General features: G+C 44.5%; 212 protein-coding genes, 4 tRNA genes, 3 riboswitches and 1 other annotated feature (1 of these 220 only partly in view). Of the genes, 196 read left to right on the top strand and 20 right to left on the bottom strand.

What is annotated here, in order from left to right; all coding sequences use genetic code 11:
- Nucleotides 1-91: 91 nt before the first annotated feature.
- Nucleotides 92-1,213, bottom strand: a complete 1,122-nt coding sequence (locus M3079_RS02750; RefSeq protein WP_249077098.1) for an acyltransferase — start codon at nucleotides 1,211-1,213, stop codon at nucleotides 92-94.
- 178 nt (nucleotides 1,214-1,391) lie between these two features.
- Between M3079_RS02750 and M3079_RS02745 the strand changes: the two genes are divergently transcribed.
- From M3079_RS02745 to M3079_RS02635, 23 genes are all read left to right on the top strand, one after another.
- A complete protein-coding gene (locus M3079_RS02745; RefSeq protein WP_249077097.1) occupies nucleotides 1,392-2,777 on the top strand; it encodes a sodium:solute symporter family protein in 1,386 nt (461 codons plus the stop codon).
- A gap of 14 nt (nucleotides 2,778-2,791) precedes the next feature.
- On the top strand, nucleotides 2,792-6,193 hold the full coding sequence (locus M3079_RS02740; RefSeq protein ID WP_249077095.1) for a DNA polymerase III subunit alpha: 3,402 nt from the start codon (nucleotides 2,792-2,794) through the stop codon (nucleotides 6,191-6,193).
- 115 nt (nucleotides 6,194-6,308) lie between these two features.
- Nucleotides 6,309-7,103 carry an electron transfer flavoprotein subunit beta/FixA family protein gene (locus M3079_RS02735; RefSeq protein ID WP_249077093.1) on the top strand — a complete coding sequence of 265 codons (795 nt, stop codon included), beginning with the start codon at nucleotides 6,309-6,311 and terminating at the stop codon, nucleotides 7,101-7,103.
- An 11-nt stretch (nucleotides 7,104-7,114) separates the two neighbouring features.
- The gene (locus M3079_RS02730; RefSeq protein ID WP_249077092.1) at nucleotides 7,115-8,308 is read left to right on the top strand and encodes an electron transfer flavoprotein subunit alpha; all 1,194 of its coding nucleotides are present in this window, start codon (nucleotides 7,115-7,117) and stop codon (nucleotides 8,306-8,308) included.
- 16 nt (nucleotides 8,309-8,324) lie between these two features.
- Nucleotides 8,325-8,528 (top strand): hypothetical protein, encoded by a 204-nt coding sequence (locus M3079_RS02725; RefSeq protein ID WP_021716569.1) that lies wholly within the window; start codon nucleotides 8,325-8,327, stop codon nucleotides 8,526-8,528.
- A 14-nt stretch (nucleotides 8,529-8,542) separates the two neighbouring features.
- Nucleotides 8,543-10,300: a pyruvate kinase gene (pyk, locus tag M3079_RS02720; RefSeq protein WP_249077090.1), complete on the top strand. Its 1,758-nt coding sequence runs from the start codon at nucleotides 8,543-8,545 to the stop codon at nucleotides 10,298-10,300.
- Nucleotides 10,301-10,314: 14 nt separating this feature from the next.
- On the top strand, nucleotides 10,315-11,406 hold the full coding sequence (locus tag M3079_RS02715; RefSeq protein ID WP_249077088.1) for a hypothetical protein: 1,092 nt from the start codon (nucleotides 10,315-10,317) through the stop codon (nucleotides 11,404-11,406).
- A 126-nt stretch (nucleotides 11,407-11,532) separates the two neighbouring features.
- Nucleotides 11,533-12,588 (top strand): iron-containing alcohol dehydrogenase family protein, encoded by a 1,056-nt coding sequence (locus M3079_RS02710; protein ID WP_021716572.1) that lies wholly within the window; start codon nucleotides 11,533-11,535, stop codon nucleotides 12,586-12,588.
- Nucleotides 12,585-13,343, top strand: coding sequence for a YdcF family protein (locus M3079_RS02705; RefSeq protein WP_249077086.1), 759 nt, complete (start codon nucleotides 12,585-12,587; stop codon nucleotides 13,341-13,343). Before M3079_RS02710 ends, M3079_RS02705 begins: the two co-directional genes overlap by 4 nt.
- A gap of 148 nt (nucleotides 13,344-13,491) precedes the next feature.
- The gene (rpsB, locus tag M3079_RS02700) at nucleotides 13,492-14,235 is read left to right on the top strand and encodes a 30S ribosomal protein S2 (RefSeq protein WP_249077085.1); all 744 of its coding nucleotides are present in this window, start codon (nucleotides 13,492-13,494) and stop codon (nucleotides 14,233-14,235) included.
- Between the two features lie 27 nt (nucleotides 14,236-14,262).
- Nucleotides 14,263-14,913, top strand: coding sequence for a translation elongation factor Ts (gene tsf, locus M3079_RS02695; protein ID WP_021716575.1), 651 nt, complete (start codon nucleotides 14,263-14,265; stop codon nucleotides 14,911-14,913).
- 162 nt (nucleotides 14,914-15,075) lie between these two features.
- Entirely contained in the window at nucleotides 15,076-15,801 is a 726-nt protein-coding gene (pyrH, locus tag M3079_RS02690) for a UMP kinase (protein ID WP_021716576.1), read from the top strand.
- A gap of 1 nt (nucleotide 15,802) precedes the next feature.
- On the top strand, nucleotides 15,803-16,366 hold the full coding sequence (gene frr / locus M3079_RS02685) for a ribosome recycling factor (RefSeq protein ID WP_021716577.1): 564 nt from the start codon (nucleotides 15,803-15,805) through the stop codon (nucleotides 16,364-16,366).
- Nucleotides 16,366-16,602, top strand: coding sequence for a hypothetical protein (locus tag M3079_RS02680; protein WP_249077083.1), 237 nt, complete (start codon nucleotides 16,366-16,368; stop codon nucleotides 16,600-16,602). Before frr ends, M3079_RS02680 begins: the two co-directional genes overlap by 1 nt.
- Nucleotides 16,586-16,756: a 4Fe-4S binding protein gene (locus M3079_RS02675; protein WP_021716579.1), complete on the top strand. Its 171-nt coding sequence runs from the start codon at nucleotides 16,586-16,588 to the stop codon at nucleotides 16,754-16,756. Before M3079_RS02680 ends, M3079_RS02675 begins: the two co-directional genes overlap by 17 nt.
- A gap of 81 nt (nucleotides 16,757-16,837) precedes the next feature.
- A complete protein-coding gene (locus M3079_RS02670; protein WP_021716580.1) occupies nucleotides 16,838-17,617 on the top strand; it encodes an isoprenyl transferase in 780 nt (259 codons plus the stop codon).
- Between the two features lie 14 nt (nucleotides 17,618-17,631).
- Nucleotides 17,632-18,525 carry a CDP-archaeol synthase gene (locus M3079_RS02665; RefSeq protein WP_249077081.1) on the top strand — a complete coding sequence of 298 codons (894 nt, stop codon included), beginning with the start codon at nucleotides 17,632-17,634 and terminating at the stop codon, nucleotides 18,523-18,525.
- Nucleotides 18,526-18,543: 18 nt separating this feature from the next.
- Nucleotides 18,544-19,695: a 1-deoxy-D-xylulose-5-phosphate reductoisomerase gene (locus M3079_RS02660; protein WP_249077080.1), complete on the top strand. Its 1,152-nt coding sequence runs from the start codon at nucleotides 18,544-18,546 to the stop codon at nucleotides 19,693-19,695.
- Nucleotides 19,696-19,714: 19 nt separating this feature from the next.
- Entirely contained in the window at nucleotides 19,715-20,731 is a 1,017-nt protein-coding gene (rseP, locus tag M3079_RS02655) for an RIP metalloprotease RseP (RefSeq protein ID WP_249077078.1), read from the top strand.
- A 12-nt stretch (nucleotides 20,732-20,743) separates the two neighbouring features.
- Complete coding sequence (ispG, locus tag M3079_RS02650; protein WP_249077077.1) at nucleotides 20,744-21,814, top strand: flavodoxin-dependent (E)-4-hydroxy-3-methylbut-2-enyl-diphosphate synthase; 1,071 nt, start codon at nucleotides 20,744-20,746, stop codon at nucleotides 21,812-21,814.
- On the top strand, nucleotides 21,814-23,538 hold the full coding sequence (locus M3079_RS02645; protein ID WP_249077076.1) for a proline--tRNA ligase: 1,725 nt from the start codon (nucleotides 21,814-21,816) through the stop codon (nucleotides 23,536-23,538). The genes ispG and M3079_RS02645 overlap by 1 nt, the downstream gene beginning before the upstream one ends.
- Before the next feature lie 21 nt (nucleotides 23,539-23,559).
- Nucleotides 23,560-24,267, top strand: coding sequence for an MgtC/SapB family protein (locus tag M3079_RS02640; RefSeq protein ID WP_249077075.1), 708 nt, complete (start codon nucleotides 23,560-23,562; stop codon nucleotides 24,265-24,267).
- A 24-nt stretch (nucleotides 24,268-24,291) separates the two neighbouring features.
- A complete protein-coding gene (locus tag M3079_RS02635) occupies nucleotides 24,292-27,975 on the top strand; it encodes a PolC-type DNA polymerase III (RefSeq protein ID WP_249077074.1) in 3,684 nt (1,227 codons plus the stop codon).
- A gap of 58 nt (nucleotides 27,976-28,033) precedes the next feature.
- On the opposite strand, the gene M3079_RS02630 is transcribed toward M3079_RS02635, so the two are convergent.
- From M3079_RS02630 to M3079_RS02620, 3 genes are all read right to left on the bottom strand, one after another.
- Nucleotides 28,034-29,176, bottom strand: coding sequence for a site-specific integrase (locus M3079_RS02630; RefSeq protein ID WP_249077073.1), 1,143 nt, complete (start codon nucleotides 29,174-29,176; stop codon nucleotides 28,034-28,036).
- Nucleotides 29,177-29,357: 181 nt separating this feature from the next.
- Nucleotides 29,358-30,413, bottom strand: coding sequence for a DUF2939 domain-containing protein (locus M3079_RS02625; RefSeq protein WP_249077072.1), 1,056 nt, complete (start codon nucleotides 30,411-30,413; stop codon nucleotides 29,358-29,360).
- Nucleotides 30,414-30,470: 57 nt separating this feature from the next.
- Nucleotides 30,471-30,890, bottom strand: a complete 420-nt coding sequence (locus M3079_RS02620; RefSeq protein ID WP_249077071.1) for a TIR domain-containing protein — start codon at nucleotides 30,888-30,890, stop codon at nucleotides 30,471-30,473.
- Nucleotides 30,891-30,931: 41 nt separating this feature from the next.
- On the opposite strand from M3079_RS02620, the gene M3079_RS02615 reads away from it, so the two are divergent.
- Nucleotides 30,932-31,180, top strand: a complete 249-nt coding sequence (locus tag M3079_RS02615) for a PGDYG domain-containing protein (RefSeq protein WP_249077070.1) — start codon at nucleotides 30,932-30,934, stop codon at nucleotides 31,178-31,180.
- On the opposite strand, the gene M3079_RS02610 is transcribed toward M3079_RS02615, so the two are convergent.
- From M3079_RS02610 to M3079_RS02600, 3 genes are read right to left on the bottom strand one after another with little or no spacing between them, the layout of a single operon-like run.
- Complete coding sequence (locus M3079_RS02610; RefSeq protein WP_249077068.1) at nucleotides 31,159-31,713, bottom strand: DUF4231 domain-containing protein; 555 nt, start codon at nucleotides 31,711-31,713, stop codon at nucleotides 31,159-31,161. The genes M3079_RS02615 and M3079_RS02610 overlap by 22 nt on opposite strands.
- 2 nt (nucleotides 31,714-31,715) lie before the next feature.
- A complete protein-coding gene (locus M3079_RS02605; protein ID WP_249077067.1) occupies nucleotides 31,716-32,174 on the bottom strand; it encodes an ImmA/IrrE family metallo-endopeptidase in 459 nt (152 codons plus the stop codon).
- Between the two features lie 2 nt (nucleotides 32,175-32,176).
- Nucleotides 32,177-32,569 (bottom strand): helix-turn-helix transcriptional regulator, encoded by a 393-nt coding sequence (locus M3079_RS02600; RefSeq protein WP_249077065.1) that lies wholly within the window; start codon nucleotides 32,567-32,569, stop codon nucleotides 32,177-32,179.
- Nucleotides 32,570-32,724: 155 nt separating this feature from the next.
- Between M3079_RS02600 and M3079_RS02595 the strand changes: the two genes are divergently transcribed.
- The 60 genes from M3079_RS02595 (at nucleotide 32,725) to M3079_RS02310 (ending at nucleotide 70,912) form a co-directional block, all read left to right on the top strand.
- Entirely contained in the window at nucleotides 32,725-32,967 is a 243-nt protein-coding gene (locus tag M3079_RS02595) for a helix-turn-helix transcriptional regulator (protein ID WP_249077063.1), read from the top strand.
- A 4-nt stretch (nucleotides 32,968-32,971) separates the two neighbouring features.
- Entirely contained in the window at nucleotides 32,972-33,112 is a 141-nt protein-coding gene (locus tag M3079_RS02590) for a hypothetical protein (protein WP_249077062.1), read from the top strand.
- Between the two features lie 11 nt (nucleotides 33,113-33,123).
- Nucleotides 33,124-33,291, top strand: a complete 168-nt coding sequence (locus tag M3079_RS02585; protein ID WP_249077060.1) for a hypothetical protein — start codon at nucleotides 33,124-33,126, stop codon at nucleotides 33,289-33,291.
- Nucleotides 33,281-33,571, top strand: a complete 291-nt coding sequence (locus tag M3079_RS02580; RefSeq protein WP_249077057.1) for a LysM domain-containing protein — start codon at nucleotides 33,281-33,283, stop codon at nucleotides 33,569-33,571. The genes M3079_RS02585 and M3079_RS02580 overlap by 11 nt, the downstream gene beginning before the upstream one ends.
- 48 nt (nucleotides 33,572-33,619) lie before the next feature.
- Nucleotides 33,620-34,126, top strand: coding sequence for a helix-turn-helix transcriptional regulator (locus M3079_RS02575; protein WP_249077056.1), 507 nt, complete (start codon nucleotides 33,620-33,622; stop codon nucleotides 34,124-34,126).
- 42 nt (nucleotides 34,127-34,168) lie between these two features.
- Complete coding sequence (locus M3079_RS02570; RefSeq protein ID WP_249077055.1) at nucleotides 34,169-34,363, top strand: hypothetical protein; 195 nt, start codon at nucleotides 34,169-34,171, stop codon at nucleotides 34,361-34,363.
- A gap of 117 nt (nucleotides 34,364-34,480) precedes the next feature.
- On the top strand, nucleotides 34,481-35,035 hold the full coding sequence (locus M3079_RS02565) for a host-nuclease inhibitor Gam family protein (protein ID WP_249077054.1): 555 nt from the start codon (nucleotides 34,481-34,483) through the stop codon (nucleotides 35,033-35,035).
- A 13-nt stretch (nucleotides 35,036-35,048) separates the two neighbouring features.
- A complete protein-coding gene (locus M3079_RS02560) occupies nucleotides 35,049-36,107 on the top strand; it encodes an ATP-binding protein (RefSeq protein WP_249077053.1) in 1,059 nt (352 codons plus the stop codon).
- Nucleotides 36,104-36,391 carry a hypothetical protein gene (locus M3079_RS02555; protein WP_249077052.1) on the top strand — a complete coding sequence of 96 codons (288 nt, stop codon included), beginning with the start codon at nucleotides 36,104-36,106 and terminating at the stop codon, nucleotides 36,389-36,391. Before M3079_RS02560 ends, M3079_RS02555 begins: the two co-directional genes overlap by 4 nt.
- Entirely contained in the window at nucleotides 36,388-37,266 is an 879-nt protein-coding gene (locus M3079_RS02550; protein ID WP_249077051.1) for a hypothetical protein, read from the top strand. Before M3079_RS02555 ends, M3079_RS02550 begins: the two co-directional genes overlap by 4 nt.
- A complete protein-coding gene (locus M3079_RS02545) occupies nucleotides 37,259-37,936 on the top strand; it encodes a hypothetical protein (RefSeq protein WP_249077049.1) in 678 nt (225 codons plus the stop codon). The genes M3079_RS02550 and M3079_RS02545 overlap by 8 nt, the downstream gene beginning before the upstream one ends.
- A gap of 9 nt (nucleotides 37,937-37,945) precedes the next feature.
- The gene (locus tag M3079_RS02540; RefSeq protein WP_249077046.1) at nucleotides 37,946-38,488 is read left to right on the top strand and encodes a hypothetical protein; all 543 of its coding nucleotides are present in this window, start codon (nucleotides 37,946-37,948) and stop codon (nucleotides 38,486-38,488) included.
- Nucleotides 38,485-40,992 carry a DNA methyltransferase gene (locus tag M3079_RS02535; protein WP_249077044.1) on the top strand — a complete coding sequence of 836 codons (2,508 nt, stop codon included), beginning with the start codon at nucleotides 38,485-38,487 and terminating at the stop codon, nucleotides 40,990-40,992. The genes M3079_RS02540 and M3079_RS02535 overlap by 4 nt, the downstream gene beginning before the upstream one ends.
- Before the next feature lie 2 nt (nucleotides 40,993-40,994).
- Entirely contained in the window at nucleotides 40,995-41,459 is a 465-nt protein-coding gene (locus tag M3079_RS02530) for a single-stranded DNA-binding protein (RefSeq protein ID WP_249077042.1), read from the top strand.
- A 13-nt stretch (nucleotides 41,460-41,472) separates the two neighbouring features.
- Nucleotides 41,473-41,913 carry a hypothetical protein gene (locus M3079_RS02525; protein ID WP_249077041.1) on the top strand — a complete coding sequence of 147 codons (441 nt, stop codon included), beginning with the start codon at nucleotides 41,473-41,475 and terminating at the stop codon, nucleotides 41,911-41,913.
- 194 nt (nucleotides 41,914-42,107) lie between these two features.
- Nucleotides 42,108-42,623 (top strand): Holliday junction resolvase RecU, encoded by a 516-nt coding sequence (locus M3079_RS02520; RefSeq protein WP_249077040.1) that lies wholly within the window; start codon nucleotides 42,108-42,110, stop codon nucleotides 42,621-42,623.
- Nucleotides 42,610-42,876: a hypothetical protein gene (locus M3079_RS02515; protein WP_249077039.1), complete on the top strand. Its 267-nt coding sequence runs from the start codon at nucleotides 42,610-42,612 to the stop codon at nucleotides 42,874-42,876. The genes M3079_RS02520 and M3079_RS02515 overlap by 14 nt, the downstream gene beginning before the upstream one ends.
- A complete protein-coding gene (locus M3079_RS02510; RefSeq protein WP_249077038.1) occupies nucleotides 42,842-43,393 on the top strand; it encodes a hypothetical protein in 552 nt (183 codons plus the stop codon). Before M3079_RS02515 ends, M3079_RS02510 begins: the two co-directional genes overlap by 35 nt.
- Before the next feature lie 98 nt (nucleotides 43,394-43,491).
- Nucleotides 43,492-43,884 carry a hypothetical protein gene (locus M3079_RS02505; protein WP_249077037.1) on the top strand — a complete coding sequence of 131 codons (393 nt, stop codon included), beginning with the start codon at nucleotides 43,492-43,494 and terminating at the stop codon, nucleotides 43,882-43,884.
- 58 nt (nucleotides 43,885-43,942) lie between these two features.
- Entirely contained in the window at nucleotides 43,943-44,263 is a 321-nt protein-coding gene (locus tag M3079_RS02500) for a hypothetical protein (protein WP_249077036.1), read from the top strand.
- A 10-nt stretch (nucleotides 44,264-44,273) separates the two neighbouring features.
- Nucleotides 44,274-44,648 carry a hypothetical protein gene (locus M3079_RS02495; protein ID WP_249077034.1) on the top strand — a complete coding sequence of 125 codons (375 nt, stop codon included), beginning with the start codon at nucleotides 44,274-44,276 and terminating at the stop codon, nucleotides 44,646-44,648.
- A gap of 7 nt (nucleotides 44,649-44,655) precedes the next feature.
- On the top strand, nucleotides 44,656-45,549 hold the full coding sequence (locus M3079_RS02490; RefSeq protein WP_249077032.1) for a radical SAM protein: 894 nt from the start codon (nucleotides 44,656-44,658) through the stop codon (nucleotides 45,547-45,549).
- Complete coding sequence (locus M3079_RS02485) at nucleotides 45,546-45,794, top strand: hypothetical protein (protein WP_249077030.1); 249 nt, start codon at nucleotides 45,546-45,548, stop codon at nucleotides 45,792-45,794. The genes M3079_RS02490 and M3079_RS02485 overlap by 4 nt, the downstream gene beginning before the upstream one ends.
- On the top strand, nucleotides 45,751-46,017 hold the full coding sequence (locus M3079_RS02480) for a hypothetical protein (RefSeq protein ID WP_249077028.1): 267 nt from the start codon (nucleotides 45,751-45,753) through the stop codon (nucleotides 46,015-46,017). The genes M3079_RS02485 and M3079_RS02480 overlap by 44 nt, the downstream gene beginning before the upstream one ends.
- On the top strand, nucleotides 45,986-46,393 hold the full coding sequence (locus M3079_RS02475; RefSeq protein WP_249077026.1) for a hypothetical protein: 408 nt from the start codon (nucleotides 45,986-45,988) through the stop codon (nucleotides 46,391-46,393). The genes M3079_RS02480 and M3079_RS02475 overlap by 32 nt, the downstream gene beginning before the upstream one ends.
- Nucleotides 46,386-46,592: a Lar family restriction alleviation protein gene (locus M3079_RS02470; protein WP_249077025.1), complete on the top strand. Its 207-nt coding sequence runs from the start codon at nucleotides 46,386-46,388 to the stop codon at nucleotides 46,590-46,592. The genes M3079_RS02475 and M3079_RS02470 overlap by 8 nt, the downstream gene beginning before the upstream one ends.
- Complete coding sequence (locus M3079_RS02465; RefSeq protein WP_249077024.1) at nucleotides 46,589-46,807, top strand: hypothetical protein; 219 nt, start codon at nucleotides 46,589-46,591, stop codon at nucleotides 46,805-46,807. The genes M3079_RS02470 and M3079_RS02465 overlap by 4 nt, the downstream gene beginning before the upstream one ends.
- A gap of 10 nt (nucleotides 46,808-46,817) precedes the next feature.
- On the top strand, nucleotides 46,818-47,021 hold the full coding sequence (locus M3079_RS02460) for a helix-turn-helix transcriptional regulator (RefSeq protein WP_249077023.1): 204 nt from the start codon (nucleotides 46,818-46,820) through the stop codon (nucleotides 47,019-47,021).
- Between the two features lie 9 nt (nucleotides 47,022-47,030).
- Nucleotides 47,031-47,378: a YopX family protein gene (locus M3079_RS02455; RefSeq protein ID WP_249077022.1), complete on the top strand. Its 348-nt coding sequence runs from the start codon at nucleotides 47,031-47,033 to the stop codon at nucleotides 47,376-47,378.
- The gene (locus M3079_RS02450; protein WP_249077021.1) at nucleotides 47,375-47,554 is read left to right on the top strand and encodes a hypothetical protein; all 180 of its coding nucleotides are present in this window, start codon (nucleotides 47,375-47,377) and stop codon (nucleotides 47,552-47,554) included. Before M3079_RS02455 ends, M3079_RS02450 begins: the two co-directional genes overlap by 4 nt.
- Complete coding sequence (locus tag M3079_RS02445) at nucleotides 47,554-48,132, top strand: hypothetical protein (protein ID WP_249077020.1); 579 nt, start codon at nucleotides 47,554-47,556, stop codon at nucleotides 48,130-48,132. The genes M3079_RS02450 and M3079_RS02445 overlap by 1 nt, the downstream gene beginning before the upstream one ends.
- Before the next feature lie 78 nt (nucleotides 48,133-48,210).
- Nucleotides 48,211-48,786, top strand: a complete 576-nt coding sequence (locus tag M3079_RS02440; RefSeq protein ID WP_249077019.1) for a hypothetical protein — start codon at nucleotides 48,211-48,213, stop codon at nucleotides 48,784-48,786.
- Between the two features lie 327 nt (nucleotides 48,787-49,113).
- Complete coding sequence (locus M3079_RS02435; protein ID WP_249077018.1) at nucleotides 49,114-49,809, top strand: hypothetical protein; 696 nt, start codon at nucleotides 49,114-49,116, stop codon at nucleotides 49,807-49,809.
- 141 nt (nucleotides 49,810-49,950) lie between these two features.
- Entirely contained in the window at nucleotides 49,951-51,378 is a 1,428-nt protein-coding gene (locus M3079_RS02430) for a ParB N-terminal domain-containing protein (RefSeq protein WP_249077016.1), read from the top strand.
- Nucleotides 51,379-51,427: 49 nt separating this feature from the next.
- Nucleotides 51,428-51,616, top strand: a complete 189-nt coding sequence (locus M3079_RS02425) for a hypothetical protein (RefSeq protein ID WP_249077015.1) — start codon at nucleotides 51,428-51,430, stop codon at nucleotides 51,614-51,616.
- 32 nt (nucleotides 51,617-51,648) lie between these two features.
- Nucleotides 51,649-51,822 (top strand): hypothetical protein, encoded by a 174-nt coding sequence (locus M3079_RS02420; RefSeq protein ID WP_249077014.1) that lies wholly within the window; start codon nucleotides 51,649-51,651, stop codon nucleotides 51,820-51,822.
- Nucleotides 51,823-51,878: 56 nt separating this feature from the next.
- Complete coding sequence (locus tag M3079_RS02415; protein ID WP_249077013.1) at nucleotides 51,879-52,685, top strand: phage terminase small subunit-related protein; 807 nt, start codon at nucleotides 51,879-51,881, stop codon at nucleotides 52,683-52,685.
- Entirely contained in the window at nucleotides 52,678-53,961 is a 1,284-nt protein-coding gene (locus tag M3079_RS02410; RefSeq protein WP_249077012.1) for a PBSX family phage terminase large subunit, read from the top strand. The genes M3079_RS02415 and M3079_RS02410 overlap by 8 nt, the downstream gene beginning before the upstream one ends.
- A 9-nt stretch (nucleotides 53,962-53,970) precedes the next feature.
- Nucleotides 53,971-55,389 carry a hypothetical protein gene (locus tag M3079_RS02405; protein ID WP_249077011.1) on the top strand — a complete coding sequence of 473 codons (1,419 nt, stop codon included), beginning with the start codon at nucleotides 53,971-53,973 and terminating at the stop codon, nucleotides 55,387-55,389.
- Nucleotides 55,389-57,089 carry a hypothetical protein gene (locus M3079_RS02400; protein WP_249077010.1) on the top strand — a complete coding sequence of 567 codons (1,701 nt, stop codon included), beginning with the start codon at nucleotides 55,389-55,391 and terminating at the stop codon, nucleotides 57,087-57,089. The genes M3079_RS02405 and M3079_RS02400 overlap by 1 nt, the downstream gene beginning before the upstream one ends.
- Nucleotides 57,082-57,306 (top strand): hypothetical protein, encoded by a 225-nt coding sequence (locus M3079_RS02395; RefSeq protein ID WP_249077009.1) that lies wholly within the window; start codon nucleotides 57,082-57,084, stop codon nucleotides 57,304-57,306. Before M3079_RS02400 ends, M3079_RS02395 begins: the two co-directional genes overlap by 8 nt.
- 126 nt (nucleotides 57,307-57,432) lie before the next feature.
- A complete protein-coding gene (locus M3079_RS02390) occupies nucleotides 57,433-58,140 on the top strand; it encodes a hypothetical protein (RefSeq protein WP_249077007.1) in 708 nt (235 codons plus the stop codon).
- A 13-nt stretch (nucleotides 58,141-58,153) separates the two neighbouring features.
- Nucleotides 58,154-58,552, top strand: coding sequence for a hypothetical protein (locus M3079_RS02385; protein WP_249076997.1), 399 nt, complete (start codon nucleotides 58,154-58,156; stop codon nucleotides 58,550-58,552).
- 15 nt (nucleotides 58,553-58,567) lie between these two features.
- On the top strand, nucleotides 58,568-59,623 hold the full coding sequence (locus M3079_RS02380; RefSeq protein ID WP_249076995.1) for a major capsid protein: 1,056 nt from the start codon (nucleotides 58,568-58,570) through the stop codon (nucleotides 59,621-59,623).
- Nucleotides 59,623-60,096: an HK97-gp10 family putative phage morphogenesis protein gene (locus M3079_RS02375; protein WP_249076993.1), complete on the top strand. Its 474-nt coding sequence runs from the start codon at nucleotides 59,623-59,625 to the stop codon at nucleotides 60,094-60,096. Before M3079_RS02380 ends, M3079_RS02375 begins: the two co-directional genes overlap by 1 nt.
- 2 nt (nucleotides 60,097-60,098) lie before the next feature.
- The gene (locus M3079_RS02370) at nucleotides 60,099-60,503 is read left to right on the top strand and encodes a hypothetical protein (RefSeq protein ID WP_249076991.1); all 405 of its coding nucleotides are present in this window, start codon (nucleotides 60,099-60,101) and stop codon (nucleotides 60,501-60,503) included.
- A complete protein-coding gene (locus tag M3079_RS02365) occupies nucleotides 60,500-61,015 on the top strand; it encodes a hypothetical protein (protein ID WP_249076989.1) in 516 nt (171 codons plus the stop codon). The genes M3079_RS02370 and M3079_RS02365 overlap by 4 nt, the downstream gene beginning before the upstream one ends.
- A gap of 3 nt (nucleotides 61,016-61,018) precedes the next feature.
- On the top strand, nucleotides 61,019-62,434 hold the full coding sequence (locus M3079_RS02360) for a phage tail sheath subtilisin-like domain-containing protein (RefSeq protein ID WP_249076987.1): 1,416 nt from the start codon (nucleotides 61,019-61,021) through the stop codon (nucleotides 62,432-62,434).
- Nucleotides 62,435-62,451: 17 nt separating this feature from the next.
- Complete coding sequence (locus M3079_RS02355; protein ID WP_249076986.1) at nucleotides 62,452-62,886, top strand: hypothetical protein; 435 nt, start codon at nucleotides 62,452-62,454, stop codon at nucleotides 62,884-62,886.
- Between the two features lie 48 nt (nucleotides 62,887-62,934).
- A complete protein-coding gene (locus M3079_RS02350) occupies nucleotides 62,935-63,297 on the top strand; it encodes a hypothetical protein (protein ID WP_249076984.1) in 363 nt (120 codons plus the stop codon).
- A gap of 137 nt (nucleotides 63,298-63,434) precedes the next feature.
- Entirely contained in the window at nucleotides 63,435-65,030 is a 1,596-nt protein-coding gene (locus tag M3079_RS02345; protein WP_249076982.1) for a hypothetical protein, read from the top strand.
- Nucleotides 65,031-65,034: 4 nt separating this feature from the next.
- Entirely contained in the window at nucleotides 65,035-65,706 is a 672-nt protein-coding gene (locus M3079_RS02340; protein ID WP_249076980.1) for a hypothetical protein, read from the top strand.
- Between the two features lies 1 nt (nucleotide 65,707).
- Nucleotides 65,708-66,802 carry a hypothetical protein gene (locus M3079_RS02335; protein WP_249076978.1) on the top strand — a complete coding sequence of 365 codons (1,095 nt, stop codon included), beginning with the start codon at nucleotides 65,708-65,710 and terminating at the stop codon, nucleotides 66,800-66,802.
- A gap of 1 nt (nucleotide 66,803) precedes the next feature.
- Nucleotides 66,804-67,196, top strand: coding sequence for a phage baseplate assembly protein V (locus M3079_RS02330; RefSeq protein WP_249076977.1), 393 nt, complete (start codon nucleotides 66,804-66,806; stop codon nucleotides 67,194-67,196).
- A 132-nt stretch (nucleotides 67,197-67,328) separates the two neighbouring features.
- Nucleotides 67,329-67,451 (top strand): hypothetical protein, encoded by a 123-nt coding sequence (locus M3079_RS09375; RefSeq protein WP_283162400.1) that lies wholly within the window; start codon nucleotides 67,329-67,331, stop codon nucleotides 67,449-67,451.
- Nucleotides 67,421-67,504: a hypothetical protein gene (locus tag M3079_RS09435; RefSeq protein WP_349293324.1), complete on the top strand. Its 84-nt coding sequence runs from the start codon at nucleotides 67,421-67,423 to the stop codon at nucleotides 67,502-67,504. Before M3079_RS09375 ends, M3079_RS09435 begins: the two co-directional genes overlap by 31 nt.
- A gap of 2 nt (nucleotides 67,505-67,506) precedes the next feature.
- Nucleotides 67,507-67,914, top strand: a complete 408-nt coding sequence (locus M3079_RS02325; RefSeq protein WP_249076976.1) for a GPW/gp25 family protein — start codon at nucleotides 67,507-67,509, stop codon at nucleotides 67,912-67,914.
- An 88-nt stretch (nucleotides 67,915-68,002) separates the two neighbouring features.
- Nucleotides 68,003-68,962, top strand: a complete 960-nt coding sequence (locus tag M3079_RS02320) for a baseplate J/gp47 family protein (protein ID WP_249076975.1) — start codon at nucleotides 68,003-68,005, stop codon at nucleotides 68,960-68,962.
- Nucleotides 68,959-69,636, top strand: coding sequence for a hypothetical protein (locus M3079_RS02315; protein WP_249076974.1), 678 nt, complete (start codon nucleotides 68,959-68,961; stop codon nucleotides 69,634-69,636). Before M3079_RS02320 ends, M3079_RS02315 begins: the two co-directional genes overlap by 4 nt.
- Before the next feature lie 169 nt (nucleotides 69,637-69,805).
- The gene (locus M3079_RS02310; RefSeq protein ID WP_249076973.1) at nucleotides 69,806-70,912 is read left to right on the top strand and encodes a hypothetical protein; all 1,107 of its coding nucleotides are present in this window, start codon (nucleotides 69,806-69,808) and stop codon (nucleotides 70,910-70,912) included.
- Nucleotides 70,913-72,037: 1,125 nt separating this feature from the next.
- On the opposite strand, the gene M3079_RS02305 is transcribed toward M3079_RS02310, so the two are convergent.
- Nucleotides 72,038-72,268: a hypothetical protein gene (locus tag M3079_RS02305; RefSeq protein WP_249076972.1), complete on the bottom strand. Its 231-nt coding sequence runs from the start codon at nucleotides 72,266-72,268 to the stop codon at nucleotides 72,038-72,040.
- Complete coding sequence (locus M3079_RS02300; RefSeq protein ID WP_249076971.1) at nucleotides 72,269-72,472, bottom strand: hypothetical protein; 204 nt, start codon at nucleotides 72,470-72,472, stop codon at nucleotides 72,269-72,271.
- 51 nt (nucleotides 72,473-72,523) lie between these two features.
- On the opposite strand from M3079_RS02300, the gene M3079_RS02295 reads away from it, so the two are divergent.
- Complete coding sequence (locus M3079_RS02295) at nucleotides 72,524-73,177, top strand: DUF4376 domain-containing protein (protein ID WP_249076969.1); 654 nt, start codon at nucleotides 72,524-72,526, stop codon at nucleotides 73,175-73,177.
- Between the two features lie 130 nt (nucleotides 73,178-73,307).
- Here M3079_RS02295 and M3079_RS02290 read toward each other — a convergent pair whose 3' ends face one another.
- Nucleotides 73,308-74,363 (bottom strand): site-specific integrase, encoded by a 1,056-nt coding sequence (locus M3079_RS02290; protein WP_249076968.1) that lies wholly within the window; start codon nucleotides 74,361-74,363, stop codon nucleotides 73,308-73,310.
- Nucleotides 74,364-74,525: 162 nt separating this feature from the next.
- On the opposite strand from M3079_RS02290, the gene M3079_RS02285 reads away from it, so the two are divergent.
- The 6 genes from M3079_RS02285 to M3079_RS02260 all read left to right on the top strand — a co-directional run bounded on the left by M3079_RS02285 (nucleotide 74,526) and on the right by M3079_RS02260 (nucleotide 78,028).
- Nucleotides 74,526-74,816, top strand: coding sequence for a hypothetical protein (locus tag M3079_RS02285; protein WP_249076967.1), 291 nt, complete (start codon nucleotides 74,526-74,528; stop codon nucleotides 74,814-74,816).
- On the top strand, nucleotides 74,817-75,149 hold the full coding sequence (locus M3079_RS02280) for a hypothetical protein (RefSeq protein ID WP_249076966.1): 333 nt from the start codon (nucleotides 74,817-74,819) through the stop codon (nucleotides 75,147-75,149).
- Nucleotides 75,146-75,640 (top strand): peptidoglycan recognition family protein, encoded by a 495-nt coding sequence (locus M3079_RS02275; protein ID WP_249076965.1) that lies wholly within the window; start codon nucleotides 75,146-75,148, stop codon nucleotides 75,638-75,640. Before M3079_RS02280 ends, M3079_RS02275 begins: the two co-directional genes overlap by 4 nt.
- A gap of 256 nt (nucleotides 75,641-75,896) precedes the next feature.
- On the top strand, nucleotides 75,897-76,277 hold the full coding sequence (locus M3079_RS02270) for a hypothetical protein (RefSeq protein WP_249076964.1): 381 nt from the start codon (nucleotides 75,897-75,899) through the stop codon (nucleotides 76,275-76,277).
- A 227-nt stretch (nucleotides 76,278-76,504) separates the two neighbouring features.
- Entirely contained in the window at nucleotides 76,505-76,876 is a 372-nt protein-coding gene (locus M3079_RS02265; RefSeq protein WP_249076963.1) for a hypothetical protein, read from the top strand.
- A gap of 372 nt (nucleotides 76,877-77,248) precedes the next feature.
- Nucleotides 77,249-78,028, top strand: coding sequence for a hypothetical protein (locus M3079_RS02260; protein WP_249076961.1), 780 nt, complete (start codon nucleotides 77,249-77,251; stop codon nucleotides 78,026-78,028).
- Here M3079_RS02260 and M3079_RS02255 read toward each other — a convergent pair.
- Nucleotides 78,012-78,527 carry a DUF6125 family protein gene (locus M3079_RS02255; protein ID WP_249076959.1) on the bottom strand — a complete coding sequence of 172 codons (516 nt, stop codon included), beginning with the start codon at nucleotides 78,525-78,527 and terminating at the stop codon, nucleotides 78,012-78,014. The two genes, M3079_RS02260 and M3079_RS02255, sit on opposite strands and share 17 nt — an antisense overlap.
- 41 nt (nucleotides 78,528-78,568) lie before the next feature.
- Nucleotides 78,569-78,790 (bottom strand): hypothetical protein, encoded by a 222-nt coding sequence (locus M3079_RS02250; protein WP_249076957.1) that lies wholly within the window; start codon nucleotides 78,788-78,790, stop codon nucleotides 78,569-78,571.
- 462 nt (nucleotides 78,791-79,252) lie between these two features.
- Between M3079_RS02250 and M3079_RS02245 the strand changes: the two genes are divergently transcribed.
- The 24 genes from M3079_RS02245 (at nucleotide 79,253) to M3079_RS02130 (ending at nucleotide 102,640) form a co-directional block, all read left to right on the top strand.
- Entirely contained in the window at nucleotides 79,253-79,642 is a 390-nt protein-coding gene (locus tag M3079_RS02245) for a hypothetical protein (RefSeq protein ID WP_249076955.1), read from the top strand.
- 9 nt (nucleotides 79,643-79,651) lie between these two features.
- Nucleotides 79,652-80,461: a nitroreductase family protein gene (locus M3079_RS02240; RefSeq protein ID WP_249076954.1), complete on the top strand. Its 810-nt coding sequence runs from the start codon at nucleotides 79,652-79,654 to the stop codon at nucleotides 80,459-80,461.
- A 170-nt stretch (nucleotides 80,462-80,631) separates the two neighbouring features.
- On the top strand, nucleotides 80,632-82,698 hold the full coding sequence (fusA, locus tag M3079_RS02235; protein ID WP_021716597.1) for an elongation factor G: 2,067 nt from the start codon (nucleotides 80,632-80,634) through the stop codon (nucleotides 82,696-82,698).
- A gap of 104 nt (nucleotides 82,699-82,802) precedes the next feature.
- A complete protein-coding gene (locus M3079_RS02230; RefSeq protein WP_249076953.1) occupies nucleotides 82,803-83,675 on the top strand; it encodes an AAA family ATPase in 873 nt (290 codons plus the stop codon).
- A 91-nt stretch (nucleotides 83,676-83,766) separates the two neighbouring features.
- Nucleotides 83,767-85,752 (top strand): transketolase, encoded by a 1,986-nt coding sequence (gene tkt / locus M3079_RS02225; protein WP_249076952.1) that lies wholly within the window; start codon nucleotides 83,767-83,769, stop codon nucleotides 85,750-85,752.
- Nucleotides 85,753-85,806: 54 nt separating this feature from the next.
- On the top strand, nucleotides 85,807-86,610 hold the full coding sequence (thiD, locus tag M3079_RS02220; RefSeq protein WP_249076951.1) for a bifunctional hydroxymethylpyrimidine kinase/phosphomethylpyrimidine kinase: 804 nt from the start codon (nucleotides 85,807-85,809) through the stop codon (nucleotides 86,608-86,610).
- Nucleotide 86,611: 1 nt separating this feature from the next.
- Nucleotides 86,612-87,436, top strand: coding sequence for a hydroxyethylthiazole kinase (gene thiM / locus M3079_RS02215; protein ID WP_249077108.1), 825 nt, complete (start codon nucleotides 86,612-86,614; stop codon nucleotides 87,434-87,436).
- Nucleotide 87,437: 1 nt separating this feature from the next.
- A complete protein-coding gene (gene thiE / locus M3079_RS02210; RefSeq protein ID WP_249076950.1) occupies nucleotides 87,438-88,082 on the top strand; it encodes a thiamine phosphate synthase in 645 nt (214 codons plus the stop codon).
- Nucleotides 88,083-88,182: 100 nt separating this feature from the next.
- A riboswitch (Lysine riboswitch) is annotated at nucleotides 88,183-88,347 on the top strand.
- Nucleotides 88,348-88,420: 73 nt separating this feature from the next.
- Nucleotides 88,421-89,203, top strand: coding sequence for a 4-hydroxy-tetrahydrodipicolinate reductase (gene dapB, locus M3079_RS02205; RefSeq protein ID WP_249076949.1), 783 nt, complete (start codon nucleotides 88,421-88,423; stop codon nucleotides 89,201-89,203).
- A gap of 21 nt (nucleotides 89,204-89,224) precedes the next feature.
- A complete protein-coding gene (locus M3079_RS02200) occupies nucleotides 89,225-90,256 on the top strand; it encodes an aspartate-semialdehyde dehydrogenase (protein ID WP_249076948.1) in 1,032 nt (343 codons plus the stop codon).
- Between the two features lie 15 nt (nucleotides 90,257-90,271).
- The gene (gene dapG, locus M3079_RS02195) at nucleotides 90,272-91,486 is read left to right on the top strand and encodes an aspartate kinase (protein WP_249076945.1); all 1,215 of its coding nucleotides are present in this window, start codon (nucleotides 90,272-90,274) and stop codon (nucleotides 91,484-91,486) included.
- A 14-nt stretch (nucleotides 91,487-91,500) separates the two neighbouring features.
- Nucleotides 91,501-92,397, top strand: coding sequence for a 4-hydroxy-tetrahydrodipicolinate synthase (gene dapA, locus M3079_RS02190; protein ID WP_249076944.1), 897 nt, complete (start codon nucleotides 91,501-91,503; stop codon nucleotides 92,395-92,397).
- The gene (locus tag M3079_RS02185; protein WP_021716607.1) at nucleotides 92,397-92,801 is read left to right on the top strand and encodes a CGGC domain-containing protein; all 405 of its coding nucleotides are present in this window, start codon (nucleotides 92,397-92,399) and stop codon (nucleotides 92,799-92,801) included. The genes dapA and M3079_RS02185 overlap by 1 nt, the downstream gene beginning before the upstream one ends.
- A 94-nt stretch (nucleotides 92,802-92,895) precedes the next feature.
- Complete coding sequence (locus tag M3079_RS02180) at nucleotides 92,896-94,191, top strand: SH3 domain-containing protein (protein ID WP_249076943.1); 1,296 nt, start codon at nucleotides 92,896-92,898, stop codon at nucleotides 94,189-94,191.
- 15 nt (nucleotides 94,192-94,206) lie between these two features.
- Entirely contained in the window at nucleotides 94,207-95,700 is a 1,494-nt protein-coding gene (locus tag M3079_RS02175) for a leucyl aminopeptidase (protein ID WP_249076942.1), read from the top strand.
- A gap of 1 nt (nucleotide 95,701) precedes the next feature.
- Nucleotides 95,702-96,520, top strand: coding sequence for a PHP domain-containing protein (locus M3079_RS02170; RefSeq protein WP_249076941.1), 819 nt, complete (start codon nucleotides 95,702-95,704; stop codon nucleotides 96,518-96,520).
- Nucleotides 96,521-96,542: 22 nt separating this feature from the next.
- Nucleotides 96,543-97,364, top strand: a complete 822-nt coding sequence (locus M3079_RS02165; RefSeq protein WP_249076940.1) for an Asp23/Gls24 family envelope stress response protein — start codon at nucleotides 96,543-96,545, stop codon at nucleotides 97,362-97,364.
- 14 nt (nucleotides 97,365-97,378) lie between these two features.
- Nucleotides 97,379-97,729, top strand: coding sequence for a DUF3870 domain-containing protein (locus M3079_RS02160; protein WP_249076939.1), 351 nt, complete (start codon nucleotides 97,379-97,381; stop codon nucleotides 97,727-97,729).
- A gap of 225 nt (nucleotides 97,730-97,954) precedes the next feature.
- Entirely contained in the window at nucleotides 97,955-99,307 is a 1,353-nt protein-coding gene (locus M3079_RS02155; protein ID WP_249076937.1) for a sodium:alanine symporter family protein, read from the top strand.
- 160 nt (nucleotides 99,308-99,467) lie between these two features.
- Nucleotides 99,468-99,562: riboswitch (glycine riboswitch) on the top strand.
- A 105-nt stretch (nucleotides 99,563-99,667) separates the two neighbouring features.
- A complete protein-coding gene (locus M3079_RS02150) occupies nucleotides 99,668-101,041 on the top strand; it encodes a sodium:alanine symporter family protein (RefSeq protein WP_249076935.1) in 1,374 nt (457 codons plus the stop codon).
- A 37-nt stretch (nucleotides 101,042-101,078) separates the two neighbouring features.
- Nucleotides 101,079-101,155 (top strand) — tRNA-Pro (locus M3079_RS02145).
- Between the two features lie 17 nt (nucleotides 101,156-101,172).
- Nucleotides 101,173-101,246, top strand: a tRNA-Gly gene (locus tag M3079_RS02140).
- 3 nt (nucleotides 101,247-101,249) lie between these two features.
- Nucleotides 101,250-101,326, top strand: a tRNA-Arg gene (locus M3079_RS02135).
- Between the two features lie 240 nt (nucleotides 101,327-101,566).
- Nucleotides 101,567-102,640: a hypothetical protein gene (locus M3079_RS02130; RefSeq protein ID WP_249076933.1), complete on the top strand. Its 1,074-nt coding sequence runs from the start codon at nucleotides 101,567-101,569 to the stop codon at nucleotides 102,638-102,640.
- A 202-nt stretch (nucleotides 102,641-102,842) separates the two neighbouring features.
- Here the strand turns inward: M3079_RS02130 and M3079_RS02125 are convergent, their stop codons facing one another.
- Nucleotides 102,843-103,448 (bottom strand): HD domain-containing phosphohydrolase, encoded by a 606-nt coding sequence (locus M3079_RS02125; RefSeq protein ID WP_249076930.1) that lies wholly within the window; start codon nucleotides 103,446-103,448, stop codon nucleotides 102,843-102,845.
- A 466-nt stretch (nucleotides 103,449-103,914) separates the two neighbouring features.
- On the opposite strand from M3079_RS02125, the gene M3079_RS02120 reads away from it, so the two are divergent.
- The 19 genes from M3079_RS02120 (at nucleotide 103,915) to trpA (ending at nucleotide 124,430) form a co-directional block, all read left to right on the top strand.
- Nucleotides 103,915-104,688, top strand: a complete 774-nt coding sequence (locus M3079_RS02120) for a basic amino acid ABC transporter substrate-binding protein (protein WP_249076929.1) — start codon at nucleotides 103,915-103,917, stop codon at nucleotides 104,686-104,688.
- A 111-nt stretch (nucleotides 104,689-104,799) separates the two neighbouring features.
- Nucleotides 104,800-105,579 (top strand): basic amino acid ABC transporter substrate-binding protein, encoded by a 780-nt coding sequence (locus M3079_RS02115; RefSeq protein WP_249076926.1) that lies wholly within the window; start codon nucleotides 104,800-104,802, stop codon nucleotides 105,577-105,579.
- Between the two features lie 98 nt (nucleotides 105,580-105,677).
- Nucleotides 105,678-106,334: an amino acid ABC transporter permease gene (locus tag M3079_RS02110; protein ID WP_021716334.1), complete on the top strand. Its 657-nt coding sequence runs from the start codon at nucleotides 105,678-105,680 to the stop codon at nucleotides 106,332-106,334.
- A gap of 8 nt (nucleotides 106,335-106,342) precedes the next feature.
- Complete coding sequence (locus M3079_RS02105; RefSeq protein ID WP_249077106.1) at nucleotides 106,343-107,062, top strand: amino acid ABC transporter ATP-binding protein; 720 nt, start codon at nucleotides 106,343-106,345, stop codon at nucleotides 107,060-107,062.
- Between the two features lie 167 nt (nucleotides 107,063-107,229).
- The gene (gene raiA / locus M3079_RS02100) at nucleotides 107,230-107,760 is read left to right on the top strand and encodes a ribosome-associated translation inhibitor RaiA (protein ID WP_249076925.1); all 531 of its coding nucleotides are present in this window, start codon (nucleotides 107,230-107,232) and stop codon (nucleotides 107,758-107,760) included.
- Nucleotides 107,761-107,888: 128 nt separating this feature from the next.
- Nucleotides 107,889-110,402, top strand: coding sequence for a preprotein translocase subunit SecA (gene secA / locus M3079_RS02095; protein ID WP_249076924.1), 2,514 nt, complete (start codon nucleotides 107,889-107,891; stop codon nucleotides 110,400-110,402).
- Between the two features lie 44 nt (nucleotides 110,403-110,446).
- Nucleotides 110,447-111,554, top strand: a protein-coding gene (prfB, locus tag M3079_RS02090) for a peptide chain release factor 2 (RefSeq protein ID WP_249076923.1) whose coding sequence is annotated in 2 segments (ribosomal slippage) — nucleotides 110,447-110,518 and nucleotides 110,520-111,554 — 1,107 coding nt in all. Because the reading frame shifts where the segments join, the coding sequence is not laid out codon by codon here.
- Nucleotides 111,555-111,577: 23 nt separating this feature from the next.
- Nucleotides 111,578-113,662, top strand: coding sequence for a DUF5693 family protein (locus tag M3079_RS02085; protein ID WP_249076922.1), 2,085 nt, complete (start codon nucleotides 111,578-111,580; stop codon nucleotides 113,660-113,662).
- A complete protein-coding gene (gene csaB, locus M3079_RS02080; protein WP_249076921.1) occupies nucleotides 113,655-114,749 on the top strand; it encodes a polysaccharide pyruvyl transferase CsaB in 1,095 nt (364 codons plus the stop codon). Before M3079_RS02085 ends, csaB begins: the two co-directional genes overlap by 8 nt.
- 14 nt (nucleotides 114,750-114,763) lie before the next feature.
- Nucleotides 114,764-115,450 (top strand): cell division ATP-binding protein FtsE, encoded by a 687-nt coding sequence (ftsE, locus tag M3079_RS02075; RefSeq protein ID WP_021716342.1) that lies wholly within the window; start codon nucleotides 114,764-114,766, stop codon nucleotides 115,448-115,450.
- On the top strand, nucleotides 115,440-116,327 hold the full coding sequence (gene ftsX, locus M3079_RS02070; protein WP_249076920.1) for a permease-like cell division protein FtsX: 888 nt from the start codon (nucleotides 115,440-115,442) through the stop codon (nucleotides 116,325-116,327). The genes ftsE and ftsX overlap by 11 nt, the downstream gene beginning before the upstream one ends.
- 14 nt (nucleotides 116,328-116,341) lie before the next feature.
- Nucleotides 116,342-117,475 (top strand): M23 family metallopeptidase, encoded by a 1,134-nt coding sequence (locus M3079_RS02065; RefSeq protein WP_249076919.1) that lies wholly within the window; start codon nucleotides 116,342-116,344, stop codon nucleotides 117,473-117,475.
- Nucleotides 117,476-117,499: 24 nt separating this feature from the next.
- On the top strand, nucleotides 117,500-118,651 hold the full coding sequence (locus tag M3079_RS02060) for a S41 family peptidase (RefSeq protein ID WP_249076918.1): 1,152 nt from the start codon (nucleotides 117,500-117,502) through the stop codon (nucleotides 118,649-118,651).
- Nucleotides 118,652-118,672: 21 nt separating this feature from the next.
- A complete protein-coding gene (locus M3079_RS02055) occupies nucleotides 118,673-119,428 on the top strand; it encodes a hypothetical protein (RefSeq protein ID WP_249076917.1) in 756 nt (251 codons plus the stop codon).
- A gap of 625 nt (nucleotides 119,429-120,053) precedes the next feature.
- Nucleotides 120,054-121,061 carry an anthranilate phosphoribosyltransferase gene (gene trpD, locus M3079_RS02050; RefSeq protein WP_249076915.1) on the top strand — a complete coding sequence of 336 codons (1,008 nt, stop codon included), beginning with the start codon at nucleotides 120,054-120,056 and terminating at the stop codon, nucleotides 121,059-121,061.
- A gap of 7 nt (nucleotides 121,062-121,068) precedes the next feature.
- On the top strand, nucleotides 121,069-121,848 hold the full coding sequence (gene trpC, locus M3079_RS02045) for an indole-3-glycerol phosphate synthase TrpC (protein ID WP_249076913.1): 780 nt from the start codon (nucleotides 121,069-121,071) through the stop codon (nucleotides 121,846-121,848).
- Complete coding sequence (locus tag M3079_RS02040) at nucleotides 121,848-122,465, top strand: phosphoribosylanthranilate isomerase (protein ID WP_249076911.1); 618 nt, start codon at nucleotides 121,848-121,850, stop codon at nucleotides 122,463-122,465. The genes trpC and M3079_RS02040 overlap by 1 nt, the downstream gene beginning before the upstream one ends.
- A 5-nt stretch (nucleotides 122,466-122,470) precedes the next feature.
- Nucleotides 122,471-123,655, top strand: a complete 1,185-nt coding sequence (trpB, locus tag M3079_RS02035) for a tryptophan synthase subunit beta (RefSeq protein WP_249077105.1) — start codon at nucleotides 122,471-122,473, stop codon at nucleotides 123,653-123,655.
- Complete coding sequence (gene trpA / locus M3079_RS02030; protein ID WP_249076909.1) at nucleotides 123,648-124,430, top strand: tryptophan synthase subunit alpha; 783 nt, start codon at nucleotides 123,648-123,650, stop codon at nucleotides 124,428-124,430. Before trpB ends, trpA begins: the two co-directional genes overlap by 8 nt.
- A 247-nt stretch (nucleotides 124,431-124,677) precedes the next feature.
- Here trpA and M3079_RS02025 read toward each other — a convergent pair whose 3' ends face one another.
- The 4 genes from M3079_RS02025 to M3079_RS02010 form a co-directional block, all read right to left on the bottom strand.
- Complete coding sequence (locus M3079_RS02025; protein WP_249076907.1) at nucleotides 124,678-125,865, bottom strand: metallophosphoesterase; 1,188 nt, start codon at nucleotides 125,863-125,865, stop codon at nucleotides 124,678-124,680.
- A gap of 288 nt (nucleotides 125,866-126,153) precedes the next feature.
- The gene (gene fba / locus M3079_RS02020; protein WP_021716354.1) at nucleotides 126,154-127,083 is read right to left on the bottom strand and encodes a class II fructose-1,6-bisphosphate aldolase; all 930 of its coding nucleotides are present in this window, start codon (nucleotides 127,081-127,083) and stop codon (nucleotides 126,154-126,156) included.
- 58 nt (nucleotides 127,084-127,141) lie between these two features.
- The gene (locus M3079_RS02015) at nucleotides 127,142-127,789 is read right to left on the bottom strand and encodes an RluA family pseudouridine synthase (RefSeq protein WP_249076906.1); all 648 of its coding nucleotides are present in this window, start codon (nucleotides 127,787-127,789) and stop codon (nucleotides 127,142-127,144) included.
- Complete coding sequence (locus M3079_RS02010) at nucleotides 127,789-127,980, bottom strand: DUF896 domain-containing protein (RefSeq protein WP_249076905.1); 192 nt, start codon at nucleotides 127,978-127,980, stop codon at nucleotides 127,789-127,791. Before M3079_RS02010 ends, M3079_RS02015 begins: the two co-directional genes overlap by 1 nt.
- A gap of 201 nt (nucleotides 127,981-128,181) precedes the next feature.
- Here M3079_RS02010 and cbiD point away from each other — a divergent pair, with 201 nt between their 5' ends.
- The 14 genes from cbiD to M3079_RS01940 are packed head-to-tail and all read left to right on the top strand — an operon-like array spanning nucleotide 128,182 to nucleotide 141,971.
- Nucleotides 128,182-129,489 (top strand): cobalt-precorrin-5B (C(1))-methyltransferase CbiD, encoded by a 1,308-nt coding sequence (gene cbiD / locus M3079_RS02005; protein WP_249076902.1) that lies wholly within the window; start codon nucleotides 128,182-128,184, stop codon nucleotides 129,487-129,489.
- On the top strand, nucleotides 129,479-130,180 hold the full coding sequence (gene cobI / locus M3079_RS02000; RefSeq protein WP_021716358.1) for a precorrin-2 C(20)-methyltransferase: 702 nt from the start codon (nucleotides 129,479-129,481) through the stop codon (nucleotides 130,178-130,180). The genes cbiD and cobI overlap by 11 nt, the downstream gene beginning before the upstream one ends.
- A complete protein-coding gene (gene cobM, locus M3079_RS01995) occupies nucleotides 130,177-130,962 on the top strand; it encodes a precorrin-4 C(11)-methyltransferase (protein ID WP_249076901.1) in 786 nt (261 codons plus the stop codon). The genes cobI and cobM overlap by 4 nt, the downstream gene beginning before the upstream one ends.
- Nucleotides 130,962-131,996, top strand: a complete 1,035-nt coding sequence (locus M3079_RS01990) for a cobalt-precorrin 5A hydrolase (protein WP_249076900.1) — start codon at nucleotides 130,962-130,964, stop codon at nucleotides 131,994-131,996. The genes cobM and M3079_RS01990 overlap by 1 nt, the downstream gene beginning before the upstream one ends.
- 22 nt (nucleotides 131,997-132,018) lie before the next feature.
- Entirely contained in the window at nucleotides 132,019-132,747 is a 729-nt protein-coding gene (gene cobJ / locus M3079_RS01985) for a precorrin-3B C(17)-methyltransferase (protein ID WP_249076899.1), read from the top strand.
- Entirely contained in the window at nucleotides 132,744-133,511 is a 768-nt protein-coding gene (gene cobK / locus M3079_RS01980; RefSeq protein WP_249076898.1) for a precorrin-6A reductase, read from the top strand. The genes cobJ and cobK overlap by 4 nt, the downstream gene beginning before the upstream one ends.
- A 10-nt stretch (nucleotides 133,512-133,521) precedes the next feature.
- Nucleotides 133,522-134,733 carry a precorrin-6y C5,15-methyltransferase (decarboxylating) subunit CbiE gene (gene cbiE / locus M3079_RS01975; protein ID WP_249076897.1) on the top strand — a complete coding sequence of 404 codons (1,212 nt, stop codon included), beginning with the start codon at nucleotides 133,522-133,524 and terminating at the stop codon, nucleotides 134,731-134,733.
- 1 nt (nucleotide 134,734) lies between these two features.
- The gene (locus M3079_RS01970; RefSeq protein WP_249076896.1) at nucleotides 134,735-136,096 is read left to right on the top strand and encodes a cobyrinate a,c-diamide synthase; all 1,362 of its coding nucleotides are present in this window, start codon (nucleotides 134,735-134,737) and stop codon (nucleotides 136,094-136,096) included.
- Nucleotides 136,097-136,125: 29 nt separating this feature from the next.
- Nucleotides 136,126-137,097, top strand: a complete 972-nt coding sequence (gene cbiB / locus M3079_RS01965) for an adenosylcobinamide-phosphate synthase CbiB (protein WP_249076895.1) — start codon at nucleotides 136,126-136,128, stop codon at nucleotides 137,095-137,097.
- The gene (locus tag M3079_RS01960; RefSeq protein ID WP_249076894.1) at nucleotides 137,098-138,180 is read left to right on the top strand and encodes a threonine-phosphate decarboxylase; all 1,083 of its coding nucleotides are present in this window, start codon (nucleotides 137,098-137,100) and stop codon (nucleotides 138,178-138,180) included.
- Nucleotides 138,155-139,285 (top strand): hypothetical protein, encoded by a 1,131-nt coding sequence (locus tag M3079_RS01955; RefSeq protein ID WP_249076893.1) that lies wholly within the window; start codon nucleotides 138,155-138,157, stop codon nucleotides 139,283-139,285. Before M3079_RS01960 ends, M3079_RS01955 begins: the two co-directional genes overlap by 26 nt.
- A gap of 1 nt (nucleotide 139,286) precedes the next feature.
- Nucleotides 139,287-140,807 carry a cobyric acid synthase gene (locus M3079_RS01950; RefSeq protein ID WP_249076891.1) on the top strand — a complete coding sequence of 507 codons (1,521 nt, stop codon included), beginning with the start codon at nucleotides 139,287-139,289 and terminating at the stop codon, nucleotides 140,805-140,807.
- The gene (locus M3079_RS01945) at nucleotides 140,808-141,332 is read left to right on the top strand and encodes a cob(I)yrinic acid a,c-diamide adenosyltransferase (protein ID WP_249076888.1); all 525 of its coding nucleotides are present in this window, start codon (nucleotides 140,808-140,810) and stop codon (nucleotides 141,330-141,332) included.
- A 12-nt stretch (nucleotides 141,333-141,344) separates the two neighbouring features.
- Nucleotides 141,345-141,971, top strand: coding sequence for a precorrin-8X methylmutase (locus tag M3079_RS01940; protein ID WP_021716369.1), 627 nt, complete (start codon nucleotides 141,345-141,347; stop codon nucleotides 141,969-141,971).
- Between the two features lie 178 nt (nucleotides 141,972-142,149).
- Here the strand turns inward: M3079_RS01940 and M3079_RS01935 are convergent.
- A tRNA-Asn gene (locus M3079_RS01935) sits at nucleotides 142,150-142,225 on the bottom strand.
- A 237-nt stretch (nucleotides 142,226-142,462) separates the two neighbouring features.
- On the opposite strand from M3079_RS01935, the gene M3079_RS01930 reads away from it, so the two are divergent.
- The 16 genes from M3079_RS01930 (at nucleotide 142,463) to M3079_RS01855 (ending at nucleotide 158,338) form a co-directional block, all read left to right on the top strand.
- Nucleotides 142,463-143,827, top strand: coding sequence for a serine hydrolase domain-containing protein (locus tag M3079_RS01930; protein WP_249076886.1), 1,365 nt, complete (start codon nucleotides 142,463-142,465; stop codon nucleotides 143,825-143,827).
- A 113-nt stretch (nucleotides 143,828-143,940) separates the two neighbouring features.
- The gene (locus tag M3079_RS01925) at nucleotides 143,941-144,408 is read left to right on the top strand and encodes an NfeD family protein (protein WP_249076883.1); all 468 of its coding nucleotides are present in this window, start codon (nucleotides 143,941-143,943) and stop codon (nucleotides 144,406-144,408) included.
- Nucleotides 144,409-144,421: 13 nt separating this feature from the next.
- Nucleotides 144,422-145,438 (top strand): flotillin-like protein FloA, encoded by a 1,017-nt coding sequence (gene floA / locus M3079_RS01920; protein WP_021716372.1) that lies wholly within the window; start codon nucleotides 144,422-144,424, stop codon nucleotides 145,436-145,438.
- Nucleotides 145,439-145,451: 13 nt separating this feature from the next.
- Nucleotides 145,452-145,988, top strand: coding sequence for a hypothetical protein (locus M3079_RS01915; protein WP_249076881.1), 537 nt, complete (start codon nucleotides 145,452-145,454; stop codon nucleotides 145,986-145,988).
- 27 nt (nucleotides 145,989-146,015) lie between these two features.
- Nucleotides 146,016-147,497, top strand: coding sequence for a polyphosphate:AMP phosphotransferase (pap, locus tag M3079_RS01910; RefSeq protein ID WP_021716374.1), 1,482 nt, complete (start codon nucleotides 146,016-146,018; stop codon nucleotides 147,495-147,497).
- A gap of 12 nt (nucleotides 147,498-147,509) precedes the next feature.
- Entirely contained in the window at nucleotides 147,510-149,237 is a 1,728-nt protein-coding gene (locus M3079_RS01905; protein ID WP_249076879.1) for a TIGR03960 family B12-binding radical SAM protein, read from the top strand.
- 1 nt (nucleotide 149,238) lies between these two features.
- The gene (gene pgeF / locus M3079_RS01900) at nucleotides 149,239-150,042 is read left to right on the top strand and encodes a peptidoglycan editing factor PgeF (protein ID WP_249076878.1); all 804 of its coding nucleotides are present in this window, start codon (nucleotides 149,239-149,241) and stop codon (nucleotides 150,040-150,042) included.
- Nucleotides 150,043-150,093: 51 nt separating this feature from the next.
- On the top strand, nucleotides 150,094-150,795 hold the full coding sequence (locus tag M3079_RS01895; protein WP_249076877.1) for a YggS family pyridoxal phosphate-dependent enzyme: 702 nt from the start codon (nucleotides 150,094-150,096) through the stop codon (nucleotides 150,793-150,795).
- 17 nt (nucleotides 150,796-150,812) lie between these two features.
- Nucleotides 150,813-151,346 (top strand): cell division protein SepF, encoded by a 534-nt coding sequence (sepF, locus tag M3079_RS01890; RefSeq protein WP_249076876.1) that lies wholly within the window; start codon nucleotides 150,813-150,815, stop codon nucleotides 151,344-151,346.
- Complete coding sequence (gene proC, locus M3079_RS01885; protein WP_249076875.1) at nucleotides 151,334-152,161, top strand: pyrroline-5-carboxylate reductase; 828 nt, start codon at nucleotides 151,334-151,336, stop codon at nucleotides 152,159-152,161. The genes sepF and proC overlap by 13 nt, the downstream gene beginning before the upstream one ends.
- Entirely contained in the window at nucleotides 152,162-152,947 is a 786-nt protein-coding gene (locus M3079_RS01880; protein ID WP_249076874.1) for a YlmH/Sll1252 family protein, read from the top strand. It begins immediately after the preceding gene.
- A 19-nt stretch (nucleotides 152,948-152,966) separates the two neighbouring features.
- Entirely contained in the window at nucleotides 152,967-153,785 is an 819-nt protein-coding gene (locus M3079_RS01875; RefSeq protein WP_249076873.1) for a DivIVA domain-containing protein, read from the top strand.
- 11 nt (nucleotides 153,786-153,796) lie between these two features.
- Complete coding sequence (locus tag M3079_RS01870; RefSeq protein WP_249076872.1) at nucleotides 153,797-154,471, top strand: histidine phosphatase family protein; 675 nt, start codon at nucleotides 153,797-153,799, stop codon at nucleotides 154,469-154,471.
- A 45-nt stretch (nucleotides 154,472-154,516) separates the two neighbouring features.
- Nucleotides 154,517-154,739 (top strand) — a binding site (T-box leader).
- A 34-nt stretch (nucleotides 154,740-154,773) separates the two neighbouring features.
- Entirely contained in the window at nucleotides 154,774-157,557 is a 2,784-nt protein-coding gene (gene ileS, locus M3079_RS01865) for an isoleucine--tRNA ligase (RefSeq protein WP_249076871.1), read from the top strand.
- 135 nt (nucleotides 157,558-157,692) lie between these two features.
- Nucleotides 157,693-158,031 carry a type II toxin-antitoxin system RelE/ParE family toxin gene (locus M3079_RS01860; protein WP_249076869.1) on the top strand — a complete coding sequence of 113 codons (339 nt, stop codon included), beginning with the start codon at nucleotides 157,693-157,695 and terminating at the stop codon, nucleotides 158,029-158,031.
- Nucleotides 158,032-158,044: 13 nt separating this feature from the next.
- Nucleotides 158,045-158,338, top strand: a complete 294-nt coding sequence (locus M3079_RS01855) for a helix-turn-helix domain-containing protein (RefSeq protein ID WP_249076867.1) — start codon at nucleotides 158,045-158,047, stop codon at nucleotides 158,336-158,338.
- Nucleotides 158,339-158,403: 65 nt separating this feature from the next.
- Here M3079_RS01855 and M3079_RS01850 read toward each other — a convergent pair whose 3' ends face one another.
- On the bottom strand, nucleotides 158,404-159,534 hold the full coding sequence (locus M3079_RS01850) for a M20/M25/M40 family metallo-hydrolase (RefSeq protein WP_249076866.1): 1,131 nt from the start codon (nucleotides 159,532-159,534) through the stop codon (nucleotides 158,404-158,406).
- 176 nt (nucleotides 159,535-159,710) lie between these two features.
- Between M3079_RS01850 and M3079_RS01845 the strand changes: the two genes are divergently transcribed.
- Nucleotides 159,711-159,962 carry a YhdT family protein gene (locus tag M3079_RS01845; protein ID WP_249076864.1) on the top strand — a complete coding sequence of 84 codons (252 nt, stop codon included), beginning with the start codon at nucleotides 159,711-159,713 and terminating at the stop codon, nucleotides 159,960-159,962.
- Nucleotide 159,963: 1 nt separating this feature from the next.
- Nucleotides 159,964-161,460 (top strand): sodium/pantothenate symporter, encoded by a 1,497-nt coding sequence (gene panF / locus M3079_RS01840; protein WP_249076863.1) that lies wholly within the window; start codon nucleotides 159,964-159,966, stop codon nucleotides 161,458-161,460.
- 80 nt (nucleotides 161,461-161,540) lie between these two features.
- On the opposite strand, the gene nadE is transcribed toward panF, so the two are convergent.
- Nucleotides 161,541-163,448, bottom strand: a complete 1,908-nt coding sequence (gene nadE / locus M3079_RS01835) for an NAD(+) synthase (RefSeq protein WP_249076862.1) — start codon at nucleotides 163,446-163,448, stop codon at nucleotides 161,541-161,543.
- 90 nt (nucleotides 163,449-163,538) lie between these two features.
- Here nadE and ybaK point away from each other — a divergent pair, with 90 nt between their 5' ends.
- From ybaK to rimO, 30 genes are all read left to right on the top strand, one after another.
- The gene (ybaK, locus tag M3079_RS01830) at nucleotides 163,539-164,021 is read left to right on the top strand and encodes a Cys-tRNA(Pro) deacylase (RefSeq protein WP_021716458.1); all 483 of its coding nucleotides are present in this window, start codon (nucleotides 163,539-163,541) and stop codon (nucleotides 164,019-164,021) included.
- Nucleotides 164,022-164,093: 72 nt separating this feature from the next.
- Nucleotides 164,094-165,578, top strand: coding sequence for a threonine synthase (thrC, locus tag M3079_RS01825; protein ID WP_249076861.1), 1,485 nt, complete (start codon nucleotides 164,094-164,096; stop codon nucleotides 165,576-165,578).
- 156 nt (nucleotides 165,579-165,734) lie between these two features.
- A complete protein-coding gene (locus M3079_RS01820; protein ID WP_021716456.1) occupies nucleotides 165,735-166,181 on the top strand; it encodes an Asp23/Gls24 family envelope stress response protein in 447 nt (148 codons plus the stop codon).
- Nucleotides 166,182-166,202: 21 nt separating this feature from the next.
- A complete protein-coding gene (gene amaP / locus M3079_RS01815; protein WP_021716455.1) occupies nucleotides 166,203-166,721 on the top strand; it encodes an alkaline shock response membrane anchor protein AmaP in 519 nt (172 codons plus the stop codon).
- A 16-nt stretch (nucleotides 166,722-166,737) separates the two neighbouring features.
- Complete coding sequence (locus M3079_RS01810) at nucleotides 166,738-166,965, top strand: DUF2273 domain-containing protein (protein WP_021716454.1); 228 nt, start codon at nucleotides 166,738-166,740, stop codon at nucleotides 166,963-166,965.
- A gap of 20 nt (nucleotides 166,966-166,985) precedes the next feature.
- Nucleotides 166,986-167,396 carry a transcription antitermination factor NusB gene (gene nusB, locus M3079_RS01805; RefSeq protein ID WP_249076860.1) on the top strand — a complete coding sequence of 137 codons (411 nt, stop codon included), beginning with the start codon at nucleotides 166,986-166,988 and terminating at the stop codon, nucleotides 167,394-167,396.
- The gene (locus M3079_RS01800; RefSeq protein ID WP_249076859.1) at nucleotides 167,389-168,345 is read left to right on the top strand and encodes an O-sialoglycoprotein endopeptidase; all 957 of its coding nucleotides are present in this window, start codon (nucleotides 167,389-167,391) and stop codon (nucleotides 168,343-168,345) included. The genes nusB and M3079_RS01800 overlap by 8 nt, the downstream gene beginning before the upstream one ends.
- Nucleotides 168,329-169,543, top strand: coding sequence for an exodeoxyribonuclease VII large subunit (gene xseA / locus M3079_RS01795; RefSeq protein WP_249076858.1), 1,215 nt, complete (start codon nucleotides 168,329-168,331; stop codon nucleotides 169,541-169,543). The genes M3079_RS01800 and xseA overlap by 17 nt, the downstream gene beginning before the upstream one ends.
- A 3-nt stretch (nucleotides 169,544-169,546) precedes the next feature.
- A complete protein-coding gene (gene xseB / locus M3079_RS01790; protein ID WP_021716450.1) occupies nucleotides 169,547-169,792 on the top strand; it encodes an exodeoxyribonuclease VII small subunit in 246 nt (81 codons plus the stop codon).
- Nucleotides 169,793-170,668, top strand: coding sequence for a polyprenyl synthetase family protein (locus M3079_RS01785; RefSeq protein WP_249076857.1), 876 nt, complete (start codon nucleotides 169,793-169,795; stop codon nucleotides 170,666-170,668). It begins immediately after the preceding gene.
- A gap of 45 nt (nucleotides 170,669-170,713) precedes the next feature.
- Nucleotides 170,714-172,600, top strand: a complete 1,887-nt coding sequence (gene dxs / locus M3079_RS01780; protein WP_249076855.1) for a 1-deoxy-D-xylulose-5-phosphate synthase — start codon at nucleotides 170,714-170,716, stop codon at nucleotides 172,598-172,600.
- A 1-nt stretch (nucleotide 172,601) separates the two neighbouring features.
- A complete protein-coding gene (locus M3079_RS01775) occupies nucleotides 172,602-173,414 on the top strand; it encodes a TlyA family RNA methyltransferase (protein WP_249076853.1) in 813 nt (270 codons plus the stop codon).
- 12 nt (nucleotides 173,415-173,426) lie between these two features.
- Nucleotides 173,427-174,302, top strand: a complete 876-nt coding sequence (locus tag M3079_RS01770; RefSeq protein WP_249076851.1) for an NAD(+)/NADH kinase — start codon at nucleotides 173,427-173,429, stop codon at nucleotides 174,300-174,302.
- The gene (gene argR, locus M3079_RS01765) at nucleotides 174,299-174,772 is read left to right on the top strand and encodes an arginine repressor (protein ID WP_249076850.1); all 474 of its coding nucleotides are present in this window, start codon (nucleotides 174,299-174,301) and stop codon (nucleotides 174,770-174,772) included. The genes M3079_RS01770 and argR overlap by 4 nt, the downstream gene beginning before the upstream one ends.
- A gap of 11 nt (nucleotides 174,773-174,783) precedes the next feature.
- A complete protein-coding gene (gene recN, locus M3079_RS01760) occupies nucleotides 174,784-176,466 on the top strand; it encodes a DNA repair protein RecN (RefSeq protein WP_249076849.1) in 1,683 nt (560 codons plus the stop codon).
- On the top strand, nucleotides 176,456-177,034 hold the full coding sequence (locus tag M3079_RS01755) for an NUDIX hydrolase (protein ID WP_249076848.1): 579 nt from the start codon (nucleotides 176,456-176,458) through the stop codon (nucleotides 177,032-177,034). The genes recN and M3079_RS01755 overlap by 11 nt, the downstream gene beginning before the upstream one ends.
- Nucleotides 177,035-177,075: 41 nt before the next feature.
- Nucleotides 177,076-177,189: riboswitch (FMN riboswitch) on the top strand.
- Nucleotides 177,190-177,251: 62 nt separating this feature from the next.
- Nucleotides 177,252-178,346 carry a bifunctional diaminohydroxyphosphoribosylaminopyrimidine deaminase/5-amino-6-(5-phosphoribosylamino)uracil reductase RibD gene (ribD, locus tag M3079_RS01750; RefSeq protein WP_249076847.1) on the top strand — a complete coding sequence of 365 codons (1,095 nt, stop codon included), beginning with the start codon at nucleotides 177,252-177,254 and terminating at the stop codon, nucleotides 178,344-178,346.
- A gap of 1 nt (nucleotide 178,347) precedes the next feature.
- Complete coding sequence (locus M3079_RS01745) at nucleotides 178,348-179,004, top strand: riboflavin synthase (protein ID WP_249076846.1); 657 nt, start codon at nucleotides 178,348-178,350, stop codon at nucleotides 179,002-179,004.
- 12 nt (nucleotides 179,005-179,016) lie between these two features.
- Nucleotides 179,017-180,225 (top strand): bifunctional 3,4-dihydroxy-2-butanone-4-phosphate synthase/GTP cyclohydrolase II, encoded by a 1,209-nt coding sequence (locus tag M3079_RS01740; RefSeq protein WP_249076845.1) that lies wholly within the window; start codon nucleotides 179,017-179,019, stop codon nucleotides 180,223-180,225.
- 14 nt (nucleotides 180,226-180,239) lie between these two features.
- Entirely contained in the window at nucleotides 180,240-180,701 is a 462-nt protein-coding gene (ribE, locus tag M3079_RS01735; protein WP_249076844.1) for a 6,7-dimethyl-8-ribityllumazine synthase, read from the top strand.
- A gap of 9 nt (nucleotides 180,702-180,710) precedes the next feature.
- A complete protein-coding gene (gene hslO / locus M3079_RS01730) occupies nucleotides 180,711-181,565 on the top strand; it encodes an Hsp33 family molecular chaperone HslO (RefSeq protein ID WP_249076843.1) in 855 nt (284 codons plus the stop codon).
- Between the two features lie 74 nt (nucleotides 181,566-181,639).
- The gene (recA, locus tag M3079_RS01725; RefSeq protein WP_021716434.1) at nucleotides 181,640-182,683 is read left to right on the top strand and encodes a recombinase RecA; all 1,044 of its coding nucleotides are present in this window, start codon (nucleotides 181,640-181,642) and stop codon (nucleotides 182,681-182,683) included.
- On the top strand, nucleotides 182,652-183,182 hold the full coding sequence (locus M3079_RS01720) for a regulatory protein RecX (protein WP_249076842.1): 531 nt from the start codon (nucleotides 182,652-182,654) through the stop codon (nucleotides 183,180-183,182). The genes recA and M3079_RS01720 overlap by 32 nt, the downstream gene beginning before the upstream one ends.
- A 145-nt stretch (nucleotides 183,183-183,327) precedes the next feature.
- Entirely contained in the window at nucleotides 183,328-184,854 is a 1,527-nt protein-coding gene (gene rny, locus M3079_RS01715) for a ribonuclease Y (RefSeq protein ID WP_249076841.1), read from the top strand.
- A 217-nt stretch (nucleotides 184,855-185,071) separates the two neighbouring features.
- Nucleotides 185,072-186,736: a ribonuclease J gene (locus M3079_RS01710; protein ID WP_249076839.1), complete on the top strand. Its 1,665-nt coding sequence runs from the start codon at nucleotides 185,072-185,074 to the stop codon at nucleotides 186,734-186,736.
- Nucleotides 186,737-186,758: 22 nt separating this feature from the next.
- A complete protein-coding gene (locus M3079_RS09370; RefSeq protein ID WP_283162397.1) occupies nucleotides 186,759-189,344 on the top strand; it encodes a DNA translocase FtsK in 2,586 nt (861 codons plus the stop codon).
- A gap of 15 nt (nucleotides 189,345-189,359) precedes the next feature.
- Nucleotides 189,360-190,091 (top strand): RodZ domain-containing protein, encoded by a 732-nt coding sequence (locus M3079_RS01695; protein WP_249076837.1) that lies wholly within the window; start codon nucleotides 189,360-189,362, stop codon nucleotides 190,089-190,091.
- A 22-nt stretch (nucleotides 190,092-190,113) separates the two neighbouring features.
- On the top strand, nucleotides 190,114-191,961 hold the full coding sequence (locus tag M3079_RS01690; RefSeq protein ID WP_249076836.1) for a YgiQ family radical SAM protein: 1,848 nt from the start codon (nucleotides 190,114-190,116) through the stop codon (nucleotides 191,959-191,961).
- A gap of 8 nt (nucleotides 191,962-191,969) precedes the next feature.
- The gene (locus tag M3079_RS01685) at nucleotides 191,970-192,953 is read left to right on the top strand and encodes an extracellular solute-binding protein (protein ID WP_249076834.1); all 984 of its coding nucleotides are present in this window, start codon (nucleotides 191,970-191,972) and stop codon (nucleotides 192,951-192,953) included.
- Nucleotides 192,954-192,968: 15 nt separating this feature from the next.
- Nucleotides 192,969-193,753, top strand: the 5' portion of a protein-coding gene (gene rimO / locus M3079_RS01680) for a 30S ribosomal protein S12 methylthiotransferase RimO (RefSeq protein WP_249076832.1). It continues 559 nt past the right edge of the window; 785 of the gene's 1,344 nt are visible here — the first part of the coding sequence; its start codon is at nucleotides 192,969-192,971; its stop codon lies off the right edge, out of view.

Below are 193,753 nucleotides of genomic sequence, written 5' to 3'. Positions count from 1 at the left end.
TTTAGGTATGCCTTATTTGTTCTTATACAATACATTAAAAATACCTGTACCATTTGGCACAGGTATTTTCTTTATAAAAACATATTTACTTTTACTTTTTTCGTCCTGTTAATAACAGGTTAAGCATGGGTATTTTAGCAGATATTTTCTTTAATACAATGCTGGTAACAAGTGATACCGCAAGTAAAATAATGTAAGATGCCGCTGCACGTTTGGTTGTCATTACAATTCCAAAATGGTGGCTTATCCTTTCAATCATGCTTAACCAGAAGGGATGGGCAAAGTAAACAAGCATGGAATTATCGGATATAAAATCTACGGCACGGGTTAAGTAATTTTCTGTTTTCTTCCGTGCAAAGAAGCCGCAGAAGAATAAAATGGAAGCTATTGTGTAAATAAAGCCTTGCGGGCTTAACTGCTGAAATGTATTGGTCAGGCTGATTAAATCGTAACCGTACTGATAATAGTAATAGTAGTAGCTGCCGCAGATATAAATTATTGAAAGTACATATAAAGCACTTACGCTTTTAAAATTACCGGTAAGTGTTTTAAAAAATTCTTTTTCTTTAACTGCGGCCAAACCGCCAAGCATAAAAATGAACAGGTAATGCAGCGGTAAGTAGTTAAGCCTGTAAGTAAAAAAGTCTTGTAATATTATTGGAAGCTGCTGCGAGGTAATTCCGGGGTGCATTGTCCAATAATTAAACAGCAGCTGGAAGAAGAACAGTGCGGCAAAGCCTGCTTTTAAACTGTATTTCTGCATTACGCCCAGCAGTTTTTGAAAGAGCGGGAAGAAAGCATAGAACCATAATAATATAATCATAAAGTATAAATGGTAACATGCCAGCCCCCAAAACAGTATGTGCAGCAGTCCTAATGGAGAAAACCAGGGAATGCAGCCGGGCACAACTGTTGTAAAATATACCATATAAAAAAGCGACCAGCTTAAATACGGTATGCCGCTGCTTTGAAAGCGCTTTTTTATAAACTGCCGGTAATTAATTTCCGTTCCGGGTTTATAGTGGCAAAACAGGCCGTAGCCTGATACAAAAAAGAATGCGGGCACGCTGTAACGCGAAAGTATTTCAAACAGCATATATAAATGTTGGTTGGGCGATACCGACATTAAAACCAGTGAGCCGGTATGAATGCCGAGTACGCCGAGCATACAGATGCCGCGCAGTTTATCAATAGTTTTATTGCGTTCTGTCATAAATTCTCCTGAAATATTAAATTTTACCTGCTTATTATACAGCAAATGCAGGTTTTGGGCAAAGAAAAAGAGCGTTGCCTGCGTTTTTATTTTTGGCAGGAAATTAAAATCTGACAGCGAAATATTTAAAATAGTATTTTCTTTTTTACAAAGCCGTTTTAAGAGATAAGGTGATAGGATGGAACTTGGTTTTGTACATATATTAAGCCTGATAGCTACTTTGGCGGTAGTGCTTGGCTGCGGTATTTATTCTTCGCGCAAGGTAAAATCGGCAGATGATTTTGATGTAGGTGGGCGCAGTGCCGGTGTAATAATGGTTGCCGGGTCTATTGCCGCAACTATTATAGGCGGCGCGGCCACTATCGGTACCGCACAGGGTGGTTTTACTTTTGGCTTTGCCGCGTGGTGGTTTACGTTAGGAAGCGGCATGGGCTTTTTAATTATGGCTGCTTTTTATGCGCGTCCTCTGCGCAAAAGCGGTTTAACAACAATTTCGGAATACCTTGTTATTAATTTTGGCCCGCAGGCCGGGCCTATTGCAAGCATTGCCGCTTCGCTCGGCATTTTTTTCAGTATTGTTTCCAGCTCGTTAAGTTCGGTGCATTTAATTGGCGGTATTCTGCATTTGGGCTATCTGCCTTCGGCTGCCGTTGTAGTGCTTTTGGTAATGGGGTTTGTGTTTTTCGGCGGCATTAACAGCAGCGGCATGGCCGGATTATTTAAAGTTGGCCTGATTTTCGCTACTATTTTTGTCGGTGGTTATCTGGCTTTTACGGATATGGGCGGCTTAAGCGGTATGCACGAGGCTTTTCCGGAACTGCCGTGGTTCAGTATGTTTGGCATTGGCGCCGACCATGCGTTGTTTAATTTGTTTTCCATGATTGTCGGTGTTGTTTCTACCCAAAGCTATGTGCAGTCTTTATTTTCTGCGAAAAACAGCAGGGTAGCGGCTTTGGGGTGCCTGCTTGCCGCATGCATAGCAATTCCGGTGGGGCTGCCTTCCGTTATTATCGGCATGTTTATAAAACTGCATCATCCGGAGCTGAACAGTATTGATACCTTGCCGTTCTTTTTATGCAATTATCTGCCGGAATGGCTTGGCGGAGCAGGTTTAGCAGCATTGGTGCTGTCCTGCGTCGGTTCTATTGCCGGTTTGTCGCTTGGTGTAGGCACGCTGTTCAGCCGCGATATTTTCGGCGCGGTTTTAAAAGTTCACGACAGCAAAAAGCTGCTGTGGATTAATAAACTTACGGTTCTTGCAGTTACGCTCGCCGCACTTGTTTTTATTCATTCGCATCTCGATTCTTCCGTTCTGCAATGGAATTATCTTTCAATGGCTTTGCGCGGCGCAGGCGTTTTCCTGCCGATGACTGCCGTTATATTCTTTAAAGGCATGGTTGGCAAAAAAGCGGGCCTGCTTTCAATGTTCGGCGGTATTGCTTCCGGCTGTGCATGGCATTTTATTTTTCCAACATCACCGTATACTTTATTTGTAAGCTTGTTTTTCAATCTTTTGTTTTTAGTTCCGTCTATTGCATATAATCTTTTGCATAGCAAGAAATAATAAGGAGATTTTTAATGACTGAAAAATTTACCCATCTGCATGTGCATACGCAGTACAGCCTGCTTGACGGCGCCTCCAAAATAGATTTGCTTTTGGCGCGTGCAAAAAAACTTGGCATGGACAGTATTGCCATTACCGACCACGGCGTAATGTACGGCGCAGTTGATTTTTACCAGCAGGCGCAGAAAATGAATATCAAGCCCATTATCGGCTGCGAAGTATATGTTACGCAGTCGCGGTTTGACCGCAGCCAGCGCGGAGGCATTTACCATTTAATTCTGCTTGCCGAAAATAATACCGGCTATCATAATTTAATGAAATTGGTTTCCTTATCGCATCTGGAAGGCTTTTATTATAAACCGCGCATTGATAAAGACATTCTGCGCAAATACAGCGAGGGGCTTATCTGTCTGAGCGCCTGCATTGCCGGTGAAGTGCCGGTAAAAATACTGCAGCGTGATATTGACGGTGCGGAACGTGCCGCGCAGGAATATATTGAAATCTTCGGCAAAGAAAATTACTTTTTTGAAATTCAGGACCACGGGCTTGATGAAGAACGTGTTGTAAACCGTGAATTAAAACGCATGGCTGCCAAATTCGGTGTGGGGCTTGTTGCCACGAACGACCTGCATTATGTTGAAAAAGCTGACGCCGAAGCGCAGGACGTTTTATTGTGCATTCAAACCGCAAGCACGGTGGATGACCCCAAACGCATGAAGTTTGCCAACGACGAGTATTACTTAAAAAGTTACGAGGAAATGGCAGAACGTTTTGCCGATTGCCCGGAAGCACTGGAAAATACGGTTAAAATTGCTGAGCGCTGCCATGTGGAGCTGGAGTTTGGGCATCTTTTGCTGCCGGAATTTCCGATACCGGAAAAATATGCCAATGCTACGGAATACCTGCGCGATTTGTGCCTGCAAGGCTTACCGCAGCGGTATGCGAAAGCCGACGAAAAGGTTATGCAGCGTTTGGACTACGAACTTGATATTATTGACCGCATGGGTTACAGCTGCTATTTTTTAATTGTATGGGATTTTATTAATTACAGCCGCAAAAACGAAATACCTGTCGGGCCGGGGCGCGGCAGTGCGGCGGGCAGCATAGTTGCTTATCTTTTGGGCATTACCAATATCGACCCTTTGAAATACGATTTGCTTTTTGAACGTTTTTTAAACCCTGAACGCGTAAGCATGCCGGATATTGACACGGATTTTTGTTATGTTAACCGCGGGCGCGTGCTGGAATATATTATTAAGCGCTACGGCAAAGAACGCGTGGCGCAGATTATTACCTTCGGTACATTACAGGCGCGTGCCGCCGTGCGCGATGTAGGGCGTGCGCTTGATTTGCCTTACAGCCTTGTTGATAACGTTGCCAAAATGATTCCGCGTGAACTTGGCATTACGCTGGAAAAGGCGCTGGAAACAAGCAACGATTTTAAAGCGCTATACGACAGCGATGAAAAAGTAAAACGCCTGATTGACATTGCCAAAAAGGTTGAAGGAATGCCGCGCAACAGCGGTACGCATGCTGCGGGCGTTGTAATTACACCGCGAGATTTGATTGACTGCGTACCTTTGCAGCTTTCAAACGAAGGCCTTGTTATTACCCAGTATGATAAAGACAAGGTTGAAAATTTAGGTCTTTTAAAAATGGATTTGCTGGGGCTCAGGACTTTAACCGTTATAGGTGATACGCTCCGCTATATTTACGAAACTACCGGAGAAAAAATTGATATAGAAAAAATACCGCTTGATGACGATGCAACCTGCGCCATGCTGCGGCGCGGCGATACGCAGGGCGTGTTCCAGCTTGAATCTGAAGGCATGACCAAACTCGTAATGGATTTGGCACCAGAACAATTCAGCGATTTAATACCGTTGGTGGCATTATACCGCCCGGGGCCTTTGGGCACAGGCATGGTGGAAGACTTTATAGCCGGTAAGCACGGCACGCGCACAGCAGACATTCTGCATCCGCTTTTGGAGCCGGTTTTAAAAGATACTTTCGGCGTTATTCTGTATCAGGAACAGGTAATGCAGATAACTTCCGTACTGGCAGGTTTTACGCTTGGCCAGGCCGATATTCTGCGCCGCGCCATGGGCAAAAAGAAAGCCAAAGAGCTGGATTCCATGAAGCAGAAGTTTATTGACGGCGCTAAGCAGAACCACGGCATTGACGAAGAAACAAGCACGCAGATTTTTGCGCTTTTGCAGCACTTTGCAGGTTACGGATTCAACAAATCGCATTCGGCAGCTTACGCACTTGTAGCCTATCAAACAGCGTATTTAAAACAGCACTGGCCGACTCAGTTTATGGCTGCGTTTTTGTGCAGCATTATGAGCGACAACGATAAATTAAGTTGGTATCTCGGCGTTACCAAACGCATGGGCATTAAAATATTGCCGCCGGACGTAAATGAAAGCGGCAGGGAGTTTTCGCCGGTTAAAGGCAATGCAATCCGCTTTGGCATGGCAGGCATTAAAAGCGTGGGCGAGCAGGTAATTGACGGTATTATAAAAGCACGCGCAAACGGCGGACGCTTTACCTCTGTTTTGGATTTCTGCAAACGTGTGCCTTCAAGGCTGATAAACAAGCGTGTTATAGAAAACTTAATCAACTGCGGCGCTATGGATTCCTTTGGCGCCAAACGTTCACAGCTGCTTGCCGTTTATGAGCAGGCTGCCGATTTGGGCGCTTCTTACCAGAAAGATTCTGCCAGCGGGCAGATAGGGCTTTTTGGTGATGACCTTTTTGAAGAAGTGCAGGATATTAAACTGCCGCAGCTTGACGAAATGCCCAAAAAATTATTGCTGGAAAACGAAAAGAAAATAGTTGGTTTTTATGTTACCGGCCACCCTCTGGACAGTTATTCGGCCGCGCTTGAAAACTACACGCAGATATATAAATTAACCGAAGCCAGTGAAGAAATGGACGGAAAATATTATTCCATTGCCGGGTTAATAAGCGGTGTGCGCCTGCGTACCACTAAAAATGGCGATACAATGGCTGTTTTAACGCTGGAAGATTTCAGCGGCAGGATAGAAGTGGTTGTGTTTACCCGCCAGTATCACGAGTTTTCCTCGCTGCTGTATCAGGAAAATGTTGTTTCGGTTGAAGGTCGTTTAAAGGTGGACGAGCGCAGCGTGTCTTTGCAGGCTTCCGGTGTACGCCAGCTTAACGAAACCGGGCCTGAAATCCATTTAAAAATTACGCGCGATAAGGAAACCGGCAAAGTGCAGCAGGAAATGCGCCGCATTTTTGCAGCTTATCACGGAAACACGCCGCTTTACCTGCATTTGCTTTCGTCCGGTAAAACAATTAAAACCGACCGCTGTTTTTGGATTGACGCCACTAATGACGGATTTTTCAAAGAAATTAAAATTTTGCTCGGCCCGGACTGCCTGCAATAACAAAGAAACAGGCAGGAGTTTAACTAAAATAATGTTTATGCTTGCAAGCAGGCGTTAAAAACTGTAAAATAGGTATGTATATAATTATGTTTATAAAGATTCTGGGAGGTCGCTTATGAATATTGTAGTATGTCTTAAACAGGTTCCGGATACTTCCGAAGTAAAGCTCAATCCGGAAACCAACACCCTTATCAGGGACGGAGTGCAGAATATCATGAATCCGTTTGACCGTCAGGCACTTGAAACTGCCCTTATTTTAAAAGATGCCAACGGTGCTAAAGTTACGGTAGTATCAATGGGGCCCCCGCAGGCTGAAGAAATTTTAAAAGAAGCAATTTCCATGGGTGCCGATGAAGCAGTGCTGGTTAGTGACCGCGCACTGGCAGGCAGCGATACCCTGGCAACCAGCTTTGCGCTTGCAGGTGTTGTAAAAAGCCTTGGCGATGTAGACCTTGTTTTGTGCGGCAAACAGGCTGTTGACGGCGATACCGCGCAGGTTGGCCCGGAAATGGCTGAACATCTTGGTTTTCCGCAGGCAACAGGCGCATTAAAAGTAAGCGTTGACGGCAATAAAGTTCTGGTTGACCGTGAAAATGAAAGCAGCAGCCAGACCCTTGCTGTGGAAATGCCTGCCCTTGTAACCGTTACCAGAGCGGAAAAAGAGCCGCGTTTTGCCAGCATTAAAGGCAAAATGAAAGCAAGAAAAGCTGTTATTCCCGTTAAAACAGCAGCAGAACTCGGCATTGATACCACAATGATTGGCCTTTCCGGTTCTCCTACCAAAGTTAAAAAAGTTTTCACTCCTCCTGTTCCCGAGGTTAACAGTGAAATCATTAATGAAGAAGATACCGATAAAGCAGTTGATATGCTGATTGAAAAACTTGTACAGGCAAATATTATTACTCGTTGAGGTGAAATGACATGGCAATTAAAATAGATAAAGAACAATGCATTGGCTGCGAATCCTGTGTTGCAACCTGTCCGGCAGGCGCGCTCAGCATGGAGGACGGCAAAGCATCCGTTAACCAGGATACCTGCATTTCCTGCGGCGCATGCGTGGGCGAATGCCCGGTTGGCGCAATCAGCATGGAAAAAGCTGAGAAAAAAGAAGTAGCTAACAGCGAAGGCAAAGACCTTTGGGTTATGGTTGAACTTGAAAAAGGCGAGCCTGTTGGCGTAACTTATGAACTTTTGGGCGAAGTTTCCGAACTGGCTGCCAAATGCGGACAGCGCTGCTGTGCAGTGCTTGTTGCTGCCGAAGCAGGCGATATTCCCCAAAAACTTATTGCCGCAGGTGCGGATGTTGTTTATACCGTAACCGGCGCCGAATATGCTGAATATAATACCGACCTTTATACAAATGCTTTCTGCGAACTGGCAGAAGCATATAAACCAAGCGCAGTAATGTTTGGCGCTACTGTTGACGGCCGTGACCTTGCACCGCGCATTGCAGCACGCTTAAAAACAGGCCTCTGCGCCGACTGCACAGGCCTTGATATTGCCGGTGACCTTGTAGAATGGACCCGTCCGGCACTGGGCGGCAATATTCTGGCAACCATTGTCTGCGACGAACACCGCCCGCAGATGGGTACAGTACGATCCAAAGTATTTAAAGCCAAAGAAGCGGATGCTTCCAGAACCGGTGAAGTTATCAGCTATGAAGTAAAAAATAAAGTTGAATCTAAGGTAAGCCTTGTACGCAAAGAAGAAATTACCGAAGCAGGCAGCATTAAAATTGAAGATGCTGAAGTTGTATGCTCCGGCGGCCGCGGACTTGGCTGCTGCGACAACTTTAAAATGCTGGAAGAACTTGCAGCGTTGTTTGAAAACGGCAGCGTAGGCGGTTCCCGCGCAGTTGTTGATGAAGGCTGGATTGACCATGCCCATCAGGTTGGCCAGTCCGGTAAAACCGTAACGCCGAAGGTATATTTTGCTTTTGGTATTTCCGGTGCTATCCAGCATCTTGCAGGCATGAGTTCTTCCGATGTTATTATTGCCGTTAATAAAGACGCCAATGCGCCTATCTTTAAAGTAGCGCAGTATGGCATTGTCGGCGACGCCAAGGAAATTCTGCCTAAACTTATTGCCAAAATTAAAGCATTTAAAGAGGCTTAACGGAGGTTTAATATTTGTGTGGAAAGTAGTTTATATTGCGCAGACCAAGGAGAACGCGCAGGAGATTAAAGAACTGCTTACAAACAATGGCTTTCTGATACAGATGAATGTAGCCGGAGCTAAAAAAGGTGGACAGGGGGGCGCTTATGAAATCAGCGTCCCTTACTCCGAAGCAGAAGATGCTTATGAGGTGCTTTGCGAGAACCGTTTTCGCGCGTAAGCCGGAGGAATATTATGAAAAAAACCAAAATTATCTGCACTATGGGCCCAAGCACGGACGATGCTGCTTTACTGGCAGAAATGATGCGTTCCGGCATGGACCTGGCACGTTTTAATTTTTCGCATGGCTGCCATGAAGACCATGCGCGCCGCGTGGAATTAGTGCGCAAAGCTGCCGCCGAAGTTGAAAAACCAATAGCTTTAATTGCCGATACCAAGGGGCCTGAGATGCGCCTTGGTATTTTTAAAGAAGGCAGGGTTATTTTAAAAGAGGGCGACAGTTTTACGCTTACAACAGAAGAAATTGAAGGCACGCAGGAAATTTCCTATGTAAATTACGCCGGTTTGCCGGAAGAATTGCAGCCCGGCAACGCAATTCTTCTTTCGGACGGGCTTTTGGCGCTTGAAGTAACTGATGTTGATGTACAGGGCGGCAAAATTTATACCAAAGTTGTGCATGGCGGCGAAATCAGCTCGCGCAAACGCGTAGCCTGCCCGGGTGTGGAACTGAAACTGCCGTTTTTATCCGAACAGGATATCAGCGACATTACTTTTGCCGCAAAACTCGGCATGGACTATGTTGCGGCTTCGTTTGTGCAAAAAGCAGATGATGTGCTTGCCATACGCCGCGTGCTGGAAGAAGTCGGTTCTTCCATGGGCATTATATCCAAAATTGAAAATCATGCCGGTGTAAAAAATATTGAAGAAATTATTGCCGTTTCCGACGGCGTTATGGTTGCCCGCGGTGACCTTGGTGTGGAAATACCAGCCGAAGTTGTGCCTTTGGTACAGAAAAATATCATCCGCAGCTGCAACAAGGCAGGCAAGCCGGTAATTACCGCAACACAGATGCTTGAAAGCATGATTACCAGCTACCGTGCAACCCGTGCGGAAGCAAGCGATATTGCCAATGCAATTTTTGACGGCACTGACGATATTATGCTCAGCGGCGAAACAGCGTCCGGCAAATATCCGCTGGAAGCGGTACGCACCATGGCAAAAATTGCCGAGCAGACCGAAACTGCGCTTGATTATGCCCAGATTTTTAAAAACAAAGGCATTGGCGAGCGCATTCATTCAACGGAAGCTATCAGCCATGCAACCGTGCAGATTGCGCAGGAACTTGGCAGTGACGCCATTGTAAGCATTACGGAATCCGGCTTTACGGCACGCATGCTTGCCAAATACCGTCCGGCGGCAGGTGTAATAGGCGTGTCCCGCCATCCGCAGACGGTACGGGCTATGCAGCTTTACTGGGGCGTTTGCCCGGTATTGGGGCCGTGGTCTGACAATACCGACGAATTGATAGAAAGTTCTTTAAGCTGCGTTAAAAAATGCGGCCTCGTTAAAGACGGCGATAATGTTATTGTTACGGCCGGTGTTCCTGTCGGCAAGCCCGGCACGACAAACCTTATTAAAGTTGTTGCCATGAGCAGAAAACTTGTCAGCGGCGTTGGCATTGGCCTGCAATCAATTACAGGTGTGGTATGCAAATGCACAAAACCGGAAGATTTTACCGGCAAACTTAAAGCCGGGGATATACTTGTGGTTGACGTTCTGCCTGATGAAGCAGGCAAATACGCGGCGGCGGCAGGCGCTATTATTGCCGAAGAAGGCGGCCTTACTTCCACTGCTGCAATTGTAGCTGTGGGCTGCGGCGTTCCGGCCATAGTTGGTGCGTGCGGAGCCATGCAGTCGCTGAAAGACGGCACAACCGTTACCGTTGATACGGTGAGCGGCATTGTGTATGAAGGCACCAGCAATATTATGTAAACAGGAGTTTTGAAATGGCAGCCGATAATGAATTGGAAAATTTAAAAACAGATTGCATTACCGCGCTGCGTAAAGGTGACGAAGATGCTTTTGATGCGGCAGCTTTAAAATTTCAGGAATCTTCAGCCGGAGATTTGCAGTTTAAAATGGAAACGCTCGGGCTGCTGGCCTGCCTGGCGTTAAAGCATAATTACTGCCGCAGCGCGCTGAAAGCACTTAATTTATTATCTGTTTGTTCACTGGACATAGCTCCGGAGGATGCACAAACAGAAAATGTTTTTTTGCAGAATCTGCGCTATGCCGCTGTAATGGCGGCGCGCACGCATAATAAAGGTATTTTTGCCGCTGCCGTAAGCAAACTGGCGGTGCGTTACGCTAAAAATAATTACGTTAAGGAAAACACAGATGCTTTTATCGGTGTTTTGAATGCCTTGATGTTTATTGCGGCCGACCGACGTTATACAGACATTTTGCCGATGCTGCACTGGCTGAGCCTGCGTTTGTGCAGAAACGAAAATGTTACGGAAGAACTGCTGTTTCCGTTTCTGCGCGGGTGGGCATGCCTTGCGGCGCAGGCAGCAAGGCGAGGCTGGCATGATGTTGTAAACCAGCTTTTAAACGGATTGTTTTACTTTTTGCTTAAACAGCGCAGCTTTACTTTAACCCGCAGCATTTTAATGTACGTTATGCTGCATATGCAGATGTATGCAGCGTGGGACGGCGTTGCCAAAGCGTTTGAAGTATATGCGCCGGTGCAGAATTTTTCGCTGGTTTTGCTGAAACAAATATTAAAGGAAGCTGACGGAAAACTGCGCATTAAAACAGTACGTTTGCTTTTGCGCTCCTGGCGCGATTTTATTGCCGCGGCGGCGCGGCAGGCCATGGAGGACGAACTAAGTCTTTACCAGAGCTGGTTTTCGTATGGCGAAGCAAAAGAAAGCAAAAAATACCGGCAGCGCAGCCGCCTTTTTATTCAGCTTACGCTGGGGTATTGGGCAGCACAGCAGCCGCGAACCAGCAAAAAACAGCTTAAATACCTGAAAAATATTTTTGAGCAGGATCTTGTAAAAGATAAATATTTGCGGCTTTTAGAAGATGTTCGCTGAAAAGAAGGGCAGTTATAAACATAGCTGCCCTTTTTGTATAATCTGTGTAAAATTTATGTATTAAATATTTTCAGGCTTTTACAAATGGTATAATAAAATTAGTTGTATTTAGGGAGGGACGAATTTATGAGTAACTATTCATTGCCGCTTTTTATGCAGGTTAAAGCAAATGCAGTTACCGACCTTAATAAAAACCTTAATTTATATATGCCAAAGCTGGTATTTGCCAAAACTTTAATTTTAACAACGGAAGGCCTGCTGCAAACGCTTGACAGGAAAGTAAAAATACTTTTAAATCAGCTGCGCGGCTATGAAATTGTAACGGTTAAAGAAAGTTCATTTGATTTTGCTGTGGAAGTGGCAAAAAAAGTTGCCATGAATAATATACGCCTTGTTATAGGCCTCGGCGGCGGAACGGCGCTTGATACGGCAAAATATGCAGCCTTTGTTGCCAATGTTGCCTATATTGCCATTCCTACTGCTCTCAGTAATGACGGCGTATGTTCGCCCGTATCGGTGCTTTTGGCGCAGAACGGACGCCGCCACTCATTTACTTCTAAAATTCCGGACGGCCTTTTAATTGATACGGACATTATTTTTGAAGCGCCGCGCCTTTTGCTGAAAGCTGGCGTGGGCGATACTATCAGCAACTACACTGCTCTTTATGACTGGCAGCTCGGCTGTGACGAAAACAATGACCGCCCCAACGATTTTGCCTATATGCTTTCGGAAACGGCGTTCAACTCGCTTTTATATTCGGAAGAAAAATCGCTTACATCAATTCCGGGCATTAAAATGCTGGCGCAGTCTTTGGTACTGAGCGGGCTTTCCATGCAGCTTGCAGGAAATTCGCGTCCCTGCAGCGGTTCGGAGCATCTGTTCAGCCATGCGATGGATGAACTTTTTGACCATAATATTCCGCACGGTATTCTGGTAGGCATGGGCAGTGTTGTTTCGTGCAAATTGCAGGGCAGGGACCATCATGTGGTGCTTGACTTTTTGAAAGCCTATGATATCAGCGTTAACCCGGCAAAACTTGGCATAACCGAAGACATGTTTATAAAGGCGTGGATGTTTGCCAAGGAAGTGCGCAAAGAGCGCTATACGATTCTTAATAAAATTAATCTTACGGAAGAACTTTTCCGGCAGCTGTATGTAGCAATGCTGGATGAATGTGAATGATGTATATTTTAAAATTTATTTTATTATGGCTGCTGCCTCCGGGCTGTATTGTTCTGCTGCTTGCAGCATTAACCTTTTATCTGTTTAAGCGCAAAGCAGCCGGAAAATTTGCTGCGGCGCTTATTACTTTGCTTTTGTATTTTGCTTCTTCAATGCCAACGGCGCAGCTTTTAACGCATGGTCTGGAAAGCAGGTATACGCAGCAATCCGCCGTAAAAGCGGATGTAATTGCCGTATTGGGCGGCGGTGCCGTAAGCGGCGTGCCAGATATTGACGGTGAAGGCGCACTTGCGGCGGCAGGCATGAACAGGCTGGCAACCGGCATGCGCCTGCAGAGAATGCTTGGCGTGCCGCTGATTGTAAGCGGAGGGCAGGTGTTTAAAGACAGCGGCGGTGAAGCGGAAATTGCCAAACGCGTCCTTATAAGTATGGGCGTAAAGGAAAATATGGTTTATACCGATACCAAAGCGCTTAACACCAGGCAGAACGCGCAGAATATTATTGCTGCCTCTAAGGAAAACGGCTGGAAAAGAATTGCTGTTGTAACATCTGCCCTGCATATGCCGCGCGCCATGCAGAATTTTGCTGCCGTTAAAGACACTGATATGGAAGTAACCGCATATCCCTGCGATTATCTTTCTTCAGGCAAAATTGTAATTTCGCCGTTCAGCTTTGTGCCTCAGGCTTATGCGCTTGATTTGACGGCAATGGCGCTAAAAGAGTATCTTGCTTTGGCAGCAGGCAATTTTTTGTAAAAATTTTACAATTTAGGCTTGCCTGCTTTAAACAGCTTGTGATATAATATTACGCGTGTAAAAATACACACGTCTGCGGATTTGCCCGCTGTCCGCAAGGTTAGGGCAGAGCTGATGCAGGCGGAGGAAAAAACAGGAGGAAAGAAAAATGGCAATTATCTCTATGAAACAATTACTCGAAGCCGGCGTACATTTCGGTCATCAGACCCGCCGCTGGAACCCTAAAATGGCTCCGTACATCTTCACTGAAAGAAACGGTATCTACATTATCGACCTACAGAAAACCGTTAAAAAAGTAGAAGAAGCTTATAACTTCATGCGTGACGTTGCTGCAAGCGGCGAAAGCATTTTGTTCGTAGGCACCAAAAAACAGGCTCAGGAAGCTATCCGTGAAGAAGCTCTCCGCTGCAACATGTTCTATGTAAACGAACGTTGGCTGGGCGGCATGATGACCAACTTCAAAACCATTCAGGGCCGTATTAAACGCCTGCGCACTCTGGAAGCAATGGAAGCGGACGGCACTTTTGACGTACTGCCGAAAAAAGAAGTTATCGGCCTGCGCCATGAAATGGAAAAACTCACCAAATATCTCGGCGGCATTAAAGATATGAAAAAACTGCCGGGCGCTCTGTTCATCATCGACCCGCGCAAAGAAAACATTGCAGTTATGGAAGCTCGCAAACTGAACATTCCTATCGTTGCAACTGTTGATACCAACTGCGACCCGGACGTTATCGACCATGTAATTCCGGCAAACGACGACGCTATCCGCGCTGTAAAACTTCTTACCGCTAAAATGGCTGACGCTGTTCTGGAAGGCCGTCAGGGCATGCAGACCGAAGAAGCTGCAGAAGTTGTTGAAGAAACCGCAGCTGCTGAAGACGCAGAATAATTTTTAAGATTTCAGGAGGAATAATAAATGGCTGAAATTACCGCTGCATTAGTAAAAGAATTACGCGAACGCACCGGTGCCGGCATGATGGACTGCAAAAAAGCCCTTGCCGCAACCGAAGGCGATATGGATAAAGCAATTGACTTTTTACGTGAAAAAGGCCTTGCTGCCGCTGCTAAAAAAGCAGGCCGCATTGCTGCCGAAGGTTTGGTAGAATCCTACATTCACGGCGGCGGACGCATCGGCGTTCTGGTTGAAGTTAACTGCGAAACCGACTTCGTTGCCAAAACCGATGCTTTCAAATCCCTCGTAAAAGATATTGCAATGCACATTGCTGCTGCTAACCCGAGCTACCTGCGCCGTGAAGAAGTTCCGGCAGCAGAACTTGAACACGAAAAAATGGTTCTTTCCGAACAGGCCCGCAACGAAGGCAAACCGGAAAAAATCATTGAAAAAATGGTTACCGGCCGTATTGAAAAATACTACAAAGAAGTTTGCCTGCTGGAACAGCCCTTCGTTAAAGACCCGGACAAAACCATCAGCGATTTAATTACCGAATCCATTGCTAAAATCGGTGAAAACATTGCTATCCGCCGTTTCACCCGTTATCAGCTTGGTGAAGGCATTGAAAAGAAACAGGAAGATTTTGCAGCAGAAGTTATGTCTTTTGTAAAATAAAACTTGTTTAATAAAGAGAACACTTTGGTGTTCTCTTTATTTTTTGCCTTTTTACAAAGATATCATAAATTATGCCTGTTAAAAAGAGGAAAAACAGACAATTTGTAGAATAGAAAATAAGATGTGTAAGTATGTAAATTTGAAGTATAGGGGGCGTGTGTTTTGGCTGAAGAAAGTAAGTTTAAACGAGTAGTTTTAAAATTAAGCGGCGAAGCCCTGGCAGGTGAGAAGGGCTTTGGCATTGACCCGGAAATTGTTGATTCCATAGCAAAACAAATTCAGGATGTTACCGAATGCGGTTTGCAGGTAGCGGTTGTAAACGGCGGCGGCAATATTTGGCGCGGACTGTCCGGAAGCTCGAAAGGTATGGACAGGGCAACTGCCGATTATATGGGGATGCTTGCAACCGTAATAAACTCGCTGGCATTGCAGGATGCACTGGAAAACCGCGGCGTGCCTACACGTGTGCAGACCGCTATTGAAATGCGCCAGATTGCTGAAACTTATATCAGGCGCAGGGCTATCCGCCATATGGAAAAAGCAAGGGTTGTTATTTTTGCGGCAGGCACCGGCAATCCGTATTTTTCCACTGATACAACCGCTGCGCTGCGTGCTGCGGAAATTGAAGCCGATGCAATTTTGATGGCTAAAAAAGGCGTGGACGGTGTATATGACAGCGACCCAGCTAAAAACCCGGACGCCAAAATGTTTGAAGAACTTGATTATATCGAAGTAATCCAGCGTAAGCTGAGCGTTATGGACTCTACGGCAATCAGCCTGTGCATGGATAACAAGATACCTATTGTTGTATTTAACATTGATAAGCCCGGCAACATTTTAAAAGCTGCTTTGGGCCAGAAGATTGGTACTTTGGTGGGAGGAAATTAAAATGGCAGAAATAAAGGAAATTTTATCGACGGCACAGACCAAAATGCAGAAAACTATTGAAGTGCTGCGCGTTGACCTTGCTTCGGTGCGCGCCGGCCGTGCCAGCGTTTCGCTGCTTGATAAGGTAATGGTTGAATATTACGGCACCCCTACACCTGTAAACCAGGTTGCCAGCGTAACCGTACCGGAACCGCGCATGATTGTTATTCAGCCCTGGGAGAAAAATCTCTTGAAAGATATTGAACGCGCCATTATGAAATCCGATTTGGGCTTGAACCCGAACAGCGACGGCAGCGTTATTCGTCTTAATCTTCCTCAGCTTACGGAAGAAAGACGTAAGGAACTGGTTAAAACCGTACACAAAAAAGCAGAAGACGCACGTGTAAGCATCAGAAACCTGCGCCGTGAAGCAAACGACTCCGTAAAGAAAGCTGAAAAAGCCAAGGAAATTACGGAAGACGAAGCTAAAAAAGCTAATGATGACATTCAGAAAATGACGGATAAATTTATTAAAGAAGTTGATACCGTTATGGAACATAAAGAAAAGGAAGTTATGGAAATTTGATGGAATTTCCGAATGTGCTTGCTTTTGAAGCTGAGGCGGCGGTTAAAATTCTGCGCGAAGCTGGATACGAGTGCAGCATTGTTGTAACAGAACCGCCCAAATTTAAGGACAGACCGCAGGAGGGCTGCCCTTGCGAATATGTGGTTAGACAGCGCAAGCTGGATAACAATAAAGCAGAAATCACCGTGGTGAGAAGGTATAGGAAAGGAGGCGTACATAATGGCACTCAAAATTAATAAAGAAGAATGTGTAGGCTGCGGCTCTTGCGCTGCAACCTGCCCGGTTGGCGCAATTAAAGAAGTCGACGGCAAATACGAAATCGGCGAAGAATGCGTTGAATGCGGCGCTTGTGCAGGCGTTTGCCCGGTTGGTGCAATTAAACAACCCTGATTTATTGCATAAAACTGAAGTGGCCTCCTCTTTTTAGGGGAGGTGCCTCAGTTTTATTGCCTTTAACGGAAAGGTGATATCGTGTTTAATACATTATTTAAATTTAAAACCGGCAATAACGATTTGAATGTTGACGTTAGTGGAATAGATTTGGAAAAAGTACCGCAGCATATTGCCATCATTATGGACGGCAACGGACGCTGGGCCAAAGCGCAGGGCAAGCCGCGCACTTTCGGGCATCAGGCCGGGGCGGAAACTTTAAAAAATATTGTTAAAACTGCCGATAAGATAGGCGTTAAAATTATCAGCGCTTATGCGTTTTCTACAGAAAACTGGAAACGCCCCGTAACGGAAGTTAACTTTATTATGGAGCTTTTAAGCCGTTATTTAACCAGTGAAATTGAGGAGTTCCATAAAAACAACGTTAAAGTGCGTTTTATGGGCAGCCGTGAAGGACTGCCGGAAACAGTAAAGAAAAAAATGGAATATGCCGAAAAAGTTACTGCGGATAATACCGGCATTGTTTTAAATTTGGCTATAAACTACGGCGGACAGGCTGAAATTCTGCATGCTGTTCAAAATATTGTCAGCGATGTGCAGGGCGGCGTGCTGCGGGTTGAAGATATAGATTCACAGAAATTTGAAGATTATTTATATACCAGAGGGCTGCCGGCACCGGATTTGTTAATCCGCCCGGGCGGCGATTTGCGTATAAGCAATTTTATGCTGTGGCAGATTGCCTATGCAGAAATTTGGACTACGGAAGTATACTGGCCTGCGTTTACGCCGGAAATGTTTTTGGAGGCAGTGAAGGCGTATGGCGGGCGTGAGCGCCGTTATGGCGGTTTAATTACTAAATAAGTGGCGGTGTGGCAATGTTAAAAAGAATTATAACCGGCGTAGTTGCTTTGCCGGTAGTTATATTTTTAATTCATCAGGGCGGATATTTATTTGATGCTGCGGTTTTTGCGCTGGCAACGGTAGGCTTGTTTGAGCTCAGGAATATGGCGCGTGCAAACGGTCATGACATTTACTGGCTTTCTACCGGTATAACTGCCATCTGCCTTATTTATACGGCATCGGTATTCCGCGTGATAAGCATTTATTCTTTTATTCTGCTTCCGGCGTTTTTAATGCTGGGCTGCATTTTGGTGCTGCTTGAAGGCATGGCGCGCCATCATAACGATGGCAAGTGGGCTTTTAATACTGCGCTTTCGGTTATGGCAGTAGTGTATATCGGCTTTGGCTTTGCACATTTTATTTTGCTGCGTGACGCCATGTATTTTACTTCGGCGGATTTACAGGTGAGCCTGTGGGGTCTGCCTATTGACCGCGGAGAAATATTGTTCTGGGTTATTATGCTTGGAACCTGGGCAAGCGATACTTTTGCCTATTTTGCAGGTTCTGCCTTCGGCAAACACAAGCTTTGCCCGTCCATAAGCCCCAATAAGTCTGTGGAAGGTGCGATAGCCGGTTTTATCGGCTGCGTGCTTGTTATTATGGGCAGTTTGCATTATCTTAATACCGCAGGCGTATTCCAGGGTTCTTTAATGCTTTCCGTGCTTTTGGGCTTTGGCGTAGCAATTGTTGCGCCGCTTGGCGATTTGGTGGAATCCGTTTTGAAACGTTCTTTTGGTGTTAAAGATTCCGGCAAAATCTTTCCGGGGCATGGCGGCGTGCTTGACCGCTGCGACAGCCTTCTGTTTGCAATGCCGGTCGGATATTATGTTTTTCTGTTCAGCGTAATGCTTAACACCTTGTTTATGTAAGCTTTTGGAGGCATGAAAATGAAGAAGATAGCCGTTCTTGGCAGTACAGGTTCCATTGGCAAACAAACATTGGAAGTTGCTGCTGCCAACCCGGATAAACTGCAGATAAAGGTTTTGGCTGCGCATGTAAACGATAAACTGCTGGAGGAACAGATTGAAAAGTTTGCTCCTGATATGGCCGTTTTAACTGATGAAAAAGCTGCGCAGCGCTTAAAAGAACGCTATACCGGCAAAACTAAAATTCTGGCAGGCAGGGAAGGGCTTTTGGAAGCCGTAACCTATGACGGAATTAACACAGTGCTGGCTTCAATGGTAGGCTATGCCGGGCTTTTGCCGACGCTGGAGGCAATTAAGCATGGCAAGGACATAGCGCTTGCCAATAAAGAAACGCTTGTTGCTGCCGGCAGTATCGTTATGGCAGCGGTAAAACAGCATAATGTTTCGCTTACTCCGGTAGACAGCGAGCACAGCGCTATTTTCCAGTCGCTGCAGGGCGGCAGAAAAAATGAGGTAAAACGCCTTATTATTACTGCCAGCGGCGGGCCGTTTTTGGGAAAAACAAAAGCAGAACTTGCAGATGTTACTCTGGAGCAATGTTTAAAGCATCCTAACTGGAGCATGGGAAGAAAAATAACGGTTGATTCCTCAACACTTGCCAATAAAGGCCTTGAAGTTATAGAAGCGTACTGGCTGTTTGACATGCCTTATGATAAAATAGATGTTGTTGTACATCCGCAAAGCATAGTTCATTCCATGGTGGAATTTACAGATGGTTCCGTTATTGCGCAAATGGGGCTGCCGGATATGCGTCTGCCCATACAGTATGCTTTTTCATATCCTGAGCGTTATGATAATACTTTTGGGCAGCTTGATTTTGTAAAAGCGGGAACGCTTACGTTCCTTGCTCCTGATACAGAAGCATTTCCTGCCCTTAAAATTGCCGTTGAATGCGGACGACAGGGCGGAACGCTGCCGTGTGCGTTTAACGCAGCCAACGAAGAAGCCGTTTATGCATTTTTAGACGGAAAAATTAAATACATGGACATAGTTAAAACCATAGAACATGTTGTCGGCAGACATCAGAATATTTTGCAGCCGGTGCTGGAAGATATTGAAAACGCAGATGCTTCTGCAAGATGTGCCGCAAAGGATTTTTTGAATAACTTGTAAAAAATACAGGAGGATTTTTGTGATAACTATATTGGCTGCCCTGTTTGTTTTTGGCGTACTTGTAACGGTACACGAATTTGGGCATTTTATTACTGCTAAAATGACGGGGATGCGGGTTGATGAGTTTGCAATAGGCTTTGGCCCGAACATTATTCAGAAAAAATATGGAGAAACGCTGTACAGTTTAAGAATCATTCCGTTAGGCGGTTATAATAAAATTGCCGGTATGGAACCGGATGAACCTGCCGATGAAGGTGCGTTTAAATCAAAACCAATTCCTTCAAGAATGCTTGTTATTCTGGCGGGCGTTTTAATGAATTTTATTTTACCCGTGGTGCTGTTTACCGGTATTTTTGCCGTTAACGGGCTTGATTTGCCGGTTGATAAGCCGGTGCTTGGCGGGGTAATGCCCGGCAAAGCAGCCGTTGAAGCGGGTTTGCAGCCCGGCGACCGTATTATTGCGGTAGGCGGAAAGCAGGTTGCAACGTGGAATGACATGGTGCTTGAAATAAACAGCTACGGCGAAAAAGAAGTAGTATTAAGCGCCGAACGCAACGGCGTAACCAGGGATTATACCTTAAAACCGGAATATGATAAAGATTACGGCAAGCCTTTGGTTGGTATTTCGCCGCAGATTGAGCATAAAAATTTCAGCATTTTCGAATCGCTTAAAATGGGCTTTAAGTATACCGAATATATTACTTTGATGATGTTGGACGGCTTGTATAAAATTGTTACCGGTGCTGCTCCGGCAGACGTAACAGGCCCTATCGGCATAGCAAAAATTGCCGGTGAAGCCGCAGAAAACGGCTGGATGCCGCTTTTGAACCTTACGGCGCTTTTAAGCATTAACCTTGGCATTATTAATTTGCTGCCGCTGCCTGCGCTGGACGGCGGGCATTTTGTGCTGTTGATTTTAGAAGCCCTGCGCGGGAAACCGCTGGGAGAAAAAGCTGCGACAATGATTCAGAGCATTGGCGTTGGGCTTATTTTAACTTTAACCGTGTGGGCTGTTTTCAGTGATATATCCAGATAAAGAGGTGGCCTGATGGAACGCAGGAAAACAAGGCAAATTCAGTTGGGCAATGTAAAAATAGGCGGCGGTGCGCCTGTTGCAGTGCAGTCGATGACTAATACGCATACTGACGACTCTGCGGCGACACTGGCACAAATTAACCGCCTTGCCGAAGCCGGCTGCGATATTGTACGCTGTGCCGTACCCGATATGACAGCTGCAGAAGGCTTGAAGGAAATTGTTAAAAAAAGCCCGATACCGGTAATTGCCGATATTCATTTTGATTATAAACTGGCTTTGGCGGCTGTTGATGCAGGAGTAAGCGGATTGCGCCTGAACCCCGGCAATATCGGCGGTGAAGATAAGGTGCGTGCCGTTGTGGAAGCGGTGAAGCCGTTAAACATCCCTATCCGTATAGGCGTCAACGCCGGTTCACTGCCGAAAGACTTACTGGAAAAATATGGGCATCCTACGCCGGAAGCACTGGTAGAGGCTGCCTGGCGCCATATCCGTATTTTGGAAAGTATGGATTATCGCAACATTAAAATTTCGCTTAAAGCGCATGATGTGCCGCTGACGATAGCGGCTTACCGCCTGCTTGCTTCGCAGTGCGATTATCCGCTGCATGTAGGTATTACCGAAGCCGGTACAATTAATTCCGGAATTATAAAATCGGCAGTAGGCATTGGCACGCTGCTTGCGGAAGGCATTGGCGATACCATAAGGGTATCACTTACCGGCGACCCTGTGCAGGAAGTTAAAACCGGCTTTGCCATTTTAAAAGCACTGGGGCTGCGTGAATACGGGCCGACGCTTATTTCGTGCCCAACCTGCGGCAGAACGAGAATTAACCTTGAAAAGCTGGCACTTACTGTGGAGAAAAAGCTGGACGGCATTACCGAACCCATAACAGTTGCCGTTATGGGCTGCGTTGTAAACGGCCCCGGTGAAGCGCGTGAAGCAGATGTCGGCATTGCAGGCGGCATAGGCGAAGGGTTGCTGTTCCGTAAAGGGGAAATTCTACGCAAAGTTAAAGAAGAAGAAATAGTTGATGAATTATTTAAAGAAATAGATAAAATTTTGATGGAAAGGAAGAATAAATAATGAGAGTATCGCAAATGTACGCTCCTACTTTAAGGGAAGTTCCTGCTGAAGCGGAGGTTGTCAGCCATCAGCTGATGCTGCGCGCAGGTTTTATCCGTAAAGCTGCCGGAGGTGTTTACAGCTATTTGCCGCTGGCATGGCGCGTATTGAAAAAAATAGAAAATATCGTCCGCGAGGAAATGGACGACGCAGGCGCACAGGAACTTTTAATGCCTATTGTTCAGCCTGCGGAAATCTGGCAGGAAAGCGGCCGCTGGGATGTATACGGCCAGGAAATGTTCAAACTGATGGACAGGCACGAAAGACCGTTCTGCCTTGGCCCGACGCATGAGGAAATGGTAACAACGCTTATCCGCCAGGATGTGCGCTCTTACCGTCAGCTTCCGCTAAATGTTTACCAGATTCAAAATAAATACCGCGATGAAAAAAGACCGCGTTTCGGCCTTTTGCGCGGACGCGAATTTATCATGAAGGACGCTTATTCTTTCGATAAGGATGAAGCAGGCCTTGAGGTTTCCTATAAAAAAATGTACGATGCGTACAACAATGTGTTTACGCGCTGCGGTTTAAACTTCCGCCCGGTTGAAGCTGATTCCGGTGCTATCGGTGGCAGCGGTTCCCATGAATTTACCGTTATTGCAAACAGCGGCGAAAATGAAATTGTTTTCTGCAGCAAATGCGATTATGCGGCCAACGTTGAAAAAGCCGAACTGAAACCGATTGAAGCAGCTGATGAAGAAGTTAAGGAAAAAGAAAAGGTTGTAACTCCGGACTGCAAAACCATTGCCGATGTGTGCGCATATTTGAAACTGCCGGTTGACCATTCCGTTAAGGCAGTAGCTTATAACAGCAACAAGGGTTTAATTCTTTGCTTTGTACGCGGCGACCACGAGGTTAACGAAATTAAAATTGTCAATACCTGCGGCGTACTGGAAGACAGCCTGGAAATGGCTTCCGAAGAACAGCTTGCGGCAGCAGGAACCATCGGCGGTTACATGGGCCCTGTTGGCATTAATTTGAAAAAAGCTACCGTTGTAGTTGACAGCACTGTTATGAATATGCACAATATTTGCTGCGGTGCAAACGAAGAAGGTTACCACTTTGTAAATGTTGAGCCTAAACGCGATTTTAATGTTACTTATGTTGCAGATATCCGCATGATTCAGGAAGGCGACCCGTGCCCGCACTGCGGCGCTCCTGTTGTTAAGGCACGCGGCATTGAAGTTGGCCAGGTATTTAAACTTTATACCAAATACAGCGATGCACTGCATGCAACCTTCCTTGATGAAGAAGGCAAGGAACGCCCGATGGTAATGGGCTGCTACGGTATCGGCGTAAGCCGCACCATGGCCGCAGCTATCGAGCAGAACCATGACGAAAACGGCATTATCTGGCCTGTTGCCATTGCTCCGTATGAAGTTTTGGTTGTGCCCATGAACGCTAAAGATAAAGAATCGTGGGATAAAGCGGAAGAAATTTATCAGCAGCTTAAACGTGCTGGCGTAGAAGCTGTTATCGATGACCGCAATGAACGCCCGGGCGTAAAATTTAAAGATGCAGATTTAATCGGTTATCCGCTGAGAGTTGTTGTTGGCCCGAAAACTTTAAGCAGCGGCCAGCTGGAAGTTAAAATCCGTAAAAACGGCGAAATCAAATACCTGCCGCTTGAAGGCGACTATGTTGAAGAAATTAAAAATATTCTGGCAGGATTGATGGCTAAATAATAAAATTTTGGAGGTGTCTCTATGGATCAGTTTTTGTTAAGTCCCCATAACTGGGATATGATCCTGCGGCTGCTTTTAGCAACCGTATTAGGAGGCGCTGTAGGTATAGAACGCGGCAGCGGCGACCGCCCTGCCGGGTTCAGAACCCATATACTTGTCTGCACCGGTTCGGCACTTATAATGCTTGTTTCCATGTATGGCTTTGATGACACTTACGTGAGTGGCATAAGCAATGCCAATAACAGGGATTCTGCACGTATTGCGGCGCAGGTAGTAAGCGGCATCGGCTTTTTGGGCGCCGGTACTATTATGCATGAAGGTGTTACCGTGCGCGGGCTTACTACGGCGGCAAGCCTGTGGATGGTTTCGGCAATAGGGCTGGCGGCAGGTGCCGGAATGTATGTAATAAGCATTGTTTCCACGGCTATTATGCTTATCACGTTGGTTTCGTTCCGCAGCTGGGAAAAGCGTTTTGCCAGTTCCAACCGCAATTCGCGCCGTTATATCCGCATTGTTGCCAACAACGAGCCGGGCATTATAACAAATATTACTTCGTATTTATCCGAAAACGATATAAAAGTAAAAACAATGAACGTAAAAAATAATTCTCAAAAAAATGAGGTAATTCTGGAGCTTTATTTAAAAATTGGCAGGGAAACCGATAAAGACGGTTTTGCCCGCGGATTGCAAAGAATTTCCGGAATTATTACTGTAGAAAATTTAAGTTAAGTTGTTTTATGAAAGGTAAAGGTAATGAAGGCTAAATATTGCATTGTTCCCGATACAGCTAAGTTTTTTGAATTTTTAGCCGGATTGTCCTTTTCGGAGTCAGACCTTTTGCATACCAGGCTGATACGTCCGCAAAAGATTTTTGTTGATGTTGAACAGTCCGAATGGGTAATTGAGTATAAGGCCGCTGCTCCGGTTGAAGAAAGGCTTGCTTTAGCAGTGGCAGATAAACTGGCCGCTGCTTTTTCTTTGCATAAGGTAGAGCTTTCCTGCTGCAATGCGGAGGCTAATGTTAAAGCCGAAACGGAAGAAATTCCGCTGCCGCCGGAGCCGCCTGAAGAAACGGAGTTTGTTGTTACAAATTGCAGCGGGCAGCCTATACCGGAAGAAATACCCTTGCCGGAAGAACCGCCGCAAAACGATTTGGAAAGTTACCACTATGAAGAAAACGGCAGCTGCGGCAGTGAGGCAGATGCCGATTTTGCCCGTGCGTATGAATTGCTGTACGGAAACGGCGGCAAAGGCAAAAACGGCAATGGCGTTATCTGGGGCAAGAATTTCAGGGGCGAACCCCGTCCGCTTGACGATATAACAGAAGAAGAAAATAATGTTGTTGTGGAAGGCCAGTTTGTAAAATGCTTTGATAAAGACGGCGTGCTTACTTCTTTTAACGAGCGTGAACTGCGCACCAAACGCGTTAAGCTCAGCTTTAATTTGAGCGACGATACAAACGGCATTTTCATCAATATGTATTTTCAAACGCTGGAAGAATGCCATAAGTTTAAAAGTTTAATCAAGCCGGGCGTGTATCTGCGCATTATGGGCGATGCAAGGCGTGACCGTTACGCTTTTGACGAAATGACTATCGAGCCTAAGGGCATTATGCTGATTGAAAAAGAAGAACGTATGGATAATGCCGAAGTGAAAAGGGTAGAACTGCACTGCCATACCAAAATGAGCAAAATGGACGCCCTGACGCCGATGGAAGATTTGGTTAAAAAAGCAATTAAATGGGGGCATAAAGCTCTTGCCATTACCGACCATGGTGTTGTGCAGGCGTTTCCGTTCTGCTATGATGCCGCAGAAGGCAGCGATTTGAAACTTATTTTTGGCATGGAAGGCTATTTAATCAGCGACAGCGGTGTTGAAGGCGTCGATATTGAACCTACTGATAGTATTAAGAAAAAGAAAGGCACCAAAACACAGCTTGACCATATTATAATACTGGCCAAGAATGAAACCGGTTTAAGAAATTTATATAAGCTTGTTACTTTAAGCCATTTAAAATATTATAATTCGCGTCCTTCCCGTCCTTCGCTGCCGCGTGCAGTTATAGAAGAATACAGGGACGGGCTTATTTTAGGTTCGGCATGCGAAGCCGGTGAACTTTACCGTGCCGTCAGGGCAGGAAAAAGCGAAGAAGAACTGCTTAAAATAGCTGCATTTTATGATTATCTGGAAATTCAGCCTTTGGGCAATAATATGTACATGGTGCGCGAAAATAAATGTACGGTTGAAGATTTAAAAAATTATAACCGTAAAATTTATGAATTGGGCAAAAAAATCGGCAAAATGACAGTTGCCACCTGTGATGTGCACTTTTTAAACCCGGAGGACAGCAAATACCGCACAATTTTGCAGGGCGTACAGAATTATAAAGATGCAGATGAACAGCCGCCGCTGTATTACCGCACAACGGAAGAAATGCTGGGGGAGTTTGAATACCTCGGCAAAGATATTGCTTATGAAGTTTGTGTAACCAATCCCAACAAAGTTGCGGATATGGTTGATAAAATAAAACCAGTGCCGGACCGTGACCAGCTTTATTCGCCATCCATACCGGGCGCTGTAGAAGCGCTGCCGAAAATGGTTTACGATAAGGCGCATGAATGGTATGGTGATGAATTGCCGGAAATTGTTGCCGAGCGTATTAAAACCGAACTCGATTCTATTATTAACAACGGTTTTGCTATTTTGTACTACATTGCGCATAAGCTGGTACGCAAATCGCTTGATGACGGCTACCTGGTAGGTTCCAGGGGCTCTGTTGGTTCGTCGCTTGTTGCAACGCTTATTGACATCACAGAAGTTAATCCGCTGGCACCGCACTACCGCTGCCCTGAATGCCGTTACAGCGAGTTCTTTACCAATAACGAATATGCTTCCGGTTTTGACCTGCCGGAGAAAAACTGTCCGCATTGCGGTACACCTATGTGGCGCGACGGGCATAACATTCCGTTTGCGGTATTCTTAGGCTTTCACGGCGATAAAGTACCTGATATCGACCTTAACTTCTCCGGCGAATATCAGCCGGTGGCGCATAAATACACCGAAGAATTGTTCGGACGAGATAATGTTTGCCGTGCCGGTACGATATCGACAGTGGCAAGCAAAACAGCTTTCGGCTATGTGCGTAAATATTACGAGGAAAAAGGCTTAACCAAACATCCGGCTTATATGGCGGGGCTGGTGGAAGGCATTGCCGGGCTGAAACGTACAACCGGCCAGCACCCGGGCGGCATTATGGTTGTGCCGCGCAATATGGATATTCACTATATTACGCCTATGAACCATCCGGCGGACGAACGCGACAGCACGACCGTTACCACTCACTTCGATTATCATTCCATTAATGACAGGCTGGTTAAACTTGATATACTCGGCCATGATGACCCGACGGTTATCAAGCTGCTGGAAGAATTTACCCATATTAAGCCGACTAAAATTCCTATCGGCGATGAGGCTACAATGTCTATTTTCCGCGATACGGAAGCGCTCGGCGTAACGCCGGAACAGATTAACAGTTCTGTTGGCACCTACGGTATACCTGAGTTTGGCACACGTTTTGTACGCCAGATGGTAGAGGACGTACAGCCGAAAAACTTCGGGCAGATAGTCAGGGTTTCCGGTTATTCGCACGGTACGGACGTATGGCTGAACAACGCACAGGATTTGATTAAAGAGGGCAAACCTCCTGAAGATACAATCGCAACGCGCGACGACGTTATGACAAACCTTATTGCCATGGGCGTAGAACCGAGCCTTGCGTTTAAAACGATGGAATATGTGCGTAAGGGCAAGGCTGCCAAAAACGGTTTGGAGCCAAAAATGCTGGATGCAATGAAGGCGGCCAAAGTTCCGGAATGGTTTATTAATTCCTGCCAGACTGTTAAGTATTTGTTCCCTAAAGCACATGCCATAGCCTATGTTTTAATGGCTTACCGCATTGCTTACTGCAAGGTGCATTACCCAAAAGCGTTTTATGCAGCTTATTTCAGCGTGCGTGCGCCGGAATTTGACGCGGCCTATATCGCCAAGGGCAAAGAATATATGAAGAAATTTATTAAAGATGTATATGCACAGGGCGGCAAGGCAAACAACAGGGATAAAGATACCGTAACCTATTTGGAGCTTGCGGTGGAAATGATGGAACGCGGATTGGAATTTGAACCGATAGATTTGTATAAATCGCATCCGACACGCTTTTTGCCGACGGAAAAAGGCGTGCGCATACCGCTGGCAGCACTCAGCGGCATTGGCACAAGCGCAGCACTCAGCATTGACGAAGCGCGCAGCAGCGGCGTACCCTTTATTTCGCAGGAAGATTTGCGTGTACGTTCCAAAGTATCAAAATCGGTAATAGAAAAACTGGCTGAATACGGCACATTAAAAGACCTGCCGGAAAACGACCAGATAGATTTGTTTTAAAAAAGCCAAAGAACGGCTAACCATGCGGGTTTAGCCGTTCTTTTATTTGTGCATGAGTTCAATTTGAGTTCAAAAAATCAACGTCTTCAAAATTTGAGCTTTTTATAATACGCTTCTCTAGTTCCTCAACAGCATTATCATCTTTTTGAGGAAGCATGTGTGTATAAATTGCTAATGTGGTTTTAGGGTTTGAATGTCCCAACTGTTTTGAAACAACGGCAATATCATTGGTGCAATCGCGTAAAATATTGGCATAACTGTGGCGCAGTATATGCGGGCTTATTCTTGGTAGACCAACCTTCTGTATGGTAGACATCATTTTATTGTATATTGTGGCATAGGCATAGTTAATAATGCGGTCATCTTCTTTTATATCATATATTCTGCTAATATAGTCTGTGATTTGATTGTAAAGAAAATGAGGAATTTTAATACCACGTTCAGAAGGTTTGTTTTTTGGCGGACCAATATGGTTTATTATTTCACCTTTATATTTCATTCGTCTAAAATTATGCTCTACTGAAATATTATAAGGTAAAAAGCTGGATGGTGTTAAAGCTAGTGCTTCGCCAATGCGCATACCGCTATAAAACATTAAGTTAAATATAATTCTGTACTGTTCATTATTTAATGCATTATAAAAAGCGTTGTATTGTTCAAGCGTCCAGTATTTAGCGCGGTCATCAGAAGAATAATATTTCGCTTTTTCGGCTTTTTCAACAGGATTATTTTTAAAATTATAGTTAGTCATAGCAAATTCAAATATTTGCTTTAATACAGTACGTCTACTGTTTACAGTAGCAGATGCTAAAGTGGCAGTATTTTTTCTTTTATTTGTTTTTGTTTTAAGTTTAACTACCCAATCATTTACATCTTTTGTAGTTATTTTATTTGCGATAACCCCAGTAAAGTATGGACGAATGTAATATTTAATAGCGTCAAGTTTAAAAAGAACGGTAGATTTTCGATAAGTGCCAAGTGTTTCAAGATTATATAAATGATTTTCGTATTGAATAAATAATTCGTCCATAGTTATATCAGGGCAAATATTGTTCTCATTTTTAAAAGCTTGCTCCCATTGTTCTGCATCACGTTTTAGCTTAAAACCACGCTTTACCTTGTGCCGATTTTTTCCGGTCCAGTCTTTGTACCAAAATTGGCAATACCAAGTATTAGTTTTCTCATCTTTGTATGATGTCATTACAATCACCTCACGAAGTTGATTTTTTTGCGCGAAAGTATAAAATAATTGATTTGCTATAATATCAAGTGTTTGCAAAATAGTTCACTTTATAAAACGTATGTTTGTGTAACAATTTTAAAATAATACCGTCTAATCAGTATGGCGTAGATTAGACGGTTTAAAAATTATAACCGTTTCATTACTTCTTAATAGAAGTAACATCAGGAACTTTTGTTAAAAGTTCTAATTTGCTGCCATCAGCAAATTCAATGCTAGTTATTTCAATGGTTAAATTAGTAGTGCTAAAATTGCAACCTATAACAGCCTTATCAGCATCTTTGAATGGGTTAAGGTCTATTCTTTTATAATCTGTTCCAGATTGACCTTTGGGAATTGAAAGAGTAGAAGATACGTTGTAAGTTCCCAGTGTAGGGCCATTTTTACTTTCATCAATTCTAATTTTATAATTAAAGGATTTTATGTCTTTGTCACTATTATTGCTAAATGTAGCACTAGAAGTCAGCCAATGACTTGTAAAGAACGGATTGCCATCATTTCTTAAATTCATTTGGCCGCCAGTTATTTGCAATGATTTATTAAGTTCTTCTGAAATAGGTTTGTTTAATTCGGCTAATTTCTCTTTTTCAGCTTTGTCAACTTCAATTAAAAAGTCTGTTAAATTCGCTACTTCTATTAATTTCCATGTACCATCATCAAGTTCGTTCATGGTAACATTCAGCTTAAAGTCTTTGTCTAATTTTGCGTTATGCAAAGTAATGGCGACCGTTGCTGCTTTACCTTCTTGATTTATTGTTGAAACATCTTTAACAACATTATCTTTAGCGTTAGCCTTTTCTTGCATACTTTTTGCAAGTTGGTCTTGTTTGCCAGAAGTAGTAGAAGGCTGTACTTGTGATGATTGTTCAGTAATAGCGTTTAAAGTTTCAGTTTTTAATTTGTTTACAACAGCCGGCTTTAGCATTTCAAGTAAACCAGCGGCAAGTGGAACATTAGTAATTTTTTCACCAGTTATGGTTTCTTGTGCTTTAATATAATCATCGAAGGCTTTTGTATAGAGCCTGTCCATATCAACTCGCTGTTGAAAGCCTACAGTATCATGATTTTGCCATGCTTCTCTGATTAAATTAATAGAATAAACTGGCGTTTTAGTCCAATATAGAAAATAAAACGCTACTGCACAAATAATAATTAAAACCCCAGCAATGCCAAACTTTTTTTGTTTGTCACTCATCATAAACACGCTCCTTAAATATATGTTATAATTATAAGTATAGTAAGACCTATAATTTATTTATAGAAGTCTTTTTAATTCGGTTATAAAGCTATTAGAATTCCAATTTACATAATGAATATTTTGTTTGTTTTTACAGTTGTTTAATGCAGATGGCCATGTTACATTACCAAAAGGTTTTATAGCTAAAATAGGCTTGTTATAGGCATCTGCAATTTGTATTTCAAATTCTAGCCATTTACTATAAGAAACATAACCACCGGCTATTACTACAACAACAGAAGCACGATAAATTTGTTGTAGTAATTCTCGCTTTAAATCGTTTTCTCTCATTGGTGGAAATGATTTATTTTCTGGTATACTGTAATCAGAAACTGTAATATTAGAACTGTCAATCCACTTTTTGACAGTTTCATAATGGCTCGAATAACTCCAAGAATGGCTAATAAAAATATGGTAATTTTTATCAAGTCTAAACATTTAAAGACCTTCTTTCTAAAAAATTTTAAGGAGTTGATTTTATGAAATTTAGGAAAAAACCAGTTGTAATTGAAGCTTTTTGCTATTGCAAAGATAATTTGACAGAATGGTTTATAAAAGCTAAAGAAAATGGGATAGTGCGTGAATATAATGGATATGCTGAAATTGAAACGTTAGAAGGCACGCATAGAGCTAATCCAGGGGACTATATTATTCAGGGAATAAAAGGAGAACTTTATCCTTGTAAGCCTGATATTTTCAAAAAGACTTATGAATTAGTTGTTGACTGATTTGTTGGGCAAGTTGGTGTTGTAGCATGTAATTGTGCCCAGTCAATATTTTCACTGGAAATTATACTTTCGCAGCGTTCTACTAAATCATTAAATGGGTTACAAGATGTTAAATAACCACCCGAGTGAGTTCTATATAAAAACTTTTCGTGTTTTAATAACTCGCAAGTTTGACGGTATAAAATCCAGTTTTCATGGTATTTTTCCAAACTTTGTTTGAATTGAAGATAACTTAAAATTGCACTTATTAAAGTAATTAAAAAGCCGACAGTAAATTCAAAATTAGTATATGGAATTGATATAACAGTTGCAGCATGTGTACCACAAACTGTAAAAAGCAAAAATATAGAAATTTCAAGCTTTTTTAAACATTTATATTTCTTTTGAGCATCTTGGCTTTTTTTGCTATACCATTTTATTTGGTCTTCTAATCTTTCGTTGATATATTCTTCTTCGGTCATATTTGGATTTATATGAGTTGTAGGTTTGGTAGCTTTATTGTTTTTAAATAATGATTTAAAGCATTCAAACATTACTACATCTCCTGACTGTTTATAATTTCGTTCAGCATTTTATGGACCAATAACGGCTCCGGCCGTTTTTGGTTTAAAACCTGTTGCAGCATATCTGCATTTATATCATGCCGGTAAGATAATAAATGCGCCGCAAATTCGTTAGCTTCGGCTTCACGGCGGCTACTGCGATAATAGGGGGTATTAGCTTTTAAAGTGTAACCGTAACCACTATGCAGGCGAACATGGCCAAGTTCATGCGATAAAGCAACGATTTTTTCAGTTTCTGATAAGCTGTCATTTAAAAATATCATTTTTCTGCGTAAGGGACGTATTATAAACCCGCGCACGTCACGCGGTAGCTTAAACTCATAAACATCAATTTTTAGATGCCTGGCAAGCTCGTATGGGTTTGAAGTATCGTATTTCCGCACGAGGTTTCGTACCCTTAATTTAATATTAAGCATTTCAGCATAGCGCAAGCCTATTCTTTTTTAGGTTTGCGCTTATTTTTTTCTTTAGCTTGCCAAAATGCGTATTTTAAGGCATCGCGCAGCATTTCGCGGCCTTCGTCATCTAACTGGTGCAGTTCGCCGTCAAACATTACTTCCGACTGCTCTAAAAATTTATCAAGGTCGCGCTGGTCGCTGGCAGATACCTTTTCGGGTTCGTTTTTAACAGGTATTTCGCGGCCGAGAAGTTCATCAGTGGAAACATTAAAGAAGTCAGCAATTCTTTTTAGCGTTTCGCCATCAGGCTCGCGATTATTATTTTCGTATCTATTGTAGTTCACCCTGCTAATACCAAGTGTATCAGCAACATAACCTTGGCTATAATCTCTTTGTTCTCTTAGCTGTTTTAATTTATCACCAATCATAATTGAACCTCTAATTTGATATTTCAATTACATTTTACCAAAATGGTAAAAAAATAGTTAAAAAATTACCAAAAAGGAAAAGAAAGTCTTGCAATTACCGTATTGGTAATATATAATTAAATTACCGAATTGGTAATACCGAAGGGGGTGGGTAAATGGATATTACCAGCATGGCACTTAAAAAAATCAAAGAATTACGCGAATCTAAAGGTTATACTATGCAAGAAGTAGCCGATGGAATAAATTACAAAACCGGTAAAGGCTATTTTGATATTGAAACTGGAAAAACTAAATTAAAACTTGAACATTTAGAAATGTTAGCAAAGTTTTATGGTGTTCCAATCAATATTTTTTTTGCAGATGATATTACCGAAACGGTAACAAATAAAGCGGGGTGAAAAGATGGAAAAGCAAAATGAATTGAAGGTCATCATTAAAGCTCAGGTTGTGTTAGATAGCGATTTAAAAAATATCGTAAAGCTGGCGGAAGATGCCCGTAAAGAATACGGCTGCAACTGTACGCTTATTATTAACAAAATTTGAAGGCGGTGGAAATGATGAAGTCTTGTATGGTTTGTACATTTCCGCTTGCTGAATTAAGTAACCCGGATTATAAGCCGAATTGGACTGTTATTTTGGCCAGCGACAGCGATGAAGCTGTTATTAAATACATAAAAATGCGAGAAAGCCAAAAAGATAAGGAGGTGCAACATGAACGATAAGTGGTTTCGATTGGCTGTAATCGTTGCCTTGTTATTTTGGGGCTGCGTACAAATCGAACAGTATCGCGTTGCTGATAATTGCAAAGAGGTAATAGCGGTACATACAGTTCAGCCGGGTGAAACGCTTTGGAGCATTGCCGAAGATTATTATTGTGCGGAAGCCGAGTGCTTTGAAGCGTTTAAGTACCGTGTTTCAGCTGATAATGCCGCTTTAACTGCAGGGGGCAGATACCTGCAACCGGGTGACCAACTGTATATCCGCTATTACGTTAACCAATAATGAGTTTAAACTCATACCTTAATTGTAAATGGAAAGGTGGTGGAGGATGTGTTAAAAGAACTGCTTCAAGCAGAGCATTTGACGCAGGAAACAGTCGCAGAAGAAGCGGCAATGCACCGTTCAACCGTCAGCAGAATTTTAGAAAATCCATCAGCGGCAAATCCGCAAATGGTTTTAAGACTGGCCGAAGCTCTGGGGTTAAAAAAGTACCAGGCGCTTAAATGGTTTTGCACATCGGCTTGCCCGGTTGGCACAGCTTGTCATTACAGCAAATACCACGAAGTAAGCCTTGCACAGTCTGCTTGCAGGTTATATGCGGCAGTTACAGCGTTAAATACAAGGCTGGCCAATGTGTTAAGCATTGCGGTTGATGACAGGGTGGGGCTGGAAGAAGAAAAAGACTTCGCGGAAACATTGGAAGATATACGCGAAGTCAAACAAGCTATAAGCGACATGGAGTTATGGGTTTACCGTAATAAACAGCTTTTAAGCAATAAAAAAATAGCCAGCGCTGCAACGCTGACTATTTCAGGTAGTTTATGCCACAACCAATAGCAACTACATTTTTATTCTATCACGCCGAAAGGAGAAATGCAAATGGCGTCAGCTTTTTATGATAAAGAAGATGTTAAGCGTATTTTAGAATGCGCTGATAGTTATGCGTATAAAGTTATTCGCGAACTGCGGGACGAGATGGCCGACAAAGGGTACATTTTACCGCCAGCAGGTAAAATCTCCAAGGCATATTTTGATGAAAGGCTGTACGGATGTCCCAAAGAGCAACTTGCGTAATATGCCTAAGAGAATGGATTTTATCAGATTTAGTTAAGTATCTGGACCATTATATTTGCCCAATATGTGAAACAAAATACGCGCAAAAACCTAAGAAAAAGAAACGGAGGAAGAAACATGCAAACCGCAGCAGAAAAAATCGAAGTATTTGAAGAACAGGGCGTTAATGCTTTAGCATCCGCTACCGATGAAAGGTTTAAGGTAAAAGACTTGAGCGGCGCGGAATGGTGCCTGAAAAAAATCAGCCGCGCAAAGGTAAGGTACGAGGAAATTAAGGCTTATGTAGAGTCAGAAAAAGCAAAATTAGATGCTTTTTTAGCTGATGCTAAGGAGCAGTTTGATGGCGATAAAGGTTATTTTGAGAGCCTTTTAATGCCGTATGCAAGGGAACAGCTGGAAGGGCAGAAAAAGAAGAAAAGCATTAAGCTGCCTAGCGGCACGATTGGTTTTAAGGCTATGCCGGCAGAAATTAAAAAGGACGATGAAGCACTGAAAGCATTTGTTAAAGAAAGTGCGCCGGAATTTATTGAAACCAAGGAAACGGTTAAATGGGGTGAGTTTAAAAAGACTTTGACTGCTGTTGACGGCAGGTTTATTACCGCTGACGGCGAGATTGTTGACGGCGTAACATTTGAGGAAAAACCAGATGTGTTTTACAGCAAAATTAATTGAGAGGTGATTTTGAATGTTTAAAAAAGCTGAACGCAAAAAAGCGTATTTAAAAATGGCTTTATGCGGCGTATCTGGTAGCGGTAAAACATATTCTGCTATTTTATTAGCCAAAGGTTTAGGTGGCCGCGTTGCGATGATTGATACAGAAAACGGCAGTGGCGAAATGTATGCGGATATTGCTGATTACGATGTTGCTGTACTTGCCCCACCGTTTAGCCCTGCAGCGTATATAAACGCTATTAAGGAAGCCGAAAGGGAAGGTTATAACGTGCTTATTATTGACAGTCTTTCCCATGCTTGGAGCGGCCAGGGCGGCGTGCTGGAGATGGTAGACAAGCAGGCGGCAACCAGCAGAAGCAATAACAGTTATACGGCGTGGCGTAATGTAACGCCGGAACATAACAGGTTGGTTGATACAATTCTGCAATGTAAAATGCACGTTATTGTTTGTATGCGCAGTAAAACGGCATACGAATTGCAGGAAAACGAGCGCGGCAAAAAAGTGCCGGTAAAGGTGGGGCTTGCACCGATACAGCGTGACGGCATGGAATATGAGTTTACAATCGTTTTTGATATCGACCGTGAACGCCATTATGCCATAGCTTCTAAAGACCGCACAGGGCTTTTTGAAGGCAAAATTGAGCCTATTACGCCGGAAACCGGCGAACTTATACGCCAGTGGATTGACGGCGGCGTTGAAGCGCCGGCACAAAGTACGGCGGCAGTGCAGCAGTCTGTGCAGCAAAATGCACGGCCGTATGTGCTGGTTGGTGAAGACTACTGCAAAGTGCTTACCAGGGGCGGCTATAAAAATGTTACTGAACTTGAAACAGCAATGTTGCAGCAGATGTTAAACCATCGCGATTATGCCGATGCAAAGCCGTTTATACAGGCTGTATTGGCGCATAAGGCTATGCAGGAAAAACAGCAGGTGAATACACCGACTGCGTCAGAAAAACCGGCAGAAGCACAAAAGCCAGCGCCTGCGGCGGTAGAAACAAAACCTTTGCAGGATGCGTCGAATGATGACGAACAAGCAGTTTTAGATGCCTTTTTTGGTGAAGGGCAATGATGATACCCAAAGCAACAACGGTGCGCCTAAAAGGCGTACCGTTAAAGAAATTGGTAGAGGCTGTTTATAAGCGTGACAACCACGAATGTATTATCTGCGGCGCATGGGTTGAAGATGGAGTAAAACCGCACCATGAGCCACAGGGCAGCCGGAAAAGTGATGAACTTGATAAAATGGTGCTTTTATGTATGCGCTGTCATCATGAACGGCACTCTGGAAAGAAAAGCGAAGAAATACGATTACAGGTAGAAAAATATTTGCAAGGTACGAGGGACAGGCCATGAAAAGAACGCGACAAATTAACCCGGGCTTTTTTACTAATGATGAATTAGCAGATATTACTCCGCTGGGGCGTCTGCTTTTTGCCGGGCTTTGGGTAATTGCTGACCGTGAAGGCCGCCTTGAGGATAGACCTAAGAAAATTAAAGCGGAAATATTACCGTATGATAATTGCGATGTTGATGATTTACTTAACCAACTACAAAACGCAGGTTTTATTAAACGGTACAAGGTGGACATACCAAGGACAGACCAAGGTAATACCATGGACACGCCAAAGGCTGACGTTGGTATTATACAGGTTGTAAATTTTACGAAATATCAACATCCACACCGTAATGAATCAGCAAGCACATTGCCGCCACCAACAGCTGAAAGCCGCATGGAGAGCGGCTCTGCGGAAGTGGAAAGCCAAGGGCAGGTTATGGGCATACCAAGGACAGACCAAGGTAATACCATGGACACGCCAAGGATGCCTAGTAGCTTGTATCTAGTATCTAGTAATAGTGAGAGTAATAATAATAGTCTTACTTGTATAAACAATAAGCAAACCGAAAATGGAAAGCAGGTTAACCAACAACACACACTTGCTGAAAATGAATTTGCTGAATGTATTAAATATTACCAAAAGCGTATACACCCATTTACAGGAATTGTAGAGCGGGAGTTTGTAGCAACACTGATACAAGATTATGGCGAAAAGCTATTTAAGCAGGGCGTTGATATAACAGCAAGCAATGCAAGCTATAAAGGTGCTAAGATATGGCGTTATTTGGCGGCGGTGCTTAAAAGGCTGAAAGAAAAGCCAGACAGAACTGCCGGAAACAATGCTTTTGATGATGTGTTAGACGAAATCATCGGAGGTGATGATAATGCCTAATCAGGAGTTGACCAAAAAGGATATTGCATTGGCATTTAAGTACTTTCGTGAATTGAAACGTTCACCCAAAATGACAGAAAGCCTTTTTGCTACTGCTGAGGAAAAGACGGCTGCGCTGAAAGCCGAAGTGCTGCGCTTGGCTGAAACCTGGTATGACCTGTATAAGGTTGTTGCGCCGGAAGTTTTCCACCGTGCTTGCAAAAAGGTTGTAACTATGACGGGGTTCTGGCCGAACGAAAAGGAAATGGCCGATGCTATCGACTGGGCGGAAGAACAGGTTCGCCGGGAAACGGTAGAAGAACAACGGCAGCGCGAAGAACAGGCACGTGCAGATTTTAGCGCGGCTTTTACACAAAGCCAACGGCAGCGTAATAAAGCCATTATTGCTGAAATATTAGCAAAGATGACGCGCGGAGAAAAACTTAACCCACAGTTTGACGAAGATGTTTTGGCTTTTGGACGGCAGGTTTTCCCGGACGCAAGCGAAGAATGGCTGCGCTTTAACTATGTCGATATTGCCAACTATAAGCGCGAAAAAGAGTTTTGTGCAAAGAAATGCCAGGGCAGAAGAAATTGCCCAACCTGCGGCCATGAGCCAGGCATACAAGTAAATAAATACTTTGGCTATACGCGATCGGTATATTACCGAGATATGTGCCAGCAATACTAGGAGGTAGCCATGGATAGAAGATTTACGAAAATTAAATTTGACCCTAAAAAGGGAATGGTTCATTTAGAGTATAAAAGCGGCAAACAGCTGTTGGACGAGTACACCATGAAGTGTACGGAAGCGCCTCATCCTAATTTTTTAAAAAGCCTTGAAGTATTTAAAACGCATGTAACAGATATTTGCGAACTTCCGGCGGAATATGCCGAAAGAATTATCGTCCGGGGTATAAGCCTTAATTACGGCGGCGAGGATGATGTTATGGGCTGCGTTATTATTGCCGGGATGGAACTGCAAAACAGTAATGCGCCGCTGAACCTTAACACGCCGAATAAAATCGAGTGTATGTATAACCCGGATATGCCGGATGATGAAAAAGTACTGATGTCGGCAGATATGCGTGATGATATCGAAGAACTTATTCATGAAGCAAACCTGTATGTAGAAGGTGAACGTGCACAAACAAGCCTGTTTGCTGAAGAAGTAAAAGAACCGCAGGATGCCGAGTTAATCGAAGGTGCCGATGAACCTATGGCACTGCCGCAGGCGGTATGATAAGCTATCAGGATTTTTTGCTGAGTAAAGTAGCATTTGCACCGGAAACGGGCTTTGAAATCAGCAAAGAAAAAATAAACCCGGCATTGAAACCGCACCAGCGTGATGCGGTAATGTGGGCGGTCAAAGGTGGCCGCAGGGCACTTTTTGAAGCCTTTGGACTGGGCAAGACAGTGCAAGAATTAGAATGGTGCCGGATTATAACAGCCGAAAAGGGCGGCAAGGCTTTAATAGTAATGCCCCTGGGAGTACGGCAGGAGTTTACCAAAGATGCGCAGGAACTGCTTGGCATTCCAGCGCCGCAGTATGTGCGTACAATGGCCGAGGTAAAAGCGGCTGAAACACAGATTGTGATAACAAATTATGAGCGCGTTCGTGACGGAGATATTGACCCAACGTATTTTACAGCGACCGCATTAGACGAAGCAAGCTGCCTGCGTGATTATGGCAGTAAAACCTATCAGACTTTTACTGAAAAATTTAAAGGCGTGCCGTATAAGCTGGTAGCCACGGCAACGCCTTCTCCAAACCGTTATAAGGAACTGATACATTATGCCGGCTTTTTAGAGATTATGGACACCGGGCAGGCGCTGACAAGGTTTTTTCAACGCGATAGTACCAAAGCCAATAACTTGACGCTGTACCCGCATAAAGAGCAGGAATTTTGGTTGTGGCTTAGTAGTTGGTCGCTGTTCATTACAAAGCCCAGCGATTTGGGATATAACGATACTGGTTATGCACTGCCGCCGATGGAAATAAATTACCACGCCGTCAGCTATCAGCATAAGGACATCGACACGGAAAAAGATGGGCAGGTCAAATTACTTGCTGATGCCGCGGTTAGCTTAAAAGATGCAGCAAAAATTAAACGCGATAGCATAGATGCCCGAGTTGCGAAAATGGTGGACATTGTCGAAGCTAATCCGGATGAACATTTTATACTGTGGCATGACCTTGAAGCTGAACGCCATGCAATAAAAAAGGCGTTGCCGGAAGCTGTTGAGGTATACGGCAGTCAGGACTATGACATCCGCGAAAAGCGGGTTATAGGCTTTGCCAAAGGCGAAAGCAGGTTGTTGGCAACGAAAAAATCGCTGTCCGGGCAGGGCTGTAATTTCCAGTATCATTGCCACCGCGCTATCTTTTTAGGCATAGATTATGAGTTTAACGATTTTATCCAAGCTATACACCGCATTTACCGGTTTATGCAAACGGAAAAGGTTATTATCGACATCATCTACACCGAGGAAGAACAGGAAATATTGCGCGTGTTACTGCAAAAATGGAAACAGCATACCTACATGGCCGATAAAATGACGGAAATAATAAAAAAATACGGGCTTGCCAATACATCGCTTATTGATAAGCTGGCGCGAACGATGGGAGTGGAAAGAGTGGAAGTAAGCGGCAAATACTATAAAGCAGTTAACAATGACTGCATTTTAGAAACAGAAAACATGCCGGATAACAGCGTTGACTTGATTGTAACAAGCATACCGTTTAGCAATCATTACGAGTACACGGCCACCTATAATGACTTCGGGCATAACCAAAACACGCAGCGCTTCTTTGAACAGATGAATTATTTAACGCCTAACCTGCTGCGTATTCTTAGGCCGGGCAGAGTATTTGCCTGCCATGTTAAAGACCGTGTGCTGTTTGGTAATGCTACCGGTACAGGAATGCCGACCATGGAACCTTTCCATGCGATGTGCATTAAACACTATATGGAGCACGGATTTATGTACTTTGGCATGATAACGGTTGTGACCGATGTGGTCCGCGAAAATAATCAGACTTACAGGCTTGGTTGGACGGAGCAATGCAAGGACGGCACTAAAATGGGCGTTGGCTGCCCGGAATATATACTGCTGTTTAGAAAACTGCCGACCGATACAAGCAGGGCGTATGCAGATGTGCCGGTAACGAAAGATAAAGCAGATTATACACGCGCCCAATGGCAGATAGATGCCCACGGATTTTGGCGTAGCAGCGGCAACAGGCTGTTAACGAAGGCTGAACTACAAAGTATACCTGTAGATAATCTTCAAGCCGTATACCGCAAATACAGCCGCGAGAACGTGTATAGCTACGAAGAACATGTAGCACTTGCAAAACGGCTGGACGAAAACGGTAAACTTCCGGCATCGTTTATGGTAGTTGCGCCGGGTAGTTGGAATATGGATGTTTGGGACGATATAAACCGTATGCGGACGCTGAACACAAGTCAAAGTCGTAAGCGTGCGCAAATGCACGTGTGCCCGCTCCAGCTTGATATAGTCGAAAGGCTTATTAACCGTTACAGCAATCCGGGTGATGTTGTGCTTGACCCATTTGGCGGCCTGATGACGGTGCCGCTGGTGGCCGTACAGAAAGAACGTTTTGGCATCGGCATAGAGTTGTCAGCAGATTATTTCAGGGACGGCGTTGGATATTTGCAAACAGCAGAGATGCAGCGCGGCGAGCCTACATTGTTTGATTTTATCGAGCAGGAAGGAGCATAAAAATGAATGTGCATATTATAAGCGGCAGATTGACGAGAGACCCGGAAGTAAGGTTTTCGCAAACCGGCAAAACAGTAACAAGTTTTACCGTGGCCGTTCGCAGAGATTATAAAAATCAAGCTGGAGAATATGAAAGCGACTTTTTCAATGTTAAATGTTTTGGAAAAACCGCAGAGTTAGTCGGTAACAATCTTAATAAAGGACAAATGGTTTATGTTAGCGGTTCAACTCATATAAATAGCTTTGACGGCCGTGATGGAACTAAAAAGTATTATACGGAGTTGGTTGCCCGTAATGTTGAATGGCAATGGCCAGCGAAAGATAGCCAACAGAAGGGTAATAATGCCGGAAGCTATAACAATCCAGCCAACTTTGATGACTTTGAACGTGCGCGTACTGAAAAATACGGCACTGTTTCGGAAAATGAACACGTACCGTTTGCATTTGATGAAGAAATTCCGTTTTAAAGGAGCGATAAACATGGAAAGTAAAATCACTATTGACAAAAAAAGCAGAATTAAAAATTTGCTTGCATTGCTTAAAAACTGCAAAAGCACACATGTAACCATTTCGGTGCCGGTATTAAGCGACATTATTAGCGAATTATATCGCCGCCGTCAAAAAATGAGCAAAGTTAAGCATGGCACGCGCATTGAACCTTGTTATAAATTTATTAGCTACACACCGGAAGAACAGATAGTAAAGTTGGAAGAAGAATTTAACGAGGTTAAAGAAGCGTTGGCAGATTACAGAAAAAATCCAACAAAAGAAACACGCGAGCATCTTTTGTCGGAACTGTATGATGTAGAGATTACGGCCGAAACGATGACCAGACAAGTTGCTGAAAATCGTTTGGAACGCGAAGCGGCCTTGAAAGTGACAATCGTTAAAAACAAGGTGCGTGGATACTACAAAAAATAAAAAAAGTACAGGCGTTAGCTTAAAAAAACTAACGCCTGTACAATCCGAGAGGTGAAAGGAAGATGGAATAAATGAAACCGCAATACTATTTTATAAAATGTAGCGCTTTAAAGTAACAGTTTTAAAGGATGAAAATGCCTTTAAAGGCTGATAATAAGCGGATATTTGAAGGTTGAAAAGTTAGGAGTTACACGATGGCAAACAAAGCTTTAACCGGTCTTAAAAATAAAAATGCTGGTGCGTATTTTGAAAAAATGATACTGGCCAGCTGTCGGAATTATTTGGACATGGGTATTGCTAAAATTGATAAAGCGCATGAACCGATGAAAGTAATAAAAAGTATGCCGCGCGGTCAATATATCGCATGTTTTACGAGTAAATCTGAACCTGATTTTAAGGGAACGCTTGCAAATGGCCGCTCCATTGTGTTTGAAGCCAAACACACGGATCTTGATAAGATGGCATATGACAGGTTGCAAGAAACGCAGCTTAATGCGCTGTTAAAACATCAGAGTATGGGTGCGGTGGCTTTTGTACTTTGCAGTTTTGGCTTTGAAAGGTTTTACCGCATACCGCTGAAAGTTTGGCAGAACATGAAGCAGTTGTATGGACATAAATATTTTACTGCGGCGGATGTAGAAGCCTACCAGATTAAGAATTGCGGCCTGCGGTTAGAATTTTTAAGGGGTGAAGACTATGGAGCATGTTAAAGGTATTCATGGACTATACAAACGCGGAAAAGATTTATACTGCGAGAACTGCAATAATAAAAATCCGCGTTTAATGCGAATGCATGCAGTGAAGTCAAAGGGGCGTGTAATAAATTACTACCGCTGCGAAGAATGCGGCAAGCTTATTACACTAATAAATTACCCAGAAGTATTAAATTATGGGAGTTGTAGCAATGCCACGGTGGACGGAAAAGGAAATGGAACTTCTGGAAACGCTTTGGCCGAAACATAATACAGATGAAATTTGCAGGCGTTTAAACAGAAGCAATAATAGCGTAGCAAGAAAAGCCAATTTAATGGGGCTGGGCAGTAAAACGCAATCGTCAGATTATGTTACTGTATTAAGCATTTTAACAACCATTTACGGTCAGTCGGCCAGAGGACGTGTAAAACGTTTTATAGATAATGGTTTACCGGCACGGAAATCTAAACTGCGTAAGAACAAAGGAACGTGGATTATTAAGTTAAGGGATTTCTGGAAATGGGCAAAAGCCAATCAGGATAAACTGAATTTTGCGCATTTTGAAAAATATACTTTAGGTGAAGAACCTGGGTGGGTTGATGCTAAAAGAAAATCTGATTTTATAGCTGAACAGAAGCGGCCGAAAGAATGGACCCTTGCAGATGATACAGCACTTAAAGCGTTGATTAATTTACCGAGAGATGAAGTGGCGCGCAGACTGGGAAGAACAACAAGAGCTGTTTGTAACCGCTATTGGAAGTTGAGAAAGAGTGAACAACTATGTTAAAAGCACTATCATTAAAATTTTTACTTGTTTGTTTGGCAGTTTACAGTGTTATTGCCGTACTGCTTGGAATAATTTTTTAAATAATGGAGGTATTAAAAATGGCTAGCAAAAAAGAAATTGAAAAATTTATTGAAGAAAAACTGATGAGTAAAAATGCAGAATTTAACGCTGGAAAAGTTAAGCTGTTGATGGAAAAATCTGCAATTAAAGTGTTGGATAGAAATAAAGAGCTGCTTGTGAAAAATAAAGAAGTTATAAATATTGTGGCCAAAATTCATAGTGAAATGCTTGATTGCATTTTTAAAAATTTATTTGATAAGCAGATTTCAGAAATAGTACGCAGTAAAGAATTTGTAGAAAAATTTGCCAGTGAGTCTACGATTGAAGAAGCTATTGAATGTGGTGTGATACCTGATGACCTTAAGGTAATGCTGGAGCTGTTAAAAAGAATTGGTGTGCATGTTGAAGTAAAAAAAGTTCAGATTGAATAATAAAAAAATAATGTTCCCGGCATATATGTCGGGAACATCTTTAAAAGAAGGTGAAAATATGGTTTTATGGCACGCAACTGATTATCAGAATATTGCCAGCATTATGGAAAAAGGAATTATACCAAACCGTTATAATGAAGTATTTTTTGCTGATAATCCTGCATCAGCAATGATGTTTTTAGCAATGCGAGGATATACACATATCGTTGCTTTGCCAGTGGAATTTAAGCCGGCAGAAGTTACAGAGTCTTTTGACCATTCGCGTGAGTTTTACCGTTGCCGTGCTTATACTTTCAATAAACTGGTTGAGCCTACAAGAATTATGTGGGATAAGGCCCGGCATGTAAATATTGAAGAACGGCCGGTGAAGGTTAGCTAGGGGTGGAAAAATGGCTAAAAAGGAGAAAAAAATAACTCTGGAACAGCAGATTAAACAGCTGCGTGAAAATATAGTGCAAGATTTGAAACACTGGCAATATCTGCGGGAGTATGGCTGTCAAGACCCATTTTGGGCTGATGGTGTAAATATGAATTTAACCCGTAACCACATTATTTATTACAAAATGCGGCTGCGGGAATTATGCGAGGCTGGAAGCCTGCCAGAGGAATATTATCTGCCAACGCCGCCGGAAGTTGATAACAATTATTTAGCTCCAAATGGTAAATGTTATGATGTACGCAAGCATAGAATAACACAACATGGAGATACTGTTACAGCGCGTAAGCAGGCGGATGTTGATTTAAAAATATCAGAGTTATTTTAAGGTGGAAATGATGAAAGTAGGCTTAGTTGATGTTGATGGTCACAATTTCCCGAATCTCGCATTGATGAAAATATCGGCATGGCACAAAGCTGACGGTGATGTTGTAGAATGGGCGAACAGTCTTGAATATTACGATGTGGTATACATGGCGAAGGTTTTTACCTTTACGCCGGACGACCTGCAAGCATATCAAACAGATACACTTATACAAGGCGGTACTGGTTATAATATAGCCTTAACTTTGCCGGAGCATATCGAACATGTTTACCCGGATTATGAATTATACGGTGTTGAAGATACTGCGTATGGATATTTAACGCGAGGCTGCCCACGTCAATGCCCGTTTTGCATAGTAGCGCAGAAAGAGGGCGTACAATCCGTTAAGGTGGCAAATTTAATAGAATTTTGGCAGGGACAAAAGAAAATTAAATTGCTTGACCCAAATATACTGGCTTGTTCGAACTGGCAAGAATTATTAAAGCAAATTGCAGATAGTGGCGCAGAAGTAGATTTTACGCAAGGACTGGATGCACGGCTTTTGACGAATGAAAAAGTGGAAGCTATACAAGCATGTAAATATAAAATCCTGCATTTTGCATGGGACAATGCCAACGATGATTTTACGCCTAAAGTGCTTGCAAAGTATGCCGGGAAATGGGGCTTGCGGCAGGATAAACTAAAGGTTTATGTGCTGACAAATTATAACAGCACGCACGCTCAAGACCTTTACCGTATATACAAGCTACGGGAAATCGGTTATGACCCTTTTGTTATGATATATGACAAATACAACGCGCCGGTGAAAACGCGGCATTTGCAGCGGTGGTGCAATAACAAGATTATTTTTAATAGCGAACCTGATTTTGCAAATTATAATCCTAAAAGGGGAGTAAGACCATGAAACAGTATTGCAGGTACTGCGCGTTTTGTTGCGAAGGCGATTGCTATTACTGCACTGCATATGACAAAACGCTTAACGATGAACAGATAAAGCGCCCGAATAAATGCAAAGAGTTTGCACAGACTGATGATATTATCACCGGCAAGATATATAAACCACGCGAACCCAAAAAAGCCATTCAGGACAGGGGAGATGATTATAATGGGTCAGGGCATATACAGTTTCAGCAAGGAACTTTACTTTGAGTGCATTACTGATAAATGGGGAAACTTTACCAAAGGGAAAATATATAAAGCCGAAGCACGTGGTGCGTTGGCAAAAAAGGTCGATGGTAAAACCATGTGGACGGATTTTAAAATTATCGATGACGAAGGCGACGGCTATACTGTAACGTGGCATGAGATAAGCAGAAACTACTTTAAGGCGGTGACAAACAATGGCGAAAAATTATATACAAGACGTAGCTAAAATGCTGGACGTGGAGCTTGGCGAAGAATTTAATGTTAGCGGTTGTGGACAAACGCTTTATAAGCTAACGGAAGATGGATTGAGCTGCCTTGTTTGTGACAAGTGGGAACAACAAGCAGATTTTGCTTTTATGTCGCTTATAAAAGGAAAATACAAGATAATTAAACTTCCATGGCAACCCAAAGACGGCGATGTGTATTATCGACCACGTGATTATCACACTGCATTTTCAGAAGCCGTGACAGATTTTTGGCGAGGTACAGTAAACGATTTTGCATTAAAAGAAGCAGGAATGATTTTTAAAACCAAAGCAGAATGCGAAGCTGCATTGCCTGAACTGCGGAAAAAATATTTAGGCGGTGATAAAAATGGATGATAAAAATTTAAAGACTTGTCCTTTTTGCGGTGGGCAGGCGGTATTTGTACCATTATCAACTTGTAGCGGCTATATAGCCTGTGTTGATTGTAATATCGCGATTAAAACAGTTTGGGATGATAGATTAAACAAGGTAGAAAACGGCAAAACGTGGGACGAAAAAGCTGCCAAAATGTGGAACAGGAGATGTGAAAAATGACACCTGAACGGGACTATAAAAAAGAATTGGCCGAAACCATACCGAAAGGCGAGTTTTGCAACGGCTGCCGCGCCTGTTTTGTAGGCGTTATGGGACATTATAATTGCGCTTTATACGGCTGCGAGATTTTAAGCTGGCGCGCAAGTATGATAACAGGAACTTTAGAAATTTTAAAATGTGAAAAATGCAAAGAGCGCAATGCGGGCAAAAGCTGAGGTGACAAGAATGAATAACACCCAAAACGTTGCAGCCTTGCGCCGCGAAATAATGCGTAAATTGGGAGTTACGCGCATGAGTGATGAAGCGTTTGCAGATTATGCTGGCATTCATGTAAACACGTTAAAAAGAGCTTTAAAAGGTCAAAATTGTGGCGTAAATACCTTGGTTAAAATATGTGATGCCTTGGATATTAAGTTAACATTTGAATAGGAGGATAAAATGCGGGAAATTTTGTTTAAGGGTAAAACAGTTTATACTAACAGCTGGATTTATGGAAATTTAATAAATTATAATGATGATATTTATATATTAACGAAGCCTGTCAGCGAAAATATATTTAATGGACATCAGGTAATACCGGAAACTATCGGTCAGTATACCAACATGGAAGATATGAACGATGTCAACATTTTTGAAGGTGACAAAGTTATGCTTACTGATAGCAGTGGTGATGTTAAGGTTTTTAAAGTTGTAATGCATGAGGGCAGATGGGTAATTATGCGCAACGATACTATCTATAATGATTTGTATGAGGTTCGGGAAATTTGCAAGGTGGTGGAACAATGAAAGAGTGTATAACTTGTAAATATTATCAGCTGATGGGTAGGCTTCCGGCGTGCAATAAAAAGCGTAAAATATTGTTGGCAGCCGAAATGAAAGAACAATCCTGTTGGCAGCCGAATAAGAATTATTTTAAAGATTTTGTTGGAAATATTTTAAGTGGAATGGAAGGAGCAAAGTAATGAAATTACAATCAGCATATGAGTATTTAAAACCGATAGCAGAAGCGGCATCTATCGGCAACTATGCAGATGCTTTAAATACAGCGCTGGCCTGCGTGAAGCGGTGTATTGCACTGGACAGGGCGAACATCGTTAAAATGCCGGTTATTCGCATTGTAGATAAAGATAGTAATTCAGTACATAATGCAGGTGAATTATCGCATGACCGCCTTTATAGTGGTGGTTATAGGATTAAATATCATAATATACAGAACTGCGAGGGAACAGAGCCGGGTTCCTGCTATCAGTTCGCTGATAGTGATATTGAATTTATTGACTGTATTGCTGTTAATGATGAGATTATTCCACCTCCGCCTAAGGTAGTGCCAGGGCACTGTGAAATTTGCGGCCGAGATTATGATGTAATGGATTTTTGCGTAAGTACTGATTTTAAGCCGCACAGTGTATGTAAAACTTGTGCTAAAATGCCGGAAAGGGATATTAAAGAACTGCCGCAGTATCAGCGTAATGTAATTCATGATGCAAAACTGATGTTAATTACAGAAAAAATAATAAACGACCAAACGGATGATGATTAATAAATAAAAAAAGAGCCTGCCCTCTGGCAAGCCCCGAAAAAATGTTCGCAAAAATATTATAGCACAGGGGGCGGGCAAATGAAACAGGAAGCCGAGATTGTAATTGCCGACATTATTAAAGAAACTGCCGCCAAAACAGCAGAAGCTATATACGAAAAGCTGAAACAGGATGCTAAAAAGGGCAGGGACAAGCAAATTAATAATACTAAGCTGCTTTTGGAAAATTACCGCATTTTTAAAGAACATGTTGATAATGCAGTGTTTGACCTTGTAAGGCTGGACGAAGAAAATGAAACCGCCTTTGAAATACTTGACAGCATGTGGCAACGCTTTGGTGTGGGCCGGGCAGAAATGAAAGTGCAAAGCATTGTGAAATCAGCAACACGAACCCGCATTATTTATGAACATGTACAAAGTATGCTGGGGCTTTATGAAAGTTTTTGTTATAACAGCGGCAAAGATGAGAATATCAGACGTTGGGAAGTAATAAAGGCTTTGTACATTGACGATACGCAGGGCAGAACGCCGTCAGAAATACGTACAGAATTGGCAGAAAAATTTTTTACAGACCCGCGCACCATTTACCGCTGGCAGTTAGATGCAATTGAAAAAATATCAGTATTGGTGTTCGGCATTGATGGGTTAAAAAAATAGTTTTATTAATTTAAGCGCTTACTTTTGTAGGCGCTTTTTGATATAATATGTGTGTAATGAATTTAAGCCAGTAATGGAGCCTGCGTTCATAGCAGTGGATATGCTGGTGAGAATATTTATTACGTGTATTCTATCCAGCCTTATAGCAACCATATTTAAATATGTGTCTAATAGATGGAAAGGAATGATGCGTATGGGTATTGATTTTTATACTGATATTGTTGCCGATTTTACACAAAAAATCATTGAAACTGCTTTGCTGGCTTAAGTTCATTACAAAATACTGCTAAAAACAATTAGCAGTATTTATTTTTATAGGAGAGTAAAATGGCAGATAATTTACAGAATAAAGCGGTAGAGCAAGCAGTTAACTATTTTCAAGTATCTGAACTTCAATTTATAATTTTTTGTTTGTTGATATTGGTTTTATGGTTTATAGGCACATACTACTTGCAAAGTCGCTTTCAAAAAAATGTTATGAAAGATATTGCATTGCAAAAAGAAGAAATTGAAAAAAGACTTAAAAATATTGATTATAAAAATGATTATTATAAAAAAATAATTGATAAAAGAATGACAGCCTATGAATATTTAGAATTTGTAATATCTAAAATTGAAGTTATACAAGAGATTTTCGATGATTATAGATTAAAACAGGGCGAGGGAAAAAACATATACTCATGTTTTATGAATAAAGAAATGTTAGCAGAAACTTGTGAGAACATAATTTCTGTATCAAAATATGATTTATGGTTATCTAATGAGGTTAGAATCAAACTATCAGAAATAAATTTAATAATTGCTAATGCATTAACTTCAATAAATTGCTCTAATAAGCGAAATTTAGAATTTTATGGGCTGAATATACAGAAAGATAATAATGATAAATTATCTATTAAGATAGGCATATATGAATATAAAAAAATGAGTAAATTAATTAATGAAGTCAGAACTATAATGGCCAAAGATATAAAAACATTGGATGAAATAGTGCCGTTCTTTGACAATTTATTGAAAAAATAACGTGTCATTTTTCTGTCATTTACCTGTCATATTAAAGAATGATATAATTAAAATGCAAAAAGTATAGAGATTACCACCTGTAAATATTTGCAGGTGGTATTTTTTATGCCAATTTGCAAATCCTTGGCAGGAGGTTAAAAAATGAAAGAGGTATTAAAGGTCATTGATGTGCAATTAGAGGATATAAAGCCTTATCCGAATAATCCGCGCAGAAATGATGCGGCAGTTGACGCCGTGGCAGAAAGTATTAAAAATTTTGGTGTGCTTGTGCCTATTGTGCTTGATAAGAATAACGTAATAGTAGCAGGGCATACCAGATATAAGGCTTTTAAGAAATTAGGCTGGGAGAGCGTACCATGTGTTATGGCTGACGGCTTAACAGATGAGCAGGTGCGGGCATTCAGGCTGGTAGATAATAAGACAGCGGAAATGTCCGAGTGGGAGCCTGAACTGTTGGCGGCGGAACTGGAAGCACTGGCAGATTTTGATTTGAGCGCGTTTAAATTTGAAGTGCCTAATTTCCCTTTGCCTGATGTTAAAAAACTGGCAGAAACGCGCCAGACGCTTGCTGAAAGGTTTTTATTTGCACCTTTTTCGGTATTAGATGCACGCCGGCAAGAATGGCAGGAACGTAAGCGGCTTTGGTACAGTTTAGGGCTGCAAAGTGACCTGTCGCGTGAGAATATGAAAACTTTAGGTTCGCTGGCCGGTTCTATGCCGCGATTTTATTATTATAAGGAAATGCAGGAAGCAAAGCTGGGGCATAAAATAACAGCAAAAGAATTTGAAGAAAAATATGCCAAAGATTATATGCCGAAAAACAGTACTATAAAAGTTACAAATACCGGCGGCATGCTCAGTATGTTTGACCCGGTTCTTTGCGAGTTAATGTATTATTGGTTTTGCACTGATGGCGGCAAGATACTTGACCCATTTTGCGGCGGAAGTGTTCGAGGGATTGTAGCGGCCGCAACCGGATACAATTATACCGGCATAGATTTACGGCAGGAGCAGATAAATGCTAATTATCAACAAGCTGCTGATATTTTAGGTGGCGCGGATAAAATAAAATGGATTTGCGGTAACAGTTTAAATGTAAAAGAATTGGCGGCAGGTGAATATGATTTTATTTTTAGTTGTCCGCCTTATTTCGACCTTGAAATATACAGCGATAACCCGCATGATTTGAGTAATATGGAATACGCTGATTTTTTGGCAACCTACCGAAAAATCATTGAAGGCTGCGTGGAAATGTTGAAAGAAAATCGTTTTGCATGTTTTGTTGTCGGTGATGTAAGGGACAGAAAAACAGGATTTTACCGTAATTTTGTTTCTGAAACTATTGCAGCATTCGAAACAGCAGGCGCAAAGCTCTATAATGAAATTATTTTAGTAACGCCTTTCGGTTCATTGCCGCAACGTGCCGGCAGAACGTTTCAGCGTGGCCGCAAAATAGGCAAGACGCATCAGAATGTGCTTGTGTTTTATAAAGGCGATACGAAAGCAATTAAAGAAACTTTTAAAGAAATAAATATAGCAGACCTGGACGCAGAAGTCCTTGAAGAATAGGTGCGCATACCTTAATATCAAGCTACAAATATAAAAGGAGATGCGCAAAATGATTGAGGTATTAAAAGAACAGGCTATTATTGCGAGAGACAGTTACAAAGGTGGCTTTATAGAACGGCAGGAAGCAAAAAGGCTTATAGACCCATATATAAAAGCCTTTAATGAAAAATCCGCAGAAATAGCAAAGAAATACAATATGAAGCCTAAAACAATAACCTTTGCAGGTTTTGTAAGGTAAAGCGTTTAAAACCGTGGCAGGAGGTAAACGCAGTGAACTACAAAGAGGAATTAAAAAAGCTGGCTTTTGGTTATACTGCCGAAGATATTGTGGCAACATATACCAAAGACGGTAAATTATTAAAAGTGCGGAAGTATCAAAGAAAGATACCGGGAAATATAACAGCCGCGCTTGAATACAAAAGAATATATGGCGATAAAGATTAAAGCCTCTGCATTAAACTGCAGGGGCTTAATAATTTGCCGGGAAGGAGAGTATGCCATTGGAGCAACCGGATAAAAGAAAACAGGCCATGCGAATATGGCTGCAATCCGGAGGGCGAATACCAATACGTGATATTGCTGACCGATTAGGAGTAAAGCCTGACGCTGTGCGTCAATGGAAACGCCGGGATAACTGGGAGCAAAAGCTGAAAGAACAGCAGAATAAAAAAAACTCTGACGGCGTGACAGATGACGTGACAGAAAATGTGACAGATGATGCGGAGAATAATGGCGGTGTGACAGAAGGCGAAAATACAGATGAAGTTGAAAAGCCTGCGGAGCACGCGCCGGTGTCGGTTAAGACCTTTACTCCGCCCAAAAGAAAACTTCCTGTCACGCAAAACCGGTTTGAGGATGCCAAAAAGCCGCCGAAGGGTACGCATCGCAATAATGAAAAACGTTTCGTACTGGATAATATCCGCAAAACCAACCTGACCGATGAAGAACTTGAAATGCTTGATGATTTACTGGTTGACGAGGAGAAAACCCTGATAACTGATATTAAGCGTTTGATTTTGCGGGAAAGCCGTCTAATGGCGCAGCTTGATAAACTGCAAAAAGAAACGGTCCTTGAAGAATCATCGGTAACGGTAATTGATGCTTACAATAGGGAGAAAACTACAAGAAAAATGAAAAGCAATCTTCCATATATTTTGGCGGTGGAACGCGAGCTGACGCTGATAGCTAACGCCAAAACAAAGGCGCTGGCGGAACTTGGTGCAATAAGAGAAGCGCGGCAGTTAAAGGATTGGTCAGAACGGCCGCTTACAATCAGAATTAGAAGGGCGGGGGCTGTAAATGGATGATGAAATTAGCAAAGATGTTAACCCGCATTTTGAGGATTTTATTTTTGACTGGCTTTGCAAGTTTTACCTACTTTGCGGCGGGTACGGCAGTAGTAAAAGTTATCATATTGCCTTGAAGCTAATACTTAAATGCTTGGAAGAAAAGCGCAAGGTACTTGTTGTGCGTCAAGTGTTCGATACTATCCGTGACAGTTGTTTTTCGTTACTGGTGGAGATTATAGATGACCTTGGACTGGAGGATAACGTTGTTAAATATACGGTTAGCCCGATGCGCATAACCTTTGCCAATGGCTCACAGATTATCTTTAAGGGGCTGGATAAGCCGAAAAAGTTAAAATCTATCAACGGTGTATCAATTATATGGATTGAGGAAGCCAGTGAAATAAGTTATGCAGCATATAAAGAACTGCTTGGCCGCGTGCGCCATCCGACCTTATCGCTGCATTTTATTTTATCTACGAACCCGATAGATAAAAACAACTGGGTATTTCAGCACTTTTTTGTAATGCCGGGCATCCGTGAGGATGTTTTTTATGCGCAACGCCAATTCGTGGTAAATAACACTTTTTACCATCACAGCGTGGCCGATGATAATTATTTCCTTCCGGCTGGCTATATTGAAGAATTGGACAACATGAAAAACTATGACCCGGACCTGTACCGCGTTGCGCGGCAGGGAAGGTTTGGTGTTAACGGCCGTAAAGTGCTGCCGCAATTTGAGGTTTTGCCGCATGATGTAATTATGGCGCAGGTCGGTGGCATATCGCAGCGCTGGTACCGTACTGGCATGGACTTTGGCTTTGAGGATAGTTATAACGCTGTTGTGCGTATGGCCATAGATGACGCGAATAAAACGCTGTACATTTTTGATGAATATTATAAAAACCGCATGACTGATGATGAAACAGCACATGACCCTGATTTTATGGCTTTTAGGGCTGATTATATTAAGGCTGACCCAGAAGATCCGAAGGCAATAAGCTATTTTAGAAAAAGCGGATATAGAATCAGTGGTGCACGTAAATTTGCAGGAAGTAGGCTGGCATATACGCGCAAGGTAAAACGGTTCCGGCATATTTATTGCAGTGAAAAGTGCAAAAACTGCATAAAAGAAATGGCGGAACTGACTTATGCGTTGGACCGAAGCGATAATATCATACCTGATGAATTTAACATTGACCCGCATACATTTTCAGCGGTGTGGTATGGATTAGACGATTATGATGTAGCAGATATTAAAGGTAATTATGGCGGTTATGGCCGCCATGTAGAATAGGAGGTTTAAATGGGCAAGGAACAGGAGTTGGCTGTAAGTGCTGGCGGCGTTGTTGCCGGTGTGGTAAATACTGACCCCTACACTTTTATGCACGATAGTTACTTTGGCAATGGCGGGTATTACAGCGCTAATTATTTGGTTAAGCACCCGCGCGAGTCTGCCGAAAACTATGTAAATCGCCAGCGTGTAGCGTATTTTTTGAATTATGTTAAACCATGTATCAATGCAGCTGTAAACCCGCTGTTTGATGACCCGCCAGCACGCACGGCGAAAGTTGGCGATGATTACTGGACGGAGTTTTTGAAAAACGTGGACGGCAAGAATACTTCCATGGATACTTTCATGAAAAAAGCTGCCAAACAGGCGAAAATATACGGCGCGATGTTTATTGTTGTCGAAAATTATAAGGATTTACCGGCCAATAAGGCGCAGGCGTTGGCGGAGCGTAAATATCCTTATCTGTATACCGTTAAGCCGCAGGACGTTAAAGAATATGCGCTTGATAAATACGGTAATTTAACCCTTGTCAGGTACGATATTACATACACCGAAGTAGTAAACATGTCAAAATCGGACATCACCGAAAGCTGGACATGGACCAAAGAAATGTGGCAGGTTACGCGAAAAGGTGGAACAGAAAGCGGTATAAACAGTGCAGGCGTTGTGCCGGTGGTGCCATTGTTAGGTGCGGCAGTGGAAGATGATATGGGTGATAGGCTCAAACCATTTAGCGATTTTTACCAGATTGCCCGCGTAAACCTTGCAATCTATAACGCCTGTTCTGAACTGCGCGAGCGCAACCGCAACCAGGCGTTCAGCGTGTTGGTGTATCAAATGAGTTCTGATGACCCTAACCCTGATAATTACGCAAGCATTAACATCGGCACAAATAATATGCTGTTGTATGCCGGTAACAATGCGCCTGCGTTTATTACTCCCGATAACGGGCCGTCTGAAATGCTGCACACGGAGCTTAAAATGCTGATTGAAGAAATCTATCGCATGGCAGACCGTGCGGGCGTTACAGGTGTACAGAGCCAGCAGAGCGGTATAGCTAAAGAATGGGATAATAAAACTATGATGCAAAGCCTTAGCGATTTTGCACAAAATTGTGAGGAAACAGAACAGCAGATTGCCGTTATTTTTGGTAATTATATTGGCAAAGAACTTGGAGTTAATGTTCAGTATAGCCGCAATTTTGGCGTTGTTGATATAAGCAGCGAACTGGATAAAATTACCGATGCCCTCAGCTGGGCGGTCGGTGGTAAATTTGACACTGCGGTCAAAAAGAAAGCTGCAAAAATGCTGCTGTCTGATATGGACGATGAGGAAATACAGGCGGTTATTGATGATATCGACCAGCAGGCGGTTGATGCTAACCACGCCGAACCAACCAATAACGCCGGAGATGACGGCGGTGTTGAATAATGGCCGCCGATAAAGAATTTGCAGATAAAGTCCGGGAGATAATAGCAGAGTATACCACGGCATTTAAGGCTTTTGGCGATGATGTTATTGCCGCCGTAAAGTTTGAAATGGAAAAGGGTATGGATATCCGTGACGCCGTGCAAAAAGTGCTTGAGGATTTGGACTTTGACAGCCATAACACTGAACTTATCGCCGCCGCTGTGGTAGCCAGTGCCATAGCTGGTTTTGGATTGCGGCCGGAACAGGTAACAGCGGAAGCTAAAGCCGAGATTAAAAAGGTGCTTATGAAAAAGCCGTGGTCCGCTGATGGCATGAAACTGTCGGAACGCCTGCACGGCGTTGATAAAGTCTTGCGGCAGAATATCATCAGCACGGTAACGGCCAGCGTTAATAATAGCGACAGCGTTATTGATATGGCGCGCAAGCTGTACGATGGCTATAACAGCGGCAAAGCAGTAATTAAACCTGCTGATTTGCCGGAGTATCTTAAAAAGCTGGTGCGGCAGGCGCGTTTAGCTGTGCAGGGCGATGCGTCAGAACTAAGTAAACTGGGCGTGTTGCAGGCGGCGCAGAAGTTAAAAAATCCGGACAGGCTGACAACCAAGGCTCTGAAAAGGGCATATAAAGACCTTGTTGAAGCCTGCGCAAAGCTGGAAACCGAAGCCGTTGATAAAGCGTTGTGGACGGCGGTGCAGGAAAAAAGCCGGTATTATGCCGAACGCATCGCCAGGACAGAGTCCGCCCGCGCGTGGTATGAAGGTTATATGGCTGATAGCAGTAGTGATGATGATATAGTAGGTTTTAAATATACTTTATCATCGGCGCATAAAACAAAACCTTATGATATCTGCGATGTCTATGCCAACGCTGATTTTGGTTACGGTAAAGGCGTTTTTCCAAAAGGTAAACAACCTGATATACCAGTACATCCGCACTGTATGTGTTATTACAGCAAGATTTTTGAGGGCGATTTAAAAGGAGAATGGAAACCAGAAAAGGCCCGCGAATATATAAACAGCCGAAGTGCTGTGCAAAAGCAAATACTGTTTGGTAAGGAAGGCGCGGCGCGGTACAATGCAGGAGAGGACTGGCAGAAGCTGGTGCATAAAACAAAGCCTGCTGTTGTAAGACTGGGAGCAGATGATTTTACCAGTAAGGCTTTCAGTGGTAAAATCAGCGAGCCGGTGTATGTTGATAAGGTCGCATTAGATAAGGTTGATGAAACACTGGAAAAATACGAAAAGGAAATGGTGAAACTTGACCATGAAACTGCTATAATTATTACCAAAGAAGGTAAGGTATTTAGCGTTGTTGGTGAAGAAGCAAGTGTTAACTTTCGTAACATTGGAGAAAAAGAACTCGAAGGGGCAACCGTTACGCATAACCATCCGATAAAAGAAACACACTATTCTTTTAGTCATTTTGACATAAAAGAGGTTTTAAATTATAAACTTAATAGGCTTAGAGGTGTTGACGAAAAGTATATTTACGAAATTGTAACTAATCAAAATACTTTGTTTGGGAATACTAACAATATCGCTATTGATTTTAACACTATAGCCTATATGGAAGTTTTAGATAAATCTCGGTTTGGAGATTACGGCGTAGATTTTGATATTGATGAGGATGGCTTCCATGAAATAAATAATATTTTGGCTAAGAAATATAAATATTATTATAGGAGAATTTCTCGTGAATAAAAAAGATGAGTTGATTGCCCAAAAAGAGCAATTATACAATGAACATAAAAAAGAATATAGCAAAGTTGTAGATAAAATATTAGAATGGGAAGAAAAATATGGAACTGGTGGGTTAGATAGCCAGTGCCCTTATTTAAGAGAGCAAAAAGAACTCATGCGAACATTTTGGGAAAAAGTAAAAAAAATAAATGCTGAATTAGAACAACTTAAAGATTAGCCGCGCTTATGTTTTTACATAGGCGTTTTTTTATGCCCGATTTTAGGAGGTGGGGATATTGATTGTTTGTGCCGCATATAAAGCGGCTTTTTTTATACCCAAAAATAAATTTGAAGGGAGTAAATTATGAACATTGAAGAAATTTACGCATTTTTAAACAAAACTCAGGACGGCGGTCCGGTTGCAAAAGCGTTGGAAGCAGTTATTAAAGCTAAAGATGAAGATATCAAGGCTAAAGAAAAGAACATCCGCACGCTGAATACGAAGGTAAAAGATGCCGAGGGCAAAGTTAAGCCGCTGGAAGAAAAGATTGCAGTGTTCGCCGATGTGCTGGGCGTTGATGAAGATGCAGAGGATTTGCAGGCTGCTGTTGCTGACGCTTTAAAGGCAAAAGGTGGAACAGGAGATAACGCCGCCGCTGAACGCAAAATTAAGCGTCTTGAGAAACAGATTGCAGACCTTAACACTAAAAACTCCGAAGAACGCGAAAAACGTCACCGCAGCATGGTAGACACTGCCCTGCTGGAAGCACTTAACAAAAACAATGCTATTGACGCATCGACTATGCTGCCCATGTTCCGTGGCAACGTAAAAGTAAACGATGATGAAACGCTGACCTACGGAGATGACGGAGCAACGATTGAAGAAGGTATCAAAGACTGGTTAGATAAGAATCCGACCTTTGTAAAAAATGTTCAGAAGGGTGGCGCTGGCGGCGGCACTGGCGGTGCCGGTGGCAAAGACGGCGATATGTCCGATTTTGCCAAAGAGCTTGCTAAGGAAGCCAAAGGTGGCCAGCCTGATGATAAAGCGCTTGGCGCATATTTTGAGTAAGGAGGTAAAAACTATGTATTTTAAAGAAACTGAACTGACTACCACGAAAACAATTCTTGCTATCCCTGACCACTATGTGGCAATTCCCATTATGGTAGGTGATACTGATGTAACCGCAGACGCTGACGGCAGAAAGATTGTGCCTGCTGGCACTATTTTAGGTGGCGGTGTAATTGCTGACCGTAGCCAAGCGGCAAAAAAATCTGTTGATGGACAAAGCGAACCGCTGGTTACCGCTGTTGCCGCAGAAGGTGTATTGATGAATGATGTGGATGTAACCGGTGGGCCGGAAATTGGCGCACTGATTATTCACGGCTTTATTGATGTAACAAAGCTGCCCGAAGCACCCACTGCAACTATGATTACAGCGCTGAAACAAATTACCTTTATCGGCACCAAAGATGATGAATAAGAGGAGGAGTAAATAATGCCTAAAACAATTTTTGATTATGTCAATGCCCCTGTTATTGCCGCCTATGTTAACGAATTGGGGAGCAACCAAATCCCTTACCTCGGTGAACTGTTGTTTCCGGCAAAGAAAAAAGTCGGCATTGACCTGAAATGGATTAAAACCCATAGCAGCCTGCCGGTAGCGCTGGCTAACGGCGCATTTGACGCTAAGGCGCCTCTCCGTGACCGCATGGGCTTGACTATCAGCGAAACTAAAATGCCATTCTTCCGTGAAGCTATGCGCATCGGCGAAGAAGAACGCCAAAACCTGCTTACCTTTATGGCGGCAAACATGGATTCTTCCGTTAAAACCGCTGTACAGAAAATTTATGATGATGCCAACAACCTTGTTGCAGGTGTTGATGTAGATGCTGAACGTATGCGTATGCAGTTGCTTTCTACCGGTAAAATTTCTATTGTAGATAAAACCGGATTGCACCGTGATTTTGACTACAAATTTAATACTAAACATATTCAAGCCAAACTTACCAGCACTAACGCATGGAGCAACGCCGCCGCACCTGTTACTGAACAAATCGAAAGCTGGATTGACATTATCGAAAGTGATACTGGCGTGCGTCCAACCCGAGCTATTTGCAGCCGTAAAACTTTCAATTACCTGAAAAAGAATACTGAAATTCTTACGGAATTGAAGCCGTTGTTGACTGCTTCCACGCCGATTACTGATGCCCAGCTTAAAAACTGGTTCAATGAAAAATTCCGCTTGCAGGTATCTGTTTACACTAAAAAATACCTGATTGTAGCAGGTGGCGAGAGCCAGCAGTTCTTCCCGGATAATGTATTTACCTTGCTGCCACCCGGTAATCTCGGTAATACCTGGTTCGGCACTACGCCGGAAGAAGCAGACCTGATGACCGGTCAGAACGGCGCAAGCGTATCTATCGTTAAAACCGGCGTTGCAATTACCACTTACAAAGAAATCCACCCGGTAAATGCAAAAACCATCGTATCTGCAATTATGCTTCCGTCCTTTGAAAGCTCCGAAACTGTATTCATTGCGAATGTAGCCTAATGCTGTCGGTAGAGATTGACATGGAAAAAGTCCTGCGGCACGTTGAAAAAGTATTGCCGGTACAAATTGAAAAAGCTGTAAACCGGTCACTGAAAGAAGCCACAGAATTGGTTAAAACAACAGCCCAGCAGGAACATGAATATACATCTCGCACCGGCAAATTGGAACGTGAAGGCATAGCAACGGAAATAACAAAAAACGAAGGTAAAGTCATGCTGGATAAAAAGGTGCCTTACGGTATCTACCAGCATGAAGGTACCGGCGTTTATGGCCGCAGTGGCAGGGCGTATAATGTGCGCCCAAAAGCAAAATATGCCCTGCGCTGGGTTGCCAAAAATGGTTTTGCATATAGCCGTGGTCATCAGATACGCGGCATTAAGCCTGACCCGTTTTTATATAATGCCCTTAACAAAAACCGCCGGACAATTATTCGCATATTCCAGAGGCATGTAAGCGAAGCCGCGAGGGGGTAAAAATGCTTGAGGTAAAAGATTTTAATGATGAGGTTTTACCAATAACAGAAAATCACATCGAAGAAGCCGAACAGTATATCCGTGCCATCGCTGCGAGATTTGGCGTGAGCAAGGACAAAATCGCTGAGCCGTTAAGTTATATGGTTAAGCGTTTAGGCGTTGCCTATGCCTATATCTGCGTATGCCGTGAGTATATGGGGCGCGACCCTGTGGCGCATGAAGGATATGCTGATACTGATATTTATTATGCTAAACTGCAAGTATATCAGGGCGAGGTTGACCGTCTGCTAAAACAACTTACCGATGCCGACTTTTTAATAAGTGCTAACGGCACAACGGTGGACGGCGGCACGGGCAGCACCAGCAGTTATAAAAAATTGTTTAGCGTGGAGGTGAAACGCGCTTGATTTACAAAATCACAAAAGAAATTCTGAGCCGTCTGCAAAACGATGACCTTATTAAAAGTGTTATTGATAACTACAACGCTATCGCAGGCGTGCCGGCTACTGGTAAAGACGCCGAAGTAAACGTAGGCTGCCATGAAATTGACTGCAAAGAATATACGCAGGACAAGGACGAATGCTATGGCACCTGGGGTATTTACTTGTCAGTGCCGTGGCAGAAGCTGGAACAGTACGAAGAAGCGAGCGAAGAAATTATCGTTATGCTGACCGAGCGCATCCGCTATCTGCTTACGGAAGCGCCAACCATCGTAACCGGCAGCAGCAAAATTACAAAAGTTAAATTTTTAACCGATTTTGACAGGTCAAAACCTGCAGGGTCGGTTATTTTTTTACAAGTTAAATTCTGGCTTGACCGTCAGCGTCCAAGCAAAGTTCCTACTGTTTTAACTATCAAAGCAGATATTGCACCGGATAAAGAAGAAAAGCCAGCAGCAAAATCTAAAAAGGGGGAGTAATACATGGCAATGGAATTTATTGTGCCGTCCGTGCAGATTGATGAAAGCGATGTCGGCACAAGGCCAACAGACCAAATGTCGCTAGCCGGTATTGGCATTGTAGGCACCTTCGAGCGTGGGCCTGTAAATTTTGCAACCACTATCGGCGATGAGGACCAGCTTGTCAATACCTTTGGCAGTTATGTAAAAGGTTTAACCGGCTATCTTAGTGCCATCGGTGCGCTTCGTCAGGGCGCAAACGATTTGCGAATTGTGCGTATCGTAGGCGAAGGTGCTAAAAAAGCAACTTTGACACTTATGCAAAGCAGTACTACATATTTGACGGTAGAAGCAACATCCGAAGGTACTTGGGGAAATGAAATTAAAGTAGAGGTAGACAAAGATGCAGAAGCTTCTACTTTTGATCTCACGATTACATTTAGAAACAGTGTAGAAAAATTCCGGGAACTTACGCTTGAAAAAATCGCGGATATTGTACCGAAATATGTAACACTCACGCTTGCAGAAAATGCCAGCGGATTGCCGGATGCTACCGAAGGTGCCAAAAGCCTTGCCGGTGGCAGTGATGGAGCAGAAGTAGATGATGATGATTATATCGGCGCTATCGACAGCAGCACCGGCGACCGTACCGGGCTTAAAGTGCTGGAGCCTATACAGTGCGGCATTGTACTTTGTGCGCAGCAGACGAGTGATAAAGTGCATTCTGCGCTTATTACTTTCTGTGAAAACTGCGACATTGAAGAAGGTTTGCGCATTGCTGTTTTGAATACGCAGGACAAGCTTTCAGTGGATAGCGCGATTGCTCAGACCAAAACGCTGGACAGTGACCGCGGCGTATTTGCTTATCCTTGGGTAGAGCCGGAAGAACTTGAAGGCGAATATGTAGCACCTGACGGTTATCTTGCCGGTGTTATCTCGGTGCTTAACCCGCATCAGTCGCCGTCTAACAAGCAGGTGAACGGCATTCTGTCCACGCGCGGTGATTATACTTACGCGCAGGTCAAAGTGCTTACCGAAGCGCGTATTTGCCCGATTACGCTTGTGCCGAACCGTGGTTTTAGGGTACGCAACGGCTTAACGCTTTCCAGTGACAGCGCATGGTCTCAAATCTGTATCCGCCGCCAGCAGGATAAAATGAATATGGAACTGTGGAACGCCATGCAGTGGGCAATCAGCGAGCCGCATGATACGCCGCTGTGGAATAACATTGCTGCACAGTGTGACGCTTATTTGCAGGTACAGAAGAACCTCGGATATATCCGTGGCTATAAAAAGACCTTGTGCAACAGCCAAACTAATCCGCCGGAAAACATTCAGGCGCGCATTTTAACGGCTATTATTAGGTGGTTGCCGCTTTATCCGGCTGACTTTATTGTGCTGCGCATGAAGCGCGAACTGAGCGAAGATGACGCTGCATAAGAAGGGAGGTATAAATAATGAGTGACCCGTTGCAGGGCTATGATGTAACAATATCTATTATCGGCGAAAATGGGCCGGAGCTTGTCGGCCAATATCAGGAAGCTGAAATTACTGTAACAAACGAGTTGCAAGAATACCTTGAAACTGGCGAGCGTATTCCGCGTCAGCTTGACGGACAGATTGGCATCGAAGGTAAATTAACGCGCGGTATGCTGCATGTTGATGTTATTCAGCGCATTATGGGTAGCGGTACTATCCGCAGGGGTGAAGCTATCCCGCAAAGCCCGCGTTTTACCATTGAAACAACGCTGAAAAATGCCAACAAAGGATATGACGGTAGAATTCGTGTTGAACAGGCTGTGTTTAACGAACTGGCGTTGTCTATTACGGCAGGCGCAGAAGTAGTAAAAAAAGATTTATCCTTTAAAGCGGAAGGCATTTCGCAGGCGTAAATTATGGCGGCATTTTGCCGCCTATTTTTATTATTGGAGGTTTGAACTATGGCTGAACAGATTATTTATGGACCGTTAGAATTACCAAGCGGTAAAGTTATTAAATTTAGACGTCCAAAAGGTATGGATAAGGTTATTGTGACCAAAGAAACAAGAATGTCGGCAGATAATATCAGCAATTTGCTGCTTGTAGCACAGTATACGGCGGCAAAGTGCATTGTAGAAATTGACGGCGCAAAGCCTGATGTTGATTATAAGCGTACCCTTGAAAGAATGGACGGTCTTGATTTTGATTATTATTTCTCTGCATTTGATGAAATGTTTGGCATGACTGAAAACAGAAAAGATGAAGCACGCGAAAAAGCTCGTTTTTTATTAGAGAATGCGACCTCTACCGATTTATCCAAATAAGCAGGTATGGCCGCGCTGTTACTTATGAAGAATGGCTGAATTTGGACCAAGAGGACAGAGATGCGCTTTATTATGCGACAGAATGGCTGATGAAGTCAGAAAGTGATGCTATGAAAAAATAGGGAAGGGGGTTAACTATGAACGATACAGTCGAAATCATTATCCGTACTGTAAATCAGGCGTTACCTGGTATTAAACAGGCAATTAAACAGCTTAACCTTATCGAAAAGGCAAAAATAAAGCTAAAAGATATGCCAGTTAGCTTAAAAGCAACTCGCAGCTTTAATACCATACGTGACCGTCTGCGCGGCATTACTGATAGTATTAAAGCAAAAATACCTATCAATATATCAAGTGAAAGAATTGATGCGGCAACAGACCGCTTTAAAAAGTTTACATCATCTATCGGTGGCGCAGTTACAAAAACAGTAGCTTTAGGTGCGGCACTGGGAGTTGTCGGTGCAGCAACAGCAGCGATAGGATTTGCTGGTACAGCGGTCGGATTAGGTAGCCAATTACAGCAGCAGCAAATTAGTATGCGTCATTTTATCGGCGTAAGTAATGCTGGCATGGATAGTGCGGCACTGGATAAAATGACCAGCGACTACATGGCGCAGTTGCAAAAAAATGCTAACTATACACCTTTTAGCCAAGGTGAAGTTATGGAAGCAGGCACACGCGCGCTATCCGTTGCCGATGGTGATACCAAAAAGGCTATGGAATTTGTAGAACTGGCCGAAGATATGGCGGCGCTTAATCCGGGCAAAACGGTTATGGACGCCATGGAAGCACTGGCCGATGCGAATGTCGGCGAAATGGAACGCCTTAAAGAGTTCGGCTTTAAAATGTCGGCTGATGATTTTAAGGCTGCTGGTGGCGACCTTTTTGCTATGACGGACAGCAAGGGCAGGAGCTTGCAAGGCTTCTATGCTGGCGGCGCTGAAAAACTATCGACCAGCGGCGCGGGCTTATGGTCTACCATTACAGGCAACCTTGAAAGCGGTGTACAGCAGGGTGGCTTGAAAATGCTGGAAGCATTAATGCCGGCATTACAAATGGCTATACCGTTATCTGACCAGTTGGCAGATACTTTTGCGCAGATGGGTGCAAGTATCGGCGGCGTAATAACATGGCTGATTAATGGATTTACACAGGCGGGCGGCGTTATTGATTATTGCCGTGGTATAGTTGCACAGCTTACGCCGTTATTTAACCAGATATCCGCGTGGGCAACAGCAAACATGCCGATGATACAGGCGGGCTTTGCAAAAATCTGGGCAGCTATTGACCCTATTATTGCAACGGTTATTACGCTGATAGGTATCTTTTGGCAAATGTTTGAAGCGGCGTGGCCTATTCTGTCGAAGATAGGCGGGTTTATTGCTGATTTCATGATTATTGCCATTCAGAACCTTTGTGCTGTAATTCAGGGAATTGCGGGGGCGTTTCAGTGGGTATTTAATATAGTGCAGCCTATTTTACAAGGCATTTTAGACTTGATTACCCCGATTGTGCAAGGCCTTAGGGATATTATGAACAATGGCGGTGCATGGTTGGCCGAAAAGATAGGTGCAAAGCTTGATACCAGTACGCCAGAGCCTATGAGTAGTGGCGGAAATACGGCAGCTTATAACACCCAACAGACGAACTATGTAACTGTACGCAGTGCCGAGGAAGCGGCAACCTTTACCGCAGGTGCATTACCAGGTAAATACGCAGCTGCAAGGGGGTAAGCGTATGAGCGTTTTAAATATAGGCGGTATTACATTGATACCGCCTGAAAAAAAGATTGAGTTTGTAACCAGCCGCAAGGTTGCACGTTTTGAAGTGCCGGGGTATAAAACAGAGTACCAGGATATGGGGCAGGGCGAACAGAGTTGTAGCTTTAAAGGCGTTATTAATGAAATAGGTGCGCTGGATAAAGCGCGGGCGCTGGAAGAACTGCAAAACAAAGGCGCGGAAGCACTTTTTATTTTCGGCCCGATTAATACCAAAGTTATAATTGAAAGTTTTAATTATAACTGGCAGCGTGATGACCTTGTGGATTATGAAATGTCGCTGATACGTGTGGGCGATATAACAACATCGCTTACCTATCAGCTGACAAACCTTGTTAAACAAAGCAATATCATAGCTGAAATGGCAAAAAGCGGAGCAAGCGGAGCTTTGCAGGCTGTAGCTACAGTGTCAAAACCATTTGTGCAAGGCGATTGCCTGCGGTCAATAGCTGTTAATATCAGCGGTAATGCTGATGATTGGCAGTATATAGCTATGATAAACGGGCTTAACAGTGCGATTGTGCCAGATGATGTAAAAACGCTTGCATTACCGGCCAATGCGCACGCTATGGAAGATTTGAAATTAATTGCGGAAGAAGATTTGAAGAAGCTACCGCCGCTGGAGGTGTAATATGAAATATCCACGTGCATGGATTGAAGTAACGCCGCGTGATGGTGGGAATGCCGAAGTAATCAGTTGGCAGGACATTATAACGCTTGCCGTTACTGACACGCTATATAATGCCGCTGACAGCTTTGAGTTGACGCTGAAAAATGATAAAGCACTATCGGATTATCTGCGTAAGGAAATGGACGTGCAAATTTATCTCGGCTATGTTGCTAACCCGCAGGCGTGGAGCAAAAACGAACTGTCGCTGGTGTTTCGTGGTAAAGTTGACGGCGTGCGGCCTGCATACAGTGCTAGCGGCCAGTATGTTACGCTTGTTGGGCGTGATTATGCTGCCTTGCTTTTGGATAACGAATTTAATCTTGCTTTTGCGGAACGTACTGCATCGCAGGTAGCTGAACTGCTTGCCGAGAAGTATGGATTGACGCCGGTAGTAACGCCGACTACCACGATTGTGGAACGCGACCTGTACAAAGATAAGAAAGAATGGCAGATACTGCAAACCATGGCAGACCGCGAAGGCTTTGTGTGCTATGTAACGCCGCAAAAAGAATTATACTTCGGCGAGCGGCAAGCGCAGAAGGACGAAAACGGTGAGGAAGAAGTATCTGCTACTTTTTCCTGGAAAAAGGACACGGCAAGCAATATCAAATCTGTAACCTTTGATGATAGTATGCTGGAAATTACCAATAAAGTAATCGTACGGCACTTTATGGGCAAAGGTAAGCAGGCAATATCGGCAACGGCGCAAAACGATGACCTTATTGCAAAATACGGCGAGAAAGCAAAAGTTGTTTATGACAGCAAAGCGAAAACGTATGATTTAGCACTGCGTACGGCACAAAACCTGCTGTCTAAACTTTGTACGGCAGTGGTTACTTTTGAAAGCATGGAAATAGCTGGTAATGCTGCTGTCGGTGCCGAAAAGCTAATAGCCATTGAAGGATGCGGACGCTTTGACGGTAAATACTATGTGTCTGAAATTAAACATAATTTTGCCGCGTCAACCGGTTATACATGTACATTATCTGGTACTAATCAACAGCCTGACAGTGCGGCGCAGTATCGAGAAAATCTGTATGAAACGGCGGTGACCTAATATGCAAATGGATGACCAGACTACATTCGCTCAGGTTGGTATTGTTACGGCCATTGATACCGATAACTACCGCGTTAAAGTATGGTTTCCACTTCTGGAAAAAGAAAGTGATTTTATTCGTGTAACAAGCCAGTATGTCGGCTCTGGCTGGGGCATTGTAGCACTGCCGCACGTTGGGCAAGAGGTGCTTGTGGTATTTGCCAATGGGGAATTAAACGAGGGCCACGTTATAGGTTGCAGTTATAGTGAGGGTGCAGATGCGCCGCCACCAAGCGAAGAAGTCGCAATGGTACACGAGAGCGGCTCACAGTTCCGTTTTCATGCCAACGGCGATATTACTTTACAGGCTACAGGTGTTTTAACGCTTAAAGGTACAAAAGTAATGATTAACTAAGGGGTGATATTATGCCGGGAGCAGTAAGAAAAGGCGATATGTCGGCTGGACATCCGCATTGCTATCCTGCAACACCTGCTGTCGGGTGCAGTGATAATGTAATAATTAACGGCCGCGGTGCAGTAAGGCTGAATGACGGCTGGCAAACGCACGGAGCCTGTCCTATCCATAGCCCGCACGCTGGAACAAGCAGTAGCGGTAGCGGTACTGTCTTTATTAACGGTTTGCCCGCCTGCCGTATCGGCGATAGCATAAGCTGTGGTGATACAATGGCCGAGGGCAGCAACGATGTCATTATAGGGGACTAAAAATGAATAAGGAATTAGGCGTTGATATTATGATTGCCGATACCGGGTGGCTGGATGGTGCTGGCGAGGTAATCTCGCGCAACGGTGATATGCAGCCTATCAGTGATGCCGATAACGTAAGGCAGGCGCTTATAATGCGTCTTAACTGCCCTAAGGGTACGCTTATAAGGCACCCGGAATATGGCAACGGCGTTTATGATATTCTATCTGAACCAATGTCGGATAGTTTTTTGGAAATGGCACTTGCTAATATTAAAGATTGTATTGTGCAAGAGCCGCGTGCGGAATTGGTAGACGTAACTTATACCGTCAACCATGCCGAACGAACTATAATTTATACCGTTTATTATAAAGTAGTCGATAACCCCGGAACAAATAATCTTGTTTACACTTTGGATGTGGGGGGGTAATGGTTTGATAAAAAGTTTTAAAGATATTCTGCAAACAATGTTTAATGCCGTTGTGGGAAGTACACTAAGCGACTTTAACATCGGCAGTGTGACACGTACAGTGCTGGAAGCAGTGGCAAGCGCCATTGAGGAAGCATATATGTATCTGTACAAATTTGTTTTAAAATTTTTCATATCTACTTCTGAAGGGGAATGGCTTGACAGAAGGCTGGAAGATTTAGGAATGACCCGTAAGCTTGGTAGCATGGCTTTTGGCATTATAACCATCGGGCGCGATGCCGCCAGTCCTATTGGTATATCTATACCAATAGGTACGGTTTTTGAAGCTGAAAATGGAGCGCAATTTGCTACCACAGAGTTGGCAACATTACCGGTTGGTGGAATTAGCGTTAATGTGTCGGCACGTGCGGTGGCAAAAGGAAGTAATGCTAACCTTGCGGCTGGTACGGAGTTAAAGCAAATTGGTGTGGCCATATCAGGTATAGACTGGGCGAAGGTTGTTGAAATGACCGGCGGCATGGACGATGAAACTGATGATGATTATAGAAATCGTGTGCCGGCTTATTTTGAAAGCCTTGGACGTGCAACGGAAGGCGCTATAAAATATGCGGCAATGACGGTATCAGGTGTTACCGGTGTTACGGTTCGTGCCAACTATCCAACAAAAGGGTGGTTTACGGTTTACCTTGATAGCAGCGTTGATGATACGTTGTTGGCGGCTGTAAAAGAAAAAATCGATGAATACCGGGGCTTTTGTATTCAGTACACCATTGAAAGGGCCGTGCGAGTCGGTGTTGATATAAAAATGTCTATTAATGTTTTAAGCGGTAGTGATGAAGTGTTGACCCGTCAGGGCGTTATTGCTGCACTTACGGATTTGGTGGCAAATCTTGAAATGGGTGAGCCGCTGTATACTGCAACGATTATCCAAACGGCCATGAATGTGGCAGGCGTGGAGAACGTAAAACTTACCGAGCCGACAACGGACACCGTACCGGAAGAAAACGAGATTTTGCAGCCGGATAGCGTGGAGGTTACGGTATTATGAAAAGAATACTGCAATATTTAACTTGGCTGGGGGACAGTGCTATTGAAAAAGGCACTGTCCTTTATACTTTAGCCAAAGCTGCGATAACGGCTATTGACGAGTTTAACGGCAATGTAGATGCAATGACGGAACAAATTTATTTAAGAACAGCGACAGGAGAATATCTTGACCGCTGGGGCTGGGATTTGGTACGTTTAAAACGCAAATATATGGAAGATGATGATAGCTTCCGTGGCCGCATAATCGTTGAAATGTTACGTTTATATGGTACACGGCAGGCAATTATTCAGGTATTAACAGATTTAACCGGAGAGAAACCGGTTGAAGTTTTTGAACCTATCCGAGATACAGCCTATAACAATGCTGGTATATTTTTAATGCCTGCTGGTGATAACTTGGTTTCAGCAGCTTCTGATGGTTCTGGCCGTTATGTTGCGAGATTGGGTAGTAAAAAAGATAGCAGCTTTACCGGATATATTAGAATAAAACATACAGAAACCAGTGCATTGAGTGCTGGTTTATTTTTTTATGATGCTGATTATTTGGATGCTGGAACATTTACTTTACCAGCTACACGAAAGCAGAATTTGTCACGAACTGAAATTATGGATGCAGTACAGATGATAATTGTTGCCGGAACGAAGGTTTATATCGAATTTTTAAGCGAGGAGTGAGAAGCGAATGCATAGAGTAAAGTTTAATGATTATGCCGAGCTTTTGAGTGATGACTTAAATAATAATAACGCTTATTTATACAACGGATTAATAACTACCATTTCGGATTTTATTGCCGCAAATGATTGTGTAAGCGGATTAGAAGTAACTGCGCAGGCAGTGCCGGATATGACGGTATATGTAAAATCCGGAAGGATTTACCAGAATGGATATCAAGGGCTTTTAGAAGCAGATTTAACTACTCCGCTTACTATTGCACCTGCATCCGCCAGCCAGCCGCGTATTGACTTAATTTGCGCAAAATACGAAGAAGTGGAAGATGAGCCGGAAATCCGCAATGTTATGACTGATGTAGTGAGCCGCAATATTACACAGGTGGAAGTTAAAACAAGAATAGCAAGTTCTATTGCTTTCCAGGTGGTTGGTGGTACAGCGGCGGCAGAACCTACTGTGCCTACAACACCGGAAGGATGGGTTGCATTGGCGAAAGTAACAGTGCCAGCTAATGCATCCGTTATACAGCAAAGTAATATCGTTGATATGCGGCCGGAGATTATTAATATTTATCAACATGACCACAGCGGCGGAGCAAATGGTGCAAAACTGGATTATAACAATCTCAATAATTTGCCTGATTTAAGCGATTTTACTGGCGCAACAGCCGAAGCCGCTGGTAAACGTGGTATGGTTCCGGCACCGGCAGCAGGCGACCAGGATAAATTTTTAACTGGCGGTAAAACGTATGTACCGGTAGCAAGCCAAACCGAAGCAGAAGGTATGACCGATGATAAAAAGCCTATGACTGCATTAAAGGTTAAGCAGTTAATTGATAAACTGCTTGGCGCATCTAATGGCATCGCAGGACTTGATGCTGCTGCTAAATTAATATCTGATTTATATGATTTTGCAACGACCACAGAAGCACAGGGCGGCACGAACACAACAAAGCCAATAAATGCGGCAGGCGTTGCGGCGGCTATTTCGGCATTGGCTGGTGGGGCAGTAATTGTTGATGAATTATTAGCGCAAAATGGGTATGTAAAATTCAGCAATGGGCTAATTCTGCAGTGGGGTTTGTTCCAAACAGCAGGCAAACAATATAACGTCGTATTGTCATTGCCATATCAGGATTGGTATTCCCCAGTTATCGCAGTGAGTCAAGCCGCTACCGAAATGATTGGTTATGCTAATCTGGAATTAAATAATTTTGATATTACGACGGGTTTTGGTGATAACTCTGAACGCCGCGGTATTTATCTTTGTTTTGGTAAATAGCAGTGGGGTTCTAAAAACGTTACTGGTAACGGCTCTGGCACTTTGCTGACTACGATAAAATTCCCGACTGCATTTTCGGCTTGCTGGGCTGTAACAGCTAATCTTGTTGTAACTAATGACGATTATGACGTTGATAAATATGTTGTAATAGGCGGGATTACTACAAGTCAGTTTAAAGTGACGTTAGATGCGGAGACTGATGATACCGAAAAAACCTTTAAAACAAACTGGATTGCTATTGGCCAATAGCAAAATAAAGGATAGTTGCGTAGTTTGTACTGGTATAATCTCGTCCTGTATCCGCCAGAAAAATCGCCTCTGAAAGATTTTTACTGATGCAGTATGCACTGATTGTATCGTCTATGGTTTCCCACGCAAAAATCACCGGTAAAACGGCAAAATTACTACTGCTAAAAACTGTTGGAAAGGCGGATGTGACCTGCGTTTCCGGCTTTATATTTTCAACAATTCCCCACTGCTATTGACCGATTGCAATATAAAGAAATGGGTAACTATTATATGCATATGTTGCAGTAAAATAAGTTAATTCAATACTTCTGATAATATTATCGTCACCACCCCATGAGTAATTGCCGGCATTAGCAATTTTGCAAAAAGAAGTAAACGCTACAGTAAAAGTATTTGTGCCGTCAACAATATCACCCCACTGCTACTTGCCGATTACAACAAATATAATTCCTACACACCTTTGTGTGCCGTAAGAAATAACATTAAATTCGCAACTGCTATAGTGATTGCCCATACAATCATTATTTATGGCAAGCCCTGCATCGTTTCCGTAGCTTTCTGCAATAGCTATAGCAACCGGGAGTGCAATTTCAGATAATGCAATTGGATATGTAATTACTTTTTGCGCTGTCACAACGGCACTAAAAGATAAATAACCCCACTGCATTACATTCCGATAGCTAACCAAATTATTTCAAAGTTGCCTTCGGAAGATAGACCGATTTTTGACAAATCAGTTTCAACTCGCGCTGATACAGTCCATATATCGGTTCCGTAGGTATTTGTTGATGAAGCATAGGGAAGATAAAAGTTTAAATATGGCACGTTTAAATTAGTCGTAAAATTGCCGCGCGTGCCGTCAGCTGTTCCCCACTGCTATTCGCCTATAGCCATATAAAACATAGTTGGATAAGGCATAGGCGAATAGTTATGCCCTAATCCGATTAAAAATTTTTCTTTATCTACATTTTCTATCCAAGAATAAGCGTCGCTTTGTAAGTTGTATGTAGAACCTAAACTTACTGCATAGCATTGACTTCCAAATGAAATAGGGAAATACTTATAATCTTCTTGGCCATTAGACTCAATGGTATAACCCCACTGCAATTAGTATCCTACAGCAATATACCTTATTGCACCGGCTTTTGTGCCACCATTGGTATTGGTTTGGCGTGGTACGAACGAAGATGCAGTTACACTTTCGATAGAATTATTACCAAAATAATTTTCGCTGGTCGCATAATCCTTAATTGGCGTACCAACAACAGCAGGGATGGATGTAAAGGATACAGGAAAATCTATCGTTGGCAAATAGGCTTCTTCTGTTAAACCCCACTGCAAAGCAAAGAAAGGATGATTAAAATGTCGAACGAAATTAATGCAATTATAATTAATGACGTGCCGGAAGAATTACAAGGGTTAAACCTTGGGTTTAATGGCAACAAGTATTATGTGCTGCTTGATGAAAATGGTCAGCGTACATCGCCGACATACCTTGTCACCGATACCAATATCCCAGACGATGTGAAGCAGAACGGGGTAGTGGTAGACAAGCTAACTCAGTATGCGCTGCTTAATGGCTATCAGCTTGATGTGGCGACAGGAACATTAAGCTTAATACCGCCTTATGAACCGTCACTTGATGAAATAAAAGCACAGAAAACTGCAACGCTGAAAGCAGAACGTGATGCAAAAGAAGTTGAACCGATTACTTATAACGGCAGCCGGTTTGATTATGATGAAAAAGCCCGTGACCGTATCAACGCAGCTATTATTGCGCTTGACATGGCAGGCGCGGAAGCAACGCTTGAATGGACTACTGCCGATAATACAAACGTGACTGTAACTGCAAATGACCTGCGCGCTGTTATCGCCGCTGTCGCAGTCCGTAGCAACGCACTACACGAGGCCTACAGGCTTACGAAAGAAGAAATTGCTGCTGCTACCACAAAAGCAGAAGTTGAAGAAATCACACTGAATGTTTCGGTGCAAAACACCGAAAACTCAGATAAATAAGGGCTTTGAAGTGTTTTTTAGATGCCAAGCATAAACAGTACCCCACAAGTACCACGCTGAATGCAGTAATGGAGCGGCTTGCGGGGATTTCTTATGCCAAAATTAGCACCGTGTTAGTACCAAAAGTGTATTAAATCATGTCTATTGCACGTTTTAATTCGTGGAGGGATTTATGAGTATAAACACGTTTTGTAACGCCATCTGATGCGTGCCCAAGAATGCGTTTTACTGCTGTTTCATTGGCGTTGGCATTATCAAGCATTGTTGCGCAGGTGTGCCTGCATTCATGCGGTGTATGTTTGCAGCGGCTTGCTTTCATAACCTTATCAAAACGAGTACGAAAGCGGGAATAATTAAGGCGGTTGCCTTTGTCGTCGGTAATTAAATATTTTCCAGGGCTGTTCATCCAATATTGGAAATATACCGAAGTCTTTTTTGATATCGGGACCGGTCTGTTTTTCCCGGCTTCCGTCTTACTATCACGGACTATAAAATAACGCGGCCTTATTTTTACATCCTTTTTGACGATTGATAAAAATTCTGATGGCCGCACGCCGGAATAACACATCATGACTACGCACATAGCCCATTTAGCCAAAGGGTTATCAGTTGTAATAAGCCCTTTAACACGGTTTAACTGACGTGTGTTAAAAGGGCTTTTGGGATACAGTATTTTATGCTGGCCAATTTCTACATAGCGGCTGTAATCCATATCCGGCTTTATAATGTTGTACTTAACGGCATAATTATAGCAAAAGTGCATTACCTGCCTAATCTTTTTCTGCATACCGTATCCAGCACCGTTCTTTTCTGCTTGTAAAATAGCAGACTGCAAATCGCCGGTACGCAATTCAATAAATTTTTTCTTATATAGGCAGCTCAAATGCTTGTAAGCGGATTCGTAATTCTTAGCTGTGCTAGCGGCGATTTTAGGCCAGTGTTCGGCGCGCATAAAACGATATACATCAGCAAAGGTGATGTTATTGTTTATAAAGCGGGTGGGGTCCTTGTGATATTCAGCAAGCATCGCAAGCCCGTCTTCGTAGGTTGCCACATAGCCTATGGTTACCTGCTTGCCATTAATTGGCACGCGGACAATACCAGGTGTGCGGCGGCGGGTATCTTTGCGCATGGTTACGCTGCCATACCCGTTTGGTAGTTTTAAGCGTTTTCGTTGTTTTTTCATAAAATCACACTCCTATAAAAATTATAGGGGTGTTTTTTATTGTAGGAGAAGGAGGTGGTTAAATTGATTGATTTTATTTTAGGCTATATTGTTGGCATGGTTATTACATTTTTGGCAATAGCTTTTTTCATGGGCGCGAATCAGGACAGGGGTGATTATTAAATGGATTTGCAGGATATTGGCGTAGCATTATCCGTTTTAGGCGCAGTAGGCTGGATTTTTAAAATTTGGATAATTGCCCCTCTCAATGCAACGGTACAGGGCTTAAAGGACATGATAATCGAAGCCAGAGGTACTATTGAGGACTATCGGCAGTTAAGCAATCAAATGGCGCAAGACATAGCTGTTGCTATTGCCAGCGTAAAATCTGCACATAAGCGGCTGGACGAATTGCAGGAAAGAATTCACACGCTTGAAATGCGGTGTAGCGAGTGTTGCAGAAAGGATGATTAAATGCTTGAAAAATTAAAAGATTTTTTGATTAAAACTACTGCCAATATACCCACAGACGCACCGCTGTGGGTATTAGTTATTTTTGCCGCGTTGCTTGTACTGGAAATACTGCTAATTAATGCAGGCTGGCTTTATAACTGGTATGATACCGGCCGAGCTGATGTGCCGGTAATGATTAACTTTTTGACTGTGCTTGTTGGTGCGCAATTTATTGCGGCCGTAACATTTGTAGCAAAGGCCTTTGCCGATAAGGACGGCAACGGAGTGCCGGATGCAATAGATAGCGAGTACAGCAACAACAAAATTGGTTTCAAGGACGGTGACATAAAATGAATTTTAAAAGGGTAAAACCAAAAGACTACAACCTGCAATTTACCAATTTAACACCGCGTGATGATACCAGCCGCATTGTTATACATCATACCGGCGACCCGACAGACGATGACCTGTCGGCAGAACAGCTGCACAGAAGCCACCAAAATTTGGGCTGGGCAGGTGTAGGTTATCATTTTATCGTCCGCAAGGATGGCACTGTGGAATTAGGACGCCCGGACTGGGCGGTGGGAGCACACGCCGAAGGTTTTAACTACACTTCCATCGGCGTACATGTTTGCGGTAACTTTGACATCGGCGAACCGACAGAAGCGCAGATTAACGCATTGCCGATGCTGTTGGCTGACATCTGCGATGCGTACGGCTTAATTGCCAGTGACAGCATTGTGATGGGCCACAAAGACTTAATGGCAACGGATTGTCCCGGCAATAATTTGTATAAACGTATGGATACTATTCGCGGGAACGCAGAATGGTACAGAAATCATTAACGGTACGAATTTACATTTTGAAAGGGGGTGACAGCTATGCAGACTTTAAAAGGTATCGTAACAGATAAAAACTTCTGGCTTGGCTGCGCAGTAGGTTTTGCCCTTGGCGCTATGCATCATTATTTTGGGCTGTAACCAAAAATAACCGCTTGCACAGATGGCGCGTGCGCTGATTTTTAACAGTGCCGCTTATACTTTTATGCAAAAGCTGTAAAAACGGCGCACAAGCCAAATGCGGCGGTGTATGGAGGAACGCATGAAAAATGAGCAAGAAAAATCTAATAATCGCCTTTATATTGGTATTGTTATCGTTGCTTTGGCTTTTTGTGCCGCATACTTCCTGCGAAGCTGCGGAAACATATACGATAACGGCGCAGGAATTGACAACGTTAGAGGTGGAATTAAACAGAGCGTCCAAAGCAATCGCGAACTCCAAGACGGAATCGGCAATGCTACAGAAACAGTTGACAGACTTGCAGACGTCCTTGACCGAAGCGAAACAACAGTCGATGCAGCTAAAGGAACAGCTGAAAGCCTTGACCGTAACCTCGAAACTGCAGCAGACGCAATTACAAAATGCCAACGAATCGTTGACAGAATTAAGCAACGAAATGAAGAAAGAACGCCGGAACCTTGAGCGGCAAAGGAATATTGCATATATTTTTGCAGCATGTATGTTATATGTTGCTGTTAAATAATGTAGCGCAGGATTTTAACCTGCGCTTATTTTTTTTTGCCATTTTTTTCGCTTTGTTAAAACGTATTGACGAAACAATAACGGGATTATATAATAAAAATAAATAAAGCGGGGTAAAAGCCCCGCTTTATTGTTGATGGTATAATGTGAATGGGAAGGATGGTTGAATGGAATTAAAAATTGTTATTGATGGTCAAGTGCAAGGTTATAAAGGGAAATCAAAAAAAAGTTGTATTTTAAAATGCTTGGAGAAAAACGCTAACTTGTCAGAACGTTTTTTTGCTAATAAGGCATTACTACCTGCACTTGAAATGGACAGAGATTTTAATAAACATGAAGTTGAAACCGCATTTAACGAAAGCGCAGCGGCAGAGGGCTTGCAATTTGAGTGGGTAATACCCAACGGCGGCGATAGAAAAAATGCAGGAAGAAAATCACAGGGTTATAAAATGGTATCAATCAGAATGACCGAAGATGAAAAAATAAAAGTAAAAGCGTTTTTAAAAACGCTACGCAGTCAAAAACATCTGGTTCCTTAAAAATAGGAAGTCGAAAAGACTTCCTATTATAGAGGTATTAAATTAGCAAATAACACCTGGCAGGGATGCTATTTGTTAAAATTATTATAGCACAAGTGAGTTCAATTTGAGTTCAAAAAAATTGAAAAATACAAAAAGACACAGTATAATGCGTAATATATGCAGAAAAAAACATGTGAAAACGACATAAATAATTATAAATTAAATATTAATATACCAGATAGATTTGTTTTAAAAATATTGTGAGCGCCTGAAAATATAAAACAGGCGCTCTTTTGCATATTATTGAGTTTAAATTGAGTTTATTTTTTATAATATTTTCACAATCTGATATTACTGTAAATTGTAAAATAGAGATAAGAGGTGATAACCATGCTGAAAAAAGCAGTTATATTTGCAGCGCTGTTATGCTTCGGTATCGGTAATTGGTGTTTTGCAGACAGCAGCCGCATGCTTGATAAAAATACTGAACTTCATCCGCAGGGGTGGAGTGTAGGTGAAACTATTAAGTTTAAAAAGAAAACAGCTGTGCGTTTAAATGACATCGGTGAAGTAATCAGCGGAACGCTTGCTGATGATACTTATCTTCGCCCGCAGGGCTGGCAGCGCATAATTAACGATAATTATTTTGTTTCCGCTTATACCGGCGGAGCGTGGTTTCCGCGGCATCACCGGTACTGGCCGGGCAGCGTTTACAATATTGCTTTGCCAAGCTACGGCCATTTGCGTTATAAGGATGACACTGCCGTTGCTTTTAGCAAGCAGGGCACGGTTTTAAGCGGAACAATAGCTTCGCGGGCAACTGTGAGCCTTGGCGAAGGGCAGTATGGGTTTGTAACTTTTGCGGATAGTTCAATTTTGGAATTTTACGATAACGGCGCAGTGAAGATGGGGACACTGAATGAGGATACCCAGCTCAGGCCGGCTTTTTGGCAGCAAAACATGGCGGATAACAGCAACGCCGGTTTTGTGGAGTTTAAAAAAGATACCTGCGTTTATTTTGATGAAAACGGGCTTGTAACTGCCGGGACAATAAAAGAAGCCGCACCGTGGAAAACGGGCGGCACAGTTACAACGCTTACAGAAAAAACTGAATATAAATTTACTGAAAACGGCGCTGAGAAAACGCCTGAAACTAATCCTTCAGAGTAAACTTCCATGCGCAGTGGCAGGTATTGTCGGTAATATCGGGGTAACAGCTTAAACATTCGCAGGTAAAGCGGCTGTCGATAGTTTTGGCAAAACCGCTGTATTCAATAATGCCAACTGCTTTGCAGGGGTGCAGCGGCATGTTTTTGCTGCTGCGTGCGTGCTGTACGCGGCATTCCGTAGTTCGGTATATTAATGTATTGCCTTCGGTAATAATCTCATCCCGGTTAATATTGGCGTAAAGCCGCAATTTTAAGGCCTGTTTAAGCCCTTCTATGCCGGGGTGCTCCGGCAGGTTCAAAAAAGTTTTTATGCGTTTGGCTTCAATTACAGTAAATTTTTCCCAAATGGCACAGTCATGTTCCATGGCTTCATCCATGCCGTATTTGCGCTCTATAGATTGAAACCATACGCCGTCCATGGCAAGCCAGTTTTTGCAGTAGCCTTCAATCAGTTTTATTAATTGTTCTTTGCTGTAATTTTTTAAAGTTTCGTTAATCATAAATTCACCCCGCTTTTACGTTTATTATAGCGGTAAAGGTATTAATCCCACCTGTTTAAAATATCTTTAATAATTTCTTTTTCGCTTTTGCGGCGTTTCTTTTCAAAATTGCGGTAATTATTGTCACGGTGGTCGGTGGAGTAATCGGCGTAATCGAAATCGTCATAATCACGCTCATAGCTGCGGTTGTAATCGCCGTGCCCGTCATCAAACATTAACGGATTTATGCTTACGCTGTATTGGTAAAAATTATAACTTAACATGGCTGCCTCCTCAAAACTGTTCTGCTTTTAGTATAGCGTTATTTTAGTAGTTTGTAAAATTTATTAACGGTTGACTGGTAATATAAGTAATGGAAAATATAATGTCTGAAGCTCTTGTTATCAGTAAAAGCAGCCGACTTTTTATTTTAAACGCCGCTGATTTATATACTATTAACGAAAAATTTCATATTATACAAATATTGCGCATGCTTAATTTAAAATCCGGCTTAAAATGCCGGATTTTTTGTGCGTCAGGCTTGCAATATTTTAATTTATAGGATATGATAAAGCGTATGCTGTTTTTTGTATAGAATTTTACATATTTTTACTGCTTAGCTGTATTCACAGGCAGAAATAAAAATATATTTTGTCTGATTTTTAGTGACTGATGAGTCGGAAACTATGGCGGTACTTGGCCGGGCATGGTATAATAAGCTTATAATTCTTTTAAGGAGTATGACGATGCCGCAGTTAATGACAAAAGAAGAAATTCATGAATTTGGTTTGCAGATTTTGAGCCGTTATCTTGAGGCCAATGCTTACGAAATAGAAATGATGCATCCCAATATGCAGATGTTTCCGCATATTATAGCCAAAAAGAACGGACAGCTTGTGTTTATCATTGCGGCAACGGATGTTTATCCTAATAAAGGCTCTTTTGCCGACAGTGAAAAGGCAGCGCTTTTGGAAAATGCCGCTAAGTTTGACGCGCAGGCAGCATGTGCATATCTTGGTATAGCCAATGCCGCCGGTGCTAAGGCGAAAGATAAGGAACTGTGCGGCAAGGCATATAAAGATGCAGATTTTTTAACCGATTTTGGCGGTTTGGAATTTATATATTTTAAAGACTGAGGTGACGGCATGGATTTGTTGAAAGTTGATACCGAAAAATGTGTTAAGTGCGGGCTTTGCGTACAGGCCTGCCCGTCCTGCATTTTATCTATGGGGGAAGATGGGCCGAAATGTGATTTTGACCGCGGCTGCATGAGCTGCGGGCACTGCGTTGCCATTTGCCCTATGGGCGCGCTTGATAACAAATATGCGCCGCTTGAAAAGCAGGAGCCGATACCGATGCCTGTACTGGACAGCAAAACAGCTTACAATTTTTTGCGTATGCGCCGCAGCGTGCGCCTGTTTAAACCGGAACCTCCTTCTGAGGAAGAAATTGTAAAGCTGCTTGATGTATGCCGCTATGCGCCTACTGCCGGTAATTCGCAGGGTATGTATTATATCGTTATCCGCGATAAGGAAACCATTAAAAAGATTGCTGATGCAACGGCAGAATGGATGCAGCAGGAAATTGACGCAGGCAGCAGTGACAAACGTTATTTTACAACCGTTTTGCGTGCGTATAATGACCGCGGACAGGATATCATTGCCCGCAATGCACCGATGCTTATTTTTGCAACGGCAAAACGCCTTAACAGAACCGGCGTAAGCAATGCCGAGCAGGCATGGGCTTATGCAGAGCTTTTTGCGCCTACAATCGGGCTTGGCACAACCATTGCCGGGTTTATCCAAACCTGCGGCATAGCAGGTTACCAGCCGCTTTTGGATTTGGTAGGCGTGCCGCCCAAGTTTAAAATTTGCGGCACTTTAATGGTAGGGCATCCTAAATATAAATTCCAGCGCATGGTAGAACGCCAGCATTTAAAAGTAGAATTTAAGTAAATAAAAATTTTTTAACGGTACAGTTACAAGCTGTACCGTTTTTTGTTACTTATGCAACAGTTTTGGTACTAAAAATAAATAATTTTCCAAATTTACTGTCAATTAAAGGAAATATAAAATTTTCGCAGAAAATATATCTCAATAATGTTTGTAAACAAGGGGGAATAAGTATGAAAGAGTATACCGGAGACAGAATCCGTAATGTGGCCATTGTGGGCCATGGTGGGGCAGGAACTACATCAGTTACGGAAGGCCTGCTGTACCGTTCGGGCGCAATTACCAGAATGGGCAAGGTTGAAGATGGCGCTACCACCACTGACTATGAACCGGAAGAAATTAAACGCGGCGTATCCGTAAACGCTACTTTGGCACCGGTTGAATGGCGTGATACTAAAATCAATTTTATTGATACTCCGGGCTTTGCAGATTTTGTGGCCGAAGTTAAAGGCGCATTCCGTGCGGTTGACAGTGCGCTTATTGTTGTATGCGCAACCAGCGGCGTGCAGGTTGGCACCGAACAGTGCTGGAAACTTGCTGAAGAAGCACATTTGCCCCGCATAGTTTTCGTAAATAAAATGGACCGTGAAAATGCTGACTTTGACAGCATTCTTGATAATCTGCGCGCTAAAATAGGCAAACGCGTATTGCCCCTGCAGCTGCCTTTGGGTAAAGAATCCGGCTTCTGCGGCGTTATTGATATTTATAAAATGAAGGCTTATAAAGCTAACGGCAACGATTCCATCGAAATGGATATTCCGGAAGAATATATGGAAGCCGCCAAAGAAGCACATGAAAAAATGGTTGAAGCTGCGGTTGAAGCCGATGATGACTGCATGATGCGTTATCTGGAAGGTGAAACCATCAGCGACAAGGAAATTATGGACTGCCTGATTAAAGGTATCCGCCAGGCCATTATTTTCCCGGTACTCTGCGGCAGCGCTTATAAAGATATCGGCCTTGGCCGTGTAATGAATGCTATTATTGACTATACTTACCCGGCAATTTTGAATGACTTTACCGTTGTTAACCCGGAAACCGGCGAAGAAGAAATACGCGATGCCAACGCGCCGATGGCAGCTTTGGTATTTAAAACAACTTCCGACCCGTTTGTTGGCCGCCTGAGCTTCTTCAGGGTATTCTCCGGCGTTATCAAGAGCGACAGCATGGTTTACAACGCCAGCCGCGAAAAGGAAGAACGTTTCGGCACTGTATTTACCATGCGCGGCAAAACGCAGATTCCGATGAAACAGGTTGTTGCCGGCGATATCGGTGTTACCACCAAATTGCAGTTTACCGCTACTGGCGATACTCTGAGCGATAAAAACTCCCCGGTACTCTTTAAACCTATTGCATTCCCCCTGCCGATGTATACACGCGCTATTTACGCGAAGAAAAAAGGCGAGGAAGAAAAGATTGCTTCGGCTCTGAACCGCCTGATGGACGAAGACCCGACTATTATCGTTACCAGAAACACCGCTACCAAAGAAACTTTAATCAGCGGTATGGGCGACCAGCATATTGAAATTATTATGGAACGCATGAAACGTAAATTCGGTGTGGAAGCCGATTTGCGTGCACCGATTGTTGAATACCGCGAAACTATCCGCGGCACTGCTACCAATGTTGAAGGCAAGCATAAGAAACAATCCGGCGGCCATGGGCAGTACGGCCATGTTATTATTACCATGGAACCGCTGCCGCCCGGAAGCGGATTTGAGTTTGTTGATAAAATCTTCGGCGGCGCCGTACCGCGCCAGTACATTCCGGCTGTTGAAAAAGGCATGCGTGAATCCATGGAACGCGGTGTACTGGCCGGATATCCGGTAGTTGATATCAGAATTACCCTGACGGATGGTTCGTATCATACCGTAGACTCCTCGGAAATGGCATTTAAAACTGCCTCCAACATAGCGTTTAAAAAAGCTATGGAAGCAGCAAAACCTGTTTTGATGGAACCTGTTTACAACCTTGATGTATACTGCGCCGAAAGTATGATGGGCGACGTTATAGGCGACCTTAACAGCAAACGCGGACGCATTTTGGGTATGCAGAGCCTTGATGACGGTATGGGCTGCATTAAAGCACAGGTGCCTTATGCAGAAATTACCGAATATGCTGTTGACCTGCGTGCGCTGACACAAGGCCTTGGCACTTTTGAAATGAAATTTGACCATTACGAAGATGTGCCGCAGAAAATGGCAGAAAAAATTATTGCCGAACGTAAAGAACAACAGTAAATTAAATACATGCCAGGTTTAAACCTGCAAAACGCCGCCGGTTTTAACGGCGGCGTTTTTAGTAAATTTATTTTGTCGTCCTGAAAATAAAGGAATTATATGCAATGCTTTATTTAAAAAGTTTTACTTTCCCAACTGACGGCGAAGAATTTGACGTTATCATAAATGTTAAGGAAAAATGTTACAGTTCGTTTTATCCGTTTAAAATTTTATCGCAGCGGGGAATAGAAAAGATTGATTTTGAGCCGGTAACTATTTTTTACGGCAGCAATGGCAGCGGCAAAACAACGGCGTTAAACGTAATTGCCGAAAAATTAAAACTGGAGCGCAGTTCCGTATATAACAAAAGCAGCTTTTTTAACGATTATGTTGATTTGTGCGGCTATACATTAAAAGGCATGGCAATTCCGGCAAACAGCCGTATTATTACAAGCGATGACGTTTTTGATTTTATGCTGAACCTGCGTATGCTGAACGAAGGCATCGACACAGGCCGGGAAGAACTTTTTGAGGAATACCGGAAAATCAAGTCAGGCGATAACGGCAAATTCCGCCTGCGCAGCCTTGACGATTTTGAAAAACTGAAAAGGATTACATCAGTCCGGCGCAATACGCAGTCGATGTATGTAAAGAAAAATGTCGGCGTTAATGTATGGGAACAATCTAACGGCGAAAGCGCTTTTATGTACTTTGCGCAGAAAATAGAAGAAAACGCGCTGTACCTGCTTGATGAGCCGGAAAACAGCCTGTCGCCGCAAAAACAAATGGAACTGGTGCGCTTTCTGGAAGATTCGGCGCGTTTTTACGGCTGCCAGTTCATTATTGCAACACATTCACCATTTGTGCTTTCGGTAAAAAATGCACGGATTTATGATTTTGATTCTTGCCCTGCGGCGGTAAAACGTTGGACGGAACTGGAAAACGTGCGGGTTTATTATAACTTTTTTAAACAGCACCGGGCAGATTTTGAAAAATAATGCTGACAATTATGCGCTTTTAACTATGCAGTAAATGTTAAGTATGTTATAATTTATACAAATAACGTACAATAATTGGAGGGTTTATTTTATGCAGACGATTGACCAGGTTGCAGTAAACACCTTAAGATTTTTATCTATTGATGAAGTTGAAAAGGCCAAATCCGGGCATCCGGGCTTTCCTTTGGGCACGGCGCCGCTGATGTACACGGTTTGGGACCGTTTTATGAACTATAACCCCAAAGACCCCAACTGGTTCAACAGGGACAGATTTATTTTATCTCCGGGCCATGGCAGTGCATTGTATTATGCAATGCTGCACCTGGCAGGATATGACGTTTCTATTGAACAGCTTAAAAATTTCCGCCAGTGGGGCAGCATTACTCCGGGCCATCCGGAATACGGCGTTACTCCTGGCGTAGATGCTTCTACCGGGCCGCTGGGCCACGGCTTTGCCATGGGCGTTGGTTTTGCCATTGCCGAAACCATGCTGGCTGCCAAATACAACAAACCGGGTTTTGAAGTGGTTAACCATTATACCTACGGCTTAACCAGCGACGGCGACCAGATGGAAGGCGTTGCAAGCGAAGCGGCATCTCTGGCCGGTACTTTGGGCCTGGGCAAACTTATTTATCTTTATGATGACAACCATATTACCATTGAAGGCGATACCGAAATTGCTTTCCGCGAAGATGTAGGCAAACGCTTTGAAGCATACGGCTGGCAGGTACTGCGCGTTGCCGATTCCGAAGATATCGACGCTTTGGAAAATGCCATTAAAGAAGCCAAGGCCGATACCGAACATCCGAGCCTTATTATTGTACGTACCCATATCGGTTACGGCAGCCCGAAACAGGATAACGCTTCCTGCCACGGCGAACCGCTTGGCGCCGAAGGCGTTGCCAAAACCAAAGAAGCGGCTGACTGGCCGGTTGGGCAGAGCTTTTATGTGCCGGTAACCGTACGCAAGCATTTTGACGATAAACTTGCTGCCTGTGCAGAAAAACAGGCTGCCTGGGAAGCACTGCTTGCAGATTATAAAGTAGTTTACCCGGAACTCGGCAAGGAACTTGAAGAACGCATTAAAGGCGATGTGCTTGTAAGCCGCAGCGACCTTGAAGCTGTATTTAACGATATTGAAGGTATTTCCATCCGTGAAGCAGGCGGAGAAGTGCTGCAGAAACTTTCCATGCAGCTGCCTCAGCTTGTTGGCGGCAGTGCCGACCTTGGACCTTCCAATAAAACCGTAATGAAAACCTGCGGTTATTATTCCAAAGATGACAGAACCGGCAGAAATATTCATTTTGGCGTGCGTGAACACGCTATGGGCAAAGCACTGAACGGTATTGCACTGCACGGCGGCTTCATTCCGTTTGGCGGTACCTTCCTCGTATTTGCCGATTTTATGCGCCCGGCAGTACGCATGGCTGCGCTGATGGGCCTGCGTTCCATCTTTGTATTTACGCACGACAGCATTGCCGTTGGCGAAGACGGGCCTACGCATCAGCCGGTAGAGCATGCTATGAGCCTGCGCGTTATTCCCAATTTGTGCGTTATCCGCCCGGCAGATGCTTTGGAAACCGCTATGGCATGGCAGACAGCCTGCCTGAACCAGCATAAGCCTACGGCGTTGCTTTTAAGCCGCCAGAAATTGCCTGTACTGCATAAGTATACCGCTGTGATTCACGATAACGCCGGTAAAGGCGCTTATGTGCTTGATGCAGGCAAAGGTGAAGCCAAAGCGGTTATTATTGCAACCGGCAGCGAAGTGCATCTGGCGCTGGAAGCACAGGCCAAACTTGCCGAAGAAGGCATTTGCGTAAGCGTAGTATCCATGCCGAGCTGGGATATGTTTGAAATGCAGAGCGAAGAATATAAAAAATCCGTATTGCCTGAAGGCTTGTCGAAGGTTGCCGTTGAAGCCGGCGTAACTTTGGGCTGGAGCCGCTATACCGGCAGCGAAGATAATGTTATCGGCATCAATAAATTTGGTGCATCCGCACCGGGCGGCACGGTAATGAAGGAATACGGCTTTACTGCCGAAAACGTTGCAGCTAAAGTAAAAAGCTTATTGTAATATTGTAAACGGGCCGGCTTATGCTGAGCCCGTTTTTTATGTAAAGGAGCAGAAATGAAAAATTTACTTACTATTGCCGGCAGTGATTGCAGCGGCGGTGCCGGTATTCAGGCAGATTTAAAAACCTTTGCCGCGCACGGAACTTTCGGCATGAGCGTAATTGTATCGGTTGTTGCTGAAAACACTGCACGCGTTATTGATATTCAGGATGTTACGCTCGGTATGATAAAAAAACAAATGGACGCAGTTTTTGAAGACATTTTTCCGGATGCTGTTAAAATAGGCATGCTTTCCACGCCGGAATGTATGCAGGCTGTTGCGGAAAAATTAACAGAATATAAGCCTAAGAATGTTGTTATAGACCCGGTTATGTATGCTAAAAACGGCTGTGCGTTAATGCAGCCTTACGCGATTGATACGCTTATAAAAACCATAATTCCGCTGGCAGATGTGCTGACGCCTAATATTCCGGAAGCGGAAAAAATTGCCGGAATGGAAATTAAAACCGTTGCTGATATGGAAGCAGCAGCGAAGAAAATCTGCGCCATGGGCTGCAAGGGTATTGTGGTTAAAGGCGGGCACCATATCGGCAATGCGGTGGATGTGCTTTTTGACGGCAAGGAGTTTTACCACTTTGAAACCGAGCGCATCAATACCAAAAACACGCACGGCACAGGCTGCACTTTTTCATCGGCAATAGCCGCAAACCTTGCTAACGGCCTCAGCGTTGCCGAAGCGGTAAAAAATGCCAAAAGCTATGTAACAAAAGCCATTGAACACAGCCTTGCCATAGGCAAAGGCTGCGGCCCGACACATCATTTTGTAGATTTATACAGAAAGGCAGGCATGCTTGAATAATATGGAAATGCAGAACAATTTTGGAAAGATTATTGCGGAGTTGCAGAAACAAAAACCGGTAATTCACCACATTACCAATTATGTAACGGCAGAAGCGTGTGCCGATGCCGCTATATGCGCCGGTGCTTCCCCGGTTATGGCAGATGAACCGGAAGAAGTGGAAGTTATAACTGCAGGCAGTGATGCGTTGGTATTGAACCTTGGCACTATTAATTATAATAAAATGATTGCTATGGAGCGCTCTGCCATGGCGGCTAAAAAGAAGGGCATACCTGTTGTGCTTGACCCTGTTGGCGTGATGAGCAGCGCTTTGCGCCTTAATTTTGCGCTGAAGCTGTTAAAAGGCGGATATGTTAATATTGTGCGCGGAAATTATGACGAGTGCCGCGCGCTGGCTGACGAAAAAGCAGCCGGGCACGGAGTGGACGGCGTTTTGCAGGCAGATGAAGGCGAAAAATTGCAGGCTGCCAAAGCTGTTGCTGGCAAATTTAACTGCATTGCCGCTGTAACGGGACAAGTTGATTATGTAAGCAACGGCAAACAGGTGCTGGTTTTAAACGGCGGCAACGAAATGCTGAAAAAAATTACCGGCGCAGGCTGCATTACTACAACATTGTGCGCCTGCTGCGCTGCTGTTACCAAAGATTATATGACCGCCGCTGCTTTAGGTGTGGTAATTATGGGGCAGGCTGCTGAACTTGCCGCAGGCTTTATGGAAAAGAAAGACGGGCCGGGTATGTTTAAAACACGCCTGTTTGACGGTATTTACCATGTTACCGGCAAGTGGAATTTAATTAATTTAAAGCCGGAAGAAAGAATGAACTGATATGAAACCTGTAATTGATTACAGTATCTATCTTGTTACGGATACGGTGTATTTTAAGGACGATAGTATTTACAACAAGCTGGAAGCCGCGCTTAGTGCCGGTGTAACGCTTTTGCAGTACCGCGATAAAAGTGCGGAAACACGTATTTTGTACGAGCGCGCCTTAAAAGTAAAAGCCCTGTGTGATAAATACAGAGTGCCGCTGATAATTAACGACCGTGCGGACATTGCTTTTGCCGTACAGGCGGCAGGCGTACATCTGGGGCAGGGCGATTTGCCGCCGCTTATTGCACGCCGTATGCTGGGCAGCGATGCCGTTATCGGCGTATCGGCTCATAACGCGGATGAAGCACTGAAGGCAGAGGCGGATACTGCCGATTACCTTGGCTGCGGCGCTGTTTATGCAACTTCAACCAAAAAAGATACTTCCGTCATTGGCACAGAAGGTTTAAGTAAAATCAGTGCGGCAACAAAACTGCCGTTTGTGGGTATCGGCGGCATAACGCTTGAAAATTATAAAGCTGTATTGCAGGCTGGCGCTGACGGAGCAGCAATAGTAAGCGCAATTTTAGGAGCGGATGATATTTGCCAGACGGTGCGGCATTTTAAAAACCTGGCTTTAGAAGCCAAAAGTGTAAAAATTTAACAAAGCAACATTCTCAAAAGACAAAAATTTAAAATTTAAAGAATTTTTGTTACACTTTATTTGACAACATTTATAATGGGTTATATAATTATGCTATAAATTGTTTGATAGAGGAGCGGAACACATCAGTATAACGCAGAGCGGGAGCGATGAAGCGTTTGAAAGGGCAACCGCCGAAGTTTAAAAAGCAGCCATGTTTTTTATGCTGGGCCGTCAGTGAATAACTGCCGGACTGTCGCCACAAAGGCGGAGGGCTATCTCAATGATTTAGCAGATTTGTTGCCGTTGGGAAAGTCTTTCTCAACGGTTTTTGTTTATAAAAGAAAGGGGCTGGCAAAGTGATTAGGGTTTTGGTTAACGGTGCGCTTGGAAGAATGGGTACCGAAGTTTGCAAAACAGTTATGGAACAAAAAGATATGGATTTAAGCGGGGTTGTAGATATTAACGGCGCCGATAAAACTATTCCTTATTATGACGGCGGTGTTTTCGGCGTGGATACGGATTTGGAAAACGCCATTACCTGCACACGTCCGGATGTTGTTGTTGATTTTACCCGTCCCGATGTTGTAATGGACAACCTGCGCAAAATTATTTCTATGGGTGTAAACGCCGTTGTAGGCACAACAGGTTTTACCAAAGAAAATCTTGAAGAAATCGACAAGCTGGCTTCCGAAAAAGGCGTAGGCGTTCTAATTGCCCCTAATTTTGCACTGGGCGCAGTAGTAATGATTAAGCTTGCATGCGAAGCTGCAAAATACTTCCCAAATGTGGAAATTATCGAAAAGCATCACGATAAAAAACTGGACGCACCTTCCGGCACGGCCGTGCTTACGGCGCAGAAAATTGCCGAAGTACGTGCCGCTATGAAACAGGGCCATCCCGATGAAAAAGAAACCATGCCCGGCGCACGCGGAGCAGATTTTGAAGGCATGAAAATTCACAGCCTGCGCCTGCCCGGTTATGTTGCTTCGCAGGAAGTTGTGTTTGGCAGCCAGGGTGAAACCCTTAAAATTATCAGCGACCCGGTTAACCGTGAATGCTACATGCCAGGCGTAATGCTTGGATGCCGCAAAATATTAAATATTAAAGGCCTTGTTTACGGCCTTGATAAATTATTATAATTTTATTTATGGGGGATGTTTATGAAAAAGTATAATGTAGCAATTTTGGGCGCGACCGGTGCGGTCGGCGCAGAATTTTTGAAACTAATAGAAGAAAGAAATTTTCCTTTTAACGAACTGCGCCTTTTGGCTTCCAAACGCAGCGCAGGCAAAATTATAAACTTTATGGGCAAGGATTACACCGTGCAGGAAGCAACGCATGATTCTTTTGCCGGTATTGATATTGCCCTGTTTGCAGGCGGCAGCATTTCCAAGGAGTTTGCCCCGAGCGCCGTTAAAGCAGGCGCAGTGGTAATTGATAATTCCAGTGCTTTCCGTATGGACCCGGAAGTACCTTTAATTGTTCCGGAAGTTAACCCGGAAGCAATTTTAAAACACAAGGGCATTATCGCTAACCCTAACTGCTCCACAATTATTATGCTCATGGCATTAAAGCCTATTTACGACCTGGCAAGGATTAAACGCATTATTGTTTCCACTTATCAGGCCGTTTCCGGCGCCGGCAAAGAAGGCATCGACGAATTGACAAATCAGGTGGGTGAATACCTTGAGGGCAAAGAAATGACGGCAAATATTCTGCCATCCGCCAGTGCGGAAAAGCATTACCCGATTGCTTTTAATTTAATTCCGCAGATTGATGTTTTCTGTGATAACCTGTACACCAAAGAAGAAATGAAAATGGTGAACGAAACCAGAAAGATTTTAGATGATTACGATATGCGTATTACCGCAACCACCATCCGTGTGCCGGTATACCGCAGTCATTCCGAGTCTGTTAATATCGAGCTGGAAAAAGATGTGTCCCTTGATGAAATTAAAAAGGCTCTGGCAGCATTCCCTGGTGTTATTGTGCAGGACGACCCGGAAACGCAGACCTATCCGATGCCGCTGTACACTTCCGATACCGACGAAGTTTATGTTGGCCGTCTGCGCCGCGATGAATCTGCTCCCAACAGCTTTAACCTGTGGGTAGTGGGCGACCAGATTAGAAAAGGCGCAGCCCTTAACACTCTGCAAATTGCCGAAACCATGATTAAAAACGGCTGGATTTAACGGAGAAGAGCGCTGATGAAAATACTTATTCAAAAATTCGGCGGCACTTCCGTCGTTGATGAAAAAGCCCGCACTGCCGTTAAGGATAAAGTACAGCAGGCTATACGCAGCGGTTATGCTCCCGTAGTGGTGGTATCGGCTATTGGCCGCAAGGGCGCGCCCTATGCTACCGATACTTTAATTGATTTTTTAAAGCAGGTTAACCTTTCCGTTAATGTGCGCGAGCAGGATATGCTGATGTGCTGCGGCGAGATTATTTCCGCCTGCATTATGGCGGCCACCTTGCAGAAGTTTGGCTTTAACGCCATGGCGCTTACCGGCGGGCAGGCAGGCATTATTACCGATTCGCAGTTTGGTGCGGCACGCATTAAAAACATTAAAACCGATGATTTAAGGCATTTGCTGGAATCCGGCGTGATACCTGTCATTTGCGGTTTCCAGGGCATGACGGAAAACCACGGCAAATTTACCACGCTTGGACGCGGCGGCAGCGATGTTACGGCGGCTGCACTTGGTGTGGCGCTTAATGCCGAAAAAATTGAAATTTATACCGATGTGGAAGGCGTTATGACCGCCGATCCCCGCATTGTTAAAGATGCAACCATTCTGCACAAAATTTCTTATGCGGAAGTGGCGCAGATGGCGCAGCAGGGAGCAAAGGTTATTCATCCGCGCGCGGTGGAAATTGCCATGCGCAGGAACATTCCGCTGGTTGTTAAATCTACCTTCAGCGATGCGCCTGGCACGCTTATTACCAGCGATATTTCCGGCTTGGAAGTTGAAAATTCCGTTACGGAACGCAGAATTAGCGGCGTAACGTATTTGAAGGATTTGGTACAGTTCCGCGTGCAGTTGGATACCAAAGACGCCAGCAGCGGCCGTATTTTGTTTGAAGATTTGGCAGCGGCAGGCATCAGCGTAAGCTGCCTTAATTTGTCGGAGAGCAGTTCCATGTTTGCGGTTTTCAGCGCCGATGCGGAAAAAACCGTTGCAGTGCTTGACGAAGCCGGCTTTGCTTATACCGTAAATAAAAACTGTGCCAAAGTTTCCGTGGTGTTTGCCGCTGTGCGCGGCTTCCCGGGGCTGATGGCAAAATTTGTCAGCGCGCTTGCCGATAATAAAATCCATATTTTGCAGACGGTGGATTCGGATACCACTATTTCTGCCATTGTTAAAGAAGAACATATTAACGAAGCTGTTACCGCGCTTCATAAAGCGTTTAAATTATAAGAGGGGTGTTTTGAATGAAAAATCCATATTTTGGCAGATTGCTTACTGCTATGGTTACTCCGTTTAATGCCGACGGCAGCGTAAATTATGAAAATGCCGCTGATTTGGCAGACTGGCTGATTGCCCACGGCAGCAACGGTTTGGTTGTGGCAGGTTCTACCGGCGAAGCGGCGACCATGACTGTTGATGAAAAACTGGAACTCTTCCGTGTGGTTGTAAACCGCGTTAATAAACGTGTGCCGGTTATTGCAGGTACCGGCTGCAACTGCACCGCCGAAACTGTAAAAATGACCAAGATGGCCGAAGTTATGGGTATTGACGGCGTGCTTATTGTAGGGCCTTATTACAACAAACCTACTCAGGAAGGTTTCTACCAGCATTTTGCGGCTGTTGCCGAATCTACCAAGCTGCCTATCATCGTTTACAATGTGCCCGGGCGCACGGCTTCCAATATTGCGCCGGCAACTGTGGCACGACTGGCGGAAGATTTTGACAACATTGTTGCCATTAAAGAAGCGGCAGGCAATGTAGGGCAGGTTAACGAGCTGTTTACCGTACTGCCGGAGGACTTTACCATTTACAGCGGCGACGATATCGAAATTCTGCCGTTTATGTCCGTAGGCGCAACCGGTTTGATAAGCGTACTGAGCAACTGCGGCGGCGAAATGCTGCAGGAGCTTATGCAGGCTTATGAAGACGGACGCGTAAGAGAAGCAGCGCGCCTTAATACCAAAATGGTGCCGCTTGCCAAAGCCATGTTTATGGAAACCAACCCCATTCCCATTAAGGCTGCCACTACCATGGTAACCGGCATCGAATGCGGCGAACCGCGCCTGCCGCTGACTCAGCTGGAAGCGCAGCATAAAGAGCAGCTGGCGGCAATGCTTAAAGAATACGGGCTGATGAAATAATGGCAAAAACAGCGTTAATTATTCAGTGCGATATAGTTGCCAAAAAATGTGTCGGCTATGCCTGCATGAAAAGTTTTGAAACACGTACAGGCAAATTTGCAGGCCTGGAGGAAGGCGTAAACTATCTTTCAACAACCTGCGGAGGCTGCTGCGGAATGGGCGTTGCGGCAAAGCTGGAGGATTTAAACCGTAAGCTGAAACGCTGGGGCGACAGCAAGGATGATGTTACGGTATATCTGGCAAGCTGCATTGTGTCTGATAATTACCATAATCCGCCGTGCCCGCATAAAGAATATATTAAAGAGATAGTAGAACGTAAGGGCTATAAATTTATTTCCGGCACTTATATTTCCAAAACTGCACAGAAAAAACGTGAAGCCGGTATTTATAAACCGCTTGAATAATTTTAAAGACCGTTTTAAACGGTCTTTTTCTTTATTTGCAGGCAGGATTTTAACAGAAAAAATAGAAAATAATATGGGTAAAGGAGTGAGTAAAATGCGTTTGAAGGATTTTATTGGCTGTTTTATTTTTTGTGCGTGTTTGGTTTTGCCATGCTTTGCGGTAAATGCTGCGGGTGTTACCAATTACAGCAGCTTTATAAGTGCTGATTACTGGGTAAAAAATAACCCGGCAGGAGAGCAGGTTATACTTGATGCCGCAGGAGTTGCCGCTTACAATAAAAGAATTGCAGATAAATCGCCCTCGGTTTATGATTTAAAGGCTTATCCGCAAACGCTTGCCGGGAGTACCGTAAAGGGTTATGTTTCCGGGTATGATGTTCTTAATGACCCGTTATTCCGCCTTGGCAAAGAAGTAAGCCAGAACTATAAAAATATTTTAATTAAAGAAACCAATACAGATAAAATACCGGCACAGGTTAATGTGCGTTATGGTGTTACGGTAAGGCGCAGCAATTTGCGTGTGCTGCCAACCAACGAAGGGCTTTTTTATTATCCTACCGATAATAATTTTGATGCTTTGCAGGAAACTGCTGTTGCTGTTTCCGAGCCGCTTATTATTCTGCATCAAAGTGCCAACGGCTTTTTTTACTATGTGCAGAGTTATAACTACCGCGGCTGGATTTCGCGCTTTGACGTAGCCGTTTGCGGGCGCGATGCCTGGCTTAAATATGTGGAGCCGCAGAACTTTCTTGTTGTAACCGGGCAGAGCTTTAATGTTAAAGTACCCGGCGAAAGCGTTTATTGTGACGAAGGAACGCGTTTGCAGCTTGTAACGGAAGGCAGCAGTATTTACACCGTTAAAATGCCAATCCGTGCGCAAAACGGAACTTTGCAGGAGGTTAACAGCAATGTTGTAAAAAATGCCGCCCTGCATAAAGGTTATTTGCCTTACACTGCCAATAATGTTTTAAGGGGTGCTTTTAAATATTACAATGCGCCTTACAGCTGGGGCGGCGCGCATAAAGGCATAGACGACGCCAGCTTTATTGCAAACGTTTACCGCACTATGGGCATATTTTTGCCGCGCAATGCCGATGAGCAGGAAAATACTTCCGGTTCTGCCGTTAAATTTACCGGAATGACATCTGAACAGCGCCTGGAAGCGATAAAAAAATTAACGCCCGGTTCGTGCCTGTATATGGACGGTTATGCCGTAATGTATGTTGGTACTTCCAGCAATGTACCGTATGCAATACATGCACTGGCAACGCATTATACCGGCGGCGTGCGCCATACGGAAATGCGCGTGGTTGTAAGCGATTTGGAACTGCAGCGTGCCAACGGCGGCAGATTTTTGGATGAGTTTAATACAGCAATGACTTTTAAATAAACGAGAGGTAAAAAGATGAAAGATTATCAAAAACTTTTTGCAGTAAGGGAAAACAACCTTACTGCTGAAGAAATTGCCGGTGCGGAAACCTTAGTGCTGTTTTTGTGCAAGGGCTGTATTCCGGCTTTGCCAAAAATGAACGCGCCTGAATATTTGGTAAAAGCAGTGGATGAACTGCTTAAAAAGAATGAAAAACTGGCTGATACCGGTGAAATTACACATTTTGCCATGTTTGGCAAAAACGGATTGCAGCAGGTGGTTATTTGCGGCTTTGGCGGTAAAAATGCCTGCAAGCCTAATGATTTGCGCAAAGCAGCCGGTGAGGCGGCGCGCGTTTTAAAACAGCTTAAAACGGAAAATGCGCTTGTTATTGCGCCGATACTTTTAAACGCAGCTCGCCCGCATTATCTTTCGGCTTTGGCAGAAGGGCTTATTTTGGGCGGTTATACTTTTAGTGAATGCAAAGGCAAACAGGAACAGGAAAAAGATATTTGCTATACCATTGTTACCAATGTTTCTGGTGCGGCAGAAGTTGTTTCTGCAAGCTGCATTGTAAGCAGCAGCGTATGCTTTGCGCGCGATTTGGCCAATAAACCTGGCAACATGCTTACGCCTCTGGATATGGCAAAAGCGGCTCAGCTTACGGCGGAAAAATGCGGTATGGAATGTGAAATTCTTGACGCCGCGCAAATGCAGGCTAAAAATATGAATGCAGTTCTTGCGGTGGGTCAGGGTTCTGTAAACCCACCGTATATGGCTGTGCTTAAATATAACGGCGGCGGAGATGCGCCGTATACCGCTTTTGTAGGCAAGGGCATTACTTTCGACAGCGGCGGAATTTCCATCAAGCCTGAAGCCAATATGGGCGAAATGAAGGACGATATGACGGGCGCTGCCGTAGTGCTTGGCGCTATGCAAGCCATTGCGCAGTTAAAACTGCCGTGTAATGTTATTGGCATTATGGCATGTGCTGAAAATATGCCTTCCGGAAGCGCCCAGCGCCCCGGTGACGTTGTAAAAGCCGCTTCTGGCAAAACTATTGAAGTTGTTTCAACCGATGCGGAAGGGCGTATGGTTCTGGCAGACGCCGTATGGTATGCCTGCCGTTTGGGGGCTGCCAAAGTTATAGATATTGCCACGCTGACAGGCGGCGTTATTGTGGCGCTTGGCAATGAAACGGCCGGTATTGTTGGCAATAATGAAGAACTGATTGAGAAGATTATGTCATGCGGCAAAAAAGCCGGAGAGATGTACTGGCACCTGCCTTCACTGCCGGAATGCAAAGAAGCAATTAAAAGCGATATTGCCGATTTGACCAACAGTGCCGGGCGTGCGGCAAGCACTATTACCGGCGGGTTGTTTATAGGCGAATTTATTGACGAAAGCACGCCGTGGGCGCATCTTGATATCGGCGGAACTTCAACCGCTGCCAAAACAGAAGGCTTTAAGCCTAAAGGCTGCACGGCTTTTGGCGTAAGGACATTTGTTAACATTGCAAAGGAATTGTAAAATGCTTGTAGATTTACATACTCACAGTACGTTTTCGGATGGGCGCTACACGCCGTCACAGCTTGTAAAAATGGCGGCAGAAGCCGGTATAGGCATATTGGGCATTACAGACCATGATTCCGTTAACGGCATAGAAGAAGCGCTTAATGCTGCCGCTGCCGCAGCTGGCGCGCCTGTAATTGCCAAAGGCGTGGAACTTGGCACACAGGTTGGCGAAAGCAGCGTACATATTTTGGGTTATAATATAGATATTCACAATAAAAATTTGCTTGATAAAATTGAAGAAATGCGCCATGCACGCGAAAAACGCCTGCACAGGATGCTTGATAAAATAGGGGCGCTCGGTTACCATATAACGGTAGAGCAGTGCGACCCGAAAAACCGTGCCGTCGGCAGGCCGCATGTGGCCAAGGCACTGGTAAAAAAAGGTTATTTTTCTTCGGTGGAAGAAGCCTTTGACCTGCTTTTAAAACGCGGAAAACCGGGCTATGAGCCGCAGCCGAAACTTTCGCCGGAAGAATCGGTGGAGCTTCTGCACGGTGCAGGCGGGCTTGCTGTTTTAGCGCATCCTGCCGAAATAGAAAATCTGCCTTTGGTGAATACCTTGTTAAGTACAATTCCGTTTGACGGTATTGAAGTATACCATCCTAGTGCCGATGAAAAAATGCAGCAATGCTTTTTGCAGATGGCAGAGAAATACAAACTGCTTGTTTCCGGCGGCAGCGATTTTCATGGTGTGGAAGGGCGTTTTCCGGAGCAGCTGGGAATTTTTAAAGTTTACGCTGAAAAGGTAAATATCATTCAGAAAATGCTAAAATAAAAATAATGCCGGAGGAATGTTTATGGAGGTTGTTGCATTTGTAGGACCGAGCGGAACCGGTAAAAGCCACCGTGCAATAGGCGTGGCGCATAATAATAACTGCGATGCAATTATTGATGACGGGCTTTTAATTAAAGGTACCAAAATTTTGGCCGGAACTTCTGCTAAAAATGAAACCAACAGAATACAGGCTGTAAAAAGGGCAATTTTTACGGAAGACAGCCACGCCGATGAAGTGCGCAATGCTCTTGTTTCCGGCGGCATCCACCGTTTATTGATACTGGCTACTTCTGACAATATGATTCAGAAAATTGTTTTGCGCCTCGGCCTGCCGAAACCCGAAAAAACCGTATATATTCAGCAGATTGCCACCAAGCAGGAAATGAAAAAGGCCAAGCAGATGCGCCTGAAGGACGGCAAACATATTGTTCCTGTGCCGACGGTAGAGCTAAAACCGCATTTTACCGGTTATTTCGCCGATTTGCCGTATAATCTGTTCTCCAAAGAGCGCAAGCATGCCGAACCTGACCGTTCCATTGTGCGCCCCGCTTTTAGCTATTACGGCAAAATTTTTATTTCGGATTACGCAATACAGGATATAATAAACATTGTTGCCCAGAAGATGCTTGGCATTGACAAGGTAAACAGCATCAGGGTAAGAAGGCGCAGCAGCAATACCAAAGGCATTGCCATTGCCGTGGAAGTAGTGCTGTTTTACGGTGTGCGCGTTTTTGAGGTTACAAAGGTTTTTCAAAATAAAATAAAAGAAAAAGTTGAGTACATGACAGCAATGCAGGTTAAATCTGTTGATGTTTCGGTACGCAGCCTGTCTGTACGCAAATAAGGAGGAAATTGCAGATGCTTGATGCTACGCAGCGCAGCAGTGTTATTTTTTCTGCCTATGCCAAATTGCCGGCGGGAATTACGGCATACGAAGTACATAAAGTAATTGGCGTAGTGGTGGAAATTGACATGCATACCGGCCGTATTTTGCAGGCGGAATGTACGCTTGCAACCAAACTTGCCAGCGATTTTATCGCTAAAATGCTTGTAGGCTACAATATGAATGATGGCCTTGATGAATTGAACGCCATGATTGAAAAGCATTATCAGGCAAGTGCCAAAAAAGCCGTATTAACGGCTGTGCGTATGCTTAACGACAAATTCATCAGCCACAAAAACGGAGAAGGCATTGATTATTACGATTGATTTATCAGGGCAGCCCTTTCTGCTTAACGGCAGGAAGGGTTGTTTTTTGTTTTAACGCATACCGGTATTTTGCATACAAGTATACTTTTGTAAAAGTCTTGCAAAGTTATAAGTTGTTCTGTAAAATAAAGAATGTGTTTACATAATAGCGATAAAATTGCTCTTAGTTTTTACAAGATGTTAATTTTTGAGCTGCTTATGATTTTGCTATGAAAGGGAGATACTATGCTGGAATTTTTAAATGAGGTTGATGCGTTTGTGTGGGGACCACCGCTTTTGTGCTTGCTGGTGGGTACCGGTATTTGGCTGACAATCAGGTTAAACATGATTCAGGTTTTACGTTTGCCGCTTGCTTTAAAATTGATTTTTAAGGCTAAAAACGAGGGCCATGGCGATGTTGACAGTTTTAAAGCGCTGTGTACGGCACTTGCTGCAACAGTAGGCACAGGCAATATTGTTGGCGTGGCAACGGCAATTAAAGCCGGCGGCCCTGGTGCTCTGTTCTGGATGTGGATGGCTGCGTTTTTTGGTATGGCAACCAAGTATGCCGAAGGCGTTTTGGCTGTTAAATACCGTACTATTGACGCTAACGGCCATATCGGCGGCGGCCCGATGTACTATATTGAAAAAGGTCTTGGCAGGCAACACCGCCCGCTGGCAATTTTCTTCGCGGTAGCCGGTACGATTTGCGCCTGCTTCGGCAGCGGCACATTTACCCAGGTAAATGCAATTGTTGAAATTACCAACGCCGGTGCGCAGATTCCTGTACTTTACACATCTATCGCACTTACCGTATTGGTTGCGGTTATTACCCTTGGCGGGTTAAAAAGCATAGCAGTGGTTGCTGATAAAATCGTTCCGTTTATGGCTGCGCTGTATGTTATTACGACCATGGCCATTCTGTTTATGTTCCGTGATGCACTTCCGGGAGCTATTGCAATGGTTCTGCATGATGCTTTTACAGGTACGGCAGCAACCGGCGGCTTTTTGGGCGCAACGATGATGTTTGCAATGCGCAACGGTATTGCCCGCGGCTTGTTCTCCAATGAATCCGGCCTCGGCAGTGCGCCGATTGTAGCTGCGGCAGCGAAAACAAAATGGCCTGCCGAACAGGGGCTTATTTCCATGACCGGTACTTTTATTGATACCATTATTATTTGTACTATGACAGGCCTTACTATTATCGTTTCCGGCGTATGGAGCGGCGACTTAAACGGCGCTGCAATGACGCAGAGCGCATTTACGATGGTTTTCCCGGTATTAGGCAATATGCTTTTAATGATTGGCCTCGTGCTGTTTGCGTTTACAACCATTCTTGGCTGGAACTATTACGGCGAACGCTGCATTGCATATCTTTTAGGCGTAAAAGCTATTATTCCTTATCGTCTTTTCTTTATTGCCATGGTTGCCTGCGGCGCATTTTTAAAACTGGAAATGATTTGGATTATTGCCGATATTGCCAACGGGCTGATGGCGCTGCCTAACCTTATTGCACTGCTGCTTTTAACCGGTGTAATAGTAAAAGAAACAAAGTTATATTTTAAACATCTTGATGAAAACAAAGATTATTTAAAATAAAAAAATCTGAAAAACTGTAAACAAACTACTTGCAATTATTAGAGTTTGTGTTAAAATAATTAGAAATGAATATCGCAGTGGATGAAGCATATGGGAGAAGAAATTTTTCTACCGAAGGAGTAAACTCTCAGGTGCCGGGTTGCCGGTGAGAACCGTATGTGGACACATCTCTGGAGAATCCCACTAAAAGGGTGCCGAAGGTGCACGGGGAAGCAACGCCCCTTATCTCTCAGGCCAAAGGACAGAGCTTTAAGCGTAAATAATATATTTATATTATTATTTGCCTGCTTATTATTGCCGCCGGATTTGGGATTTGTCCGGCGGTTTTTATTTTACTAAACAGGGAAGAGGGAGTAAAAATTGTTTAACAACGAAGAAGTTATTGCACTATTGAACACGATTGATACTTTTGTATGGGGACCGCCGCTTTTGGTGCTGCTGGTTGGCACCGGCATCTGGCTTACCATCCGTTTAAAGCTGCTTCAGGTTTTTAAACTTGGCGATGCTTTAAAACTTATCTTTTTTGCCAAAAATGACGGCCACGGCGATGTAAACAGTTTTAAGGCCCTTTGTACGGCACTTGCCGCAACTGTCGGCACAGGCAATATTGTAGGCGTGGCAACGGCTATTAAAGCAGGCGGCCCTGGCGCTTTGTTCTGGATGTGGATGGCAGCGTTTTTTGGTATGGCTACCAAATATGCTGAATGCCTGCTTGCCGTTAAATACCGCACGGTAGACGCCAACGGCAATATTTCCGGCGGACCTATGTATTATATTGAAAAAGGTATGGGCAAAAAATACAGGCCGCTTGCAATTTTGTTTGCTGCGTTCGGTGTTTTGTGTGCTTACTTTGGTATTGGTACCTTTGCACAGGTAAACTCCATTGTAGAAATTACGCAGATTACCGCAGGCATACCTGTTACTTACACAGGCATTGCCATTACCGTTCTGGTTGCAGTAATTACCATCGGCGGTTTGCAGAGCATTGCAAACGTAGCATCTAAAATTGTGCCTTTTATGGCAATGCTGTATTTAATTACAACCGTTGGCATTTTAATTATCTTTGCCGACCAGATTCCTTCTGCTTTTGCAAGCGTAATTGACGGTGCTTTTACCGGCACGGCAGCAACCGGCGGTTTCCTTGGCGCAACTGTTATGATGGCAATGCGCAACGGCGTAGCACGCGGCGTTTTCTCCAATGAATCCGGCCTTGGCAGTGCGCCGATTGTAGCAGCGGCAGCAAAAACAAAATGGCCTGCGGAACAGGGCCTCGTTTCTATGACCGGTACATTTATTGATACCATTATTATTTGTACTCTTACCGGCCTTACTTTGGTAGTAACCGGCGTCTGGAAAGGTGACCTTAACGGCGCTGCAATGACGGAACAGGCTTTCTCGATGGGTCTTCCTGCTTTCGGCAGTATCCTGCTTTTAGTAGGACTTGTACTGTTTGCGTTTACAACCATTCTTGGCTGGAACTATTACGGCGAACGCTGCGTTGAATATTTAATTGGCGTTAAAGCAATTTTGCCTTACCGTATTATTTTTATCATTCTTGTTGCCTGCGGCCCGTTTTTAAAACTGGAAGCAATTTGGATTTTGGCAGATATTGTTAACGGCTTAATGGCAATACCTAACCTTATTGCACTGCTGGCTTTAAGCGGCGTTGTTGTTGCCGAAACAAAACTTTACCAGCAGCATTTGAAAGAAACAAAAGCAAAGGAAAATGCTTGACTTTTAACTTCTGAAACGGTATAATATACGTTGTGTTCGGGGCGTGGCTCAGCTTGGTAGAGCACCTGTCTTGGGAACAGGGGGTCGCAGGTTCGAATCCTGCCGCTCCGACCAGAAGAAAATTTTATATTGCGGGTGTAGTTTAGTGGTAAAACCTCAGCCTTCCAAGCTGATGTTGTGGGTTCGATTCCCATCGCCCGCTCCAAATGGTTCAGTAGCTCAGTTGGATAGAGCAACGGCCTTCTAAGCCGTGGGTCGGGGGTTCGAATCCCTCCTGGATCACCATTTTAAAACACAGTCGTGGAGTGACTTCCACGGCTTTTTCTTTTTTTTGTGTGGGAACAAAAGGTCGGCGTTCTTTGAGGTCAACGCGAGGTCAATTGTACCTTAAAAACTTGACAAAATCATTAAAAAATTGTTATTTGAATTAGTAATCATGAATGATATAATGATGTATAATTTTTAAAATTGATTATAATAACTATATTTTAATTAAATATTATCGTGATATAAGGAGGAAAGAGAATGATTTTATTCAATACTAAACATTTTGAATTATATAATTATATAATTCATGATTTTTTAGAAATAGAGATATTTGGGGTTGAAGATGAAGAAGTTATTTTTGATATGGCTGAATGTATATATCCTAAATATTTATATAGAGAACAATATAATGAATGTATTAAGATTTTAAAAGAATTGTATCAATGGACTAATGATAAATTTTATCATGAAATGACAGCGTTTCATGAGATTGCTTTAAATGGATTTCTTGAATATATGTCAGATATTCAAAGTGATTGTCCTAAATTTAAAAAATTGTATTTCAATAAAAAATTAAGGAAAATGATTAAAAAAGCTGCAATAGATGATATGAATGAAATTGATGATGATTTTAATTTAAAAGATTTAAAAGATATGTATTATGATATTAATAGTTACGCTGATAATTTGTTTATTGATATGGATTTTTTGTTTTTGGATTTAATATATAATAATCATAAAATGGGCAGTACACTTATTGAAGATAAATTAGGTATAAACTTAGATTATTATTTTGAAATATTACCTTTAGATATACAAAAACAATATAAGACAAAACACATTACGCTGAGTGGTGAAATTTCTTCATTATTAGATTATATAGAAAACAGGATTCATAACGGTAATTTGAATCAATTATTTTGGGTAGATAATCGGCCGGTAAACGAAGAAAGAATTCATTTGATTTTAGAAAATATAATGGATGCTTATTTTCATAATAAAGATATTGAAATAACGCGGGAAGCTTTAGTTGGAAATGGTAAAGTTGATTTTTTATTATTAAAAAATGATAATGAAAAAGAAAAAATTTTGATAGAAGTAAAACGAGCAAACAGTTCGTATTTGAAAAAAGGTTATGAAAACCAGTTAACAAAATATATGTACGCTTCAAATTGTAAAAATGCATTTTATTTAATTGCATGTTTTACAGATAGTGAATATAATACAGCTTATAAATTTATCCGCGAAAATGTTTATACTGATGAAATTCAAATGTATATAAATATTGCTGTTTTGGATTTACGAAAAAGAAAAGTTCCATCAAAATTCTAAAGAAACTAATGATTATAGATTTGGGTGAAAACTTTAATTATGGGGAAACGTGAGAATATTAAAACAATTATATATGCTAGAGCTATGATGTCATCAGAAGAGAAATAATAAAATTAGCAAAATATAAAAAACTCATCATCATTAAGAAGATAGTTTCTTGAATGATGATGAGTTAATATTAACTTTAAACTTTTATAAATTTCTACCGTATTTTGCTCGGTATTATTGATTCTAAAAACGCACGCACAACATTGGGGTCAAAATCGGTGCCCGCTTTATCGTTCATTTCTTTAATTGCTTCCATAGGCGTTTTTTGCCAGTAATGGGTACAGGGGTTTACAATGCGGTCGTAATAATTGGCTACGGCGATTATACGCGCTCCCAGCGGTATGTTTACGCCCTTTAAACGCTTGGGGTAGCCGGTGCCGTCCCACTTTTCGTGGTGGCTGTAAATAATATCGATAATATGCGAAAATTCCGGAATATTTTCGAGCATACTGGCACCTGCCTGGCAGTGGCGTTTATAGGTAGCCATCTCGCGCGTGCTTAAATAAGGCGATTTTTTTAAAATCGTGTTAGGCACGGAAAGATGCCCGATATCGTGCAGAAGCGCGGCGCTTTTAATGGAAGCTATTTCTGCGGCGGGCAGGCCGAGCTTGGCCGCAATGCATGCCGAATAGTTGGCAACCTGCTGGCTGTGCATGTATAAACCCGTATCCTTTTTTTGCAGCAGCGTTAAAAGCGAGTTGCATATTTCACGTATGTTATTTTCGCGTGGAAAATCCAGTGTCTGGGGTAAAGCAATCATAAAACAACCATCCTGTAAAAAATCCGTCCAATCAAATCTTGCACATAATAGTATACTACAACGCGGCAAAATATCAAAGAGCATTTTATAAATTTTTTAGCCACAGGTATTGCAAAAAATCTATTAGTCGCTATAATTAAAATGCAGCTCAGGTCTGTGGTTGAAAGTCGATGCCAGTTGCGGGCAAAACGATCCACGTAAGCAGTAAAAATTACTGTGAGCACGGCGCAGCTTAGAAGTAAGTCCTGCCGCGAAAAGCGAGAGGAGCAGTAGTGGGGAGCATGTTGCTTAGGAGCGAACCTCCCAGCAGGCGGGTGTGGGGGCGAAGACCAGGTCAGCTGAGTTGCTTTATTTTATAAAAATTAGCCTTTTTTGCATATTTTTGCTTGTGCAGAAGGGCTTTTAGTTTTATAATATACATTATTATAACCTGCCTGTTGGCAGAATATTGGAGGGAGATAACCTGATGAAAAAGTTTTTGGCATTATTAATGGCGGCCATGCTGGCAATGGCGCTTGTTACGTCCGGCTGCGGCGGCAATGATGAGAAACAGGCGGGCGGTGAAAAATTACTGCGTGTCGGTACTGAACCTTCTTTTGCGCCGTTTGAAATGCAGGCGGAAGGCAGCGAGGAACTTACCGGTTTTGACATGGATTTAATCCGTGCTATCGGCAAACAGCTCGGCTATAAAGTGGAAATCAGCGCGATGGGTTTTGACGCTTTAATTCCTGCTTTGCAGGCAGACAACATTGATGTTGCGCTGGCAGGCATGAGCATTACTGAAGAACGCAAGCAGCAGGTAATTTTTTCTGACCCGTATTATAAATCCGGACTTTTGGTAATGGTACCGAAAGATAACAACGATATTAAAAGCATTGACGATTTAAAAGGCAAGCGTATTGCCGTGCAGATTGGCACTACCGGCGCATTCCGCGCAGAAAAAGTTGAAGGAGCCAAGGTAACTGCGTTTAACGATAACGGCAGCGCTGTGCTGGAAATGAAAAACGGCGCGGCTGACGCTGTTATTAATGATGCTCCTGTGCTGAAATACTTTTTAGCGCAGGGCGGCAGTGAATACGCTAAAACCGTCGGCGAAGTTTTGAATGCCGAAGATTACGGTATTGCCGTTAAGAAAGGCAACGACAAACTGGCTGCCGATATTAACAAGGCTCTTAATGAGCTGAAGCAGAACGGTGAATTTGATAAAATTTACAATAAATGGTTCGGCGAAGCTAAATAATGGTTTTTTATACAGGTTTTTTGAAAGTTTTTGTTGCTTAACCTGTATTTTAGAGCTATAATATTTTAACAGATAAAAGTTTGTAAATTTATGCTGTTGGAGGTTATGTTTATGAAAAAGTATTTGGTGTTTTTAATGGCTGCTTTAATGCTTGTGGCACTGGCAGTTGCAGGCTGCGGCGGCAGCAAGGATGAAGCTAAGGCTCAGCCGGAGAAAGTTTTGCGCGTAGCAACTGAACCGACTTTTGCTCCGTTTGAATTCCAGAAAGAAGGCAGCGATGAACTGGCAGGCTTTGATATGGATTTAATCCGCGCTATCGGCAAAAAACTCGGCTACAAAGTTGAAATTGCCAATATGGGTTTTGATGCATTGATTCCTGCGCTGAACACCGGTAATATTGATGTTGCCATTGCTGGCATGAGCATTACCGACGAAAGAAAACAGGCTGTAGGCATGAGCGACCCTTACTATACTTCCGGCTTGATTGTAATGGTTAAAAAAGACAACAACGACATCAAGAGCATTGAGGACCTTGCCGGCAAACGCATTGCCGCACAGATTGGCACTACCGGCGCTGACAAAGCAAACAGCGTTAAAGATGCCAAAGTAACACTTTTCAATACCAATACCGAGTCTGCAATGGAACTGACCAACGGCGGCGTTGACGCTGTTATCAACGACAGCCCAGTTATCGGTTATTATCTGGCACAGGGCGGCAGCGAAGTTGCCAAAACCGTTGGTGATGTTATGGAAGCAGAACAATATGGCATTGCCGTTAAAAAAGACAACACCAAGCTGCTTGAAGACATTAACAAAGCTTTGGCAGAACTGAAAAAAGACGGCGAATATGACAAGATTTACAAAACCTGGTTCGGTGAAGTGAAAAAATAAGCATTGCGCCTGAATGCGGGGAACATCAACGGCAACGAAGGTGTGCCCCGTATTTTATTTATTAAAGCGCAGGCTGACTGGAAGGAAAGACAAGCCTAATGGAACTGAATTTTAAACTTATTGAAGATGCGATACCGCTTTTGCTGGCCGGTGCCGGAATTACCCTTGAAATAACCGCCATGAGCGTAGGCTTTGGCTTATTGATAGGTATGATTATCGGCGTTGCAAGGCTTGCCAGCATTAAACCGGTGCGTTATGCAGCTAACTTTTATGTAGATTTTATTCGCGGCACGCCGCTTTTGGTACAAATCTTTCTGGTATATTTTGCGCTGCCTACCATTATCGGACAGCGCATTGACCCGTTTTTTGCGGCTATCTGCGCCTGCTCCATCAACAGCGGTGCATACATTGCCGAAATTTTCCGCGCGGGCATCCAGTCTATCGATAAAGGGCAGATGGAAGCCGGGCGCTCTCTGGGCATGACCTGGTACCAGACCATGCGCTATGTAATTATGCCGCAGGCCTTTAAGCGCATTATTCCGCCGCTGGGCAATGAATTTATTGCTATGCTGAAGGATTCTTCGCTGGTTTCCGTTATCGGTTTTGAAGAACTGACAAGACGCGGCCAGCTGATTATTGCGCGTACCTATGCTTCTTTTGAAATCTGGCTGGCAGTTGCCGTAATTTACCTTATTATGACCTTTACGGTTGCGCGCCTGGTAGGGCTGATGGAGCGGAGGTTTGAAACAAAATGAGTACAGAAATGATTAAAATTACAGGCCTTAAAAAAAGCTACGGCAGCCTTGAAGTTTTAAAGGGCATTGACCTTACCATTGCCGAAAAGGAAGTAGTGGTAATTATAGGCCCATCCGGCAGCGGCAAAAGTACGCTTCTGCGCTGCATGAACTACCTTGAAGAACCGACTGAGGGCACGATTGTTGTTGACGGTATTAAGCTGGACGGCGAAGCCAACATTAACGAAGTGCGCAAAGAAGTAGGCATGGTGTTCCAGCGTTTTAACCTGTTCCCGCACATGACGGTGCTTGAAAACCTTGTGCTTGCCCCGATGAAAGTACGCGGCATTGACCGCAAAACCGCGGAAGCAACGGCTATGGAGCTTTTAGGCAAGGTTGGCCTTTCTGACAAGGCTGATTCTTATCCGGACCAGCTTAGCGGCGGGCAGCAGCAGCGTGTTGCTATTGCGCGTGCGCTTGCTATGAAGCCGAAAGCACTTTTGTTTGATGAACCGACATCTGCGCTTGACCCGGAAATGATTAAAGAAGTACTGGACGTTATGAAACGCCTTGCCAACGAAGGCATGACCATGGTGGTCGTTACTCACGAAATGGGCTTTGCGCGCGAAGTTGGCGACAGGGTGTTGTTTGTTGACGGCGGTAAAATTCTGGAACAGGGTAAACCTGACGACATTTTTTTACATGCCAAAGAAGAACGTACCCGCAGTTTCCTTTCCAAAATTTTATAATTGAAACTGTTACAATAGTAGCAGATTGTAAACTCGTGCAGAAAAAAGACTTTTTTGCACGAGTTTTTGTAATTTTTTGCAGGAGTTTTAATTATTATGGCGAATACAAATAATAACAAACTAAAGAGTTTGTTATCCCGGACCTCGGGATTAAGGAGGGATAATTTATGAACGTAAACGTAAGAGGAAAGAACATTGTTGTAACACCGGCGCTCAAAGAGTATGTTGAAAAGAAAATTACGAAAATCACGAGGCAGTTTAAAACCGTTGGCGATATCAGTGCAGTACTTAAAGTTGAAAAAGGCAACCACATTGTGGAAATTACCGTTCCTGCCAGCGGAATTTTAATCAGAGCCCAGGAATCTACCAAAGATATGTATTCGTCCATTGACTTGGTAGTAGAAAAAATTGAACGCCAGGTACATAAATATAAAACACGTCTTGCCAAACGTAAATATAGCAACTTTGTAGAGCCTGTACCTGCTCCCGAAGTAGAAGCGGCTCCGGATGAAGAATTCAAGATTATCAAGAACAAGAAGTTCTCGATGAACCCGATGACGGCTGAAGAAGCAATTTTGCAGATGAACCTGCTTGACCATGACTTCTTTGTATACTTTGACCCCGATTATGGCGGAGTAAATGTTGTATACCGCCGCAAAGACGGCAACTATGGTTTGCTGCAGCCTGAATTAAAATAATCTTTACATTGATTTCACAAAAAAGCCCGGGACAAAAGGCCCGGGCTTTTGACTTTTTGCGCGGTTTTTGGTAAAATTTTATATTAGTATAGTGTTTATAAAACAGGGAATTTTAAGGAGTGAGTGTGTTGCTCGAAAGCATATTAAAAAAGATTTTCGGTGACCCGAATGCCAAAGAATTAAAAAATATTCAGGTCATTGTCGATAAAATCAATGCACTGGAGCCGGAGATGCAGGCGCTGAGTTCAGCAAATCTTGCTGCTAAAACCGGCGAGTTTAAACTGCGCCTTGCCAAAGGCGAAACGCTTGATGATATCCTGCCGGAAGCGTTTGCCGTTGTGCGCGAAACTTCGCGCCGTATTACCGGCATGCGCCATTTTGATGTACAGCTTATAGGCGGCGTTGTTCTGCACCGCGGCAAAATTGCCGAAATGCGTACAGGCGAAGGCAAAACCCTTGTTGCAACCCTGCCTGCTTATTTGAATGCCCTTACCGGCAAAGGCGTACATGTTGTTACCGTTAACGATTACCTTGCCCGCCGCGACAGCGAGGACATGGGACGCATTTACAGAGCGCTCGGACTTTCCGTAGGCCTTATTGTGCATGATATGGATTACCCCGACCGCAAGGCTGCTTATGCTGCCGATATTACTTACGGCACCAATAACGAATTTGGTTTCGACTATCTGCGCGACAACATGGTAGTTGACGAAAATCAGATGGTTCAGCGCGAACTTAATTTCTGCATTGTCGACGAAGTTGACAGTATTTTAATTGACGAAGCGCGTACACCGCTGATTATTTCCGGCCCGGGCGAAAAATCTACCGATTTGTACCGCGTGCTGGCGCATGTAGTTGCCAACATGAACGAAAACGAGGACTATACGGTAGACGAAAAATTAAAAACCGTTGCGCCTACCGAAACTGGTATTGCCAAGGCAGAAAAAATGCTCGGCATCGCCAACCTTTATGACGCTGAACACGGCGTAGACTTTTCGCACCATTTGATGTGCGCATTAAAGGCCAAGGCCATTATGCACCGCGACAGGGATTACGTTGTAAAAGACGGACAGGTAATTATCGTCGACGAATTTACCGGCCGCTTGATGTTCGGCCGCCGCTTCTCCGAAGGCCTGCATCAGGCTATTGAAGCCAAAGAAGGTGTTAAGGTTGAACGCGAAAGCCAGACTCTGGCAACTATTACCTTCCAGAATTACTTCCGTATGTACAACAAGCTCAGCGGCATGACCGGTACCGCCAAAACGGAAGAACAGGAATTCCAGAAAATTTACGGCTTGGATGTAATTGTTATTCCTACCAACAAACCTATGATCCGTATTGACTATCCGGACGTTATTTATAAAACAAAACGCGCCAAATACAAAGCCGCCGTTGCGGAAATTGAAGAATGCCATAAATCCGGGCGACCGGTACTGGTCGGCACAACTTCTATCGCACAGTCCGAAGAACTTTCCGCAATGCTCAAACGCCGCGGCATAGCGCATAATGTACTTAACGCCAAATACCATGAAAAAGAAGCGGAGATTATCTCCAAAGCAGGCCAGTACGGCGCTGTAACCATTGCCACCAATATGGCAGGCCGCGGTACCGATATTATGCTTGGCGAAGGCGTTCCGGAACTCGGCGGCCTGCACATTATCGGTACGGAACGCCACGAAAGCCGCCGTATTGATAACCAGCTGCGCGGACGCTGCGCCCGTCAGGGTGACCCGGGTTCTTCCAAATTCTTCCTTTCGCTGGAAGATGATTTGATGCGCCTGTTCGGTTCGGACAACATTTCCGGCATTATGGATAAGCTGGGCATGGAAGAGGACGAGCCTATCGAACATAAACTTGTAACCAAGTCCATCGAATCTGCGCAGAAGAAGGTAGAAGCCCGTAACTTTACCATCCGTAAACAGGTTCTGGAATATGATAACGTTATGAACCAGCAGCGTGAAGTTATTTACAGCCAGCGCCGCAAAATTTTGCAGCAGGCCAACCTGCGCGATACCATTATGGAAATGGTGCATAAGGTTGTAGACCGCACTATGGCAATGTATGCTCCGCCGGAAGTATATTCTGAAGACTGGGATTTGCAGGCACTTATTAACTATGCCGAAGAATTCTACGCTCCGCGCGGGCTTTTAACCGTTGAATATCTGCAGAACCTCAGCCGTGAGGAACTGGAAGAATATCTGTACAAAGTTGCCGACGAGCATTACGCAGAACGTGAAGCCGCCATTACGCCGGAACTGATGCGTGAACTGGAAAACCTTGTAATGCTTAAGGTTGTAGACAACCACTGGATGGAACATCTTGATGCCATGGATATGCTGCGTGAAGGCGTTGGCCTGCGTGCATACGGGCAGAAAGACCCGCTGGTTGAATATAAATTTGAAGCCTACGATATGTTCCAGGCTATGATTGACGCTATTCAGGACGACGTTGTACGTTACATTTACCGCGTAAACGTTATTACCCAGCCTAAAGTGGAAGACCGTCTGGAAAATGCTTCTACCAATGCCGGTGACGAAGGCACCAAACAGCCTGTTGTTAAGAAGGAAGAACCGGGCCGCAATGACCCGTGTCCCTGCGGCAGCGGCAAAAAATATAAAAACTGCTGCGGCAAAGATAAATAAAAACAAAATTTAAAATAAATTACCTACGAAGGGATGTGAATTTGGTGCTGATAGAGGAATACAAACCTGAAATATCCGCATTGAAGCAAAAATTAGAGGAAATGAGGGGATCTCTTTGACGTCGCTGCCAAAGAGGACCGCATTGCTGAATTAGAACATAAAATGGGTGCGCCGGATTTCTGGGACAACCCGGATGCCGCGCAGAAAACCGCCCAGGCTGTTACGCAGCTGAAGGAAGAAGTGGGCATTGTACATAACCTTGAACAAAGGCTTGATGACCTTGAGGTTATGGTAGAGCTTGCTTTGGAAGAACCGGAATCCGGCATGGAAGAAGAACTTGAAGCCGGACTGGAAGCTGCAAAAGCAGAAATAGAGCATTTAGAACTGGGAATGCTTTTAAACGGCGAATATGATGCCAACAATGCTATTTTAACCTTGCATGCCGGTGCCGGCGGTACCGAAGCACAGGACTGGACAAGCATGCTTCTGCGCATGTTTACCCGTTATGCCGAGCGCCAGGGCTTTGCCATTGAAATGCTGGACTATCTGCCCGGCGATGAAGCAGGCGTAAAAAGTGCTACACTGCAAATTAACGGCCATAATGCTTACGGCTATCTGCGCAGCGAAAAGGGCGTACACCGCCTTGTGCGCATTTCTCCGTTTGACGCCAACGCACGCCGCCATACTTCTTTTGCGGCTGTTGACGTTATGCCTGAACTTGACGATACCGTCGATATTAAAATCGACCCGTCCGATTTAAAGGTTGATACTTACCGTGCCAGCGGCGCAGGCGGACAGCATGTAAACAAAACAAGTTCCGCCGTGCGTATGACGCATATTCCTACCGGCATAATTGTACAGTGCCAGAACGAACGCTCGCAGATTCAGAACCGTGAACGCTGCATGCAGCTTCTGCGCGCCAAACTGTACGAATATGAACGCGCCAAACAGGAAGCGCTGAAAAATGATATTGCCGGTGATTACCAGGACATTGAATGGGGCAGCCAGATACGCTCGTATGTTTTCCAGCCGTATAAAATGGTTAAAGATCACCGTACAGGTGCCGAAACAGGCAACGTGCAGGCTGTTATGGACGGCGGCCTGGATATGTTTATTGAGGCTTATTTAAGGTCACAGCAAAAGAAAATTTAACTGGCTAATGGGTGGAGATAGCAATGAAAAGCCGTTATAATCCGGTTTTGCTGGCAGTTATTGTTATAGGGCTTGTTTGTGCTTTATGGCTTAATTACAGCAGATATGAAATAGAAGAAAAAAACAATACCGTAGAAATGGCTATGGAATACGAAGGTTTGCAGCAGCTTGCCGGCTGGGAAGGCCTGCCGCTTGATTCCGTATTGAAAGATTTTAAAGATGCCGGTGTTACTTCGCTGATAGTTTTTGACACTACCCTGCAAAAACTTGACAACAAAGGGCTTGTTTATGCCGCTCCTGGGCGTGAGCTTTTGCACGGCGGAACTGCCGGAACGCAGTTTGCGGCTTTGAAGCAGCAGGATATAATTCCCGATGCAGTTTATATTACAGAGGGTAAATCGCCTGTAACTTTTAAAGAAACAGAGAAAGACCTGTATCTGCGCTACGCGCCGGAACGTATTGCCGTTGTAAGTGAATCTCCGCGTATTATCCGTGTTTTGGGTGACCCGCGTATTATTGAAGGTGACAACTATGACACCAAAATGCCGCTGATGCAGGCGCCTCTTGGCCTTTCCACCGAAGAAATGCGCCAGATTGCAGCTGCCGGGTTTAACGTTATCGTCCGCCCGCAAAATTATTTGCCGGTAACGGAACAGCAGATAGACAGCATTTTCAGCCGTATTGATGAATCCGGCGCGAATGTTGTTTCTTATATCGGCTGCGGCAAGGAAGTAGTTGGTTTTCCCGATAAACTCGATTACATGGCCGAAAAATTGTTAAGCCATAACATGGTTTTCGGTATGGTTGAACACTATACCCAGCTCCAGTTTGCGCCCATGGAAGGCCTTATTCCCATGGCTGAAAAAATGGATTACCAGGTAGCGCGTTCTTATATTATCGACAAAGCCGAACAGCGCAAGCTGAAAATGCCCGAGGCTTTGCGCCGCTGGGCACTTACCGATGAAGAACGCAATATCCGCATCAATTATATTAAACCTTTTATGCTGCCGCAGAACGGGCAGGATATTTTAGAGCTTAACCTTGATTATGTTAAAAGCATTGCCGCTGATGTTCAGTCGCGCGGCTTTAAGCTTGGCACCAGCGGTGTGTTTAACGCGGATGCCGATGGCTATCAGGCATATTTCCCCGATAAAATGCTGTTGGTTCTGCCTGCACTTGCCGTTGTTGCAGCAGGCGTAATGTATCTTGCACTGCTTTTGGGGCTTGGCAGTAAATTGCAGTATATTCTGTTTGCGGTTTTTGGTGCCGCAGCTGCTGCATTGGTTGTAAAAATGTCTTCGCCTTTGCCGAGACAGCTTCTGGCATTTGTTTCTGCCTGCGTATTCCCGGTACTTTCAATGATTGTAGTTGTGGAATGGTGGGAGAGCGTAAAAGTACGCTGCAAATGCATGGTGCAGTTTTTAATGCGCACTACCGTACAGCTTGGCGCGGCAGTTGCCATGTCCTTGTGCGGTGCGGCAATGATTTCCGCACTTTTGGGCGATATCCGTTTCTTTTTGGAAATTGACATTTACCGCGGCGTAAAATTAACGTTTATTATGCCGGTATTATTAATGCTGTTATGGTATGTCAAACGGTTTAATATTTTCGGCGGCAAAACTGGCGGCGGCCTTATTGCCGATATCCGCTATCTTTTATCGACCCATATTAAACTTGAACATTTATTTATTCTGGGTGTTCTGGCTTTTGTAGCTTATATTTTTGTAGGCCGCAGCGGCCATACTTCCGGTGTGCCGGTTTGGGGCATTGAGCTTAAAATGCGTGCCCTGCTGGAACAGCTGATGTATGCACGCCCGCGTACCAAAGAATTTATGATTGGGCATCCTGCATTTTTTGTAGCGGCTTACGCGGCTTATTACAAAGCTCCGCGCCTGTGGCAGATGATACTTGTGGCAGGAGCGGTTATCGGGCAGGGCAGCCTTGTGCAGACCTTTGCACATATGCGCACGCCGGTTATCATGAGCTATATCCGTGCGCTGGACGGCTACTGGCTTGGCGCCGTAATAGGCATAGCAGCAGTAGTTGTGCTTAATTTGTTAATGCCTTATTTGCAGAAGTGGCAAAGGAGATATTTGGGTAATGAATAAAATTGTCATTTCCGGATATTACGGATTTGCCAACGCGGGTGATGAAGCCATGCTTACATCTATTGTAAGGGCTTTGCGCGGCGTACAGCCGGAAATTGACCTGACGGTTATTTCCGGTAATCCTGCCGAAACATCTGCCAAACATAAAGTAAAAAGCATTTACCGTTTTAACTTTTTTAAAATATACAGTGCTGTAAAAAATGCCGATATGCTTTTAAGCGGCGGCGGCAGCCTTTTGCAGGATGTAACCAGCCTGCGCAGCCTTTTTTATTATCTGTTCATTATTTTAATGGGCAAAATGGCAGGCAAAAAGGTTATGCTGTATTCGCACGGCATTGGTCCAATCCGCAATACGCTGGCAAGAAAGCTGACAAGAATTGTCTGCAGCAAGGCAGATTTAATTACTGTAAGAGATGCAGATTCGCAGACTGAACTCTTAAAAATGGGCCTCAGCGGCAGAAATATTATTGTAACTGCCGATTCTGTGCTGGCTTTGCCCGTTGCAGATAAAACTATAGGGCAAAAAATACTGCAAAATGCCGGTATTGACATTAACAGGCCGGTGCTTGGTATTTCCGTACGCCCGTGGGCAAATGATATAAATTGCTTTAAGGTAATTGCAGCTGCCTTAAAACAGTTTAAATCGGAGCATGACGCGCAGATAGTGCTTTTGCCATTGCAGTATCCGGCAGATTTAAAAAGCTGTGCTGCCGTTAACAGCTTTTTAAAAGACGAAAAAGACATTTATTTTTTGGATTCCGCATATAACACGGAAGAATTTTTATCGCTGATAGGCAATTTTAAGCTGCTTTTGGGCATGCGCCTGCACGCACTGGTTTTTGCGGCAGTTATGAAGGTGCCGCTTTTGGCAATTTCGTACGACCCCAAGGTTGACGCATTTGTAAATACCGCCGGTGGGGTGCTTGCCGGAAGTGTGGATGATATAAAGAAAGAGCAGCTTGTAAACGTACTTAAAGCCGCGTGGTGCAAGCCGCCGGTTGTACAGAATGAACGGATGGAGCAGCTGCGCAGTAAGGCACAGCTTAATTTGGAAAGAACTTTTGCGCTGCTGCGCGGTGAAGAATGAAAGGAGCAGGCCGTATGCTGGAAATGATAGACGTAAGCAAAATTTATCCAGGCGGTTCAGTCGCTTTGCAGGATATTAACGTCCGTATTGAGCAGGGCGAATTTGTTTTTATTGTAGGCCCGAGCGGCGCAGGAAAGTCTACTTTCTTTAAAATGCTGTTCCGTGAGGTTCTGCCTTCCAGCGGTAAAGTTATCGTAAACGGGCATGACCTTGTAAAAATGACAGATAAGGAAATTCCGTATTTCAGAAGGCAGCTGGGCATAGTTTTTCAGGATTACCGCCTGCTGCCTGACCGTACCGTATATGACAATGTTGCGTTTGCAATGCAGGTTATCGAAACTCCGTACCGCAAAATCAAACGCCGCGTTAACGATGTGCTTGACCTTGTAGGGCTGCGCAAGCGTGCGCATGCTTATCCTACCGAGCTCAGCGGCGGCGAACAGCAGCGCATTGCCATTGCACGCGCCATTGTTAACGACCCTATCCTTTTAATAGCCGATGAACCTACCGGCAACCTCGACCCGGAAACCAGCTGGGAAATTATGGATATTTTCCGCGAGGTAAACAAAAGCGGAACCACTATTGTAATGGCTACGCACGACAGGGAAATAGTTGATGAAATGGAAAAAAGGGTTATAGCCATTGAGCACGGACATATTGTGCGCGATGATGCAAAAGGAGTATACGGCTATGAGTCTTAGTACGAAAGAATATTTTGTAAGAGAAACATATAAATCCATACGGCGCAACGGCCTGATGAGCGTAGCCTCTGTATCGACCGTTGCTTTGTCGCTGTTGGTTTTGGGTATGTTTCTTTTATTATTTTTAAATACCAATAACCTTGCCCAATATCTGGAAAGCCAGGTACAGATAACCGTTTATATGCAGGATGAAGTAGACGGCGATGTGCTGGAAGCAACGCGTACCAAACTGGAAGGGCTTCCAGGTGTCGAAAAAGTTACTCCGGTAACCAAAGAAGAAGCGCTGGAACGTTTTAAAGAACGCCTTGGCGAACAGCAGAACCTGCTTAACTCGCTTGGCACGGATAATCCATTCCCGTATTATTTTGAAGTGGAAGTGGACGCTCCTGAACGCATAGCCGAGCTTACTCCGCAGATAGGCGAGATGGAAGGCGTGGAAACCGCAAAATTCGGGCAGGAAGTTGTTGAGCAGCTGTTTCAGATTACCAAAATACTGCGTATTGGCGGTATTCTGCTGGTAGTGCTGCTTGCTTTTGCAACGCTGTTTATTATTGCAAATACCATCCGCCTGACGGTTTTTGCCCGCAGGCGCGAAGTTAACATAATGAAATACGTAGGCGCAACCGACTGGTTTATCCGCTGGCCGTTCATGTTGGAAGGCATGACGCTGGGCTTTTTCGGTTCGCTTATTTCCATTACCATAATAGATATTTCTTATTCGGCACTGCTGTCGCGTATTTATTCCACGCTGGCGTTTTTGCCGATGCTGCCTCCTTACCCGATGCTGATTTATGTTGATTTGTTTATTATCATCAGCGGTACAGCTATTGGTGCGGCCGGCAGTTACGTATCTTTGCGCAAGTTCCTGCGCGTTTGACGGGAGGGCTGCGCATGTTGAAAAGTAAAGTTCTGGCGGCAGTTCTGGCGGCATGTGTTGCAGGCCTGCCGGTGCTGCATGGTTACGCCGACGAACTTTCTGAAAAACAAGCTGAATATGACAGGGTGCAGCAGCAGATGCGCGATATGGAAACGCAGCGCGAAGAAGCAAGGCGTGCTGCCGATGCGGCCAGCAGCCGTATGGAAGAAGTAGTAAGTGAACTGCGCCAGCTGCAGATACGCCTTGACGAGATTAATGCCCGCCAGGCGGAACTTGATGCTGCCATTGCCGATAATCAGGCTAAACTGGCAGAAGAAAAAGCCAACCTTGAACGCAGGATGAACATTTTTAAAAAGCGCCTGCGCGATATTTATATCAACGGACAGATTAACTATCTGGACGTACTTTTGGGTGCGAAAGATTTTTCCGATTTTTCGTCCCGTATGTTCCTGCTGCAAAAAATAATCAGCCGCGATATTGCAATGCTTGATGCCATTAACAAATCAATGGCTGAAATTGAAAAGCGGCAGGAAGAACTTGATGCCCAGACAAAGGAGCTTGATGCTTTGAGGGCAGAACTTGAAGTAAAACGCCAGGAAGCAGAAGCACGGCGTGAAGAAAGAGCGCAGCTTTTATATGCTGCCGAAGAAGAACGCAGCCAGGTTGAAGGCGAGTACGACCGCCTTGCCGCTATCAGCGAAAACATTGCCAGCATGCTGCGCAGCCTGCAAAATGCGGGCGGTATGCCGGGCGGCGGAGGCACGGGCAAATTTATCTGGCCGGTGCAGGGCGAAATTACTTCCTACTATGGCTGGCGTACACATCCTATTTTCGGCACTACCCGTTACCATTCCGGTTATGATATTGCCTGTGACACCGGTACGCCTATTGCTGCGGCGGACAGCGGCACGGTTGTATATTCCGGCTGGCTGGGCGGTTATGGCTACTGCGTAATGATTGACCATGGCGGCGGGCTTGTAAGTTTGTATGGGCATAACAGTGAACTGTGGGTATCTGAAGGCCAGTATGTGCAGCAGGGCCAGACGATAGCTCTTGCAGGCAGCACCGGCTGGTCTACCGGCCCGCACTGCCATTTTGAAGCACGCCTGAACGGTGAACTTACCGACCCGATGAACTATCTGCCGTAATGGGCTGCAATTGGAGGGGCATAAATGCTGAAAAAAAGGTTTAACTTTTTAACTTTGCTGCTGGCATGTGCCTGTACAGCAGTAATTACCTTGGCCGTTATCATGGCTTTGGTGCAGAAAGCGGCCGGCAGTTCTGCCGGAGGCATGGTATTTTTAAAAACACTTGTTACCGTGCGCGATAACTATGTGGAGCCGGTTGACAGCGAAAAACTGTTTGACGGTGCTACTTCCGGCATGGTTAAGGCTTTGGGCGACCCGTATTCCGCTTACCTTGACAAGAAAAGCTTCAGCGAAATTACTGATTTGACGGACGGTGTTTTTGGCGGTATTGGCGTGGTTCTTGGCAAAAAGGACGATGATTTTGTTGTAGTTGCGCCAATGAAAGGAACACCGGGCGATGAAGCCGGAATAAAAGCTGGAGATAAAATTCTTGCCGTTGACGGCACGAATGTTGACGGTATGCAGCTGGAGGATGTTGTTGCCAAAATACGCGGCAAACAGGGCACGGAAGTGGAGCTGCTTCTTGAAAGCGCAGACGGCGCAGAGCGCACCGTGCGCGTTATCCGCGGCGATATTAAGGTAGAATCGGTAGGTGGGCAGATGCTGCCCGGTACAAAAATCGGTTATATACGCATTTCGGTATTTAACGAACAGACCGGCGCCGATTTTGCCAAAAAGTATATAGAGCTTGAAAAAGAAGGCATGCAGGCCTTGCTGCTTGATTTGCGCCATAACCCCGGCGGCATTTTGGGCGAATGCGTAAAAGTTGCGCAGTACATTGTTCCCAAAGGCACGGTGGTATCTATTAAGGACCGCAGCGGCAATACCTTTGTTGAAGAATCAAACCTTGAAAAAGTCAAATATCCGCTGGCTGTGCTTGTTGACCACGGCAGCGCCAGTGCGGCTGAAATTGTTGCCGGTGCCGTGCAGGATACGGGTGCGGGCAAGCTTTTCGGCGTGCAGACTTTTGGCAAGGGGTCGGTTCAATCCGTTTATAAATTAAGTGAAAATACAGGGCTGAAACTTACAACAGCCAAATATTATACGCCGAGCGGGCGTTCCATTCACGGCACCGGCATTAAGCCGGATGTTGAGGTTGAGCTTGACCTGCAAAGCATGAAAGACACTCAGCTGGAAGCAGCAGAAAACTATTTAAAAGAACAGCTTGCAAAATAAGAAAGGAGCAGCAAAGCAGTAATGTTTAAGGGAGTTTTGGCTTTGACGGCTACGGCGGCAATCAGCCTTGCCGTATTTGCAAATTCTGCATCGGCAGAAGATTTGACAAAATTTTATTCAACCGAACGCGTAAGCGGCTACAAAAGCGGCGAATTTATGATTTTGGCAGAAGATGACGTTAATTTCCGTGCCAATCCTGCCGTAAGCAATAACATAATCAGCTGCCTGCCGCGCCATTCGCTGCTGCGCATTACAAAAGACGAGCAGCCCTGGGCTGAAGCCGTATGGAACGGGCATAAGGGTTACATTGCAACCGAATATTTAACGCCTGCGGAAGCTGAACCCTTGCTTAATGACGAGGATATTAATTTTGGCGAATGGAAACTTGACGATGTTTTTGTGCCGGAAAACGCGGCTCTCGGCAAACTGCTTAAAGAAGGCAAAGAACACGGTGATTATGTTTATGAGTATGCAGATGTAAAAATCAGCGTTAACCGTAAAAAACATATTATTACGGCTATGGAAGGCAAATCGTCCTTGTTTGCAACCATGCGCGGCGTAAGCAACGGCGATGAAGCCGCACGTGTTGTAGGACAGTACGGCATGCCTAACAGAGTGGTTTATTTTACGCCTGATAAAAATGACGAAAGTTTAAAGCAAACCATGATGCTTGGATATGATTTTCCGAATGACGGTGATTATGAAGATGCCGGGCTTGATTTTTATATTGATGCCAATGACCGTGTAAGTAAAATAGTTTTGCGCAAAGACGATTAACGTTTATGTGCATAAATTTGTAAACTGCTTTACACATTTACAGCAAAATTAAAAATTTTAAGGCTTTTGATAAAAATTTGTTGACTAATTACAGTATTGTGCGTAAACTATACACAAGTTAATAATTACCACTAAACCTACGAGACGGAGATCAAGTCAGAAAATGCGCTCACAGAGAGTCCGGTTGCTGGGAACGGATAGAAATGCAGTCTGATAAATGGACCGTTGAGGGTGCAGTCAAAGCAGGTTTTTCTGTGAGTATTCTGCAACGCAGCGCCAGCGTTACGGGCGAGGGGTGTGTTGGCACTCTGCTAAAGTGCGCGGAATCTTCCGCGAATCAAGGTGGTACCGCAGGTTTATAGCATTATTGCCTGTCCTTGTATATTTACAGGGACAGGCTTTTTTATTTAGCGCGGCAGCCATTTCCAACAAAAAACTTTCAGGGGGGACAAAATGTTGAATTTAAGTTTGGATGAAGTAAAAGCCTATGCCGCTGATTATATGGTTGTACCGGTTGCAAAGGAATGTTTTGCCGATATGGTAACGCGGAATCGGTAATGACGCCGGACGGCATGAAAATACTTGCAAATTTTTTGAGTGACTGATATTTAAGGTGGATTAAAAAATGATTAACACAGCAATTGCCAAACTTGCAGCAGGGCAGAACCTTGCAGGAACAGAAACACGCGAAGCCTTTGACCAGATTATGAGCGGCGGCGCAACCAATGCCCAGATTGCGGCTTTTATTACCGCCATGCGCATGAAAGGTGAAACAATAGACGAAATTACCGCCTGTGCGCAGGTGCTGCGCGAAAAATGCAGCCGCATCCATACTCAGGGTGACGTTCTTGATATAGTAGGCACAGGCGGCGATTGCGCGAATACTTTTAATATATCCACAACCAGTGCCTTTGTAATAAGTGCGGCCGGGCAGCCGGTGGCAAAGCACGGCAACCGCAGCGTATCAAGCAAAAGTGGCGCCGCCGATGTACTTGAAGCTTTGGGTGTAAAAATAGATTTGCCGGCAGAGAAAAACGAAGAACTGCTGCAAAAAATTAACCTTTGCTTTTTGTTCGCGCAGTCCTGCCACGCTTCAATGCGTTATGCAGGCCCGGTGCGCAAGGAAATCGGCATCAGAACCATTTTTAATATCATAGGGCCTTTGGCAAACCCGGCCTTTGCAAGTTTGCAGCTTTTGGGCGTTTACCAGAAGGAACTGGTGCTGCCGCTGGCGCGCGTGCTTTCAAACCTCGGCGTTAAACGCGGCATAGTGGTTTACGGCAACGACGGGCTTGACGAAGTAACGGTTTCTTCAACCAACACAATGGCCGAAATTATTAACGGCAAAGTTACGGAATATATTTTCGACCCTGCTGATTTGGGCTTTAAACGCTGCTCCAAAGCCGACCTTGTAGGCGGAGATGCACAGGAAAACGCGCAGATAACCACGAATATTTTAAACGGCACGGAACGCGGCAGCAAACGCGATGCAGTTGTTTTAAACAGTGCCGTAAGTTTATATCTCGGCGGCAAAGGCAGCATTAAGGAATGTGCAGCTCTGGCAGAAGAAACCATTGACAGCGGCAGGGCTTACAAAAAATTGCAGCAGCTTGTAAAATTAAGCAATATGTGAGGCTTTTATGATACTTGATACTTTAGCGGCGGCATCTAAAGAACGTGCCGGTGAACTGATAAAAAAATATGGTTTAAATGCTTTGCGCCGTGAGGCGGAAGCGCTGCCGCAGGTAAACCGCGGGTTTGGGCAGGCGTTAAAAAAGGAGGGGCTTTCTTTTATCTGCGAAGTAAAAAAAGCCTCGCCTTTCAAAGGGCTTATCGCAAAGGATTTTAACCCGGTTTTGCAGGCCGGGGCTTACGAAAAAGCTGGTGCGGCAGCCGTGTCGTGCCTTACGGAACCGCAGTATTTTTTAGGCAGCAACGAATATTTAAAGGCAATCAGCCAAAGCATTTCGCTTCCTGTTCTGCGTAAGGATTTTACCGTACACGAAGCGCAGATTTACGAAGCAAAACTTATCGGCGCTGACGCCATACTTTTAATAACGGCACTTTTGGAAGAAAGCGTTTTGCGCGAATATCTTGCCGCGGCAAAAAGTATTGGGCTTGATGTTTTAACGGAAGTGCATGATGAAGCGGAGCTGGAAACGGCGCTGAAAGCCGGTGCGGAAATTATAGGCGTTAATAACCGCAACTTAAAGGATTTTACGGTTGATTTTAACAACAGCCTGCGTTTAAAAAAGCTGGTGCCGCCGGGCATAACTTTTGTGGCGGAAAGCGGCATAAAAACGCGCAATGATATTATAAAACTGCAAAACGCCGGTGCAGACGCTGTATTAATAGGTGAAACGCTGATGCGCAGCGGTGATGCAGCAGGTGCGCTGAAACAACTGGCAGGTGTTGAGTGATGGTAAAGGTAAAAATTTGCGGCATAAAAACTTTGCAGGACGTGGAATTGGTAAACAGGCAAAAGCCTGATTTTACCGGCTTTGTGTTTTATCCGTTAAGCAAACGGTATGTAAGTTTAATAACGGCACGCATCCTGAAAGCAAAACTGAATAAAAAAATAAAGAGCATTGGGGTTTTTGTAAATGCCCCGCCGGAGGAAATTGCCGCGGCTGCCGAACTTGGCATAATAAACATGGTGCAGCTGCACGGAGATGAAACCAACGCCTATATTGCGGAACTGCGCAAAATATGCACGCTGCCAATTATTAAAGCCGTGCGCGTAAGGGAAGAAGCAGACATAAAAAAAGCCGCGTTTTACAACTGCGAGTATTTTTTGTTCGATACTTACAGCACAGCCTCATACGGCGGAACGGGCAGGCAGTTTGACACGCAGCTTTTAAAGGGCGTTAAAATAAATAAACCTTACTTTTTAGCCGGCGGGCTGAATGCCGGAAATGTGCGCAGTGCATTAAAAGGCTTAAAGCCTTACGCCGTTGACGTAAGCGGCGGAGTGGAAAGCGGCGGCAGTAAGGATGAAGTTAAAATTAAAAATTTTATAAAACAGGTGAAAGGATGAATATGATGACTAAAGGAAGATACGGAATACACGGCGGGCAGTATATACCGGAAACATTGATGCACGCGGTTATAGAGCTTGAAAAGGCTTATGAATATTATAAAAACGACCCGCAGTTTAACAAAGAATTGCAGGAACTTTTTCATGAATATGCCAACCGCCCTTCACTTTTGTATTATGCCGAAAAGATGACCAAAGACCTTGGCGGCGCTAAAATTTATTTAAAGCGCGAAGACCTGAACCATACCGGCTCGCATAAAATAAACAACGTGCTGGGGCAGGTGCTGCTGGCCAAAAAAATGGGCAAAAAGCGTGTGCTTGCGGAAACAGGCGCAGGCCAGCACGGCGTGGCAACGGCAACGGCGGCTGCGCTGATGGATATGGAATGTACGGTTTATATGGGGCGCGAAGATACCGAACGTCAGGCTCTGAACGTATTCCGCATGGAACTTTTGGGGGCAAAGGTAGTAGCGGTGGAAAGCGGCACCAAAACCCTTAAAGATGCCGTTAACGAAGCGCTGCGCCAGTGGACTGCCAATGTAAACGACACCTATTATGTGCTTGGTTCCGTTATGGGTCCGCACCCGTATCCGGAAATGGTACGCGATTTTCAGAGCGTTATCGGCAAGGAAGTGAAAGCCCAGATTCTTGAAAAAGAAGGCCGCCTGCCGGATATTGTAATGGCCTGCGTGGGCGGCGGCTCTAACGCCATGGGCCTGTTTTATGATTTCATTCCCGACAAGGAAGTACAGCTTATCGGCGTGGAAGCAGCAGGGCGCGGCGTTAATACGGCGCAGACGGCGGCAACCATTGCCCGCGGCAGCCTCGGCATTTTCCACGGCATGAAATCTTACTTTTTGCAGGATGAATACGGCCAGATTGCACCGGTATACAGCATTTCGGCAGGGCTTGATTACCCCGGCATAGGGCCTGAACACGCGGCTCTTTATGATAGCGGGCGTGCACAGTATGTATCGGCAACTGACGACGAAGCGGTAGCGGCGTTCAGCTATCTTTCCAGAACAGAAGGCATTATTCCGGCTATCGAAAGCGCACACGCTATTGCCTATGCACAAAAGCTGGCGCCTACTTTGCCGAAAGATAAAATTATCGTAGTAAATGTTTCCGGCCGCGGCGATAAAGACGTAGCAGCCATTGCAAGATACATGGGGGTGGATTTGCATGAGTAAAATAGCAGCAGCTTTCAAAAAACAGCGTAAATGTTTCATACCTTTTATAACGGCAGGCGACCCGAACCTTGATGTTACCGAGCAGCTTATTGTTGCCATGGCAAACGCCGGTGCGGATATTGTTGAACTGGGCATACCTTTTTCCGACCCGGTGGCGGAGGGCGAAGTAATTCAGGCAGCCAACATCCGTGCTTTAAGCGCAGGTACCACAACCGATAAAATTTTTGCCATGTTAAAAAACGTACGCACAAAAACGGATGTGCCGCTGGTGTTTTTAACTTATATCAACCCCATTTTTACCTATGGCACGGAAAAATTTCTGGCAAACTGCCAAAGCGTTGGGCTGGACGGAATTATTGTACCGGACGTGCCTTACGAAGAAAAAGCGCCGCTGTCAGAGCTTTGCCGTAAGTACGGCGTGGATTTAATTCCGCTGGTAGCGCCGACCTCTGACGAGCGCATTAAAATGATTGCCAAAGATGCGGAAGGGTATGTGTATATTGTTTCTTCACTTGGTGTTACAGGCGTGCGCAGCGACATTACCACCGACATTGCCGCTATGACGGAAAAAATACGCCAGGCAACGAATGTGCCGGCGGCAGTTGGTTTTGGCATAGCAACGCCTAAGCAGGCCGAAGAAATGGCGGCAGTAAGTGATGGCGCCATTGTTGGCAGCGCAGTTGTAAAAATAGTTGGCAAATACGGTACGGACTGCGTACAGCCCGTTAGCGATTACGTAAAAGAAATGGCGGAAGCAGTACATAAAGTTCAATAAATAAATTCACAAAGGTTCCGTGGTTTGCGGAGCCTTATTTTTTATATAAAAAAGCGCCTGTATCAGATGTTGCTCTGAATACAAGCACTTTTTGCATTAAAATTTATAAGATTGTATCTTATCTGCTTATGGTTAAACTGTCGTACAGATAGGGAGGAGTTGCCATTTTATCGGATAATCCGTCGTAACGGAACATATAGGTGGAAATAGTCATGGTATCACCGTCAACATTAATTAAAATATATGATTATTCATGTGTTTTGCTGGTATCTGTGCCCCAAGGATTTTGGGCAGGCGCTGCGGAATTTACATCCAGAAAGCTGTAATTGGGTGTCAGTGGGTCACCGGCAGAAATCTGGTAATTGCGTGCCGCATACCATTTAACCGCGCCGGAATGCCCGCCGGTAATGTAGAGAGGAATACCGGAAACACTGCGATAGGTATTATTTTCCGCACTTAGGTTTGCATTGCTGCCAGTGCCGGTTACAAAGCCTCTGGCATATACATGGTCATGCCCCTGCAAAACCAAATCTACGCCAAGTTCTGCCAGCAGGGGTGACCAGAATTTACGTGCGGATATAATGCCGGAATCCACGATATGTGCGGCGCCGGAATAGAGCGATTGGTGAAAACAGGCAACAAGCCACTTGCCGTTATTTTTGGCATCGGCTGCCTGCTGGCGCAGAAAATCTGCCTGTGCTGCCCAGGTGTCCGGGTTGTTCATGTTAAGAACTACAAATTTTACGTTGCTGTAATCAAAAGCATAAACAACAGGGCCTACGCCGCTGTTGGCGCAGGGAGCAGTAATGTGGCCGCTGAAACTGCTGTTGTCGTGGTTGCCCTGTGCGGCAGCAATAAGGTGGCTGCCGAAAAAGGTTTGCCCGGCATTGGCATTTATACCGCCGTTTTCAAAAAGCATTTCCCATTGCCGTTCATTACGGGAGGAGTCTGTTATATCACCGGCAATATAGGCAAAAGCCAAATCATCACGGCTGTTCAGCAGAGAGAACATGGCTCCAGTTGCTTTGGCGTCAGCTTCAAAACCAATCTGTGTGTCGGTTAAAAAGGCGAAGGTAAAAGCACCTGTTTCTGCCGGTGTTTTAAACGTGCCGGAATAAGAGCCTGCAATGTTATAGGTATAGTTACTATCAGGTGCAAGCCCATCTACTTTGGCAGAATAAAGGTATTTGCCTGCTGAATCCGACCAGACAGGATTGGCGGCATAATCAACAGTTCCCTTTGGCCCTGTTACGGAAAACGCTCCCTGTGCTGCGTCCGGCGCGGAATAGGTGAGGTAAACAGCATCCGGCGTTTGCCCGATATGCAAGTTAACTTGGCTGACGGTGCCTGCCGCAAAGCATTGCAATATACTTAGCAGGCTTAAAAACATTCCCAGCAGCAGGGCGGCGCTCCATCTTTTGAGGCGGTAAATCATCTTAAATCACACTCCTTGTCAGATGTGTTTATAGTAACGTTAAAAGGTGAAATATAAATTAAAACTCATTTTACTATGATGTGTCCGCATTTTTATTTGTTATGATTAAAAAGTTTGAAATAATGTACGGAAAACGGAGTGAAAAATCAGTTTTGGCATAGTGATTTGATATTAAAAAAATACCCGTTGCTGAAATATTAAGTAAACAGGCAGAACAAAAGCACTTGCATTAGGGTGAACCTTATATACAAGTGCTTTAAGTTTAATTCAGGTTTAAAATTGTGATTATTACAGTCTGCCGCTGCTGTTCAGTACGTCGCGCATTTTGTGAACTACCATTTGTTTAATGGCTTCGCGTGCAGGTTTTAAGTATTGGCGCGGGTCAAAATCAGCAGGATGTTCGTGCATATATTTGCGGATGGAAGCAGTCATGGCAAGGCGCAGGTCGGTATCAATGTTAATTTTGCAAACGCCGAATTTACCAGCTTTTAAGAGCATGTCTTCCGGTACGCCCTGTGCGCCGTCCAGTTTGCCGCCGTATTTGTTGCATTCTTCAACAAACTGCGGAATAACGGTGGATGCGCCGTGCAGTACAAGCGGGAAGCCCGGCAGCATGTTGGTAATTTTTTCAAGGCGGGCAAAATCAAGTTCCGGTTTGCCTTTAAATTTGTAAGCGCCGTGGCTGGTGCCGATAGCGATAGCCAGAGAGTCAACGCCGGTACGTTCTACAAATTCTACTGCCTGGTCAGGGTCGGTGTAAGTAGCGTCTTTGGTGTTTACTTTAACTGCGTCTTCAACACCGGCAAGGCGGCCGAGTTCGGCTTCAACAACAACGCCTTTGTTGTGGGCGTAGTCAACAACACGTTTGGTAAGCTCAATGTTTTCTTCGAACGGATGCTTGCTGCCGTCAATCATAACGGAGGTAAAGCCGCCGTCAACGCAGGCTTTGCAGATTTCAAAATCTTCGCCGTGGTCAAGGTGCAGGCAGATGGGCAGGCCGGTGTCTTCAACGGCTGCTTCTACCAGTTTCATTAAATAAATGTGGCTGGCGTATTTGCGTGCGCCTGCGGAAACCTGCAAAATTAAAGGGGAATTTTCTTCCTTGGCGGCAGAAACAATTCCCTGTATAATTTCCATATTATTGACATTGAACGCGCCAACAGCGTAATGTCCTTCATAGGCTTTTTTAAACATTTCTGTAGATGTTACTAATGGCATTTGCTACAACTCCTTTTCAAGAATTTTATAAGTTAATTATAGCATACTATATTGATAATTAGTATATAATTTTACGCAAATCTTCCGGAAGCCCGCAGGAAATTTCCAAAACCCTGCCGGTAACGGGGTGGGTAAATTTTAAATAACTGGCGTGCAGCGCGTGGCGGCTCTGCGGACCGGGCGTTCCGTAGAGGTTGTCGTTATAAAGCGGGCAGCCTATATGCGCAAGGTGAACGCGTATCTGGTGGGTGCGCCCCGTGTGCAGCGTAAGCTCCGCAAGTGCCATGTTTTTATTTGTAAAAAGCACGCGGTAATCGGTGCGGGCATATTTGCCGCTTTCGCTGATGCAGCGCTCAATTATGCTGCCTTCCTTGCGGGCAATGGGCGCTTCAATAATGCCTTCTGCGGCAGGCGGAAGGTTTGCCGTAATGCCGAGGTATTTTTTTACCATTTGCTGCTGCGAAAGCAAAAACTGTATGCGCGGCTGCTTGGCAAAAACAACTAGCCCGGAGGTATTGCGGTCGAGCCTTGAAACGGGGTGCAGGCCGCTTTCTATATGGCTGGCTTCATAATAGCGCTTAACAAAATTATATAAAGTGCCGCCGTCCTCTTTTACCGTTGGGTGTACCAGCATTCCGGCAGGCTTATTGATGACAAGCAAAAATTCGTCTTCATAATAAACGGTTCCGGGGCCTAAAGTAAACATCAGTGCTGCACCGGCGGTTCTTTATCAACAAAGGTAATGCTGTCCAATTTTTGTTTTACCTGCGCACGGATGTTGCCAAGGTAAAGCTCGTAAAGTTCTTTCTGCTCAATAAGTTCGCTTTCGGTTAAGCCCTCGGTGCGTTTTTTGCGCGCCAGAAAGTTAATGCGTGCAATCATTTCCTGCATATTCATAAATATCGTCCTCCTGTATCTGTATTATTATAGCAGGGGCGCGCAAAGCGGGCAATATTTAACTTGCGTAGGATTATTTTTTATTGGATTTTTAAAAATTCTATGTTATAATGGTACGGTAAGTGAATAAATCGGCCTGTGTACTGCGGTGCAAGCCCGCAGCGGTCCCGCCGCCGGTTTTAGCCGGAAGCATGGCTGATAATGGCTGTATCTACGGGCGATGGAGAGAGCAAAAAAGAACACTGCGCAAGCGGTGTTGTTGGTATTTGTGACTTCTGCCGTAGGGCAGGAGCCTTTTTTATTATTAAAGGCAGCTGTTTCCGGCAGGATATGCCGGAGTTGGAAAGGATTTTTATGGAAGAATACACATTTTCGCAGGGCAAACAAATGCGCTGCGGTTACACAACCGGAAGCTGCGCCGCCGCTGCTGCCAAAGCTGCGGCTATGATGCTGCTTTCGGGGCGCCGCATTGATTTTGCCGATATAGATACACCAAAAGGCGTGCGGCTGCACCTTGAAACGCACGAGGTTGAAATGACGCCGGATTACGCCTGCTGCGCCATACAAAAAGACAGCGGCGACGACCCTGATGACACCAATGGCATTTTAATTTATGCTAAAGTAGAAAAAACTGACGCGCCGGAAGATATTATCGAAGGCGGCGAAGGCGTCGGCAGGGTAACAAAGCCGGGCCTTGCGTGCAGCGTGGGCGGCCCTGCCATTAACCCTGTGCCGCGCAAAATGATTTTAAAAAGCCTGCGCGATGCAGCAGAACAGTTTAATTACAGCGGCAGCTTGAAGGTTACAATATCTGCCCCGGCAGGTGTACAGATAGCGCCGAAAACTTTTAACCCGCGCCTTGGCATTGAAGGCGGCATCAGCATTTTGGGCACCAGCGGCATAGTTGAGCCGATGAGCGACACAGCGCTGATTGAAACCATGTACACCGAAATAAATGTGCAGGCCGAAAAGGGCAATAAAGATTTATTGGTATTTTTTGGCAACTACGGCGAAGATTTTACACGTGATAATTTGCAGGTGGATATTGACAACGCCGTTACATGCAGTAATTTTGTAGGCGAGCTTTTGGACTACGCCGTGTATAAAGGCTTTGAAAGCCTGCTTTTAATAGGGCACAGCGGCAAGCTGGTAAAACTGGCGCAGGGCGTAATGAATACGCACAGCAAGTATGCGGACTGCCGCACCGAACTGTTTGCCTTGCAGGCGCTGTTTAACGGCGCTGGCCTTGAAACAGGGCGTAAAATTTACGAAGCGCTGACTACTGACGAAGTTATTAAAATTTTAAAGGCAGAAAACCTGTTTGACAAAGTTATGCCTGCCGTTACGGAAAAGATAGATTATTATATGCAGCACCGCGTGCATGGCAAATTAAAAACCGGCGCGCTGATGTTCTCCAACGTATATGGCATCTTGGGCAAAACAGCCCATGCAGATGAACTTATAAAACTGCATCAGATGAAAAGGAAGGATGAAGATAATGCGAGGTAAATTGTACAGCGTAGGCATTGGCCCCGGCGACCCGGAACTGATGACGCTGAAGGCAGTACGCCTTTTGAAGGAATGCGATGTTGTGGCACTTCCCAAAGGCGACGGCGATATTATGACTGCAAAAAATATCGTTAATCAGATTGTAAATATCGACGAAAAGGAACAGGTTGTTATTTACATGCCGATGACGAAGGATAAAGACGCTTTGGCCAAGGCACACCAGGAAGGCGCCGATACCATTACCAAACTTTTGGATGAAGGCAAAAACGTGGTGTTCATCACGCTTGGCTGCCCGACTGTTTACGCTACCTGCATTTATGTGCATAAACTGGTGCTTAAAGCAGGCTATGATGCAGAGCTCGTTGCCGGTGTAACCAGCTTCTGCGCCGTTGCCGCAAAGCTTAACGTATCGCTGTGCGAAAAGGCAGAGCCTTTAATCATCCTGCCAGGCAGTTATAAAGAATCGAGTAAATTTTTAGACGCGCCCGGCAACAAGGTGCTGATGAAATCGGCCAGCCAGATTGCCAGTGTGCGTGATGAACTTAAAGAGCGCGGCCTTTTGAGCCATGCCGCAATGGTAGAACGCTGCGGACTGCCAGGCGAAAAAGTTTACCGTGATTTGAATGAGATTGACGAAAAAAGCAGTTATTTTTCGATAATTTTAGTTAAGGAAAAGGAGTTTGACAAATGATTTATTTTATTGGCGCAGGCCCGGGTGCCGTGGATTTAATTACGGTGAAAGGCAAAGAACTTTTGGAAAAGGCTGACCTTATTATTTATGCCGGTTCCTTAGTTAACCCAGAACTTTTAAAATATGCGAAACCTGACTGCGTAATTATGGACAGCGCAAAAATGACTTTGGAAGAAGTTATTGCAGCCATGGTACCGGCAGCACAGAGCGGCAAGCTTGTTGTACGCCTGCACACTGGCGACCCCAGTATTTACGGCGCTCACCGCGAGCAGATTGACCTTCTGCGCAGCTATGGGCTCGATTATGAAATTGTGCCCGGCGTAAGTTCCTTCTGCGCTGCTGCAGCCGCTTTAAAAGCAGAATACACTCTGCCGAATGTAAGCCAGTCGGTTATTATTACCCGTATGGAAGGGCGCACTCCTGTTCCTTCAAAACAAAAAATTGCCGATTATGCTGCGCACAATGCAACAATGGTAATCTTTTTAAGCTCCAGCATGCTGGAAAAACTCCAGAAAGAACTCATTGCAGGCGGTTATAAGGAAGATACCCCGGCAGCCATTGTTTATAAGGCTTCCTGGCCGGATGAAAAAGTTTGCCGCTGCACGGTAGGCACTATTGCCGAAACCGCGGCCAAATACAATATTACCAAAACCGCGCTCATTACTGTCGGCTATTTCCTTGGCAGCGAATACGACAGAAGCGAACTGTATAATCCGACCTTTGCACACGGCTACCGCGAAGCAGACCCCAGCAAACTGGATATTAAACCTGAGGTTAAATAATGCTGGCAGTTATTTTTTCCTTCAGCAAACGCGGCGGGCTGCTTAACGCCGCTATAGGCAGGTTTTTGGCAGGCATTGGCTGCGAGGCAAAATGCTGCACTATGTCGAAGTTTGCCGGTGTATGCGAAGGTTTAACTGCTGTTGATGATTACAAGGCTGTTTGCGCGGAGTATTTTAATAAGGCTGACGCGCTGATATTTATTGGTGCCAGCGGCATTGCGGTGCGCGCCATTGCGCCGTATGTTAAAAGCAAAACCACCGACCCGGCAGTGCTTGTTATTGATGAATGTGCAAACTTTGTAATATCTCTTCTTTCGGGCCATATCGGCGGTGCCAACGAGCTTGCAAGGCAGATTGCCGCCGCAATTAAAGCCGTGCCCGTTGTTACCACCGCAACCGATGTTAATAACCTGTTTGCGGTTGACGAATGGGCGGCAAGGCGCGGCATGGTTATTGAAAGCATGCAGGCTGCCAAAGATTTTGCAGCGGCGCTTGTTGCGGGCAAAACGGCAGGGTTATGCAGCGATTACGCAATTAAAGGTGCTCTGCCTTCCGGCGTGGAACTTGCCGGCAGCGGAGAAACCGGCATGGCTGTAACAACCTGCAAAAACAAGAAGCCGTTTGGCACAACAGTTGTTTTAATGCCTAAAATTTTACATTTGGGCATTGGCTGCCGCAGAAATACGCCTTTAGAAAAAATAGAAAATTTTGTGCTTGCTGAAATGGAAAAGCATGGGTTTGACATGCGCTGCGTAAAAAGCATAGCTTCGGTAGATTTAAAAAAAGATGAAGCCGGGCTGCTTGCTTTTGCGGCAAAGCATAATGTGCCGGTAAAATTTTATACCGCCGCAGAACTGCAGCAGGCAAAGGGTGATTTTACGCCGAGCGCTTTTGTAAAAAGCATTGCAGGCGTTGATAACGTTTGTGAGCGTTCAGCAGTGCTTGCAAGCGGCGGCTGCCTTAAATTGCGGAAAACAGCTCATGACGGTGTTACCTTAGCGGTTGCCGAAGAACCGCTGATAATAGATTTTTAAAATAAATTTAGGATGGTGTAAAATGCAGAAAGTTTATGTAGTAGGTTTAGGCCCTGGCGGTGTGGAGCAAATGACAGCACGCGCTAAAAACACGCTTGAAAAGTGTGATGTTATTGCGGGTTACCATGTTTATATAGATTTGATTAAAAATGATTTTCCCGGCAAGGAATTTTTATCAACCGGCATGCGTAAGGAAGTTGACCGCTGCCGCCTTGCTGTTGAAGAAGCTCTGAAAGGCAAAACCGTAGCCATGATTTCCAGCGGCGATGCAGGCGTTTACGGCATGGCAGGCATTATGTACCAGGTAGCGGCAGACCATCCGGAACTGGATATTGAAGTAGTTCCCGGCATTACCGCAGCCTGCTCCGGTGCGGCAGTGCTCGGCGCTCCGCTCATCAGTGATTTCTGCCTTATTTCTTTAAGCGACTTGCTGACTCCGTGGGAAAAAATTGAAAAACGCCTCGACTGCGCATCTCAGGCTGATTTTTGCATTTGCCTGTACAATCCTTCCAGCTTTAAGCGCCACGATTATTTGCAGAAAGCCTGCGACATTATGCTGAAAAACCAGCGCCCGGATGTACCGGCAGGCATTGTGCGCAACATCGGCCGCGACGGCGAAACTTATGAAATTACTACTTTGCAGGAACTGCGCGATAAACAGGTAGATATGTTCTCCACTGTAATTATCGGCAACTCGCAAACCGAAGTTATTAACGGCAAACTGGTTACCCCCAGAGGCTATAAGCTGTGAACAGACGCATTTGGATTATCGGCGGTACAAGCGAAGGACGCGGCCTTGTAAAAGAACTTGCCGCGCTTGATATTGAAATTTATGTTTCGGTGGCGACCTTGTACGGAGCCGGCCTTATTGAAGAACACAATAATGTTAAAGTTCTGCCGGAGCGTATGGATTTAACGGCTATGTGCAGCTTTTTGGCAGAACACAAGCCGGACTGTGTAATTGACGCTACACATCCGTATGCTACGGTGGTTACGCAAACCGTAAAAGAAGCCTGCGCTTTAAACAATACGGAGTATCTGCGGCTTGTACGCCCGGCGGAAGCAGGCTACGGCAGTGCCATAGTTGTGCACGACGCCGCAGAAGCAGCCGAATTGTTAAGCCATACCGAAGGCAAAATATTTTTAACAACCGGCAGTAAAAATCTGCCTGATTTTACGGCTGTGCCGGATTACAGTGAGCGTATAGCGCTGAGGATTCTGCCGATGCAGGATTCCCTGGCCAAAGCTGTGGAACTTGGCTATAAGCCTGCTAACGTGGTCTGCATGCAGGGCCCGTTTGAAGAAGATTTGAACATAGCCATGATTAAGCATTTTAATGCAAAATACCTTGTAACAAAGGATTCCGGCAAAGTCGGCGGCTTTGAAGAAAAAATATCCGCAGCACATAAAGCAGGGGCGGAACTTGTTATAATTGCCAGAAGCGAAAACGAACACGGCAGCGGTTATGCAGATATAGCGGCGCTGATGAAAAAGCGTTACCAGACCGCAGAATGAAGGTGAAGAAATGTTAAGGGTTAATATTGTAGGCATTGGGCCGGGCAACCCCAAACTGTTAACCGGCGCAGCCCTTGAAGCAATAAACCAAAGTACGATTTTGATTGGCGACAAGCGTATGCTTGCAAATTTTGCGTCTGAAAAGCGTTTTTATGACACCATCAAGACGGCAGAAATATGCAATATTTGCGCAAATGCCAATCCTGAAAAAGATATTGTCAGCATACTTGTAAGCGGCGATGTAGGCTTTTTCAGCCTTGCCAAAACTATCAGCGGCAAGCTGCCGGATTGTGAATGTGTGCGTTTTTGCGGTATCAGCAGCCTTGTTTATTTTGCGCAGCAGCTGCAAATGTCCTGGGATGACGCAAAAATTATCAGCATGCACGGCCGCAGGCAGAATTTTATTGAAGCCGTTGCCCATAATGAAAAAGTATTTGCCCTTACCGGCGGAGAAAATTCGCCGCAGGCTCTGTGCGCCAAACTGTGCCGTTTCGGGCTTGGCGGCGTACAGGTTTATGTCGGTGAAAACCTTTCTTATGATAACGAAAATATCAGTTCCATGAAGGCGGAAGAAGCTGCGCAGAAACAGTTTTCTTCGCTTTCTGTAATGATGATTATTAATAAAGACGCCAAAACTCTGGCACATAATGTTCACGGTTTGAATGACGATTTGTTCATGCGCAGCAAAGTGCCGATGACGAAGCAGGAAATCCGTGCGGTTTCCATTTCCAAATTGATGCCGCAGGAAACCGATGTTATTTATGATATTGGCGCCGGTACAGGTTCCTGTTCCATTGAACTTGCTTTGCAGGCCGGACGCGGCATGGTTTATGCGTTTGAACGCAATCCGGAAGCGGTGCAGCTTATTGAAAAAAATAAAGAGCTGTTCGGCGTGGAGAACCTTACCGTAATTTCAGGCGAGGCTTCGGAAAAAATGGAAGAAATGCCGGTGCCGGACTGCGTGTTTATCGGCGGCAGCGGCGGTAATTTGTGCAAAATGTTAGACACCATTTATGCCAAAAACGAAAACTGCCGTGTGGTAATTAATGCCATTACCGTTGAAACTTTGATAGAAGTGGTGGAGTATTACAAGCAGCATGAAGCCTACGCGCTTGATATTGTAAATGTGTTTGCGGCGCGTGCCAAAAAACTTGGCGCTTATAATTTGATGATGTCCCAGAACCCTGTTTATATAATGACGGCATTGAAAAAGGGTGAGTAAAATGGCTGAACTGAAGCTGCCGCGTTTTATGCTGGCTGCACCTGCCAGCGGCAGCGGCAAAACAACTTTAACTTGTGCCGTGCTGAAAGCGTTAATGAACAAAGGGCTGAAAACGGCGGCGTTTAAATCCGGCCCGGATTATATCGATCCGATGTTTCATTCCCGTGTTATCGGCACAAAATCACGCAATATGGATTTATTCATGCTTCCGGAAGAAACTGCCAAATATCTGCTTGCCAAAAACGGCAAAGATTGCGATATTGCGGTTTTGGAAGGGGCTATGGGCTTTTTTGACGGCATGGGCACTACGTTTAAAGGCAGTGCCTACGATTTGGCGCGTCTTACCAAAACGCCTGTAATTTTGGTTGTAAACGCCAAAGGGGCTGCTCTTTCCATTGCCGCTATGATTGAAGGCTTTAAAAACTTCCGTAAAGATGTAAATGTTGCCGGTGCGGTTTTAAATAATGTAACGGCAATGAGTTATCTTTTTTATAAAGAAGCCATTGAAAAAGAAACCGGCATACCTTTGCTCGGCTATATGCCGCATATGGAAAACTGCAATTTTGAAAGCCGCCATTTAGGGCTTGTAACAGCGGGCGAAATTACCGGTTTGCAGGAAATTATCAATACGCTTGCTGCCCAGGCAGAAAAAAGCATTGATTTTGACAGGCTGCTTGAAATTGCGGCAGCGGCTCCGGCATTAACCTATACTGATTTGCAGCAGGAAAAAATTGCCGGTGTAAAAATTGCCGTTGCTTACGACAAGGCTTTTTGCTTTTATTATCAGGACGCGCTGGAACTTTTGGAAAGCCTCGGTGCTGAGCTTGTATATTTCAGCCCGCTGGAAGATAAACAGCTGCCGGAATGTGACGGCTTGTATCTTGGCGGCGGCTATCCGGAACTGTATGCCAAAGTGCTGCAGGACAATTTTTCCATGCGCGCAAGCATAAAAAATGCGGTAGATTCCGGGCTGCCGTGCATTGCTGAATGCGGCGGCTTTATGTACCTGATGAAGGCTTTCCGCGATAAGAGCGGGCAGGTTTATGACTGGGCTGGCGTTGTAGACGGCGAAACTTATATGACGCAGAAACTGAACCGTTTTGGCTATGTTGTTTTAACGGCCAAGCGCGATAATATGCTGTGCAAAAAAGGCGGGCAAATTAACGGGCACGAGTTCCATTATTCCGACAGCACCAATAACGGCGATACTTTTGCCGTTGCCAAGGCTTCCGGAACAAAAGCATGGGAAGCGGTTTACACAACGCCGAACCTTTACGCAGGCTATCCGCACATTCATTTGTGGGGCAATACAGAGTTTGCTGTAAATTTTGTAAAAGCCTGCCGCGCATACAGGGATAAATAATGATTGGTTGATGATGAAGGGTTTGTAGTATGGTTCTTTTAACAGCAATAATTTTGGGATTTATTTTAGATTTTATTTTTGGCGACCCGCGCTGGCTGCCGCATCCTATTTGCTTTATAGGCAAACTGATAAGCATAACCGAAAAGGCCGTGCGCCGCTTTTGCGGAGAAAAGCCGGAAGGTTTGCTGATGGGTGGCTTTGTGATGGTGGTTATTGTTTTAACGGTAGCTTTTGCCGTGCCGTATTTTATTTTAACGCTGGCAGAAATGTACAGCCCGGTACTGGCGTTTGCCGTTGAAACATTTATGTTTTATCAGATTTTTGCAATGCGTTCCCTTAAAGAAGCAAGTTTGCAGGTGTACGATGCACTGAAAAGCGGCGATTTGCAGGAAGCGCGCAAAAAACTTTCGTGGATTGTAGGGCGCGATACGGCAGAACTTACCGATGAAGAAGTTGCAAAGGCTGCCGTGGAAACAGTTGCGGAAAATACCTCTGACGGCGTTATTGCACCGCTGTTTTTCATGTTTATCGGCGGGGCGCCGCTGGCATTCTTGTATAAAGCAATTAACACCATGGATTCCATGGTTGGCTATAAAAACGATAAATATTTGTATTTCGGGCGCTGTGCAGCAAAGCTGGATGACGTTGCCAACTTTATACCGGCGCGTATTTCCGGTTTGTTAATGGTAGCGGCAGCGTATTTTCTGAATATGGATGCTTCCGGTTCGTGGCGTATTTTTAAGCGCGACAGGCGCCATCATTTAAGCCCCAATTCGGCCATGACGGAATCGGCGGCAGCCGGTGCGCTTGGCATTAAACTTGGCGGCGGGCATTTTTACTTTGGCAAATGGGTGCCTAAAGATACCATTGGCGACGAAGTGAAAAAAACGGATGTCGAAGACATTGTAAAAATGAATGGCTTAATGTACATGACCTGTATTTTAAGCATTTTAACTTTTTCTTTGGTGTATTTAATTAAGATTTTTATAATTGGAGAGTAAATGATGTATACCTATGTGCATGGCGGCGATGTATATACCGCCAGCGGCAAAAAGAACCTTGCTGATTATTCTGCAAATATTAATCCGCTTGGTTTGCCGCAGTCTGTAAAAAAAGCAATTGTAAAATCCATTGCAGGTTGTGCGGATTATCCGGACCCGTTCTGCCGCCGCTTAACGGAAAAACTGGCCGGATTTTTAGCCGTGCCCGGGGAATACATTTTTTTCAGCAACGGTGCAGCAGATGTACTGTTTAAACTGGCGCTGGCCTTAAGGCCGAAAAAAGCACTGCTTCTGGCGCCTACCTTTGCCGATTATGAAAAGGCTCTGCGCAGTGTTGGCTGCGGGATAGATTATTACTTGCTGCGGGAAGAAAATAATTTTGAACCTCAAAGCGATATTTTGAGGCAGTTAACGCCGGATATTGATTTTGTGGTTATCTGCAACCCCAATAATCCTACCGGCAAACTTATTAATAAAGAACTTTTAACAGAGATAATTGCCAAATGCAAAAAACTTAACATAAAAATTTTAATTGACGAATGTTTTATGGATTTTGTGGCTGACGAAAATGCTTACAGCATGATTGAAAAGCTGCCAAGCAATAATAATCTTATTATATTAAAGGCCTTTACCAAAACCTATGCCATGCCGGGTTTGCGCCTTGGCTACTGCCTTACGGCAGATACGGATTTGCTTTTGCGCCTGCATGAATGCGGTCAGGACTGGAATGTTTCCGTACCGGCGCAGGAAGCAGGCTGTGCTGCCTTGGATGAAACTGCATATGTCAAAAAGGCAAAAAAACTTATAGCAAAAGAACGCCGTTATCTTACCGCTGCGCTGAACAGGCTCGGCGCTAAAACCTATGGTTCTGAGGCTAATTATATATTTTTCAAACTGGAACAGCCGCAGGATTTAAAAGAACAGCTTTTAAAGAAGGGCTTTTTAATCCGCAGCTGCGCCAATTACCATAACTTAAATGGAAATTATTACCGCATTGCCGTTAAAAGGCATGCCGTTAATATAAGATTTATCAAAGCATTAAAGGAAGTACAAAATAATGCGCTTATTAATGGTGATAATTGACGGGTTGGGAGATGACCCGATAGATGCTTTTGGGGGCAGGACGCCGTTTGAATATGCCCGGCATCATAATATTGACAAACTGTTGAAAAAAGGTTCATATTCGGAAATAAGCATTTGCGGCAGCGATTTTCCGGCGGAAAGCCTGGGCTGTATTTTAAGGCTGCTGGGCGTTGAGCAGAAGGATTTTCCGCTTAACCGTGCCTATCTGGAACTTTTGGCAAACGGGCGTGACATCAGTGAATACGAAATGGTGCTGCGCTGCAATCTGGCATCCGTTGACGAAGCCGGAAGGCTTGTTTCCTTTAACGCAATGGGGCTTACAGCAAAAGAAATGGCAGAAGCTGCCGCCGTATGCAATAAGCTGTGGCAGGGAATTGAGTTTTTGCATCTTTCCGAGTACCGCAATTTATTGATTCTGGATAACGACAGGCAGATTCTGCATGACTGCCGTATTGCGCCTCCGCACGAGAGCATGGGGCTTAATATCGACATGCTTTTGAGTGATTTGAAAGCAAGGTCATTGCTTTTAAAAACATTTATAGATGAAACCACTGAAAAACTTAAACCTTTTGCCAGAAACGGCATCAGTTACAGAATTTATCCTTGGGGGCCTTCTGAAAGAAAGCTGCTGCCTGCATTTCATGATTTACATGGCATTAAAGGCGCAGCCGTATGCAAGGCCGAAATTGTACGCGGCATTGCCCGCGCGCTGAAAATGCCGGTGCCTGATTTGCCAACGGCAACGGCGGATATTGATACTGATGTTTGCGCCAAGGCAGGGCAAACCATAAAATTTTTAAAGGATTACGATTTTGTGGTTACGCATTTTAACGGCAGCGACGAAGCGGCGCACAGGTATGATTACACCGGCAAAGCGGATTTTATAACACGCATTGATGAAGACTTTATCGGCCCTGTTTTAAAAAGCGTTAAAGAGCCGCTTAAAATACTTATTTGCGGCGACCATGTAACAAGCTGCGTAACAGGCAAACACAGCGCCGGTAATGTGCCGGTAATTGCCGCCGCAGTTAACTGTGATAATAATGCGCCTATTATTGGCGGTTACCATGATATACATAAATTTTTAATGGGAGCGAGTGATTAACGTGGCCAAAACAATAATGGTTCAGGGAACAATGTCAAATGCAGGCAAAAGCCTTGTGACTGCGGGCTTGTGCCGTGTTTTCAATCAGGACGGCTATAAGGTGGCGCCTTTTAAATCGCAGAATATGGCCCTTAATTCTTTTATAACGCGCACCGGCGCGGAAATGGGCAGGGCGCAGGTTGTGCAGGCGGAAGCTGCCGGTATTGAACCTGACGTTGCCATGAACCCGATTTTGTTAAAACCTACCAGTGACTGCGGTTCGCAGGTTATTGTAAACGGTGAGCCTATCGGCACAATGACAGCGGCTGAATATTTTAAAATGAAACATACGCTGAAGCCGGAAATTATGAAAGCTTTTAACGGCCTCGCAGATAAAAATGATATTATCGTTATCGAAGGCGCCGGCAGCCCGGCGGAAATTAACATTAAAACCGACGATATTGTAAACATGGGCATGGCCAAAATGGCTAAAGCTCCTGTACTTTTGGTTGCGGATATCGACCGCGGCGGCGTATTTGCCTCCATTTACGGAACGTTAATGCTGCTTGAGCCGGATGAACGCGCAATGGTAAAAGGCGTTATCATTAATAAATTCCGCGGCGATGTGGAAATTCTGCGCCCGGGTTTGAAAATGATTGAAGAAAAAACAGGCGTGCCAGTTGTAGGCGTAGTGCCGATGCTGCATGTCGATATAGAAGACGAGGACAGCCTTTCCGAACGCTTAACCGAACATACTGAAGTTAAAGCGGTTGATATTGCCGTTGTGCGTATTCCGCGCATGTCCAACTATACCGATTTTAACGTGTTTGAACTTATTCCCGGCGTTTCCCTGCGTTATGTAGATAAAGTGCAGGATTTGAAAAATCCCGATATGATTATCATTCCCGGCACCAAAAATACTATTGGCGACCTGAAATGGCTGCGCCAGAGCGGTTTTGAAGCGGAAATTCTGAAGCACGCGCATAAAGGGACTGTTATTTTCGGCGTTTGCGGCGGTTACCAGATGCTCGGCAAAAACCTGAGCGACCCGTATGGTGTTGAAGAAGGCGGCGATACTGCCGGTATCGGTCTTTTGAATGTTGAAACCATTTTTGCCGAAAAGAAACGCACTATCCGTGTGGAAGGCCGTTTCGGCAGCGTGCAGGGCGTTTTTGCAAACCTCAGCGGCAAAGATTTTTACGGCTACGAAATTCATTCCGGCGTAACCGAATTTGATAAAGATAATGCGCTGACCCAGATGCAGCCTATTTACGAAGAAGGCGGCGTTATGCCGGAAGGTTCCCAGCATATTGAAGGGCAGCTTAATGTTTACGGCACTTATGTACACGGCATTTTCGACAGTGAAGGCGCGGCAGCTGCCGTTGTTGAAGCACTGCTTGCCAAAAAAGGCATGAGCAGCGATGATATTAAAGTTATCAATTTTGATGAATATAAAAAACAGCAGTATGATATTCTTGCCGACAATATCAGAAAGAATATCGACATGAAGAAAGTTTACGAAATTTTAGAGGCTGGTATTTAAATGTTTGGGTTAATACATATTTACTGCGGCGACGGCAAGGGAAAAACCACCGCTGCCGTTGGCCTGGCAGTACGCTGTGCAGGGCGCGGCAATAAGGTTTTGCTGGTGCAGTTTTTAAAAAGCCGCGACAGCGGGGAGCTTTATTCGCTTGCCAAACTGCCGGATATTGAAGTAATGCGCGGCAAAGAAAGCAAAAAATTTACTTTTCAAATGAATGAAGAAGAAAAACATGCTTTGCTTATCGAGCATAATAAAATGTTTGAGCAGGTTTTGGCAAAAATAAAAAACGGCGGCTATTCGCTTTTAATTTTGGACGAAGTAATAGGCGCACTGAACGCAAAAGTTTTTGAAATGCCGAAACTCATTGAATTTTTGCGGCATAAGCCGGAAAATCTGGAAATTGTTTTAACAGGGCGCAATCCCGCTCCGGAACTTGTAGAAATTGCCGATTATGTATCGGAAATGCGTAAGGTAAAACATCCGATGGATAAGGGAATTATGGCGCGTGAAGGTATTGAAAAATAATAGGAGGTTTATATGAAATTACAAAATGTACTGCCTGCGGATATAGAAAAACGCAGCATGGAAATTATCGGTGAAGAACTGGGTGAATTAAAAATTGACCCTGAAAAAATAAGCATTGTTAAACGTGTTATTCATACATCTGCTGATTTTGACTATGCACGCAATATGCGTTTTTCTGAAGGCGTAGTTGAAAAAGCACTGGAGGCTTTAAAAAACGGTGCAACCATTATTACCGATACCAATATGGCCTGCACCGGAATTAATAAAGCAGGGCTTGCCAAGCTCGGTGCCAAAGCCGTTTGCTTTATGGCAGATGCCGATGTTGCAGCAAGAGCCAAAGAAGCAGGCTCCACACGTGCGGCAGCCTGCATGGAAAAAGCCTGCACCGTTGAAGGCCCTGTAATTATTGCCGTTGGCAATGCACCTACCGCGCTGGTACGCCTTGATGAGCTTGTAAAAGAAGGCAAAATAAAACCGGCACTGGTAATCGGCGTGCCGGTAGGTTTTGTTAATGTAGTGGAATCAAAAGAAATTATTATGCAGACGGGCATTCCTTATATCGTTGCAGTTGGGCGCAAGGGCGGCAGCAACGTTGCGGCTGCAATCTGCAACGCGCTTATTTATAAACTGACAAGATAAGCCGGAAATAAAAAGCTGAATATTTTTAAACTTTACATACGGAATCAGTATTTTAAGGTGTGTTTATATACTCTGAAAACTGGTTCCGTATTTTATTTTGTGCTTTTTATAAAAAGAGCAGAAAAGCATACATAAAAATAAAAAATCCCGAACGAAAAACGTCCGGGACATGATTTTCTGGCTCCCCGAGTAGGACTCGAACCTACGACGCCCTGATTAACAGTCAGGTGTTCTACCGGCTGAACTATCGGGGAATTTTGTTGACGAAAGATATTATAATATTTTCTCAAACCTCTGTCAATAGTTTAATTGCGCAGGAATTAAGCTGTATTAAGATTTTTCTCTGGCTTTGGCTGCTGCTGCGTTTGTTTGCTGTTTTCTTTAAAATTCACAAAAAATACCATATTTGCACCAAAAAACATGTATTATAAGCAGGCGGTTTAATGTTATAATTGTTTTTAACTTTTTTGTTTTAAGACAGGGGAATAAGAATGAAAAATTTTAAAAACATAATATTTTTAACTGCTTTTATTATTTGCGGCATTATTTGTATACCCTGCCAGTTAAAGGTATCTGCCGCGGCGGCAGAAAATGAAAACTTTACCAAACTGAACACTGATTTGCAATTATTAATTGACGATAACAAAAACGGCGTGCCCGGTGTTGGTGCGGCGGTTATTAAAAACGGCCGCCTGGTTTATGAAAAGACTTTGGGCAGCAGATACATTGATAACGAAAATCCTCAAAATAACCTGCCGCTTACGCGTGATACCAAACTGCGCATTGCTTCTCTTTCCAAAGTTTTTGTTGCGGCGGCATATATGCAGCTTGCCGAACAGGGTAAAATTGATTTGGACGCAGATATAAGCCGTTACCTTGGCTTTACGCTGCGCAACCCAAACTATCCTGATACGCCGATAACTTCTAAAATGCTGTTAAGCCATACTTCTTCGCTGCGCGACGGTGAAGTTTATACAATACCTTCAAAATACAGCTTACAGGAATTATTCCGCCCGGACGGGGTATTTTATGAAGGCGGGGCGCATTATGCGCCTTATGGTGAAGCACCGGGCGAATTTTTCTGCTATACAAATTTAAATTACGGAATTTTAGGAACTATTATAGAAAAAGTTACCCAGACGCGGTTTGATAAATATATGAAGCAGGCAATTTTTGAACCAATAGGAATTGATGCCAGCTTTAATATAACCGATTTTAACGAAGCTGCGCTGAGCGATTTTGGGCTGATTTATCAGAAGCAGGAATACGGCGTCTGGAATACTGACGGCCCGTGGATTGCGCAGGTTGACGATTATTCCACGTTAAAAATATACGGCAATAATCTGTACAACATATATAATTACGATGAATACATAACAGGAACCAATGCCACAATATTTTTTCCGCACGGCGGCTTGAGGATAAGCCTTATCGGGCTGGAAAAGTGGATGCAAATGCTTATTGATAACGGCAAATATAACGGAAAACGCATTTTAACGGAAAAAAGCATTGATGAAATGTTTAAGCCTTACTGGACTTTAAACGAAGCTAAAACCAACGGCGATACTTACGGCGGGTTAATGAACTGCTTCGGCCTCGGTATTCAGAATGTAAAAAACATTGATAAAGACCGTTTTCTGCCGGACAGGGATATAGAAATGTCCGGGCATTTTGCTGAAGCCTACGGTTTACTGGCAGGCATGTTTATAGACCGGGAACATAAAAACGGGTTTATTTATATTATGAACGGCATGCCAGGGCCGGAAAGTGCAAACGCCGGTGCTTACAGCGGTATGTATTTGTGGGAGGAAAAGGTGTGTAGCGCCATATTAAATAATGCTTTTCCTGAATTGTAATTTCAGAAAGAATAAATTTTAATTTATAATTTTTGTACTTTTAAACGCTTAATTTTGCTGTATGCTTTTGTTGTATGTTATAATAATAATATATACTTTGCGGAGGTGATTGGATGTCGCTTGATACGGTTCTGCTTGTGGCCGGGGTAGTTTTGATAGGGCTGGAGATTGTTGTGCCCGGAGGCATACTTGGCGCAATCGGCTTATTATCGCTGACAGCAGGGTTCTTTTTCTTCCTTGGCGGCGGCTGGAATGCGTTTTGCATTGTTGGCGGCACTGTTGCGGTGCTTGCGGCAATTTGCGCGCTGCTGTTCTGGTTTATACCGTCATCGTCAAGCTGGAATCCTTTTGTGCTGCGCGAGAAGCAGAAAAACAGCGAAGGTTATACCGGCGCGGCAGATTATTCCTGTTATTTAGGCAAAAAAGGTAAAGTAATTGCGCCGCTGCGCCCTGCGGGAACCGCTTTAATTGACGGTGAACGCGTAGACGTGGTCAGCTTCGGCGATTACATAGACAAAGATTCGGAAATTGAAGTTGTAAAGATTGAAGGCAGCAAGCTGCTTGTTAAAAAATATGAGTAGGGGAGTGTTGTAAATGGCAGATTTTTTGTTAAGTTTTTTATTCAGCGGCGGTTTAATATCCGTAATTATAATTATCGCCGTTATAGCTTTATTCTTTAATTTTGTGCCGCTGGGATTATGGATTTCGGCCATTGCCGCCGGAGTTAACGTAGGAATTTTTAATTTGATAGGCATGCGCCTGCGCCGCGTACCGGCTTCGCAGATTGTGCTGCCGTTAATTAAAGCCAATAAAGCAGGCATGAATGTTAACGTAAACCAGCTTGAAGCGCACTATTTGGCAGGCGGCAACGTAGACCGCGTTATTGACGCATTAATTGCAGCGCACCGTGCGCAGATTCCTCTTACCTTTGAACGTTCCTGTGCTATCGACCTTGCAGGGCGCAATGTGCTTGAAGCGGTTCAGATGAGCGTTAACCCGGAAGTAATTGAAACCCCGGTTGTTTCTGCCGTAGCCAAAAACGGCATTGAACTGAAAGTTAAAGCCCGTGTTACCGTGCGCGCCAATATCGACAGGCTGGTAGGCGGTGCCGGTGAAGCAACAATTATTGCCCGTGTAGGCGAAGGCATTGTAACTAATGTAGGTTCTGCCGCAAGCCATACTGATGTTTTGGAAAACCCGGATTACATTTCGCGTACTGTTCTTGCCAAAGGCCTTGATGCCGGTACTGCTTTTGAAATTCTTTCGATTGATATTGCCGACGTTGACGTAGGACGCAACATTGGCGCAGCATTGCAGACCGACCAGGCGGAAGCCGATAAACGCATTGCCCAGGCCCGTGCCGAAGAACGCCGTGCTATGGCTGTGGCCAAAGAACAGGAAATGAAAGCCTATACGCAGGAAATGCAGGCCAAGGTTGTTGAAGCGGAAGCCAAAGTACCTGCCGCCCTTGCGGAAGCGCTGGAAAAAGGCCGTCTTGGCGTTATGGATTATTACCGTATGAACAACATTATTGCAGATACCGATATGCGAAAAATGATTGCCGGCAATGAACAGGATGTTGAAGTAGATAAAAATCCCGTTCAAAAATAAATGAGGGATTACTATGGACTTTGAAAACTTTATGGGCTTTTTGCCGCTGCTGATTTTTGTAATTACCGTTGTAATTGATAAATCGAACCGCAAAAAACGCCGTAACAGAACGGGGCATTTTCCGCCGCTGCCGGATATGGACAGCAGCCGGGAAAACCGAGAAACTTATGACGTTACAGGCACGCAGCAAAGCCAGAACGAAAGTACGGATAAAACTGTATATAAAGAAGAAGCTCCCGCATCCGGCAGGGAAAGTAAAAAGCCCTGGTATGTAGAGTTTCCGGAAGACCGGGAAGCAAAACAGCGCGGAAAAGTTTTTGAACAGCCGAAGGTGCAGTCAACTTATAAAGTTTACAATGAACCGGCATTTATAACGCCGCCGTCATTAAAAAAACGGCCTGCTGCACCCGTGTTTGCCATGCCGCGCACGCAGAAAAAAGCTGCGCTCTTTAACGGCAAAATAAACCGCCGGAGGCTGCGTGAAGGTATTATAATGGCAGAAATACTCAACAAGCCGCGCGCATTAAGGCCTTATAAAGAGCCGTATTAAAATATCAAAGTGAACAGAGGCGTAAATATGCTTGAGAAACTCGATTTAAAACAAAAGCTGGATAAAAAAGAGTATGATAAAAAAATGGATTATTACGGCGATTTGCTCGGTAAACTGCAAAGGGAATGCCGCGCGGCAAAAGTGCCTGTAATAGTGCTGGTTGAAGGCTGGCGCGGAGCCATGCGCACAGATATTATCAATGAAATGATGCAGAAAATGGACTCCCGTGGTTTCAGGGTATTTTCCGCGTCCAAAATGACTGACGAACAGCGCAGGCAGCCGTTTTTTACATCCTTTTGGAAGCAGCTTCCGAGCTACGGCAATATTGCAGTATACCACCGCAGCTGGTACTTTTTAAAAAATGAACATAATGTTTCGGATAAAAGCCAGGTAGGGCATTTGCTCAATACCTCCTATTCACACATCCGTGCGTTTGAAAAGCAGCTTACCGATGACGGCTATGTGCTTTTGAAATACTTTGTGCATGTTTCCAAAAAGCAGCAAAAGGAAAACATGGAAAAGCTGAATAAAGTATATGGCAAAAACTGGAAAAAACTGGATGTTCAGGAGCATAATGACGAAGACTACGATAACTTTATTAATGCTTATGAGCAGATGTTTGCCGAAACTGATACCGAAAACGCACCCTGGCATTTAATTGCCGGTGATGACGAACGCTTTGCAACCATTCAAATTATAGAAAGCATGGTAAAATCACTGCAAAGCGCACTGGCAGCGGCAGAAATAAAATCCCAAAGCCGCAGCATTGTGCTGCCGCCGCGCCATGTAGCTTTATATAATGTTCTTGATAAGGTAGACCTTTCCAAATCGCTTACCAAGGAAGAATATAAAGTTCAGCTTGATAAATGCAGGGAAAAATTAAAATCTTTGCAGCTTGATTTATACGAATCACAGCGCTCGCTGATTGTAGCGTTTGAAGGTTGGGATGCAGGCGGCAAAGGCGGCGCCATCAAGCGTCTTGCAAGAGCACTTGACCCGCTTGGTTATGCTGTAAATCCGGTTGCGGCGCCGAACCAGGTTGAAAAACAATTCCACTATATGTGGCGTTTTTGGATTAAAATGCCGCGCGCCGGTGAAATTGCCATTTTTGACAGAACCTGGTATGGGCGTGTAATGGTTGAACGCATTGAGCATTTTGCAACGGATGCTGAATGGCAGCGCGCTTATGGCGAAATTAACGAAACCGAAGCGCAATGGGCTGAACACGGTATTATTTTGTGTAAATTCTGGCTGCATATTGACCAGGACGAACAGTATAAACGCTTTAAAGAGCGCGAAAACGACCCGGACAAAGAGTGGAAAATTACCGAAGAAGACTGGCGCAACCGCGAAAAATGGCCTGCTTATGAAGCGGCTGTTAACGAAATGCTGATACGCACCAGCACAGATTACGCACCGTGGACGGTAGTTGAAGCTAACTCCAAATATTATGCAAGAATTAAAGTTTTAAAAACAGTAATTAATGCTATTGAAAAAGCTATAAAATAAGAGGTTTTGCTTTTGACTTGGGAATTAAAAAATAAAATTCAGGAAATACTGGCAAAAGAAACAGGCGCGCAGTGCTTTGCACCGGGGGCAAGGCGCGCCTTTGCTTTTTTGTACCCTAACAGTTATAAGGTAGGCATGTCAAATTTAGGCATGCACATTTTGTATCAGATTATCAATGGCCGCGGCGATACGGCCTGTGAACGCTTTTTTCTGCCGGACGGCAAAACGCTGGCCGAGTACAAAAGAACCAAAACGCCGTTAATGAGTATGGAAACTCAGCGGCAGCTAGCCGATTTTGAAATTATCGGCGTAATGATGTCCTTTGAAATGGACTATGCAAATTTGCTTGCCATGCTGCAAATGAGCAATATAAAATTGCGTGCGGCAGAACGTAACGAAAAAGAACCGCTGATTGTTATCGGCGGGCCGTGTGCAACCTTTAACCCTGAACCATTGGCAGAGGTTGCCGATGTTTTTGTTATAGGCGAAGGCGAAGAAGTAATTAACGATTTGCTTGATGTTGTTTATAAAGGCAGGGAACAGGGCCTTGGCAAAGAAGAACTGCTGCTTAATCTGGCGCAGGTTGAAGGCTTGTATGTGCCGCGTTTTTATACATCGCAATATGATGCTGACGGCAATTTTACCGGCTTGGAGCATGACAGCCGTGTGCCTGCAATGGTTAAACGGCGCTGGGTGCGCGACTTGGACAAATATCCCAATACTTCAGCAATTTTAACTTCCGAAACGGAATTTCAGAATATGTTTATTGCCGAAGTTGCCAGAGGCTGCGGGCGTCATTGCCGTTTCTGCATGGCAGGGTACTGTTTCCGCAAGCCGCGTGCAAGAAATTACGACTTGCTTTTAGATAAAATTTTAAACAGGCCTGCCGTATCGGAAAAAGTTGGTTTAATGGGTGCTGCGGTTTCCGATTATCCTCAGATACACGAATTAACTTCGGCGCTTATTCAAAATAAGATGCCGTTTACGGTGGCCTCGCTGCGTGCAGATACTTTGGACAGCCTGCTTGCAGATGCCCTTGCGCAGAGCGGTCAGCAGACAATGACCGTTGCGCCGGAAGCAGGCAGCGAAAAAATGCGCAATATTATTAATAAGGGCATTACCGAAGAAGACATTTACAAAGCAGTTACGCTTGCCGCAGCCAGCGGCATGAAAAACGTAAAGCTTTATTACATGATTGGGCTGCCGCAGGAAGAAGATGCCGATATTGACGAAATGACGGAAATGGTGCGCCGCATCCGTAAAAAAATGGATGAAGCAGGCAATAAAGGCGATTTAATTATTTCCGTAAACGCATTTGTACCCAAGCCGTTTACGCCGTTCCAATGGTCGCCGCTTTGCAATACCAAAATTTTGAAAAAGCGTTTTAAAATGCTAGAAACAGCTTTTAAAAAAGAAAAGCATATAAAACTTTTAACGGAATCTTTAAAAGAAACTGTTTTGCAGGCTGCACTGGCGCGCGGAAACAGAAAAACAGGGCAGTTTTTATTGCAGGCCTTTACGGAAGGCATACCCTTGAAACAGGCGCTTAAAAACAGCGGGCTTGATATCGAAAAGCTTGCCGGTGCGGAATATGAACCCGGCTGCCCACTGCCGTGGAAGCATTTGGATATGGGCTTTAAAGAAGCATATTTAATTAAAGAATGGGAAAATGCCAAAGCGCAGCGCTTTACGCCGATGTGTTTTGACGGCTGCAAACGCTGCGGAGTTTGTGAGGGGTAAAATGAACGGATTCGTTTTGCAAAATAATAAAAATATCTGGTATGGCAGCTTTGCTGCATTTGACGCATTAGGCTTCGGCAATGCATTCAGCTGCCGCCTGCACGGCGAAAGCGCGCTAATATCTGGCGGGTTAAACCTTGCCCTTCATGTTGGCGACGAAGCCGGACTTGTTTTAAAAAACAGGCGTGCCTATGCCGCGGCGTTCGGCCTTGATGCCGGTAAATTTACCTGCTGCGAACAGGTGCACGGCAGCAATGTTGCCGTTGTAGTTGAAGCCTTGGCAGGTAAAGGCGCTGAAGCATACAGTGATGCCGTAAAAAATACCGATGCGCTGGTAACGAACCTTCCGCAGCTGCCGCTTATGCTGTTTTTTGCCGACTGCGTTCCGGTTATTTTTGCTGACCCGGTCAGCGGCAGCATAGGGCTGGCACACGCAGGCTGGCGCGGAACCGTTGCCGGTATTGCTGCAAGCACTGTAACAAAAATGCAGGAAGCATTTGGAGCAAAGCCGGAAAATATTTTGGCAGGCATTGGCCCCAGCATTGGGCAATGCTGCTATGAAGTTGACGATAAAGTTTTTGAAGCCGGCAAAAAATATGCCGGATGTTTTACGGCAAAAGAAAACGGCAGATACATGGCAGATTTACAGGCCTGGAACCGCCTTGCACTTTTAGATGCCGGTTTACTGCCGCAAAATATTTACAATGCCGGTATTTGCACGCAGTGCAGCAAAGAGCTGTTTTTTTCGTACCGCGCAGAAAACGGCAAAACAGGGCGCATGGGCGTAACTATTTGGAAAAAGTAAAAGGATAAATTATATTAACGGCGAATATAAAACCTTTAGGGGGTCTTTATATTGTTACAGGAAAATTTAATTAATGTACAAGCCAAAATAGATGCTGCGCTTTTAAGGCGCACAGAAGAAAAAATTACAGGCAATAAAGTTACTCTGGTTGCAGTAACCAAAAATCACCCGGCTGAGGTAATTACCGACGCTTTTAATCTTGGCGTTTCGGTAATCGGTGAAAACCGTGTGCAGGAAGCCAAAGCCAAACGCGAAATTGTCGGCAAAGGCAGCGGCAGGTGGCATTTAATAGGGCATCTGCAAACTAACAAGGCCAAACAGGCAGTTGCCATTTTTGATATGATTGAATCGGCGGACAGCGTACATTTAATGCAGGCTGTCGATAAAGAAGCCGCCAAAGCGGGCAAAGTTCAGGAAATACTTTTGCAGGTTAACATTGCGCGCGAAGAACAAAAAACAGGGTTCAGCCCGGAAGATTATGAGGCGGTTGTGCCCGAACTTGACAATTTTAAAAACCTGCACGTGCGCGGGCTGATGGTTATTGCGCCTGCGGCGGAAAATTCCGAAGATATACGCTGGGTGTTTGCGGAAGGCTACAAGCTTTACTGCAAACTGAAACAGCAGCGCTCGGATATAGATACTCTTTCCATGGGTATGACGCATGATTACGAAACTGCTATTGAAGAAGGCGCAAATATGGTGCGCATAGGCACGGCGCTTTTCGGGCAGCGTGATTACAGTTTAAAATTTTAACCTGAGGTGATAATTTTATGAAATTATTGGACCGTATTTCGGAAGCTCTCGGATTGTATGAAGAAGACGATGAAATAATTGAAGAAACCCCAAGTGAACAACCGGAAGAAAAACCGGCTAAAAAAAGCCTGTTTTCACGCAAAAGCGCAGCGCCGGTAAGAGAAGTACCGGCTGCTCCTGCAGAACCGGAACCTGAGCGCAAATCGTTTTTCAAAAGCAAAACAACTGCTATGCCAGCGTCAAAAACCATTTCCATACCAATGGCGCAAAAGCAGGTTAAAGTAATTGTGCTGGAGCCGGTATCGTTTGACGATTCGCAGAAAATTGCCGATTACCTTAACGGCAGCCAGCCGGTAGTTGTTAATTTTGAAGCTACCGATAAAGTTGTTATGAAAAGAATGACTGACTTTATCAGCGGCGTAGTTTATGCTTTGGGCGGCAGCATGAAAAAAATAGGCCATAATATTTTGGTATGCGCGCCTAAAAACGTTGATATTAATGCAGATGATAATATTTATGACGAAAGAGGGGGACAGCCTTGGAAAAAATAACTGATAAAACAGGGCGTATAGCTTTTATTGGCGGCGGCATGATGGCAGAAGCCATTTTAAAAGGCATGCTGCATAAGGAAATTGCCGAGCCTGAAATGATAATCATCAGTGACCCTTCGGCAGGGCGCCGCGAATACCTTGAAAAAACTTATAAAGTTAATACCACCGGCTGCAATGCGGAAGCAGTTAAAGCAGCAGGCTTTGTAATTCTTGCCGTAAAACCGCAGGTGGCTGATGCGGCCATAACTAAAGAAGTAGCCGATGCAATTCCGCAAAATACAACGGTGCTTTCCATTATGGGCAGCGTTAACCTTGACAAGCTGCATAAACTTGTTCCCGGGCATGCAGTTATCCGCGTTATGCCCAACACCCCGCTGGCGGTTGGCTGCGGCATGACGGCCATTGCTCCTGACGAAAACGTAAGCGAAGAAATGCTTGACGTTGCCAAAGCTGTTTTTGGCAGCTGCGGCGAAATTGAAATTATTGCCGAAAGCGCCATAGAAGCTATTGCGGCAGTAAGCGGCTGCGGGCCGGGATATGTATTTATGATGATTGACGCTCTGGCTGACGCAGGTGTAAACGCAGGCCTGCCGCGCGCCATGGCGATAAAACTGGCGGCGCAGACTTTTGCCGGCAGCGGCAAAATGGTATTGGATACCGGGCTGCACCCGGCTGTTTTGCGCGACCAGGTAACATCACCGGGCGGCACAACCATTGCCGGCATACATGCGCTTGAAAACCGCGGCGTAAGAGCTGCTATTTACGACGCTGTACTGGCAGCAATGCAGCGCAGCAGGGAGCTGCAGGGCAAATAAATGGCAGACAGAGAAAAAATACTGCGTTATTTTAAAGCCGGCGGCGATGAAGAACTGGCAGCAAAACTGCTTGACCTTGCCGAAGGGGCAAGAAAAAGCAAAAAGTTCCGCATAACTGATTTTTTAGACCCGCACAGCTATAATATAGCGGAAATTGTTGCCGCTAACTACGAAAACATAAAAATTGAAGCTGACGGCGGTTTTAACAATGCCGAAAGAGTAAAAGCGGCATTTATAGACGAAAACTTTATGGGCGCACCCGATTACGGCATCAGCTGCTTTGAAGTTAAATGGGACAAACGTTTTTATACCATCGGGCACCGTGATGTTCTGGGGGCGTTTATGGGCATGGGCTGCAAGCGCGAAATTTTGGGCGATATTGTTATTACGCCGGAAGGCGCGCATTTTGTTGCCGATAAAAGTTTTGCCAATTACATTGAAAGCAACCTTACGCAGATTGGCAGCGCGCCGGTTACCATAACCGAAATACCGCGCGAAAACCTTGCCCAGCGTGAAGAAAAAGTAAAAATCATCAGTGCCACAGTGGCCGATTTAAGGCTTGACGCCGTTGCCGCCGCAGGTTACGGTGTTTCCCGCTCGCGCATGGCCGATGAAATAAAAAGCCTTAATGTACGTGTAAACTGGAAGGAAGCCAAAAAGCCATCGCAAAGCGTAAACGAAGGCGATGTAATATCCTTCCGCAGCCGCGGGCGTGTAGAAGTTGCCGAAATACGCGGCACAACCAAAAAGGGACGCATGAGCATTACTTTAAAACGCTATATTTAATGTTGGAGGAAAGAGGCAGATGTTTACACCTCTCGATTTAAAAAATAAAACCTTTACCAAAGGCTTCCGCGGTTATGAAACCGAAGAAGTAGACAAGTTTTTTGCGCAGGTTGTAAAAGATTTTGAACGTCTGTATCAGGATAATATCGAACTGAAAGAAACCGTTGAACGCGTCAGCGCCAAGCTGGAATATTACCAGCAAATGGAAGCAACCATGCAGAACACTTTGGTTGTGGCGCAGGAAACGGCGGACGAAGTTAAAAAAACAAGCGAAAAGAAAGCACAGGTTTTGCTTGACGAAACCACCGCCAAATGCGAAGGCATGAAAACAGATGCCAAAAACGAGGCAGACCGCCTGCTTAACGAAGCCGGTACTGCCGCAGCGCAGGCTAAGGCCGAAGCCGACAGCTATGCCGAAAAAGTGCGCAACGAAGCCAATGCCGAAGCGGATAAACTGCGCAACGATACCGAAGCCGAAATGAACAAGCTTAAAGCAGACACGCAGCAGTTTGTTAACAAAATGCGCATTGCCGCCGAAGTTGAAGTGGCAAAATTAAAGGTAAAATCGGAAGAATCCTGTAAAAATATTATTGATAAAGCAAGGAAAGACGCTGTTGAAACCCTTGGCAAAGCACGCATGCAGGCAGAAAAAACAGTTAGCGACGCTGACGCAAGGGCACGCAAGCTGATGTTTGACGCTGAAAACAAAGCAGCGCTTGCCAAAAACAGTTTTGATGACCAGGTAAAAAAAGCCAATGTACACCGCCAGCACATGATAAATTTGCTGGAATCGCAGCTTGAGCTTTTAAAGAGCTTTGATAAAAATACTGAAGAATAGGCGGAACGATTATGATAATCCTTGTGAGGCACGGAGAAGCAACACATCATACTCAGCATTTAACAGGCGGCTGGACTGATTCTGACCTTACCGAAGCCGGGCGCAGGCAGCTGGAAGCACTTGCGGAAAAACTGGCACTGGATTTTAAAGGGCGCAGCGAAAAATTCCGCATTTTGGCGAGCGATTTAAAACGCGCTGCCGAAAGTGCTGCCATTATTGCCGCACGCCTGCATATGGACGGTAAAGTTGAAAAGCACGCGTTTCTGCGCGAAAAAAACAACGGCCTTGCCGCCGGAATGACCGAAAGCGAAGCAAAGGCAATTTACCGTCCGGCAGCGACGCTGAAAGAACTGCACCACCGCAACTATCCGGGCGGAGAAACGCGCAAGGAATTTTATGACCGCTGCGTTGAAGGCATTAAAGCCTGTGCTGATATGGAAAAAGAAAACCTGATTATCGTTGCGCACAAGGGCACTATTCAAAACATTATTTTTTACTGGCTTGGCTTTGATATCGAAGAAGTAAACAAATATAACTTTTCCGTCGATATCCTGCCTGGCAGCGTAACCGTACTTGGCATTAACAAATGGCTGGAACACAGCATCTTTTTGTTAAATGATACATCGCATTTACATAAAGGCGAAGGATACGGAATTTTTTCGTATAAGTATTACAAAAAACATTGACGGTTTTTCGCCGGTGTTGTATAATGATTGTGTTTTTAAATATTCTTACAGGCTATGATAAAGACAGTAGCCGGCACGAAGCAGCGCAGCGATTCCGGGACAGTGCAAGCCGGAACAGGACAGAAGGCCGGTGAAAATCACTTTGGAGCTTCCGTACAGAAACAGCAGTAAGTACGGACGGGGTAACGCACGTTAACGGCGTTGAGAGTGGCGCGTAAATTCTGCGTCATTAGGGTGGTACCACGGGTTATACAGTCTCGTCCCTTTGGGATGAGACTTTATTTTTTTGGAGGTGTAAAAAATTGGATTACAGCAAAACGCTTAACTTACCGGAAACAGAGTTTCCCATGCGTGCCGGACTGCCGGAACGTGAACCGGAAATTTTAAAATACTGGTATGACAACAACATTTACGAAAAGAAACAAAAACTGCACGCAGGCCACAAAAAATTTGTTCTGCATGACGGCCCTCCGTATGCCAACGGACAAATTCACATGGGCACTGCTCTTAATAAAATTTTAAAAGACATTATCATGAAATATAAATATACCCAGGGTTATGATACTCCGTACGTTCCCGGCTGGGATACCCACGGCATGCCGATTGAACATGCTGCCATTAAAAACCTTGGCCTGAACCGCAACGAGCTTGACCCGCTGGTACTGCGCAACGAATGCAAAAACTACGCTTTGCAGTGGATTGACATTCAGCGCAACGATTTTAAACGCCTTGGCGTTTTGGGCGACTGGGATCATCCCTATGTAACCCTTGTGCCTGATTACGAAGCCGTACAGATTCATGTATTCGGCGAAATGGCTAAAAAAGGCTATATCTATAAAGGCCAGAAATCAGTTTACTGGTGCCCGCACTGCGAAACCGCTTTGGCAGAAGCAGAAATTGAATACGCTGAACAGAAAACTCCGGCTATTTACGTAAAAATGCCGATTGTAAAAGACAACGGCATGATGCCTGAAGCAGCAAAAGGCAAACCGGCATATATGGTAATCTGGACAACCACTCCGTGGACCATGCCTGCCAACGTTGCCGTAGCCCTGCATCCTGATATTGAATATGCATGGGTTGAATGTGAAGGCGAAGTTCTGTTCCTTGCCAAAGAACTTTTGGAACAGGTTGGCAAAGTATGCAAGAAAGATTTGAGCAACGTGCTTGGCACCTGCAAAGGCAAAGATATGGAATTTGCCGAATGCCGCCATCCGTTCGATACCATTGAACGCAAATCCATCGTTGTACTTGCCGACTATGTAACGCTTGATGCCGGTACCGGCTGTGTACATACCGCTCCCGGCCACGGCGATGTCGACTTTGAAACCGGTATCAAATATCATCTGCCGATTATCTGCCCGGTAGATAAATCCGGTAAATTTACCAAAGAAGCAAAACAGTTTGAAGGCATGTTTGTATTTGATGCCAACATTCCTATCTTAAAATACCTTGCTGAACTCGGCATGCTGTTCGGCAAAGAAAACATCCGCCATCAGTACGCACACTGCTGGCGCTGCAAAAACCCGATTATTTACCGTGCAACCGAGCAGTGGTTCGCATCTATCGACGGTTTCCGCGATGACGCACTTGCTGCTATTGCCAACGAAGTTAAATGGATTCCGTCCTGGGGCGAAAGCCGTATCCATAACATGGTTGCCGACCGCAACGACTGGTGCATTTCGCGTCAGCGCGTATGGGGCGTTCCTATTCCGGCGTTCTACTGCGAAGAATGCGGCAAACCGATGATTACCGACGAAACCATTAACGCCGTTGCCGATTTGTTCCAAAAAGAAGGCTCCGACGCATGGTGGAAACACGAAGCCGAAGAAATTCTGCCGGAAGGCACAACCTGCCCGCACTGCGGCGGCAAGCACTTTACCAAAGAAAGCGACATTATGGACGTTTGGTTCGACAGCGGTTCTTCTCATGCAGCTGTTGCCAAAGTACGCCCGGAACTCAGCTGGCCTGTTGATATGTACCTTGAAGGCAGCGACCAGCATCGCGGCTGGTTCCAGTCCTCGCTTTTAACCAGCGTTGCCACCACCGGCCACGCTCCGTATAAATCCGTTTTAACCCACGGTTATGTTGTTGACGGCGAAGGCCGCAAAATGTCCAAATCCGTAGGCAACACCGTTGCTCCGCAGGACGTTATCAAACAATACGGCGCAGATATTATCCGTCTGTGGGCTGCTTCCAGCGATTACAAAGCTGATATCCGTATCTCCAAAGATATTTTGAAACAGCTTTCCGAAGTATACCGCAAAATCCGCAACACCATCCGTTACATTTTGGGCAACACCAACGACTTTGACTACGAAAAAGACAAAGTACCGTTTGAACAAATGCAGGAGCTTGACCGTTGGGCATTAATGCACATGCAGCTGCTGAAAAAAGAAGTACAGCAGGCTTACGAAGATTACGATTTCCATGTACTGTACCATGCAATTCATAACTTCTGCACCGTAGAAATGAGCAGCTACTATCTGGATATTTTAAAAGACAGACTGTACGCTTACAAAGCAGACAGCATTGAACGCCGCAGCGCCCAGACTGCCATGTATGAAATTATGGTTGATTTGGTTGTAATGCTGGCTCCGGTACTGAGCTTTACCATGGAAGAAGTATGGCAGTTCATGAAGAAAACCTCCGATATGCCGGAATCCGTATTGATGATGCCCTGGCCGGAAGTTAAAGAAGAATACATCGACCCGGCTCTGGAAAAGAAATGGGAAGATTTCATCGGCATCCGCAGTGAAATTACCAGAGTTCTGGAAGTTGCACGCAAAGCCAAAACCATTGGCCATTCCCTTGATGCTAAAGTTGAACTTTATGCTGAAGGCGAAGCGCTTGCAGTGCTCAAATCCGTAGAAAAAGATTTGCCTGCACTCTTAATCGTATCTCAGGCAGAACTGCATGAAGGCGTTGGTGAAGCAGGCGAAGCAACCACCCGTGAAGATTTGAAAGTTGCCGTTAAAGCTGCTGAAGGCCATAAATGCGAACGCTGCTGGATTTACAGCGATACCGTTGGCCAGGACGCAGAACACCCAACCCTGTGCGCACGCTGCGCCGAAGCAGTTAAATAAAACAGCTTTTAACAAATAAATAAAATGACAAAACAGCCTTTTACTTACAAAAATAGGTAAAAGGCTGTTTTTATGCTAAATTTCTTGATTAACTACTATTGAATAGGGTATAATAAAACTGGAAGGTGAAAATTTTTGATAATTAAAAGAACTTTTATTCAGACAAGTGCATTTACAAAATCATGGAAAGAATTAGGTTTTAATGACAGTGATTTAAGAAGGCTTGAAAACGAACTTTTACAAAATCCAAAAGTAGGAAATGTTATCAGAGGAACAGGGCGATTGCGAAAAATGCGTTTTGCTTTTGAAGGCAGGGGCAAAAGCGGCAGTACCAGAGTATGTTACGTAGATTTTGAAATTAAAGAAACCATATTTTTATTGGCTGTATTTGCTAAAAATGAAATAGAAAATTTATCAATGGAAGAACGGCTAAAATTAAAACATCAAATTGATATATTGGAGGATAATTTATAAGGGGTGAATTATAATGAGTGAAGCATTTGCAATTTTAAGCGGAGCTTTAGATGAAGCTATAAATGATACCAAAACAAAAAAATTACCAAGAAATGTCAGAAGTATAGAAATAGAACCTGCCGGTGTTTATACATCTGCTCAGGTAAAAAATATTAGAGAAAAAATCGGTTTAACGCAGAAACTGTTCGCCAAATATATCGGTGTTTCTACAAAAACAGTAGAAGCGTGGGAAGCCGGGCGCAATAAACCTTCCGGACCTTCTAACAGGCTTCTATGGCTGTTAGATATGGGAAAAATTACAATTTAAAAATTAAAATGGCAACATACTTTTTGAGTATGCTGCCATTTTTTGTTTGGCTTTTTACTAATTAATTATTGTTTTTTAGCTGCTGCGCTGATGATTTCCAAAACGAGGCGCGCTAGGTTGTAAAGGTCTTTTTCTTTTAAGCATTCTTCGGTAGAGTGGATTTTATCCATACCGGTGGAAAGCGCAACGCAGGGCAGGCCCATGCCGCACAGGTAGTTGCCGTCGGTGCAGCCGCCGCTGCTGAACAGTTTAAACGGCAGTCCGAGTTTTTTGGTTGCTTCCTTTACAAATACAACGCCAAGGTCATCTTCGCTGATGCGCATTGCGGGCGAGCCTTCTTCAACGTTAATTTCAATTTGTCCGCCGCCTGCTTCAACAGCTTCGGTAAGAGTTTTTTTGGTATCGCTAATTAAAACGTCAAGCTTTTCCGGGCTCAGGCAGCGCATATCAATAACAAATTCGGCGCTCGGCGCAACAATATTGCTGGCAAGGCCGCCTTCAATTTTACCGACGCTGAGTGTGGTTTCTTCGTCTAAACGTCCGTAAGCGGGCAGGGCGGTTAAGGCTTTGGCGGCCAGCATAATGGCGTTAATGCCTTTTTCTGGTTCTACGCCTGCATGTGCAGCTTTGCCGATAACTTTTACAAACAGTTTTACAGCGCGCGGTGCGGCGTTGTTTACAAGGCCGGGTTCAAAACCTTCATCAAGGCAGTAGCCTATATCGGCTTTAATCCATGAAGGGTCCATATATCTTACGCCGACGCTGCCTATTTCTTCGCCGATAGTGAAGCACAGCTGAATATCGCCGTGTGGCAGTTTGTTTTCGAGGATTACTTTTACTGCTTCGAGGCTTGCGGCAATGCCTACTTTATCGTCGCCGCCGAGAGTGGTTGTGCCGTCGGAATACAGCACGCCGTCTTTGCGCACAACTTTGGTGCCGGTAGTGGGGGCAACAGAATCCATATGTGCTTCAAACATCAGGCCGGGAACTTTGTAATCCAGGTTTGAAGGAATAAATGCCCATACATTGCCGGTGGTGGCGCCTGCTTTTTTGCCTGCGTCGTCAATTTCGGCTTTAATGCCGAGTTCTGCCAGTTTTTTTACAATTAAATCAGCTTCCGCTTTTTCATCAAGGCTGGGGCAGGGAACGCTGACAAGTTCAATAAATTCATTTAAAAGACGTTCTTCGTTAATCATATTTTACCTCCGTGTGATATAACATCTTTTATATTATAACACTTAAAAATAATAAAAACATAAAACTTTTCATTTTTAAGGTGTTGGTTTATTCTGAAAATATGGTACAATATGGAGAGGCTTAGGCCTAATAAACGGCGCGGCAACATCTGTGGCGACGCCAGAAGGAGCGTATTATGAAACGCAGTGAAAAATTTGTTCAGGCTAACCGTGAAGCCAAGGCTACATGGATAGCACTCGCACTTGTAATTTTGTTTTGGTATGTGGCAGGCTTCGGGCTGGAAAATTCAACGGTTGAATTTTTCCATACACCCATCTGGGTTATCGGCGGCTGCATAGGTACCTGGCTTTTTGCAGTTTTGGTTTGCTGGGTGCTGGTTCGGTTTGTCTTTAAAGATTTTGACTTGGAAGACGGGGAGGAAAAATAATATGGGCAACTGGGTTAATCTTCTTCCTGTTTTCTGCTTTTTAATGTTTATGCTGGGCGTAAGTTTTTACATTCAGTATGCTTCGCGCAAAGAGCGCAGCACCAATTTTGCGCGCGATTATTTTATCGGCGGTTACAGCCTGGGTGGTTTTGTGCTTGCCATGACAACTGTGGCAACGTACAGCTCCGTAAGCACGTTTGTTGGCGGGCCGGGCATGGCGTGGCTGGTTGGTTACGGCTGGTTGTATATGGCCATTGTGCAGGTTGTTGTTGTATTTTTGGTTTTGGGTGTTTTCGGCAAAAAAATTGCGCTTATTTCGCGTAAAATTAATGCCATTACGGTTATAGATGTTATCCGCAGGCGTTATCAGTCTGATTTTCTTGCCAACATGTCGGCGCTGTTTATTGTAATGTTTTTCTGCGGCACAATGGTTGCGCAGTTTGTAGGCGCGGCAAAATTGTTTGAAGCCGTTACCGGGTTTTCGTATCTTACAGGCCTCAGCCTTTTTGGGCTGATTGTAGTTTTTTACACTACCATTGGCGGTTTTAAGGGCGTTGCCATTACCGATGCCATTTGCGCTGTTGCCATGCTTGTAGGGCTGGGAATTTTGTTCAGTTCCATGCTCAGCGCAGGCGGCGGCTACGATAATATTATGAATTACATTAATACCAATCACCATGATATGCTGGAGCCGCTTTCGCAGGGTAAAATGCCGATGTCGCTGTATATCAGCCAGTGGCTGCTGGTTGGCATTTGTACGCTGGCTTTGCCGCAGTCCGTTGTGCGCGGCATAAGCTATAAAAATACCAAAGCGCTGCATAACGCCATGCTGATAGGAACTATTACCATTGGCGCCATGACGCTTGTAGCTACCTGGATTGGCGTGCTTTCCAAAGGTATTTTAACCGACACTTTGGCGGCATATGGAAACAGCGTTGATAACATTACCCCGCTGACGATTGTAAAAACCATGGGGCCGCTTTGGGCAGGCATTACCATTATAGGGCCTATTGCGGCAACGGTATCGACGGTTTCTTCGCTTTTGCTTTCTTCTTCTTCTTCAATCATTAAAGATGTGTACATGCGCGAAATGGAAAAACGCAATGTTGAAGTAAGCAACGATAAAATAAAAAGGCTCAGTATGCTGGCAACCGTTGTGCTTGGCTTAATTGTGTATGTTGTGGCCATTGCCCCGCCAAGCGTAATCTGGCAGATAAATATGTTTGCCTTCGGCGGTTTGGAAACGGCGTTTTTCTGGGTGCTGCTGTTTGGGCTGTTCTGGCCTAAGGCCAACCGTATGGGCGCAATACTGGCAATGCTGGGCGGCGTGGTAAGCTACTGCGTATGTATGGCCATGCAGATTAAAGTTTTTGATTTGCACCAGATTGTTATCGGTATTGGCGTTTCGCTGATTTTGTTCCTGATTGGCACATGTATCGGCAAAACGCAGGATGAAGAAGTGCTGCGTGTATTTTTCCCGGAAAGATATCCGGACTGATTTAGTAAAATATTAAAAAATTAAGGCTGTCTGTTAATGCAGGCAGCCTTTTGCGTATAAAAAAGAGGACAGAGGCCCTCTTATTTTTTTAGAAGCTCGTTTTTTAATTTATAGTATTCGCGTGAAAAATATGCCGGAAGCTGTGCTTCGCGGTGGTCGTAGCCATAGGCGCGGCGCGTAATGCTGATGACAGGCGGTGCCTGAATGCGTTTGGCAACTGCAAGCCCGCAGAATAATTTCCACCAGCGTTCAAGGTCGGCAATAAATTCAACGGCGTTTTTAAAGGTAGCAGTTATAATTTCCGGCGGGCAGTTTAAGTGTTCAGCCAATGTTCCTTCGGCATACCAGCGCAAAATATCGGCCGGTGAAGTTTTTTGCCAGCTTTCAACAAACATGGCAAACAGTTTGTCGTGGTAGGGGTAAACCAGCGGGTCGCCGCCGTTGCCGACAGTTTGCTCCGGTGAAAGCTCCGCACTGGGGCGCATGGTAAAAATTTCTTCCGGTATTACGGCTTTTTTAAATACGTTTTCGTTAAGGTAACGCCCTATGGCGTAAACATCATGCTTCCACAAATCGCCGATAGGGGCTACTGCGCCGCAGATATCGCCGTAGAAGGTGGCATAGCCAATGGTGATTTCCGTTTTGTTGGAGTTGCACGAAAACGCGCCGCCAAAAGCTGCTGCCGCGCCTGCAAGAATACGTGCGCCGCGGTCGCGGGCCTGTATGTTTTCCATAACGTAAGGGGTAACGCTTAAATTAAAGGTGCTGTTGTTGTAATACGCTTCTGCGCTTATTTGCGTAAGCTGGCTGTATGTATGTTCAACGCTTTCGGTAATGGGCACCACCATATAGTTTGTTTTAAGTGCCTGCGCGGTTTTAAGCGCCATATCTTTGGTAAGGCCGGAATTGTAACGCCCGGGCATGTTTATCAAAAGCACGTTTTGCGGGCCTAAAATATCGGTGTAAAGCGCGGCCGTAACGGCAGAATCAATGCCGCCGGAAAGGCCAACCACCATTTTTGTTATGCCAAGCTGCTGCAAAAATTTTTGCGTGCCGTAGCGTACGGCTTTATAAATATCGGCAGTATCATCTTTGGCAGCAGCAACGGGCTGCGAATCTGCCTTAACTGTTTTATCTGCCGTATCAAAATAAAAGTACAGCAGGCTTTCTTTAAACGCATCCGCTTCGGCAATTAAAGTGCCGTTGTTATTGTAAACACAGCTGCATCCGTCATAAGTAAAAATGTTTTTGCCGTTATTTTGAATACCCGTGTTGTTGCAGTAAGCCAGAGGCAGTGCAAGTTTTTGCGCCTGTGCGGAAAACAAGCGGTGACGCTTGGCATTTTTATTTAAGGTAAACGGAGAGCAGGAGAGGTTGCATAAAATATCCGAACCGTTTTCGGCAAGTGCCGAAGGTGTGCTGAAATGATAGTTTTCCGTCCAGCCGTCCTCACAAAGCATAATGCCGAGCTTGAGTTTTTGCCCTTTTATTTCCACTTCAACAGGATGTGCAAGCTGCTGTGGAGTGGTTTCAAGTTCTGCCGCCAGCTGTGCAAGGCTGTAAAAATAGCGGCTGTCATCAAATTCGCGGTAATTGGGCAGCGAGTGCTTAATAATGCAGTTATAGGGCAGTTTGCCGTTGCCAAGGGCTTTGCCGCGGTAAGCAGCAAAAGCGGCGTTGTATTTGCGCACGCGCCCGTCCTCGTTAACTTTGCTTCTGTCAATGGCAATGTTGCCGAAAATAACGCAGATATCATAATTGGCAGTGGCGTTTATTATTTCTTCGCCAAAGGCTTCGCAGTCCTCCAGAAAAGATTTCTGCTCCCATAAATCGCCGATTAAATAGCCCGGTACGGCAAGTTCCGGCAATAATAAAATATCTGCTTTATTTAAAGCAGCTTCTTTAATTAAATTTATAATTTTTTGTGTATTAAGGTCTGGCCGCCCTGCGGTAATTTCCGGCTGGGCGCAGGCAAATTTTATCAGCACTTTGCATCTCTCCGGTTTGCGTTTATATGTTTATGATGTTATTATAACAAATAAAGGCATGTAATACCATACAAATGGAGGCGATAAGCAATGCCAAAGCAGAAAAAAACCAATGCTGCACGCATTTTGGACGAAAAGAAAATAGAATACACTCTGATTGAATACGCAGTGGATGAAGAACATCTTGATGCCGTTCACGTTGCCCGGGAAGTTGGGCTGCCGCCGGAACAGGTTTTTAAAACCCTTGTTGTGCGCGGCGATAAGACAGGCCCGGTTTTTGCTGTTATTCCCGGCAACGGCGAGCTTGATTTAAAGGCTCTTGCCAAAGCAAGCGGCAACAAAAGGGCAGAGATGGTTCATTTAAAAGAAGTGCTGCCGCTGACAGGATATATCCGCGGCGGATGTTCTCCGCTTGGCGCTAAAAAGAATTACCCTGTTTACCTTGACGAAACCTGCATTTTGTGGGATAAAATTGCCATCAGCGCAGGGCTGCGCGGCATGCAGATTTTTTTAAACCCTGACGATTTGGTGAAGGCAACAGGTGCAGTTGTAGTAAACATTATTCATTCCTGAACGTGTAAATACTTGCCCAAAGTACATAAATATGCTATTATGACTCCATGGAAAGATGAAAGGATGGCTTTTATGTTATTTTTAAGTACACGCGGCAAAACCGACCTTGTTTGCAGTGCCCACGCCATAACGCGCGGTATGGCAGATGACGGCGGGCTTTTTGTGCCTCAGAAATTTGTAGCGGTTCCGCTTGAAGATATTATTGCTTTGCATAATTTAAGCTATCAGGAGCGTGCGGTAAAAATTATTTCGCTGTTCTTAACGGATTATTCCGAAGAAGAACTTGCAGATGCCGCTGCCAGAGCTTATGACGCAGCTAAATTCGGCAGCTGCCCGGCACCTGTTGTGCAGGTTAACGACAATACAGACGCGCTTGAATTGTGGCATGGTCCTACATCCGCTTTTAAAGATATGGCGCTTCAGATTTTGCCGCTGCTTTTAACCAAGGCAATTGCAAAAACGGGAGAGCAGCAGAAAATAGTTATTTTAACAGCAACCTCCGGTGATACCGGCAAGGCTGCACTGGAAGGCTTTGCCGATGTTGACGGTACGGAAATAATTGTATTCTACCCTGAAAGCGGCGTAAGCGATATTCAGAAACAGCAGATGGTAACGCAGGCCGGCAAAAATGTGCATGTATTTGCCGTTAAAGGCAATTTTGACGATGCCCAGACCGGCGTAAAACAAATTTTTGCCAATGCCGGTTTAAACGAAGAAATTGCCGCTCAGGGCTGCACTTTAAGTTCTGCCAACTCCATTAACTGGGGCCGCCTTGTACCGCAGATTGTTTATTATTTCAGCGCATACAGCGACGCAGTGGCAGCAGGGCGCATTAAAGCCGGTGATGAAATTAACTTTGCCGTGCCGACAGGCAACTTCGGCGATATTCTGGCAGGCTATTATGCCAAAATGATGGGTTTGCCGGTACACAAATTTATTTGCGCGTCCAACAGCAATAATGTACTTACCGATTTCATCAACACCGGCATTTATGACAAACGCCGTGAATTTAAAAAGACCATTTCGCCGTCTATGGATATACTGGTTTCCAGCAATCTGGAACGCCTGCTGTACAGTGTAACCGACGAAGATTCCGAAAAAGTAACGGAATGGATGCAGCAGCTTAACACCGAAGGCGTATACAACGTAGGCGAAAAGATACACAAAAAAATTACTTCAGCTTTCTTTGGTGCGTGGGTGGACGAACAGGAAACTGCCGAAACCATCAGACGTGTTTACAACGACAGCAAATACCTGCTTGACCCACATACCGCCGTTGCCTGGAGAGCATGTGAAAAATACCGCCTTGTAACAAGCGATGACAGATATGCAGTTGTTGTTTCAACCGCAAGCCCGTATAAGTTCAGCGGCAGCGTTTATGAAGCGGTTAAAAACGGCGGCGAAGAATTACAATCTTTTGACGCTTTGCATAAACTGCACGAGCTTACCGGTGTGCCTGTGCCGGAAAAAATGCTTCAGCTTGAAAATATGCCGGTTCTTCATAAAGAAGTTATTGAGCCGGGAAACATGGCGGAAGCAGTTAAAAACAGCATTTAGTTTTATTATGGCATTGCCCTTTGCGGCCGTGCCATTTTATTTTTATGCAGGTTTTAAAACCTGCGGCGTGGTATTTAACGTACAGGTATGTTATAATATAAAAGATAGTAAACTGTAAGCAAAGACAGTAAGTCTTGCAGCATTGGAGGATGTGGCATGGCTGATAAGGAAATTTTGCAGGCCAACGAAAAGGCTAACGAAGAAGCCGCAGGCGGAGCAGCACCTGAAGAAATAGGCGACGTGCAGATTGCCGATGAGGTGCTGAGCATTGTGGCAAGCCTTGCTGCCCAGGAAGTTGAAGGCGTGGCAGGCATGAACGGCGGTTTTGCCGGAGATTTGAGTGAATTTTTAGGCAATAAAAATGTCTCAAAAGGCGTGCGCGTTACGGTAGAAGGGCATGTTGTAAGTGTTGAAGTGTATGTAAACATTGAATACGGCGGCTGCATACCGGAAATAGCTTTGGAAATTCAGGAAAAAGTACGCGAAGCCATTGAAGACATGACAGGATACGAAGTTAAAATTGTTGACGTACATGTGCAGGGCGTGCAGCGCCGCCATAAAACGGAACTTGAACAGAGCCTTGAAGCGTCTGATAATAATTAAACTCATTGGGAGGGAAAATCAATGGGAATTCCTGACAGAATAATTTTGACATTATATACATTTTTAATGGCGGTCGTTGCCGTACTTGTAGTTTTATGTAGCCTCAGCATTATTTCGCAGGCTGCAATCAATCAGTTTCTGGCAACCATTCCCGGCAACTGGGAGTATGCCGTCGGCGGCATTATAATACTTTTGGTAAGCCTGCGCCTTTTAATTGCCGGTATAGGCGCAACCGGTGTTAGCTCCTTAATTTTAAAAAGCAGCGATGCCGGTAAAATTTTTGTAGGCAAAAACGCTATTGAAGATTATATTTGTGAAATTGCACAGGAAGTTTACGGTGTTTACAACGTAAAATGTGATACCAAGCTTGATGATGAAAGCATCAGCGTGCGCATTAACGCTTCGATAGAGCCGGGCATAAACATTCCGGAAACAACGGAAGAAATAAAATACAATGTGCGTGATACCATAAAAAAAGTATTGGGCATGGAAATTAAAGAAATAGAATTGTTCTTTAAACAGATTAAGGCCAAGAATTAGGAAGGGGGCACAGGCGATGTGGAATGAAATTCTCAATGATTTGTGGAGAGTATATCGCGGCCGTCTTTTAGGCTCTGTGTTCGGCCTGTTTATCGGGGCCATGTTTTTAATTTTGGGTTTTTTGCAAACTATATTTTTACTGATTTGTATTTCGGCAGGCTTTTTTATCGGCAACAAAATTGATAAAAAGGAAGACCTGCTTGAATGGCTGGACAGGCTGCTGCCTCCAGGCTACCATAAATAACTAAAAGAACGAGGTTAAACATGATTCGCAGAATATCAAGAGAACTTGTAGTACAAAGTTTATTCCAAATAGATTTTTCCGCCTGCAGCGCAGAAGAAGCTTTAAATGCGGCAGTTGAAGAACAAAACAGCAAAAATGCGCTGAAAGCGCAGAACTATGCACAGATTGCTTTAAACGGCATTTTAAATTCGCTGGCAGAAATTGATGCAAAAATTACGGAATTTTCCATTGACTGGGAAGTAAGCCGCATGCCTGCCGTAGACCGTAATATTTTACGCCTGGCAGTTTATGAAATTTATTTTGCGGAAGAAAAAATTCCTGCCGGCATTGCAATTAACGAAGCCGTGGAAATTGCAAAAATTTACGGTTCGGAAGACAGCCCGCGCTTTATTAACGGGCTGCTTGGCAAAATGGTCAGGAACAATGAGTGAACTTGAAGTTTACCTTGGCATTGATACAAGCTGCTACACAACTTCGGTTGCTTTTATGGACAGGCAGGCTAACCTTGTTGGGGAAAGCAGGCAGATTTTAAAAGTACACGAAGGCAAATGCGGCTTGCAGCAATCCGAAATGGTTTTTCAGCATACACGCAACTTGCCGGAAATGATAACAAACGCAATGCCACGGGGCGCAAAAATTATTGGCGTTTGCGCTTCCGGTTATCCGCGTCCCCTGCCGGATTCTTATATGCCGGCTTTTTTGGTTGGCGCAGGTCTAGCGCGTTCTGTTTCGGTGCTTAATAATATTCCGCTGTGGCTTATCAGTCATCAGGAAAACCATCTGCTGGCCGGAAAATGGTCGGCAGGCGGGCCGGATGATGAACGCTTTTTGTTTCTGCATGCTTCCGGCGGCACAACGGATTTGCTTACAGCCGAAAAAGACGGCAGTGGCAGTTATAAATTGACGGAAATCGGCGGCAGCATTGATTTGCATGCCGGGCAGTTTATTGACCGCATAGGCGTAAGCCTTGGGCTGCAATTTCCGGCAGGGCCGGCGCTTGAAAAATTTGCCGGAGCAGCTGCCGGGCCTGTTGAATTGCCTGTTTCCGTTAAAGGCTGCAAAGCAAGCCTTTCAGGGCCTGCAACTGCGGCAGAGCGCAAACTGGCGGCAGGGGCAGAACCGGCCGGCATAGCGCTGGGCGTGCAAAAAGTGCTTGCAGAAACCTTTTACAGGCTTATTTATAACGCATGCAGGGAATATAATACCAAAAGCGTACTAATTGCCGGCGGCGTTGCCAGCAATACTTACATAAGAGAATATTTACATAATAAACTTACAGGCAGAAAAATATCACTTTGGCACCCTCAGGCACGCTTTAGCTGCGATAATGCCTGCGGCTGTGCCGCTTTTGCAGTTTTAAAGGGTGAAAAAAGTGTATGATGATGTTTATTCCGTCAGCCAAGTAAATAAACTTATTAAAGCGCTTGTTGAAGGTGAACGGCGTTTCGCCAATATTCAGGTGCGCGGTGAAATTTCCAATTTTAAGCGTTACAGCAGCGGCCATTGCTATTTTACGTTAAAAGATGCAGGCGGCGTTTTAAAAGCTGTAATGTTTAAAACGGCAGCGCGTACTTTGCGTTTTGAACCTCAAAACGGTGATACGGTTATTGCTGTTGGACGCATAAGTGTTTATGAACGTGACGGCGTTTACCAGCTTTATACCGATTTAATGATACCCGAAGGCACCGGCGATTTAATGCTGGCATTTGAGCAGCTTAAACAAAAACTGTTAAACGAAGGCCTGTTTGATGAAAGCAGAAAAAAGCAGCTGCCGGTAAACCCCAAAACAGTTGGCATCATTACATCGCCTTCCGGCGCGGCAGTGCGCGATTTAATTACCGTATCGCGCAGGCGCAACAAGGGCATAAAGCTGTTGCTTTACCCGGTTCGCGTACAGGGCAAGGAAGCACCGGCTGAAATTGCCCATGCTATTGAGTTTATGAACAGAAACAAAATGGCTGATGTTTTGATTGTAGGCCGCGGAGGCGGTTCTATTGAAGAATTGTGGGCCTTTAATGAAGAACAGACCGTCCGTGCAGTTGCTGCGTCGGAGATACCTGTTGTTTCGGCAGTTGGGCACGAAACGGATTTTACTTTAACGGATTTTGCGGCGGATAAACGCGCGGCAACCCCTTCGCAGGCTGCGGAAATTGTTGTTGTCGACGCCAATGCTTATTTAAACAGCGTTGCGGAACTGGAAAAACGTTTAAAAAACACGGTCTTAAAACGGCTTGCCTTATCGGAAACTACGCTGGAACGCCTGCAAAATTCATGGGCGTTATCAAATCCGCAGCGCATGCTTGAAAGCAGAATGCAAAGATTTGATTTTGCTTCGGTACGGCTTGAGCAGGTTTTTAATGCTGCCCTTACGCAGAAACAGCACAGCTGCGGCGTGCTGGCGGCAAAGCTCGACGCGCTCAGCCCGCTTACCGTGCTTGCTCGCGGGTACAGTGTTACGGAAAATATGGATGGAAAAATTATCAGAAGTATAGCTGATGTACGCTGGGGTGATGAAATAGTAACGCAGGTCGGCGACGGCAACGTTATTTCGGTGGTTCAGCATACGGAAGGTCGGTAAAACATGGCAGTAAAAAAATCACTTAAAAATTTAAAATTTGATGAAGCACTGGCAATGCTTGAAGAAAAGGTAAAACTTCTTGAAGAAGGTAATTTGCCGCTTGAAGAATCGCTGGAGGTTTTTAAGGAAGGCATTGAGCTGAGCAAAATCTGCGCAGGCAGGCTTGATACCGCAAGGCAGACAGTTGAACAGATTATGGAAACAAGCAGCGGTTATACAACAAAACCTTTTGAGGAGATTGATGAATAGATGGATTTTGAAAAATATTATTCTGACAGGCAAAAACTGATTAACAATTTTTTGGAAAAAAGAATGCAGAAAAAAGGCATTTCCCGCGTGGATGAAGCCATGGCATACAGCCTTTTTGCAGGCGGCAAGCGCATACGCCCGATTCTTTTAATGGCTACTGCCGACGCCGTTGGTGCAAATGGCTATAATTTTTTGCCAGTTGCCGCCGGGCTGGAAATGATTCATACATATTCTTTGATTCATGATGATTTGCCGTGCATGGATGATGATGATTACCGCCGCGGCAAATATACAAACCATAAGGTTTTCGGCGAGGCAATGGCGCTTTTGGCAGGCGACGGCCTTTTAACACTGGCTTTTGAAGTTATGCTGGAGCAAAAAAATGTGCCGCCGGAAGTTCTGGTTGAAGTTGTGCGCGAAGTTGCCATGTGTGCCGGTAATTTTGGCATGGTTGGCGGCCAGGCGCTTGACCTTGACGCAGAAGGCAAACAAATCAGCGAAGCCGAACTGCGCAAACTGCATTCCGGCAAAACCGGCGCTATGTTTATTGCGGCAGTACGCGGCGGCGCGCATCTTGCCGGTGCAACAAACGACCAGCTGCTGGCGCTGACGCATTTTGCCGACCTTTTGGGCCTTGCTTTCCAGATTACTGACGATATTCTTGACGTTGAAGGCGATCCTGCCGAAATGGGCAAGAGCGCAGGCAGCGATGAGAAAAAACATAAATCTACCTATGTAAGTTTATATACGCTTGCCGGCGCCAAGGCACTGGCGGAAAAAACAGTTGCCGAAGCACTGGAGTGCCTGGACAGCTTTGGCGAAAAAGCCGAACCGCTGCGCCGGATTACAAAAATGATGTGCGGACGTAAATCTTAATAATTATTTGCCGGTTTAATAATTACAGGAAGGATAGATGCCTTAATGACAGCCGGATTATTAAAAAAGATTGATTCACCTGAAGATATAAAAAAACTTAATTATGAAGCGTTAAACGAACTGGCTGCCGAAATACGCGAGTATATGATTGAAGTCATCTCCAAAAACGGCGGGCATCTTGCCCCTAATTTGGGCGTTGTGGAGCTGACGCTGGCCCTGCATAAGGTTTTTAACTGCCCGAAGGATAAAATTATCTGGGACGTAGGGCATCAGTCATACATTCACAAAATAATTACCGGGCGGCGCGAAGCCTTTAAAACGCTGCGCCAGTATAACGGAATTTCAGGCTTTCCTAAAATTCAGGAAAGCAAGTATGACGCATTTGGAACAGGTCATTCCAGCACTTCGATATCGGCTGCTTTGGGCATGGCGATTGCGCGTGACCTGAAGGGCGAAGATAATGAAGTGGTTGCCGTTATCGGCGACGGCTCCATGACGGGCGGCATGGCTTATGAAGCGCTGAACAACGCCGGTGATTTGCAGAAAAAGCTGATTGTTGTGCTTAATGACAATGAGATGTCAATCGCCAAAAACGTCGGCGCTATGAGCGATTATCTGTACCAGCTGCGCACGGCAAAAACATATACCCGCATAAAAAAGGATTTGGAAGGCTGGCTTAAACATAAAAACTACGGCGAAAATATTATAAATATTGTCCGCCGCGTTAAAGGCAGCGTTAAATATCTGCTTGTGCCGGGTTCTGTTTTTGAACATCTGGGCTTTAAATACTATGGCCCTGTTGATGGGCATAATCTGGAACATCTTGTGGAAGTTTTTGAAACCGCTAAACAAACTACCGGCCCTGTTATCATTCATGTTATTACCAAAAAGGGCAAGGGATATGAACCTGCGGAAAAAAGCCCGAATAAATTTCACGGTACCGGGCCTTTTGAAATAAAAACCGGCAAAAAAATTACTAGCCCTGATGCGCCGGTGAGCTATACCGAAGTTTTTGGCAAAACGCTGGTGCAGCTTGCCAAAGAAGATAAAAAAATTGTTGCCATTACGGCTGCCATGCCGGACGGTACAGGCTTGAATTATTTTGCCGATGCTTACCCGGACAGATTTTTTGATGTAGGCATTGCCGAACAGCACGCAGTAACTTCGGCCGCAGGTATGGCAGCGGCGGGGCTGCACCCGGTTGTTGCTGTTTATTCAACCTTTTTGCAAAGAGCGTATGATTCCGTGCTGCACGATATTGCCATGCAGAATTTGCCAGTAGTACTTGGCCTCGACAGAGCCGGGCTTGTTGGTGACGACGGCTATACGCACCACGGCGTTTTTGATTTTTCATACTTACGTTTGATACCGCAGATTACCATTATGGCGCCGAAAGACGAAAACGAGCTCCGGCATATGCTGGCTACCGCGGTAAAATTTAACGGTCCTGTTGCTTTGCGCTATCCGCGCGGCAGCGGCTTAGGTGTTGATATTTCAGAACTGCTGCATACCTTGCCAATCGGCAAAGCCGAAGAATTAAAACAGGGCAGCGATGTATGCATCTGGGCCGTTGGCAGCATGGTTGACGAAGCAATGAAAGCAGCAGCTGCTCTTGAAGAAGACGGCGTCAGCGCCGGGGTTGTAAACATGCGCTTTGTTAAACCGTTTGACAGTGAGCTGCTTGTAAAAACGGCGCAGCAGTATAAAAATATAGTAACTATGGAAGAAGGCTCTTTAAAAGGCGGCGCAGGCAGCGCCGTGCTGGAAGTGCTTAATGAAAACGGTATGCTTCAAAGCGTAAAAGTGCTTAATTTAGGCATACCCGATAAATATATTCCCCATGGGGCAAAGCCTTTGCTGATGCGTGATATCGGCCTTGACCATGAAAGCGTTGTAAAACGTATTAAAGAATTTTTAAGTAACGGAGATTAATGTGAAGAAAGAACGTTTGGATACCCTGCTTGTGCAGCGCGGATTTTTTGAATCGCGTTCACGCGCGCAGGCGGCTATTATGGCCGGGCAGGTTCTTGTAAACGAACAGAAGATTGATAAGACAGGCACGCAGGTAGCGCCTGATGCCGCAATACGCCTTTTGGGCGGCGACCTTAAATATGTAAGCCGCGGCGGGCTGAAGCTTGAAAAGGCAGTAAGCTGTTTTAACCTTGATTTGACAGGCAAAATTGCTGCCGATATCGGCGCTTCAACCGGCGGTTTTACTGATTGCGCCCTGCAAAATGGTGCTGCGCGTGTGTATGCCATAGATGTTGGCTACGGGCAGTTGGCATGGAAGCTGCGCAGCGACGAACGTGTCGTTAATATGGAACGCACCAACGTACGCTATCTGGAAGCTGACAGCCTGCCGGAAAAGGTGGATGTTGCTACCATTGACGTTGCCTTTATTTCTCTTGACAAGGTTTTGCCTGCGGTAAAGAAAATAATTGCAGATGACTGCATTGTTATTGCGCTTATAAAACCGCAGTTTGAAGCCGGTAAGGAAAATGTAGGCAAAAAAGGCGTTGTGCGTGACCCGCAGGTGCATTTAACGGTAATAAACAATGTTATTGCAACAGCCAGGGAACTTGGCTTTAAAATTGCCGGGCTTGATTATTCGCCGGTTAAAGGGCCGGAAGGCAATATTGAATATCTTTTGTATTTAAAAAATGCCGCAGATGCGGAGGAAATTGCCGTAGACCCTGATGAAACAGTAAAAAAATCGCATTTAACACTTGATACAAGCGGAAAATAAGAAGGTGTAAAAATGTCCGTATCAACAATAGGGCTGTTTCCCAATATGCAGAAAGACAAAGTGCGTGACTGCCTGCCGGATATTTTGGCACTTTTGCGGAAATACGGCTTAAAAACGCTGCTGCCGGAAGATATGAAAAACTTTAAAGCAGCCGGTTATTACAGCAAAGAAGCAGAATCACTGGCGCAGATGGACGCCGGTATTTCGCTCGGCGGCGACGGTACTTTTCTGCAAATGGCGCGGCATCTTTCACCTTTAAAAATACCCGTGTTTGGCGTAAACTTTGGCAAACTTGGCTTTTTGGCAGAAACCGAAATGAGCGATTTTGAAAAAGCGCTGCAAAAACTTGCCGGGCATGAATTTGAACTGGAAGAACGCAGCCAGCTGAAAGCAAGCGTTGTAAAAAACGGCAGGGTAACTGTGCAGGCTCATGCGCTTAATGACATGGTTGTGGCTAAAGGGCATATTTCCAAACTTGCGCATCTGGAACTTAAAATTAACGGCAAACATTCCGGCATTTATGCCGCCGACGGGTTGATTGTGGCAACCGCAACCGGTTCAACAGCGTATTCGCTGTCGGCAGGCGGGCCAATGGTACACCCAAGCCTTGATGTGTCCATAATCACTCCGATTTGCGCGCATGCTTTATATACACGCCCGCTGATTATACCAGGAAATAATTTAATAGAAATCACGGCAGTGCCGCCCTATGAAGAACTGCTGCTTTCGGCAGACGGTGAAATTACGGCGGCAGTTGCCGAAGATGATATTATCCGCATAGAAAAGAATCCCGAACCCGTCAGGTTAATCCGTTTAAACGGAAGAAGCTATTATGAAACCTGGCAGCAAAAATTGATGCGTACCTGCAGAAATGAGGAAGCAAAATGAACGAAGAAGTATCCGTTAAACAATTAAAAACAAACCGCCATGCTAAAATTAAAAGCATAATTGAATCGCAGAAAATTGAAACCCAGGACGAACTTGCGGCAGCTTTGCGCGCCAGCGGCATAGAAGTTACGCAGGCAACCGTTTCGCGCGATATTAAAGAATTAATGCTGATTAAAGTTCCCGATGCTGCCGGGCGTTATTATTACGCTTTTCCGAAAGACCAGAATGCTCTTTTAAACTCCGGCAGAATGGAACGTATTTTGCAGGATTCGGTTTTAAACCTGAGGGCAGGCGGCAATTTGGTGGTAATACACAGCCTGCCGGGAGCTGCGTCTTCGGTAGCGCTTGCTCTCGATTATATGAAGTGGCCGGAGGTTTTGGGAACCGTTGCCGGTGACGATACGATTTTTGTAGCTGTTGATAAACCCGAAAATACGGATGTATTTATTGGCAGATTTTGTAAAAAATAGAGGTTGGCAGAATGCTTCAGGCTTTACATGTACATAATTTTGCTTTAATAGAAGATGCTAAAGTTGAATTTACCGGCGGCTTTAATGTTTTTACCGGTGAAACCGGCGCAGGCAAATCCATTCTTATAGATGCGTTCAGCATCGCTTTGGGAGCAAGGGCTTCGGCAGATTATGTGCGCAGCGGCACGGATGCTTTAACGGTACAGGCAATTTTTGATATTGATGATTGCCCGGCAGCCTTAAAACTTTTGGAAGAACAGGGTATTGATTATGAGGACGGGCTTTTTTTGCGCCGCCGCATAACCGCTTCCGGCAAAAGCCAGGCTACGGTAAACGGAGTGCAGGTTCCGCTGGCTGTTCTGCGCTCTTTTGCGGCTGTGCTTGTGGATATTCATGGCCAGCATGAGAACCAGGCGCTTTTAAAAGCCGGTTTTCCGCAGCAGCTTACAGATTTGTACGGACAAAGCCTTATTATGCCAGTGCTTAATGAATATAGCCGCGCTTTTGATAATTACAATAAAACCAAAAGCGAACTTGAGCATCTGCAAAGCATAGGGCAGGACCGTGAACGTATTTTAGACCGTCTGGAATGGGAAATTGAAGAAATAACCAACGCCGGGCTGCAAAAAGGCGAACTCGAAGACTTGCAGGAAGAATGGAAACGTATTCAGAACAGCGGCAAAATAATGCAGGCTGTAAGTGATGCCGGTGAAATTTTGGACGGCAAGTTCAGCGTTCTGGACGCTTTGGCTGAGGCGAAAAGCAGAATTGAAACGGCGGCAAGATATGATGCCGGGCTTTCGGAAAATTCCGAAATGCTGGAAACATGCTGGCTGACAGTGGAGGAATGCCATAAAAACCTGCTTGATTATCTGGAAAACAGTGAGTTTGACGCGGAGCGTTCCGCTTATGTTGAACAGCGTTTGGATTTATGGTATAAACTGCAGAAAAAATACGGTGCTGATTACGAAGCCATAAACGAATATCTTGAAAAAATTAAACAGGAAGCCGGACAGTTACAGGAAATTGACCGCAGCATTGCCGTTAAAAATAAGGAACTTTTAAAAAATCAGGCTGAACTGAAAGAATTTGCTGGTAAATTAACAGAGCTGCGCAAAAAATATGCGGGAATGCTTGCCGGTGAAATTACAAAACATATTGCCGATTTAGCCATGCCGCAGGGCAAGTTCACCATTCAGTTTGCCGTTAAAGAAGATTTCGGCAAAACCGGCTGTGATGATATGGTATTTATGTTTTCGGCCAATGCCGGAGAGCCGCTGATGGAAATTACAAAAGTTGCTTCCGGCGGTGAATTGTCGCGTATTGCGCTGGCTGTTAAAACGGTTTTGTTTAATGAACTTGGCGTACCTACAATGATTTTTGATGAAATAGATACCGGCATAGGCGGTGTTACTGCGCAGAAAATGGCGGAAAAAATTGCCGTTATTTCGCGTACGGGGCAGGTTATCTGCATAACGCATTTGCCGCAGATAGCGAGCTTTGCCGACAGGCATATTAAGATTAACAAAGTAAGTGCGGACGGACGCACGCAAACCGTTTTAAATGTGCTTGATAATAACGGACGCATTGAAGAATTAATGCGCATGACGGCGGGCGACAATATAAGCGAGGCTGCGCACCGTAATGCCGAAGAACTTTTAAATAAAGCAGCAGAATTTAAAAATGCAGGGTGATATTATGAAGAAAATTCATCAGGATAATCTGGACGAAAAATTCGTCAGCCGCAGGCAGGGCTTTGACGGACGCCTTTTAAAAGTTATGGTTGATACCGTTACTTTGCCAAACGGCAGGCAAACCACGCGCGAAATAATTGCCCACCCGGGGGCAGTATGTGTTGTGCCGGTGCTTGACGACGGCAGCATTATTTTTGTAAAACAATACCGTTATGCAGTGGGCAGCGTTTTGTATGAACTTCCTGCCGGAAAGCTAGACCATCCCAACGAAGATCCACTGGATTGCGCCAAACGCGAACTTTCGGAAGAAACTGGCTATGAAGCCGCCGAATGGCAGAAACTTACAAGCATTGTAACTACTCCGGGTTTTACTGATGAAGTAATACATTTATATCTGGCCAGAGGCCTGAAGAAGTTTGACCAGCATACTGACGAAGACGAGTTTATAGACATTGAAGCAGTAAAACCGGAAGAAGTGCGCCGGATGCTGCTTGATGAAGAAATTTTTGATGCCAAGACTTTAAGTGCTTTATGTATGATGCAGTTAGTTAACAAAAACTTCATTTGACGGGCGCATGGTTTTGTGCTATATTGTTTTTGTAATTTAATACAGGCCTTTGGGGTAGGGTTAGTTTCCCAACCGGCGGTAAAGTCCGCGAGCGTTAAGCATGAACCGGTGCAATTCCGGTACCGACAGTAAAGTCTGGATGAGAAAAGGCAAAAGAATTTTTACAGCTGAAACCCCGGAGGTTTTGGCTGTTTTTGTTTATAAAGAAGGTGAGTTAATGGACGATATTAAATGTATGCGCCGTGCTTTGGAACTGGCAAAGATGGCGGAAGGCGATACAAGCCCCAATCCCATGGTCGGCGCCGTTATTACAGACAGTTCCGGCAACATTGTCGGCGAAGGCTATCATCATAAAGCAGGCCAGCCACATGCTGAAATAAATGCTCTGGCAGCGGCCGGCGATAAGGCAAAGGGCGCAACCGTTTATGTTACGCTTGAACCATGTTCGCATTACGGAAGAACTGGCCCATGCTGCGAAGCGCTTATTAAAGCAGGCGTAAAAAAAGTTGTCAGCGCTGTTACAGACCCCAACCCGCTTGTAGCAGGGCGTGGTTTAAACCGTTTGCGTGAAGCCGGTATTGAAGTTGTAAACGGCATTTGCGAGGACGAAGCGAGAAAATTAAATGAAAAGTTTTTCTTTTGGATTACCCATAAACGGCCGTTTGTATCTCTTAAATATGCCATGACTCTGGACGGCAAAATTGCTGCCGACGGCGGCGATTCCAAATGGATTACCGGTGTGGAAGCCAGAACTTATGCGCATTACCTGCGTAAAACGCATGACGCCGTAATAGTCGGCAAAAATACGGTTCTGCATGATGACTGCGAACTTACTACCCGTATGGTGGAAGGCAAAAATCCTGTAAGAATTGTGCTGGACAGCAAATGCAGCCTGCCGGTGAATTCCAAAATTTTAAATGGTGAAGCGCGAACGATTGTCGCAGTAGGTGAAGAACCTTCACTTACCAACCTTAATGCGGTGAAACTTTTAAAAAATGTGGAAATTATAAAATTGCCGGAGCATGACGGCAAGCTTGACCTTAATGCTTTAATGAAGTACCTTGCAGAGCAGGAAATTACCAGCCTGCTTGTGGAAGGCGGCAGCGAAGTACACGGTGCGTTTTTGGATGCCGGATTTGCCGAAAGAGTATATGCGTTTATTGCCCCTAAAATTATCGGCGGCAGGAATGCCCTTTCCCCGGTGGGCGGCAATGGCTGTAAGGATATGGGCAAAGCGCTGTGCCTTACGGATATTGAACATAAAGAGCTCGGATGCGACCTTTTAATTACCGGCAGAACGGAGCGTGACTGACATGTTTACAGGACTTGTAGCGGAACTTGGCACTGTAACGGAGTTAAAACCGCTTAAACAAAGTTATAATATTACTGTAAAAGCACAGAAGGTTTTGGAGAACCTTAAAATCGGAGACAGCATTGCCGTTAACGGTGCCTGCCTTACGGTAGTAAAAATCATCGGCAGCGCCTTTACTGCCGATGTTATGCCGGAAACGGTTAAACTTACTAATCTGCGCAATTTAAAAAGCGGCGATAAGGTAAATCTTGAACGCACTTTAAAACTAAGTGACGGGCTTGACGGGCATATCGTAAGCGGCCATGTTGAAGGTATTGGCGTTATTACGTCCAAAAAGGCAGAGGGCATTGCCGAAATTGTAACCGTTAAAACACCGCCGCAGCTTTTAAAATATATAATAAAAAAAGGCAGCATTGCTATTGACGGCATCAGCCTTACCGTAACGGAAGTTACTGGCAGCGGTTTCAACGTATCGCTTATTCCGCATACCGCCAAAGAAACAACGCTCGGCTTTAAAAAGCCCGGCGATGAAGTAAACCTGGAAACAGATATTATCGGCAAATATGTCGAACATCTGCTTAATTTTAAAACATCCGCCGATGCGGAAAATAAAAATACTTTAACAAAATCACTTCTTTTTGAAAATGGTTTTATATAAAAGGAGGCAATTATGGATAATTTTAAGTTTAATACTGTTGAAGAAGCCATTGAAGCCATAAAAAACGGCAAAATGGTTTTGGTTACGGACGACGAAGACCGCGAAAATGAAGGCGACCTTATTATGGCAGCGCAGTTTTGCACCGGCGACGACGTAAACTTTATGGCAAAATACGCCCGCGGATTGATTTGCATGCCTGCCGACCCGCAGATTATGGATAAACTGCAGTTCGGCGCAATGGTTGCCAATAATACCGATAACCACGAAACGGCTTTTTCGGTTTCTATCGACCATGTTGACACCACTACCGGTATTTCTGCCTATGAACGCGCCTATACCATGCGCAAATGCGCCGACCCTGCTTCTCAGCCGCAGGATTTCCGCCGCCCGGGGCATGTATTTCCGCTCCGCAGCAGAAACGGCGGCGTTTTAAGGCGTACCGGGCACACCGAAGCAACTACTGATTTATGCCGTTTGGCAGGACTGACACCTGTTGGCATTTGCTGCGAAATTATGAGCGACGACGGCAATATGGCACGCACTCCGGAGCTTATTGAATTTGCCAAAAAACATAATCTGGTATTTATAACCGTTGCCGCGCTTGTTGCTTACCGTAAAAAGCACGAAAAAATGGTTCACCGCGTAGCGGAAGCAGCACTGCCGAGCAAATACGGCAATTTCCGCATTATCGCTTATGAAAATGACCTTGACAGCCAGTGCCATGTTGCCATTGTAAAGGGCGATATTGCCGGTAAAAAGGATGTTATGGTACGCGTACATTCCGAATGTCTTACAGGCGATGCGCTTGGTTCGCTGCGCTGCGACTGCGGCGACCAGCTGGCAACCGCATTGAAAATGATTGAAAAAGAAGGCTGCGGCGTAGTTGTTTATATGCGTCAGGAAGGGCGCGGAATTGGCCTTGCCAATAAAATACGTGCTTATGCCTTGCAGGACCAGGGGCTTGATACCGTTGAAGCAAACATAAAACTCGGCTTTGCACCCGATTTGCGTGATTACGGTATCGGCGCACAGATTCTTGCCGATTTGGGGCTTTCAACAATCCGCCTGATTACCAATAACCCGGCCAAACGCGCAGGGCTTACAGGCTACGGCATTACCGTTACCGGCAGGGTGCCCATCATTATGGAGGCAAACTGCTATAACGAACATTATCTTGATGTTAAAGAAGAAAAAATGGGACACAAATTACACGAAAAATAATTGGAGGAATGAAAATGAAAGTTTTAGAAGGCAAATTAACAGCAAAAGGCATGAAAGTTGCTATTGTAGCATCCCGTTTTAACGAATTTATTACCAGCAAACTTATCGGCGGCGCGGAAGACTGCCTGCTTCGCCATGGGGCAGAAGGCGAAGATTTAACGCTTGTATGGGTTCCCGGCGCGTTTGAAATTCCGCTGGCTGCGCAAAAACTTGCCAAAAGCGGCAAATATGATGCCGTTGTATGCGTTGGCGCTGTAATCCGCGGAGCAACGCCGCATTTTGATTATGTATGCGCAGAAGCCTCCAAAGGCATTGCCCATGTAAGCCTTGAAACCGGCGTACCGGTTGCTTTCGGCGTTTTAACAACCGATAATATTGAACAGGCTGTTGAACGTGCAGGCACCAAAGCAGGCAACAAAGGTACTGATGCGGCAATGTGCGCTATTGAAATGGTAAATTTAATGCGTGAAATGTAAGAGGTTTTTATGGAAGATACTTTAACTATTGCTACGGCGGAAGGCGTGCGCATTTACGCCATTACAACCAAAAATCTGGTGCAGGAAGCTGCTGACCGCCATCATACAAGCCATTTGGCAACGGCCGCGCTCGGCAGAGCCATGAGCGGTGCTTTAATGCTTGCCGCAACAATGAAAGACGGCGAACGTATTCTTTTAAAACTTAAAGGCGACGGACCGCTAGGAGAGGTTGTCGCCGAAGCGCAGGGAACTTCCGTGCGCGGATATGTTGGCGAGCCGGATGTGTTTATGCCTTTAAAAAACGGCAAGCTCGATATCGGCGGCGCGCTTGGGCAGGGCACAATTACCCTTACCCGTTATCTGCAGAACGGTGAATCGTTTACAGGGCATGCAGAACTTGCCGACGGTGAAATTGCAACCGATATTACCAATTATCTTTATATGTCCGAGCAGACTCCATCATCGGTTGCGCTTGGCGTACTGGTTGACAAGGAAGGTAAAGTGCTTGCCGCAGGCGGTTATTTTATTCAGGCTATGCCCGGCTGCGATGAAGAAGTGCTGGAAAAACTGGGCAATAATGTAGCCGTTACGCCCTATGTAACGCAGTTGCTGGAACTTGGCTATACGCCCGAAAAAATTATTGAAGTGCTTGCCAGAGGACTGGAATTTGATATAAAAGAAAGCATGCCCGTTAAGTTTTCCTGCGGGTGTTCTAAAGATAAAATACTGAACATGCTTGCGGCTTTAAGCAAGGATGATATTGATTATCTGACAGAGCAGCCTGATACGGAAGTGCATTGCCAGTATTGCAACAAGGTATATCATTTCAGTAGTGAAGAACTGAAGCAGCTTAAAACAAATTAAAACTGCTTGACAAAGCAAACAACTGTTTGTATAATGTTTTTAGAAGAGCAGATACAACGGTGGAGGTAAAATTTATGGCATCTGAAAACATAGATAAAATGAAAGCGCTTGACCTTGCCATGCGCCAGATTGAAAAAGATTTCGGCAAAGGTTCCATTATGAAACTTGGCGAAGCAAGCAGCAAAATGAATATAGAAGTTATTCCGACCGGTGCTTTGTCGCTTGATATTGCTTTGGGCGTTGGCGGCATACCGAGAGGAAGGGTTATAGAAATTTACGGCCCTGAATCTTCTGGTAAAACGACTGTTGCCCTGCATATGATTGCCGAAGCGCAAAAACTCGGCGGTTATGCGGCTTTTATTGATGCCGAACATGCACTTGACCCGGAATATGCCCGCCGCCTTGGCGTAGATGTTGACAATCTTTTGATTTCCCAGCCTGATAACGGCGAACAGGCACTGGAAATTGCCGATGCTCTGGTACGCAGCGGCGCTATCGACATTATCGTTATAGACTCTGTTGCAGCGCTTGTTCCCCGCGCGGAAATTGAAGGCGAGATGGGCGATTCCCACGTTGGCTTGCAGGCGCGCCTGATGAGCCAGGCACTGCGCAAACTGACCGGCTTAATTGCAAAATCCAAATGTGCAACCGTATTTATTAACCAAATCCGCGAAAAAGTAGGCGTTATGTTTGGCAACCCGGAAACCACTACTGGCGGCCGTGCTTTAAAGTTTTATGCAACCGTGCGCATGGACGTGCGCCGTGTTGAAACATTGAAAAACGGCAACGATATGATTGGCAGTCGTACCCGCGTTAAAATTGTTAAAAACAAAGTGGCGCCTCCGTTTAAACAGGCTGAATTCGACATTATGTACGGAGAAGGCATTTCTCATGAAGGCTGCATTGTTGACCTTGGCGTTGAGCTTGAATTAATTACCAAGAGCGGCGCATGGTATTCATACGGTGATGTACGTTTAGGGCAGGGTAAGGAAAAAGCCAAAGAATATCTGAAGGATAACCCTGAACTTTTGCAGGAGATAGAAAATAAAATCCGTGCCATGACCATTAAACAGGCTGCCCCCGAAGGTGAAACCGAAAGTGCTGCGCAGGAAGAATAATAAAACCTTTGATAACGAAAAGGATGCTTATAATTACGCGCTGACGCTTTTAAATTACCGTGATTACAGCATAGCGGAAATGCAGGCAAAATTAAAAAAGTGTTCCGTATCGGATGCCGATATTAAAGCTGTAACTGATAAGCTGTGCGGATATGGTTTTTTGGATGAAAAACGCTATGCACTGCGCGTTTATGACAGCTGGCTTGCCAAAAAATATTACGGCAAAGGTTATTTAAAAAATACTTTGCAGAAACGCAGTGTTGATGACGAAATAATTAACGAAGTTGCCGGACTTGTTGAAGCAGATGTTGAAATTGAGCGCTGCTGCGCTGCTGCCGACAGCTACATAAAAAAGAAAAAAATAAACAGTTTTGAAGACGCGATGAAAGTTAAAGCCGGATTAGGAAGGTTTTTATTTGCAAGAGGTTTTTCTGTTGATTTGATAAAGAAAACTATTGCAGAAAAAATAAGTTATTCCGGTGTGGATAATTATGATTAGTGATACAAACTTGACTTTTAGTTAAAATCCATTTAAAATTATATTATCCAATCGTGTTAAGAGATTCAATGTTAACCACGAGGCGACTAGCAGGTTGCCTCATTTTTTTTAGAATTTTACTAAGGAGGTGAGTACCATTTTAGAGTTGTTCATTACAATAGCCGGTGCTGGTGCGGCAGGCGGCATTGTCGGTTATTTTGTCCGCAAAAATGTTGCCGAAAGCAAAATAGCCACTGCCGAAGAAACTGCTATCCGCATTATTCAGGATGCCGAGCAGGCCGGTGAAACCAAACGCAAAGAAGCGCTGATGGAAGCTAAAGAAGAAATCCATCGTATGCGCAGCGAAATGGAACGTGAAAATAAAGAACGCCGCAGCGATTTGCAGCGTCAGGAGCGCAGACTCCTGCAAAAAGAAGAAAACCTTGACAGAAAAATTGATTCCTTTGAGAAAAAAGAGGAACATCTGGCTTTAAAAGAAACCAAACTTAACGAAAGCCAGGCCAAGGTGGACGAGTTATACCAGAAACAATTGGGTGAACTGGAAAGATTATCCGGTTTGTCAACCGAAGATGCAAAAAAAGAATTGCTGTTGTCTGTGGAAGAAGAAGTTAAGCATGAATCTGCAATGATGATTAAAGAGCTTGAACAGCAGGCTAAAGATGAAGCGGACAGAAAAGCCCGTGAAATCATTTCCCTTGCTATTCAGCGCTGTGCCGCAGACCATGTTGCCGAAACCACTGTTTCTGTTGTGGCACTGCCGAATGATGAAATGAAAGGCCGCATTATCGGCCGCGAGGGCAGAAACATCAGAACATTGGAAACACTGACAGGCATAGATCTTATTATAGACGATACTCCGGAAGCGGTTATTATTTCGGGGTTTGACCCTGTAAGGCGTGAAGTTGCACGTATAGCTCTTGAAAAACTCATCAATGACGGGCGTATTCATCCGTCCCGCATTGAAGAAATGGTAGAGAAAGCACAAAAAGAAGTTGAACAGAGAATTAAAGAAGCCGGTGAACAGGCTATGTTCTCGGTTGGGGTGCACGGTTTGCATCCGGAAATGGTTAAACTTTTGGGACGTTTGAAATACCGTACAAGTTACGGCCAGAATGTTCTTAACCATTCTGTTGAAGTTGCCCATCTGGCAACAATTATGGCTTCTGAACTTGGTGTGGACGTTAACCTTGCCAAACGTGCAGGCCTTTTGCACGATATAGGCAAAGCAGTTGACCATGAAGTTGAAGGTTCCCATGTTGAACTTGGCGTGGAAATTGCCAAGAAATACCGTGAATCCGACCTTGTTATCAATGCTATTGCAGCCCATCATGGCGATACCGAGCCGAAAAGCGTTGAGGCAGTGCTTATTTCGGCATGCGATGCCGTATCGGCAGCACGCCCGGGTGCACGCAGGGAAACTTTGGAAAGCTATTTGAAACGATTGACCCGATTGGAAGAAATTTCTGAATCGTTCGATGGCGTTGAAAAATGTTATGCCGTACAGGCCGGCAGGGAAATCCGCATCATGGTTAAACCCGAACAGGTTGATGATGCTTCGGCAATACTTTTGGCGCGTGATGTTGCCAAAAAGATTGAAGCCGAGATGGAATATCCCGGCCAGATAAAAGTAGTTATCATCCGCGAAACGCGCGCAGTTGACTACGCAAAATAATTTTGAATATAAAAAACGCTCCGTTAAGGGGCGTTTTTGTTTTATATAAACATTCTTTCACGAAATATTTACAAAAATAAAGTTTTTCAAAGGGGAAACATTTGTTTTTAAACTCACTTTAATGTATAATATACGGTAGAGTAAGTGTACGGTTAATACTTGCGTTAATCTGTGTGATACTTGATCGGAAAATAAATAATTTGGAGGTGTATTTTTTTTGAGTAAAACACAACATAAAGTAAATATTATTCCGCTCGGAGGACTTGGCGAAATCGGCAAGAACATGACGGCTTTCCGTTATGGCGATGATATTATACTTGTCGATGCCGGTTTAATGTTCCCTGAGGAGGATATGCTTGGAATAGATTTGGTTATTCCTGATATAACTTATCTTTTGGAAAACAAAGATAAGGTTAGGGCGATTTTTTTAACTCACGGCCATGAAGACCATATCGGCGCTTTGCCGTATGTTATGAAGCAGATTAATGTGCCTGTTTACGGCACCGCCCTTACTTTGGGCATTTTGCAGGGACGCTTGAAAGAAAACGGTGTAAGTGCCGATAACTGCCATGTAATCAAGCCCGGAGATAAAATATCTGCCGGTGCTTTTAAGCTTGGTTTCATGCGTGTCAACCACAGCATTCCTGATGCAATAGCACTGGCTATCCGTACGCCTGTCGGGCTTATTATTCACACCGGCGACTTTAAATTTGACCAGACGCCGGTTGACGGACAGGTAACTGAATTTAACCGCTTTGCGGAATATGGCGATGAGGGCGTGCTTTTGCTTATGGCAGACAGCACCAATGCCGAACGCCCGGGCTATACGCCAAGTGAAAAAATGGTAGGCCAGACTTTTGACGATGAGTTCCGCTATGCTAAAAACCGTATTATCGTGGCAACTTTCTCGTCCAATGTTCACCGCATTCAGCAGATTGTTGACAGCGCTGTAAGATATAAACGCAAAGTTGCCGTTATCGGCCGCAGCATGGTTAATGTTGTTAATATTTCCATTGAACTGGGGTATTTGAAAATGCCGGAAGGCGTACTGATTGATGTTGATGAAACATCTAACTACCAGCCCAGCCAGATTGTAATTATTACTACCGGCAGCCAGGGCGAACCTATGTCTGCCTTAACCCGTATGGCCAATAATGACCATAAAAAGGTTGAAATTCTTCCGGGCGATACCGTTATTATTTCGGCAACGCCTATTCCCGGCAACGAAAAACTCGTATCACGCACAATTGATAACCTTTATAAACTCGGCGCCGATGTTATTTACGAAAAAAGCAACGGCGTTCATGTTTCCGGCCATGCCAGTCAGGAAGAAATTAAAATGATGCACAATCTGGTGCGCCCGAAATTCTTTATGCCGGTGCACGGAGAATACCGCCATCTGGTTAAACATGCACAGCTTGCCCAGTCGCTGGGTATGCCGCGCGAAAATATCGTTATCGGCGAAAACGGCGCTGTAATTGAACTTACGCGCAACAGTATAGGTATTTCCGGCCGTGTTCCTGCCGGTAAAATTCTGGTAGACGGCCTTGGCGTTGGCGATGTCGGCAATATCGTACTGCGTGACCGCCGCCAGCTTTCGCAGGACGGCATTATGATTGTTGTTGTAACAATCGAAAAAAATACCTGCAATATTGTTTCCGGCCCGGATATTGTTTCCCGTGGTTTTGTGTATGTGCGCGAAGCCGAAGACCTTATGGAAACAGCCAAAGAAAAAGTGGAACAGGCACTTGATAAATGTGCCGAAAATAATGTAACGGAGTGGAGCGTTCTTAAAGGCGCTATCCGCGACAGCCTCGGGCGCTTTTTGTATGAAAGAACACGCCGCCGCCCGATGATTTTACCGATTATTATGGAAGTTTGATTAAATAAAGAGGTGCCAGTAGTTGCCAAGATATAAAAAAGTTGCAGATGAACAAAAGAATAAAGGCCGCAAAAGAAAAATTGCAGGCATTTTTATGCTTTTGGCAGGGCTGCTTGTTGCGGCGTCGGATATTGGCGTTACAAGCAGTTTCTGGTCGGAAATGTCTGCATATTTACTGGGGCTGGGGGCGTTTCTGGTTCCGCTTGCCCTTATTATCTGCGGCATTTACCTGCTGGCTTTTTCCGGGCGTTTCAGTATTTCGCGCCGCGTGGCTGCGTTTGTTTTGCTGCTTATATGCTTTTTGGGCCTTGCACATCATCTTTTTACTCCTGCCGGGCAGGAACTGGATTTATATTCATTTCCGGAAGGCGGAGGTTTTATTGGCGGTATAATTTTATGGACTTTGCGTAAAATTGCCGGTACAGCTGGAGCACTGATTATTTTGGTTGTGCTTGGCTTAGCAAGCGTACTTTTATTGAGCAGAATTTCTTTACAGCTTTTGTTTGTGAAAATTAAAAATTCCTTTTCCGGCATTAGCAAAAGAGAAAATAAAAAAGATTTACGCAGAACTGAATATTCACAGCCTGTAAAGCAAAAAAATATTACCGTTTCTAAAGAAAATACTTTTAATCCTTACCGTGACGGAGAATTTTCCAAATTTACGGAAGGGCTTGAAAAACCTGGCGCTTTTAAAAGAATTTTTGGAAAAACCAAAAAGACTTCAATCAGCGAACACCTTGTAAATTACAGCAGCGAAGCCTATGAAGATGATGCTTACGATGCTTATTTGCAGGATGATGAGCAGAAACAGGAAAATACTACGCAAGCAACGCAGGCGTTTTTTGCCGCTCCGGAAGAATTTGCGGCTGAAAAACCTGCTGTTAAACAGGAAAGCAAACCTGTTTTGGAAAAATTTGTTAAACCTGAGCAGGATATGGCGCCTGCTGGCAGCTTTTTAAACCCGTACAGACAGAAAGCAATTGATTTTTCGGATGAAGAAATACCTTCCGAAAAGATATTTGCAAAACCTGAAACCAAAGATGATTTTACTTTAAATAAACCGCTTAATATTGCTGACAGTGCTGATCTGGTTAAAGAAAAATCAGAGGAGCAGGCAGTTGTTAAAACGGAAGAAGAAGCCGAACCTTCCGAAAAAGATAACGCTCCCGGGTATAAATTCCCGCCGTTATCTTTACTTAATACGCCGACTGTTACTAAAGACCATAACCTTGAAGAAGGAATACGCCATCAATGCGGTATTCTGGAACAGACTTTGTCTGATTTTAAGGTAAGAGCTTCTGTTGTTGCCGTTACGCGCGGTCCTTCTGTAACCAGGTTTGAGCTTGAACCGGCTCCCGGAGTAAAAGTAAGTTCGGTAGTTAATCTTGCAGATGATATTGCGTTAAAACTTGCCGCCCCCGGCGTGCGTATTGAAGCACCAATACCGGGCAAGGCTGCAATAGGCATTGAAGTGCCTAACTTAAAAAATGATACTGTATTTTTTAAAGAGGTTGTTGACTGCGAAGCCGTTAAAAATTCTTCCGGCAAGCTGGCTATTGGTTTGGGCAAGGATATCAGCGGCAACATTATTACTGCTGATTTGAGCAAAATGCCGCATTTGCTGGTTGCAGGCTCAACCGGCTCCGGTAAGTCTGTATGTATCAACACAATCATAGCAGGTTTGTTATACAAGTATTCTCCAGATTATGTAAAGCTTATTCTTGTTGACCCGAAAGTTGTTGAGCTTTCTAATTATAACGGCATACCGCATCTTTTAACGCCGGTTGTTACCGACAGTAAAAAAGCTGCTTCTGCCCTGCACTGGGCGGTTGCCGAAATGGAGCGCAGGTATAAGGCTTTTGCAGAAAGCCATGTGCGCGACATCAGCAGCTTTAATGAGCACGCAGAAGAAAAAATGCCGTTCATTGTTATCATTATCGACGAACTTGCCGATTTAATGATGGTTGCTAAGGTTGATGTGGAAGATGCAATTCTCCGCCTTGCGCAAAAGGCAAGGGCAGCCGGAATACATCTTATACTGGCAACGCAGCGTCCTTCGGTAGATGTTATTACCGGCATAGTAAAGGCCAATATTCCGTCGCGTATTGCGTTTGCCGTTTCTTCGCAGACCGATTCGCGTACTATTTTGGATATGGGCGGTGCTGAAAAACTGCTTGGTAAGGGCGATATGCTCTTTTATCCCATTGGCATTAACAAGCCGGTAAGGGTTCAGGGCGCTTTTGTAAGTGATGATGAAATCAACCGTGTTGTTGATTTCATAAAAGAGCAGGCTATTCCTGTTGAATACAGCAGTGAAGTAACGGAACAGGCATTGGAAAGCGATAAGAATGCTGCCGGGCAGACAGCAGGATTTGACAACGAGCGCGACGAATTATTTGAAGATGCAGTAAGGCTTGTTATGGATACAGGGCAGGCATCTTCATCCATGCTGCAGCGCAAATTCCGTATTGGTTATACAAGAGCCGCAAGGCTTGTGGACTGCATGGAAGATTTGGGCATTATCAGCCACGCTGCCGGCAGTAAACCGCGCGAACTTATTATGCCTAAAGCCGTAATAGAAGATAAATTTTTTACAACTAATAATTAAATGGAGGAAACGGTTATGGATATGGATAATGTCAGCAAAATGCTTAAAGAAGCACGTCTGGCCAAAGGGTTGTCGCTGGAAGAGGCAGAAGCGGCTACCAGTATCCGTAAACTTTACCTGGATGCGGTAGAAGAAGGTGAATTTGACAAAATTCCCGGTGATGTTTTTACCAAAGGCATTATCCGCACGTACGGTAATTTTTTGGGGCTTAACGGGCCGGACCTCGTCAACATTTATAAAGCACAGAACAGCGGCCTTACCAAGGAAGCGGTAGCGCCCAAGCCTATCAGAATGGTTGAAAAAATCAGTATTTCTCCCCAGATAAAGCCGGAAAGGGTATCCTCCGGCAATTGGCTGAGTTATATTGTGGTATTGGCTTTGGTTATCGTTGTTGCAGGCGGCATAGCCTGGTTTATGAATACCGATTCTTCGCAGAATCTGGTATCGGAACCCGCCGCAGTGGAAAACAGCGTGCCTGCCGAAGAAAAAGCAGTGCCCAAACCTGTGTATGATGGCGTTAACCTTGCTTTAAAATGCGTAACTGACCGCTGCTGGATGGAAGTAACTGCTGATGGCGAGATTGTTTTCAGCGGCATAATGGAAGAAGGCCAGCAGCAGTCTTTTAAAGCAAAAGAGAATATCAGTGTGCATTATGGCAACATTGGTGCCATGGAAATAACCGTTAACGGAGAAACTCTGCCTAAAGACCCGGAAGTCGGTTCGGTTGTAAGAACATATAAAAAATAATTTTGGAGGGCTTTCATAAATAATGAAAGATTTTCTGCCAATTTCAATAGAAGAAATTAAAGAACGCGGTTGGGAACAGTTGGATTTTTTGTTTGTAAGCGGCGATGCTTATGTGGATCATCCATCATTTGGCCCTGCCGTTATTTGCCGTGTACTTGAAGCGCAGGGATACAAGGTGGCTCTTTTGTGCCAGCCCGACTGGCGCAAACCGGAGAACTTTGCCGTTTTAGGCAAACCGCGCCTTGCAGTGCTTATTTCAGGCGGCAATCTTGATTCCATGCTCTGCCATTATACGGCGGCAAAAAAAGAACGCAAAAAAGATAATTACACGCCGGGCGGCGAAATGGGTAAACGCCCCGACCACGCAACGGTTGTATATTCACAGCAAATAAAAAAACTCTGGCATGATATGCCGGTTATTATAGGCGGCATCGAAGCAAGCCTGAGGCGTTTCGCACATTATGATTATTGGGAAGGCAAACTTCTGCCGTCCATTCTGGCAGACAGCCATGCTGACCTTTTAATTTACGGCATGGGCGAAAAGCAGATTACGGAAGCTGCCGACTATTTAAGCGGCGGTGCTTCTATGCAGGATATGCACTATATCCGCGGAACGGCGTATCTTGCTGATTCGCTGGAAGGTATTGATGACTATGTGGAAATACCTTCTTATGAAGCGTGCCTTAAAAACAAAAAGCTGTTTGCCAAAGCGCACTACCTGCAAAGCAAAGAGCAGGACCCGTTTTACGGCAAAATAGTGGTGCAGAAAAACGGCAGTAAATACCTTGTCCAAAATCCTGCACCGTATCCGCTTACACAGCAGGAAATGGACGCTATTTATGACCTTGATTACCAGCGTACCTATCATCCAAGCTATGAAGCTTTGGGCGGAGTCCCGGCTATTGAAGAAGTGCGTTTCAGCATTATCAGCTGCCGCGGCTGTTTCGGCAGTTGTTCATTCTGCGCCATTCACAGCCATCAGGGGCGTATTATCCAGTCAAGAAGCCATGAATCAATTTTAAAAGAAGCAAAAATTATTGCGGCTATGCCTGATTTTAAGGGCTACATTCATGATGTTGGCGGGCCTACAGCTAATTTCCGGCATCCGGCATGTGCCAAACAGCTTAAAGTTGGAGCCTGCCGCGACAGGCAGTGCCTTTTTCCAAAACCGTGCCCCAATTTGGACAGCAGCCACAGTGATTATATAGAGCTTTTGCGTAAAATAAGGGCTATTCCCGGCATAAAAAAAGTTTTCATCCGTTCCGGCATCCGTTATGATTATTTGCTGGAAGAAAAAACGGGGGAATTTTTGGACGAACTTTGCCGTTACCATGTAAGCGGCCAGTTAAAAATAGCTCCGGAGCATGTAGCGCCGCGCGCCCTGAAAAATATGGGCAAGCCGGGTAAAGAAGTTTATCTGAAATTCATGCGTGCCTTTTCTAAGAAGAACAAAGAAATCGGTTTAAAACAATTTTTAGTGCCGTATTTCATTTCCAGCCATCCGGGCTGCACGCTTGATGACGCAATAGAGCTTGCGGAATTTTTGCGTGATATAGGCCATCAGCCGGAACAGGTGCAGGATTTCATTCCGACACCGGGCAGCCTTTCAACGGCTATGTATTATTCCGGCTGCAACCCGGAAACAGGGCGCGAAATATTTGTAGCACGCAACCCGCATGAAAAAGCAATGCAAAGGGCATTAATGCAGTATAAAAATCCGCGTAACCGTATGCTTGTTAAAGAGGCTTTGCTTAAAGCGGGCCGCAATGACCTTATCGGCAGCGGAGATAAATGCCTGCTGAAAATAAATACCGGCTATAAAGCTAAACCTGCCGGTAAAAACAGCAGAAGCAAAACTAAAAAAAGATGAGGAATTTTATGGCTTTAAAAAGGCTTGTAACGGCCTGTTTAGCTTTTATTTCAGTAATTTGTATTGCAGGCTGTTCTTTTTTTGATGATGTTGTACATTTAAAAAATGATAACGAAGCAATTCTTGCATCAGACCAGAACAGAATGCTGCTTCAGGCGCTGGCAGAAGAATATAATGCTTCCCAAAGCAAATATAAAGTCTGGCTTGCAGAAGAAAATACCGGAAAAGGGCAGAAGCAGCCCGATATTTATTTGCTGGAATTCAGCAAACTGGTAAATTTGGAGCAGCAGAATAAACTGCTCAAATTTGAAATACCAGAAACTGCAATATTGCCGGAAGCATTTAAAAGCCAAAACGGCTGCTGGTACGGTGTTTTTTATGACCCGGCAGTTCTTTTGGTAAACCAGAATTTTGCCCGCCGTGCCGGTCAGGAAAATATTCGTACATGGGAAGATTTGTTGAAAATCCGCGGTATCCGTATTGCGCTTGAAAATTTAAGCGATACGGAAAGTACGCGCAGCTTTTTATATGCCTTTGCCAGCCATTGGGGCGAAGATAATGCTTTGGGTTATTTGCGTGAGCTACACAAAAATATTCCCCAGTATGCCAAATTTCCGTTCACTTCAATAAGAATGGCAGCAACCGGCGATGCTGATATTGCTATAACCCGCAGCAGTTTTATTTTCCAATATCTTGAAAATTCTTTTCCTGCTTATGTTGCAAAACCGGTAGAAGGTACGCCGGTAAATCTTTATGGCGTCGCCATTGCCGCTGAAAGCGGGGAGAATATGGCAGCACAGGATTTTTGCCGCTGGCTTTTAACGGAAAAAGAAATTAAGCGTATTTTGCTGCAGCAGAATACAGGGCTTGAAACTTTAATGGATGATAAGACAGATATGCAAAAACTGTGGCTGAACACAGCATATTTACAGCAGGAAAAAGCTGATAAACTTATAAACAAATGGCTTGAAACCGTACGGTTTGAAAATTAAAGCGGAGGATATACAGTGAAAATAGGTATAGTAAGTTTGGGCTGCCCTAAAAATCTGGTCGATTCTGAAACCATGTTAGGGCTGATTCACGAAGAAAAATATGAAATTACCAATGACCCGTCAGAAGCGGAAATAATTATAGTAAATACCTGCGGATTTATCGAATCTGCCAAAGAAGAGTCTATTAATACCATTTTGCAGATGGTAGAATATAAAAAATCCGGCAGCTGCAAATATATTATTGTAACCGGCTGTTTAAGCCAGCGTTATGCTGAAGAACTTTTTAACGAACTGCCTGAGGCAGATGCCATTGCCGGTGTGGAAGTGTATGACGAAATAGGCAGCATTATAAAACGTGTTATGAACGGCGAACGCTTTATAATGCTTGAACGCAGCAAACCAGATGTTATATATACCAGCAAAGAAACTTTTCTGCCGCGTATTTTAACAACTCCTTCATATACGGCTTACTTAAAAATTGCCGAAGGCTGCGATAATTGCTGTTCTTATTGCGCAATACCGAAAATCCGCGGGCCATACCGCAGCAAGCCAATGGAACAGGTGCTTAAAGAAGCAAAAGCACTGGCCGATAACGGCGTAAAAGAGCTGATTGTAGTAGCGCAGGATACAACCCGCTATGGTGAAGATTTACCGGGAGGCAAACTGCTTTTAGCTGATTTATTAAAAGAGTTAAATAAAATTGAAAGCTTGAAGTGGATTAGGGTAATGTATTGTTACCCCAATAATTTTACGGATGAGCTTATAGAAACCTTTGCATCTTTGGATAAGGTATGCAAGTA

Origin of the sequence: Phascolarctobacterium sp. ET69, assembly GCF_023336935.1 — a bacterium.
GTDB classification, from domain to species: Bacteria; Bacillota; Negativicutes; order Acidaminococcales; family Acidaminococcaceae; genus Fusicatenibacter_A; species Fusicatenibacter_A intestinipullorum.
The sequence above is the reverse complement of the archived record's forward strand: the minus strand, read 5'-3'. Positions and strand labels throughout refer to the sequence as shown.

Coding starts and splice junctions, on each gene's coding strand:
- M3079_RS02750 (WP_249077098.1), bottom strand. CDS start 1,213: ATGACAGAACGCAATAAAACTATTGATAAACTGCGCGGCATCTGTATG.
- M3079_RS02745 (WP_249077097.1), top strand. CDS start 1,392: ATGGAACTTGGTTTTGTACATATATTAAGCCTGATAGCTACTTTGGCG.
- M3079_RS02740 (WP_249077095.1), top strand. CDS start 2,792: ATGACTGAAAAATTTACCCATCTGCATGTGCATACGCAGTACAGCCTG.
- M3079_RS02735 (WP_249077093.1), top strand. CDS start 6,309: ATGAATATTGTAGTATGTCTTAAACAGGTTCCGGATACTTCCGAAGTA.
- M3079_RS02730 (WP_249077092.1), top strand. CDS start 7,115: ATGGCAATTAAAATAGATAAAGAACAATGCATTGGCTGCGAATCCTGT.
- pyk (WP_249077090.1), top strand. CDS start 8,543: ATGAAAAAAACCAAAATTATCTGCACTATGGGCCCAAGCACGGACGAT.
- M3079_RS02715 (WP_249077088.1), top strand. CDS start 10,315: ATGGCAGCCGATAATGAATTGGAAAATTTAAAAACAGATTGCATTACC.
- M3079_RS02710 (WP_021716572.1), top strand. CDS start 11,533: ATGAGTAACTATTCATTGCCGCTTTTTATGCAGGTTAAAGCAAATGCA.
- M3079_RS02705 (WP_249077086.1), top strand. CDS start 12,585: ATGATGTATATTTTAAAATTTATTTTATTATGGCTGCTGCCTCCGGGC.
- rpsB (WP_249077085.1), top strand. CDS start 13,492: ATGGCAATTATCTCTATGAAACAATTACTCGAAGCCGGCGTACATTTC.
- tsf (WP_021716575.1), top strand. CDS start 14,263: ATGGCTGAAATTACCGCTGCATTAGTAAAAGAATTACGCGAACGCACC.
- frr (WP_021716577.1), top strand. CDS start 15,803: ATGGCAGAAATAAAGGAAATTTTATCGACGGCACAGACCAAAATGCAG.
- M3079_RS02680 (WP_249077083.1), top strand. CDS start 16,366: ATGGAATTTCCGAATGTGCTTGCTTTTGAAGCTGAGGCGGCGGTTAAA.
- M3079_RS02675 (WP_021716579.1), top strand. CDS start 16,586: ATGGCACTCAAAATTAATAAAGAAGAATGTGTAGGCTGCGGCTCTTGC.
- M3079_RS02665 (WP_249077081.1), top strand. CDS start 17,632: ATGTTAAAAAGAATTATAACCGGCGTAGTTGCTTTGCCGGTAGTTATA.
- M3079_RS02660 (WP_249077080.1), top strand. CDS start 18,544: ATGAAGAAGATAGCCGTTCTTGGCAGTACAGGTTCCATTGGCAAACAA.
- ispG (WP_249077077.1), top strand. CDS start 20,744: ATGGAACGCAGGAAAACAAGGCAAATTCAGTTGGGCAATGTAAAAATA.
- M3079_RS02645 (WP_249077076.1), top strand. CDS start 21,814: ATGAGAGTATCGCAAATGTACGCTCCTACTTTAAGGGAAGTTCCTGCT.
- M3079_RS02640 (WP_249077075.1), top strand. CDS start 23,560: ATGGATCAGTTTTTGTTAAGTCCCCATAACTGGGATATGATCCTGCGG.
- M3079_RS02635 (WP_249077074.1), top strand. CDS start 24,292: ATGAAGGCTAAATATTGCATTGTTCCCGATACAGCTAAGTTTTTTGAA.
- M3079_RS02630 (WP_249077073.1), bottom strand. CDS start 29,176: ATGACATCATACAAAGATGAGAAAACTAATACTTGGTATTGCCAATTT.
- M3079_RS02625 (WP_249077072.1), bottom strand. CDS start 30,413: ATGATGAGTGACAAACAAAAAAAGTTTGGCATTGCTGGGGTTTTAATT.
- M3079_RS02620 (WP_249077071.1), bottom strand. CDS start 30,890: ATGTTTAGACTTGATAAAAATTACCATATTTTTATTAGCCATTCTTGG.
- M3079_RS02615 (WP_249077070.1), top strand. CDS start 30,932: ATGAAATTTAGGAAAAAACCAGTTGTAATTGAAGCTTTTTGCTATTGC.
- M3079_RS02610 (WP_249077068.1), bottom strand. CDS start 31,713: ATGTTTGAATGCTTTAAATCATTATTTAAAAACAATAAAGCTACCAAA.
- M3079_RS02600 (WP_249077065.1), bottom strand. CDS start 32,569: ATGATTGGTGATAAATTAAAACAGCTAAGAGAACAAAGAGATTATAGC.
- M3079_RS02595 (WP_249077063.1), top strand. CDS start 32,725: ATGGATATTACCAGCATGGCACTTAAAAAAATCAAAGAATTACGCGAA.
- M3079_RS02590 (WP_249077062.1), top strand. CDS start 32,972: ATGGAAAAGCAAAATGAATTGAAGGTCATCATTAAAGCTCAGGTTGTG.
- M3079_RS02585 (WP_249077060.1), top strand. CDS start 33,124: ATGATGAAGTCTTGTATGGTTTGTACATTTCCGCTTGCTGAATTAAGT.
- M3079_RS02580 (WP_249077057.1), top strand. CDS start 33,281: ATGAACGATAAGTGGTTTCGATTGGCTGTAATCGTTGCCTTGTTATTT.
- M3079_RS02570 (WP_249077055.1), top strand. CDS start 34,169: ATGGCGTCAGCTTTTTATGATAAAGAAGATGTTAAGCGTATTTTAGAA.
- M3079_RS02565 (WP_249077054.1), top strand. CDS start 34,481: ATGCAAACCGCAGCAGAAAAAATCGAAGTATTTGAAGAACAGGGCGTT.
- M3079_RS02560 (WP_249077053.1), top strand. CDS start 35,049: ATGTTTAAAAAAGCTGAACGCAAAAAAGCGTATTTAAAAATGGCTTTA.
- M3079_RS02555 (WP_249077052.1), top strand. CDS start 36,104: ATGATGATACCCAAAGCAACAACGGTGCGCCTAAAAGGCGTACCGTTA.
- M3079_RS02550 (WP_249077051.1), top strand. CDS start 36,388: ATGAAAAGAACGCGACAAATTAACCCGGGCTTTTTTACTAATGATGAA.
- M3079_RS02545 (WP_249077049.1), top strand. CDS start 37,259: ATGCCTAATCAGGAGTTGACCAAAAAGGATATTGCATTGGCATTTAAG.
- M3079_RS02540 (WP_249077046.1), top strand. CDS start 37,946: ATGGATAGAAGATTTACGAAAATTAAATTTGACCCTAAAAAGGGAATG.
- M3079_RS02535 (WP_249077044.1), top strand. CDS start 38,485: ATGATAAGCTATCAGGATTTTTTGCTGAGTAAAGTAGCATTTGCACCG.
- M3079_RS02530 (WP_249077042.1), top strand. CDS start 40,995: ATGAATGTGCATATTATAAGCGGCAGATTGACGAGAGACCCGGAAGTA.
- M3079_RS02525 (WP_249077041.1), top strand. CDS start 41,473: ATGGAAAGTAAAATCACTATTGACAAAAAAAGCAGAATTAAAAATTTG.
- M3079_RS02520 (WP_249077040.1), top strand. CDS start 42,108: ATGGCAAACAAAGCTTTAACCGGTCTTAAAAATAAAAATGCTGGTGCG.
- M3079_RS02515 (WP_249077039.1), top strand. CDS start 42,610: ATGGAGCATGTTAAAGGTATTCATGGACTATACAAACGCGGAAAAGAT.
- M3079_RS02510 (WP_249077038.1), top strand. CDS start 42,842: ATGGAACTTCTGGAAACGCTTTGGCCGAAACATAATACAGATGAAATT.
- M3079_RS02505 (WP_249077037.1), top strand. CDS start 43,492: ATGGCTAGCAAAAAAGAAATTGAAAAATTTATTGAAGAAAAACTGATG.
- M3079_RS02500 (WP_249077036.1), top strand. CDS start 43,943: ATGGTTTTATGGCACGCAACTGATTATCAGAATATTGCCAGCATTATG.
- M3079_RS02495 (WP_249077034.1), top strand. CDS start 44,274: ATGGCTAAAAAGGAGAAAAAAATAACTCTGGAACAGCAGATTAAACAG.
- M3079_RS02490 (WP_249077032.1), top strand. CDS start 44,656: ATGATGAAAGTAGGCTTAGTTGATGTTGATGGTCACAATTTCCCGAAT.
- M3079_RS02485 (WP_249077030.1), top strand. CDS start 45,546: ATGAAACAGTATTGCAGGTACTGCGCGTTTTGTTGCGAAGGCGATTGC.
- M3079_RS02480 (WP_249077028.1), top strand. CDS start 45,751: ATGGGTCAGGGCATATACAGTTTCAGCAAGGAACTTTACTTTGAGTGC.
- M3079_RS02475 (WP_249077026.1), top strand. CDS start 45,986: ATGGCGAAAAATTATATACAAGACGTAGCTAAAATGCTGGACGTGGAG.
- M3079_RS02470 (WP_249077025.1), top strand. CDS start 46,386: ATGGATGATAAAAATTTAAAGACTTGTCCTTTTTGCGGTGGGCAGGCG.
- M3079_RS02465 (WP_249077024.1), top strand. CDS start 46,589: ATGACACCTGAACGGGACTATAAAAAAGAATTGGCCGAAACCATACCG.
- M3079_RS02460 (WP_249077023.1), top strand. CDS start 46,818: ATGAATAACACCCAAAACGTTGCAGCCTTGCGCCGCGAAATAATGCGT.
- M3079_RS02455 (WP_249077022.1), top strand. CDS start 47,031: ATGCGGGAAATTTTGTTTAAGGGTAAAACAGTTTATACTAACAGCTGG.
- M3079_RS02450 (WP_249077021.1), top strand. CDS start 47,375: ATGAAAGAGTGTATAACTTGTAAATATTATCAGCTGATGGGTAGGCTT.
- M3079_RS02445 (WP_249077020.1), top strand. CDS start 47,554: ATGAAATTACAATCAGCATATGAGTATTTAAAACCGATAGCAGAAGCG.
- M3079_RS02440 (WP_249077019.1), top strand. CDS start 48,211: ATGAAACAGGAAGCCGAGATTGTAATTGCCGACATTATTAAAGAAACT.
- M3079_RS02435 (WP_249077018.1), top strand. CDS start 49,114: ATGGCAGATAATTTACAGAATAAAGCGGTAGAGCAAGCAGTTAACTAT.
- M3079_RS02430 (WP_249077016.1), top strand. CDS start 49,951: ATGAAAGAGGTATTAAAGGTCATTGATGTGCAATTAGAGGATATAAAG.
- M3079_RS02425 (WP_249077015.1), top strand. CDS start 51,428: ATGATTGAGGTATTAAAAGAACAGGCTATTATTGCGAGAGACAGTTAC.
- M3079_RS02410 (WP_249077012.1), top strand. CDS start 52,678: ATGGATGATGAAATTAGCAAAGATGTTAACCCGCATTTTGAGGATTTT.
- M3079_RS02405 (WP_249077011.1), top strand. CDS start 53,971: ATGGGCAAGGAACAGGAGTTGGCTGTAAGTGCTGGCGGCGTTGTTGCC.
- M3079_RS02400 (WP_249077010.1), top strand. CDS start 55,389: ATGGCCGCCGATAAAGAATTTGCAGATAAAGTCCGGGAGATAATAGCA.
- M3079_RS02390 (WP_249077007.1), top strand. CDS start 57,433: ATGAACATTGAAGAAATTTACGCATTTTTAAACAAAACTCAGGACGGC.
- M3079_RS02385 (WP_249076997.1), top strand. CDS start 58,154: ATGTATTTTAAAGAAACTGAACTGACTACCACGAAAACAATTCTTGCT.
- M3079_RS02380 (WP_249076995.1), top strand. CDS start 58,568: ATGCCTAAAACAATTTTTGATTATGTCAATGCCCCTGTTATTGCCGCC.
- M3079_RS02375 (WP_249076993.1), top strand. CDS start 59,623: ATGCTGTCGGTAGAGATTGACATGGAAAAAGTCCTGCGGCACGTTGAA.
- M3079_RS02370 (WP_249076991.1), top strand. CDS start 60,099: ATGCTTGAGGTAAAAGATTTTAATGATGAGGTTTTACCAATAACAGAA.
- M3079_RS02360 (WP_249076987.1), top strand. CDS start 61,019: ATGGCAATGGAATTTATTGTGCCGTCCGTGCAGATTGATGAAAGCGAT.
- M3079_RS02355 (WP_249076986.1), top strand. CDS start 62,452: ATGAGTGACCCGTTGCAGGGCTATGATGTAACAATATCTATTATCGGC.
- M3079_RS02350 (WP_249076984.1), top strand. CDS start 62,935: ATGGCTGAACAGATTATTTATGGACCGTTAGAATTACCAAGCGGTAAA.
- M3079_RS02345 (WP_249076982.1), top strand. CDS start 63,435: ATGAACGATACAGTCGAAATCATTATCCGTACTGTAAATCAGGCGTTA.
- M3079_RS02340 (WP_249076980.1), top strand. CDS start 65,035: ATGAGCGTTTTAAATATAGGCGGTATTACATTGATACCGCCTGAAAAA.
- M3079_RS02335 (WP_249076978.1), top strand. CDS start 65,708: ATGAAATATCCACGTGCATGGATTGAAGTAACGCCGCGTGATGGTGGG.
- M3079_RS02330 (WP_249076977.1), top strand. CDS start 66,804: ATGCAAATGGATGACCAGACTACATTCGCTCAGGTTGGTATTGTTACG.
- M3079_RS09375 (WP_283162400.1), top strand. CDS start 67,329: ATGACGGCTGGCAAACGCACGGAGCCTGTCCTATCCATAGCCCGCACG.
- M3079_RS02325 (WP_249076976.1), top strand. CDS start 67,507: ATGAATAAGGAATTAGGCGTTGATATTATGATTGCCGATACCGGGTGG.
- M3079_RS02315 (WP_249076974.1), top strand. CDS start 68,959: ATGAAAAGAATACTGCAATATTTAACTTGGCTGGGGGACAGTGCTATT.
- M3079_RS02310 (WP_249076973.1), top strand. CDS start 69,806: ATGACGGTATATGTAAAATCCGGAAGGATTTACCAGAATGGATATCAA.
- M3079_RS02295 (WP_249076969.1), top strand. CDS start 72,524: ATGTCGAACGAAATTAATGCAATTATAATTAATGACGTGCCGGAAGAA.
- M3079_RS02290 (WP_249076968.1), bottom strand. CDS start 74,363: ATGAAAAAACAACGAAAACGCTTAAAACTACCAAACGGGTATGGCAGC.
- M3079_RS02285 (WP_249076967.1), top strand. CDS start 74,526: ATGGATTTGCAGGATATTGGCGTAGCATTATCCGTTTTAGGCGCAGTA.
- M3079_RS02280 (WP_249076966.1), top strand. CDS start 74,817: ATGCTTGAAAAATTAAAAGATTTTTTGATTAAAACTACTGCCAATATA.
- M3079_RS02275 (WP_249076965.1), top strand. CDS start 75,146: ATGAATTTTAAAAGGGTAAAACCAAAAGACTACAACCTGCAATTTACC.
- M3079_RS02270 (WP_249076964.1), top strand. CDS start 75,897: ATGAAAAATGAGCAAGAAAAATCTAATAATCGCCTTTATATTGGTATT.
- M3079_RS02265 (WP_249076963.1), top strand. CDS start 76,505: ATGGAATTAAAAATTGTTATTGATGGTCAAGTGCAAGGTTATAAAGGG.
- M3079_RS02260 (WP_249076961.1), top strand. CDS start 77,249: ATGCTGAAAAAAGCAGTTATATTTGCAGCGCTGTTATGCTTCGGTATC.
- M3079_RS02255 (WP_249076959.1), bottom strand. CDS start 78,527: ATGATTAACGAAACTTTAAAAAATTACAGCAAAGAACAATTAATAAAA.
- M3079_RS02250 (WP_249076957.1), bottom strand. CDS start 78,790: ATGTTAAGTTATAATTTTTACCAATACAGCGTAAGCATAAATCCGTTA.
- M3079_RS02245 (WP_249076955.1), top strand. CDS start 79,253: ATGCCGCAGTTAATGACAAAAGAAGAAATTCATGAATTTGGTTTGCAG.
- M3079_RS02240 (WP_249076954.1), top strand. CDS start 79,652: ATGGATTTGTTGAAAGTTGATACCGAAAAATGTGTTAAGTGCGGGCTT.
- fusA (WP_021716597.1), top strand. CDS start 80,632: ATGAAAGAGTATACCGGAGACAGAATCCGTAATGTGGCCATTGTGGGC.
- M3079_RS02230 (WP_249076953.1), top strand. CDS start 82,803: ATGCTTTATTTAAAAAGTTTTACTTTCCCAACTGACGGCGAAGAATTT.
- tkt (WP_249076952.1), top strand. CDS start 83,767: ATGCAGACGATTGACCAGGTTGCAGTAAACACCTTAAGATTTTTATCT.
- thiD (WP_249076951.1), top strand. CDS start 85,807: ATGAAAAATTTACTTACTATTGCCGGCAGTGATTGCAGCGGCGGTGCC.
- thiM (WP_249077108.1), top strand. CDS start 86,612: ATGGAAATGCAGAACAATTTTGGAAAGATTATTGCGGAGTTGCAGAAA.
- thiE (WP_249076950.1), top strand. CDS start 87,438: ATGAAACCTGTAATTGATTACAGTATCTATCTTGTTACGGATACGGTG.
- M3079_RS02200 (WP_249076948.1), top strand. CDS start 89,225: ATGAAAAAGTATAATGTAGCAATTTTGGGCGCGACCGGTGCGGTCGGC.
- dapG (WP_249076945.1), top strand. CDS start 90,272: ATGAAAATACTTATTCAAAAATTCGGCGGCACTTCCGTCGTTGATGAA.
- dapA (WP_249076944.1), top strand. CDS start 91,501: ATGAAAAATCCATATTTTGGCAGATTGCTTACTGCTATGGTTACTCCG.
- M3079_RS02185 (WP_021716607.1), top strand. CDS start 92,397: ATGGCAAAAACAGCGTTAATTATTCAGTGCGATATAGTTGCCAAAAAA.
- M3079_RS02180 (WP_249076943.1), top strand. CDS start 92,896: ATGCGTTTGAAGGATTTTATTGGCTGTTTTATTTTTTGTGCGTGTTTG.
- M3079_RS02175 (WP_249076942.1), top strand. CDS start 94,207: ATGAAAGATTATCAAAAACTTTTTGCAGTAAGGGAAAACAACCTTACT.
- M3079_RS02170 (WP_249076941.1), top strand. CDS start 95,702: ATGCTTGTAGATTTACATACTCACAGTACGTTTTCGGATGGGCGCTAC.
- M3079_RS02165 (WP_249076940.1), top strand. CDS start 96,543: ATGGAGGTTGTTGCATTTGTAGGACCGAGCGGAACCGGTAAAAGCCAC.
- M3079_RS02160 (WP_249076939.1), top strand. CDS start 97,379: ATGCTTGATGCTACGCAGCGCAGCAGTGTTATTTTTTCTGCCTATGCC.
- M3079_RS02155 (WP_249076937.1), top strand. CDS start 97,955: ATGCTGGAATTTTTAAATGAGGTTGATGCGTTTGTGTGGGGACCACCG.
- M3079_RS02130 (WP_249076933.1), top strand. CDS start 101,567: ATGATTTTATTCAATACTAAACATTTTGAATTATATAATTATATAATT.
- M3079_RS02125 (WP_249076930.1), bottom strand. CDS start 103,448: ATGATTGCTTTACCCCAGACACTGGATTTTCCACGCGAAAATAACATA.
- M3079_RS02120 (WP_249076929.1), top strand. CDS start 103,915: ATGAAAAAGTTTTTGGCATTATTAATGGCGGCCATGCTGGCAATGGCG.
- M3079_RS02115 (WP_249076926.1), top strand. CDS start 104,800: ATGAAAAAGTATTTGGTGTTTTTAATGGCTGCTTTAATGCTTGTGGCA.
- M3079_RS02110 (WP_021716334.1), top strand. CDS start 105,678: ATGGAACTGAATTTTAAACTTATTGAAGATGCGATACCGCTTTTGCTG.
- M3079_RS02105 (WP_249077106.1), top strand. CDS start 106,343: ATGATTAAAATTACAGGCCTTAAAAAAAGCTACGGCAGCCTTGAAGTT.
- raiA (WP_249076925.1), top strand. CDS start 107,230: ATGAACGTAAACGTAAGAGGAAAGAACATTGTTGTAACACCGGCGCTC.
- M3079_RS02085 (WP_249076922.1), top strand. CDS start 111,578: ATGAAAAGCCGTTATAATCCGGTTTTGCTGGCAGTTATTGTTATAGGG.
- csaB (WP_249076921.1), top strand. CDS start 113,655: ATGAATAAAATTGTCATTTCCGGATATTACGGATTTGCCAACGCGGGT.
- ftsE (WP_021716342.1), top strand. CDS start 114,764: ATGCTGGAAATGATAGACGTAAGCAAAATTTATCCAGGCGGTTCAGTC.
- ftsX (WP_249076920.1), top strand. CDS start 115,440: ATGAGTCTTAGTACGAAAGAATATTTTGTAAGAGAAACATATAAATCC.
- M3079_RS02065 (WP_249076919.1), top strand. CDS start 116,342: ATGTTGAAAAGTAAAGTTCTGGCGGCAGTTCTGGCGGCATGTGTTGCA.
- M3079_RS02060 (WP_249076918.1), top strand. CDS start 117,500: ATGCTGAAAAAAAGGTTTAACTTTTTAACTTTGCTGCTGGCATGTGCC.
- M3079_RS02055 (WP_249076917.1), top strand. CDS start 118,673: ATGTTTAAGGGAGTTTTGGCTTTGACGGCTACGGCGGCAATCAGCCTT.
- trpD (WP_249076915.1), top strand. CDS start 120,054: ATGATTAACACAGCAATTGCCAAACTTGCAGCAGGGCAGAACCTTGCA.
- trpC (WP_249076913.1), top strand. CDS start 121,069: ATGATACTTGATACTTTAGCGGCGGCATCTAAAGAACGTGCCGGTGAA.
- M3079_RS02040 (WP_249076911.1), top strand. CDS start 121,848: ATGGTAAAGGTAAAAATTTGCGGCATAAAAACTTTGCAGGACGTGGAA.
- trpB (WP_249077105.1), top strand. CDS start 122,471: ATGACTAAAGGAAGATACGGAATACACGGCGGGCAGTATATACCGGAA.
- trpA (WP_249076909.1), top strand. CDS start 123,648: ATGAGTAAAATAGCAGCAGCTTTCAAAAAACAGCGTAAATGTTTCATA.
- M3079_RS02025 (WP_249076907.1), bottom strand. CDS start 125,865: ATGATTTACCGCCTCAAAAGATGGAGCGCCGCCCTGCTGCTGGGAATG.
- fba (WP_021716354.1), bottom strand. CDS start 127,083: ATGCCATTAGTAACATCTACAGAAATGTTTAAAAAAGCCTATGAAGGA.
- M3079_RS02015 (WP_249076906.1), bottom strand. CDS start 127,789: ATGTTTACTTTAGGCCCCGGAACCGTTTATTATGAAGACGAATTTTTG.
- M3079_RS02010 (WP_249076905.1), bottom strand. CDS start 127,980: ATGAATATGCAGGAAATGATTGCACGCATTAACTTTCTGGCGCGCAAA.
- cbiD (WP_249076902.1), top strand. CDS start 128,182: ATGGCTGTATCTACGGGCGATGGAGAGAGCAAAAAAGAACACTGCGCA.
- cobI (WP_021716358.1), top strand. CDS start 129,479: ATGCGAGGTAAATTGTACAGCGTAGGCATTGGCCCCGGCGACCCGGAA.
- cobM (WP_249076901.1), top strand. CDS start 130,177: ATGATTTATTTTATTGGCGCAGGCCCGGGTGCCGTGGATTTAATTACG.
- M3079_RS01990 (WP_249076900.1), top strand. CDS start 130,962: ATGCTGGCAGTTATTTTTTCCTTCAGCAAACGCGGCGGGCTGCTTAAC.
- cobJ (WP_249076899.1), top strand. CDS start 132,019: ATGCAGAAAGTTTATGTAGTAGGTTTAGGCCCTGGCGGTGTGGAGCAA.
- cbiE (WP_249076897.1), top strand. CDS start 133,522: ATGTTAAGGGTTAATATTGTAGGCATTGGGCCGGGCAACCCCAAACTG.
- M3079_RS01970 (WP_249076896.1), top strand. CDS start 134,735: ATGGCTGAACTGAAGCTGCCGCGTTTTATGCTGGCTGCACCTGCCAGC.
- cbiB (WP_249076895.1), top strand. CDS start 136,126: ATGGTTCTTTTAACAGCAATAATTTTGGGATTTATTTTAGATTTTATT.
- M3079_RS01960 (WP_249076894.1), top strand. CDS start 137,098: ATGATGTATACCTATGTGCATGGCGGCGATGTATATACCGCCAGCGGC.
- M3079_RS01955 (WP_249076893.1), top strand. CDS start 138,155: ATGCGCTTATTAATGGTGATAATTGACGGGTTGGGAGATGACCCGATA.
- M3079_RS01945 (WP_249076888.1), top strand. CDS start 140,808: ATGTTTGGGTTAATACATATTTACTGCGGCGACGGCAAGGGAAAAACC.
- M3079_RS01940 (WP_021716369.1), top strand. CDS start 141,345: ATGAAATTACAAAATGTACTGCCTGCGGATATAGAAAAACGCAGCATG.
- M3079_RS01930 (WP_249076886.1), top strand. CDS start 142,463: ATGAAAAATTTTAAAAACATAATATTTTTAACTGCTTTTATTATTTGC.
- M3079_RS01925 (WP_249076883.1), top strand. CDS start 143,941: ATGTCGCTTGATACGGTTCTGCTTGTGGCCGGGGTAGTTTTGATAGGG.
- floA (WP_021716372.1), top strand. CDS start 144,422: ATGGCAGATTTTTTGTTAAGTTTTTTATTCAGCGGCGGTTTAATATCC.
- M3079_RS01915 (WP_249076881.1), top strand. CDS start 145,452: ATGGACTTTGAAAACTTTATGGGCTTTTTGCCGCTGCTGATTTTTGTA.
- pap (WP_021716374.1), top strand. CDS start 146,016: ATGCTTGAGAAACTCGATTTAAAACAAAAGCTGGATAAAAAAGAGTAT.
- pgeF (WP_249076878.1), top strand. CDS start 149,239: ATGAACGGATTCGTTTTGCAAAATAATAAAAATATCTGGTATGGCAGC.
- sepF (WP_249076876.1), top strand. CDS start 150,813: ATGAAATTATTGGACCGTATTTCGGAAGCTCTCGGATTGTATGAAGAA.
- M3079_RS01880 (WP_249076874.1), top strand. CDS start 152,162: ATGGCAGACAGAGAAAAAATACTGCGTTATTTTAAAGCCGGCGGCGAT.
- M3079_RS01875 (WP_249076873.1), top strand. CDS start 152,967: ATGTTTACACCTCTCGATTTAAAAAATAAAACCTTTACCAAAGGCTTC.
- M3079_RS01870 (WP_249076872.1), top strand. CDS start 153,797: ATGATAATCCTTGTGAGGCACGGAGAAGCAACACATCATACTCAGCAT.
- M3079_RS01855 (WP_249076867.1), top strand. CDS start 158,045: ATGAGTGAAGCATTTGCAATTTTAAGCGGAGCTTTAGATGAAGCTATA.
- M3079_RS01850 (WP_249076866.1), bottom strand. CDS start 159,534: ATGATTAACGAAGAACGTCTTTTAAATGAATTTATTGAACTTGTCAGC.
- M3079_RS01845 (WP_249076864.1), top strand. CDS start 159,711: ATGAAACGCAGTGAAAAATTTGTTCAGGCTAACCGTGAAGCCAAGGCT.
- panF (WP_249076863.1), top strand. CDS start 159,964: ATGGGCAACTGGGTTAATCTTCTTCCTGTTTTCTGCTTTTTAATGTTT.
- ybaK (WP_021716458.1), top strand. CDS start 163,539: ATGCCAAAGCAGAAAAAAACCAATGCTGCACGCATTTTGGACGAAAAG.
- thrC (WP_249076861.1), top strand. CDS start 164,094: ATGTTATTTTTAAGTACACGCGGCAAAACCGACCTTGTTTGCAGTGCC.
- M3079_RS01820 (WP_021716456.1), top strand. CDS start 165,735: ATGGCTGATAAGGAAATTTTGCAGGCCAACGAAAAGGCTAACGAAGAA.
- amaP (WP_021716455.1), top strand. CDS start 166,203: ATGGGAATTCCTGACAGAATAATTTTGACATTATATACATTTTTAATG.
- M3079_RS01810 (WP_021716454.1), top strand. CDS start 166,738: ATGTGGAATGAAATTCTCAATGATTTGTGGAGAGTATATCGCGGCCGT.
- nusB (WP_249076860.1), top strand. CDS start 166,986: ATGATTCGCAGAATATCAAGAGAACTTGTAGTACAAAGTTTATTCCAA.
- M3079_RS01800 (WP_249076859.1), top strand. CDS start 167,389: ATGAGTGAACTTGAAGTTTACCTTGGCATTGATACAAGCTGCTACACA.
- xseB (WP_021716450.1), top strand. CDS start 169,547: ATGGCAGTAAAAAAATCACTTAAAAATTTAAAATTTGATGAAGCACTG.
- M3079_RS01785 (WP_249076857.1), top strand. CDS start 169,793: ATGGATTTTGAAAAATATTATTCTGACAGGCAAAAACTGATTAACAAT.
- dxs (WP_249076855.1), top strand. CDS start 170,714: ATGACAGCCGGATTATTAAAAAAGATTGATTCACCTGAAGATATAAAA.
- M3079_RS01770 (WP_249076851.1), top strand. CDS start 173,427: ATGTCCGTATCAACAATAGGGCTGTTTCCCAATATGCAGAAAGACAAA.
- argR (WP_249076850.1), top strand. CDS start 174,299: ATGAACGAAGAAGTATCCGTTAAACAATTAAAAACAAACCGCCATGCT.
- recN (WP_249076849.1), top strand. CDS start 174,784: ATGCTTCAGGCTTTACATGTACATAATTTTGCTTTAATAGAAGATGCT.
- M3079_RS01755 (WP_249076848.1), top strand. CDS start 176,456: ATGCAGGGTGATATTATGAAGAAAATTCATCAGGATAATCTGGACGAA.
- ribD (WP_249076847.1), top strand. CDS start 177,252: ATGGACGATATTAAATGTATGCGCCGTGCTTTGGAACTGGCAAAGATG.
- M3079_RS01745 (WP_249076846.1), top strand. CDS start 178,348: ATGTTTACAGGACTTGTAGCGGAACTTGGCACTGTAACGGAGTTAAAA.
- M3079_RS01740 (WP_249076845.1), top strand. CDS start 179,017: ATGGATAATTTTAAGTTTAATACTGTTGAAGAAGCCATTGAAGCCATA.
- ribE (WP_249076844.1), top strand. CDS start 180,240: ATGAAAGTTTTAGAAGGCAAATTAACAGCAAAAGGCATGAAAGTTGCT.
- hslO (WP_249076843.1), top strand. CDS start 180,711: ATGGAAGATACTTTAACTATTGCTACGGCGGAAGGCGTGCGCATTTAC.
- recA (WP_021716434.1), top strand. CDS start 181,640: ATGGCATCTGAAAACATAGATAAAATGAAAGCGCTTGACCTTGCCATG.
- M3079_RS01695 (WP_249076837.1), top strand. CDS start 189,360: ATGGATATGGATAATGTCAGCAAAATGCTTAAAGAAGCACGTCTGGCC.
- M3079_RS01690 (WP_249076836.1), top strand. CDS start 190,114: ATGAAAGATTTTCTGCCAATTTCAATAGAAGAAATTAAAGAACGCGGT.
- M3079_RS01685 (WP_249076834.1), top strand. CDS start 191,970: ATGGCTTTAAAAAGGCTTGTAACGGCCTGTTTAGCTTTTATTTCAGTA.